Origin of the sequence: Ensifer sp. 22521 (assembly GCF_052044795.1) — a bacterium.
In the GTDB taxonomy this organism is placed as follows: Bacteria; Pseudomonadota; Alphaproteobacteria; order Rhizobiales; family Rhizobiaceae; genus Ensifer.
The window spans coordinates 56,684-283,710 of the sequence record NZ_JBQENM010000005.1 but is presented as its reverse complement, the minus strand read 5'-3'; the positions used below and the strand labels follow the sequence as shown (position 1 = coordinate 283,710).

Annotated in this window: 204 protein-coding genes, 1 tRNA gene, 1 other RNA gene and 1 pseudogene (2 of these 207 running past the window's edge); 106 read left to right on the top strand and 101 right to left on the bottom strand. The window is 62.9% G+C overall.

Features of this window, described 5'->3' with window-relative positions:
• The 8 genes from ftsH to tolQ all read right to left on the bottom strand — a co-directional run.
• Nucleotides 1-1,107, bottom strand: the 5' portion of a protein-coding gene (gene ftsH, locus ACTJKE_RS09255; protein ID WP_057254700.1) for an ATP-dependent zinc metalloprotease FtsH. It extends 834 nt beyond the left edge of the window; 1,107 of the gene's 1,941 nt are visible here — the first part of the coding sequence; it begins with the start codon at nt 1,105-1,107; the stop codon falls past the left edge of the window.
• Nucleotides 1,108-1,208: 101 nt separating this feature from the next.
• The gene (gene tilS / locus ACTJKE_RS09250) at nt 1,209-2,549 is read right to left on the bottom strand and encodes a tRNA lysidine(34) synthetase TilS (RefSeq protein WP_058325882.1); all 1,341 of its coding nucleotides are present in this window, start codon (nt 2,547-2,549) and stop codon (nt 1,209-1,211) included.
• A complete protein-coding gene (gene ybgF, locus ACTJKE_RS09245; RefSeq protein WP_058325883.1) occupies nt 2,539-3,576 on the bottom strand; it encodes a tol-pal system protein YbgF in 1,038 nt (345 codons plus the stop codon). The genes tilS and ybgF overlap by 11 nt, the downstream gene beginning before the upstream one ends.
• 275 nt (nt 3,577-3,851) lie before the next feature.
• Nucleotides 3,852-4,385, bottom strand: a complete 534-nt coding sequence (pal, locus tag ACTJKE_RS09240) for a peptidoglycan-associated lipoprotein Pal (RefSeq protein ID WP_057254697.1) — start codon at nt 4,383-4,385, stop codon at nt 3,852-3,854.
• A gap of 245 nt (nt 4,386-4,630) precedes the next feature.
• Complete coding sequence (tolB, locus tag ACTJKE_RS09235; RefSeq protein ID WP_113513243.1) at nt 4,631-5,941, bottom strand: Tol-Pal system beta propeller repeat protein TolB; 1,311 nt, start codon at nt 5,939-5,941, stop codon at nt 4,631-4,633.
• Nucleotides 5,942-6,020: 79 nt separating this feature from the next.
• Nucleotides 6,021-7,100 (bottom strand): hypothetical protein, encoded by a 1,080-nt coding sequence (locus ACTJKE_RS09230; RefSeq protein ID WP_058325885.1) that lies wholly within the window; start codon nt 7,098-7,100, stop codon nt 6,021-6,023.
• Between the two features lie 9 nt (nt 7,101-7,109).
• Entirely contained in the window at nt 7,110-7,562 is a 453-nt protein-coding gene (gene tolR, locus ACTJKE_RS09225) for a protein TolR (protein WP_025424730.1), read from the bottom strand.
• A 27-nt stretch (nt 7,563-7,589) separates the two neighbouring features.
• A complete protein-coding gene (tolQ, locus tag ACTJKE_RS09220) occupies nt 7,590-8,312 on the bottom strand; it encodes a protein TolQ (RefSeq protein WP_057254694.1) in 723 nt (240 codons plus the stop codon).
• Between the two features lie 295 nt (nt 8,313-8,607).
• Between tolQ and ACTJKE_RS09215 the strand changes: the two genes are divergently transcribed.
• On the top strand, nt 8,608-8,916 hold the full coding sequence (locus ACTJKE_RS09215; protein WP_058321042.1) for a hypothetical protein: 309 nt from the start codon (nt 8,608-8,610) through the stop codon (nt 8,914-8,916).
• On the top strand, nt 8,916-10,661 hold the full coding sequence (gene ligD, locus ACTJKE_RS09210) for a non-homologous end-joining DNA ligase (RefSeq protein WP_058325887.1): 1,746 nt from the start codon (nt 8,916-8,918) through the stop codon (nt 10,659-10,661). The genes ACTJKE_RS09215 and ligD overlap by 1 nt, the downstream gene beginning before the upstream one ends.
• Here the strand turns inward: ligD and ybgC are convergent.
• Nucleotides 10,658-11,143, bottom strand: coding sequence for a tol-pal system-associated acyl-CoA thioesterase (gene ybgC / locus ACTJKE_RS09205; RefSeq protein ID WP_058321040.1), 486 nt, complete (start codon nt 11,141-11,143; stop codon nt 10,658-10,660). The genes ligD and ybgC overlap by 4 nt on opposite strands.
• A gap of 126 nt (nt 11,144-11,269) precedes the next feature.
• On the opposite strand from ybgC, the gene ACTJKE_RS09200 reads away from it, so the two are divergent.
• From ACTJKE_RS09200 to ACTJKE_RS09190, 3 genes are read left to right on the top strand one after another with little or no spacing between them, the layout of a single operon-like run.
• Nucleotides 11,270-12,490, top strand: coding sequence for an NAD-dependent epimerase/dehydratase family protein (locus tag ACTJKE_RS09200; protein ID WP_058321039.1), 1,221 nt, complete (start codon nt 11,270-11,272; stop codon nt 12,488-12,490).
• On the top strand, nt 12,487-13,347 hold the full coding sequence (locus tag ACTJKE_RS09195) for a glycosyltransferase (protein ID WP_057254689.1): 861 nt from the start codon (nt 12,487-12,489) through the stop codon (nt 13,345-13,347). Before ACTJKE_RS09200 ends, ACTJKE_RS09195 begins: the two co-directional genes overlap by 4 nt.
• Entirely contained in the window at nt 13,344-14,246 is a 903-nt protein-coding gene (locus ACTJKE_RS09190; RefSeq protein ID WP_057254688.1) for an NAD-dependent epimerase/dehydratase family protein, read from the top strand. Before ACTJKE_RS09195 ends, ACTJKE_RS09190 begins: the two co-directional genes overlap by 4 nt.
• Nucleotides 14,247-14,267: 21 nt before the next feature.
• On the opposite strand, the gene ACTJKE_RS09185 is transcribed toward ACTJKE_RS09190, so the two are convergent.
• The 4 genes from ACTJKE_RS09185 to ruvC all read right to left on the bottom strand — a co-directional run bounded on the left by ACTJKE_RS09185 (nt 14,268) and on the right by ruvC (nt 17,556).
• Nucleotides 14,268-15,170 (bottom strand): metallophosphoesterase, encoded by a 903-nt coding sequence (locus ACTJKE_RS09185; RefSeq protein ID WP_057254687.1) that lies wholly within the window; start codon nt 15,168-15,170, stop codon nt 14,268-14,270.
• Entirely contained in the window at nt 15,171-16,211 is a 1,041-nt protein-coding gene (ruvB, locus tag ACTJKE_RS09180) for a Holliday junction branch migration DNA helicase RuvB (RefSeq protein ID WP_057254686.1), read from the bottom strand.
• A 95-nt stretch (nt 16,212-16,306) separates the two neighbouring features.
• A complete protein-coding gene (gene ruvA / locus ACTJKE_RS09175; protein WP_058325889.1) occupies nt 16,307-16,924 on the bottom strand; it encodes a Holliday junction branch migration protein RuvA in 618 nt (205 codons plus the stop codon).
• Between the two features lie 119 nt (nt 16,925-17,043).
• Entirely contained in the window at nt 17,044-17,556 is a 513-nt protein-coding gene (ruvC, locus tag ACTJKE_RS09170; RefSeq protein WP_057254837.1) for a crossover junction endodeoxyribonuclease RuvC, read from the bottom strand.
• Between the two features lie 171 nt (nt 17,557-17,727).
• Here ruvC and ACTJKE_RS09165 point away from each other — a divergent pair, with 171 nt between their 5' ends.
• A complete protein-coding gene (locus ACTJKE_RS09165) occupies nt 17,728-18,729 on the top strand; it encodes an LLM class flavin-dependent oxidoreductase (RefSeq protein WP_057254684.1) in 1,002 nt (333 codons plus the stop codon).
• An 8-nt stretch (nt 18,730-18,737) separates the two neighbouring features.
• Here the strand turns inward: ACTJKE_RS09165 and ACTJKE_RS09160 are convergent, their stop codons facing one another.
• The 8 genes from ACTJKE_RS09160 to ACTJKE_RS09125 all read right to left on the bottom strand — a co-directional run bounded on the left by ACTJKE_RS09160 (nt 18,738) and on the right by ACTJKE_RS09125 (nt 28,310).
• On the bottom strand, nt 18,738-19,367 hold the full coding sequence (locus ACTJKE_RS09160; protein ID WP_058325890.1) for an HAD hydrolase-like protein: 630 nt from the start codon (nt 19,365-19,367) through the stop codon (nt 18,738-18,740).
• Between the two features lie 71 nt (nt 19,368-19,438).
• On the bottom strand, nt 19,439-20,185 hold the full coding sequence (locus ACTJKE_RS09155) for a YebC/PmpR family DNA-binding transcriptional regulator (RefSeq protein ID WP_057254682.1): 747 nt from the start codon (nt 20,183-20,185) through the stop codon (nt 19,439-19,441).
• Between the two features lie 85 nt (nt 20,186-20,270).
• Complete coding sequence (locus ACTJKE_RS09150) at nt 20,271-20,753, bottom strand: hypothetical protein (protein WP_244495717.1); 483 nt, start codon at nt 20,751-20,753, stop codon at nt 20,271-20,273.
• 17 nt (nt 20,754-20,770) lie between these two features.
• The gene (locus ACTJKE_RS09145; protein ID WP_082616147.1) at nt 20,771-21,604 is read right to left on the bottom strand and encodes an MBL fold metallo-hydrolase; all 834 of its coding nucleotides are present in this window, start codon (nt 21,602-21,604) and stop codon (nt 20,771-20,773) included.
• Between the two features lie 279 nt (nt 21,605-21,883).
• A complete protein-coding gene (locus ACTJKE_RS09140; RefSeq protein WP_057254680.1) occupies nt 21,884-25,063 on the bottom strand; it encodes an efflux RND transporter permease subunit in 3,180 nt (1,059 codons plus the stop codon).
• On the bottom strand, nt 25,060-26,214 hold the full coding sequence (locus tag ACTJKE_RS09135; RefSeq protein ID WP_058325891.1) for an efflux RND transporter periplasmic adaptor subunit: 1,155 nt from the start codon (nt 26,212-26,214) through the stop codon (nt 25,060-25,062). Before ACTJKE_RS09135 ends, ACTJKE_RS09140 begins: the two co-directional genes overlap by 4 nt.
• Before the next feature lie 485 nt (nt 26,215-26,699).
• Entirely contained in the window at nt 26,700-27,524 is an 825-nt protein-coding gene (locus ACTJKE_RS09130; RefSeq protein ID WP_058325892.1) for a TIGR00282 family metallophosphoesterase, read from the bottom strand.
• Between the two features lie 213 nt (nt 27,525-27,737).
• On the bottom strand, nt 27,738-28,310 hold the full coding sequence (locus tag ACTJKE_RS09125; RefSeq protein WP_057254677.1) for a 5-formyltetrahydrofolate cyclo-ligase: 573 nt from the start codon (nt 28,308-28,310) through the stop codon (nt 27,738-27,740).
• A gap of 360 nt (nt 28,311-28,670) precedes the next feature.
• On the opposite strand from ACTJKE_RS09125, the gene ACTJKE_RS09120 reads away from it, so the two are divergent.
• Nucleotides 28,671-28,880, top strand: a complete 210-nt coding sequence (locus tag ACTJKE_RS09120) for a hypothetical protein (protein ID WP_057254835.1) — start codon at nt 28,671-28,673, stop codon at nt 28,878-28,880.
• Between the two features lie 125 nt (nt 28,881-29,005).
• Here ACTJKE_RS09120 and ACTJKE_RS09115 read toward each other — a convergent pair whose 3' ends face one another.
• Entirely contained in the window at nt 29,006-29,224 is a 219-nt protein-coding gene (locus ACTJKE_RS09115) for a hypothetical protein (RefSeq protein ID WP_057254676.1), read from the bottom strand.
• A 112-nt stretch (nt 29,225-29,336) separates the two neighbouring features.
• On the opposite strand from ACTJKE_RS09115, the gene ACTJKE_RS09110 reads away from it, so the two are divergent.
• Nucleotides 29,337-30,206, top strand: coding sequence for a LysR family transcriptional regulator (locus tag ACTJKE_RS09110; RefSeq protein WP_058325933.1), 870 nt, complete (start codon nt 29,337-29,339; stop codon nt 30,204-30,206).
• 25 nt (nt 30,207-30,231) lie between these two features.
• On the opposite strand, the gene ssrS is transcribed toward ACTJKE_RS09110, so the two are convergent.
• The 3 genes from ssrS to ACTJKE_RS09095 form a co-directional block, all read right to left on the bottom strand.
• Nucleotides 30,232-30,389: non-coding RNA, 6S RNA (gene ssrS, locus ACTJKE_RS09105), on the bottom strand.
• Nucleotides 30,390-30,443: 54 nt separating this feature from the next.
• Complete coding sequence (locus ACTJKE_RS09100) at nt 30,444-30,821, bottom strand: cell division protein ZapA (RefSeq protein WP_057254675.1); 378 nt, start codon at nt 30,819-30,821, stop codon at nt 30,444-30,446.
• Between the two features lie 11 nt (nt 30,822-30,832).
• On the bottom strand, nt 30,833-31,102 hold the full coding sequence (locus ACTJKE_RS09095; RefSeq protein ID WP_057254674.1) for a DUF4164 domain-containing protein: 270 nt from the start codon (nt 31,100-31,102) through the stop codon (nt 30,833-30,835).
• 339 nt (nt 31,103-31,441) lie between these two features.
• On the opposite strand from ACTJKE_RS09095, the gene tkt reads away from it, so the two are divergent.
• The 6 genes from tkt to ACTJKE_RS09065 all read left to right on the top strand — a co-directional run bounded on the left by tkt (nt 31,442) and on the right by ACTJKE_RS09065 (nt 38,727).
• Nucleotides 31,442-33,424 (top strand): transketolase, encoded by a 1,983-nt coding sequence (gene tkt / locus ACTJKE_RS09090; RefSeq protein ID WP_058321030.1) that lies wholly within the window; start codon nt 31,442-31,444, stop codon nt 33,422-33,424.
• Between the two features lie 59 nt (nt 33,425-33,483).
• Nucleotides 33,484-34,494, top strand: a complete 1,011-nt coding sequence (gene gap, locus ACTJKE_RS09085; protein ID WP_058321029.1) for a type I glyceraldehyde-3-phosphate dehydrogenase — start codon at nt 33,484-33,486, stop codon at nt 34,492-34,494.
• Nucleotides 34,495-34,499: 5 nt separating this feature from the next.
• Nucleotides 34,500-35,090: a putative glycolipid-binding domain-containing protein gene (locus ACTJKE_RS09080; protein ID WP_058325893.1), complete on the top strand. Its 591-nt coding sequence runs from the start codon at nt 34,500-34,502 to the stop codon at nt 35,088-35,090.
• On the top strand, nt 35,090-36,286 hold the full coding sequence (locus ACTJKE_RS09075; protein WP_058325894.1) for a phosphoglycerate kinase: 1,197 nt from the start codon (nt 35,090-35,092) through the stop codon (nt 36,284-36,286). The genes ACTJKE_RS09080 and ACTJKE_RS09075 overlap by 1 nt, the downstream gene beginning before the upstream one ends.
• A 244-nt stretch (nt 36,287-36,530) precedes the next feature.
• Nucleotides 36,531-37,556 (top strand): class I fructose-bisphosphate aldolase, encoded by a 1,026-nt coding sequence (locus ACTJKE_RS09070; RefSeq protein ID WP_057254669.1) that lies wholly within the window; start codon nt 36,531-36,533, stop codon nt 37,554-37,556.
• Between the two features lie 235 nt (nt 37,557-37,791).
• Nucleotides 37,792-38,727 (top strand): PhzF family phenazine biosynthesis protein, encoded by a 936-nt coding sequence (locus tag ACTJKE_RS09065; RefSeq protein WP_057254668.1) that lies wholly within the window; start codon nt 37,792-37,794, stop codon nt 38,725-38,727.
• Between the two features lie 121 nt (nt 38,728-38,848).
• On the opposite strand, the gene ACTJKE_RS09060 is transcribed toward ACTJKE_RS09065, so the two are convergent.
• Entirely contained in the window at nt 38,849-39,403 is a 555-nt protein-coding gene (locus ACTJKE_RS09060; RefSeq protein WP_058325895.1) for a TetR/AcrR family transcriptional regulator, read from the bottom strand.
• Nucleotides 39,404-39,506: 103 nt separating this feature from the next.
• Between ACTJKE_RS09060 and ACTJKE_RS09055 the strand changes: the two genes are divergently transcribed.
• The gene (locus ACTJKE_RS09055) at nt 39,507-41,021 is read left to right on the top strand and encodes an MFS transporter (RefSeq protein ID WP_058325896.1); all 1,515 of its coding nucleotides are present in this window, start codon (nt 39,507-39,509) and stop codon (nt 41,019-41,021) included.
• Between the two features lie 26 nt (nt 41,022-41,047).
• Here the strand turns inward: ACTJKE_RS09055 and ACTJKE_RS09050 are convergent, their stop codons facing one another.
• Nucleotides 41,048-42,985, bottom strand: coding sequence for an adenylate/guanylate cyclase domain-containing protein (locus tag ACTJKE_RS09050; protein WP_113513251.1), 1,938 nt, complete (start codon nt 42,983-42,985; stop codon nt 41,048-41,050).
• A gap of 111 nt (nt 42,986-43,096) precedes the next feature.
• Nucleotides 43,097-43,252 (bottom strand): hypothetical protein, encoded by a 156-nt coding sequence (locus ACTJKE_RS09045; RefSeq protein WP_093233901.1) that lies wholly within the window; start codon nt 43,250-43,252, stop codon nt 43,097-43,099.
• A 305-nt stretch (nt 43,253-43,557) separates the two neighbouring features.
• Here ACTJKE_RS09045 and ACTJKE_RS09040 point away from each other — a divergent pair, with 305 nt between their 5' ends.
• The 3 genes from ACTJKE_RS09040 to rcdA all read left to right on the top strand — a co-directional run bounded on the left by ACTJKE_RS09040 (nt 43,558) and on the right by rcdA (nt 45,908).
• Nucleotides 43,558-44,859 carry an MFS transporter gene (locus ACTJKE_RS09040; protein ID WP_093233947.1) on the top strand — a complete coding sequence of 434 codons (1,302 nt, stop codon included), beginning with the start codon at nt 43,558-43,560 and terminating at the stop codon, nt 44,857-44,859.
• Nucleotides 44,846-45,034 carry a DUF1192 domain-containing protein gene (locus ACTJKE_RS09035; protein WP_057254664.1) on the top strand — a complete coding sequence of 63 codons (189 nt, stop codon included), beginning with the start codon at nt 44,846-44,848 and terminating at the stop codon, nt 45,032-45,034. Before ACTJKE_RS09040 ends, ACTJKE_RS09035 begins: the two co-directional genes overlap by 14 nt.
• A gap of 355 nt (nt 45,035-45,389) precedes the next feature.
• Nucleotides 45,390-45,908: a protease adaptor protein RcdA gene (gene rcdA / locus ACTJKE_RS09030; protein WP_043610604.1), complete on the top strand. Its 519-nt coding sequence runs from the start codon at nt 45,390-45,392 to the stop codon at nt 45,906-45,908.
• Between the two features lie 76 nt (nt 45,909-45,984).
• Here the strand turns inward: rcdA and ACTJKE_RS09025 are convergent, their stop codons facing one another.
• On the bottom strand, nt 45,985-47,139 hold the full coding sequence (locus ACTJKE_RS09025; RefSeq protein ID WP_113513254.1) for an MFS transporter: 1,155 nt from the start codon (nt 47,137-47,139) through the stop codon (nt 45,985-45,987).
• A gap of 67 nt (nt 47,140-47,206) precedes the next feature.
• Nucleotides 47,207-47,386: a DUF1127 domain-containing protein gene (locus ACTJKE_RS09020; RefSeq protein ID WP_057254832.1), complete on the bottom strand. Its 180-nt coding sequence runs from the start codon at nt 47,384-47,386 to the stop codon at nt 47,207-47,209.
• A gap of 175 nt (nt 47,387-47,561) precedes the next feature.
• On the opposite strand from ACTJKE_RS09020, the gene ACTJKE_RS09015 reads away from it, so the two are divergent.
• Complete coding sequence (locus ACTJKE_RS09015) at nt 47,562-49,070, top strand: winged helix-turn-helix domain-containing tetratricopeptide repeat protein (protein ID WP_058325899.1); 1,509 nt, start codon at nt 47,562-47,564, stop codon at nt 49,068-49,070.
• 81 nt (nt 49,071-49,151) lie between these two features.
• Here the strand turns inward: ACTJKE_RS09015 and rpmE are convergent, their stop codons facing one another.
• Nucleotides 49,152-49,373: a 50S ribosomal protein L31 gene (gene rpmE, locus ACTJKE_RS09010; protein WP_034806140.1), complete on the bottom strand. Its 222-nt coding sequence runs from the start codon at nt 49,371-49,373 to the stop codon at nt 49,152-49,154.
• A gap of 207 nt (nt 49,374-49,580) precedes the next feature.
• Here rpmE and ACTJKE_RS09005 point away from each other — a divergent pair, with 207 nt between their 5' ends.
• A complete protein-coding gene (locus ACTJKE_RS09005; protein ID WP_057254661.1) occupies nt 49,581-51,383 on the top strand; it encodes an ABC transporter transmembrane domain-containing protein in 1,803 nt (600 codons plus the stop codon).
• 132 nt (nt 51,384-51,515) lie between these two features.
• Nucleotides 51,516-52,508, top strand: coding sequence for a tripartite tricarboxylate transporter substrate binding protein (locus tag ACTJKE_RS09000; protein WP_113513256.1), 993 nt, complete (start codon nt 51,516-51,518; stop codon nt 52,506-52,508).
• 130 nt (nt 52,509-52,638) lie between these two features.
• Here the strand turns inward: ACTJKE_RS09000 and ACTJKE_RS08995 are convergent, their stop codons facing one another.
• The 6 genes from ACTJKE_RS08995 to ACTJKE_RS08970 all read right to left on the bottom strand — a co-directional run bounded on the left by ACTJKE_RS08995 (nt 52,639) and on the right by ACTJKE_RS08970 (nt 59,720).
• Entirely contained in the window at nt 52,639-54,285 is a 1,647-nt protein-coding gene (locus ACTJKE_RS08995; protein ID WP_093233896.1) for an FAD-binding dehydrogenase, read from the bottom strand.
• Between the two features lie 122 nt (nt 54,286-54,407).
• Nucleotides 54,408-55,439, bottom strand: a complete 1,032-nt coding sequence (locus ACTJKE_RS08990) for a peptidoglycan -binding protein (RefSeq protein WP_058321021.1) — start codon at nt 55,437-55,439, stop codon at nt 54,408-54,410.
• A 3-nt stretch (nt 55,440-55,442) separates the two neighbouring features.
• Nucleotides 55,443-56,543 carry a hypothetical protein gene (locus ACTJKE_RS08985; protein ID WP_057254657.1) on the bottom strand — a complete coding sequence of 367 codons (1,101 nt, stop codon included), beginning with the start codon at nt 56,541-56,543 and terminating at the stop codon, nt 55,443-55,445.
• Between the two features lie 253 nt (nt 56,544-56,796).
• The gene (locus tag ACTJKE_RS08980) at nt 56,797-57,597 is read right to left on the bottom strand and encodes an inositol monophosphatase family protein (protein WP_057254656.1); all 801 of its coding nucleotides are present in this window, start codon (nt 57,595-57,597) and stop codon (nt 56,797-56,799) included.
• Between the two features lie 317 nt (nt 57,598-57,914).
• Nucleotides 57,915-58,994, bottom strand: coding sequence for a tetratricopeptide repeat protein (locus ACTJKE_RS08975; protein ID WP_245296007.1), 1,080 nt, complete (start codon nt 58,992-58,994; stop codon nt 57,915-57,917).
• 78 nt (nt 58,995-59,072) lie between these two features.
• The gene (locus ACTJKE_RS08970; RefSeq protein ID WP_057254654.1) at nt 59,073-59,720 is read right to left on the bottom strand and encodes a thiamine phosphate synthase; all 648 of its coding nucleotides are present in this window, start codon (nt 59,718-59,720) and stop codon (nt 59,073-59,075) included.
• Nucleotides 59,721-59,827: 107 nt separating this feature from the next.
• Between ACTJKE_RS08970 and ACTJKE_RS08965 the strand changes: the two genes are divergently transcribed.
• The gene (locus ACTJKE_RS08965) at nt 59,828-60,607 is read left to right on the top strand and encodes a sulfite exporter TauE/SafE family protein (RefSeq protein WP_057254653.1); all 780 of its coding nucleotides are present in this window, start codon (nt 59,828-59,830) and stop codon (nt 60,605-60,607) included.
• Nucleotides 60,608-60,708: 101 nt separating this feature from the next.
• Entirely contained in the window at nt 60,709-60,969 is a 261-nt protein-coding gene (locus tag ACTJKE_RS08960) for an ArsR/SmtB family transcription factor (protein ID WP_057254652.1), read from the top strand.
• Between the two features lie 162 nt (nt 60,970-61,131).
• On the opposite strand, the gene ACTJKE_RS08955 is transcribed toward ACTJKE_RS08960, so the two are convergent.
• The gene (locus ACTJKE_RS08955) at nt 61,132-61,305 is read right to left on the bottom strand and encodes a YdcH family protein (RefSeq protein WP_082616141.1); all 174 of its coding nucleotides are present in this window, start codon (nt 61,303-61,305) and stop codon (nt 61,132-61,134) included.
• 214 nt (nt 61,306-61,519) lie between these two features.
• On the opposite strand from ACTJKE_RS08955, the gene ACTJKE_RS08950 reads away from it, so the two are divergent.
• The 7 genes from ACTJKE_RS08950 to ACTJKE_RS08920 all read left to right on the top strand — a co-directional run bounded on the left by ACTJKE_RS08950 (nt 61,520) and on the right by ACTJKE_RS08920 (nt 65,870).
• Nucleotides 61,520-61,723, top strand: a complete 204-nt coding sequence (locus ACTJKE_RS08950) for a YdcH family protein (RefSeq protein WP_057254651.1) — start codon at nt 61,520-61,522, stop codon at nt 61,721-61,723.
• A 54-nt stretch (nt 61,724-61,777) separates the two neighbouring features.
• A complete protein-coding gene (gene purE / locus ACTJKE_RS08945) occupies nt 61,778-62,242 on the top strand; it encodes a 5-(carboxyamino)imidazole ribonucleotide mutase (protein ID WP_057254831.1) in 465 nt (154 codons plus the stop codon).
• Nucleotides 62,239-63,294: a 5-(carboxyamino)imidazole ribonucleotide synthase gene (locus ACTJKE_RS08940; protein WP_440691757.1), complete on the top strand. Its 1,056-nt coding sequence runs from the start codon at nt 62,239-62,241 to the stop codon at nt 63,292-63,294. The genes purE and ACTJKE_RS08940 overlap by 4 nt, the downstream gene beginning before the upstream one ends.
• Nucleotides 63,295-63,466: 172 nt before the next feature.
• Nucleotides 63,467-63,592: a type B 50S ribosomal protein L36 gene (gene ykgO / locus ACTJKE_RS08935; protein ID WP_034806120.1), complete on the top strand. Its 126-nt coding sequence runs from the start codon at nt 63,467-63,469 to the stop codon at nt 63,590-63,592.
• Nucleotides 63,593-63,666: 74 nt separating this feature from the next.
• Entirely contained in the window at nt 63,667-64,281 is a 615-nt protein-coding gene (locus ACTJKE_RS08930; protein WP_057254649.1) for a hypothetical protein, read from the top strand.
• Between the two features lie 31 nt (nt 64,282-64,312).
• Nucleotides 64,313-64,819 carry a hypothetical protein gene (locus tag ACTJKE_RS08925; RefSeq protein ID WP_058325905.1) on the top strand — a complete coding sequence of 169 codons (507 nt, stop codon included), beginning with the start codon at nt 64,313-64,315 and terminating at the stop codon, nt 64,817-64,819.
• A gap of 34 nt (nt 64,820-64,853) precedes the next feature.
• Nucleotides 64,854-65,870, top strand: coding sequence for an alpha/beta fold hydrolase (locus tag ACTJKE_RS08920; RefSeq protein WP_082616139.1), 1,017 nt, complete (start codon nt 64,854-64,856; stop codon nt 65,868-65,870).
• A gap of 27 nt (nt 65,871-65,897) precedes the next feature.
• On the opposite strand, the gene pyk is transcribed toward ACTJKE_RS08920, so the two are convergent.
• Nucleotides 65,898-67,337, bottom strand: coding sequence for a pyruvate kinase (pyk, locus tag ACTJKE_RS08915; protein ID WP_057254648.1), 1,440 nt, complete (start codon nt 67,335-67,337; stop codon nt 65,898-65,900).
• Entirely contained in the window at nt 67,337-67,813 is a 477-nt protein-coding gene (locus tag ACTJKE_RS08910; protein WP_057254647.1) for a DUF1036 domain-containing protein, read from the bottom strand. Before ACTJKE_RS08910 ends, pyk begins: the two co-directional genes overlap by 1 nt.
• Before the next feature lie 193 nt (nt 67,814-68,006).
• On the opposite strand from ACTJKE_RS08910, the gene ACTJKE_RS08905 reads away from it, so the two are divergent.
• From ACTJKE_RS08905 to ACTJKE_RS08895, 3 genes are all read left to right on the top strand, one after another.
• Nucleotides 68,007-68,795 (top strand): N-formylglutamate amidohydrolase, encoded by a 789-nt coding sequence (locus ACTJKE_RS08905; protein ID WP_058325906.1) that lies wholly within the window; start codon nt 68,007-68,009, stop codon nt 68,793-68,795.
• Nucleotides 68,796-68,840: 45 nt separating this feature from the next.
• Nucleotides 68,841-69,146: a DUF1244 domain-containing protein gene (locus ACTJKE_RS08900; RefSeq protein ID WP_058325907.1), complete on the top strand. Its 306-nt coding sequence runs from the start codon at nt 68,841-68,843 to the stop codon at nt 69,144-69,146.
• 126 nt (nt 69,147-69,272) lie between these two features.
• On the top strand, nt 69,273-69,536 hold the full coding sequence (locus tag ACTJKE_RS08895) for a DUF2312 domain-containing protein (RefSeq protein ID WP_057254644.1): 264 nt from the start codon (nt 69,273-69,275) through the stop codon (nt 69,534-69,536).
• Nucleotides 69,537-69,696: 160 nt separating this feature from the next.
• Here the strand turns inward: ACTJKE_RS08895 and ACTJKE_RS08890 are convergent, their stop codons facing one another.
• Both ACTJKE_RS08890 and ACTJKE_RS08885 read right to left on the bottom strand, forming a co-directional pair.
• Nucleotides 69,697-71,559 (bottom strand): DUF882 domain-containing protein, encoded by a 1,863-nt coding sequence (locus ACTJKE_RS08890; RefSeq protein WP_113513258.1) that lies wholly within the window; start codon nt 71,557-71,559, stop codon nt 69,697-69,699.
• A 180-nt stretch (nt 71,560-71,739) separates the two neighbouring features.
• Nucleotides 71,740-73,284: a sigma-54-dependent transcriptional regulator gene (locus ACTJKE_RS08885; RefSeq protein ID WP_057254642.1), complete on the bottom strand. Its 1,545-nt coding sequence runs from the start codon at nt 73,282-73,284 to the stop codon at nt 71,740-71,742.
• A gap of 189 nt (nt 73,285-73,473) precedes the next feature.
• Here ACTJKE_RS08885 and ACTJKE_RS08880 point away from each other — a divergent pair, with 189 nt between their 5' ends.
• From ACTJKE_RS08880 to ACTJKE_RS08870, 3 genes are read left to right on the top strand one after another with little or no spacing between them, the layout of a single operon-like run.
• A complete protein-coding gene (locus ACTJKE_RS08880) occupies nt 73,474-75,333 on the top strand; it encodes a M3 family oligoendopeptidase (RefSeq protein ID WP_113513260.1) in 1,860 nt (619 codons plus the stop codon).
• Between the two features lie 45 nt (nt 75,334-75,378).
• The gene (locus ACTJKE_RS08875) at nt 75,379-76,578 is read left to right on the top strand and encodes an aminodeoxychorismate synthase component I (protein WP_058325909.1); all 1,200 of its coding nucleotides are present in this window, start codon (nt 75,379-75,381) and stop codon (nt 76,576-76,578) included.
• A complete protein-coding gene (locus ACTJKE_RS08870; RefSeq protein WP_058325910.1) occupies nt 76,575-77,207 on the top strand; it encodes an aminotransferase class IV family protein in 633 nt (210 codons plus the stop codon). Before ACTJKE_RS08875 ends, ACTJKE_RS08870 begins: the two co-directional genes overlap by 4 nt.
• Here ACTJKE_RS08870 and ACTJKE_RS08865 read toward each other — a convergent pair.
• Nucleotides 77,172-78,122: a GGDEF domain-containing protein gene (locus tag ACTJKE_RS08865; RefSeq protein WP_057254638.1), complete on the bottom strand. Its 951-nt coding sequence runs from the start codon at nt 78,120-78,122 to the stop codon at nt 77,172-77,174. The two genes, ACTJKE_RS08870 and ACTJKE_RS08865, sit on opposite strands and share 36 nt — an antisense overlap.
• A 152-nt stretch (nt 78,123-78,274) precedes the next feature.
• On the opposite strand from ACTJKE_RS08865, the pseudogene ACTJKE_RS08860 reads away from it, so the two are divergent.
• The 8 genes and pseudogenes from ACTJKE_RS08860 to ACTJKE_RS08825 form a co-directional block, all read left to right on the top strand.
• Nucleotides 78,275-78,370 (top strand): annotated as a pseudogene (locus ACTJKE_RS08860) (heme-dependent oxidative N-demethylase family protein); the annotation flags it as partial.
• 272 nt (nt 78,371-78,642) lie between these two features.
• On the top strand, nt 78,643-80,094 hold the full coding sequence (locus ACTJKE_RS08855) for a homospermidine synthase (protein ID WP_057254637.1): 1,452 nt from the start codon (nt 78,643-78,645) through the stop codon (nt 80,092-80,094).
• A gap of 173 nt (nt 80,095-80,267) precedes the next feature.
• Nucleotides 80,268-80,636 (top strand): outer membrane lipoprotein Omp10, encoded by a 369-nt coding sequence (gene omp10 / locus ACTJKE_RS08850; RefSeq protein WP_058321013.1) that lies wholly within the window; start codon nt 80,268-80,270, stop codon nt 80,634-80,636.
• A 228-nt stretch (nt 80,637-80,864) separates the two neighbouring features.
• Entirely contained in the window at nt 80,865-82,751 is a 1,887-nt protein-coding gene (locus ACTJKE_RS08845; protein ID WP_058321012.1) for a 5'-nucleotidase C-terminal domain-containing protein, read from the top strand.
• A 116-nt stretch (nt 82,752-82,867) separates the two neighbouring features.
• Entirely contained in the window at nt 82,868-83,905 is a 1,038-nt protein-coding gene (hemH, locus tag ACTJKE_RS08840) for a ferrochelatase (protein ID WP_058325911.1), read from the top strand.
• Between the two features lie 200 nt (nt 83,906-84,105).
• Nucleotides 84,106-85,104 carry an SPFH domain-containing protein gene (locus ACTJKE_RS08835; protein ID WP_058325912.1) on the top strand — a complete coding sequence of 333 codons (999 nt, stop codon included), beginning with the start codon at nt 84,106-84,108 and terminating at the stop codon, nt 85,102-85,104.
• A 3-nt stretch (nt 85,105-85,107) separates the two neighbouring features.
• Nucleotides 85,108-85,566, top strand: a complete 459-nt coding sequence (locus ACTJKE_RS08830) for an NfeD family protein (RefSeq protein WP_058325913.1) — start codon at nt 85,108-85,110, stop codon at nt 85,564-85,566.
• A 110-nt stretch (nt 85,567-85,676) separates the two neighbouring features.
• Nucleotides 85,677-87,122, top strand: a complete 1,446-nt coding sequence (locus ACTJKE_RS08825; protein WP_058325914.1) for an outer membrane beta-barrel protein — start codon at nt 85,677-85,679, stop codon at nt 87,120-87,122.
• A gap of 115 nt (nt 87,123-87,237) precedes the next feature.
• On the opposite strand, the gene galU is transcribed toward ACTJKE_RS08825, so the two are convergent.
• Entirely contained in the window at nt 87,238-88,125 is an 888-nt protein-coding gene (gene galU, locus ACTJKE_RS08820) for a UTP--glucose-1-phosphate uridylyltransferase GalU (RefSeq protein ID WP_440691755.1), read from the bottom strand.
• A 399-nt stretch (nt 88,126-88,524) separates the two neighbouring features.
• Here galU and ACTJKE_RS08815 point away from each other — a divergent pair, with 399 nt between their 5' ends.
• Together ACTJKE_RS08815 and ACTJKE_RS08810 are read left to right on the top strand one after the other, a co-directional pair.
• Nucleotides 88,525-89,745, top strand: a complete 1,221-nt coding sequence (locus ACTJKE_RS08815) for a lytic murein transglycosylase (RefSeq protein WP_057254829.1) — start codon at nt 88,525-88,527, stop codon at nt 89,743-89,745.
• A 134-nt stretch (nt 89,746-89,879) separates the two neighbouring features.
• On the top strand, nt 89,880-91,133 hold the full coding sequence (locus tag ACTJKE_RS08810) for an SGNH/GDSL hydrolase family protein (protein WP_057254828.1): 1,254 nt from the start codon (nt 89,880-89,882) through the stop codon (nt 91,131-91,133).
• Nucleotides 91,134-91,429: 296 nt separating this feature from the next.
• Here the strand turns inward: ACTJKE_RS08810 and ACTJKE_RS08805 are convergent, their stop codons facing one another.
• Nucleotides 91,430-92,887 carry a glutamate synthase subunit beta gene (locus tag ACTJKE_RS08805; RefSeq protein ID WP_057254630.1) on the bottom strand — a complete coding sequence of 486 codons (1,458 nt, stop codon included), beginning with the start codon at nt 92,885-92,887 and terminating at the stop codon, nt 91,430-91,432.
• 108 nt (nt 92,888-92,995) lie between these two features.
• The gene (gltB, locus tag ACTJKE_RS08800) at nt 92,996-97,720 is read right to left on the bottom strand and encodes a glutamate synthase large subunit (RefSeq protein WP_440691752.1); all 4,725 of its coding nucleotides are present in this window, start codon (nt 97,718-97,720) and stop codon (nt 92,996-92,998) included.
• 553 nt (nt 97,721-98,273) lie between these two features.
• On the opposite strand from gltB, the gene ACTJKE_RS08795 reads away from it, so the two are divergent.
• On the top strand, nt 98,274-99,320 hold the full coding sequence (locus tag ACTJKE_RS08795; RefSeq protein ID WP_058325917.1) for a threonine aldolase family protein: 1,047 nt from the start codon (nt 98,274-98,276) through the stop codon (nt 99,318-99,320).
• Between the two features lie 74 nt (nt 99,321-99,394).
• Here the strand turns inward: ACTJKE_RS08795 and ACTJKE_RS08790 are convergent, their stop codons facing one another.
• Nucleotides 99,395-100,252, bottom strand: a complete 858-nt coding sequence (locus ACTJKE_RS08790; RefSeq protein WP_058325918.1) for a LysR substrate-binding domain-containing protein — start codon at nt 100,250-100,252, stop codon at nt 99,395-99,397.
• Nucleotides 100,253-100,347: 95 nt separating this feature from the next.
• Between ACTJKE_RS08790 and ACTJKE_RS08785 the strand changes: the two genes are divergently transcribed.
• Nucleotides 100,348-101,337: a bile acid:sodium symporter family protein gene (locus ACTJKE_RS08785; RefSeq protein WP_058325227.1), complete on the top strand. Its 990-nt coding sequence runs from the start codon at nt 100,348-100,350 to the stop codon at nt 101,335-101,337.
• Between the two features lie 217 nt (nt 101,338-101,554).
• On the opposite strand, the gene ACTJKE_RS08780 is transcribed toward ACTJKE_RS08785, so the two are convergent.
• Nucleotides 101,555-102,016 carry an Hsp20 family protein gene (locus ACTJKE_RS08780; protein ID WP_057254625.1) on the bottom strand — a complete coding sequence of 154 codons (462 nt, stop codon included), beginning with the start codon at nt 102,014-102,016 and terminating at the stop codon, nt 101,555-101,557.
• A gap of 386 nt (nt 102,017-102,402) precedes the next feature.
• Between ACTJKE_RS08780 and ACTJKE_RS08775 the strand changes: the two genes are divergently transcribed.
• Nucleotides 102,403-103,368 (top strand): alpha/beta fold hydrolase, encoded by a 966-nt coding sequence (locus ACTJKE_RS08775; RefSeq protein ID WP_057254624.1) that lies wholly within the window; start codon nt 102,403-102,405, stop codon nt 103,366-103,368.
• 72 nt (nt 103,369-103,440) lie between these two features.
• On the opposite strand, the gene hisN is transcribed toward ACTJKE_RS08775, so the two are convergent.
• Both hisN and ACTJKE_RS08765 read right to left on the bottom strand, forming a co-directional pair.
• Entirely contained in the window at nt 103,441-104,214 is a 774-nt protein-coding gene (hisN, locus tag ACTJKE_RS08770; RefSeq protein ID WP_440691750.1) for a histidinol-phosphatase, read from the bottom strand.
• A gap of 338 nt (nt 104,215-104,552) precedes the next feature.
• Entirely contained in the window at nt 104,553-105,434 is an 882-nt protein-coding gene (locus ACTJKE_RS08765; RefSeq protein ID WP_112996745.1) for an N-formylglutamate amidohydrolase, read from the bottom strand.
• Nucleotides 105,435-105,633: 199 nt separating this feature from the next.
• On the opposite strand from ACTJKE_RS08765, the gene cpdR1 reads away from it, so the two are divergent.
• The 3 genes from cpdR1 to ACTJKE_RS08750 all read left to right on the top strand — a co-directional run bounded on the left by cpdR1 (nt 105,634) and on the right by ACTJKE_RS08750 (nt 107,618).
• Complete coding sequence (gene cpdR1, locus ACTJKE_RS08760; RefSeq protein ID WP_034786813.1) at nt 105,634-105,999, top strand: response regulator CpdR1; 366 nt, start codon at nt 105,634-105,636, stop codon at nt 105,997-105,999.
• A 270-nt stretch (nt 106,000-106,269) separates the two neighbouring features.
• Nucleotides 106,270-106,344: transfer RNA gene (locus ACTJKE_RS08755), tRNA-Val, on the top strand.
• Nucleotides 106,345-106,925: 581 nt separating this feature from the next.
• The gene (locus ACTJKE_RS08750) at nt 106,926-107,618 is read left to right on the top strand and encodes an alpha/beta hydrolase (protein ID WP_440691748.1); all 693 of its coding nucleotides are present in this window, start codon (nt 106,926-106,928) and stop codon (nt 107,616-107,618) included.
• 137 nt (nt 107,619-107,755) lie between these two features.
• On the opposite strand, the gene ACTJKE_RS08745 is transcribed toward ACTJKE_RS08750, so the two are convergent.
• The 6 genes from ACTJKE_RS08745 to ACTJKE_RS08720 all read right to left on the bottom strand — a co-directional run bounded on the left by ACTJKE_RS08745 (nt 107,756) and on the right by ACTJKE_RS08720 (nt 114,051).
• The gene (locus ACTJKE_RS08745; protein ID WP_058325920.1) at nt 107,756-108,436 is read right to left on the bottom strand and encodes a peroxiredoxin-like family protein; all 681 of its coding nucleotides are present in this window, start codon (nt 108,434-108,436) and stop codon (nt 107,756-107,758) included.
• A 128-nt stretch (nt 108,437-108,564) separates the two neighbouring features.
• Entirely contained in the window at nt 108,565-111,825 is a 3,261-nt protein-coding gene (locus tag ACTJKE_RS08740; protein WP_440691807.1) for an adenylate/guanylate cyclase domain-containing protein, read from the bottom strand.
• A 218-nt stretch (nt 111,826-112,043) separates the two neighbouring features.
• Complete coding sequence (locus tag ACTJKE_RS08735; protein WP_440691746.1) at nt 112,044-112,277, bottom strand: hypothetical protein; 234 nt, start codon at nt 112,275-112,277, stop codon at nt 112,044-112,046.
• Nucleotides 112,278-112,334: 57 nt separating this feature from the next.
• On the bottom strand, nt 112,335-112,520 hold the full coding sequence (locus ACTJKE_RS08730) for a hypothetical protein (protein ID WP_057254618.1): 186 nt from the start codon (nt 112,518-112,520) through the stop codon (nt 112,335-112,337).
• Between the two features lie 86 nt (nt 112,521-112,606).
• Entirely contained in the window at nt 112,607-113,545 is a 939-nt protein-coding gene (dapA, locus tag ACTJKE_RS08725; protein ID WP_440691744.1) for a 4-hydroxy-tetrahydrodipicolinate synthase, read from the bottom strand.
• 11 nt (nt 113,546-113,556) lie between these two features.
• Entirely contained in the window at nt 113,557-114,051 is a 495-nt protein-coding gene (locus tag ACTJKE_RS08720; protein ID WP_440691742.1) for a hypothetical protein, read from the bottom strand.
• A gap of 301 nt (nt 114,052-114,352) precedes the next feature.
• Between ACTJKE_RS08720 and ilvD the strand changes: the two genes are divergently transcribed.
• Both ilvD and ACTJKE_RS08710 read left to right on the top strand, forming a co-directional pair.
• Nucleotides 114,353-116,191, top strand: coding sequence for a dihydroxy-acid dehydratase (ilvD, locus tag ACTJKE_RS08715; RefSeq protein ID WP_058325924.1), 1,839 nt, complete (start codon nt 114,353-114,355; stop codon nt 116,189-116,191).
• A 158-nt stretch (nt 116,192-116,349) separates the two neighbouring features.
• The gene (locus ACTJKE_RS08710; protein WP_057254614.1) at nt 116,350-116,778 is read left to right on the top strand and encodes a lipocalin-like domain-containing protein; all 429 of its coding nucleotides are present in this window, start codon (nt 116,350-116,352) and stop codon (nt 116,776-116,778) included.
• A 20-nt stretch (nt 116,779-116,798) separates the two neighbouring features.
• Here the strand turns inward: ACTJKE_RS08710 and ACTJKE_RS08705 are convergent, their stop codons facing one another.
• Together ACTJKE_RS08705 and ACTJKE_RS08700 are read right to left on the bottom strand one after the other, a co-directional pair.
• A complete protein-coding gene (locus tag ACTJKE_RS08705) occupies nt 116,799-117,203 on the bottom strand; it encodes a GFA family protein (RefSeq protein WP_057254613.1) in 405 nt (134 codons plus the stop codon).
• Nucleotides 117,204-117,348: 145 nt separating this feature from the next.
• Nucleotides 117,349-117,573, bottom strand: a complete 225-nt coding sequence (locus ACTJKE_RS08700; RefSeq protein ID WP_440691739.1) for a hypothetical protein — start codon at nt 117,571-117,573, stop codon at nt 117,349-117,351.
• A gap of 98 nt (nt 117,574-117,671) precedes the next feature.
• On the opposite strand from ACTJKE_RS08700, the gene ACTJKE_RS08695 reads away from it, so the two are divergent.
• A complete protein-coding gene (locus ACTJKE_RS08695) occupies nt 117,672-118,145 on the top strand; it encodes a MarR family winged helix-turn-helix transcriptional regulator (RefSeq protein WP_093233522.1) in 474 nt (157 codons plus the stop codon).
• A gap of 113 nt (nt 118,146-118,258) precedes the next feature.
• Here ACTJKE_RS08695 and ACTJKE_RS08690 read toward each other — a convergent pair whose 3' ends face one another.
• Complete coding sequence (locus ACTJKE_RS08690; protein ID WP_057254610.1) at nt 118,259-118,705, bottom strand: MarR family winged helix-turn-helix transcriptional regulator; 447 nt, start codon at nt 118,703-118,705, stop codon at nt 118,259-118,261.
• A 61-nt stretch (nt 118,706-118,766) separates the two neighbouring features.
• On the opposite strand from ACTJKE_RS08690, the gene ACTJKE_RS08685 reads away from it, so the two are divergent.
• The 4 genes from ACTJKE_RS08685 (at nt 118,767) to ACTJKE_RS08670 (ending at nt 123,093) form a co-directional block, all read left to right on the top strand.
• A complete protein-coding gene (locus ACTJKE_RS08685; RefSeq protein ID WP_440691737.1) occupies nt 118,767-119,495 on the top strand; it encodes a DUF899 domain-containing protein in 729 nt (242 codons plus the stop codon).
• A 103-nt stretch (nt 119,496-119,598) separates the two neighbouring features.
• On the top strand, nt 119,599-120,075 hold the full coding sequence (locus tag ACTJKE_RS08680; protein ID WP_058325929.1) for a DUF1579 domain-containing protein: 477 nt from the start codon (nt 119,599-119,601) through the stop codon (nt 120,073-120,075).
• 127 nt (nt 120,076-120,202) lie between these two features.
• The gene (locus tag ACTJKE_RS08675) at nt 120,203-120,970 is read left to right on the top strand and encodes a VOC family protein (RefSeq protein WP_110880153.1); all 768 of its coding nucleotides are present in this window, start codon (nt 120,203-120,205) and stop codon (nt 120,968-120,970) included.
• A 305-nt stretch (nt 120,971-121,275) separates the two neighbouring features.
• A complete protein-coding gene (locus ACTJKE_RS08670) occupies nt 121,276-123,093 on the top strand; it encodes a GGDEF domain-containing protein (RefSeq protein ID WP_440691734.1) in 1,818 nt (605 codons plus the stop codon).
• Here ACTJKE_RS08670 and ACTJKE_RS08665 read toward each other — a convergent pair.
• Nucleotides 123,065-123,976, bottom strand: a complete 912-nt coding sequence (locus ACTJKE_RS08665; RefSeq protein WP_058326672.1) for a LysR family transcriptional regulator — start codon at nt 123,974-123,976, stop codon at nt 123,065-123,067. The genes ACTJKE_RS08670 and ACTJKE_RS08665 overlap by 29 nt on opposite strands.
• A gap of 132 nt (nt 123,977-124,108) precedes the next feature.
• On the opposite strand from ACTJKE_RS08665, the gene ACTJKE_RS08660 reads away from it, so the two are divergent.
• The 12 genes from ACTJKE_RS08660 (at nt 124,109) to ACTJKE_RS08605 (ending at nt 145,452) form a co-directional block, all read left to right on the top strand.
• Nucleotides 124,109-125,143 (top strand): aldo/keto reductase, encoded by a 1,035-nt coding sequence (locus ACTJKE_RS08660; RefSeq protein WP_057254604.1) that lies wholly within the window; start codon nt 124,109-124,111, stop codon nt 125,141-125,143.
• 262 nt (nt 125,144-125,405) lie between these two features.
• A complete protein-coding gene (locus tag ACTJKE_RS08655) occupies nt 125,406-128,732 on the top strand; it encodes a DUF2126 domain-containing protein (RefSeq protein ID WP_440691732.1) in 3,327 nt (1,108 codons plus the stop codon).
• Nucleotides 128,733-131,141, top strand: coding sequence for a circularly permuted type 2 ATP-grasp protein (locus tag ACTJKE_RS08650; RefSeq protein ID WP_440691730.1), 2,409 nt, complete (start codon nt 128,733-128,735; stop codon nt 131,139-131,141).
• Nucleotides 131,142-131,158: 17 nt separating this feature from the next.
• A complete protein-coding gene (locus ACTJKE_RS08645) occupies nt 131,159-132,037 on the top strand; it encodes a transglutaminase family protein (RefSeq protein ID WP_058325245.1) in 879 nt (292 codons plus the stop codon).
• Between the two features lie 178 nt (nt 132,038-132,215).
• On the top strand, nt 132,216-133,457 hold the full coding sequence (locus tag ACTJKE_RS08640; RefSeq protein ID WP_057254600.1) for a vWA domain-containing protein: 1,242 nt from the start codon (nt 132,216-132,218) through the stop codon (nt 133,455-133,457).
• Between the two features lie 219 nt (nt 133,458-133,676).
• Entirely contained in the window at nt 133,677-136,142 is a 2,466-nt protein-coding gene (locus ACTJKE_RS08635) for a glycogen/starch/alpha-glucan phosphorylase (protein WP_113513263.1), read from the top strand.
• Nucleotides 136,139-138,349, top strand: a complete 2,211-nt coding sequence (gene glgB, locus ACTJKE_RS08630) for a 1,4-alpha-glucan branching protein GlgB (RefSeq protein WP_058325246.1) — start codon at nt 136,139-136,141, stop codon at nt 138,347-138,349. Before ACTJKE_RS08635 ends, glgB begins: the two co-directional genes overlap by 4 nt.
• Before the next feature lie 120 nt (nt 138,350-138,469).
• Nucleotides 138,470-139,732 (top strand): glucose-1-phosphate adenylyltransferase, encoded by a 1,263-nt coding sequence (glgC, locus tag ACTJKE_RS08625; RefSeq protein ID WP_057254598.1) that lies wholly within the window; start codon nt 138,470-138,472, stop codon nt 139,730-139,732.
• Between the two features lie 7 nt (nt 139,733-139,739).
• Nucleotides 139,740-141,182, top strand: coding sequence for a glycogen synthase GlgA (gene glgA, locus ACTJKE_RS08620; protein WP_112996755.1), 1,443 nt, complete (start codon nt 139,740-139,742; stop codon nt 141,180-141,182).
• A 6-nt stretch (nt 141,183-141,188) separates the two neighbouring features.
• On the top strand, nt 141,189-142,817 hold the full coding sequence (locus tag ACTJKE_RS08615; RefSeq protein ID WP_057254596.1) for an alpha-D-glucose phosphate-specific phosphoglucomutase: 1,629 nt from the start codon (nt 141,189-141,191) through the stop codon (nt 142,815-142,817).
• A 107-nt stretch (nt 142,818-142,924) separates the two neighbouring features.
• Nucleotides 142,925-144,889, top strand: coding sequence for a glycogen debranching protein GlgX (gene glgX, locus ACTJKE_RS08610; protein ID WP_057254825.1), 1,965 nt, complete (start codon nt 142,925-142,927; stop codon nt 144,887-144,889).
• A 74-nt stretch (nt 144,890-144,963) separates the two neighbouring features.
• On the top strand, nt 144,964-145,452 hold the full coding sequence (locus tag ACTJKE_RS08605) for a MaoC family dehydratase (RefSeq protein WP_057254595.1): 489 nt from the start codon (nt 144,964-144,966) through the stop codon (nt 145,450-145,452).
• Nucleotides 145,453-145,555: 103 nt separating this feature from the next.
• Here the strand turns inward: ACTJKE_RS08605 and soxG are convergent, their stop codons facing one another.
• From soxG to ACTJKE_RS08585, 4 genes are read right to left on the bottom strand one after another with little or no spacing between them, the layout of a single operon-like run.
• Nucleotides 145,556-146,107, bottom strand: a complete 552-nt coding sequence (soxG, locus tag ACTJKE_RS08600; RefSeq protein ID WP_057254594.1) for a sarcosine oxidase subunit gamma family protein — start codon at nt 146,105-146,107, stop codon at nt 145,556-145,558.
• The gene (locus ACTJKE_RS08595) at nt 146,100-149,093 is read right to left on the bottom strand and encodes a sarcosine oxidase subunit alpha (protein WP_440691726.1); all 2,994 of its coding nucleotides are present in this window, start codon (nt 149,091-149,093) and stop codon (nt 146,100-146,102) included. The genes soxG and ACTJKE_RS08595 overlap by 8 nt, the downstream gene beginning before the upstream one ends.
• Nucleotides 149,090-149,410, bottom strand: coding sequence for a sarcosine oxidase subunit delta (locus ACTJKE_RS08590; RefSeq protein ID WP_057254592.1), 321 nt, complete (start codon nt 149,408-149,410; stop codon nt 149,090-149,092). Before ACTJKE_RS08590 ends, ACTJKE_RS08595 begins: the two co-directional genes overlap by 4 nt.
• A gap of 10 nt (nt 149,411-149,420) precedes the next feature.
• Nucleotides 149,421-150,674, bottom strand: a complete 1,254-nt coding sequence (locus ACTJKE_RS08585) for a sarcosine oxidase subunit beta family protein (RefSeq protein ID WP_057254591.1) — start codon at nt 150,672-150,674, stop codon at nt 149,421-149,423.
• Nucleotides 150,675-150,998: 324 nt separating this feature from the next.
• Here ACTJKE_RS08585 and rpsU point away from each other — a divergent pair, with 324 nt between their 5' ends.
• The 3 genes from rpsU to ACTJKE_RS08570 all read left to right on the top strand — a co-directional run bounded on the left by rpsU (nt 150,999) and on the right by ACTJKE_RS08570 (nt 153,186).
• Entirely contained in the window at nt 150,999-151,211 is a 213-nt protein-coding gene (rpsU, locus tag ACTJKE_RS08580; protein WP_034786884.1) for a 30S ribosomal protein S21, read from the top strand.
• A gap of 364 nt (nt 151,212-151,575) precedes the next feature.
• Nucleotides 151,576-152,463 (top strand): tetratricopeptide repeat protein, encoded by an 888-nt coding sequence (locus tag ACTJKE_RS08575; protein WP_057254590.1) that lies wholly within the window; start codon nt 151,576-151,578, stop codon nt 152,461-152,463.
• Nucleotides 152,464-152,709: 246 nt separating this feature from the next.
• On the top strand, nt 152,710-153,186 hold the full coding sequence (locus tag ACTJKE_RS08570) for a DUF992 domain-containing protein (protein ID WP_057254589.1): 477 nt from the start codon (nt 152,710-152,712) through the stop codon (nt 153,184-153,186).
• 119 nt (nt 153,187-153,305) lie between these two features.
• Here ACTJKE_RS08570 and ACTJKE_RS08565 read toward each other — a convergent pair whose 3' ends face one another.
• From ACTJKE_RS08565 to ACTJKE_RS08540, 6 genes are all read right to left on the bottom strand, one after another.
• The gene (locus ACTJKE_RS08565) at nt 153,306-154,706 is read right to left on the bottom strand and encodes an NAD(P)(+) transhydrogenase (Re/Si-specific) subunit beta (protein WP_058325252.1); all 1,401 of its coding nucleotides are present in this window, start codon (nt 154,704-154,706) and stop codon (nt 153,306-153,308) included.
• A gap of 10 nt (nt 154,707-154,716) precedes the next feature.
• A complete protein-coding gene (locus tag ACTJKE_RS08560) occupies nt 154,717-155,127 on the bottom strand; it encodes an NAD(P) transhydrogenase subunit alpha (RefSeq protein ID WP_057254587.1) in 411 nt (136 codons plus the stop codon).
• Complete coding sequence (locus tag ACTJKE_RS08555; protein WP_440691723.1) at nt 155,127-156,272, bottom strand: Re/Si-specific NAD(P)(+) transhydrogenase subunit alpha; 1,146 nt, start codon at nt 156,270-156,272, stop codon at nt 155,127-155,129. Before ACTJKE_RS08555 ends, ACTJKE_RS08560 begins: the two co-directional genes overlap by 1 nt.
• A gap of 451 nt (nt 156,273-156,723) precedes the next feature.
• Complete coding sequence (locus ACTJKE_RS08550) at nt 156,724-156,948, bottom strand: aa3-type cytochrome c oxidase subunit IV (RefSeq protein ID WP_057254585.1); 225 nt, start codon at nt 156,946-156,948, stop codon at nt 156,724-156,726.
• A 236-nt stretch (nt 156,949-157,184) separates the two neighbouring features.
• Nucleotides 157,185-157,958 carry an N-acyl amino acid synthase FeeM domain-containing protein gene (locus ACTJKE_RS08545; protein ID WP_057254584.1) on the bottom strand — a complete coding sequence of 258 codons (774 nt, stop codon included), beginning with the start codon at nt 157,956-157,958 and terminating at the stop codon, nt 157,185-157,187.
• Between the two features lie 229 nt (nt 157,959-158,187).
• Nucleotides 158,188-160,497, bottom strand: coding sequence for a putative bifunctional diguanylate cyclase/phosphodiesterase (locus tag ACTJKE_RS08540; RefSeq protein ID WP_057254583.1), 2,310 nt, complete (start codon nt 160,495-160,497; stop codon nt 158,188-158,190).
• 429 nt (nt 160,498-160,926) lie between these two features.
• Between ACTJKE_RS08540 and ACTJKE_RS08535 the strand changes: the two genes are divergently transcribed.
• Entirely contained in the window at nt 160,927-161,685 is a 759-nt protein-coding gene (locus tag ACTJKE_RS08535) for a gamma-glutamyl-gamma-aminobutyrate hydrolase family protein (RefSeq protein WP_110880168.1), read from the top strand.
• A 44-nt stretch (nt 161,686-161,729) separates the two neighbouring features.
• On the opposite strand, the gene ACTJKE_RS08530 is transcribed toward ACTJKE_RS08535, so the two are convergent.
• The 3 genes from ACTJKE_RS08530 to ACTJKE_RS08520 form a co-directional block, all read right to left on the bottom strand.
• Complete coding sequence (locus tag ACTJKE_RS08530) at nt 161,730-162,698, bottom strand: 2-hydroxyacid dehydrogenase (RefSeq protein ID WP_440691720.1); 969 nt, start codon at nt 162,696-162,698, stop codon at nt 161,730-161,732.
• Nucleotides 162,699-162,724: 26 nt separating this feature from the next.
• Nucleotides 162,725-163,747 carry a LacI family DNA-binding transcriptional regulator gene (locus ACTJKE_RS08525; protein WP_057254582.1) on the bottom strand — a complete coding sequence of 341 codons (1,023 nt, stop codon included), beginning with the start codon at nt 163,745-163,747 and terminating at the stop codon, nt 162,725-162,727.
• A 177-nt stretch (nt 163,748-163,924) separates the two neighbouring features.
• Nucleotides 163,925-164,422, bottom strand: a complete 498-nt coding sequence (locus ACTJKE_RS08520) for a MarR family winged helix-turn-helix transcriptional regulator (RefSeq protein WP_440691718.1) — start codon at nt 164,420-164,422, stop codon at nt 163,925-163,927.
• 114 nt (nt 164,423-164,536) lie between these two features.
• On the opposite strand from ACTJKE_RS08520, the gene ACTJKE_RS08515 reads away from it, so the two are divergent.
• The 3 genes from ACTJKE_RS08515 to ACTJKE_RS08505 all read left to right on the top strand — a co-directional run bounded on the left by ACTJKE_RS08515 (nt 164,537) and on the right by ACTJKE_RS08505 (nt 167,751).
• Nucleotides 164,537-165,328 (top strand): creatininase family protein, encoded by a 792-nt coding sequence (locus ACTJKE_RS08515; protein WP_440691716.1) that lies wholly within the window; start codon nt 164,537-164,539, stop codon nt 165,326-165,328.
• A gap of 78 nt (nt 165,329-165,406) precedes the next feature.
• Nucleotides 165,407-166,810: a hypothetical protein gene (locus ACTJKE_RS08510; protein WP_440691714.1), complete on the top strand. Its 1,404-nt coding sequence runs from the start codon at nt 165,407-165,409 to the stop codon at nt 166,808-166,810.
• A 62-nt stretch (nt 166,811-166,872) separates the two neighbouring features.
• On the top strand, nt 166,873-167,751 hold the full coding sequence (locus ACTJKE_RS08505; RefSeq protein ID WP_440691712.1) for a glycosyltransferase family 2 protein: 879 nt from the start codon (nt 166,873-166,875) through the stop codon (nt 167,749-167,751).
• A gap of 24 nt (nt 167,752-167,775) precedes the next feature.
• Here the strand turns inward: ACTJKE_RS08505 and ACTJKE_RS08500 are convergent, their stop codons facing one another.
• Nucleotides 167,776-168,867 carry a glycosyltransferase family 4 protein gene (locus ACTJKE_RS08500; protein WP_440691710.1) on the bottom strand — a complete coding sequence of 364 codons (1,092 nt, stop codon included), beginning with the start codon at nt 168,865-168,867 and terminating at the stop codon, nt 167,776-167,778.
• 189 nt (nt 168,868-169,056) lie between these two features.
• On the opposite strand from ACTJKE_RS08500, the gene ACTJKE_RS08495 reads away from it, so the two are divergent.
• The 3 genes from ACTJKE_RS08495 to cysE are packed head-to-tail and all read left to right on the top strand — an operon-like array spanning nt 169,057 to nt 171,984.
• Entirely contained in the window at nt 169,057-170,157 is a 1,101-nt protein-coding gene (locus tag ACTJKE_RS08495) for a CobW family GTP-binding protein (RefSeq protein WP_440691708.1), read from the top strand.
• Complete coding sequence (locus ACTJKE_RS08490; protein WP_058326855.1) at nt 170,157-171,146, top strand: WD40 repeat domain-containing protein; 990 nt, start codon at nt 170,157-170,159, stop codon at nt 171,144-171,146. Before ACTJKE_RS08495 ends, ACTJKE_RS08490 begins: the two co-directional genes overlap by 1 nt.
• A gap of 10 nt (nt 171,147-171,156) precedes the next feature.
• The gene (gene cysE, locus ACTJKE_RS08485; RefSeq protein WP_440691706.1) at nt 171,157-171,984 is read left to right on the top strand and encodes a serine O-acetyltransferase; all 828 of its coding nucleotides are present in this window, start codon (nt 171,157-171,159) and stop codon (nt 171,982-171,984) included.
• Between the two features lie 33 nt (nt 171,985-172,017).
• Here cysE and ACTJKE_RS08480 read toward each other — a convergent pair whose 3' ends face one another.
• The 3 genes from ACTJKE_RS08480 to ACTJKE_RS08470 form a co-directional block, all read right to left on the bottom strand.
• Nucleotides 172,018-173,205, bottom strand: coding sequence for a ZIP family metal transporter (locus ACTJKE_RS08480; RefSeq protein ID WP_440691704.1), 1,188 nt, complete (start codon nt 173,203-173,205; stop codon nt 172,018-172,020).
• The gene (locus tag ACTJKE_RS08475) at nt 173,202-174,329 is read right to left on the bottom strand and encodes a multicopper oxidase domain-containing protein (RefSeq protein ID WP_440691702.1); all 1,128 of its coding nucleotides are present in this window, start codon (nt 174,327-174,329) and stop codon (nt 173,202-173,204) included. Before ACTJKE_RS08475 ends, ACTJKE_RS08480 begins: the two co-directional genes overlap by 4 nt.
• A 308-nt stretch (nt 174,330-174,637) precedes the next feature.
• Nucleotides 174,638-175,084, bottom strand: a complete 447-nt coding sequence (locus ACTJKE_RS08470; RefSeq protein ID WP_057254571.1) for a glyoxalase superfamily protein — start codon at nt 175,082-175,084, stop codon at nt 174,638-174,640.
• 281 nt (nt 175,085-175,365) lie between these two features.
• Here ACTJKE_RS08470 and ACTJKE_RS08465 point away from each other — a divergent pair, with 281 nt between their 5' ends.
• The 3 genes from ACTJKE_RS08465 to ACTJKE_RS08455 all read left to right on the top strand — a co-directional run bounded on the left by ACTJKE_RS08465 (nt 175,366) and on the right by ACTJKE_RS08455 (nt 177,169).
• Nucleotides 175,366-176,001 (top strand): LysE family translocator, encoded by a 636-nt coding sequence (locus ACTJKE_RS08465; protein ID WP_440691700.1) that lies wholly within the window; start codon nt 175,366-175,368, stop codon nt 175,999-176,001.
• A gap of 1 nt (nt 176,002) precedes the next feature.
• A complete protein-coding gene (locus ACTJKE_RS08460; protein ID WP_440691698.1) occupies nt 176,003-176,626 on the top strand; it encodes a hypothetical protein in 624 nt (207 codons plus the stop codon).
• A 144-nt stretch (nt 176,627-176,770) separates the two neighbouring features.
• Nucleotides 176,771-177,169: a VOC family protein gene (locus ACTJKE_RS08455; protein ID WP_440691696.1), complete on the top strand. Its 399-nt coding sequence runs from the start codon at nt 176,771-176,773 to the stop codon at nt 177,167-177,169.
• A 22-nt stretch (nt 177,170-177,191) separates the two neighbouring features.
• Here the strand turns inward: ACTJKE_RS08455 and ACTJKE_RS08450 are convergent, their stop codons facing one another.
• The 3 genes from ACTJKE_RS08450 to odc2 form a co-directional block, all read right to left on the bottom strand.
• Entirely contained in the window at nt 177,192-177,818 is a 627-nt protein-coding gene (locus ACTJKE_RS08450; protein ID WP_440691694.1) for a LysE family translocator, read from the bottom strand.
• Nucleotides 177,819-178,015: 197 nt separating this feature from the next.
• Entirely contained in the window at nt 178,016-178,606 is a 591-nt protein-coding gene (locus ACTJKE_RS08445; protein WP_058325267.1) for a GNAT family N-acetyltransferase, read from the bottom strand.
• A gap of 88 nt (nt 178,607-178,694) precedes the next feature.
• A complete protein-coding gene (gene odc2 / locus ACTJKE_RS08440) occupies nt 178,695-179,834 on the bottom strand; it encodes an ornithine/lysine decarboxylase (protein WP_234793116.1) in 1,140 nt (379 codons plus the stop codon).
• A 694-nt stretch (nt 179,835-180,528) separates the two neighbouring features.
• Between odc2 and ACTJKE_RS08435 the strand changes: the two genes are divergently transcribed.
• The 4 genes from ACTJKE_RS08435 (at nt 180,529) to ACTJKE_RS08420 (ending at nt 183,597) form a co-directional block, all read left to right on the top strand.
• Nucleotides 180,529-181,422, top strand: coding sequence for a LysR family transcriptional regulator (locus ACTJKE_RS08435; protein WP_057254565.1), 894 nt, complete (start codon nt 180,529-180,531; stop codon nt 181,420-181,422).
• A 126-nt stretch (nt 181,423-181,548) separates the two neighbouring features.
• A complete protein-coding gene (locus ACTJKE_RS08430) occupies nt 181,549-182,193 on the top strand; it encodes a DUF1007 family protein (protein ID WP_440691691.1) in 645 nt (214 codons plus the stop codon).
• Nucleotides 182,187-183,233 (top strand): nickel/cobalt transporter, encoded by a 1,047-nt coding sequence (locus ACTJKE_RS08425; protein ID WP_093233558.1) that lies wholly within the window; start codon nt 182,187-182,189, stop codon nt 183,231-183,233. The genes ACTJKE_RS08430 and ACTJKE_RS08425 overlap by 7 nt, the downstream gene beginning before the upstream one ends.
• A 25-nt stretch (nt 183,234-183,258) precedes the next feature.
• Complete coding sequence (locus tag ACTJKE_RS08420; protein WP_093233559.1) at nt 183,259-183,597, top strand: hypothetical protein; 339 nt, start codon at nt 183,259-183,261, stop codon at nt 183,595-183,597.
• A gap of 35 nt (nt 183,598-183,632) precedes the next feature.
• Here the strand turns inward: ACTJKE_RS08420 and ACTJKE_RS08415 are convergent, their stop codons facing one another.
• From ACTJKE_RS08415 to ACTJKE_RS08400, 4 genes are all read right to left on the bottom strand, one after another.
• Nucleotides 183,633-183,839 (bottom strand): hypothetical protein, encoded by a 207-nt coding sequence (locus ACTJKE_RS08415; RefSeq protein WP_093233560.1) that lies wholly within the window; start codon nt 183,837-183,839, stop codon nt 183,633-183,635.
• Nucleotides 183,840-183,880: 41 nt separating this feature from the next.
• A complete protein-coding gene (locus ACTJKE_RS08410; protein ID WP_440691688.1) occupies nt 183,881-184,576 on the bottom strand; it encodes a GNAT family N-acetyltransferase in 696 nt (231 codons plus the stop codon).
• Between the two features lie 100 nt (nt 184,577-184,676).
• Complete coding sequence (locus ACTJKE_RS08405; RefSeq protein WP_093233561.1) at nt 184,677-185,390, bottom strand: tellurite resistance TerB family protein; 714 nt, start codon at nt 185,388-185,390, stop codon at nt 184,677-184,679.
• A gap of 208 nt (nt 185,391-185,598) precedes the next feature.
• A complete protein-coding gene (locus ACTJKE_RS08400) occupies nt 185,599-186,237 on the bottom strand; it encodes a 2-dehydro-3-deoxy-phosphogluconate aldolase (protein WP_057254560.1) in 639 nt (212 codons plus the stop codon).
• A 202-nt stretch (nt 186,238-186,439) separates the two neighbouring features.
• Between ACTJKE_RS08400 and ACTJKE_RS08395 the strand changes: the two genes are divergently transcribed.
• Nucleotides 186,440-186,913: a CYTH domain-containing protein gene (locus ACTJKE_RS08395; protein WP_057254559.1), complete on the top strand. Its 474-nt coding sequence runs from the start codon at nt 186,440-186,442 to the stop codon at nt 186,911-186,913.
• On the top strand, nt 186,910-187,818 hold the full coding sequence (locus ACTJKE_RS08390) for a CHAD domain-containing protein (protein WP_057254558.1): 909 nt from the start codon (nt 186,910-186,912) through the stop codon (nt 187,816-187,818). Before ACTJKE_RS08395 ends, ACTJKE_RS08390 begins: the two co-directional genes overlap by 4 nt.
• A gap of 19 nt (nt 187,819-187,837) precedes the next feature.
• Here the strand turns inward: ACTJKE_RS08390 and ACTJKE_RS08385 are convergent, their stop codons facing one another.
• Nucleotides 187,838-188,266, bottom strand: coding sequence for a DUF3592 domain-containing protein (locus tag ACTJKE_RS08385; RefSeq protein WP_112996773.1), 429 nt, complete (start codon nt 188,264-188,266; stop codon nt 187,838-187,840).
• A 388-nt stretch (nt 188,267-188,654) separates the two neighbouring features.
• On the opposite strand from ACTJKE_RS08385, the gene trhO reads away from it, so the two are divergent.
• Nucleotides 188,655-189,611 carry an oxygen-dependent tRNA uridine(34) hydroxylase TrhO gene (trhO, locus tag ACTJKE_RS08380; RefSeq protein ID WP_440691684.1) on the top strand — a complete coding sequence of 319 codons (957 nt, stop codon included), beginning with the start codon at nt 188,655-188,657 and terminating at the stop codon, nt 189,609-189,611.
• Between the two features lie 252 nt (nt 189,612-189,863).
• Here the strand turns inward: trhO and ACTJKE_RS08375 are convergent, their stop codons facing one another.
• From ACTJKE_RS08375 to ACTJKE_RS08360, 4 genes are all read right to left on the bottom strand, one after another.
• On the bottom strand, nt 189,864-190,271 hold the full coding sequence (locus ACTJKE_RS08375) for a GFA family protein (RefSeq protein WP_063891571.1): 408 nt from the start codon (nt 190,269-190,271) through the stop codon (nt 189,864-189,866).
• A 105-nt stretch (nt 190,272-190,376) separates the two neighbouring features.
• Complete coding sequence (locus tag ACTJKE_RS08370; protein ID WP_058325277.1) at nt 190,377-191,153, bottom strand: MetQ/NlpA family ABC transporter substrate-binding protein; 777 nt, start codon at nt 191,151-191,153, stop codon at nt 190,377-190,379.
• A 37-nt stretch (nt 191,154-191,190) separates the two neighbouring features.
• Complete coding sequence (locus ACTJKE_RS08365; protein WP_440691682.1) at nt 191,191-191,856, bottom strand: methionine ABC transporter permease; 666 nt, start codon at nt 191,854-191,856, stop codon at nt 191,191-191,193.
• A complete protein-coding gene (locus ACTJKE_RS08360; protein WP_093233563.1) occupies nt 191,846-192,928 on the bottom strand; it encodes a methionine ABC transporter ATP-binding protein in 1,083 nt (360 codons plus the stop codon). Before ACTJKE_RS08360 ends, ACTJKE_RS08365 begins: the two co-directional genes overlap by 11 nt.
• Before the next feature lie 413 nt (nt 192,929-193,341).
• On the opposite strand from ACTJKE_RS08360, the gene ACTJKE_RS08355 reads away from it, so the two are divergent.
• Complete coding sequence (locus tag ACTJKE_RS08355) at nt 193,342-194,211, top strand: NAD-dependent epimerase/dehydratase family protein (protein WP_057254553.1); 870 nt, start codon at nt 193,342-193,344, stop codon at nt 194,209-194,211.
• 90 nt (nt 194,212-194,301) lie between these two features.
• Here ACTJKE_RS08355 and ACTJKE_RS08350 read toward each other — a convergent pair whose 3' ends face one another.
• From ACTJKE_RS08350 to xylA, 4 genes are all read right to left on the bottom strand, one after another.
• Complete coding sequence (locus ACTJKE_RS08350; RefSeq protein WP_440691679.1) at nt 194,302-195,669, bottom strand: GH1 family beta-glucosidase; 1,368 nt, start codon at nt 195,667-195,669, stop codon at nt 194,302-194,304.
• 148 nt (nt 195,670-195,817) lie between these two features.
• Nucleotides 195,818-196,999 (bottom strand): Gfo/Idh/MocA family protein, encoded by a 1,182-nt coding sequence (locus ACTJKE_RS08345; protein ID WP_440691677.1) that lies wholly within the window; start codon nt 196,997-196,999, stop codon nt 195,818-195,820.
• 267 nt (nt 197,000-197,266) lie between these two features.
• On the bottom strand, nt 197,267-198,319 hold the full coding sequence (locus ACTJKE_RS08340; RefSeq protein WP_440691675.1) for a sugar phosphate isomerase/epimerase family protein: 1,053 nt from the start codon (nt 198,317-198,319) through the stop codon (nt 197,267-197,269).
• 291 nt (nt 198,320-198,610) lie between these two features.
• Entirely contained in the window at nt 198,611-199,921 is a 1,311-nt protein-coding gene (xylA, locus tag ACTJKE_RS08335; RefSeq protein ID WP_440691673.1) for a xylose isomerase, read from the bottom strand.
• A 29-nt stretch (nt 199,922-199,950) separates the two neighbouring features.
• Between xylA and ACTJKE_RS08330 the strand changes: the two genes are divergently transcribed.
• Nucleotides 199,951-200,439, top strand: a complete 489-nt coding sequence (locus ACTJKE_RS08330; RefSeq protein WP_375293082.1) for a nuclear transport factor 2 family protein — start codon at nt 199,951-199,953, stop codon at nt 200,437-200,439.
• Between the two features lie 38 nt (nt 200,440-200,477).
• On the opposite strand, the gene xylB is transcribed toward ACTJKE_RS08330, so the two are convergent.
• The 5 genes from xylB to ACTJKE_RS08305 all read right to left on the bottom strand — a co-directional run bounded on the left by xylB (nt 200,478) and on the right by ACTJKE_RS08305 (nt 207,333).
• On the bottom strand, nt 200,478-201,932 hold the full coding sequence (xylB, locus tag ACTJKE_RS08325) for a xylulokinase (RefSeq protein ID WP_440691671.1): 1,455 nt from the start codon (nt 201,930-201,932) through the stop codon (nt 200,478-200,480).
• A 62-nt stretch (nt 201,933-201,994) separates the two neighbouring features.
• Nucleotides 201,995-203,032, bottom strand: a complete 1,038-nt coding sequence (locus tag ACTJKE_RS08320; RefSeq protein WP_093233570.1) for a LacI family DNA-binding transcriptional regulator — start codon at nt 203,030-203,032, stop codon at nt 201,995-201,997.
• Between the two features lie 165 nt (nt 203,033-203,197).
• Nucleotides 203,198-204,271 carry a metallophosphoesterase gene (locus ACTJKE_RS08315; protein ID WP_440691669.1) on the bottom strand — a complete coding sequence of 358 codons (1,074 nt, stop codon included), beginning with the start codon at nt 204,269-204,271 and terminating at the stop codon, nt 203,198-203,200.
• Nucleotides 204,272-204,480: 209 nt separating this feature from the next.
• Entirely contained in the window at nt 204,481-206,070 is a 1,590-nt protein-coding gene (locus tag ACTJKE_RS08310; protein WP_440691667.1) for a DHA2 family efflux MFS transporter permease subunit, read from the bottom strand.
• A 54-nt stretch (nt 206,071-206,124) separates the two neighbouring features.
• A complete protein-coding gene (locus ACTJKE_RS08305; protein ID WP_440691665.1) occupies nt 206,125-207,333 on the bottom strand; it encodes an HlyD family secretion protein in 1,209 nt (402 codons plus the stop codon).
• A 187-nt stretch (nt 207,334-207,520) separates the two neighbouring features.
• Here ACTJKE_RS08305 and ACTJKE_RS08300 point away from each other — a divergent pair, with 187 nt between their 5' ends.
• The 3 genes from ACTJKE_RS08300 (at nt 207,521) to ACTJKE_RS08290 (ending at nt 210,001) form a co-directional block, all read left to right on the top strand.
• Complete coding sequence (locus tag ACTJKE_RS08300) at nt 207,521-208,189, top strand: TetR/AcrR family transcriptional regulator (RefSeq protein WP_373419944.1); 669 nt, start codon at nt 207,521-207,523, stop codon at nt 208,187-208,189.
• A gap of 111 nt (nt 208,190-208,300) precedes the next feature.
• Nucleotides 208,301-209,146: a GyrI-like domain-containing protein gene (locus tag ACTJKE_RS08295; protein WP_440691663.1), complete on the top strand. Its 846-nt coding sequence runs from the start codon at nt 208,301-208,303 to the stop codon at nt 209,144-209,146.
• Nucleotides 209,147-209,251: 105 nt separating this feature from the next.
• Nucleotides 209,252-210,001, top strand: coding sequence for a TerC family protein (locus ACTJKE_RS08290; RefSeq protein WP_110880638.1), 750 nt, complete (start codon nt 209,252-209,254; stop codon nt 209,999-210,001).
• 237 nt (nt 210,002-210,238) lie between these two features.
• Here ACTJKE_RS08290 and ACTJKE_RS08285 read toward each other — a convergent pair whose 3' ends face one another.
• Together ACTJKE_RS08285 and ACTJKE_RS08280 are read right to left on the bottom strand one after the other, a co-directional pair.
• Entirely contained in the window at nt 210,239-210,619 is a 381-nt protein-coding gene (locus ACTJKE_RS08285) for a VOC family protein (RefSeq protein ID WP_440691661.1), read from the bottom strand.
• Between the two features lie 224 nt (nt 210,620-210,843).
• Nucleotides 210,844-211,191, bottom strand: a complete 348-nt coding sequence (locus ACTJKE_RS08280) for an ArsR/SmtB family transcription factor (RefSeq protein WP_058325288.1) — start codon at nt 211,189-211,191, stop codon at nt 210,844-210,846.
• A gap of 259 nt (nt 211,192-211,450) precedes the next feature.
• Between ACTJKE_RS08280 and gltX the strand changes: the two genes are divergently transcribed.
• Both gltX and lysS read left to right on the top strand, forming a co-directional pair.
• Nucleotides 211,451-212,908, top strand: a complete 1,458-nt coding sequence (gene gltX / locus ACTJKE_RS08275; protein ID WP_065375436.1) for a glutamate--tRNA ligase — start codon at nt 211,451-211,453, stop codon at nt 212,906-212,908.
• A 10-nt stretch (nt 212,909-212,918) separates the two neighbouring features.
• Nucleotides 212,919-214,415, top strand: coding sequence for a lysine--tRNA ligase (lysS, locus tag ACTJKE_RS08270; RefSeq protein WP_057254539.1), 1,497 nt, complete (start codon nt 212,919-212,921; stop codon nt 214,413-214,415).
• Between the two features lie 97 nt (nt 214,416-214,512).
• Here the strand turns inward: lysS and ACTJKE_RS08265 are convergent, their stop codons facing one another.
• Nucleotides 214,513-215,172, bottom strand: a complete 660-nt coding sequence (locus ACTJKE_RS08265) for a hypothetical protein (protein WP_440691659.1) — start codon at nt 215,170-215,172, stop codon at nt 214,513-214,515.
• 261 nt (nt 215,173-215,433) lie between these two features.
• On the opposite strand from ACTJKE_RS08265, the gene ACTJKE_RS08260 reads away from it, so the two are divergent.
• The 8 genes from ACTJKE_RS08260 to ACTJKE_RS08225 form a co-directional block, all read left to right on the top strand.
• Nucleotides 215,434-216,387 carry a nucleoside hydrolase gene (locus ACTJKE_RS08260; RefSeq protein WP_057254538.1) on the top strand — a complete coding sequence of 318 codons (954 nt, stop codon included), beginning with the start codon at nt 215,434-215,436 and terminating at the stop codon, nt 216,385-216,387.
• An 88-nt stretch (nt 216,388-216,475) separates the two neighbouring features.
• The gene (locus ACTJKE_RS08255; protein WP_093233613.1) at nt 216,476-217,486 is read left to right on the top strand and encodes a ligase-associated DNA damage response exonuclease; all 1,011 of its coding nucleotides are present in this window, start codon (nt 216,476-216,478) and stop codon (nt 217,484-217,486) included.
• Between the two features lie 3 nt (nt 217,487-217,489).
• The gene (locus tag ACTJKE_RS08250; RefSeq protein ID WP_440691657.1) at nt 217,490-219,109 is read left to right on the top strand and encodes a cisplatin damage response ATP-dependent DNA ligase; all 1,620 of its coding nucleotides are present in this window, start codon (nt 217,490-217,492) and stop codon (nt 219,107-219,109) included.
• Nucleotides 219,110-219,192: 83 nt separating this feature from the next.
• A complete protein-coding gene (locus ACTJKE_RS08245; protein ID WP_057254536.1) occupies nt 219,193-219,378 on the top strand; it encodes a DUF3008 family protein in 186 nt (61 codons plus the stop codon).
• A 135-nt stretch (nt 219,379-219,513) separates the two neighbouring features.
• Nucleotides 219,514-222,153, top strand: coding sequence for a bifunctional diguanylate cyclase/phosphodiesterase (locus ACTJKE_RS08240; protein ID WP_440691805.1), 2,640 nt, complete (start codon nt 219,514-219,516; stop codon nt 222,151-222,153).
• A gap of 329 nt (nt 222,154-222,482) precedes the next feature.
• The gene (locus ACTJKE_RS08235) at nt 222,483-225,389 is read left to right on the top strand and encodes a monovalent cation/H+ antiporter subunit A (protein ID WP_058325292.1); all 2,907 of its coding nucleotides are present in this window, start codon (nt 222,483-222,485) and stop codon (nt 225,387-225,389) included.
• A complete protein-coding gene (locus ACTJKE_RS08230; RefSeq protein ID WP_057254533.1) occupies nt 225,389-225,736 on the top strand; it encodes a Na+/H+ antiporter subunit C in 348 nt (115 codons plus the stop codon). The genes ACTJKE_RS08235 and ACTJKE_RS08230 overlap by 1 nt, the downstream gene beginning before the upstream one ends.
• Nucleotides 225,729-227,027, top strand: partial view of a monovalent cation/H+ antiporter subunit D gene (locus ACTJKE_RS08225; protein ID WP_057254532.1) — the 5' portion only. Its footprint extends 318 nt past the window's final position; 1,299 of the gene's 1,617 nt are visible here — the first part of the coding sequence; its start codon is at nt 225,729-225,731; its stop codon lies beyond the right edge, outside the window. The genes ACTJKE_RS08230 and ACTJKE_RS08225 overlap by 8 nt, the downstream gene beginning before the upstream one ends.

Sequence of the window (227,027 nt, the reverse complement as noted above, 5' to 3'; positions counted from 1 at the left end):
GTTCATGAGGTCAGCACCGGAGAAGCCGGGCGTACCGCGTGCAAGCACCTTGAGGTCGACGTTCGGCGCCAGCGGCACGTTGCGCACATGCACCTTGAGGATGCGTTCGCGGCCGTTGATATCCGGGTTCGGCACGACGACCTGGCGGTCGAAACGGCCCGGACGCAGCAGTGCCGGATCGAGAACATCAGGACGGTTGGTCGCCGCGATCAGGATGATGCCTTCGTTTGCCTCGAAGCCGTCCATTTCGACCAGCAACTGGTTGAGCGTCTGTTCGCGCTCGTCATTGCCGCCGCCGAGACCGGCGCCACGATGGCGACCGACAGCGTCGATTTCGTCGATGAAGATGATGCAGGGCGCATTCTTCTTTGCCTGCTCGAACATGTCGCGCACACGGCTGGCGCCGACACCGACGAACATTTCGACGAAGTCGGAACCGGAGATCGTGAAGAACGGCACGTTGGCTTCGCCTGCGACGGAGCGGGCAAGCAGCGTCTTACCGGTACCGGGAGGGCCGACGAGCAGCACGCCGCGCGGAATGCGTCCGCCGAGGCGCTGGAACTTCTGCGGATCGCGCAGGAATTCGACGATTTCTTCCAGATCCTGCTTGGCTTCGTCTACGCCGGCAACGTCGTCAAAGGTGACGCGGCCATGCGCTTCGGTCAGAAGCTTGGCCTTGGACTTGCCAAAGCCCATGGCGCCGCGCGACCCGCCCTGCATCTGGCGCATGAAGAACAGCCAGACGCCGAGGATCAGAAGCATCGGAAGAAGCGTGCCGATGTAGCTCAGGAAGCCGGACGAGCCGTCGGTTTCCGGGCGAACCGTGACCGTCACGTCCTTGGCTTCAAGGCGCTCGGTGAGCGCCGTATCGACGGATGGCGCATAGGTCTGGAACGTTGCGCCGCTTTCAGAATAGCTGCCGATCACTTTCGAGCCGGTGATCACGACTTCCTTGACGCGGCTCGCATCCACGTCCTTGAGGAATTGCGAGAACGGAATCTCGCGCGAGCCGGTGCGCTCCGTCGGCTGCTGGAACATGCTGAACAACGCGATCAGCAGAAGCGCTATGATTGCCCAAAGGGCAAGATTACGAAAATTAGGGTTCATCGAACTCCCCGGAACCTGTCACGGCCCGCGCATTTCGCCGGGCCGCTGTCTTGCTCCCTAACATAGGGTTCTGGCGACGCATTGCCAAGGCAAACCGGCTTCTACCGTTCCATTTCTGTCAATAGATCGTGAACCGGTGGCGGAAGATAACGCTCTCGTCCGAACAATCCCGCGATCCTGTCCGCCATGATCCTGTCGAAACTCGGCAAAAAGGTGTCGTAGAGGCCGATCCTCGGTTCGATTGTGGCAGATGCGACATTTTTGACGTCGTCGGACACGATGCGGGGCGCCGACAACGACACACGACCGGCAACGCCCGGTGGCAGGCCTGCGGCAATAAGTCTCTGTTGTTGTGGTCCGTGACCACCTTCCACGGTCAGCGCAAGAGGACCGTCGCCAGCATTGCGGATCAGAAAGCGGTCATCCCAGACGCCGGTTTGCCCAGCCTGCACCGTCAGATCCTCGATACCGCGCGCCTCGCGATAGAGATAGAGCCCGGTCGAGCGCCGGTCGAAGACGACGCGTCCCGCGGTCAGCCGGCCCGGTGTCCCTTGCTCCAGGAAATCTACCAGCCGTTCCACGGTCACGGCCGCAGGCAGATGTGCACGGCCGCCGAGGACGGTCGCCAGCGCAAGCAGCGCCCGTTGCCAATCGATGTCGCGGCATTGGCCGGCCATCGACGAAGGGATTTCCGCGACCAACCCCGCATGCACCCGCACGTCCCGTTCGAGCAGGGCGGCGGCAGCTGCCGACGATCGCGCCCGGGACCGGGCGTCCCAGGCGCCGGCACCGGTCTCCAGCGAAGATGCCAACGCGGCCCGCGCACGTACCCGCTCGAAGCGCGTGTTCAGGTTGCTCGGATCATCGAACCAGCCGACTTTGCGGTCGGTGAGAAAGGCGCGAATGGCTGTGCGGTCGACCGCGAGGAACGGTCGCAGCACCCAGATGCGCCGGTCATAGAGCGTGGCCTCCGCCATGCCCGCGGCACCGGGTCCCTCCCCGCGCTGTGCGCGCATCAGGATCGTCTCTCGCTGGTCGTCGAGCGTGTGACCGGTGACGATTGAGGACGCTTCGAAGCGCTGCGCAGCGTCGGCCAGCAATGCATAGCGCGCCTCGCGCGCCGCTGCCTGAATGCCGGTCTTGGGCTTTGGCCCGTCCCATCGGGTGATGATATGCGGTACGCCCAGGCTCTCGCAGAACGCCGCAACACCGCGCGCCTCTTCGGCCGATTCCGGCCTCAGCGCATGATCGACCGTGCAGGCGGCCAGGGAAAACTGTGTGGGCTTGGTTGCCTCGATCGCCTCGTTGAGAGCGAGAAGCAGTCCTTTCGAGTCGCTGCCGCCGGAGACGGCCACGAGAATACGTGCTGGTCTATCGAAGGAGGCAAGAAATCGTTTTGCCGTTTCGACAACGGCCAGTGGCGGGTGGGCCTCAGCAGCCAAAACGGCTCTGCTCGCTCGTCACCTTTGCCTTTACCGCCGGCGAAGCCTTCGGGTAGCGCTTGTTGACCTCGCGCAGCGTGGCGCAGGCCGTTTCCTTGTTGTCGAGCGCACCGAGCGACATGCCGAGCTTCAGCAGCATCTCCGGCGCCTTCGGCGACTTGCCGTGGGCCTGGTGCGCGTTCAGGAAGGTCTTGGCCGCGTCACTGTATTTGCCCTGCGAATATTGCGCCTCGCCCAGCCAGAAGCTGGCATCGGCCGCCTTGTCGCCCTGCGGGAACGCGGCCAGATAGTCGCCGAATTCCTGTTCCGCCATGCTGTAGTCACCGGAGAGAACGTGGCCGTAGGCCGACTGGTAGAGATCGCCGGGATTGTCGAGCGAGGCGGTCTGCTGATTGCCCGGGTTAGCGTTCAGGCCACCATCGTCGGCGGGCAGGCCCGCACCGGCTTCGACACCCGGAGGCGTTGCGTTCGCGCCAGGCTGAGCATCGGTCGTCGCCGAAACCGGATTGCCGCTCTGGTCGAAGACGATCTGGCCAAGCGTGGTCGGCGCAGCCGCGCCATTGGAACCCTGGCTACCAGCCGGAGGAAGACCGGCGGCAGCCATGTCGCTGCCGCCGCCTGCCGGTGCCATCGTCTGGCTATCCGTCACCCCGGGGGTGACGGACGCCTGATCGCTGGTCTTCGGCGTCTGCAATGCGCCGCTCTTCTTCGGGGAGGCCTTGCCGCTTTCCAGGTCCTGGAAGCGGAACTCGTTGTCCTCCTGGAACTTCCGGATCTGCTCTTGCATCTGCAGCAGCTGGAAGCTCATTTCCTCGATACGCCCGTTGAGCGAGCGGATCTGTTCCTCAAGCTGGCCAAGCCGTGCGGTCTCGGCCGACTGCACCTTCACCACGGGCAGGTTCTGCGCGCCGGCTTGAGTTTCAGTCGTTCGGGCCAGCAGCCCTGAAAGCGGCATGGCGTTCGCCGTCTGGCCCAGGCCCGCAAGGGCCGCAAGACCGATCAGCCCCGCCACGACAAATTTCTTCATTTCATTTGTCCTGTTCGAATACCGGTTGTCCCACCCTTGACCAGGGGCCCGCAATACATCTCGCCGAGTCAACTGGGTGATTGCCGCACAGTTTTCCAATTGCCCTGAAAAAGCAACGGAGTTCGGCCAAAGTGTGGTAAAAAAGCAAAGGGCGGCTGAGAGCCGCCCTTTTAATTTAGAAGTCTGTGATCTTAGGAACACGGTGTGTTCCCTGGAACACGGGCATTCCCCCGAACACGTCATGCTACCCGACCGAGCCAGGCTCGGCCGTGAGATTACATGCCAGCGCCACCGAGGACGGTAACCGCGCGGCGGTTCTGCGACCAGCACGAGATGTCGTCGCAGACGGCAACCGGCTTTTCCTTGCCGTAGGAGATCGTCTTCATGCGGTTTGCCGGAACACCCTGGCTGACGAGGTAGTCGCGCGTGGAGGCCGCACGGCGGGCGCCGAGCGCAAGGTTGTATTCGCGCGTGCCGCGTTCGTCGGCATGGCCTTCGATCGTGATTGCGTAGTTCGGGTACTTGGCGAGCCACTGAGCCTGGCGGGCGAGCGTCTGCTGCGCGTCGGCACGGATCGAGGTGGAGTCGGTGTCGAAGAAGATGCGGTCGCCGACATTGACGGTGAAGTCCTGCTGCGAACCCGGCGTTGCGGCGCCCGCGCCGCCGAGGCCGAGCTCGTTGGCATTGTTCGGCATGTTCTTCTTCGATGCACAGCCAGCGATAGCAAGCGTCATGACCAGGGCGATCATGACCGGGTTGCGAGCGATGGTCTGCATGCGGCCTACGGCCGGGGTGTCAATTCGGCTCATGCGCCGGTCTCCTTGGGAAGTGTCTGAATTCACGGTTGCCAGACTGTAACCGGAAGCGGTTAATCGCTTTTCAACAGTTATGGTTAACAAATCGATAATTTTAGCTCGGCGCCTGCTAGACCAGCACTTTGCGGCGAGAAAGCGGCATCGCTGCCACATTTTCCCGCAGCAAAACGGGTCAGACCGGAGCGGGATGAGGAAAAGTGTGTGCGGTTTTCCGCCCGCATCCCGCTCCTCACCGTGATCTACTCAAGCAGCGGCGACCAGGCCGGGTCGGATGCGAAGCCCTGCGTCTGGATCGGCTGCTCGTTGTAGCCGGAAATATCGATCGAATAGAGCTGCGGTCCGCCGGCACCGGCGCCCTGACGGAAGAACATCAGCACGCGGCCGTTCGGCGCCCAGGTCGGCCCCTCGTTGTGGAAGCCGGTGGTCAGGATGCGTTCGCCCGAACCGTCGGGCTTCATCACGCCGATCGAGAACTTGCCGCCCGACTGCTTGGTGAAGGCGATGAGGTCCCCGCGCGGCGACCAGACCGGCGTCGAATAGCGACCGTCTCCGAAGGAGATACGGCGCTGGCCCGAGCCGTCGGCACCCATCACGTAGATCTGCTGGCCGCCGCCACGATCGCTCTCAAAAGCGATCTGGCTGCCGTCAGGCGAATAGGACGGTGCCGTGTCGATCGCGGCCGTGTTGGTTAGGCGTGTCGTCGTGCGCGAGCGCAGGTCCATCGTATAGATGTTGGCGTTGCTGTCCTGCTGAAGGCTCATGATCACGCGCTGGCCATCAGGCGAGAAGCGCGGCGAAAACGTCATGCCGGGGAAGTTGCCGACGACTTCACGCTGTCCGGTCTCGAGCTGCAGCAGGTAGACGCGCGGCTGCTGGTTTTCGAACGACATGTAGGTGACTTCCTGGCGGTTCGGCGAGAAGCGCGGCGTCAGAACGATGTCGTTGGAATTGGTGAGAGCGCGGGCATTGAAACCGTCCTGGTCCATGATCGCCAGCTGACGCTTGCGCGCCGTCTTCGGGCCGCTTTCGGCGACATAGACGATGCGCGTGTCGAAATAGCCCTTTTCACCGGTGACGCTCTCATAGATGGCGTCGGCGATGATGTGGGCGACGCGGCGCCAGTTTTCCGGCTGGGTGAAGAACTGCTGGCCGGTCATCTGCTTGCTACCGAACGTATCCCACAGGCGGAACTCGGCCTTCAGCCTGCCGTCACCTTCCTGCGTCACGCGGCCGGTGACAAGCGCCTGCGCATTGATGACCTTCCAGTCCTCGAAGCGCGGCGTGGCGTCAGGATTGCTGATCTTCTCGATGAAGGCGCCCTTGTTGATCGGTGCGAATAGGCCGGACCGCTTGAGGTCGGCTGCGACAACGTCGGAGATCTTCTGGCCGAGTTCACCCTGAAGGAAGTCGGTAACCGCGATCGGCAGGGGCTCGACCTTGCCCTTGTTGATGTCGATGACAACTTCCGCGTTTGCGGGCGCTGCCGCCACGACGGCGACCAACATGCCCGCAGCCACCATCAGGGCACGGAAAAGAGAGACCTTGATCATAGAGACAAGCCTTTCAGCTTAGTATGAAGGGTTTGCAGGGTTGGTTTGCTATCCGGCATGGGTTCCAATCCCGGCAGCGTTAAAGCGCGAATTCCGAGGGGTCGAAATTCAGCACGAGGGTATTCCATCCTTTTTCGCCTTCATATTTTTCGGGCGGCAGGTTTTGTAGCGGAGCTGAGCGACGGAGCGCGCGCATGGTGCTGCTTTCAACAGCGCGGCGCGTACCCTCAGGCCCGCCAGTTGCAGTGACCTCAGGCTCGCCGACGATGTTGCCGGCCGGATCCAGCTGTACGCGGATCGTGACGCGAACCTCCGCGACACCAGTCAAGCCGGCGGTCAGCGCCCAATTGCTCTGGATCTGGCCCTTCACGCCGTCGATCTCGTTGGCGCTGAGGCCCACGCCGACGGTCTTCTTGCCGCCGAGCGCCGCCTCTTGCGTCGAGCGCTTTTTGCCACCGGCGGACGGATCCTGCCGGTTGAGAAGGGCTGCAATCTCGTCGGCGTTGAACTTGCTTTCCTCGGTGGAGGCCTGCTTCTTCTGTTCCTTCGGCGTCTGCTCGTCCTTGCGCTCGGGCGTCTTTGCGCTCTGGGCCGGCTTCTCGACCTTCGGCTTTGCAGCCGGCGTCGGCACCTTCTCAGGCAAGGCTTCTGCTTCCGGGTTCTCGGCCGGCTTTTCTTCGGCGGGCGCCGGATCCGGCTTCGTTTCCGGCTTCACTTCCTGTTTCGGTTCAGGCAGCGCCGCCACTTCGGTCGCCGGTTCGGAGGCGGGCTTGCTCTCCTCGACCTTCTTGATTTCCTGCTCGACCGGATCGGGCGTCGGCTCGGGCTTTTCGTTCTTTTCCGGAGAGGCCGTGGCTTCGCTCTTCGACGGCTTGGCGTTCGGCGTCGGCGGCGTCTTCAGGTCCGTGTCGTTGTCGCCGACGTTTTCGGCGGGCTGGTTCGTTTCCGGACGCTTGGTCGGCACCGGCGAAGACGTCTCCTTCTTCGGTGCCTTCTTGTCGCCCTGCTGGACCTGCGTCATTTCCGAATAGGGAACGATGTCGACAGGCAGAGCCTCGACGTCGGCGACCTGGAAGTCAGCCGGGCTGCCAAGCGACACCAGCGCCCAGGTCAAGACCATGGCGTGGAGGACAGCAGATGTAGCGAGACTGCCCTTCATCGTGGACGATCACTTTTCCTGTTCTTGCAGCGTCACGAGGCCGAGGTTCTTGAACCCGGCCGCCGAGATGCGTGCCATGACCTTCATCACCGTGCCGTAGTCGGCATTGGTGTCGCCACGAACATAGATGCGTTCGTTGTAACCGGTGGTGGCAATCGCCTCGAGCTTCGGCACGACCTCTTCGATCGCGATCGGCGTTTCCTGCAGGAAGATCTCGCCGGCCGGATTGACCGAAACGGTGATCGGCTGCGTATCGGAGTTGAGCGCCTTGGCCTGCGTTTCCGGCAGGTCGATCGGCACGCCGACCGTCATCATCGGTGCTGCCACCATGAAGATGATGAGCAGCACCAGCATCACGTCCACGAAGGGCGTGACGTTGATTTCGCTCATGATCGCTTTCTTGCCGCCGCGGCGACGACGACCGCCGCCCGAACCTTTGGCTCCGCCAACCGACATACCCATCAGCGTGGTCTCCGTGCTCTCTGGCGATTATTGCGCGGCCTGACGCGGGCTCTGCAGCTTCTCGTCGATCTGCCGCGACAGGATGGCGGAGAACTCGTCGGCAAAAGCTTCCATGCGCGCCGAGAGCTTGCCGGCGTCGGCCGAAAACTTGTTGTAGGCGATAACCGCCGGGATAGCGGCGAGAAGGCCGATTGCGGTGGCGAGCAGCGCTTCGGCGATACCGGGCGCCACGACCGCAAGGTTGGTCGACTTCGAACCGGCGATCGCCTGGAACGAGGTCATGATACCGACGACCGTACCGAAGAGGCCGATGAAGGGTGCGGCCGAACCGATCGTCGCGAGCGAGCCGAGGCGGGCTTCGAGCGATTCCGATTCCCGTGAAAGCGTCACGTCCATGGCGCGGTCGATACGCATCTGCAGGCCGATCGGCGAGCGGGCGCCGCGTTCGAAGCTCTTCTTCCATTCGCGCATGGCGGAAACGAAGATCGCCCCCATGCCGGCGGTCTGCCGGTCGGCAAGCGTGCGGTAGAGCTCTTCCAGCGACTGTCCGGACCAGAACACCTGCTCGAAGCTATCGAGCTGACGGCGCACACGGCCGTAGTTCAGCGTCTTGTCGACGACGATCGCCCAGGTCCAGACCGAGGCGGCAATCAGCCCCAGCATGACCAGCTTCACGACAAAGCCCGCCTGCATGAACAGCGACCAGAGGGTCACATCGTGCGTCGCAGCGGCCAATCCAACCTGTTCCATCGTCTTCAGTCCCCGAATCCAAACACCCGGCAAGAGCTGCTCATGCTCGTGACCGGGTAGCCCAAACGTCCTGTTTGCAAGAATGCCCGGCACCGCCGTAGATCGCACCATCGCGACCTTTATTAGCCTTAGGTTGCCTTCTTGCCGTCAATTTTGGTCAAAGGATGACGTGCACTGCACAAATCCTGATGCAGTGATTAAGACACCATTATGGTTAAGCAACCGTTACCGAACTGTGTCTTTGCAGTATCACCTGGCCGCCGGAACTTACGTTCGCCGGGCACGTTTCTTCGCCATGGCTCAGCAGACGACACGACAGCGCGACAAACGGCCCTCCTCACCGCATTTTGATCCACGGGACCGGCTGATCCTGGCGCTTTACGCCCAACTCAAGGCCGAGCGCGAAACCCGCGCGGCGTTGGAGGACGCGCTTGCCCACGGCGTTCTGTCGTCCGATGTCCTTCAGGCAATCATCTCCGATCCAGTTCCGGTTGTCACAAGCGAGGATATCGCCCACATCGAACGGGCCCTCGCCCACGAGACCCGACCGGCTGAATCCCCTGATGGGACGCCAACCCTCCGACGATTGAGTGGAGGCGGGTAATGGCTGCACGCCGTGATCCGCTCGCCGAATACAACAAGCGCCGCGATTTCAAGGAGACCCGCGAGCCCAAAGGCAGCCGCAGCCGCAGCCGGTCGAACCGCAAGCGCTTCCTGGTGCAGGAACATGACGCGACGCGCCTGCATTACGATTTCCGCCTGGAATGGGACGGCGTGCTGAAAAGCTGGGCCGTCACCCGCGGGCCCAGCCTCAACCCGCAGGACAAACGTCTCGCCGTTCGAACTGAAGACCATCCGCTTGCCTACGGCGACTTCGAAGGAACGATCCCCGAGAAGCAATACGGCGGCGGCACCGTCATGTTGTGGGACACCGGCTGGTGGGAGCCGGAAAACGATCCGGATGAAGGATTGCGCGAAGGCAAGCTGACGTTTCATCTGCACGGTGAGCGCCTGCAAGGTAGTTGGGCGCTGGTCCGCATGCGGCCACGTCCGGGCGAGAAGCGCGAAAACTGGCTGCTCATCAAGGAGGGTGACGACATCGCCACCGAAGATGGCGAAATTCTCTTGGAGGATCATCAGACGAGCGTCACCACCGGCCGGACCATGGACGAGATCGCCGCGGGAGAAGGCGAACGGAAGAAACATGTCTGGGCTTCCAACAGGAGCACATCAGAGAACCTCAGGGCCGGCGCAGTCGATCCGCCGTCGACGAAACAGAGCAAATCGCCCACACTCTCGACCAGGACGATTTCCGAGGGGCAACGGAAGCGCAAGGAGGCAAGTGCCGTGACACCCGAAACGCCGAAACCGGCAACGAAGTCCCGGGGCAAATCCCAGGTGAAAGCCGCGAAGGCGTCGAGCACGAAAGATAGCTCGAGCGCAGCAGAGGAAACGGTCCTCGGCGTGCGGATCACCCATCCGGAGCGGATCCTGTTCGAAGGTCAGAGCATCAGCAAACTCGATCTCGCCCGCTACTATGCCGTCGTCGCGGATCGGATGTTGCCATACGCCGTCGAGCATCTGCTGTCGCTTGTCCGCGCCCCGCAAGGCGTCAAGGGACCACGTTTTTACCAGAAGCATGCGAGTGAAGGCTTCCCGGACGAGATCAAGGAAGTTCCCGTCACGGAGAGCTCCGGCGAGACCGAGAACTACATGTATGTGCGCGACGCCAAAGGAGTGGTCGCTGCCGTGCAGATGGGCACGCTGGAGTTCCACATCTGGGGCTCGCGCTTCGACAAGCTTGAGACCCCCGATCGGCTGATCTTCGACCTCGACCCCGATGAAGGCCTCGACTTCGCGGTGGTCAAGACGGCGGCCGTGGCGCTGCACGACGCGCTCGACGAGATCGGGCTGAAATCGATACCGATGGTCACGGGCGGCAAGGGCGTCCATGTCATCGTGCCATTGGTAGCGCGGGCCACCTGGCCAGAAGCCAAGGGCTTCGCCAAGACCTTTGCCCAGGGTTTTGCCGAGCGCGAACCGGACAATTTCGTCGCCACCATGTCGAAGGAGAAGCGCAAGGGCCGCATCTTCATCGACTGGCTGAGGAACGAGCGCGGCGCGACCGCGATCGCCCCCTATTCCACGAGAGCACGATCCGGCGGACCGGTGGCAACACCCATCAGCTGGGACGAGCTTTCCGCGCTTGAAGCCGCCAACGGCTTCCGGATCCCCGACATTCTCGAACGGATTGAAAGCGGCATAGATCCCTGGCGGGACCTGGCGAAGGTCAGGCAATCCCTGACCAGGAAGATCCTGGACAAGCTCGGAGTCGAGGACGTCGACTAAACCGTGTTTGTCGAGGACGTGCCGGGCTGGCCGGCGCTCTCCTTGGCGTGATGGAACTTGTAGGCTAGCGCCTCCGGCAGCCGCCGCGGCCGGCCCTGGCCGTTGATGACGGCGATGATCACCTTGGAGGCGATCAGCAGTTGCTCGCCGCGACGGATTTCCTGCAGCAGCACCATCTTGGCGCCGCCGGCCTTCTCCGTGACCGTGGTGATCGTCAGGATATCGTCCATACGCGCAGGCAGCTTGAAGTCGATTTCCATGCGGTGGACGACGAAGACCAGACCTTCGCTGTCACCTTCGATCGCGAGCGTCGCCTGTTCGACGCCGAGCAGGCGCAGGAAATCGGTGCGGGCGCGCTCCATGAAGTGCAGGTAGCGGGCGTGATAGACGACGCCGGAAAAATCGGTGTCTTCGTAATAGACGCGCTGGATCAGCCGATGGCCGTTTTCGGTCAGTTCGCCTGCAAGCGAAATCAGGGACATGCTTTTCTCCGCAAGTACATCCCGTTTCCTGTGCAGGAACAAAAAGCCATTTGCAAGCATTGCAGCGTTGTCACAATCCTATCCTATCACGTGACGGACTTCCTTCCCTCGATCAGGAGAACGTGCATGAAGATTGCGATTCTCGGTGGCGACGGTTTCGTCGGCTGGCCTACGGCTCTTCACCTGTCCGATACGGGCCACGACGTCCATATCCTCGACAATCTCTCCCGCCGCTGGATCGATACGGAACTCGGCGTACAATCGCTGACGCCGATGGATTCGATCCAGGAACGTACCCGCATCTGGCATGCAGAAACCGGCCGGCGCATCCATTTCAATCTCATCGATCTTGCCCGCGATTACGAACTCCTCAAGAATTGGCTCGCCGAGCATCGCCCTGATGCGATCGTGCATTTCGCCGAGCAGCGTGCCGCGCCCTATTCGATGAAGAGCGACCGCCACAAGAACTACACGGTCAACAACAACGTCAACGCCACGCACAATCTCCTGAACGCGCTGGTCGAACTCGGGCTCGACGCCCATCTCGTGCATCTCGGCACCATGGGCGTCTATGGCTATTCGACCATTGGTGCTGCGATCCCCGAAGGCTATCTGCCTGTCGGTATCGAAACGATGGGCGGCGAGACCGTCAGCCAGGAAATTCTCTATCCGTCCAATCCCGGCTCGATCTACCACATGACCAAGTGCCTGGATCAGTTGCTCTTCCAGTTCTACGCCAAGAACGACGGCCTCAGGATTACCGACCTGCACCAGGGCATCGTCTGGGGCACCCATACCGAGCAGACGCGCCGCCACGCCCAGCTCATCAACCGCTTCGACTATGACGGCGACTATGGCACCGTCTTGAACCGTTTCCTCATTCAGGCGGCGATCGGATATCCGCTGACGGTACATGGCACCGGCGGCCAGACGCGCGCCTTCATCCACATCCAGGATTCTGTCCGCTGCATCGAGCTGGCGCTGAAGAACCCGCCCGCCCGCGGCAGCCGCGTCGAGATATTCAACCAGATGACCGAGACCCACCGGGTGCGCGACCTCGCCGAGATGATCGCAGCGATTTCAGGATCGCAGATCGCCTGGCTGCCGAACCCGCGCAAGGAAGCGGCCGAGAACGAACTCGTCGTGCACAATGAGAAGTTCTTAGGCCTCGGCCTCAACCCGACGCGGCTGCAGGACGGGCTGCTGTCGGAAATCGTCGATGTCGCGAAGAAATTCGCCTATCGTGTCGATAGAACGCGCGTGCCTGCCGTCTCCGCCTGGACCAAGGACATCGCGCCGCTGATCAACCACGACCCAGAGGGCAAGCGGCTGAAATCCGTTTCATGACATCAAACGACCCTTCGGAGGGGCTGCGCCCCTCCTCGCCACCCTTGGCCGATCATGCCTTCGTGACGCTCGTCACTAATGCCGACTATGCGCTCGGTGCCCGCGCGCTCGCACGCTCCATCCGGCTCACGAGCACCAAGGCGGATATCGTCGTGCTCCATACGGGCGGCGTAGCGCTCGAAGCACTGGCGCCGCTGGCCGAGTTCGGCTGTCGCCTGATCGAGACCGATCTCTTGCCGCTTTCCGATGCCTTCAACGAGCGTCATCAGCGCCGGAACGTGCATGAGAAGGCACCCTTCACCAAGGGCCGCAAACCGGCCTTCCACTCGCCGCTCGACAACTTCTGCAAGCTCAGGCTCTGGCAATTAACCGAATACTGCCGCTGCGTCTTCATTGATGCCGACGCGGTTGTGCTCCGCAACATCGACCGGCTGTTTGCCTATCCGGAATTCTCCGCGGCCCCGAATGTCTATGAAAGCCTCGCCGACTTTCACCGGCTGAATTCCGGCGTCTTCGTCGCCGAACCGTCGTTGGCGACATTCGACAGGATGCTCGACCGGCTCGACGCACCCGATGCCTTCTGGCCACGCACCGACCAGACCTTCCTACAAAGCTTCTTCCCGGATTGGCACGGCCTGCCGGTGACGATGAACATGCTGCAATATGTCTGGTTCAACATGCCCGCGCTCTGGGACTGGCGCTCGATCGGCGTGCTGCACTACCAGTATGAAAAGCCCTGGGAAAAAGACCATCCGCGTGCCGGGGCCCTGCGGCCACTGATCGACCTCTGGTTCGCCTACCTGACCGGGGACGACATTCCGGAGATCGCCTCCCTCCCCAATCCGGCGCACCGATGAGCAGGGTGCTGGTCTCCGGCGGCACCGGCTTCGTCGGCCGCTTCATCGTCGAGCATTTGATCGCCCATCGCTACGAGGTGATCGTTAGCGGCCGCCATCCCCCCGATAACAGCTTTTTCTCGCGCAACCTCCCCTTCGTTCCGCTCGTCCTCGATCTGGATCGCGATCAGTCCGCCGCGTTCGATGGCATTGACGGCTTTGTTCATGCCGCCTTCGACCATGTCGAGGGCAAATATCGCGGCGGTGAAGGCGATGATCCGGAGGGCTTTCGCCGTGCGAACATCGATGGCTCGATCCGCCTGTTCGAGACCGCTCGCGCTGCCGGCGTCAAACGCTGCGTCTTCCTGTCGAGCCGCGCCGTCTACGGCAGCAGGCGCCCAGGCCCCATCGACGAGACATTCGCACCCGATCCGGACACGCTCTATGGCGCGGTGAAGGTCGCCGTGGAAGATCACCTACGCCTGCTTGCGACCGAGGATTTCAGCGTGGCAAGCCTGCGCGTCACCGGCGTTTACGGCGCGGCCGCTCCTGGCAGGCAGCACAAATGGGCCGAGCTGTTTGCGAACTATCTTGATGGAAAACCGATCCAGCCTCGGATCGGCACCGAAGTTCACGGCGACGACGTCGGCGCCGCAGTACGGCTCATGCTGGAAGCGGATAGCGACACCGTGCGCGGTGAGGTCTTCAACGTTTCGGACCTGCTGCTCGATGTCAGGCAAATCCTGTCGGTGGTGCAGACGCTGACCGGGTCTCGGCACCCATTGCCGGAGGCCGCTTCAGCGGATGGCTATCTCGTCATGTCGACCGAAAAGTTGCGCCGGCTTGGCTGGCAACCCGGCGGATCCGAGCTGTTGGCGACGACGATCAGGGAGTTGGTCACAGACAGCAAGTCGGCGTAAAACCCCCGACGCCTGACCGGGCTAACCGAGGTCGATGACGACGATCTCCGGCGGCACGCCGAAACGGACCGGTGCAAGCGAGCAGCCGAGACCGCCGGAGACGATCAGGTTGCGGTCGTCCTCGACCATGTGCCCATAGGCATAGCGATCGCCGAAACGCGAAGGCACCACGGGCGCGAAGCCGAGAAGCCGCACCTGCCCGCCATGGGTATGACCCGACAGTGTCAATGCGACCCGTGGGGGAACGCTCGGGAAGATGTCCGGCTCATGTGCCAGCAGAACGACCGGATCACCGTCATTCACCTGTGCGAGCGTGCCGTCGAGATCGTCGAGACCCGCCATGCGCTGGCGCTGCCACTTCTTGCCCGGCACCAATGCAAGCTGGTCTTCGAGACCGGCGATCCAGAAGCCCTGCCCGTCCTTTTCCAGCCGGATTGCCCGGTTGCTGTAAACGTTGATGCCGACATCCTGCAGCGCCTTGTGCCCGAAGGTCGGACCGCCGCCATTTTTCTGCGCGGTCTTGTCCTCCCACCAGTCGTGATTGCCCATGACGGCATGCACGCCGAGCGGCGCCGAGAGGGTCGCAAGCGCCTTCGCCCATTCGCTGGAATGCACGTAGCGGGTCACGAAGTTCATGCCGGCCGCATAATCGCCGAGCAGCACCGTCACGTCGCCGCCCAGCGCGTTGGCCTGACGGCAGATCGAAGCGATGCGACCTGCCGGCATCCAGGGCTCGCAGGCATGGATATCGGCGAGCGCGACGACGCGCAGCTTCAACCCGGGCGTCCAGCCGGGCGGCGTCAGGGTGTAGCGGGTCACGTTCAGCCGGGCCAACGGCTCGACGGCGAAGGCGTAACCGCCGAGCGCCGCCATGCTGGCGATACCGCCGCCGATCACTTTCAATAATCCGCGGCGGGTAATCATCTATTCGTCCTCGAGTGTCAGCCGGAACTGCGTCGCCTCGACCTCTTTCGGCGGGTTGAGGCCGATATGTTTCCAGGCATTTGCGGTCAAGATACGACCGCGCGGCGTACGCTGTATGAAGCCCTGCTGGATCAGGTAGGGCTCGATGATGTCTTCGATCGCATCACGCGGTTCCGAGAGACCGGCGGCGATGGTTTCGATGCCGACAGGCCCGCCGGCGAAATTCTGTGCGATCATGAAGAGATAGCGGCGGTCGAGCTGGTCGAGCCCCATATTGTCGACCAGCAGCCGCGTCAGCGCCTCGTCGGCGATCTTCCTGGTCACGGCTTCGGCGCGCGCCACTTCGGCGAAATCGCGCACCCGCCGCAACAGCCGGCCGGCAATACGCGGCGTACCGCGGGCGCGGCGGGCGATCTCGCGCGCGCCATCGTCTGTCATGCCGAGGCCCATCAGCCGGGAACCTCGGCGCACGATCGATTCCAGTTCCTCGACCGTGTAGAAGTTGAGACGCACGGGAATGCCGAAACGGTCACGCAGCGGCGTGGTCAAGAGGCCGAGGCGGGTCGTCGCCGCGACCAGCGTGAACTTCGACAGATCGATCTTTACCGAGCGCGCCGCCGGGCCTTCCCCGATGATCAGGTCGAGCTGGAAATCTTCCATCGCCGGATAGAGAATTTCCTCGACCGCCGGATTGAGCCGATGGATCTCGTCGATGAAGAGCACGTCGCGCTCTTCGAGATTGGTAAGCAAGGCCGCAAGGTCGCCAGCCTTGGCGATAACCGGACCGGAGGTCGAGCGGAAGTTGACACCAAGTTCCTTGGCCATGATCTGCGCAAGTGTCGTCTTGCCGAGGCCGGGCGGGCCAACGAACAGCACGTGGTCCAGCGCCTCGCCACGGTTCTTGGCCGCTTCGATGAAAATCTTCAGGTTGGCGCGCGCCTCGGCCTGGCCGGTGAATTCGTCCAGCGACTGCGGGCGCATCGTCGCATCGAGATCTTCACCGCGCTTTTCCGGCGTTATCAGACGTGCCGCGTCAGTCATGCATTCGTTCCAATTGGTCGGTCGTCATGGCGCAGGTACCCACCTGCGCCCGGCCCTCTTCCGTTCTGCCTTGAGCGCCCCGCCAAGGCAAGCGATCATCGCGCCAGTTCCTTGAGGCCGAGGCGAATGAGCTTGGCACTGTCGCCCCCCTCACCGCCATTCTTCAGCGCGGCGGCCACCGCATTGGCCGCCTGGTCGCGTGAATAGCCGAGATTGGTCAACGCAGAAACGGCATCCGATACCGGCGCGGACGCAACGCCTTCGCCGAGTTCCTGCTTGAGGCCGATCGATGCCGCCATCTCGCCGGCAAAGGACGGCGCCTTGTTCTTGAGCTCGGTGACGATACGAACCGCAACCTTGGGCCCGACGCCCGGCGCACGCGAGACCGAGGTCTTGTCCTGCAACGCAATTGCATTTGCCAGTTCGCCCGGCGTCAAGGTCGAAAGTACCGCGAGTGCCACTTTCGAGCCGACGCCCTGCACGCTTTGCAGGAGGCGGAACCATTCCCGCTCCAGCGCAGTCAGAAAGCCGAAGAGCTTCAACTGGTCCTCGCGCACATAGGTCTCGATGAAGAGCATCGCCGCCTCGCCGGCCGATCCGAGCTTGGACAGCGTGCGCGCCGAACAAAAGGCGACATAGCCGACGCCATGCACGTCGAGCACGACATGATCCTCGCCGATCTCGTCGATGGTACCCTTCAATTTGCCGATCATATGGCGTCTCTCGCGGTGGGCTGGGATGGTCGCTCAGACCATCGGAAAATTTCTTGTCTACAGTGCCGCGCGTCTACAAGACTCGCTAAGGTCGCTTTAACACTTTAGATCTGCTGCAACTACGCCATCAATGCGGCGAGCCGGCTTGTCACCGATTGGCGGTTGTGAGCATGACAAATGGCGATGGCCAATGCGTCCGCCGCATCGTTGCCCTTGAATTCGACCTTCGGCATCAGAACCTTGATCATCATGTGGATCTGCTGCTTCTCGCCGTGGCCGACGCCGATCACAGCCTTCTTGACCGCGTTCGGTGCATATTCGGCGACCCTGAGGCCCGCGCGCGCCGGCACAAGCATCGCAATGCCACGCGCCTGGCCGAGTTTCAGCGTCGCGGTTGCATCCTTGTTGACGAAGGTCTGTTCGACCGCCGCCTCGTGCGGCTGGTAGCTGTGCACCACCTCGGCAAGCCCGTCGTGCAGCTGGCAGAGTCGCGAGGCGAGATCCATCTCGCCATCGGAGGTCACCGTGCCGGAGGCCACGAAGCGCAGCGAGTTGCCGAGCGTCTCGATGATGCCCCAGCCGGTACGGCGGAGGCCCGGATCGATGCCGATGATGCGAATCGTGTTCTGCATGAAATTCACCCTATGATGCTCGCCCGGACGCTGCCAGCAAAAAGTGAACAAAACAAAAACATACGCACAGGTGAGACGGGCTTCAGGATTTCTTCGCCACTGCCCTTGGATTGAGGAAAATTGAGCTTACATAGCCTTTCATCAATTTCCCTCAATAAAGGGCTCCATGCCATGGCGACTTTCTCCGTCCTCGATCTTTCCCCGATCACGCAAGGAGGCAGCATCGCCCAATCACTCGAAAACTCGCGCCGTCTGGCCCAGGCTGCCGAGGAAAACGGCTACCAGCGCTTCTGGCTCGCTGAGCATCACGGCATGAAAGGCATTGCCAGTGCGGCGACCTCGCTGGTGATCTCGCATGTGGCCGCAGCCACGAAGACGATCCGCGTCGGCTCCGGCGGCATCATGCTGCCTAACCATTCGCCGCTGGTGATCGCAGAACAGTTCGGCACGCTGGCCGCACTCTATCCCGGCCGCATCGACCTCGGCCTCGGCCGCGCACCCGGCACCGACATGCGCACCGCCCAGGCGCTGCGGCGCAACATGGAAGCAAGCGGCAACAACTTCCCGAACGACGTCGTGGAACTGCAGGCCCTGCTCGGCCCTGTCGCAGAGGATCAGAAGATCATCGCCGTTCCGGGCGCCGATACCAACGTGCCGATCTGGCTGTTGGGCTCAAGCCATTTCAGCGCTCACCTCGCCGGCATGCTCGGCCTTCCCTTCGCCTTCGCATCGCATTTCGCGCCAGACATGCTGCTTTCGGCGCTGGAGATCTATCGCGAGCGCTTCACGCCGTCCGAGACGCTCGACAAGCCGCATGTCATGGTCGGTGTCATGGGCGTCGCCGCCGATACGGACGAAGAGGCCAACTATCTCTTCACCTCGATGCAGCAATCCTTCGTGGCGCTGCGGCGCAATGCGCGCGGACAGTTCCCGCCGCCGGTTCAATCGATGGATGGGCTCTGGAGCTATGACGAAAAGATCTTCGTCGACCATTCGATGATGTATGCCGTCGTCGGCGGGCCCGAGACGATCCGCCGGAAAATCGGAACCTTCCTCGATCAGACGAAGGCCGATGAACTGATCATTTCCATGCCGATCTTCGACATGGAGGCGCGCCTGCATTCGCTTCGCCTCTTCGCCGACGCGCAGAAGGAACTCGTCAAGGCCGCATGAAGCCGCAATCAGATCGCTCCGAAGGCCGGGGCGATTTCGTCCATGCGTGAAAAGAACCGGTCCGGTCCGAGCCCCTGCAGAAAGTCCGGATCGGCATAGCCCCAAGAAACGGCGCCAGCCGCCACGCCAACCTTGCGCGCAGCCTCGATGTCGCGCGCCTCGTCGCCGATCGCCAGCACGCGCGCCGGATCAAGACCGGAGTGACGGATCGCCCGCTTGAAGTGCTGCGCCTTGCCGAAAAGCGCCGCGCCACACTCATAGAGATCGACGGTCGCCGCCACGTCGCCGAGCGCGGCGCGAATGCCCTCCTCCGCGTTCGAACTGACAATCGCAATGCCGATGCCTGCCGCCTTCAATCGCAAAAGCAGATCGGCCGCACCTGGAAACAGCCGCACGGACGCGGCCTCGGACGCCATGGCCCGGCGCATGAAGCCGGCAATCTGCGGCAGCTTCCACATTGGCACGCCGAGATGCGCGATGATCTCGCGATTGCCCATCGTCCTCAGTGACTGGAATTCCTCGACGGAAAGCTCGCGGAAGCCGTAGCGCCGTGCAGCACTGTTGCACGCGGCCATGAAGCTCGCCGCCGTGTCGGCAAGCGTGCCATCGAAATCGAAGATCGCGAAGTCATAGGTCATCGGGCCATCCAAAGAAAAACCCGTGCCCTTTCGGACACGGGTGCATATTCCGGTAACGATAGGCCGTCCGATCAGGCCGACAGCTTCGCCAGGATCTCGTCCGACACTTCGAAGTTCGAATAGACGTTCTGGACGTCGTCGTCGTCTTCGAGCGTGTCGATGAGCTTCATCAGCGACTGCGCCTTTTCTTCATCGACCGGCACGGTGTTCTGCGCCTTCCAGATCGCATTGACAGTCTCGGCTTCGCCGAGCGTGTCTTCGAGCGCCTTGGAAACGTCGCCGATCGCTTCGAAACCGCAGATGATGGTGTGGCCGTCCTCGTCGGTGGTCACGTCGTCGGCACCGGCCTCGATCGCCGCTTCCATCACCTTGTCGGCGTCACCGGCGGAGAGCTTGTAGGTGATTTCGCCGACACGATCGAAGGAGAACGAAACCGAACCGGTTTCGCCAAGCGCGCCGCCGGCCTTGGTGAAGGTCGAGCGCACGTTGGAGGCGGTACGGTTGCGGTTGTCGGTCAGCGCCTCGACGATAACGGCAACGCCGCCCGGGCCGTAGCCCTCGTAGCGGACTTCTTCGTAGTTTTCCGCGTCGCCGCCGGAGGCCTTCTTGATCGCCCGTTCGATGTTGTCCTTCGGCATCGACTGTGCCTTGGCGTTCTGGATCGCCAGACGCAGACGCGCGTTCATGGCCGGATCGGCCATGCCGGACTTGGCGGCAACCGTGATTTCGCGCGCGAGCTTGGAAAACATTTTCGAGCGCACCGCATCCTGACGGCCCTTGCGGTGCATGATGTTCTTGAACTGTGAATGGCCAGCCATGGCACCCTCTGCATGCATGAATTTGAATGGAATGGGGCGCCTTATAGTTTTATTGCTGCTTTCCGTCCAGCCGGGGCGCGGCTTTTCAGTCGGCAGAGACCTGCGCACGGCTGAGCAGAAAGCTGTGTCCGTCGTCGCGGCGACAGGAAAGGCCGGTGCGTTCGGAAGCACACGCGAACGGCCCCCGTGACCAGCTTTGCCCATAGTCGAGCACCTGAGCTGCCGAGCAGCAGCTCGGATCGCCAACGGCGTGATTGAGTGTGGCGGCCCCTGCACGGCCGAGCGTGGCGCGCACATAGCGCGGCGCGACGATATCGCAGGCAAGCTCAGGCCCACCGTCCTGAGGCTGGTACACCGCGGTGCCGCCGGCCGGCGTGTAGACGCAGCCGATATTGCCCGACGGCATCATGAACATCTCCTGTTCGCCCACGGGCTGTGCTGCCGTCTCGGGTAGACTTTGCTGCTGTTGTCCTTCGGGAGAGGGCATGCGCGGTGGCGGTGCGCCGCCCGCCGCGGCAAGGGTCGAAAGGGAGAGAAAAATCGAAACGCCGACCACAAGCAACTTCATTGGGCGATCCTGAGTGTTCAGACGCCCTTGAGAATATAAATCAATGGTTTGCTTGGCAAGGAACGCAACGATACTTTGATGCTGGCGCTGTCAGCGAAGCGTTTGTCGTAGTCGTCGCCAAACATGTCCAGAAAGGCGTCGATCGGCGGGCCACGGCGGTGCATCGGCAGGATCAGCGAGGCGCGCAGCCGGCTGACCACCCGGCTCATGCTCTCGGCACCCATGGTCAGGCCGCCATCGACAGGCACCATGAGCACATCGAGCCGGCCGATCTGGCGGTAGTGGCTGTCGTCGAGCTCGTGATGAAGATGGCCGAGGTGACCAATGCAAAGATCCGCTACCTCGAAGATGAAGATCGAGTTGCCATCGTGCTCCATTGCGCCACCCGCACGGATATCCGTCGTGACGTTACGGATATAGGTGTCGCCCACCACGAGGTCGTGACGGGCGGGTACGCCGTTCTCGCCCCAGCCATGCAGCACATTCTTGATCGCCGGGTCAGGCGCCAGCGTATAGTGGCTCGAATGCGCCTTGTTCATCGTCGCGACCGTCGGAGGCGACGAGGGCGCGAACCAGCCATTGTAATCGGTCGCGATCGACACGCCGTCTGGCGTCTCGATCAGAAAGGTGGAATGGCCGAGATAGGTGATCGTTACCTCACCGACCACGGCCTTTCCCTTGGTGGCAGCAACGGGCGTGAAGCTGGCGAAGGTCGCCTGCGGTATGGCTTCTGCAATCGCCTGGCACTGACTGACATGGCGGGGTGGTTGCTGCGCATGCGCGACCGACGGCCAGAACGCGTGAATGAGCCAGATGGCGGCGAACGTGTAGACAAGGTACCGGAGCATCAGCCTTCACCTCTCTCACTTGCTTTTCTGACCTCGGGCCCGAAGGGCACGTGGCAGATAGCCGTTGCACAGCGAATGGAAGCCTTTGCCTTCGCTCGGCCTGATGATGGCGTCACGGGCAGGGAGAGAATTGTTCAAGGGCCTGTCTGCGTCCAGTTACAAACGGCTGCCCGTGCTCACATTTGCGTCACCGCCCTCGGCAGGAACAAGGAAACCTGACTCGTCCAACGACAACGCCCCGGCATTGCTGCCGGGGCGTTGCAACCTTGCGATTGCGTCCCGCTACTCTGCTGGATGGGGCGCCGGTTCGGTCATCGTCGCCGGCTTGCGCCGCCGGAAGGACCTGAGCGCGACGTAAAAAACCGGCGTCAGGAACAGGCCGAGGAAGGTCACGCCGAGCATTCCCGAGAACACCGCGGTGCCGAGCGACTGGCGCATTTCCGCGCCGGGACCGGTGGCGATCATCAGAGGCACCACGCCGAGGATGAAGGCAAAGGCCGTCATCAGGATGGGCCTGAGGCGGAGTTGGCTCGCCTCCACCGCCGCCTCGATCGGGGTCTTGCCCTCGTCCTCACCTTGGCGTGCGAACTCGACGATCAGGATCGCGTTCTTGGCCGCAAGGCCGATCAGAACGATCAACCCGATCTGCGTCAGCACGTTGTTGTCGAGACCGCGGATGGACACGCCGACCAGCGCCGAGAGCACGCCAAGCGGCACGATCAGGATAATCGCCAGCGGCAGCACCCAGCTTTCGTACTGGGCCGCCAGCGCCAGGAACACGAAGACCACCGACAGTGCGAAGATGAACACCGCGGTGTTGCCCGTCTGGCGTTCCTGGAAAGCGAGTTCCGTCCACTCAAAGGTCGTGCCCTGCGGCAGGATCTGGGCGGCGAGCGCCTCCATCTTGTCGAGGGCTGTGCCGGTCGAGACGCCCGGCGCAGGGTTGCCCTGCACCGGAACCGATACGTACATGTTGTAACGCTGCACGAGCGTCGGACCGGCGGTGTCGCGGATCTCGACGAGCGTGCCCATCGGCACCAGCGCACCGGTCGCGGAGCGAACCTTCAGCGCCAGAATATCGTCGCGCTCGATACGGTACTGCTGATCGGCCTGCGCCCGCACCTGGTAGACACGACCGAAGGCGTTGAAGTCGTTGACGTAGGAGGTGCCGAGGTTGATCGACAGCGCCTCGAAGATGTTGGGGATCGGCACGTTGAGCGTGCGCGCCTTGTCGCGGTCGATCGCCAGGAAGTATTGCGGGCTGGAGGCTGAGAAGGTGGTGAAGACCCCGGTCAGCCCTTCCGTCTGGTTGGCCGTACCCATCATCTGATAGGCAAGCCCCAGCGCGCGCCGCATGTCGGCGCCCTGCCGATCCATGATCTGCATCTTGAAGCCGCCGGAGTTGCCGATGCCGCGCACCGACGGTGGCGGTACGGCAATGATAAAGGCTTCCTGGATGCTCTGCAGGCTGCCATAGAGCTGGCCGATGATCTGGTTGGCACTCTGGCCGTGCTTCAACCGTTCTTCGAAACTCTCGAAGGGGGCGAAGACCACGCCCGAATTGGACGCGTTGGTGAACGTCGCACCGTTGAAGCCGGCAAAGGCGACGGCACTCTTCACTCCAGGGACGTCCTGGATGATCTTCGACGCCCGCTTGACCACCGCATCGGTGCGGTCGAGCGAGGCACCGTCTGGAAGCTGGATGACGACGATTGCGTAACCCTGGTCCATGGTCGGCACGAAGCCGCTCGGCACGATCTGTGCCATGTACCATGTGGCCCCGAGCAGGCCCACAAAGACGAGGAGCGCCGCGGCCACTGCCGTCTTCGTCGACACCAGTTTGCGCACGATCCAGGCATAGCCTTCGGCCATGCGGTCGAAACCGTTGTTGAAGCCGTTGGCCAGTGCCCGGCCGAAGCGCGTCAGCGGGTTGCGGCTCTCGTGATGGCCGTTTTCGTGCGGCTTCAAGAGGATCGCCGCCAGTGCCGGCGACAGCGTCAGCGAATTGAAGGCAGAGATCACTGTCGCCACCGAGATCGTCACGGCGAACTGCAGATAGAACTGGCCGGCGATGCCGGGGATGAAGGCCGTGGGCACGAAGACGGCGGTCAACACCAGCGAGATCGCGATAACAGCGGCACCCACTTCGTCCATGGTCACATGCGAGGCTTCGCGCGGGGTCATGCCGCGCGCGAGGTTTCGCTCGACGTTCTCGACGACCACGATCGCATCGTCGACGACGATACCGATCGCCAGCACCAGGCCGAACAGCGTCAGCATGTTCAGCGAGAAGCCGAAGGCGTAGAGGAAGGCGAAGGTGCCGACCAGCGACACGGGGATGGCGACGATCGGGATGATCGCCGTGCGCCAGGACTGCAGGAAGACGAGAACGACGATGGCGACGAGCAACGCCGCTTCGCCGATCGTCTTGTAGACCTCGTTGATCGATTCCGAAATGAACTCGGTCGGATTGTAGACGATCCGGTATTCGAGCCCTTCCGGGAAATCACGCGCGACGTCGGTCATCACCTTCTGGATCTGCTCGGCAGCGTCGAGCGCATTGGTGCCCGGCCGCGAGAAGATGCCGAGCGCCACCGCCGGGCTGCCGTCGAGATAGCTGTTGTTGACGTATTCGCGGGCACCGAGCTCGACGCGGGCGACATCCTGCAACTGCACGAGGCGACCGGTTTCCGTCGCCTTGACGATGACGTAGCGAAACTGCCGCGCATCGCTGAAGCGACCGTCGGTGGTGACGGTGTACTGGAAGGCGCTGTCGCCCGGCGCCGGCGGACCGCCGATCGAACCGCCGGAGACCTGCACGTTCTGCTCGCGCAACGCTTGCACCACGTCACCGGCCGTCATGCCATAGGCGGACAGTTTTTCCGGATCGAGCCAGACACGCAGCGCATATTCGCGCTCGCCGAACAGGATGACGTCGCCGACGCCGTCGAGCCGCACCAACAGATCGCGGATGCGCGTGCGGGCATAGTTCGAGACGTAGAGCTGGTCATAACGTTCGGTCGGCGAGAGCAGATGCACGACCATCATCAGGTCGGGCGAGCTCTTGGCCGTGGTGATGCCGATGCGTCGGACCTCTTCCGGCAGGCGCGGTTCGGCGATCGACACGCGGTTCTGCACCAGCACCTGTGCCTGGTCGAGATCGGTGCCGAGCTTGAAGGTAATCGTCAGCGCCATCGAGCCGTCAGCGGTTGAATAGGAGGACATGTAGAGCATGTTCTCGACGCCGTTGATTTCCTGTTCGAGCGGCGTCGCCACGGTGTTGGCGACCGTATTGGCGTCGGCGCCGGGATAGGCCGCCCGCACGACAATGGTCGGCGGCGCGATTTCCGGGTACTGCGCCACCGGAAGCTGGAAATAGGCAATGCTGCCGACGATCAAAAGGACGATCGAAAGCACCGACGCGAAGATCGGTCGATCGACGAAGAAGTGAGCGAACCTCATTGCGTCGTCCCCGCCGCTTGCGCCTCAGGGGGAAGCTGAATCATCTCGGGCTTTACCTTGCTGCCGGGGCGCGCCCGCATCAGGCCGTTGACGACAATGGTCTCGTCGCCCGTCATGCCGCTGCGGATGACCCGATAGCCATGCAGTTTCGGTCCGAGCCGCACGGGCTTGGTCACCACCGATCCATCGGCTGTCACCTCATAGACGATCCGCTCGTTCTGGTCGGCGCCGATCGCCTCATCCGGAATGAGCACGGCCTTGTAGGTGTTCGAGCCTTCGATCTGCACACGGCCGAAGAGACCAGGCTGCAGCACCAGCTTCGGGTTGTCGAGACGGGCGCGCACGCGCATGGTGCCGCTCTGCGGGTCCACACGGTTTTCGGCGAAGTCGAGCTTGCCCTTGAACGGTTCCTCCTGCGAGTCGGCGATTGTGACGAGTACCTCGAGCGCACCGCCGCCTTCCTGCAACGCACTGCCGCGTTCGCGCGCGACCCGCGCATAGGACAAGAGCCGCCGTTCGTCGACGTCGAAGTAGAAGTCGATCGGATCGAGCGAGACGATCGTCGTCAGGACGGTCTGGTCCGCCTGCACCAGGTTGCCCGTCGACAGCAAGCGCCGGTCGACGCGGCCGCTGAGCGGCGCGGTTATGGTCGTGTAGTCGAGGTCGAGCTTGGCGCGCTCGACCGCCGCTTCCGAACCGCGCACCAGCGCCTGCGCCGAAAGCAGCGCACGACGATGATCGTCAAGCGTCGAAACCGACAGCGTGCCGGTGCCCGTCAGCGATTGCGTGCGCTTGAACTGGGACTCGGCGAATTCCAGCGTTGAGCGCGCCGATTCCAGGGTCGACTCGGCCTGGGAGAGGGCCGTGCGGTAGGGACGCTGGTCGATGACGAAAAGCTTGTCGCCCTTCTTCACCAGGGCGCCGTCAGTGAAATTGACCTCGTCGAGATAGCCGCCGATGCGGGCGCGAACCTGCACCTCGTCGACCGGCTCGAAGCGGCCGATGAACTCGTCGCTGTCGATCACGTCACGCACGACCGGCTTGGCGACGGTCACGACAGGCAATTGCGCGTCCTGTGCTTGGGCACCGACAGAGGAAAGAAGGGAAAGAGAAGCGCCGACGATCATCGGCAAATGCCACTTAGACAACATGCACGCCCTCCGAATGCACTTTGGATGGCGGTGAGCAGCCGGACCGACCAACCACCGCAATCGCTTTGAATACTTCAGAACAGGACATGAGCGGAAAATCGCCGCATCACTCTCCCGCTCCGCACAAATACTCGGATCGGCAGCGACCCAAGAGGCAAAGTCACACAAGCAATTAAATGATACAGCGGTCCCCGCTCTGGGCCGGCGAACGCTGTTGGATCGAGATCGCCGGGCAGAGAGCGCCTGCTCCCGATTGTCCGGTGTCGGCAGCACAAGCCCGCAATTCAGGACTGCGGACGGTATTCATCACTGGAAAACACTCGAATACATCACGCCCCGGCCCGGCGTGATTTCGCGATAACCTGCCATCATTTGATGGGGTTGTCACCTTGAAAAAAATCAATTCCCGGAAGGCGATACGTGGCAGCGCGCGCTTCAACCGGAAGCGCGTTCGACAAGCAGGCGGTGCTGCTGGCTTCGTTTTTTTAGGACCAGAAATCCGGGATCGTCTCGGCCAGCCGCGGGCCGAGGCGCAGCGGCGCGATCTTTTCGGCAAGCCCGGTGCGGTCGGAGATCTCGACGCCAAGCCCGCAGATGGTCGCGGGACCGGAGGCCGCCTCGAAACGCCCCTTCGGCATCTTCGAAATGAACCGGTTGAGCGGCTCTTCCTTGTCCATGCCGAGCGAGGAATCGTAGTCGCCGCACATGCCGGCGTCGCTCATATAGGCCGTACCGCCATTGAGGATCTGGTGGTCGGCGGTCGGCACGTGCGTATGGGTGCCGACGACGAGGCTGGCCCTTCCGTCGACGAAATGGCCGAAGCACTGCTTCTCGCTGGTGGCTTCCGCATGGAAATCGAAGACAATTGCATCCGCCTGCTCGCCGAGCGGGCAGGCGTCGAGGATGGCTTCCGCCGTCTTGAAGGGATCGTCGAGCTCCGGATGCATGAAGACGCGGCCCATGACGTTGGCGACCAGCACGCGGGCGCCGTTGCGGGCGAAAAATAGGTTGGAGCCGCGGCCAGGTGTGCCGGCCGGATAGTTGGCAGGGCGCAGGAACTGATCGTGCCGTTCGCAAAAGACGACCGCTTCCTTCTGGTCCCAGACGTGATTGCCGGTCGTCACCACGTCGGCGCCGGCGTTGATCGTCTCGAGAAAGATGTCTTCGGTGATGCCGAAACCGCCGGCCGCATTCTCGCCGTTGACGACGACGAAATCGAGCTTGAGGTCACCAACCAGTCCTGGAAGCCGCTCCCAGACCGCCGTACGGCCCGTCTTGCCCACCATATCTCCCAGAAACAGAAGCCTCATGCTCGCTCAAATCCCACCAGGGCAGCCCGGCGGAAGCGCGTCAGCGGTTGTTGCGTCCGGAACTGCGTAAAACAAAGAGATAGAGCGTCTACACGATCCCGACCGCGCAGGAAACGCCTTAGATGAAATCAGCGAAAACCGCGCAACGACCTGCCGCCCCGACCTCTGCGGTCTCAAGGCTTTAGCCCACTCCACGGTCTTGGCGAAATGAACTCAGAAATGCCGAAACCCGCTCTCGGTGAGCACGGCGTCGAGCGCGACATCGTGCGGTTCGGCCGGCACGGATGTCACTTCCTGGCAGTCGAAGGCGATGCCGATCAGCTTTGGCAGGTGGCCCTTGTTGCGCAGCCGGTCGATGGCGCGGTCGTAATAGCCGGCGCCATAGCCGATCCGGTGGCCGGTCGAATCGAACGCGGAAAGCGGTACGAGCATGATATCCGGATCGAGTTCAGGTGCGTCCGGTCCCGGACCTGTCGTGCCGAATCCGGTGGCGATGACGTCAATGCCATCGAGCAATTCGCGGAAGATGATCGTCTGCTTGTCCATGATCACGGGAAGGCAGAGCCTGGCACCACGCTGCTTCAGCCGCGCCATCAGCGGCCGGATGTCGACCTCGGAGCGGATCGGCCAGAAGCCGGAGACGATGTGTCCGGGATCGAGCGCGATGACGTCGCCAGCGTGATCGGCCATGGTCAGGCTCGCTTCGATCCGCATCTCCGCCGACATTGCATCGCGCAATGCCAGCCTCTCCTTGCGCAGTGCTGCCTTCAAATCCCTCGGTGACATCGCGTCCTCTCCTGCCAACCCGCCGCCCGCCATCGTCGCCGGAGAAAATCACTTCCCGAAATGGCACAAGTTCCCCATCTCTCGCCGATTCCCGGGCCGGCCACCAGCCTGTTTACGCAATGGCATCTTTCGCCCACCCACCGGCATCGCCGCATTTGCAGCAGTTTGCGACAATCATGCCACCTCCTTCCCGGTTCGGCACAGCATTAGCTTTCCATTCATCATGGGCAAGGGTTCCGCTTTCGCGAAACATGAGCCGCGTGCAAATAAGGACACGATTTCAAATAATTAGCAGGAACTAATGCCCGTGTTCGATGTATGGACGCGCTCCTGCAGGCAGCAGTGGAAAAGCCGACGTCCATGAAGGACCAGATGAACGAACTCGACCCGTTGGAACTGCGTTGCCTGACGCTCGCCGCACGCGGCCGCACGCGCCAGGACATGGTGCGCGAGACCGACATTCCGCTCGATCGGATCGATCGGGCACTAACGGATGCCATGCGTAAGTTGCAGGCGGGCAATCTCGCCGAAGCGGTGTTTCGCGCCGCCAGGCTGGACCTCATCTCCTAGAGCATCCCGCTCTCAAGTGGAATCACTGGAGGCGGAAAGATGCTCTAGAATCAAAGTGCTAAAGCGTCTTTGTGCGTTCACCTGAACGCACGGCGCTCTAATCCCGTATCTGCCGGTAAGATCGCTCACAACAGCCAGTGCGACCGGTAGGCGATCGCCAGCTTTTCCCGCTGCATCATGTCGGCTGCCTCATGATAGATCCCCGCATCGCGCAGGAGCGCCGGCTTGCCTGATGGCACGTCCACCGGCACCTCGGGAAACAGGACGTCGCAAGACCATTGCATCGCTCGACGCCGGAGCGCGATGGAGGCTTCGGAAAACGCGAAGAGGGCAAGCACGCTCATGGAGAATGACCCTGCGCAAGATGATCGAACCAGCCAATCTTCGTCCTCGCGTTGACATCTGACAAACGAATTGCGAGCATGGCTGCTATCAGAATTTCTGATGGATACAACCATGTCCCTCCCCCTCGACAGCGAATTGCTCAGAACCTTTCTTGCGGTCGTCGACACCGGCAATGTCACACGCGCCGCCAATATTGTCGGGCGCACGCAATCCGCCGTCAGCATGCAGATCAAGAAGCTCGAGGACATGCTCGGCGACGCGCTGTTCGAGCGCCACTCGCGTGGCGTCGTGCTGACGCCGCAGGGATTGCGGCTGCTCGACAATGCCAGACGCATCGTCACGCTGCTCGACGACACGGCCACCGCGATGCGCCAGCCCGCTCTCGACGGCGCGGTCCGGATCGGCATACCCGAGGAATACATCAACTCTACCCTGCCGAAAGCGCTCGGAACCTTCGCCGCCATCCACCCCGGCGTCGAAGTGACCGTTCAGCAGGGCGCTTCGATGACCAACATCGCGGCACTGGAAGCCGGCGAGCTCGACCTCGCTGTCGTCTTTGAACCCGGCGGGCGAACGAAGAACGAAGTGCTGATGATGGACCCGACCGTCTGGGTGACCTCGGAGCAGCACCGCACCGACGAGCGGCGACCGCTGCCGATCGCCACCTATACCTATCTGGAAGGCGGCTGGTGCGACGACCTCGCCCAGCGCAATCTCAGGAAATGTCGCCTGGAAAGCCGCGTGGCCTATGTCAGCCGCACCAGCGGCGGCTTGATGGCTGCCGTGGTGTCGGGCCTTGCCATTGCGCCGCTCGCCCGCAGCAGCATTCCGGCCGGGTGCCGCGAACTGACGGCCGATGACGGCTATGAAGTGATCGACCACTCGAACGTCGTGTTGCGGGTATCGAAAGCGGGGAACGGCAAGGACCGGATCGTCGAGGCCATGGCCGACGCCATTCGCCGGGCCTTTGCCGGAGATTGAACGGCTGCCTGAAGGGGGCGAGAAGGTGCGATCCACACAACCGATGGATAGTTTACGATCCCGGGTACCTACAAAGTAGGTGGGCGCCATGTGTCCAGACCCACGAGCCCGGACAGGGACGGCTCCCTTGAGATCGAGTATGGCCCCGGGGATTGTGGTTCCTGTCGGGAAGCGCAGACCGCAGTCGATATATAAAGTGTCTCGGTGCTTCGCGCCAGAGGCTCGCCACCGAAACCTTTAGCTTGCCGGTGTCGTGGTGCGGCCGTTCAGCTTGGCGGCAATGCTGTGGATCTGGGCGGTGACTTCGCTGAGCGCAGAGGCCAGCGCCTCCTCGCTCTTCATCTGGTCGGAAAGTGCGGCATCGCGACCATCAGTCAGATTGCCGACCTCGGCCTCGAGGCTCTTCAGCCGGCGGTTGACCTCGCTGAGCTCGTCCATGACCATGATGCCGGCCATGACGGTGAGGCGCAGATCGCCGATCTCGCCAAACTGGCTCTTGAGATGTCCGACATACTGATCGAATTTCGTGGCAAGCTCGGTCAGGTGACCTTCCTGCCCTTCCTCGCAGGCCATCCGGTAGGCCTTGCCGTCGATCGATACTGTGACCTGCGCCATGTCGCTTTATCCTAGCGGTCGAGCACCGCCCGAATGGTTTCCATCGCCGTCACGAGGCGGCGGGAAACCTCGCGGTTAACCTCCTCGAGCCGGTTCGCCCGGAACTGCGACTGGTCGAGTTCCTGTGCCAGTCGCGACCGGTCGGTGTTGACACGCCGAACCTCGCCTTCGAACTCGCCGAAATCCCGTTCCCTGTCAAACCGACCGTCGATCGCATTCTCCAGGGATTGCACTGCGTTCCGCAGTTCATCGATCGCCGCTTTGACAGTCTTTGCCGGCATGTGTTCCGAATACCTCGCCCGTGAGGCCGAATCGCCCGAATCCCGTCCGCCGCTTCGGCTCGATCTTTTTTAAACCTATTACGTAAGTCTCAACAATGCCAAGCTCCGCAAACAACTACGGAAGCTGTGGATGGATTGCGTAGCCGGCTTTCTTCAACGGCAGTGCGAAAGCTCTGTTGCATTGCGAGACAAGGACCGGAACGACCTGCCGTCAAATGGCCGCGGAAGGCCCGTATTTATTGACTCGCACGGCGCACCTGCTATGTGTCAGCCGCTTCTTGCGCGGTCTTTGGAGGATAGAGACCGTTCCCTGACCACCGAACGCAAAACGGAACAGTCATGATCTCTCGCGAAAAACACGACCGGATGGCAAATGCGATCCGTTTCCTTTCCATGGATGCCGTCGAGAAGGCAAATTCCGGCCACCCAGGCCTGCCCATGGGTGCAGCCGACATAGCGACAGTCCTCTTCACGCGCTATCTGAGCTTTGACCCCAAGAACCCCTCCTGGCCGAACCGCGACCGCTTCGTGCTGTCGGCCGGCCATGGCTCGATGCTGCTCTATTCGCTGCTCTATTTGACCGGCTACGAAGACATTACCATCGACGAGATCAAGAATTTCCGCCAGCTTGGCGCCCGCACCGCCGGCCACCCGGAATACGGCCACGCCGCCGGCATCGAGACGACCACCGGTCCGCTCGGCCAGGGCCTTGCCAATTCCGTCGGCATGGCGATCGCCGAGCGCAAGCTGCGCGACGAATTCGGTTCCGACCTGATGGAGCACTATACCTATGTGCTCGCCGGTGACGGCTGCCTGATGGAAGGCATCAGCCAGGAAGCGATTTCGCTCGCCGGCCACCTGAAGCTCAACAAGCTGATCGTCTTCTGGGACGACAACAACATCTCGATCGACGGCCCGATCTCGATCGCCGACTCGACCGACCAGCACGCCCGCTTCCGCGCCTGCCACTGGAACACCATCGCCGTCGATGGCCACGATCCGGAAGCGATCGCCGCCGCGATCGATGAGGCCCAGAAGTCCGACAAGCCGACGATGATCGCCTGCAAGACGACGATCGGCTTCGGCGCACCGAACAAGGCCGGCACCCACAAGGTCCACGGCTCGCCGCTCGGCGCCGAGGAAATCGCCGCCACCCGCAAGGCGCTCGGCTGGGAAGCCGAAGCCTTCGTCGTTCCCTCCGACGTGCTCGACGCCTGGCGTCTGGCCGGCCTGCGCTCGACCAAGACGCGCAAGGAATGGGAAGAGCGCCTCGAAAAGAGCGATGCTGAGAAGAAGGCCCAGTTCGTTCGCCGCTTCTCCGGCGAGCTCGAAGGCCGTCTGTCCTCCGCCATCGACGACTACAAGAAGAAGCTTGCTGAAACCAAGCCTTCGCCGGCAACCCGCAAGGCTTCCGAAGACGCGCTCGAAGTCATCAACGGCGTTCTCGCCGAAACCATTGGCGGCTCGGCCGACCTGACCGGCTCGAACAACACCAAGACGAGCCAGACCAAGTCGATCACGCCTGACGATTTCTCCGGCCGCTACATCCACTGGGGTGTGCGCGAGCACGGCATGGCCGCTGCCATGAACGGCATGGCGCTGCATGGCGGCGTCATCCCCTATTCCGGCGGCTTCCTGATCTTCTCGGACTATTGCCGCCCGTCGATCCGGCTCGCCGCGCTGATGGGCATCCGCGTCATCCACGTGCTGACGCACGATTCCATCGGCCTCGGCGAAGACGGCCCGACCCACCAGCCGGTCGAGCACATGGCAGCACTTCGCGCCATTCCGAACCTCCTGATGTTCCGCCCGGCCGACGCCACGGAAACGGCCGAATGCTGGCAGCTGGCGCTCGAAAGCCACAACCGCCCGTCCGGCATTGCGCTCACCCGCCAGAACCTGATGGCCGTTCGCACCGAGTATGAGGAAGAAAACCTCTGCGCTCGCGGCGCCTATGACCTGATCTCGGCCGCCGACGCCAAGGTGACGATCTTCGCCACCGGCTCGGAAATCGAAATCGCCGTCAAGGCCTGCCAGGCACTGACCGCCAAGGGCATCTCGACGCGCGTCGTCTCCGTTCCCTGCTTCGAGCTCTTTGCCGAACAGAGCGAAGACTACCAGCAGGCGATCATCGGCAACTCGCCGGTCAAGATCGCCGTCGAAGCCGGCATCCGCCAGGGCTGGGACCACTTCATCGGCAGCGACGGCGCCTTCATCGGCATGTCGTCCTTCGGTGCCTCCGGTCCCTACAAGGACCTTTACAAGCACTTCGGCATCACGCCCGAGGCGGTGGTCGCCGCTGCGGAAGCCAAGCTTTCCTGATCAAGTTGCGGGGNCCCGATTTTTTCGTACTACGTCATCCAGACAGGGAGAGACCCGATATGACAGTAAAAGTCGCAATCAACGGTTTTGGCCGCATCGGCCGCAACGTGCTCCGCGCGATCGTCGAATCCGGCCGCACCGACATCGAAGTCGTTGCCATCAACGATCTCGGCCCCGTTGAAACCAACGCCCACCTGCTGCGCTATGACTCCATCCACGGTCGTTTCCCGGCCGAGGTGAAGGTCGAAGGCGATACGATCACCGTCGGCGGCCGCAAGCCGATCAAGGTCACGGCGATCAAGGATCCGGCAACGCTTCCGCACAAGGAACTCGGCGTCGACATCGCGATGGAGTGCACCGGCATCTTCACCGCCCGCGACAAGGCTGCAGCGCACCTGACCGCCGGCGCCAAGCGCGTCATCGTTTCGGCTCCGGCCGACGGCGCTGACCTGACGGTCGTCTACGGCGTCAACCATGACCAACTGACCAAGGACCACCTGGTCATCTCCAACGCATCCTGCACCACGAACTGCCTGGTTCCGGTCGTCAAGGTCCTGAACGATGCCATCGGCATCAACCACGGCTTCATGACCACGATCCACTCCTACACGAACGACCAGCCGTCGCTCGACCAGATGCACAAGGACCTCTACCGCGCCCGCGCTGCCGCTCTGTCGATGATCCCGACCTCGACCGGTGCTGCCAAGGCCGTTGGCCTGGTTCTGCCGGAACTGAAGGGCAAGCTCGACGGCACGTCGATCCGCGTTCCGACCCCGAACGTCTCGGTCGTCGACTTCAAGTTCGTCGCCAAGCGCAACACCTCGGTCGAGGAAATCACCAACGCCATCAAGGCTGCGTCGAACGGCGCGCTCAAGGGCGTTCTCGGCTACACGGAAGAGCCGCTCGTTTCGCGCGACTTCAACCATGACAGCCACTCCTCGATCTTCGCGATCGACCAGACCAAGGTCGTCGAAGGCAACTTCGTGCGTATCCTCACCTGGTACGACAACGAGTGGGGCTTCTCGAACCGCATGGCCGACACGGCGGTCGCCTTCGCCAAGCTCATCTAAGTCAGATGTTTCGCGCCCTTTCTCCAAAGACGGTCCGCTGGCGTCCGCTGGAAGGGGAAGGGCTCGAACACCTGACGCTGACGCAAACCGAAACAACCGACGGCGCGGTCATCCGCGCCGTCGGCGTTCTCATCGGCAACCGCGGCGGCACGCCCTATGGCGTGCGCTACCGGATCGATTGCGACGACACTTGGCACGTTCGCAAGCTCATGGTCGACACGACGGACGGCCGGAGCCTGCATCTGCGCTCGGACGTCCCAGGCCAATGGATGACGGCGCGAGGCGCTCCCCTCTCCGAGTTCGATGGTTGCATCGATATCGACCTCGCCGGTACACCCTTCACCAACACGCTGCCGATCCGCCGGCTCGACCTCGGTCGCCAGTCCGGCACTGTAAAGCTCAAGATGCTCTACGTGCCGTTCGACACGTTCGAGCCCGTCGTGGACGGCCAGCACTACACCTGCCTCGATGATTTCAGGCTCTACCGCTACGAGGCCGAGGATCGCAGCTTTGCCGCGGACCTGCCCGTGGACGAGGACGGCCTCGTCATCGACTATCCCACCCTTTTCCAAAGACTATCACCGGAGACTATCTGATGACTTTCAAGACCCTCGACGATCTGACCGCCATCGCCGGCAAGCGCGTGCTGGTGCGCGTCGATCTCAACGTGCCGGTCAAGGACGGCGTGGTGACGGACGCGACCCGCATCGAGCGTGTGGCGCCGACCATCCGCGAACTGTCCGAGAAGGGCGCCAAGGTCATCCTGCTCGCCCATTTCGGCCGCCCGAAGGGTGAACCGGTCGCCGACATGTCGCTGAAGACGATCGCGCCGGCCGTCGAAGATGTGCTCGATCAGCGTGTCCACTTCGGCGCCGACTGCATCGGCGACAAGGCGAAGAACGCCATTGCCGATATGAGCGACGGCGACGTGCTGCTGCTTGAAAATACCCGCTTCCACAAGGGCGAGGAAAAGAACGAGCCGGCCTTCGTCGAAGCGCTTGCCGCCAACGGCGACATCTACGTCAACGATGCCTTCTCCGCCGCCCACCGCGCCCATGCCTCGACCGAGGGCCTTGCCCATCACCTGCCCGCCTATGCCGGCCGCACCATGCAGGCCGAACTCGAAGCACTCGAACAGGGCCTCGGCCAGCCGAAACGGCCGGTCGTCGCGATCGTCGGCGGCGCCAAGGTCTCGACCAAGATCGACCTCCTCCAGAACCTCGTGACCAAGGTCGACGCGCTCGTCATCGGCGGCGGCATGGCCAACACCTTCATCGCCGCCAAGGGCATCAATGTCGGCAAGTCGCTCTGCGAGCATGACCTCGCCGACACCGCCAAGGCGATCATTGCTGCCGCCGACAAGGCCGGCTGCGCCATCGTTCTGCCGGACGACGGCGTCATCGCCCGCGAGTTCAAGGCCGGCGCCGACAACGAAGTGGTCGATATCAACGCCATTCCCGCCGATGCCATGGTTCTCGACGTCGGTCCGAAGTCGATCGCCGCCGTCAACGACTGGATTTCCAAGGCCGAAACGCTCGTCTGGAACGGTCCGCTCGGCGCCTTCGAGATCGCCCCCTTTGACAGGGCGACGGTTGCCGTTGCCAAGCACGCGGCCGCCCGCACCCGCCAGGGATCGCTGGTCTCGGTTGCCGGCGGTGGTGATACCGTCGCAGCACTGAACCATGCCGAAGTCGCCGACGATTTCAGCTATGTCTCGACCGCCGGCGGCGCATTCCTCGAGTGGATGGAAGGTAAGCCGCTCCCGGGCGTCGACATCCTCAAGCAGAAGTAACGCATCCAATCGGCGCGCGGACACAACCGCCGCGCGCCGGTCAACCAAGAAAAAATCTTGATTGTTCAATCGATTAAAAAATTTTAAATCGTTTTAGTCGCTTTTCTCGCCATTTTCCTGGACAATTTCGCCTGTTACGCCCTCGTTTGGAGCGTGGCGGCTGCCCTGTGCGCCGTCGGTCCGAAACTGTTTGTTTCAGTACCTGCCTGGTCCCTGGTGATCAGCGCTGTCTAGGGAGAAAAACATGAGCGAAAGACTGGAAGACATCGCAATTGCCATGGTCGCCAACGGCCGGGGGCTGCTCGCCGCCGACGAGTCTACGGCCACGATCAAGAAGCGTTTCGATACGATCGGCCTCGAATCCACCGAGACCTCCAGGCGCGATTACCGCGAAATGCTGCTGCGCGCCGACAAGGCGATGCGCAAGTACATCTCCGGTGTCATCCTCTATGAGGAAACCCTGTTTCAGCATGCCGTCGACGGCACGCCGCTGGTCGAAATCATCCGTGCCGCCGGCGCGATCCCCGGCATCAAGGTCGACGCCGGCGCCAAGCCGATGACCAATTTCCCGGCAGAGACGATCACCGAAGGCCTCGATGGCCTCGCGCAGCGGCTGGCGAAATATTACGAAGCCGGCGCGCGCTTTGCCAAATGGCGTGGCGTGATCGCCGTCTCCGATACCCTGCCGAGCCCGGGCGCCGTTCGTGCCAACGCTCATGCGCTCGCCCGTTATGCCGCCCTTTGCCAGGAAGCCGGCATCGTGCCGATCGTCGAGCCGGAGGTGCTGATGGATGGAGCGCCAGGCGACCATTCGATCGACCGCGCGGAGGAAGTGACGGAGTGGGCGCTGCGCACCACCTTCGAGGAACTGGCCGCCATGCGCGTCAGACTCGAAGGCATGATCCTGAAACCGAGCATGGTCATCGACGGCAAGAAGGCCCGCAAGGCTTCCGTCGCCGAGGTGGCCGAGCGCACGATAAGGGTGCTGAAACGCACGGTGCCTTCGGCCGTGCCTGGCATCGCTTTCCTTTCCGGCGGTCAGTCGACCGAAGAGGCGACGGCCCATCTTTCGGCGATGAACGCCACCCACGACCTGCCGTGGAAACTCACCTTTTCCTATGGCCGAGCCCTGCAGCAGGAGGCACTCAACGCCTGGCACGGCAAGGCCGACAACATCGGCGATGGCCAGCGTGCCTTCTCGCATCGCGCTGAGATGTGCAGCCTTGCGGCCAAGGGCACCTGGAAGAAGGATCTCGAGAAGGCCGCATAAGGCATGGTCGAGAGATGAGATCCGAGGGGCCGCAAGTCGGCCCCTCTTTGCTTCGGCTACATCCGCAGCAGGAATGCGTCGTCAACATCGCGGAGCGCCTGGACAGCAGGGCCAGCCAAGAGCTGGCTGCCCGTGCCGGATGGAACTTGTCACCGGAACAAGTTGGCGCCTTTGACGCGTGCGAACGCTGGCTTAAGTCTTGGCTTCACAGCCAACCGTAGAGAAAGCCGGTGCCATGACCTCCGCCGCCTCGCCACAATCCATCGCCTACGTCACTGTCGACGTCTTTACCGCTGAGCGTTTCGCCGGCAACCAACTCGCGGTCATCCCGGATGCCCGGGGCCTGAGCGACCAGCAGATGCAGGCGATCGCGACCGAGTTCGGCTACTCCGAAGTCACCTTCGTGCTGCCGCCGCGCGACCCCGCCAACACGGCGGAGGTCCGGATCTTCACGCCGACGATGGAAATTCCCTTTGCCGGTCACCCGAATGTCGGCACCGCCTTCGTGCTCGGCCGACAGAAGGAAATCTTCGGCCGTGTGCCCGGCGGCATCCTGCGCTTCGAGGAAAAGGCGGGGCTCGTCGAGGCAACATTGTCGCGGGAGAAGGGCGAGGTCATCGGTGCCCGCATCGTCGTTCCGCGCGGTCTGACGGCCGGCCCGGAAATCGACGCCGGGACGATCGCTGCCTGCGCATCGCTCACATCGGAAGCCATCAGCACGCGCATCCATACGCCTATCCGGCTTTCCGTCGGCCTGCCCTTCGCGGTCGCGGAAATCAGTGATATCGCGTCACTTTCGACGGCGCGGCCGAATGTTACGGCCTTCCATGCAGCGAATGCGCGCTACAAGCCCGAGGAAGACAGCTTCAGTCTGTTCCTTTATGCACGATCGCCGCAAACGCCGTGGCAGATCCGGGCGCGCATGTTCGCGCCACTCGACAATGTCAACGAAGACCCCGCCACCGGCAGCGCCTCGGCCGCCCTTTCGGCCTATCTCGTCTCGCTGCTGCCGAACCAGGATATCGATGTCGAAATCGCGATCGAGCAGGGCGTGGAGATGGGCCGGCGGAGCCTCATCGGGGCGCATGTCCGCAAGCAGGGCGGCATCGTTCGCCAAGTCAGCCTTTCCGGCAATTGCATCAGTGCGATGCGCGGTCTGATCGACCTGTAGCGCTTTCCCGCGGCGACCGTTAGAGCATTTCACTGTTTCAATGAAACAGTGAAATGCTCTAACTGTTTGAAATTGCGCAATTCCGGACGGAAAACCGTTTCACACTTTTCCTCGAATTGCTCTAGGCGGCCTCGCCGGGCTCCGGCAACAGCTTCAGAATATCGGCGAACATATCCTGCCATTCGGCGTCGTCCATCTCGGCGAAACCGAAACCGCGCAACAGGAAGACGCCCTCGGTGGCGAGGAAGGCAAGCCGCGCCCGGCGCCCAGCCTCCGTCGACAGGTCGATGCCATCGAGACGCGCGCGGTACCAGGCGCGGTTCTTCGCCATATGCTCTTCCCGCTGCAAAAGGGCTGCCATCATGCCGGATGTGCGGGCATTGTCGGCCGTGTTCATTCGCGCAGTCACCGACGCGTGGGCGCGCATCGCCTTTACCGGATCGGGATCGTCGCCGCCCTCGGCCGCAACCGCGGTGTCGAACTCGTTGAACCAACGCTCCATCATCGCGTCGATCAGACCGTCCTTGTTGCCAAAGCAATATTGCACGCCGCCCTTGGTGATGCCGGACGCCTTGGCGACGGCATCGATCGTCAGGCCGGCGGCGCCGACGGAATTCACGATCGCCTCCGCCGCATCCAGAACCTTGTCACGATCGATTGTTCGACGTCGTCCCATCTTGACTTCCTATTTCAAATCCATACGTACGTATTTAAATAATGACCCCGACGTTAACAAGACTTAGCCCCCAATTCCCTGTGGGTGGCCATTGAGGTGTACTATGCATCCGCAAAATCGCTGGCTCATTCTGGCCATCGTATCGAGCGCACTCCTTTTGATCGTCGTCGATATGACGGTGCTCTATACTGCCCTTCCCCGTCTGACCCATGACCTCGGCGCCAGCGCCTCCGAGAAGCTCTGGATCGTCAACGCCTACGCCCTCGTCGTCGCCGGCCTTCTGCCCGGCCTCGGCACGCTCGGCGATCGGCTCGGGCACAAGAAGCCCTTCATCGTCGGTCTCGCGGTCTTCGGCGTCGCTTCGCTGATTGCCGCCTACGCCCCCACCCCTGCGATCCTGATCGGCGGGCGTGTACTGCTTGCAGTCGGCGCCGCACTGATGATGCCGGCAACGCTGTCGATCATCCGCCTTACCTTCACCGACGAGCGCGAGCGGGCGCTGGCGATCGGCGTCTGGGCCGCGATCGCCTCCGGTGGTGCCGCCATCGGACCGGTGCTTGGCGGCTTCCTGCTCGAGTATTTCTGGTGGGGCTCGGTCTTCCTCATCAACGTGCCGATCGTCGCCATTGCCCTCATCCTCGCCCTCGTCGTGCTGCCGAACAATCCGGGCAATCCGAAACATCCGTGGGATGCACTCGGATCGTTCCAGATCATGGTCGGCCTCGTCGGTCTCGCCTATGCCGTCAAGGAAACGAGCAAGCGCGAACCGTCGCTGGAAGCTGGCCTCGCCGCTGCCGTGATCGGCGCCATTGCGCTCATTCTTTTCGTGCGCCGCCAGCGCCGGAGCCCGCATCCGCTGATCGATTTCAGCCTCTTCCGCAATGCGGCGTTTTCCTCCGGCGTCGCTGCCGCGCTGGTCGCATCCGCCTCCATCGTCGGCATCGAGCTGGTCCTGAGCCAGCAGTTGCAGCTCGTGGATGGTCTTTCGCCGCTTCAGGCCGGCCTCTTCATACTGCCAATCCCACTCGCGGCCTTCGTCGCCGGTCCGCTGACCGGCACCCTGCTGCCGCGTCTCGGCGCGGAAGTGGTGCTGCGCTCCGGCCTCATTCTCGCGGCCCTCGGTCTCGGCGGATACCTGCTGGCCCATGAGGCCGGCGCGCTGACCCAGATCGTCACCCTCGTCGTCCTCGGCCTCGGCATCGGCGCCTCGATGACCGCCGCCTCCAGCGCCATCATGTTCAACGCCCCGCCGGAGCGGGCAGGCATGGCGGCATCGATCGAGGAGGTCTCGTTCGAGCTCGGCGGCGCGATCGGCATTGCCGTTCTCGGCACCGTCATGTCGGTCGTCTACACCGCCTTCCTCGTGCTGCCGGAGGGTGCAGCCATTTCGCCGATGGCCCGCGACAGCCTCGACGAAGCCTTGCTTCTTGCCGAGAAACTGCCGGCGGATGTGGCTGGCGAACTGGTAACCCGCGCTAGGCTCGCGTTCGAGCAGGCCTTTACCGCAGTCGTGATCGTGGCGACGGCCATGCTCTTTGTCACCGGCGCGGCCATCTGGTGGTTGACGGGTGGCCGCAATACTGCGCCGGCGCAATCCCGTCAGGCAAGTCACCACTGAAAGCAACCGCCGGCACCCTCCGGCGGTTAGCGCAACCCCGCCTCGCATTTCGCGATCGCCTCGACCATCGCCTGGAAGCGGACATGGTGGCGAACCGCGTTAAGGTCGGAATCCTGCTTGAACCAGAGCAGCTGGTAGCACGAACTCTGTGGCAGCAAGGTTTCGAGCAGGTCGAGCGCCGCGTCGGTATCGCCGAGGATGGAATAGACGCAGGCTGTATTGTATCGCGCGACCACGTCGTCGGGATCGATTGCCAGCGCGCGCGCCGCCCATTCCCGGGCGCGCTGGGCTTCGCCCATATGAGCGAGGGCCAACGCGCCGCGATGCGCGGGGCCGGAGTTTTCCGGATTGAGCTCCAGCGCCCGCTCCGCCCGAGATATCCCGATCCTTGCCCATTGCGCACGTTCGACGTCACGGCCGAGCGATTTATAGGCGCTCATGAGATGAATCGGCGAAAGATAGTCGTCCGGCCGAATGTCAGCAGCGCGCTTGAAGAACTGGATCGCCGTTTCGAAGGCACCCTGCATAAACAGGAAACGGGCGTAATGGAAATTCGCCTCATAGAGGCCGGCATCGAGCGTCAACGCCCGCTCGAATTCGGCGACCGCCTCATCGTCCTGGCCGTCCTGGTGCAGCACCAGGCCGCGTGAGGCATGAGCCTCCGCAAGGTTCGGATCGATCTCCAGCGCTTTCGCGGTTGTGGAAAGAATGCTTTGCAGCGGGAACTCGTCCTCGTGCCAGTCGCGCAGCGCCGACTCGCAATCGGCGATGCCGGCATAGGCGCGGGCAAAGTTTGGGTCGAGTTCCACCGCCTTCAGGAACATGCGCCGGGCCAAGAGCAGATAGGACCGGGTCCAGGCATGCGAAAACTGCCGGCCGCGCAGGTAGTAGGTATAAGCTTCGACGCTCGTGGTCGGGTCGTTCTCGATCGCTTGTCTCTCCGCCGGCAAAAGCTTGATCTTGAGCTGATCGACGATAGCGTGGGTGATCTCGTCCTGAATGGCGAAGATATCGGTCAGGTCGCGGTCGTAGCGGTCGGCCCAGAGATGTGTACCGGTCAAGGCATCAATGAGCTGGCCGGTGATGCGCACCCGCGAACCCGCCTTGCGCACGCTGCCCTCGAGGATGTAGCGGACGCCCAGTTCCTGGGCCACCTGCTTCACCTTCACCGACCGCCCCTTGTAGGTGAATACCGTGTTGCGGGCGACGACATGCAGCTTCGAGATCTTCGAGAGATCGGTGATGATGTCTTCAGTGATGCCGTCGGAGAAGTATTCCTGCTCGGGATCATGGCTCATGTTGGTGAACGGAAGCACGCCGACCGAGAGCCCGTAGCCGTCATCAAGCACGATGGGGCCGACCCCGCTTGGCGCCGCCGCAACTTTCGTCGGCGCACCGAGCGCCACCGAATAGACATGCACGCACGCGGCAATGTTCTTCAGCGTGTGCTCACCCTTGTCGATGAAGCCGATATCAAGGCGGGTGCCGACGTGATCGCGCACCGTGGCGGAAACGGCAACGCCGGATGGCTCCGCCAGCCCTTCGAGACGGGCGGCGACATTGACGCCGTCGCCGAAGATATCTCCGTCCTCGACGATGATATCGCCGAGATGCACGCCGATGCGCAGCTCGATGCGCTTTAGCTGCGGCACGCTTTCATTGCGGATCAGCATGCCGCGCTGAATATCGACGGCGCAGGCGACCGCATTCACCACGCTCGCAAATTCGACGAGAATGCCGTCGCCGGTCAGTTTGACGATGCGGCCCTTGTGGCGGTGGATTTTGGGATCGACGAGTTCATTCTTGTGTCGCTTCATCGCGGCGAGTGTGCCGGTCTCGTCAGCGCCGATCAGGCGGCTGTATCCCACGACATCGGCGGCGAGAATGGCAGCGAGACGGCGTTCCAAGAAACCCTCGAATTCACTTCCGGAGTGAAAGAGGTAATCTAGCGCGTTATTCCCCATCTGTCCTGCGCCCTTTTGTAGTTGTAGCGAATATACGTACAACCCAATAGCATCGCGCAATCGGCTCCGGAGTTTCCAAAGAAACGGGTACTTAGAGGCAAGATGGCCCGGTTAAGGCCGGATCAGCACGGTCACCATCATCATGACGATGGCGAAGACCGCGATCTTCCAGAAGTCGCGGCGGCGGCGCAGACCAGGGATGCCGAGCGGCCACAGAAGCTGGATCACCATTGCCAGGAGCAGGATTAGGGCGAGCGCCTTCTGCATATTGCCCTCGTCTTCCGGGAGGCTGCCTCAACCGGCAAAGCGTTCGCAACGCCGGCACTCTTCGTCGCACGGAGCACCGCTTCCCCCAAAGGCTAGCGATACGCTGCGCTTGGCAAAAAGGGCTAGTGTTTTCGCGGACGATTTGCAATGACCGGCAACCGCTTGTTTCCTTCAATCGTCTCCGGTCGAAGGAAACAGGCGGCAAATCAAGGCACTGTAATCAAAGCGCTGTAGAGAGAAACCGGCTGGCAATTCACCAGGCACCGCCCTAACTTGCTGACGGCAGAACGAATTTCGGATGGATGATGAGAAAGAACCTGCTCCCGGTCGCTGCCCTCCTGCTCGGCACCTTGTTTCTCTTTCTGGGCAATGGTCTTCAGGGACTGCTTCTTCCCGTTCGCGGTACTGCTGAGGGATACCCGACCACCATCCTCGGTCTGATCGGTACGTCCTGGGCGGCCGGCTTCGTCCTCGGGTGCTTCTTCGCCCCGAATGTCGTCAAGCGCATCGGCCATGTGCGCGCCTTCAGCGTCTTTGCTTCTCTCATCGCCATCGTCGCGCTGTTGACCGGCATCATGATCGATCCGACCTGGTGGCTGATCCTGCGCGCGCTCACCGGCTTTGCCACCGCCGGCACGTCGATGATCATCGAAAGCTGGCTGAACGAGCGCGCCACCAATGAGAGCCGCGGCGTCATCTTCTCGCTCTATATCGCCATCACGCTTTTCGGCGTCGTCGGCGGCCAGATGATGATCCCCTTTGGCGACACCTCGACCAGCATCTTCTTCATGATCTGCGGCATCCTCTATTGTGTCGCCATGCTGCCGACCTTGATGTCCAAGGCCGCCTCGCCGCAACCGCTGAAGAAGGTCAGCCTCGACCTGCGCGGCCTCTACCGGAACTCGCCGGTTTCGTTCCTCGGCATCCTGCTCGTCGGCATCGCCAATGGCGCCTTCGGCACGCTTGGCGCCGTCTTCGGGCGACAGGCCGGCCTTTCCGACAGTACCGTCGCGGCCATGATGAGCGTGGCGATCTTCGCGGGCGCGGTGATGCAGCTTCCGGCAGGCCGCCTCTCCGACCGCATCGACCGTCGCTATGTCCTGGCCGCCCTTGCCGGTGTCGGCGCCGTCGCCGGCCTGCTCATCTTCCTGATCGAGCCGAGCCAGGTCTGGATCGTGCTGACGCTGATCGCAATCTATGGCGCCGCCGCCAACGCGCTCTATCCGATCGCCGTTTCCCACGCCAACGACTTCGCAACCGCCGAAGACTTCGTGAAGGTCTCCGGTGGCCTGCTGCTGCTCTATGGCATCGGCACGATCATCGGCCCGACGATCGGCGGTCCGGTCATGACGGCAACCGGTCCGTACGGTTTGTTCATGATTACCGCCTGCGCCCACATTTTGATCACAGCCTATGCCATCATCCGCAGCCGGATGCGCGCGCCCGTGCCGGTCGCCGACCGCGACGCCTTCTCGCCGGTCAATGCCGGTGCGCCGACGACACCGGAAAGCCTGCAGCTTTCGCCGCGCGCTGCCCCGTTCGAGGAAGCGCATAGCGAACCGGACAACAACCAGAAATGGGAGGATCAGACGGATGAGCCTGTTTGACGACGACCGACCACAAAAGAAGCTGGTGCACGAAATCGGCAGCGATCTTTCACTGCTTTCAGTCGATGAACTCACCCAGCGTATCGCCCTGTTGACGGAGGAAATCGCCCGGCTCGAAGCCGAGCGGACGCGCAAATCCGCGAGCCGCTCAGCCGCCGAAGGCCTATTTCGCTGAGACCTTGCGGGAGCGGCCGCAGCGCAGCAAAACGAGGCGCGTTTAACGGCAAATTAAGCATTATCTGCGATTGTCGGGGTATCCGGAGCTTTCCGGTTTCAGACAATTTCTCCGACTGGCGAATGGGTCTGATTTTTCTCCCTGTTTTACCTTGAGAGCCGCTTTTCGCGGCTCTTTTTTTGTTTTGGCATAGCTTTCGCTAAAGAACTGTGGAGATTAACCCTTTCTTAAGAATACCCTTGCGCGAAATGCGCTATCGGATCATTCTTCGAGCATAGAGACGGGCAAGGATTTATTTCCTATAACTGTCCACTACCTGACTGTCGTGATGCGTTTGAACCAGGGAAAACAGGTCATGTCCGAGAGAGGATTGAATACGGTCAGTTTCGCAGGACACGCAGCGTCCTCGGCACAATTCAAGACGCTCTATTCGGAAGGCATGGGTCTGGTCGAGGAAACGGCGACATACCTCGATGGTCCCGGCCGCGCCGCCTCGAAGGTTCTGCCGCGCATGGCGTCGGTGCTCTATGCAGCCGAGTCCATGCGGCTTACCACCCGCCTGATGCAGATGGCCTCGTGGCTGCTCCTGCAGCGCGCCGTCAACAACGGTGAGATGAGCCGTGACCAGGTGATGTCGGAAAAGAGCAAGGTGCGCCTCGACAGCTTCAACGTCGACAAGTCCGCTCCCGGCTGGGCCGAACTGCCGGAATCCTTCCGCGACCTCATCGAGCGCTCGCTGCGCCTGCAGAACCGCGTCGCCCTGCTCGACCGCGAAATCTACCGCCCGCACGAAGCCGCCGCCATCGTTCCGGACAACCAGAACGGCGTCAAGGCGCAGATCAAGCTGCTGCAGACGGCCTTCGGCACCAACTGATAGCTCTTCGCTTCAGCGTGCGGAAAACAGAACCCGGCCATCGCCGGGTTTTTTGTTTCTCGCGTCGCTGGTGTCACTATCGCGCGCGCCGCATCTTCGCCAGCAGAAGCAGCACCAGCACGCAACTAAGGAAACCAAGAGCCAGCGGCAGTCCCCGATGGCCAAGCCACTGCATGGCTAGTCCTGTCGCGGGCGACCCCACGATGCCGCCGAGACCCCACGCAACCGCGAACGCCGCATTGCCGGCGATCAGGGCCTGGCCGGTGAAACGCTCGCCGAGCTGGATCAGCGACATCGTGTAGATGCCGAACGAGACCCCGCCCCAGAGGAAGACGAGCGGCCAGACGAGCCAGGAGTTGAAGGCCCATGGCAGCAGCAGGCACCCGACCAGCGAGACCAGCACACAGAACAACATCGTCCGCATCGAGCCCATCTGCTCGGCCATGCGCCCGAGAAATACCTGAAGCAGCGCATTGCCGGCGATGAAACAGGTAATGAGAGAGGCGATCCGCTCCTCGGCACTTCCGAGCGTGGCGCCATAGGTGGCAAACATCGAAAGCAGGATCTGCTCGAAAGCGGCAGCGGTGAAAACCGCAAACAGAAGAAGAGGCGCCAGCGCCAGGAAAGCGCCGACGGAAGTTGCCTCGCCATCCTGCGGCATGTCAGGCAGGCGCGGCACGACTGCGAGCAAGATCATGCCGCAGAGAAGGAAGGCCACGATGCCGATGAGGAAGGGCGACCAGCCCTCCGTGCCGACGAGGCCGAGCGACAGCGGACCGATGGCGAAGCCGCCCGAAACAATCGAAGAATAGAGCCCCATGATGCGGCCCCGGCGCGACGGCGGGGTGATCGTGATCAGCCAGGTTTCGCTGATCACGGAAAGCGGATTGGCAAAGAAGCCGAGCAGGAAACGCAGCGGCATCCAGGCCCAGAGCTCCTGGGTCCAGGCGATCGCGATCAGCGTTAGCGCGGCAAACAACGAGCAAAGAATAGCAAGCCACGCCGCGCCGAAGCGCCGAACCAGCGCCGGAATGAGGGGAGCGGAAACGATGAAACCCAGCGGCGTCATCGCCGCCGACAGGCCGATCAGTCCCGGTGTCGTTCCCTGCCGCTCCAGAATGAAGCTGAGCAGCGGATAGGTCAGCCCCTGGGCGACCGCAAACACCGTGACCGTTGCGATGGTGCCGGCTATCGCCGCCCACAGGATTGGCTGTTCGCGCGGTAAGGTCATGTCGCGTAATTGACGACGCTGCGTCGCACGCAGAGACTCTTGGTCCGATATCATTTCGACACGCGCCTCATGCCTGCCAGAGATGTTTGGCGATTTCGATCTCGACCTGTCGCCGTGCGAGGCCGATATCGTCGATCAAATGCGGGTCGCTCCTCGAGACCCGTTTGAGGTCCCGGCGAAAACGGGCCCTCCTGTCCCAGGTCGCGATAACGCCTCTGAGCGTTGCGAGGCCGGCGCGCAAAGGCATCGGGTTTTCTTCGCGCACGCGTGCCTGATGCCGGAATAAAGGAATGGGAATGTGGTTCATGGCAGCCTCCATATCGGCCCGAAAGACCGACGAATTCTGCAGGACACGAACTGGGGCGTAATTAAGCGCGTCCAAAAAGTTCTCAAAAACCTCCAAACGAACTATAGATGCGCCCATGCAGGAAACGCGCTTCGCCTTTGGTCCCTTCGTACTTGATCCGGGTGCGGGAACGCTCCTCCGGGACGATGATCCTGTCGCGATCGGCTACCGTGGACTGAGGCTGCTTGCGGCGCTCGTCGGGCGGCCCGGCGAAATCCTGGGCAAAGCCGAACTGATGGATGCGGCCTGGCCGGAAACGGCTGTCGAGGAAGGCAATCTGACCGTCCAGATCGCGCAGCTCAGAAAGCTGCTTGGCCCCGCCGCCGATGGTGGCGAGTGGATCTCGACGATCCCGCGCGTCGGCTATCGCTTCACGGGAAGTTCGAGGACGCTCGGTGCGGCAAAGCGGCGCCTCCCCCTGCCGGACAAGCCGTCGGTCGCCGTTCTGCCCTTCGTCAACGTCAGCAACGATCCCGAGCAGGAGCCCTTCACGGATGGGCTGACCGAGGACCTGATCACCGACCTTTCGAGGATCCCCGGCCTGTTCGTCATCGCGCGGAACTCGTCCTTCGTCTACAAGGGCAAGGCGGTGGATGTGCGCGCGATCGCGGAAGACCTTGGCGTGCGTTACCTGCTGGAAGGCAGCGCCAGGCGCGCAGCGGGACGCGTGCGTATCAATGCCCAACTGGTCGACGCACTGAGCGCCGACCATCTCTGGGCGGAGCGCTTCGATCGCAGCCTGGAAGACATCTTCGCCGTTCAGGACGAGGTTACGGCCAAGATCGTGGAAGCGTTGCTCGGACAATTGCGCCCGCCGCCGCTGCCACGCAACCGGCCCGGCAACATCGAGGCCTACGATCTCTGCGTGCGCGCCCGCAGGTTGATGGATGATACGCCGCAGGCCGCCCAGGAAGCGCACCTGATGCTGACGCGTGCGGTTTCGCTCGACCCCGATTATGCCGAAGCCTACCGCTGGCTGGCGATGAACCAATGGATGGGACGGGTGCACTCCGGCGGACCGACGGAGGCCGCCCGCAGCCTTGCCCTGGAGCTCGCGCGCAAAGCCGTCACGATCGACCCAAACGATGCCGGCAGCCGCTGGATCCTGGCCTACCTGCTCGCATATGAGCGCAGCTTTACCGAGGCGGAGGCGGAATTCGCCAAGGCGATCGAACTCGACCCGAACGAGGCCGACACCTGGGCGGCGTTGTCCGACATCGACGTTCTCGCCGCGCGGGTCGAAGAGAGCCTCGCGCATATCCGCAAGGCGTTCCGGCTGAACCCGTTTCCGGCAAGCTGGTACTATCTGACGCTCGGCCAGGCGCAATATGCGGCTGGTGACTACGAGGCCGCTGTCGAGACGCTGCGCAGGGACGAGACCTATCGCACGAGCTCACGCCGGTTCCTGGCGGCAAGTCTCGCCCAGCTCGGCCGCCTCGACGAGGCGCGCACGGAAGCAGAGCTTTTTCTCGTCGCCAACCCGGGCTTCACGATCCGCCACTGGGCGGCAACCGAGCCGTTCCGAGACGACGCCGTGCTCGCGCATTTCGTCGATGGCTTTCGCAAGGCCGGTCTTCCCGAGTGATACTCAGGCGCGGCTACCCCGCATGGCCAACAAAAAGCCCGGCACGATGGCCGGGCTTTAAGAATGCCGAGAGGCGTTCGATTAGAGGCCGAGGCCTTCGAAGCGCTTCTTGAACTTGGAGACGCGACCGCCGCGGTCCATGAGCTGCTGGTTGCCGCCCGTCCAGGCCGGGTGCGACTTGGGGTCGATTTCCAGGTTCATGGTGGCGCCTTCAGAACCCCAGGTCGAGCGGGTTTCGTATTCGGTGCCGTCGGTCATGACTACTTTGATGACGTGGTAATCGGGATGGATGTCTGCCTTCATAACGATCTTCCTAGAGTTCCAGGGTCCAATTGTCGCAAGGCATTGCGACTTCGAGACCGAACACGTAAATGAAACCGCGGACCGGCTGAAGGGCCACGGCTTCCCAATTCGATGCCGTGCCTATACATCAAGGTCTGCGGGATAACAAGTGCCGCGCGGAAGACTCATGGGCAAAGCCTTTCCTCCGTGGTTGGCGAAAGGGGTCAAGTGTCCGAACGAGAAATCCAGGCGCCAGCGCGTAAATCCATCCGCCCGCTGGCCACGCTCCTACCTTATCTCGCCCGCTACCGCCATCTGGTCGTCGGCGCAAGTATCTCGCTGATCCTCGCCGCGGTCACGACGCTGGCGCTGCCGCTCGCCGTCAGGCGCATGGTCGACAACGGCTTCTCCAGTCCCGATTCCGGTTTCATCAACACCTACTTCTCGATGTTGATGATGCTCGCCATCGTGCTCGCTCTGGCAAGTGCGGCGCGCTACTACTTCGTCATCACACTCGGCGAGCGCATCGTCGCCGACCTCAGGCGCAACGTCTTCGATCGCGTCACCCGGCTTTCCGCCTCCTTCTTCGACGTCAACCAGTCCGGCGAGATCGTCTCGCGGCTGACGGCCGATACGACCCAGGTCAAGTCGGCGGTCGGCGCCACCGCCTCGGTGGCGCTGCGCAACCTGATCCTGTGTCTCGGCGCCATCGGCATGATGGTCTATACCAGCCCTAAGCTCTCGAGCCTGGTGCTGATCGCGATCCCGATCATCGTCTTCCCGCTTGTCGGCTTCGGCCGCTCCGTCCGCCGCCGATCGCGCGAGGCTCAGGACACACTCGCCAAGGCGTCCGCCTATGCCGGCGAGGCAATCGCCGCATCCCGCACCGTGCAGGCCTTCAATGGCGAGGCACTCGCCAACAACCATTTCGGATCCGCTGTAGAAGATGCCTATGGCGCTGCGCGCGCCGCGATCAAGGCGCGCTCGGTGCTCACTGCCTTCGCCATCACCATGGTTTTCGGCAGCGTCGTTGCGGTGTTGTGGTTCGGCGCGCATGATGTGCTGTCGGGCAATCTTTCCGCCGGCACCCTCAGCCAGTTCCTGCTCTACTCGGTCTTTGCCGCAGGCAGCCTCGGCTCGCTCTCCGAAGTCTGGGGCGAGCTCTCTCAGGCCGCCGGTGCCGCCGAACGGCTCAACGAACTGCTGACGGAGATCCCAGAGATCCAGGCGCCGGCAAACCCCGTCGCCATGCCCGCACCGGCCGCCGGCGCCATTGCCTTTGACGACGTTTATTTCGCCTATCCGGCGCGACCCGACTACAAGAGCCTGAACGGCCTCAGCTTTGCGATCAACCCCGGCGAGACTGTCGCCATCGTCGGCCCTTCCGGCGCCGGCAAGAGCACGGTCTTCTCCCTGCTCCTCCGCTTCTACGATCCCGCCAAGGGTGCTGTAACCGTCGACGGGCTCGATGTCCGCACGGTCGATCCGAAGGAACTGCGCGACCGGCTGGCGATCGTGCCGCAGGATGTCACCATCTTCGCCTCCTCGGTTCATGACAACATCGCCTTCGGCGTGCCTGGCGCGACCCGTGAGGCGGTGCGCGCTGCGGCCGTCGCCGCCCAGGCAGACGAGTTCATCAACCGCCTCGACAACGGCTACGACACGCTCGTCGGCGAACGCGGCATCACGCTATCCGGCGGCCAGCGGCAACGCATCGCCATTGCCCGCGCGATCCTCAGGAACGCACCGATCCTGCTCCTCGACGAGGCCACCTCGGCGCTCGATGCCGAAAGCGAGACGCTGGTGCAGAAAGCCCTCGATGGCCTGTTGCGCGAGCGCACGACGATCATCATCGCCCACCGGCTCGCAACGGTTCTGAAGGCGGACCGCATCCTGGTTATGGATCATGGCCGGATCGTCGAGGAGGGAACGCACGTCTCCCTCATCCGCCAGGGTGGCCTCTACGCCAAGCTTGCGCGGCTGCAGTTCGACCACGGCGCCGAGGCCCTGTTCGTCGCCACGAAAAACTGAGGCGTTGCGACGACGACCCTCCCGATTTCACACGTGGCAGTTGCCGGCTGAGAAGCGAGCCCTATTGTTATGGGGCCGGCCTGCCAAAGGCCGTTCTCTGCGGTTCGCAGACATGATCGGGAGGAAATTCGCATGGCATTTTCGCAACTGACCCGGCGCGCAACGCTGATGCTGGGCCTGATGGCGCTATCGGCGCTGCCCTTTAGCACCCCGGCCCTCGCCCAGGGCTTCCCGGACCGACCGATAACACTGGTCGTTCCCTTCGCCGCCGGCGGGTCGACCGACGTGGTCGCCCGCATCATCGCGCAGAAAATGTCTGAAGACCTCGGCGAGCAGGTGATCGTCCAGAACGTCGCCGGCGCCGGCGGCAATCTCGGCGCGGCCAATGTCGCGCGCGCCGATGCGGACGGCTACACGATCCTGATGGGAACCGTCGCCACCCACGCGCTCAACCCGCTGATCCTCAAGACCAAGCCCTATGATCCGCAGAAGGACTTCGCTCCGATCTCGCTGCTGGTCATCGTGCCCAACGTGCTGGTCGTCAATCCGGAGCTTCCAGCCAAGAACGTCGAGGAACTGCTGGCGCTCTTGAAAGCCAAGCCCGACGAATACAGCTATGCCTCCTCCGGCAACGGCACGCCGCTGCATCTCTCCGGCGAGCTTTTCAAGAAAATGGCCGGCGTCAGCATGCAGCATATCCCCTACAAGGGCGCCGGTCCGGCGCTGAACGACGTCATCGGCAACCAGGTGCCGATCATGTTCGACAACCTGCCCTCGTCCTCCGGGCACATCAAGGCAGGCACGCTGAGGGCACTTGCCGTCACCACGGCGGAACGCGCGCCCTCCTTCCCCGATGTTCCGACGGTCGCTGAATCCGGCATCCCAGGCTATGAGACCTATACCTGGAACGCGCTCTTCGCCCCGGCGAACACGCCGCAGCCTGTGGTCGCCCGCCTCAACGAGGCAGCAAACAAGGCCCTGAAGGATCCCGCCGTCATCGAACGCATGAAGGAATTCAGCGCCAAGATCGTCGGCTCGACGCCGGAAGAGCTCAGTGCGCATGTGACGGCAGAACTGGCGAAGTGGACGCCGGTCGTCCGCGACGCCAACGTGCAGATGGATTGATCGTCAGCCGACTTGTCCAGACATTCGAAGCATTTGCCAAGTTTAGCTGCACGCTCGGCCGTCCCCTCTCCCCGCGTGCGGGGAGAGGGCTAGGGTGAGGGGCAGCCCAAAAGCGAGCGGCGGGAAGCGATCACACCCCAGCAGCACCCCGCCCCGCCACCCGGCCGGAAAAGATGCAACCGCCGAGGAAGGTGCCTTCGAGCGCATTGTAGCCATGCATGCCGCCGCCGCCGAAACCGGCGACTTCGCCGGCGGCATAGAGGCCCGGCACCGGCTCACCCGATTGTTCGAGCACCTGGCCCGAGAGGTTGGTCTGCAGGCCGCCCAGCGTCTTGCGGGTCAGGATATGCAGGCGAACGGCAATCAGCGGCCCGGCTTTCGGATCGAGCAGCCGGTGCGGCTTGGCAGTACGCAGCAGCCGATCGCCGCGATAGGCGCGGGCGCCGCGGATCGCGGTGACCTGCGCATCCTTGGAGAACGGGTTGGTGATCTCGCGATCGCGCGCCTCGATCTGTCGGCGTAGATGGTCGAGCGACAGCCGGTTCTCGCCCGTCAGTGCATTCATCGCCGGCACAAGGTCCTCGAGCCGGTCCCGGACGATGAAATCCTCACCCTTGTCCATGAAGGCCTGGACCGGTGCTGGCGGATTCTTGCCGAGCCGCTTCAGGAGCAGAGAGATGCTCTTGCCGGTCAGATCCGGGTTCTGTTCCGAACCGGAAAGCGCAAACTCCTTCTTGATGATCGCCCGCGTCAGGATGAACCAGCTGTAGTCGTGACCACTGTCGCGGATCGCCTGCAATGTGCCGAGCGTATCGAAGCCCGGCATCGCTGGCGCGGAAAAACGGTTGCCGTCGGCGTCGCACCAGAAGGATGATGGGCCGGGCAGGATGCGGATGCCATGATCCGGCCAGATCGGGTCGAAGTTCCTGAGCCCCTCGGTGTAGTGCCACATGCGGTCTGAGTTGATGACCGAGCCGCGCGCCCGGCTGCTGATCTCCAGCATGCGTCCGTCGACGTGATGCGGCACGCCCGAGACCATGGTTGCCGGCGGTTGGCCAAGGCGCTTGCGCGGCCAATTGCGGCGAACGAGATCATGGTTGCCGCCGATACCGCCCGAGGTGACGACGATCGCACCCGCCGATATCTCGAAATCGCCGGAGACGTCGCGTGAACTGCGCTCGCCCCGCCCGACCGGATCCTCCTTCAGCAAGGCACCGCGGGCGCCCGTCACCGTTCCATCCGTGATGATGAGCTCATCGACCCGATGGCGGAATCGGAAGCGCACCAGACCGCGGCTTTCCGCCTCCCGCGTCAGCCGCACGAACGGATCGAGTACCGCTGGCCCCGTGCCCCAGGTGACATGGAAGCGCGGCACCGAATTGCCGTGGCCATGGGCAAGGCCGCCGCCGCGCTCGGCCCAGCCGACGACCGGAAACCAGCGCATGCCGAGGGAATGCAGCCAGCGGCGCTTTTCGCCTGCGGCAAAGTCGAGATAGGCTTCCGCCCAAAGCCGCGGCCAGTGGTCCTCCGGACGGTCGAACTGCGAAGACCCCAGCCAGTCCTGCCAGGCAAGCTCACGCGTGTCACGAATGCCCATGCGCCGCTGCTCGGGGCTATCGACGAAGAACAGACCGCCCAGCGACCAGAAAGCCTGACCGCCAAGGTTTTGTTCGCCTTCCTGATCGAGAACGATGACCTTGCGGCCAAGGGCGGCCGCTTCCGAGGCGGCAACCAGGCCGGCAAGGCCCGCACCGATGACCAATACATCGCAATCCACGAAATGCCCTCCCCTGCACCCCATACAGCGCCGCCATACGAATGGCTGCAGCAACTGTTACGCGTACGTCAAGGTCAATTCAAGGGTCGGGCGTTGGCCGCGGTATGTTTCGCGGCCGCGGCCTATTTTTCGGTCAGCTTGAGTTCGATGCGGCGGTTCTGGGCCCGGGCCTCCGGGGTCTCGCCCGGCGCAATCGGCTGATACTCACCGAAGCCGGCCGCGACCAGGCGATCGGCAGGCACCCCCTTCGAGATCAGAAATTTGACCACCGAGGTGGCACGCGCCGAGGAAAGTTCCCAGTTGTCCGCATAGCGGCCTGTTCCGGAAAGCTGGACATTATCGGTATGGCCGTCGACGCGCAGCACCCAGTTGATCTCCGCCGGAATCTCCTTGGCGAGATCAAGCAGCGCCGAGGCGAGCTTGCCCATCTCCGCCTGCCCCTCGGGATTGAGTTCGCTGCCGCCGGATGGGAACAGCACTTCCGACTGGAACACGAAGCGGTCGCCGACGATGCGGATGTTTTCGCGGTCGGAGAGGATTTCCCTCAAGCGTCCGAAGAAATCGGAGCGGTAGCGGTTGAGCTCCTGCACGCGCTGGGCAAGCGCCACGTTCAGGCGGCGGCCGAGGTCGGCGATCTTCGTCTGCGACGCCTGGTCCTTCGCCTCCGATGCCTGAAGCGCGACCTCGATGGCGGCGATCTGGTTGCGCAGCGCGGCGATCTGCTGGTTCAGGAGCTCGATCTGGCTCATTGCCCGGGCGCTGATCTCACGCTCGTTCTCAAGCTCCGAGCCGAGGCGCCCGATCTTCTGGTTGGCGACATCGGTACTGCCGGCGCCCTGATCGAGCAGCGCCTGCAGCCGCGAGCGCTCGCCTTCCGACTGGGACAGGGAAGCCTGGAGATTGGCGAGCGAATCCTCGAGATCCTGCTTGCCGCTCTTCTCGAGCGCCAGGAGCTGCGTGAGCTCGTTGATCTGGCTGTTCAGCCGGGTCAGCACTTCGTCCTTGCCGCTGATTTCGCGGCTCAGCAGAAACTGCCCGAGAACGAAGACGGTGAGCAGGAACATGATCGAAAGCAGGAGCGTCGACAGCGCGTCGACGAAGCCCGGCCAATAATCGATCGTGCGCTGCGTGCGGCCTTTGCGGGCGAGCGCCATGGATTACTCTCCTCCGGTCTCGTCCAACTGTCCGAGCTTGGCCGGCAATGACGACCTCTCGCTTGTCACGGCGATCCGCTCGCCTCCGATGCGCGACGACAATTTGTCGAGCGTCCTGCGCATCGCCTTGGCCTCTTCCTGCTGGGCTTCGATCCAGTCCCGGAGCATCTGCTGCTCGCCGCGCATATTTTTCACCAGGCCCTGGATACCCTCGGCAAGGCTTGCCATGGCGGCGGTCGTGCGCTGGCTCGAACCGCCCTCCTGGTTGAGGCGGACCAGCTGATCCGTAAGCTTTTTCAACTCCTCGACCGGCGCACCCGACGGCGCATCGAGCGCAGAAGTCAGCTCGGAGCCGACATCGGTCACGGAAGAAAGCCAGTTTTCAAGCTCGGTATAGAAACGGTTCTGGGCGCGGCCGGCCTGCAGATCGAGGAAGCCGAGGATCAGCGAACCGGAAAGACCGAACAGCGATGTCGAGAACGCCGTACCCATGCCGGTCAGCGGCGCCGACAGGCCGCTCTTCAAGGCCGCCAGAATGTCTTCGGTGGTTCCCGAACCGGCATCCAGCGATTGGATGACCGTGTTGATCGAGCCGATGGTGCCCAAAAGACCCCAGAAGGTGCCGAGCAGACCGAGAAACACGAGAAGGCCGGTCAGATAGCGCGAGATGTCGCGGGATTCATCGAGGCGGGTCGCAATCGAATCCAGAATGGAGCGCAGCGCCGTCGTCGAGATCGCCGTCTGACGGGCACCGATCAGTGCCCGCATCGGCGCCAGCAGCACCGGATCGCGGCCCACCTTGTCGGCACTGCCGGCGGCGCGAAAGGAGTTGAACCAGCGCACTTCGGGACGCAAGCCCAGCACATGGGTGAATACGAGCAGGATGCCGATCAGCAGCACCCCAAGGATCAAGCCGTTGAGGCCGGGGTTGGCCAGAAAGGCGTTGTGTGCCTGCCGAAAGAGGATTGCGCCCACGAAACCGACGATGATCAGGAAGACCACCATGGTCCAGAAATAGTGCATGGGGCTCGAAAGCTTGTGCGGATTATAGCCTTCTTCCATGCCTTCCCGACCGTTCCATCCGGACAGATGCAGTTTCGTCATGGGTGTAAGTATCTCCCGGTTTTTACTTGTCGGAACGGCGCGGCGCCGGCCCGGAGACTACTGCATAATTCCCGAAACCGAAATCGATTCAAGGACGAAATTCAGCCGTTCCCAAAGTGGGGCGACGGCCGCGACGCGCGTAGATAGGCACAGGCATGTGGCACTGTCGTGTTGCCCCATTCCGGATCAAGCGGAAAAACAAAGCCTCCGGCGGGTGAGCGCCGGAGACCGAGCATAGGAATAGGGTCGCTGATTACTTCGTCGGCACCGGGCGGTGCACGACGTCGTTCAGCGCCTTGACGATATATTCGTTGCCGCAGACGACCGAACCGTCGTCGACCGGCTTGGCGCCGCCGTTGATATCGTGCGCCCAGCCGCCGGCTTCCCGGATGAGAAGCACGCCAGCCGCGATGTCCCAGGCGGCGAGGTCGCGTTCCCAGTAACCGTCGTAGCGGCCGGCGGCCACATAGGCGAGGTCAAGCGAGGCGGCACCCATGCGGCGGATACCGGCCACTTCGCCCATCACGTGGCGCAGTTCGATCAGGTACTTGCCGTGGTTGCCGCGGCCGAGATGCGGCGTGCCGGTGGCGATCACGGCATCGGAAAGATGCTTGCGCGAGGCGACACGCAGGCGACGGTCGTTGAGGAAGGCGCCACCGCCACGCTCGGCGGTGTAGAGTTCATCGGTCGCCGGGTTGAAGATGACGGCGCCGACGATCTCGCCCTGGCGCTCGAGTGCGATCGAAACGGCGAAGTGCGGGATACCGTGTAGGAAATTGGTGGTGCCATCGAGCGGGTCGACAATCCAGCGATGCGCGCCGTCGGTGCCGACGATCTCTTCACCTTCCTCGCCAAGGAAGCCGTAGGTCGGACGGGCCTTGAGGAGTTCCTCGCGGATGAGCTTTTCGGCCTTGCGGTCGGCCTGCGAAACATAGTCGCCCGGTCCCTTGAGCGAGACCTGCAGGTTCTGGACTTCGCCGAAATCGCGGGCCAACGACTTGCCGGCCTTGAAGGCGGCCTGAACCATGACATTGAGAAGTGCTGAACGGGCCATCTGGCGATCCCTTGATAACGAAGGCCGATCGAAAACAATCGATCGGACGTTGAACCTGCTTGACGGAACGCGGCCGCATTGCCGGCCCTACTTGCAAATTCCCTTGATCGGAACCGATCCAAGGACGCAGGGCAAGCCGCAGATTGAGCTCCGTCGTCAAAAAACCGAGTGAATTCTCACTCCGCTCGCCGTCGCCGCCAACTGTCGCGGCACCACGAGCAAAACCGCGGCCTCAGAACCACAAATGGCCCGCAAGTTCAAGCGAAATAGCATTTCCGCCGAACGACCGCCAAAGATTCGACCGCGAGCGGCGCCGTTCAGCTCCGGCGATATTTGTTGGCGGCACTGAGTGCCTGCTTCTGCTGCTCTTCGTTGAGACCGAGATAGAAGTCTTCGAGCGCGTCGTCTTTCAGACCGGCGCGACGCGAAAGCACATACCATTTCGCCGCCTCGACCGGATTGGGCCGGGTGCCGATGGCGTTGACGTAGAGATGCGAAAGCCGGTTCTGTGCAACCACGTTGCCGCCCTCGGCCGCCCGCCGCATCCAGCCGAAACCCTCTTCGAGATTACGCTCGCCGGCAATGCCCTCGATCATCCAGATCGCGATGTCGAGTTGAGCGGTGTCGTACCCCGCCCGCGCCGCGCGGATCAGCCATTCGCGCGCCCGCGTCCGCTTGCTTTCCTCGATGCCATCGACATTGACCAGGATCTGCGACAGCGCATATTGCGCATCCGCGATGCCCTGTTCGGCCGACTTTTCGTAATAGGGCATCGCCAGTTTCAAACCCTTGGGTCCGGGATTGTCGGCGACGAGCGTCTGGCCGTAGTTGAATTGCGCCGAGCCATTGCCGAGATCGGCCGCCTTCTTCATCAGCTCTTCGGATTTCTTCCGGTCGCGCTTGACGTAACGGCCCTCCATCAGGATCAGCGCGTATTTGAACATCGCGGCCGGATCGCCTTTTTCCGCGGCCTGACCGTACCAGAAGGCAGCCTGCTGGGGATTGCGCACGACGCCCAGTCCCTGCTGCAGGATCTCGGCGATCAGGGTCTGCGCCGCCGGGTCGCCAAGCTGCGCGCGCGGCAGCGCCAGATCCATCGCGGTCAGGTAGTAGCCGCGCTGGAACGCGCCATAGGCATCGTCGACCTTGCCGGTAAAGGGCTTTTCCGCTGGCAGTGCCGGCAATTCGGCACCCATGCGATCGAAAACAGTGACGCCGGACGATGGGACAGAGCCGTCGGCCGGCTTCTTATTGGGGCCGACAGCGGACTTGTCGTCTTTCTGGTCGGTCGGCGTCGCGCCCTCCGGCATCGCCGCCCCGTTGAAGGGCGTGATGCGGCCGCGCTTTTCGACGCCGGCGTCCTCGCCACTCTTCTGCTCCTGCGCATGCGCAGGCATAGCCAGGGCGACGGCCATGGCAACAAGGGAAAAACCTCGACTCAATCTGGAAGGCAGACGGCTCAACATCGAAACGTCTTAATCTTCAAACCGTGGCGCTTTTTCGTCAAGAAGTGCGTTGACCGCAGCAACGACGGAAGGCGCCTGGCCGGGTTCGCCGAAGACGGCAAGACGAAGCGCCACGAACTCAGCACCGGTCTCCGCCACCGCAAGTGCCGATTGCGGGTCCGTGCCGCCCATGACGATGCAGGGAATCTCGATCATCGACGCCCACCATTCGGCCAGCGCCAGGTTCTTCGGATGCGCCTCCGGCTTGATGTCGCCATCCGTCTTGCCGAAGAACACGTAGTCCGGGCGCACTTCGCCGATTTCCAGCGCGTGGTGACGGTCGGCCGCATTGCCCCCGCCGACGATCAGCTTCGGCGTGTGCTTCTCGACCGCCTCACCCAGCACTTCCGCATTGCCGGCAACGTGCAGGCCGTCGGCCTTGGCACGTCCGGCCACGCGGGAGTCACCCTCGATGAGCGCGGCGGCGCCGGCCTCCTGGATCACCGGCACCAGACGCTCGGCGTGCTTCTGGAACTCGGAGTCATCAAGTGCGTATTGCGGCACGATCACCGAGGCGACGTCGCCGCCCTTCAGGGCATCGGCGAGCACGTTTGCGCGTTCCGCCGCATCGGGCATGTCGGGCGCGATCAGCACCAGGCGGCAACGTTCTGTTGTCATATCAAGACATCCATTTCCGGCTGCATCCGCCAGGATGGCGAAACCAGCGCTCGATTTCATTTGGGAAAACCGATAGACGGAGACTGCAAAAGGATCAACCGCCCCCCATGCTTCCTGATCTCGACTTCTATCTTATCGCCATTCCGGCAGTTCTGCTCGTTGGCCTCAGCAAGGGTGGCATGGGGGAAGCGCTTTCGCTGATGGGCGTTCCGATCCTGTCGATGGCGGTGTCACCCGTCCAGGCGGCCGCTCTCCTTCTCCCGATCCTGATCGCGATGGATCTCGTCTCGCTTTGGATGTGGCGCAAGCACGGCGATCGCACCACCCTCTTCATGCTGTTGCCCGGCGCCATCGCCGGCATCTTCATCGGCTGGGCGACCTCGGCCTACGTCTCGCGGGACCTCCTTCGCCTGATCATCGGCCTGATCACCGTGCTCTTCGTGCTGCGATACGTCTACAATGTCTGGCGCACGCGCCTTGGCATCACCATCGCGCCGAAGAAGCAGCGGGCCGGTCCCGCAGCACTCTGGGGTTCCTTTGCCGGTTATGGCAGCTTCGTCGCCCATGCCGGGGGCCCGCCTTTCCAGATCTACGCGCTGCCGCTGCAGCTCGACCCGCGCGAATACACCGGCACCATCGTGCGCTTCTTCGCGATCCTGAATGCGGTGAAGCTCATCCCCTATTTCGCGCTCGGGCAACTGGATCTGAGCAACCTGAAAATCTCGGCGACGCTATTTCCGCTCGCCATTGTCGCAACCATGTGCGGCGCCTGGATCGTTCGCCGCATGAAGCCGCAGATCTTCTACCCCTTCATGTATACCATGGCCTTCATCGCGGGCTCGAAACTGCTTTGGGACGGTATCAACAGCCTGGTCGCAGGCGGGTGAGCCGCGGACCCAAGTATTACGGAAATATTGCAAAGCAAAATTAGCATTTCGCATCGCACAAATTTCTTGCTGCTTCGCAAAATTTCGCCTAACGTCCGCGCATGACGATCGCGGACCCTTTCGATGCCATTGCGGACCCGAACCGGCGCCACCTGCTGGAGGAACTGCGGCGCGCGCCGAGAACCGTGAACGAACTGGCGGAGGGCCTGCCGATCAGCCGCCCGGCCGTATCGCAGCACCTGAAGGCCTTGCTGGATTGCAATCTGGTCTCGGTTTCGGCGAGCGGCACCCGGCGGATCTATGCGATCAACCGGCCGGGTTTCGACCGTCTCAATCTGTGGCTCGATCAGTTCTGGTCCTGAGCCCGGCGGCGCGAACGCTGCGCCCGAAAGAAACAGACCGGGCGTCAAGCCCGGTCCAAAATTCCGTATATTCCACTGTGGGGGGATTGGTTCTAAACCTTGTTGCGCCTACTCAGAGGGGAGATGGCGCCTCCCGATAGTCCTGGGAAATACCGTTGATAATCAGTGAGTCGAGGAACGAAGCCTTTCGATTTCGTCCTTGATGCGCAGCTTCCTCCGCTTGATGTCGTTGATCAGTTCGTCTTCCACCGACGGCTGATTCAATGCCGCATGGAGCTCCTGCTCCAGGACGCCATGTTTTTTCTCAAGCGTTGCAAGATGAGCCTCAACAGTCATTTGGCAGTCCCTTCCTTTTGCTTGCATCCGGCATGCGAATGCCGGATGTTCCATGGTTTGTAACCTTACTACTGTGCCATGCCATTTTTCATTTGTCGAAGGCGAAATGATGACGTCGGATAACTTCCCGTTACCGCCCAAGATGTGATAGAGCGACGCATGGAATTCCGGTTCGAGGAGGACTTCGCAACCGGGCTGATGGGGATCGCTTTGCATGCCGGACCAGGACCAGGCCGAACTCAGACTGACCGCCGCGCGGCTGAGGCAGGAACATGAAGACTACGACGCTGCCATCAACGCTATGATCGAGACCGGCTGCGACGCGCTGAGAATCCAGCGCATGAAGAAGAAGAAGCTGGCGATCAAGGACAAGATCAGCAAGATCGAAGACCAGATCATCCCCGACATCATCGCCTGAACGCGGAACAGGACAGACGTGATCGACACCACGACCCCACCCGTCGCCATCATCATGGGAAGCCAGTCGGACTGGGAGACGATGAAGAACGCCGCCGACACGCTCGACGCGCTCGACATTGCCTATGAGGCTCGCATCGTTTCCGCCCATCGCACGCCCGATCGGCTGGTCAATTTCGCCAAGGGCGCTCGCGACGAGGGCTTCAAGGTGATCATCGCCGGCGCCGGCGGCGCTGCCCATCTGCCGGGCATGTGCGCCTCAATGACGCCGCTGCCGGTCTTCGGCGTGCCGGTGCAGTCGAAGGCGCTTTCCGGCCAGGACAGCCTGCTCTCGATCGTGCAGATGCCCGCCGGCATCCCCGTCGGGACGCTGGCGATCGGCCGCGCCGGCGCCGTCAATGCCGCGTTGCTTGCTGCAGCCGTGCTCGCGCTCAGCGACGACGATCTCGCCGACAGGCTCGACGACTGGCGCGAACAGCAGACGATTTCGGTCGCCGAATACCCGGTGGACCAGGCATGACCACCATCGGCATTATCGGCGGCGGCCAGCTCGGCCGCATGCTGGCGATGGCAGCTGCCCGATTGAACTTCCGCACCGTGATCCTCGAGCCGCAGGTCGACTGTCCGGCGGCACAGGTGGCGAATGAGCAGATCATTGCTGCCTATGACGACGAAGCCGCGCTCAGCCAGCTCGCGACCGTGAGCGACATCATCACCTACGAATTCGAGAATGTGCCGGTCGCGGCCGCCGAACGGCTCGCCGCGAAACGACCTGTCTTCCCGCCGCCGAAGGCGCTGGAAGTCGCGCAGGACCGCCTCGTCGAAAAACGCTTCATCAATGACTGCGGCATTGCGACGGCGCGTTTTCACGCCGTCGACAGCCAGGCCGATCTCGAAGCAGCACTCGCCGATTTCGGCGGATCGGGCGTGCTCAAGACCCGTCGCCTTGGCTATGACGGCAAGGGACAGCGCGTGTTCCGCTCCGCAGCCGACAGTCCTGCCGGCGCCTTCGCGGAGCTGGGCGGCGTGCCCCTGATCCTGGAGAGCTTCGTACCCTTCGAACGGGAGATCTCGATCATCGCCGCCCGCTCCACCGATGGCACGGTCGCCTGCTTCGATCCGGCCGAGAACGTGCATCGCAACGGCATCCTCCACACCTCGACGGTACCGGCAGCACTCGGCGACGGCACGGCGGACGCGGCCCGCAAGGCCGCCAAGGCGATCCTCGATGCACTTGGTTATGTCGGCGTCATCGGCGTCGAATTCTTCGTACTTGCCGACGGCAGCCTGATCGCCAACGAGATGGCGCCGCGCGTGCACAACTCCGGCCATTGGACGGAGGCGGCCTGCGTCGTCTCGCAGTTCGAGCAGCATATTCGTGCCGTCTCGGGATTGCCGCTCGGCAATCCCCGCCGCCATTCCGACTGCGTCATGCAGAACCTGATCGGCGACGACCTCAACGATGTCCCGGCATGGCTTGCCAAGGACGATGTTCTGGTGCACCTCTATGGCAAGTTCGAAGCGCGCGCCGGCCGCAAAATGGGCCACGTCACACGGCTCGTCCGCGGCTGAAGACCGCAGAAATGCGGGGCAAGACGCCAAAATGGAGCGTCTTGTGGTTGACACCTTAGGGGGGACACGGTATGTGCCATCCCACCTTAAAGGAGCGCGCTGAACGGCGCGCTTTTGATTGTTAGAAGATACCGGGCGAATTTTCGTTCCCCGAAACCTGCGGATCAGGAAAATGAAGATCAAGAATTCGCTCAAGTCGCTGAAGACCCGTCACCGCGAAAACCGTCTGGTTCGTCGCAAGGGCCGCATCTACATCATCAACAAGTCGAACCCGCGCTTCAAGGCTCGTCAGGGCTGATCTAAGCCGGGTGGCAGACATCGCTTCGGCGATGTCCCAAAATTGATTATGAAGTTGATCCATGGCGGGCTAACATGCTCGCCATGCGAGTTTTTGTACCCCTGATTCTGGCGTGTTCCGCCCTGCTCGCCACCTCCATCGGAGCTGGCAGTTTCTCCTTCGCGGCGGAAGCATCGACCCAAACGGAATCGGCCAGCCTCACCACACCCAAGCAACGACTGGACGGCCTGTTCGCGGACCTCAAGAAGGAACGCGATGCCGACAAGGCGCGTGAACTCGCCAACCAGATCCGTGTGGAATGGCAGGATTCCGGCAGCGCCACCGTCAATCTCCTGATGCAGTGGGCCGACAAGGCCATCACCGACAACAAGCAGGCGGCGGCGCTCGACATCCTCGATCAGGTGATCACGCTTGCGCCCAACTATGTCGAAGGCTGGAACCGTCGCGCGACCCTGCATTACACGATGGGCAACTATCGGAAATCGATGTCGGACATCAACCGCGTGCTGACGATCGAGCCTCGTCATTTCGGCGCGCTTGCCGGCATGGCAGCGATCCTCGGCGCCTCCGGCAAGGACGAGCTCGCCATGCGGGCATGGGAGCAGTTCCTGGACATCTATCCCGCCGATCGCAAGGCGCAGGAGCAGCTGGGCGAGCTCGCCGAGAAGCTCGCCGGCAGCAAGACCTGACTGAACGCGACACACTCGACCCTAGCCTTCAATGCCCCTCTGCACCAATGAAAGCACTCTTCTCGAAGTAGCGACAGCCGCTCGGCGTTTCATTGAGCCGATCTGGCTGGAATGGCACCGGGCTTGGGGTGGCGATCTCCCCGCGATCGCTTCACAATGGACCTGCGGCCGCTCGAGCCTGTTCCTGGCACGTGTCTTGATTGCCCAAGGCCTCGATGCCCATTGGGCCTCTGGAGCGCCGCGGAGTGCGCCTTCCGGGCCTGACATCGGCCCCTACGGCTTCTTCTGCGGGGAACGCTGGCAAAGCCATGCCTGGGTCGAATGCGGCGATTACATCGTCGACATCACCGCCGATCAGTTCGGCGCCCCTCCGGTGCTCGTTGTCGACAGCACGGACACCCGCTACAACAAGGGCGACCGGGATACCGCGCTGCCTGAGTTCGTGCTTGCCCGCCAGCGCGCCGTTGACGCCATCTGGCCACGATGGCAGTCGATGGGCTCCCCTGCCCCTGAAGGCTCGCCAACGCAGACGCCTTGACGGGCCTACGGACGCCGGAAGACAGATTGAGACAATGGTACCAGCCACATTCCTGCTCATTGGACTAGCGCTCGTCGGCATTGCCTACAGCCTCTGGCACGCGCGAGCCTTCACCCGGCGGTTTCCGAATGCCGGCGAACTGATCGACATCGGCGGTTATCGCATGAACAGCGTGCACCTGCCGGCAGGCGAGCAGGCCGATCTCCTGCCCGTCATCTTCATCCATGGCGCCAGTGGCAATCTGCTCGATCAGTTGCATGCCTTCGCCCCAGCCCTTGATGGCCGCGCCGAGATGCTGTTCGTCGATCGTCCGGGTCACGGCTACTCCGAGCGGGGCGGAGCGGAAAACGACCTTCCGGACGGCCAGGCGACGGCGATCGCAAAGCTGATGGAAAAGCGCGGCATCCGTCGCGCGGTCATCGTCGGCCATTCCTTCGGCGGCGCCATCGCTGCGAGCTTCGCCCTGCATCACCCGGAAAAGACGGCCGGCCTCATCCTGCTGGCGCCCGCGACGCACCCCTGGCCAGGCGGCATCGAATGGTACTATCGCCTCACGGCGCTCCCCCTCGTCGGCTGGCTCTTCGCCCATACGCTGGTGACGCCCCTGGGGCAGCGCCGCATCGAAGGCGGCACACACTCGATTTTTTCACCCAATCCGCGGCCCGACGACTACATCGACAAGACCGGCCCGCATCTGGTGCTGCGTCCGGCGACCTTCCGCAACAATGCGCGCGACATAGCCAATCTCCATGCCTATCTGACCGCGACGGCACCCCGCTACCGCGAGATCACGGCACAGACCGTGATCATCACCGGCGATAGCGACGGCATCGTGCTGGCCGACATCCATTCCCGCGGGCTGGCGCGCGATATCCCCGGCGCGGAACTGCTGTGGATCGGCAATCTCGGCCACAAGCCCGACTATGTGGTCACGGACGTGGTCGTGGCTGCGCTCGAAAAGATGGCGGGCCAGCCGACGGATCTCGAGCAAATAAAAAGGCGGGCCGAAGCCCGCCTGATCATGTCGTCCGAAGCCATCGGCCAAGTCTGACCCGCTTCGCACTTTGCCAAGGCTGCATCAGATGCCGCTCATGCCGTCCGAACCGATATAGGCGATGCGCAGCATGTTGGTGGCGCCAGGCGTACCCAAGGGCACGCCGGCAGAGATGATGACGCGTTCGCCGGGCTTGCCGAAGCCTTCGGCCGCAACGATGCGGCAGGCACGGTTGACCATATCGTCGAGGTCCGTCGCGTCCTCGGTGACGACGCAATGCAGGCCCCAGACGACCGAGAGACGGCGTGCCGTCTGGACGATCGGCGAGAGAGCGATGATCGGAACCTGTGGCCGTTCGCGGGCGGCGCGAAGACCGGTGGTGCCGGACGAGGTGTAGCAGACGATCGCGGCAAGACGGAGCGTCTCGGCGATCTGGTGGGCAGCGAGCGAAATCGCGTCGGCACCGGTTGCCTCCGGCGGCGTGCGCTGCGCGTAGATGATGCTGGAATAGTGCGGGTCGCGCTCGACGTTGCTGGCGATCGACGCCATGGTCGACACGGCCTCCACCGGATACTCGCCCGAGGCCGATTCTGCCGACAGCATGACGGCATCGGCGCCTTCGAAGACGGCCGTCGCAACGTCGGAAACTTCGGCGCGCGTCGGAACGGGTGCGGAGATCATCGATTCCAGCATCTGCGTGGCAACAACCACCGGCTTGCCAGCGCGGCGACACGCGCGCGTCAGCTGCTTCTGCAGGCCCGGCACCGATTCCAGCGGCATTTCGACGCCGAGGTCGCCGCGCGCGACCATCAGCGCGTCCGAAAGCTCGATGATCTCATCAATGCGGTCGAGTGCCTGCGGCTTCTCGATCTTCGACATCAGGCCGACGCGGCCGCGGGCGATCTTGCGGACTTCGGCCAGGTCTTCCGGCCGCTGCACGAAGGAGAGCGCCACCCAGTCGATCTCGCCGGTGGCGAGAACGGCGTCGAGGTCAGCGCGGTCCTTGTCGGTCAGAACACCGACCGCGAGCAGCGTGTCCGGCAAGCTGACGCCCTTGCGGTCCGAAATCTTCGTTCCCGCGACGACCGTGGCCACGATGCTCTTGCCGTCGGTCTTCTCAGCGCGCAGATGCAGCTTGCCGTCGTCGATCAACAGGCGATGGCCGGGCTTGACCGCTTCGAGGATTTCCGGGTGCGGCAGGTAGACGCGCGTGTTGTCGCCGGGCACGTCCTTGTTGTCGAGCGTGAAGGTCTGGCCGACCTTGAGATCCACCTTGCCTTCTGCGAACTTGCCGACGCGCAGCTTCGGGCCCTGAAGATCGGCGAGAATGCCGATCGGCCGACCACAGTGGCTTTCCACCGTGCGGATGCGCTGAACCAGCGTGCGCATCACGTCGTGGCTCGCATGGCTCATGTTGATACGGAACAGATCAGCCCCGGCCTCGTGCAGCTTCTGGATCATCTGCTCATCGGAAGACGCCGGTCCGAGCGTGGCGAGGATTTTGACTTTTCTGTTCCGCTTCATCAATTCTGGCTTTCCTGCGTGCCGGGCGTTTCGGAGAGCTGAACCATCCAGCTCCCTTGCCGCCCCGTGTCGTATTCCTTGAATCCCATGCGCTGGAAGCCGCGGGCGAAGCAGTCCTGAACGCCCGCGATCTTGAACTCGTTCTCGGCGACGCACATGTTGACGTCACCGGTCCAGCGGCCGCCGCGGGCCGCATCTTCCGCGTAGAGATAATAGTATCGTGACTCAAGCTCGCCCTCGATCAGGGTCGCGCAGGTGGTGGCCGGAACCTGCCACCAGCCCTCCGTTACCCAGCCTTCCTTGGCCCGGTAACCGATCGCCACTCCGACGAGATTTTGCGTGCCGTTGCAGACGCGAAAATCGGCGCGCGCTTCATCGGCAAAGAGAAATGAGCTTGAGGTTGCCAGGAAAAACAGGAGGATACCTCCCAGTGTCGTCAGCCCCGGCTTCGCTTTGGAAAAAGGATTTCTGGACACGGTTTCCGATGGAACTCCGTTTTGATTTGCGTGGCACTTTCTTGCGACGGCCAGCCCCGAAAGTCAACGTAACTCTAATCGATTACAATCGGCAAATTGCGTTCAAATTGCGCTAAACAGTTGCGCGTTTCTTGCGATTGACGCGCGTGCGTGCGATCAGCGAGGACGAGGCTAGACAAGAGACTGGACCGGCATGCAACACTATTCTCCCTATGAGATTATCGAAGCCAAGCCTGCAACCGGGCTCGTTTTGCTTGCCGACCACGCGATGAACCGGTTACCGGCCGAGTACGGCAGTCTCGGCCTGCCCGCCTCGGCGTTCGAGCGACATATCGCCTATGACATCGGCGTCGAGGCACTGGTGCGGAAACTCTCGCGAATGCTCGATGCGCCGGCCGTGCTCGGTTGCTTCTCCCGCCTGCTGATCGATCCCAATCGCGGCGAGGACGACCCGACGCTGGTCATGAAGATCTCCGACGGCGCGATCGTGCCCGGCAACCACCCAATCAGCGCAGAGGAATGGGAGAACCGGCTGAACCGGTTCCACCGCCCCTATCATCGCGCCGTTTCCGAGACGATCGGCCGAAGCGCCGAGGCGCATGGCGCGGCACCGCTGGTCATTTCGATCCACTCCTACACACCGGCCTGGAAGGGTGTGGCCCGCCCCTGGCACGCTGCCGTCCTCTGGGACAACGATCCGCGCGCCGTCCTGCCGCTGATCGCGAAACTAGAGGCGTCGGGCGATATCGTCGTCGGCAACAACGAACCCTATGACGGTGCGCTGCGCGGGGATACCATGTTCCGGCACTGCATGATGCCGGGCATTCCCCACGCCCTGATCGAGGTGCGCCAGGACCTGATCGCCGACGAGACGGGCGTTGCTGGCTGGGCCGAGCGGCTGGCGCCAATCCTTGCGGGTCTCAACGCCATGACCGAATTGCATCGCTACGAGCGCCACGCCTCCCGTACCGGCGCCTATTAGAGCTTGGGTCCGGAAGCACGCCGTAACTGAAGAGGATCAACGTCCATGACCGAACTGACCCCGGAGCAGCAGACCGCATTCGAGGCAGCCGCCTTTCGCCGTCTCGTCACCCATCTGCGCGAGCGCGCCGATGTCCAGAACATCGACCTGATGAACCTCGCCGGCTTCTGCCGCAATTGTCTTTCCAATTGGTACCGCGAAGCCGCCGAAGAGGCGGGCGTTGTGCTCGCCAAGGAGGAATCGCGCGAGATCATCTACGGCATGCCCTATGAGGAATGGCGCGAGCGCCACCAGAGGGAAGCGACCGCCGAGCAGAAGGCAGCCTTCGAGATCAACAGGCCGAAGGAATAAGGGCGTTTCGCCGGCGCTTGCCACGGAATTGACCGCGTTGTTGCGCATTGACCCTTGACCTTGGCGGCCGTTTTCGGCACGTCACGGCACCCACGAAATTCAATTCCCCGTATCAAGGAGAAGACCATGTCGGATGCTCACGGCGTCGCACGCGATCAGCTTCGCGCTTTCATCGAGCGGATCGAACGCCTGGAAGAAGAAAAGAAGACCATCGCGGACGACATCAAGGACGTCTACGGCGAAGCCAAGTCCATGGGCTTCGACACCAAGATCCTGCGCAAGGTCATCTCGATCCGCAAGCAGGACCACGACGAGCGCATGGAACAGGAAGCGATCCTCGACACCTACCTCCAGGCGCTCGGCATGGTGCCGGCAGCCGCCGAAGAATAAGCAGGCTTGCAGGGCCGCCGACAGGCGGCCTCGTCCGGACAGCGATGGGGAGCAGGCTGCCCCCGACCCGACCAGAGACGACAGCACTCGAAAGCACGATACAGAATCAAAAAGCCCGCCGGTTCGGCGGGCCTTTTCGTGTCTGCTGTTCGGCCGAAGCTCAGTTCGTGCTGAACTTCTTCACTTCCATGAAGTTGACCGCATTGCCGCTGAAGCGGGCCGTGTCCACCGTGCCAGCGCCGTTCGAGAAGCCGGCGGCATAGACCGTGGTCGGTGCGGTGCGGAGCGACTTGCTGACGAAGCGCGGCGCCTTGACCGGCTTGGAGAGCGTCGCCACACGACCCGTCGTCAGCGCCCATTCGGAAATGATCTTCTGGGTCAGCTTCGGCTCGGTGCGGACCGACGAGCGGGTCGCTGCGTCGGCGTCGTTCTTCTTCGGTCGACCGCCCTTTGCCGGCGCTTCGGCCTGCGTGTCGAAGGCGTTGTCGAAGACGGCCGCACGGGCGTTCGTGTTCGACTGCGGCGCATAGGCCGCCATTTCGATCGGCTGTTGCGATACCGGCTCGCGCTGGGCCGGCGTCGGAGCAGCAAGCGCCACACGGGTCGCAGCCTCGGCGGCAACGTCACGCGGCGGCTCTGTGGACGCAACCACCGGGCGCTCCGCGAAGGATGGAACCACGACCTGCGCATCGGCAACGGCGGCAAGGGCCGCGTCACCCGCAGGTCGCATCGCCGGAACCGGAACGAAACCAAGCGCCTGCACATCCGCGGAAGGATCGGCCGAAGCGACAAGCGTATTCATGTCGCGACGGTCAAGCATCTGCGGCACCGGCACCTTCATCGAGCCGAGATCGGCGAATTCGCTCGGCATTTCCGTGGTCTGCGGCAGGGCAGCAGCAAGCGCATCCTGGGCCGCGTTCTTCTGCGGCGCCACCAGCGCAACGGCTACGCCGCCATCGGCCGGCGCATCCTTGAAGGCAGGACGAACGGCCGGAACCGGTGCATTGATGTTCTGTTCGGCTGTTGCAGTGGCAGCAGCTGTCGGTTCGGCAGCAACCGAGCCGGCGACACCTGGCAGCGCTTCTTGGGCAGCAGGAGCGGAAGCCGTCTGTACCTTGGCCGGCGCAGCGCCGCCTTCATCGTCAGCGCCAGGACCGGCTGCGATCGCCGAGGGTTCTTCATCCTCGTCGCCGCCACCACCGCCAAAGAGCATGGCGAACAGGTTGCCGCGACGCTTGCCGCTTGCGCTATCGCCAGGACCGGTTGCGCCGCCACCGGCGACTTCGATCGCCGAGGCACCGACGCGACGTTTGTAGTCGGCGACCGCCTGGTCATAACCCGGAAGCGGCTTGCCGTCGGACGGCAGATGCATGGTCTTGCCATCAGGGAAGAGGCGTGCGAGTTCGGCGCGGCTCATGCGCGGCCAGGCGCGAACGCCGCCAACATCCATGTGAACGAAAGGCGAGCCGGAGGTCGGGTAATAGCCGACGCCACCCACCTGGAACTTCACGCCGATTTCGCGCAGCGTCTTCAGCTTCACGTCGGGAAGGTAGAAGTCCATCGCCTTGCCGAGCATGTGCTGGCTCTTCTTGGCGACGCCCTTCGAGCGCGAACGCAGCATGCCGTTGGTTGCCGGCGAACGATAGGCCGAGACGACGTGGATATAATCGCGCGAACCGCTCTTCTGGTAGACTTCCCAGACGAGGTCGAGCAGGCGCGGGTCCATCTTGGTCGGTTCGTTGCGACGCCAGTCGCGAAGGAATCGGTTGATCTCCTGCAGGCCCTTGGTGTCGTAACGGCCATTGCGCTTGAAGGTGATCTGCGCCTTTTCCTGGGTATGAATGAAATAGAGTTTCAGTGTCCGGGTCTGGCCCGCGGCCTCTACGGGAGGCGCGAAACCTGGCGTCACGAGGGAAGCCGCAATAGCAACGGATGTAAGAACCTGCGGCACCTTACGGGTAAAGGCCGCGCAGACTCTCGCTAAGGAGCCGAGCGGCTTCTTAAAACCGAACAAATTTGGCATTCAATCCCCGTCCGACGGACAACCGTGCTTCGCTGTCTCAGATGACTGTCAAATAAGGTGACAGCATGGCAAATATGCCACAGTCGTCACCGCCCCTTATAATATAGTGAACACTTCACTAACAAGGTCTAAACGGCGGTGACTGAATAGCAGGGCTAATGAATTGTGAATGCGTCGATTTTATGCCGCCTCCCTCAATGGGTTCTCGGGATCGATGCCATAATCCTTCAGCTTGCGGTAGAGAGTAGACCGGCCGATGCCGAGCTTGCGAGCCACCTGGCTCATCTGTCCGCGGTAGAATTTCAGCGCAAAACGAATCAGTTCCTCTTCCACTTCGGCGAGCTTACGGACGTCACCACCCTCGTCGACGCTGGCGATCGCGTTGTCCATCCGCGGGTCGTGCCCGGCATCGCCTTCCATCGATTTCGCCGCACTCGCGAAGTCCGGATAGACATTCGGCACCTGTTCCGCCGGCCCGCTTTCCCGTTCCGGACCGGCTTCGCCCCAGGAGAAGCCGGAGCGGTCGGAAACGACGTAGCCCGGGATCTGGGTGGCGATCTGCGGAAAATCCTTCACCGTCAGCTCGTTGCCTTCGGCAAGCACAACAGCCCGGAAGATCGCGTTTTCGAGCTGCCGGATGTTGCCTGGCCAGTCATAGGCAGTCAGCAGCGCCAAGGCGCCGCTCGAAATGGCGAGCGGTGTGTGCAGGCGCTGCTCGGCGGCAAAACGCTCGACGAAGGAACGCACCAGAACCGGGATGTCTTCCTTGCGCCGACGCAGCGCCGGGATGGTGATCGGGAAGACGTTGAGGCGGTAATAGAGGTCCTCGCGGAACCGGCCCTCGCGCACTTCGTTGATCAGGTCCTTGTTGGTGGCCGAGATCAGCCGCACATTGACCCGGTGCGGATGGCGCGCGCCGATCGTCTCGATCTCGCCCTGCTGCACGGCACGCAACAGCTTCACCTGGACTTCGAGCGGCAGGTCGCCGATCTCGTCGAGGAACAGGGTGCCGCCGTCGGCATCGACGAACTTGCCGGTGTGTTTTTCCGTCGCGCCGGTAAAGGCGCCCTTTTCGTGGCCGAAGAGAATGCTCTCGACCAGGTTATGCGGGATCGCGCCACAATTGACGGTGACGAAGGGCTTGCCGACCCGGTCGCTCGCCGACTGGATGGCGCGGGCCACCATTTCCTTGCCGACGCCGGACTCGCCTTCGAGCACGATCGGAATGTTGGACTGGGCGGCACGGCGCGCCAGGTCGATCACCCGGATCATCGCCGGGCTTGCCGAAACGATGTCCTCGAAGCCGACGGCGCCGCCGCGCGGACGGCGCGAGGTTTTGACCTTGCCGTCGCGGCTCGCCATCTTCAGCGCATTGCTGATCGCGACCGACAGCCGCTCCGGAGAGACGGGCTTCACCAGGAAGTCGAAGGCACCCGCCTGCATCGCGTGAACCACGGTTTCGATGCCGCCCTGGCCGGTCTGTACGATGACAGGCATATCGACGCCGCGCTCGGCCAGCGCTTCAAGGAAGCCGTGCCCGTTCATTTCCGGCATCAACAGGTCGAGCAGAATGACATTGATCATGCCGCCCTTGCGCTCCAGGAGCTCCAGACCGCTGCGGCCATTGTCGGCGAGATGCGCTACATGGCCGAGACGCTCGATCATGTTCGTCAACAACCGGCGCTGCACCGGATCGTCATCAATGACCAGAATATGTGATGTCACGGAAGCCTCCTGCTTTGGACACGCAGTACTATTTGGCCAACCTCATGTGCCAAATGACGTCAGGCATCTGTGCCATAAAGGGCTGAACATCATGTTTTGAGAAATGCTTGCATTTTATCCATTGCCGGCGATAGCAATGGAACCCATATCGCTTGCCTTCTTCCTGTCACGAACGAGAGAAATCCGACGATGACCTTCCGCCCCTTCGCTCCCGAGCAATCCGCTGTCCGCGCCGCCGCCGGGCAATCCCATGGCGCTACCGCGGATCTCGGCGACCTGCCCTCCTGGCGGCTCGAAGATCTCTATCCGTCGGCCGCATCGGATGCCTTTCGCAACGACCTGAAAAAGGCCGAGACCGAAGCGACCGCCTTCGAAACCAAGTGGAAGGGCAAGCTGGCCGAGGCCGCGACGAAGCGTGGTGACGACGGCATCGGCGCCGCCGTCCGGGAGTTCGAAGCGCTCGAAGATGTCATGGGCCGCATCGCTTCCTTTGCCGGCCTCACCTATTTCTCGGACACGTCCAAGCCCGAGAACGGCAAGCTTTATGGCGACGTACAGTCGAAGCTCACCGACATGTCGGCGCATCTGCTGTTCTTCTCGCTGGAGCTCAATCGGATCGATGACGCGGTCCTCGACAAGGCGCTGGAAAACGATACGCTTGCCGCGCACTACAGGCCCTGGCTGACCGACCTGCGCATGGACAAGCCCTATCAGCTCGACGACAAGCTGGAGCAGCTTTTCCTGGAAAAATCGATGACGGGTGCTGCCGCCTTCAACCGGCTGTTCGACGAGACGATGACGAGCCTCACCTTCAGCGTCGATGGCGAAGCGCTGCCGCTGGAAGTCGCCCTGAACCTGTTGCAGGATCCGGCGACAGAGGTCCGCAAGAAGGCGGCGATGGCGCTTGCCGAAACCTTCAAGGCCAATATCCGCACCTTCACGCTGATCACCAACACGTTGGCCAAGGACAAGGAAATCTCCGACCGCTGGCGCGGTTTTCAGGACATCGCCGACAGCCGCCATCTGGCGAACCGCGTCGAGCGCGAAGTTGTCGATGCGCTGGCCGAAGCCGTCAAATCCGCCTATCCGCGCCTGTCGCATCGCTACTACACGATGAAGGCAAAATGGCTCGGCATGCAGGAGATGGATTTCTGGGATCGCAATGCGCCGTTGCCGGAAACGCCGAACGCGCTGATTTCCTGGAACGAAGCCAAGGACACGGTGCTCTCTGCCTACAAGGCCTTCGATCCGGAAATGGCTGCGATCGCCCGCCGCTTCTTCGACGAGAGCTGGATCGACGCGCCGGTGCGGCCGGGCAAGGCACCGGGCGCCTTCGCCCATCCGACGGTACCATCCGCGCACCCCTACGTGCTCGTCAATTACATGGGCAAGCCGCGCGACGTCATGACGCTCGCACACGAACTCGGCCACGGCGTGCACCAGGTGCTGGCCGGGGGACAGGGCGCGCTGATGGCGTCTACTCCGCTGACCCTGGCCGAAACCGCGTCCGTGTTCGGCGAGATGCTGACCTTCCGCGCGCTGCTCGACCGGACGAAGGACAAGCGCGAGCGCAAGGCCATGCTTTCCCAGAAGGTCGAGGACATGATCAACACGGTCGTGCGCCAGATCGCCTTCTACGAGTTCGAGCGCAAGGTCCACACTGCCCGCAAGGAAGGCGAACTGACGGCTGACGACATCGGCAAGCTGTGGCTGTCGGTGCAGAACGAGAGCCTCGGGCCGGCGATCCGAATCTCCGAAGGCTACGAGACCTATTGGGCCTATATCCCCCACTTCGTCCACTCGCCTTTCTACGTCTACGCCTATGCCTTCGGCGACTGCCTGGTGAACTCGCTCTACGCCGTCTACCAGAACGCCGAAAAAGGCTTCCAGGAGAAGTACTTCGAACTGTTGAAGGCCGGCGGCACCAAGCACCATTCCGAGTTGCTCGCGCCCTTTGGCCTCGATGCCACCGATCCGTCGTTCTGGGCACAGGGACTGTCGATGATCGAAGGGCTCATCGACGAACTCGAGGCGCTTGATAAGGCCTGATCCGGGCACAGGTCCGGATCACGGCGCGATCGACAAGACGACTTTATGAGCGACACCGCACCCTATGTGCTGTTCCGGGACGACAGCGAAAACCGCACCACGGTTTTCGCTGAGCCTTCGCGCATCGTCACCGCGCGCACGAAAGCCGAATTCACCCGCGGCCTTGCCGAGCTCGAGCGCGCCCACAAGGCGGGCAAGTGGCTCGCCGGCTTCATGTCCTACGAGGCCGGCCACCTCTTCGAGCAGAAACTCGCAAGGTTTGCCGAGGAGGGCCGCGAAACGCCGTTGATGTCCTTCGGCATCTTCGACGCGCCCTCGGAAGACCATCCCCTCGCCGAGCCGCAGCGCCGGACCGAGAACGAACCCTTCCTCGCTGAGCCACGCGCGGGCTGGGACTTCGGCACCTACCGCGAGCGCTTCGATCGTCTGCACCAGCATCTGCGCCAGGGTGATTGCTACCAGGCCAACCTGACGATGCCGATCCGTGCCCGCTGGTCTGGCGATCCGCGCGCCGCCTTCTGGTCGCTGATCGACCGCCAGCCGGTGAAATACGGGGCGCTGGTTGCGCTTGACGGGCCGGTCCTCCTGTCGCGTTCGCCGGAACTCTTCTTCCGCGTCGATGCGGACGGCTGGATCGAGACGCACCCGATGAAGGGTACGGCCAAGCGCGGCGCCTCTGCGGCCGAAGACGCCGAGATCATCGCGACCATGCGCGCCGACGAAAAGACCCAGGCTGAAAACCGGATGATCGTCGATCTCCTGCGCAACGACATCTCGCGTATCACCGAAGTCGGCACGCTGAGCGTCCCCAAGCTCTTCGAAATCGAGACCTACCCGACCGTGCACCAGATGGTGAGCCATGTTCGGGCAAAGCTCCTGCCCGAGATCGGTATCGAGGACATCTTCGCCGCCCTGTTCCCCTGCGGCTCGATCACCGGCGCGCCGAAGATGCGGGCCATGGAAATCCTGCACGACCTCGAAGACGGACCGCGCGACGCCTATTGCGGCGCCATCGGCTTCATCGCCCCGAGCGGGATCATGCGCTTCAGCGTCGCCATCCGCACGATTTCGCTTTTCCCCAACGGCGAGGCTATCTTCAATGTCGGCGGCGGCATCGTCTTCGACAGCAACGCCCAATCCGAATATGACGAATGCCTGCTGAAGGCCCGCTTCGCCATTGGCGACGACAAGATCGCGCTCGGCGACGACAAGATCGCGCTGGGCGATGACGAGATCGCACGATGACGGACTTCTCGCTGATCGAAACGCTGCGCTACGAGCCCGAAAACGGCTTCGTCCGATCGCGCCTGCATTTGGCGCGGCTGAAGCGATCGGCGCGACGTCTCGGCATTCCAGGAGCGGAAGGCGCAGAAGCGGCCCTGTTGGCAGCGGTGGAGAGCGGCGACGACAAGCTCGTACTCCGCGTGCGGCTCGAGCTTTTCCCCGACGGACGCATCGAGGTAAAGGCCGCACCGTTCGTACCGTTGTCGGACGATACGATCTGGCGGGTGCGGATCGCCGCCACCCGGCTCAACTCGCGTGATCCGCTGCTGCGCTACAAGACCAGCCGCCGGGCGGCCTATGAAACGGCCCGTGGCGAGTTCGCAGCAAGCGAGGCTGACGAGGTTCTTCTGCTCAACGAGAAGGGCGAGGTCTGCGAAGGCACGATCACCTCGGTTTTCCTCGACGACGGTAGCGGTGTCCTGAAGACACCGCCGATCGCCTGCGGCCTGCTCGCCGGTGTGCTTCGTACCGAACTCATCTGCCAACGACGCGCGCGGGTAGCGCGCCTTTCGCCGGCGGATCTCACAAGCGGAACGGTCTATGTCGGCAATTCGCTACGCGGTATGATCCGGGTGAGACTCCTGGTCTGAACCGGGAAGCGTGTAGCGTCTGACACGATCCCGCCCATCGCGCTTGGCGAGGTAGAGCGCCTGGTCGGCGCGCGCATAGAGATCGCTGACGGAATCGCCATCACGATATTCCGCAAGCCCGACCGAACAGGTGTAGAAGAACTCCGGAATATTCTCGAGCGGCCGGGAGCTTCTGACCCTTTCGAGCAGACGGTCGAGAATGCGATTGCCTTCGCTGATGGTGGTATCAGGCAGGATGAGCATGAATTCCTCACCGCCGATCCGGCCGAAGCAATCCGAGCGGCGCACGAATTCCTGCATTTGACGCGCGAAATCGAGCAGAACCTCGTCGCCGCGCTGGTGCCCGTGGCGGTCGTTGATCGCCTTGAAATAGTCGATGTCGATGATCGCGACGCAACCCCACATATGCGGATTTTCGGCACAGTTGGCGATGAATTCAGTCAACCGCCCCATTGTGTAGCGACGGTTGGGCACACTGGTCAGCTCGTCGACCTGGGCCGCCCGAAGCGCGAAATCGCGGTCCTGCCGGAGCTCGCGCTCCCCCGCATGGATGGTGGTGACATCGACGGCAATGCAAAGCATATAGCCGTCGGAATCCACCGTCTCCGTCATCCACAGCCAGCGGCCGTCATGCAAGTCGGTTTCCATGGCACGAAAAGGCACTTTGCCGCGCCGGTGAGCCGTCGAGGCGATCCAGGCGTTGACGTCGTCGGTTTTCAGGACGGTCCCCTGGCCGGCTGCGTAGTTCCGGCGCATGATCTCCGCCCAGGTAGGGCTCTCGTCTGGACCGACGTGATAGGCCGCGCGAAATGCCGTGTTGGCAAATCGCAATCGATCGTGCTGATCGTAGAGCGCGATCAGTACGGGTGTTTTGCTCTGTAAGGCCGCAAGAGCCTTGAGATGACTACCGGTCACGGTCTGTCAGGCCTCCGGGTCGGACAATATCAATCATGGCGCGAAGCGGATGCTTCAGACGAAGCTATAGCACGAAGTGCTTGTGACAAGCGTTTACGCGTGTGAAACGATGGGGATATGGTTAAATCACCGTCTTGGACCGGCCGAAGTGCATGAAGCATACGCGCTACGACGGTTCCTCCAAGCCCTTCACCATCGGCCTTGCCCAACTCGATCCCGATCGCTGGATCGAGCCTGACGAACAGCTACAGCACTAGCTCTCAGAAAAGAAGTGCCTTCTTGCGGAAGCGTGAGGCAGTCGCGGCCCTGCTTTCGATCGCCGGTTAAGCACTATCTCAGATAGCGGTTGACCCGCCGGCTCTTTATTGTGACAGCGATCTATGCTCTACAGCGCCCGCGTGCCGCATTCGGCACCGAAGCCGCTGCGGCACACCCGTCAAGCTGGAACAGCGGCACCAGCCGCTTCCTCATGCTTAGTCACCCACCGTCACAGGAAAGTTTCCTCAGGAGTAAGACAAAAATGGCAGATACCACCTATCCGGTTTACGGCGAGATCACCGGTCCGATCGTCATGATCGGTTTCGGTTCGATCGGTCGCGGCACCCTGCCGCTGATCGAGCGCCACTTCAAATACGACAAGAACCGGTTGATCGTGGTCGAACCCCGTGAGGACGCCGCCGACAACGAGATTTTCGAACGGCATGGCGTACGTCACGTTCGCGCTCATGTGACGAAGGACAACTACAAGGAACTGCTGAAGCCGCTGCTCACCGAAGGCGAAGGCCAGGGCTTCTGCGTCAACCTGTCGGTCGATACCGGCTCGCTCGACCTGATCAAGATGTGCCGCAAGCTCGACGTTCTCTACATCGACACGGTCGTTGAGCCGTGGCTCGGTTTCTATTTCGACGCCGAAATGGACAATTCCGAGCGCACCAACTATGCGCTGCGCGAAACCGTTCGCAAGGAAAAGGAAAAGAACCCGGGCGGCACCACGGCCGTTTCCACCTGCGGCGCCAACCCCGGCATGGTCTCCTGGTTCGTCAAGCAGGGCCTCTTGAACCTCGCCAACGACCTCGGCGTGAAGTTTGAAGAGCCGCATCAGGACGACCGCGAAGGCTGGGCGAAGCTGATGAAAAAGGTCGGCGTCAAGGGCGTGCACATTGCCGAGCGCGACACCCAGCTGACCAAGAAGCCGAAGCCGCTCGACGTGTTCTGGAACACCTGGTCGGTCGAGGGTTTCATCTCCGAAGGTCTGCAGCCGGCCGAACTCGGCTGGGGCACCCATGAAAACTGGATGCCGAAGAACGCCAAGAAGCACAAGAAGGGCTGCAAGGCTGCAATCTACCTGGAGCAGCCGGGCGCCAACACCCGCGTACGCACCTGGTGCCCGACGCCTGGCCCGCAATACGGCTTCCTCGTCACCCACAACGAGGCGATCTCGATCTCGGACTTCTTCACCGTTCGCGATAAGGACGGCGAAGTGACGTACCGTCCGACCTGCCACTACGCCTACCATCCGGCCAACGACGCGGTCCTGTCGCTGCACGAGATGTTCGGCAACGGCGGCAACGCCCAGCCGGTCCATCACGTTCTCGACGAGAAGGAACTCGTTGAGGGCCTCGACGAACTGGGCGTCCTGCTCTACGGCCACGACAAGAATGCCTATTGGTTCGGCTCGCGCCTGTCTCTGGAAGAGACCCGCCGCATCGCTCCCTACCAGAACGCCACCGGCATGCAGGTAACCTCTGCGGTTCTCGCCGGCATGGTCTGGGCGATCGAAAACCCGAAGGCCGGCATCGTCGAAGCCGACGAGATGGACTACAAGCGCTGCCTGGAAGTACAGCTTCCCTATCTCGGTCCGGTTGAAGGCCACTACACCGACTGGACCCCGCTCGACGGTCGTCCGGGCCTGTTCCCGGAAGACATCGACACCAAGGATCCCTGGCAGTTCAAGAACATCCTCGTTCGCTAAGCTTTTGACGTAAAACGTCATCCGGCCCGGGGCACGACCGTGTCCCGGGCCTTTTCATCTGTGCAGGAAAAGGCGCCGGCCGCCCCCTGCCGCTCTTGCTTTCAACTCATGATCGCGGCATGGTCATGCCGGAATGAAACAGTCCGCTCGGCCCAATGCGGGGGAAATCGCCTATGAAGCCATTCGCAGTTCTGACCCTTATCGCAACCGCCGCGGCCTTGGCATCCTGCCAGTCGTCGCCCCGGATCATCGATGAGGGCGGGCCGTCGCGCCAGGCGACCGGCGTCGAAGGCTCCTGGGTAGACCCGAACGGCATCGTCTCGACTTTTGCGGGCGGCACCTTCTCGACCCGCACGACCGACACCAACCAGCTGCTTGCTTCGGGCAACTACATCAAGACGAGCCCGACGCTCGTCGAGATCAACATGACCTCGCTCGTGCGCAATACCCAGTCCAAGGTCGCTTGCGCCCTGGTCACCCAGAACCAGCTCAATTGCACCACCGATGCCGGCGCGCAGTTCTCGCTGGCGCGGCGCGGCTAAAACAGCGCATACGCAAGTATCGAAGCCCCCGATCGGGGGCTTTTTTTGTTGCAGGATCGCAGCTTAACCTCGTTATAAATTGACAAAGCGAGCTTGGTTTTAGCGCTTGAAGTCACCTTCAAGTGATGAAAACATCCGGCCCGGCAAAGCCACTCCGACCGTGGGGAACGGTTCCGTCTTCACGGCTCCGGAAACGGTCGGCTGACAACCGGCAAACAGGAGAACATCATGATCAGACACATGCGGACCGGCCTGATGACCGCGTCCATTCTTGCCCTCTCCTCGGGCGCAGCCTTCGCCGATTATGAGCTGAACATCCTGCACATCAACGACCTTCATTCCCGCATCGAGTCGATCAACAAGTTCGACTCGACCTGCTCGGCGGAAGAGGAAGGCAAGAACGAATGCTTCGGCGGCGTCGCTCGCTTGAAAGCCCTGATCGACACGAAACGCCAGGAACTCTCCGGCAAGAACGTGCTGCTGCTCAATGCCGGCGACAACTTCCAGGGCTCGCTGTTCTTCACCACCTATAAGGGCCTGGCCGAAGCCGAGTTCCTCAACCTGATGAAGTTCGATGCGATGACCGTGGGCAACCACGAATTCGACGAGAGCGAAGACGGCCTGGCCGGCTTCCTCGACAAGATTACCTTCCCTGTCGTCACCGCCAACGTCCTGCCGAGCCACAAGTCGAAGATCGGCGACCGCATCAAGCCGTCGATCGTGCTCGACGTCGGCGGCCAGAAGGTCGGCATCGTCGGCGCCGTCGCCAACGACACGCCGGAACTCTCCTCGCCTGGCCCGGACATCCTGATCGGCGACGACGTTGCCACCACCACGGCCGCTGTCGAAGAACTGAAGAAGCAGGGCGTCGACAAGATTATTGCGCTGACCCATGTCGGCTATCCGCGCGATCTCGCGGCAATTGCCAAGATCCCCGATGTCGATATCGTCGTCGGCGGCCACTCGCACAGCCTCTTGTCCAACACCGACCCGAAGGCCGAAGGCCCCTACCCGACGATGGTCGACAATCCCGGCGGCTACAAGGTTCCGGTCGTCCAGGCCGCATCCTACACCAAGTATCTCGGCGATCTCGTCGTCACCTTCGACGACAAGGGCGTCGTCAAAGCCGCCAAGGGCGATCCGATCCTGGTCGACTCGTCCGTCAAGCCGGATGAGGCCGTGCTGGCGCGCGTCGCCGAACTCGGCAAGCCGATCGAGGAATTGCGCTCGAAGATCATCGCCAAGACCGAAGCGCCGATCGACGGCTCGCGTGAGAATTGCCGCACCAAGGAATGCGAAATGGGCAGCCTGCTCACCGACGCCATGCTCGACCGCGTCAAGGGCCAGGGTGTCACCATCGCCATCACCAATGGCGGTGGCCTGCGCGCCTCGATCGACGCCGGCGACGTTTCGATGGGCGAAGCCATCACCGTTCTGCCGTTCCAGAACACGGTCGCCACCTTCCAGATCAAGGGCGACGGCATCCGTGAAGCGCTGGAAAACGGCCTCAGCAAGCTCGAGGAAGGCGGCGGTCGCTTCCCGCAGGTGGCGGGCATGAAGTTCTCCTTCGACAAGTCGAAGCCGGTCGGCAGCCGTGTCGTCTCGGTCGAGGTAAAGGAAGGCGAAGGCTACGTCGCCCTCGATCCGGCCAAGACCTATTCGCTCGTCACCAACAACTACATGCGCAATGGCGGCGACGGCTACGACGTCTTCAAGGAGAAGGGTGAAAACGCCTACGACTACGGTCCGGGCCTCGAAACCGTGCTCGCCGACTATCTCGCCGCCCACCAGCCGTTCAAGCCCTATACCGATGGCCGCATCACCGAGGTCGCTTCGGCTGCAGGTGCTGCACCGGCAGAACCGGCGACGGAAACGAAGCCGGCGACGGGCACCGACACCACGGCAACCCAGCCGGCGGCAACCTCCGGCGATGCATCAGCGCCCGCGGCAAGCGGCCCGCAGAAGCACGTGATCGCCAAGGGCGATACGCTCTGGGACCTCGCCAAGTCGTTCTACGGCGAAGGCTCGCTGTGGAAGAAGATCTCCGAAGCCAACGGCAAGCCGGCGCCGCGCGCGCTGCATGTCGGCACGGAACTGGAAATTCCGGCAAAGTAAGACAATTTTCCTCTACTTTCAGAGCCGGCGCGGGCTTCCCCGCGCCGGCTTTTCTTTTTAGAAGGATTTGAAACCGAAAGCAGTGTCCCGATTGAACGGGGCCGACGAGGACCGAGATGACCGAACAGCTTGCCGTGATCGCCCCTGCCGACCACCCTTCCGTCAAATCCGGAAAGGTCGGCATTCTGCTGGTCAATCTCGGCACGCCCGACGGCACCGACTATACCTCGATGCGCCGCTACCTGAAGGAGTTCCTGACGGACCGCCGGGTGATCGAATGGTCGCGGCTGTTCTGGTACCCGATCCTGTTCGGCATCGTGCTCAACACCCGTCCCGGCAAGGTGGGCAAGGCCTATGAGACGATCTGGAACAAGGAGCTGAACGAAAGCTACCTCAGGACCTACACCCGCAACCAGGCGCAACTGATCGCCAAAACGTTCGCCGATCGCCCTGAGGTGATCGTCGACTGGGGCATGCGCTACGGCCAGCCATCGATTGCCTCGCGCATGGAGGCGCTGCAGAAGGCCGGTTGCGAACGCATCCTCGTCTTCCCGCTCTATCCGCAGTATGCGGCCGCTACCACCGCCACCGTCAACGACAAGGCCTTCGAGGCGCTCTTGAAGATGCGCTGGCAGCCGGCGCTGCGCACGGTTCCGCCCTACCACGACGATCCGGTCTATATCGACGCGCTCGCGACCTCGATCGAGCGCCATCTGGCGACGCTCGACTGGGAACCGGAAGTGGTTCTGACTTCCTTCCACGGGATCCCGAAGAGCTATTTCGACAAGGGCGACCCCTATTATTGCCAATGCCAGAAGACCGCGCGACTACTGCGCGAAAAGCTCGGCTGGTCCAAGGACAAGCTGCAGGTCACCTTCCAGTCGCGCTTCGGCCCCGAGGAATGGCTGCAGCCCTACACTGACAAGACGGTCGAGAAACTCGCACAGGAAGGCGTCAAGCGCATCGCCGTCATCAACCCCGGTTTCGTCTCCGACTGTCTGGAAACACTGGAGGAGATCGCCGAGCAGGCGGCCGAGAGCTTCCACCACAATGGCGGCGACAAGTTCACCCACATTCCCTGTCTCAACGACAGCGCCGAAGGCATGGCGGTCCTCGAACACGTCGTGCGTCGCGAACTCGCCGGCTGGCTCTAGCTCCCATTCCTTGCCGCGCCGCTTGAAAACGGTGCCCCGATCACCACTTCTGGATGAATGGAACACGCACGCGCTCACCGGCGAGTGCGCGTCCCTAACATTTTGAATCTATGCGCAATCCGCGGAAACCGATTCCGGACCGACAACTATTGCGCTAAAGTGCTGTCTCGGGTCGGGATTGCAAATTTAGGGGGCATCTCTTGGGCGGGTTGGATATCGTCGTCGTCGGTTTCGTGGTTCTCATCATCCTGGTCCTCTTCATGGGGATCAAGACGGTGCCGCAGGGCTACCGCTACACCATCGAGCGCTTCGGTCGTTACACGAAGACGCTGGAGCCAGGTCTGAACCTGATCGTGCCCTTCATCGACCGGATCGGCGCCAAGATGAACGTGATGGAGCAGGTGCTCGACGTTCCGACTCAGGAGGTCATCACCAAGGACAATGCCAGCGTCTCGGCCGACGCCGTCGCCTTCTACCAGGTGCTGAACGCAGCGCAGGCCGCCTATCAGGTCGCCAACCTGGAAAACGCCATCCTCAACCTGACGATGACCAATATCCGCTCGGTCATGGGCTCGATGGATCTCGACGAACTGCTTTCCAATCGCGATACGATCAACGACCGATTGCTGCATGTCGTCGACGAGGCCGCCAACCCCTGGGGCATCAAGATCACCCGCATCGAGATCAAGGATATCGCACCGCCGAAGGACCTTGTCGACGCCATGGCAAGACAGATGAAGGCCGAACGCGAAAAGCGCGCCCAGGTATTGGAAGCGGAAGGCTCGAGAAACGCGCAGATCCTGCGCGCCGAGGGCGCCAAGCAGTCGGCGATCCTCCAGGCCGAGGGCCAGCGCGAAGCGGCCTTCCGCGATGCGGAAGCCCGCGAACGTCTGGCCGAGGCCGAAGCCAAGGCGACGCAGATGGTCTCTGCCGCGATTGCCGCCGGCGACATCCAGGCGATCAACTACTTCGTCGCGCAGAAGTACACCGAGGCGCTCGCCTCGATCGGCACCGCCAACAACCAGAAGATCGTGCTGATGCCGATGGAAGCCTCCGCACTGATCGGCTCGCTCGGCGGTATCGGCGCCATCGCCAAGGAGGTTTTTGGCGATGGACAGACGGCACCGGCGACACGCCCGCGCCCATCGACTCCTCGGACCACGCCCGCCTTCCCGGCAGATCCCTCGCAAGGGAAGTAGGCGATGATCGAACGCGCCATTCAAGAACTCGGGCCCTGGAGCTGGTGGGTTCTCGGCTTCGTGCTGCTGGCAGCCGAACTCGTGGCACCCGGCGTGTTCCTGATCTGGATCGGCATCGCCGCGCTCATTATCGGAATTCTCTCCCTTATGCTCTGGGAGACCGGCTTCTGGATGTGGCAGGTGCAGTTCGTCCTCTTCGCCGTCCTCTCGGTGGTCGCTGTGCTGCTCGGCCGCCGCTTCGTTCTGTCCTCAGCCGAAACCACCGACGAACCCTTGCTGAACCAGAGAGCGGAAAGTCTCGTCGGTCGTACCGCGGTACTGGAGAAACCGATCGCCGAGGGACGCGGCCGTATCCGGCTCGACGATACGTTCTGGATCATCGAGGGACCGGACCTGCCGGCTGGCACCCGAGTCCGCGTCGTTTCCAGCCATGGCCGAAACCTGACCGTCGAAAGCGCCTGATCGGCAAGCGGCTGATGCCACGACGTTTTTCCCATTTGGAAACGATTGCTTAACCACGTCGCTTTACGATTGCGAAAGGATTGCAATCAGGCTTCGTGGACAAACGGCATATGGTGCCAGGCTCATCTCGCTCGACCAAAGGAGACGCGCGGCGTTCGACCTCGCTGGCGTTGCTATTGGCCGGCACTGCCCTGTTCGCACCATCGTCATTGCGCGCGCAAACGGCCACGGCCCCGACGACCTCCTATGGCGTCGCCACCACCCCGGCAACAGTCCCGGCCACCACGCCCGCAATCGCCGATCCGCAAACCACCGGCGCCGTCAGCGGCGACGATCTTCCGCCGGCGCAGAACGAGGATTTCCTCCGCCTCAACCAGCGGGAGCCGACGATCGATGGCCTGAGGCTTCGAACCGATACGGAGGGGTATCGTACCACGCCGGGCGTTCGCATCGGGACCTTCACACTGCGCCCCAGCGTCAGCGAGACCATCAACCATGAATGGCGCAACGACGGTGACACCAAGACGAACCGCGGCTATCTCGAAACCGGCATCCGCGGCACCCTGACCTCCGACTGGTCGCGTCACCAGTTGACCGTCACCGGCGAAGGCATCCTGCAAAACAACATCTCAGGCGAAGGGGAGGAAGAGCCGCGCGCCGATGTAGACGCGGAACTGCGCCTCGATCTCTGGGACGAAACGATTGCACGACTCCGGGCCGGATACAGTTTCTACCGAGAAGACGCCGACGACCCGAACGCGATTTCGAACGCCAAGACCCAGTCCGCGGTCAACACCTACCGCCTCGGTGCCGCCATCGAGCGCGATTTCGGTCTGATCCGCGGTTCGGTCGGAATCGATTTCGACCGCCAAACCTATGGCGATGTCGAACTCGAAAACGGCACGACACTGTCCGAGAAGGACCGCAACCGCAACACCGGAAACTTGATTGCCCGCGTCGGCTACGAACTGTCGCCGGCGCTGATCCCGTTCCTCGAAGCCTCCGTCGGCAAGTCGCTTTACGACTTGCGCGAGGACACGTCCGGCTTCGAGCGTTCCTACCAGACCTATGCCGGACGCGGCGGTATCGAGGTCGATCTCGGCGAGAAACTCTATGGTGAGCTCGGCCTCGGCTACGAGACCTATCGCTTCGATGATGATAGGCTCGAAGACGTCAGCGGCCTGTCCGTCGACGGCCGCCTCAACTGGTCGCCGCAGCGCGGCACCGATGTGCTCTTCGCGGTTTTGACGGATCTCGATCCGTCGACGACGGCGGGCGTTTCCGGATCGATCGACTATACCTTGACCAACATCATCACCCACCAGATGCGCTCCGATCTGGTCGCACGATTGTCCAACACTCTGATCATCCGCAAATATCCGTCGGACTCCCGCTCCTCCGACGAGACGACCTGGCGCACGGGCGCAGGCCTCACCTGGGATATGAACCGTTACCTCGCATTGACCGGCGACGTCAGCTACGAGCGCACCACGCCCGACGTCGGCGATCCGACCGACATCACCCGTGTCGGCGTCGGCCTCGTCCTGCGGCGTTGAGCCAAAGGTCAGCCGCTGGCAAAGCTAGAGCGGTAACAACACTCATTGCCAGCAGCCAATGAAAAAGGCCGCATTCCTCGGGGAACGCGGCCTTCTCGTTTCGGTGGAACCGAAATTACCTCAGGCTGCTCAGCAGCGTCTTCAGCGGCCCCTCGACGCTCGGGCGGATGTCGCCGCGTTCCAGAGCAAAGGCAACGTTTGCCAGGATGAAGCCGTCCTTGGCGCCACAGTCATAGGTGTCGCCACGGAAGTGATAGGCGGCGAACTGCTGGCTGTCGGAGAGCTTGAGCATGCCATCGGTCAGCTGGATTTCGTTGCCGGCGCCGCGCTCCTGCTTTTCGAGGATCGGGAAGATCTCCGGCTGCAGGATGTAGCGGCCGTTGATGAAGAAGTTGGACGGGGCTGTGCCCGGTGCCGGCTTCTCGACCATCTTGGTGATCTTGAAACCATCGCCCACCTTGTCGCCGACGCCGACGATGCCGTATTTGTGGGCCTGGTCGGGTGCGCATTCCTCGACGGCGATGACGTTGCCGCCGCTCTGCTCATAGAGCTCGACCATGCCCTTGAGGCAGCCCTTTTCGCCCTTCATGATCATGTCGGGCAAGAGCAGCGCAAACGGCTCGTTGCCGACGAGGTCACGGGCGCACCAGACCGCGTGGCCGAGGCCGAGCGGGGCCTGCTGGCGGGTAAAGCTGGTCGTGCCGGCCTTCGGCAGAATGCTGTCGAGCAGGGCGATCTCGGCCTTCTTGTTGCGCTCGCGCAGCGTCTGATCGAGCTCGACCTGAATGTCGAAATAATCCTCGATCACCGCCTTGCTGCGGCCGGTGACGAAGATCAGATGCTCGATGCCGGCTTCCAGCGCCTCATCGACCACATATTGAATGACCGGCTTGTCCACCACCGTCAGCATTTCCTTCGGCACGGCCTTGGTAGCCGGCAGGAAACGTGTGCCCAGCCCTGCGACTGGGAACACGGCTTTGCGGACTTTACGCTTGTCGGTCATCGATACCTCCTTGATAGGAACTCACTCATAAGTCTTGCCGGATGGTCCCGGACGGCAATCCGTCTGAAACCATACAGCGCTCCGTAATGGAGCCGCAATCTCTATGCCGTCAGCTGAACACAGCCTGAACCGACGGAACAAATGCATATGCGAACTCCACGACCATGGCTTGACATTTTCTACAGCGGAAGACGCCACCACAATTTCATGGTAAAGGGTTTGTTGACCACGTTTCTGTAGATTCGTTGCAATCCGGCAATGCAACAATCGCGGCCGGATCCGAAACAGGAGCCGCCGACGACTGCCCCCACCGTCGAGGCTGGCCCCAGACTGCCACCTTGCGGAGTGATTCGGGCCATGACGGCCGAAGCCCCCGCAGAGAAACGGAACCGACAGCTGATGATCAGAAACCGCAGGACGTTTTTCCGTCATATCGCAGCCGCCCTCGTCCTATCCGCCGCAACACTCGGCACCTCGCCCGCGCGCGCCGATGCCGGATTCCAGAACTGGATCAACGAATTCTACACGACGGCCGCCAAGGCCGGCATCAGCAAGTCGACCTATCGCCAGGCCTTCGCCGGCGTGAAGTCGCCTGACCAGACGGTGATCGAGAAGGCGAACTACCAGCCGGAGTTCAAGCACAAGATCTGGGAATACATCGATTCCCGCGTGAACCCGTACACCAAGCGCGTCGGCCAGGAGATGGCGACGAAGCACGCCCGCACGCTGAACGCGCTGGAAAAGCACTTCGGCGTCGACAAGACCATCCTGCTGGCGATCTGGTCGATGGAATCCAACTACGGCGCCGTGCTCGAGAAGGATGACCGCCTGCACTATGTGCCGCGCGCGCTCGCCACCCTTGCCTATGCCGATCCGAAGCGCTCGAACTACGCCAAGAAGCAGCTGATCGCCGCGCTGAAGATCCTCCAGAGCGGCGACATCACGCCGCGCGAGCTGACCGGGTCCTGGGCGGGCGCCATGGGCCACACCCAGTTCATCCCGACGAGCTACCTGCTCTATGCGGTTGACGCCGACGGCAACGGTCACCGCGACATCTGGAACTCGGTGCCCGATGCGCTGGCGACCGCCGCCAACCTTTTGAAGAAGAACGGCTGGCAGCCGGGCGAAACCTGGGGCTACGAAGTCGCGCCGCCGGCAAATGCCGCGAAATATTCCGGCCAGACGAAGACGCTCGCCGAATGGGCGTCGCTCGGCTTCGGCCGACCCAACGGCAAGGGCTTCCGCAACGGCAGCATACGCGCCGAACTCAAGCTGCCGAGCGGTGGCGAGGGTCCCGGCTTCCTGATGACCAAGAACTTCTTCGTCATCAAGCGCTACAACGCCTCCGACAGCTACGCTCTCGGCGTCGGCCTTCTTGCCGACCAGATCGCCGGCTATCAGGGCATGCAGCAGCGCTGGCCGCGTCCGGACGGATCGCTCGACATCAGCGAAAAGTTCGAACTGCAGAACCGCCTGAAGGAGCTCGGCTACTACAGCGGCGAAGTCGACGGCAATTTCGGTTCCGGCTCGAAGGCCGCGATCCAGGCGTTCCAGTCGAAGAACGGCCTGGCGCCGGACGGAGAGCCGACCCAGATGCTGCTGCGCGCCCTTCGCAACTAGCGGCTCGAAACGGTTTCACGATCGCCACATCCGTGAGATAAATGACGAGTAGCGCGCTGCATCCCGTGCGGCGCGCTGAAACGTGAGGGCGGTTGAAAACCGGCGAAGACGCGATCAACGGGGCAGAAGAGCAGATGACGAGCAAGCGCCGCAACCAACCGCGCCGAACGCCCTTCGGGATTGCGACGATCTGCATCGCCGCAATGGCGATGGTCGCCGTCAGCCTCTTTGCAAGCTTTGCCGAGGCGCAGGAGCGCGCCCAGCGGCGCACCCTGTTCCAGATGCTCTTCGGCGGCTTGTCGCGCGAGCGGCCGGTTCTTGAAGACCGCTCCTATTTCCCTGAGCAGCCGCGCCCGAAACGCCAACGCCAGCAGCAACAGCAGCGCCAGAAGGGCCAGGGGCAACAGAAGCAGAAGCCGAAGATCGCCGATGCACCGGCAGTCGCGCCGGTGGTGGTGGAGAAAGCGCCCGACGCCAAGAAGGTTCTGGTCGTCGGCGACTTCATGGCCGGCAGCCTCGGCGACGGCCTGAAGACCGCCTTCGAGATGACGCCCGGCATCGCCGTCGAGACACGGGCGAATGGCTCGTCCGGCCTGGTGCGCGAAGATTACTTCAACTGGCCGGGTACGCTTCCCGGCTACGTCGGCGAATTAAAGCCATCCGTGATCATCATCAGCCTCGGTGCCAACGATCGGCAGCAGATGCAGATGGGCGACGTCAAGGAGAAGTTCCGCAGCGATATCTGGAACGAGGAGTATCGCAAGCGCGTCAATGCGCTGGCGGCCCTTGCCCGCAAGGAGAAGCTGCCGGTTCTCTGGGTCGGCATGCCGCCGTTCCAGTCCGCCGCAATGACCGCCGACATGGTGACCTTCAACGGCATCTATCGCGAGGAAATCGAGAAGGTCGGCGGCCAGTTTGTCGACATCTGGGATGGCTTCGTCGACGAGGGCGGCAAATTCGTCCTGACCGGCTCCGACATCAACGGCCAGCAGGTTCGTCTGCGCGGCGCCGATGGCATCAACCTCACCAAGGCCGGCAAGCGCAAGCTGGCTTTCTACGTCGAGAAGGACATTCGGCGGTTGCTCGGCGATGCCGCCGCGACGGACAAGAACGTGCCCGGGGCAGGCGAACTCAAGGACCTGGTGGTGACGGCGCCGCTTGGCAACGAGGATATCGTCAAGACCCAGCCGATCGGCTTGACCGATCCGGCCCTGGATGGCGCCGGCTCCCTGCTTGGCAACGCCGCACCGGACAAGGGCAACGGCAAGAGCCCGCGCGACCTTTTGGTTGACAAGGGGGATGTCGCCGCCGCACCGACCGGCCGCGTCGATGACTTCCGCCTGTCGAAGCCAAGCACTGTCATCAGCAATCCGGTGATCCGCAACTAAAGCCTGTCGCGCAAAAGTGCGCAGCGGTTTTGCGGTATGCGATATATCAAAAACTTAAAGCGCAAGGAGCGAATCTGAAAGATCGCGACGCGCTTAAGAGCAATTCCAGGAAAAGTGTGAAGCGGTTTTCCGTCCGGAATTGCGCTATTTCAAAGACTTAGATCAATTCACCGTTTCGACGAAAAAATGAAATCATCTAGAACCAGCCGCGCCCAAGGCTGTCGAGCCTCCGGCAACAGCCCACAAAAAAGCCCCGCATCGCTGCGGGGCTTTTTTCATGCTTGGGAGTAAACCGTTTATCGCGGCAGGGTGGTTGAGCCCATCAGCGCCTCGTCGATCGCACGCGCCGCCTGGCGGCCTTCGCGGATCGCCCAGACGACCAGAGACTGGCCGCGACGCACGTCGCCGGCGGTCCAGAGCTTCTCGACCGAGGTCTTGTAGTCGCGCTCGTTGGCAACCACGTTGGTCGAGCCGCGGCGATCGGTGTTGAGCGTCAGCTTGTCGCCGAGATCCTTCAGCACGCTGCTGGTAAACGGACCGCGGAAGCCGATGGCGATGAAGGCAAGATCCGCCTTGATGATGAACTCCGTGCCGGCGACCGGCTTGCGGCGATCGTCCACCTGGCAGCACTTCACGCCGGTGAGAGTGCCATCCTCGTCGCCGATGAATTCGAGCGTTGCCACCTGGAACTCGCGGATCGCGCCTTCGGCCTGGCTGGACGAGGTGCGCATCTTCGTTGCCCAGAACGGCCAGACGGCAAGCTTGTCTTCCTTTTCCGGTGGCTGCGGGCGGATGTCGAGCTGGGTCACCTTGACCGCGCCCTGACGGAAGGCGGTGCCGACGCAGTCCGACGCGGTATCGCCACCGCCGACGACGACGATGTGCTTGCCGCCGGCGAGGATCGGCTGCGACGGCCAGCCGACGCTGTCGATGTTCTCGCGGCCGACGCGGCGGTTCTGCTGCACGAGATAGGGCATCGCATCATGCACACCGGCGAATTCAACACCGGGGATGCCCGCGTCACGCGGCGTCTCCGAACCGCCGCAATAAAGCACAGCATCGTGGTCGTCGAGCAGGCGCTGCATCGGCACGTCAACGCCGACATTGATGCCGCAGTGGAAGGTGACGCCTTCGCCCTTCATCTGTTCGACGCGGCGGTCGATGAAGTTCTTCTCCATCTTGAAGTCCGGAATGCCGTAGCGCAGCAGGCCGCCGGCCTTGGTCTCGCGCTCGTAGACGTGAACTTCGTGGCCGGCGCGGGCAAGCTGCTGGCCTGCCGCCATGCCGGCTGGGCCTGAGCCGATGACCGCGACCTTCTTGCCGGTCTTGGTGACGGCCGGCTGCGGCACGATGTAGCCCATCTCATAGGCCTTGTCGGCGATCGCCTGTTCGATCGTCTTGATCGCCACCGGCGTGTCTTCGAGGTTCAGCGTGCAGGCTTCCTCGCACGGCGCCGGGCAGACGCGACCGGTGAATTCCGGGAAGTTGTTGGTCGAATGCAGGTTGCGGATCGCCTCATCCCAGTTGCCGTTGTAGACGAGGTCGTTCCAGTCCGGGATCTGGTTGTGCACCGGGCAGCCGGTCGGCCCATGGCAATAGGGGATGCCACAGTCCATGCAGCGAGCAGCCTGCTTCTGCACTTCCGGTTCTGACATCGGAATGGTGAATTCACGGAAATGGCGAATGCGGTCGGATGCCGGCTGGTACTTTGCCACTTGCCGGTCGATCTCGAGAAATCCAGTTACCTTACCCATCGTACTATCCTGAAAGCTTTGCGTCTGAACAGGCGCTTTTGACAAGCGCGCGTGAGGGACCCCCGAACCAGTCTGTGATGAACCGGGAGCCTTGGTCACCGGGGCCTCCTATTCAGCCGCCTCTGCCATTTTCATGCGTTCCATATCCTCGAGCGCACGGCGGTATTCGACCGGCATGACCTTGCGGAATTTCGGCCGGTAATCCGTCCAGTGATCGAGAATCTCCTTCGCCCGGGGCGAACCCGTGTGGTGAAGGTGGTTGGATATCAGCTGATAGAGCCGCTCTTCATCGTGACGCGTCATGTCGCCGGAGACGTCGACCATGCCCTTGTGCATGATGTCGCCGCCGTGGTGATGCAGCTTCTCGAGCATGTCGTCCTCTTCCGGAACCGGCTGCAACTCGACCATCGCCATGTTGCAACGACGGGCGAAATCACCCTCCTCGTCCAGCACATAGGCAACGCCGCCGGACATGCCGGCCGCGAAGTTGCGGCCCGTCGTGCCGAGAACGACGACGACGCCGCCGGTCATGTATTCGCAGCCATGGTCACCCACGCCCTCGACGACCGCGACCGCACCGGAGTTGCGCACGGCGAAGCGCTCGCCGGCAACGCCGTTGAAGTAGCACTCGCCCGAGATCGCGCCATAAAGCACGGTGTTGCCGACGATGATCGATTCCTGCGGAACGATCGTCGCGTTTTCCGGCGGCCGGACGATGATGCGTCCGCCCGAAAGACCCTTGCCGACATAGTCGTTGCCGTCGCCCACCAGGTCGAAGGTGATACCGCGTGCCAGGAACGCGGCGAAGGACTGGCCGGCCGTGCCCCTCAGGGTCACGTGGATGGTGTCGTCCTTCAGGCCCTTGTGGCCCCAGCGCTTGGCAAGCGCACCGGCGAGCATCGCACCGGCCGAGCGGTCGACGTTCTTGATCGCAGCTTCGATCTTGACCGGCGCCTTGGTTTCGAGCGCGACCTTGGCTTCCTCGATCAGCTTGCGGTCGAGAATGTCGTCGATCGGGTGCTTCTGGCGTGTGGTCCAGTAGGTCTCTTCCTTGGCGGCTTCCACCTTGTGGAAGATCTTCGAGAAGTCGAGGCCGTTCGCCTTCCAGTGGGCAAGCGCACCGTCCTTTTCGAGCAGCTCGGAGGCACCGATGATCTCGTCAAGCTTGCGCACACCAAGCGAAGCCAGGATCTCGCGCACTTCCTCGGCGACGAAGAAGAAGTAGTTGATGACGTGCTCGGCCGTGCCCTTGAAGCGCTTGCGCAGAACCGGGTCCTGGGTGGCGACACCGACGGGACAGGTGTTGAGATGGCACTTGCGCATCATGATGCAGCCGGCAGCGATCAGCGGCGCGGTGGCAAAGCCGAACTCATCGGCACCGAGCAGCGCCCCGATGATGACGTCGCGGCCGGTCTTGAGACCGCCGTCGACCTGAAGGGCGACGCGCGAACGCAGGCCGTTCAAGACCAGCGTCTGCTGGGTTTCGGCAAGACCGATTTCCCACGGGCTGCCGGCGTGCTTCAGCGATGTCAGCGGCGAGGCGCCGGTGCCGCCGTCGAAGCCGGCGACGGTGATGTGGTCGGCGCGCGCCTTGGCGACGCCGGCGGCAACCGTGCCGACGCCGACTTCCGAGACGAGCTTGACCGAGACGTCCGCTTCCGGATTGACGTTCTTCAGATCGTAGATCAGCTGCGCCAGATCTTCGATCGAATAGATGTCATGGTGCGGCGGTGGCGAGATCAGGCCGACGCCAGGCGTCGAGTGCCGGGTCTTGGCAACCGTCGCATCGACCTTGTGGCCGGGCAGCTGGCCGCCTTCGCCGGGCTTGGCGCCCTGCGCCACCTTGATCTGCAGCATGTCGGCATTGACCAGGTACTCCGTGGTCACGCCGAAGCGGCCGGACGCGATCTGCTTGATCGCCGAGCGCTCGGGGTTCATCGAACCGTCCGGCAGCGGCAGGTAACGGTCGCTCTCCTCACCGCCCTCGCCGGTATTCGACTTGCCGCCGATCCGGTTCATGGCGATTGCGAGCGTCGTATGCGCCTCGCGGCTGATCGAGCCGAAGGACATAGCACCGGTCGAGAAGCGCTTGACGATGTCGGTAGCCGGCTCGACCTCGTCGACCGAGATCGGCTTGCGGCCGAGAGCCTCGGCGCTCTTCACCGTAAACAGGCCGCGAATGGTGTTCATGCGTAGCGCCGAGTTGTTCACCATCTCGGAGAATTCGCGATAGCGGTCCTGCGCGTTGCCGCGCACGGCATGCTGCAGAGATGCGATCGCGTCCGGGGTCCAGGCGTGGCTTTCACCGCGCATACGGAAGGCATATTCGCCGCCGATGTCGAGCGTGTTGGCGAGAACCGGGTCGGCACCGAACGCCGCCTTGTGGCGGGCGACGGTCTCGGCGGCGATCTCTTCGAGGCCGATGCCTTCGATCGTCGTCGCCGTGCCGAAGAAGAACTGGTTGACCAGCTTCGACGACAGACCGACGGCGTCGAAGATCTGCGCGCCGCAATAGGACTGGTAGGTCGAAATGCCCATCTTGGACATGACCTTGAGGATGCCCTTGCCGACGGCCTTGATGTAGCGATAGACGACCTCGCTCGCATCGACCTCCTTGGGGAACTCGCCGCGCTTGTGCATGTCGATCAGCGTGTCGAAGGCGAGATAGGGGTTGATCGCCTCGGCGCCGTAGCCGGCGAGCAGGCAGAAGTGGTGCACTTCGCGCGGTTCGCCGGATTCGAGCACGATGCCGACTGAGGTGCGCAGGCCCTTGCGGATCAGGTGGTGGTGCACGGCGGCGGTCGCAAGCAGCGCCGGGATCGCCACGCGGTCCGGACCGACCTGGCGGTCCGACAGCACGATGATGTTGTAGCCGCCTTTCACCGCCGCTTCCGCGCGTTCGCAGAGACGGTCGAGCATATCGGGCATGCCTTCGGCACCGCGCGAAATGTCATAGGTGAAATCGAGCGTCTTGGTGTCGAAGCGATCTTCCGTGTGACCGATCGAGCGGATCTTTTCGAGATCGCCATTGGTCAGGATCGGCTGGCGCACCTCGAGCCGCTTGGCATGGGCCATGCCCTCGTGATCGAGGATGTTCGGGCGCGGTCCGATGAAGGAGACGAGGCTCATCACCAGCTCTTCGCGGATCGGGTCGATCGGCGGGTTGGTAACCTGCGCGAAGTTCTGCTTGAAATAGGTATAGAGCAGCTTGCGCTTGTCCGACATCGCCGAGATCGGCGTATCGGTGCCCATCGAGCCGATCGCCTCCTGGCCGGTCGTCGCCATCGGCGACATCAGGATCTTGGTGTCTTCGAGCGTGTAGCCGAAGGCCTGCTGGCGGTCGATGAGCGAGACGTCGCGACGCAGCGCGCGCGGCTCCACCGGCTTCAGTTCTTCGAGGATGAGCTGGGTGTCTTCAAGCCACTTGCTATAGGGGTGCTTCTGGGCGAGCGAGGACTTCACCTCCTCGTCGGAGATGATGCGGCCCTGCTCCATATCGATCAGCAGCATCTTGCCCGGCTGCAGGCGCCACTTCTTGACGATCTTGTCCTCGTCGACCGGCAGCACGCCGGATTCCGAAGCAAGGATGACGCGATCATCAGAGGTGACGATGTAGCGGGCCGGACGCAGGCCGTTGCGGTCGAGCGTCGCGCCGATCTGGCGGCCATCGGTGAAGGCGACTGCCGCCGGTCCGTCCCACGGCTCCATCAGCGCCGCATGGTATTCGTAGAAAGCCTTGCGCTCGGGCGACATCAGCTGGTTGCCGGCCCAGGCTTCCGGGATCAGCATCATGACAGCATGCGACAGCGAATAGCCGCCCTGCACCAGGAACTCGAGTGCGTTGTCGAAGCAGGCGGTGTCCGACTGGCCCTCATAGGAGATCGGCCAGAGCTTTGAGATATCCTCGCCGAAGAGCGGCGAAGATACCGACGCCTGACGCGCGGCCATCCAGTTGACGTTGCCGCGCAGCGTGTTGATTTCGCCGTTATGCGCGACCATGCGGTAGGGATGCGCGAGCTTCCACGACGGGAAGGTGTTGGTCGAGAAGCGCTGGTGCACGAGCGCCACCGCGCTCTCAAACCGCGGATCGGACAGGTCCTTGTAATAGGCGCCGACCTGGTACGCCAGGAACATGCCCTTGTAGACGATCGTCGAGGACGACAGCGATACCGGGTAGAAATTGCTCTCCTCGCCCTTGTATTCGTCATAGATGCGGTTGGAGATCACCTTGCGCAGCGTGAAGAGACGACGCTCGAACTCGGGGTTCGTGGCGGCGTCGCGGCCGGCACCGATGAAGATCTGGACATGGCGCGGCTCGGTCGCGGCAATCTCGGGCGCCTTCGACAGCGACGCGTTGTCGACCGGCACGTCGCGGTAGCCGATGAGCACCTGGCCCTCTTCGGCGACGACGTCCTTGATCACCTGCTTGAAGTGTTCGACGAGCGCATCGTCCGGCGGCATGAAGATATGGCCGACGGCGTACTCGCCCGCCTTCGGCAGGGTGATGCCCTGCTTGGCCATCTCCTCGCGGAAGAAGCGGTCGGGAATCTGCACGAGAATGCCCGCGCCGTCGCCCATCAGCGGGTCGGCACCGACGGCACCGCGGTGCGTCAGGTTTTCGAGCATGAACAGGCCGTCGCGCACGATCTGGTGCGACTTCTGACCCTTCATATGCGCGACGAAACCGACGCCGCAGGCGTCATGTTCGTTGCGCGGATCGTAGAGACCCTGTTTTCGCGGCAGGCCAGTCGGGAATGCGGGCGTTTTTTCAGCCGTCGCAACGCTGTGTGCGAGGTTGAGCCCAGATTGCTGTGATGGCGAATGATCCGTCATCGTTTTCCCTCCTGTTAAACCCGGCACCGCCGGGCATGGCACCGCCCGCGCATGGCTCTTCGTTGCGCGCAAAGGCACGCCAAAAAGCCGGGGCACTATCGTCTCATGATCCTGATCAGGTCGCAAATAAGCACGGCATCATCAGGCACTGATGTCTGCGACCATCCTGACGGCAGGCGATAACAACCGGATGAAATCCGGCAAATCCCCCCGCTTCGCACGCCGGGTGCCATTTTTTTAGGCACTCGCGGCGATTGTTCCGGTCCCTAGACCGAAATAGGACAGCAAACCTGTCCTATTTCATGTGCTCTATGCCAGAAACTCCCCCCCTCCGCAAGAGGCATATCAGCAAATAATAGAGAAGATTTTGCCGAACATTGCCGGAAGTTTCCGGCTTTTATAATTTAATTACGGCTTTCCGGCGTTTTCTTCCTTTTGGTTTCAAACTGGTCTCCAGTTGGCCTTTCGGCCGCCGACCGTGATTGATCCGGCCGAGAACTCGGCTAAGGTCGGCCAAATCCGTCGAAAAGACTGTAATACAGGGTGGAATGTGATGATTTTTTCGTCTGACAACTGGGCTGGCGCCCATCCCGCGATTGCCGAAAGCCTGATGGCGCATGCCGGCGGATATGCGTCCGCCTATGGCACCAGCGAGCTTGACCGGAAGGTGGAGAAGAAGTTCGCGGAAATCTTCGAAAGGGATGTCGCAGTCTTCTTCGTCGGCACCGGAACGGCTGCCAATTCGCTGGCACTTGCGACAGCCAATCGCGCAGGCGGCATCGCCTTCTGCCATCGCGAAGCGCATGTCATCGCCGATGAATGCGGCGCGCCGGAATTCTTCTCGCACGGCGCCAGGCTGAAGCCTGTCGATGGACCGCGGGGCAAGATGGAGGCCGCGCGCCTCGAAGCCGAGATCCGGCGCTTTCCGCTCGACAATGTCCACGGTGGCCAGCCGACAGCGGTCTCGCTGACCCAGGCAACGGAAAGCGGCACGGTCTATTCGCTCTCGGAGATCGAGGCGATCGCGGCCGTTGCCAAGGCGCACAAGTTGCCGCTGCATATGGATGGTGCCCGCTTCGCCAATGCGCTCGTCGGCCTTGGCGCAACGCCCGCTGAAATGACCTGGAAGCGCGGTGTCGATCTCGTCTCCTTCGGCGGCACCAAGAACGGCTGCTGGTGCGCCGAAGCGCTGGTGCTCTTCGATCTCTCGAAGGCGCACGAAATGCATTTCCTGCGCAAGCGCTCGGCCCAACTCTTCTCCAAGTCGCGTTTCGTCTCCGCACAGTTCGACGCCTACTTCGCCGGCGATCTCTGGCTGAACCTCGCGCGCCATGCCAACGCGATGGCTGCACGCCTCGCCGAGGGCATCGCCGCCTCGAAGACGAGCCGCCTCGCCTGGCAGGCGGACGCCAACGAGGTTTTCCCCATCATCAGGAAAGACGTGGCCACGAAGCTCAGGCAGGATGGCGCCGTCTTCTACGACTGGCCCGTGCCCCACGACCTCGATGGAAGTCTTGCGCCGGATCAGGGTCTCTACCGCCTCGTGACCAGCTTTGCGACGAAGGCCGACGACGTCGACCGGTTCGTCGCCGCGTGCTGAAGCAGTTCCAGGAAAACGGCCAGCTTTTCCATCCGGACGACCATCTCGCGACCTGAGCGGGGTGATCCCCCGCATCAAGCCTGTCCCTGCAGTGTCCTCACATTGGAGAGGATCTCGGCCGATAGTGCTGCACTCAGCTTGCGGTCCACGCCCTTGCTCGGCACCAGCACGAACTCGACGTCTTCGAGCGGCGGCAGGGCGCCGGCGGGGATCTCCTTCAACCCCTGCGGCACCATGCTGCGCGGCTGCACGAGCACCCCCATTCCGGCGCGCGCGGCCGCCGTCAGCCCGCTGAGGCTGCCGCAGGTGCAGACGATGCGCCACGGCAGGCGATGCCGGTCGAGCACTTCGAGCGCGACGCTGCGGGTGATGCTCGGCGGCGGAAAGGCGATCAGCGGCAGCACCTTGTCACGCCTGATCCTTTCGGGGTCGCGGGCGAGCCAGACGAGCGGCTCGCGATAGACGAGCTCGCCTCTCACGTCGCCGAGCCTGCGCTTGGCGAGCACGAGATCGATCTCGCCGTTGTCCTGCATCTGGTAAAGCACGCCGCTGAGCGCCACGGTCAGTTCGAGATCGACCGACGGATGAGCACGGACGAAATCTTCGAGTACCGCCGGCAGCCGGCTCATGACGAAATCCTCGGAAACACCAAGCCGCAGGCGACCACGCAGACTGCTTTCGGCAAAAAGCGCACGCACCTCGCCGTCGATCGTCAGCATCGAACGCGCATGGGCAAGCAGTGCCAGCCCATCCGCCGTCAGCGAAACACGGTGGGTATCGCGGGCAACCAGGGTTCGCCCGAGCGATGCCTCAAGCCTTTGAATATGCTGGCTGACGGTCGATTGCCCAAGCGACAGTTTCTCCGCCGCGAGTGTGAAACTGCCCATCTGTTCGAGCGCGACGAAGCTGCGCAACTGCACGAGATCCAACATGGCTCATCCCAAATCGCGATAACTGTTATTCCTTGCATCCTGCTTCATAATGAGTGATCCCGGCAAGACGTTTCATCACCAGCAAGTGACCGGATATGCGCCGCTACCTTCCCGATACCTTCACCATCCTGCTTCTGGCGACGGTGCTCTTGGCATCCGTCCTGCCGATCCATGGTGAGGCGACCGCCTGGTTCGGATTGGCGACCAAGGTGGCGGTCGGCATGGTCTTCTTCCTGCACGGCGCCCGCCTCTCGCGCGACGTGGTGATCGCCGGCATCCTGCACTGGCGGCTGCACCTGACGATCCTCGCCTCCACCTTCGTGCTCTTCCCGCTGATCGGTCTTGCAATCGGCTTCGTCCCGACCTCGATCCTTCCGCAGTCGCTCTACACCGGCATCCTGTTCCTCTGCGTGCTGCCCTCGACGGTGCAGTCTTCGATCGCCTTCACCTCGATGGCCGGCGGCAATGTGCCGGCGGCGATCTGCTCGGCCTCCGCCTCCAACATATTCGGCATGTTCCTGACGCCGCTTTTGGTCGGGCTGCTGTTTACCGCCGGCGGCCACGGCGGCGTGACGCTCGATGCACTGGAGCAGATCCTGCTGCAACTGCTCGCCCCTTTCGTCATCGGCCAGCTGCTGCAGCCCTTGATCGGCAACTGGATCCGGGCGCGCAAGGGACTCTTGGCGCCCGTCGATCGCGGCTCGATCCTGATGGTCGTCTATCTCGCCTTCAGCCAGGCGGTGACATCGGGCCTTTGGCAGACCTATTCGCTGGCAGATCTCGGCGTCCTGGTCGTCATCGAGATTGTCATGCTGGCGCTCGTGCTCGCCGTCACCATGTTCGGCAGCCGACTGCTCGGCTTCGACAAGGCGGATGAGATCGCCATCACCTTCTGCGGCTCGAAGAAGAGCCTTGCGAGCGGCGTTCCGATGGCGAGCGCCATCTTCGCCGGGCAGAACATCGGCGCGATCGTGCTGCCGGTGATGCTGTTCCACCAGATCCAGCTGATGGCCTGCGCCGTCATCGCACAGCGCTACGCCGCCAAGAAGCAGGCCTCCGCCGTGCCCGCGCCGGCCAGATCCTAAAGCCTGTCGCGCAAAAGTGCGCAGCGGTTTTGCGACAACGACATGCGAAACATCAAAAACTTAAAGCGCAAGGAGCGAATCTGAAAGATCGCGACACGCTTTAGAAAGTCAGGAAAATCTGACGCGGGCTGCGTTCGGAACTGCGTGATTTCAATGAGCCAATAAAAAAGCGGCGCCCCTGAGGGGCGCCGCCTGTCTTGGGAGATTGTCTTCGCGGTTAGAGGGTCTGGGCCTCGATCTGCTTCGGCTGCGAGGCAACGGACGAAATCTCGATCCGGCGGGGCTTGGCTGCTTCCGGAATCTCGCGGGTGAGGTCGATGTGCAGCAAGCCGTTCTTCAGCGAAGCGGACTTGATCTCCACGTGATCGGCGAGCTGGAAGCGGCGCTCGAAGGCACGCTTGGCAATGCCGCGATGGAGAAACTGGCTTTCGTCGCCCTTTTCCTCGGCTTTTTCGCCCTTGACCGTCAGCGTGTGCTCACGGGCCTCGATCGAAAGCTCGCTCTCGTCAAAGCCGGCAACGGCCATGGTGATGCGGTAGGCGTTTTCGCCGGTGCGTTCGATGTTGTAGGGCGGATAGGTCTGAGCTTCACCCGGCTGGCCGAGGCTGTCGAGCATCGTGAACAGGCGATCAAAGCCAACGGTGGAACGGTAAAGGGGAGAGAAATCAAAGTGACGCATTGTGTCCTCCTTGGAGCAACGGTTTGCGATGTCTGGTCGGCCACCCCATTCTGGCAGCGGCAAGACCGGTGAACGGACCCGTCTTCGGCGCCCGTGACCCTGATTTGGGGAGGCAAATTCGCGACTTCAAGACGCGAGCGCTTACGATTTTCCCGTGAACCCGACATGAACGGCCGCTTCGGCTTCCGTTCAGCCCCGGTGGGCTAGAAGAAAACTCTGGGCGGCAACTCCCAGGCTGAAGTGATACGTCCCTTCCTCTTCAGCAGCCGGAAACGGTGATCGTCCGGATTTCACCCACCGTTTCCGGCTTTTTTCTTTGACGACTGAGACCCTGCCGCCTATCCCTTGATGATACCGATCAACCCGCTCTTGGCCGTCACCACGTCATGACCTCGATCCTCCACTCGACACCGGACAATCCGACCCCGGAAAACTACGTGGCTGGGTTCTTCGATGGCGTCGGCGGTCGCAAGATTCGCTACGCGATCTTCAGGACGAAACAGCCTGTTGCGCGCGGCACGGTCGTCCTGCTGCAGGGCCGCAACGAATCGATCGAGAAATATTTCGAGACGATCGCTGATCTCACGGCTGCAGGTCTTTGGGTCGCGACCTTCGACTGGCGCGGCCAGGCGGGCTCCGAGCGGCTGCTGCCACACCCGGGCCGCGGCTACGTCGACCACTTCTCCGACTATGAACGCGACCTCAGCACCTTCCTCGAACAGATCGTGCTGCCCGATACGCGCCTGCCCTTCTCGATCGTCGCCCATTCCATGGGTGCGCTCGTTGCCCTGTCGCTGGCACCGATGCTAGCAAGCCGGATCGACCGGCTGGTGGTGCTGGCACCCTTCGTCGGCCTTGGCGGACAGGCGCTCGGCGAGCCCAGCATTGCGGCGATTGCGACCCTCATGCGCTGCATCGGCCTCGGCACCCTGCCGGCCCATCCCGACAAGGGCAACCGCCCGTTCGAAAGCAACGTGCTGACGGCGGACCGGCGCCGCTACCTGCGCAACATCGCACTGACCGACACGCATCCGGAACTGAGGCTTGGCCCGCCCACCGCGCGCTGGCTGAGCGAGGCCTTCCGCGCCATGCGCCGCGTCATCCGTCGCGAGCATCTGACGCGCATCACCCTGCCGACGATCATCCTGGCGCCGACGGCTGACCGTCTGGTGCCGCATCTCGCCGTCGAGTGGTTGGCGCGCAACTTCCGCGCCGCCCAGATGATCCCGATCGATGGCGCCCGCCACGAACTGCTGCATGAAGCGGATCGCTATCGCGCCCAGGCGATGGCCGCGATCCTTGCCTTTGTCATCCCCGAAGAGGGTGACGAACGCGAAAACAGCGCCGCCTGATACAGGCGGGCACACTCGCCAATCGTTTGATTTTGCATCTCGCTTCGGTATCAGCGCCGGAGCGTGGCGGCCTCAGCCTTTGAGGATTTCCAGCGCCTGAGCATGCAGTTCGGCGCTGCCGGCAGCGATGACTTCACCACCCATTTCCGCCGGTCCACCCTGCCAATTGGTGATGATGCCGCCAGCCTGCTCGATCAGCGGAATGAGGCCGCCGACATCGTAAGGCTTCAGTCCACATTCGACCACCAGGTCGATGTGGCCGGCGGCCAGCAGCGCGAAGGCGTAGCAATCGCAGCCGTATCGGAAGAGCCGGACCTTGCTCTGCAGCGCCTCGTAGCGGGTCTTGAACGCGCCCGTGTAGAGGTGCGGCGATGTGGTGAACAGCACCGCATCCGAAAGCGAATTGCAGGCACGTGTCGAAAGCACCTTTTCGCCACCGGGACCCCGGTAGGTCGCCTTCTCACCATCGGCGAAATAGCGCTCGCCGGTGAACGGCTGATCCATCAGGCCCATGACCGCCTCGCCATTGCGATAGAGGCCGATCAGCGTACCCCAGACCGGCAGGCCGGAAATGAAGGCGCGCGTGCCGTCGATCGGGTCGATGACCCAGACATATTCGCGGTCGAGCCCGACATTGCCATGCTCTTCGCCAAGGATGCCATGCTCCGGAAAATGCTTCTCGATCAGCGAACGGATCGCCGCTTCCGCCGACTGGTCCGCCTCCGTTACCGGATCAAAGCCGCCTTCGATCTTGTTGACCACGCTGGTGCCGATCCGGAATCGTGGCAGGGTCTCTGCCTTGGCAGCTTCGGCAAGGCGATCGAAGAAGGCGCGGTCGGGCAGCATGGCTCTCTCTCAGGGAAGCATGGAGGAAGGAAGGTTCGTCCTGCATAGACGAATTTTACCGAAAGGCAAACGAACTGATGCGATGGCAGGGGCGACCAAATCACCTGTGTTTTCAGATTTCTAGCTTTCAATCGGTTCAGATACCGCTTTCGCCTAAAAAACGTTTGATGCACTGCAAAAGTTCTCACTGCTTCAACTTGACATTTGTGCAGTGCAATATTAAGGTTTGGGTACAGTCACCTGTGACTGTAAATACCCTCCTTGGGTGTTTCCTCCCTAGACTTGACCGCGCCGTTGGCGCGGTTTTTTTTGAAGCTCCACGACAGAAAATCCTAAAGTCACTCCGCTGCGAGCGGGAGGTAGGCGCCGTAGTCTTCGACATGGCGGGCAAGCGACGCGACGAAGGTCGTGAGATCTGCGACCAGCGCGCCGAAGCCGGGCTTGCGCACCAGCGTCGTCTCATCGACATAGAGCGCCCGGTTGATCTCGATCTGCAGCGCATGCAGCCCGCGTGTCGGGCGACCGTAATGCTCGGTGATGAAACCGCCGGCATAGGGCTTGTTGCGCACGACGCTATAGCCGAGCTGCTGCAACAGATCGACGGCGGCGCGCGACAGTTCACCCGCGGCACTGGTGCCGTAGCGGTCGCCGATGATGAAGTCGGGACGCTGGGCGCTGCCGGGTAGATGCACGTTCCCGGGCATCGAGTGGCAATCGATCAGCACCGACAGGCCGAACTGCACATGCGTGCGCGCGATCAGCTTGCGCAGGGTGGCATGGTAGGGCTTGTAGATCGTCTCGATCCGCGTCAGCGCGTCTTCCACTGGGAAACGTCCACGATAGATCTCCATGTTCTCGGCGACCAGCCGCGGTATAGTGCCGAGGCCGCCTGCGACACGCATCGAGCTGATGTTGGCATGCGGCGGCAACGGGCCGTCGAACATGCGCGGGTCAAGCTCATAGGGCTCACGGTTGACGTCGAGGAAGGCGCGCGGGAAATGCGCCAGCAGCATCGGCGCTCCGAGAAAAGTCGCGTTCTGGAACAGCTCATCGACATAGTGGTCTTCGGACCGGCGAATCGAAACAGCGTCGAGCCGCGACTGATCGAGAAAGCGCTGGGGATAGGACCGGCCGCTATGCGGTGAATTGAACACAAAGGGAATGCGCTGGATCGGAGGTTCCAGGACCTCAAACAGTTCCCTCTCCGCAATTTCCCCCATCTGAACCCTTTTTTACCATATGCGGTTCTTACAATTGTCATCATGTTGCCAGTTGGTCCGCTCTGTGTCCATAGTGACCAATCACAGCTACCGGGGAATTGACGTCCCGCGTTCACGAGATATTTACCGCGTTGGGGTTTGGATAAAACGCCGCAATCTACGCGCAATAAACTGAAAAAAGAGAAGCACGGCCGAATTCATGACTGCGAAAATCCTTCTTGCCGAAGACGACAACGATATGCGCCGGTTCCTGGTCAAGGCGCTCGAAAAGGCCGGCTACAAGGTCATGTCCTACGACAACGGCGCCAGCGCCTATGACCGGCTTCGCGAGGAGCCCTTCTCGCTTCTCCTCACCGACATCGTCATGCCCGAGATGGACGGCATCGAGCTGGCGCGTCGCGCGACCGAACTCGATCCGGACCTCAAGGTCATGTTCATCACCGGCTTTGCCGCCGTTGCACTCAATCCCGACTCCAAGGCGCCGAAGGATGCCAAGGTGCTTTCGAAGCCCTTCCACCTCCGCGACCTCGTCGACGAGGTCAACAAGATGCTGGCCGCGGCTTAAGCGACGAGTTTTCCACAGTCGCTGCCGCTTCGGCACACTGTGGCGACAAGCCAAGACGATTTCCGATCGACCGCCGCGATCCACAAGGATCTCCGGCGGTCTTTTCGTTTCAAGGCCTTAGCAGGAATCCCGCAAATCCGGGCCCTCGCCAGGCCGCCGCGACCGACCCCCGGATGGGAAAAAACATGCCTTCGAAATTTCTGTCAAAAAACCTTCGAAAACCCTATTGACGCGACAACGGGTTTTGTGGTCTATGCGCCGACATCGGATGGGCGTGTAGCTCAGCGGGAGAGCACTACGTTGACATCGTAGGGGTCACAAGTTCGATCCTTGTCACGCCCACCATTCGAATTCAAAAGGCCTTTCGAGAAATCGAGAGGCCTTTTTCGTTTCCCCCATTTCTTCCTAGCTGCGGCAGACGAACGGCACGCTCGCAGCGGCCTTTATCGAAACGCTGTGCGCCACGTTGCCCACAGCTGGCGCTGGGACTTTGGTCCGACAGGGGCCGGCAAAGGTCCGGGGCGCATTGTCGAATCGGCTTCACGATGACTTGATGCCGAAGCGCCCGGAAGCACAGCCCGCCTCCTGGGCGCAACCGGTCCCAGAGCGATGCCCCGTAGCCCCAATACCGCTGCTCTGGGACCCCGTCTTCTCCTCATCCTGTCGCCATCGCCTGCTATCGCGACCACCCGGCCTCCGGGGACGCGCAGGGTTGGTCTTCCGTCACGAAAGTTTATGGTTTGCATCATGGAAGACACGCCTTCTCGCCCTAATTTCCGTCTTCGATCTCAACGCTTTGCCAAGCGCCAAGCGCAGGGCAAAGCAAGCCACCAAACAGACGAAGGGCGACATTCCTCGCACACCTCACCAGGGGCGAGTGTGATGCCGAACCGAGCACCTCTCCATTCAAGCGAAAGGAACGGACAATGCCTGCCGTCAAGAACATCCTGCTCGTACACGGCGCCTGGGGCGATGCTTCCCATTGGCGTCACGTGATCCCGCCACTCCACGCCAAGGGCTACAGGATCGCCGCAGTGCAGAACCCACTGACCTCGCTTGCCGACGACATCGAGCGCACGCGCAAACTGGCGGAATCGCTTGATGGCCCGACCCTGCTTGTCGGCCACTCCTATGGCGGCGCGGTGATCAGCGGCGCCGGCCATGTACCCAATGTCGTTGGCCTCGTCTATGTCGCGGCCTTCGCGCCGGATGAGGGCGACAGCCTCGGCAGCATTTTTGCGCGGCGCGACCCACCCTCCGGTGCTGCCAGTATCCGCCCCGACAAGGATGGCTTCCTCTGGTTGGCGCAAGACACCTTCCGCCAGAGCTTCGGCCAGGATTTGAACGAGACCGACGCGCTGGTCATGGCGGTGACGCAGAAGCCGATTGCCGGGCGTTGCTTTGAAGACGAGGCCGGCCCCCCGGCCTGGAAGGAAAAGCCGAGCTGGTACCAGGTATCGCGCCACGACAACATGATCCCGCCGGAAACCGAACAGTGGATGGCTGAACGCATCAAGGCAAAGAAGATCATCACCCTCGACGCCAGCCACGCCTCGCTTGCATCGCATCCAAAGGAGATCGTCGCGCTGATCGACGAGGCGATCGCTTCACTCGGCTAAAGTATGTCGCGCAAAAGTGCGCAGCGGTTTTGCGATAACATCGCGACGAAAAACCCCGTCGATCACCGGACCGACGGGGCCTTGTTCCAGGATCACCGCCAACCGCCGTCGACGGCCAACCATCCAAAGTCGACGCCTTAATGCACCATGGCGGAGGCGGCGGACATCAATTCGTCGCGACGCGGGGCTCCGAACATGTTCTGGCCGCCGTCCGGTACTTCCGTGAAACTCCAGCGCACAACGCCATCACGATCGAGCAGGAACTCGCCGACGAGTTGCCCGGCCCCGGTCGCCATCATCCGTTCGTCGGCCTCGGTGATCTGGTAGCCTTCCGCCTTGTCGAGATAGGCCATGGCTGCGATCGGGTCCATCGGTTCCGGCAATTCGCCCGGCATATTCACCTTCATCGCCATGATCGTCTTCTGGGCGATCTTGTACGGCCAGGCGTCCTCGTCCTCGGTGAATTCGAGGTTGGGCAGCCCGAACGCCCGATGCGAGACCCGTTCGGGATCGGCGGCGGCCAGCAAATTCGGCACAGGATGATAACGGAAATAGAGGCGCGCTCGATCGATCGGCGTATTGACCACCGTCAGGCTCTCGATGCCCCGCTCCCGCAAGGCGCCGTCGAGTTGCGCCATGGCGGCGATCTGCCGTCTGCAGAACGGACAATGCAGGCCGCGGAACAGGCCGACCAGGACCGGTTTGCGGCCGCGAAAATCATCAAGGGCGATCTGACCTTCCTGCGTGATTGCGTCGAGCACCACATTCGGCGCCCGATCCCCCGGCTGCAACGGCCGTCCACTCAGCGGCTCAACCATGTTTCATCTCCTCATCCCGGCCGGAACGCTCCTGGTACGCCTTGTGGCAAGGCAGGCGCTTTTTCTCCGGCAAACTGTGCGCAGCAATCAAAACGTGGACGCCGCGCCCCAGGCGACGATCGGAAATATCAGTCGAGAAACGGCAAAATCATCAACGCCTCGGGATCGAGACCATGTTGCGCACATATGTCTCTCGCCAAGGCGAAGTACCTTTCCGCTGCATCGAGATCGCCGGCGTCCAGGCAAAGCGTCGCCAAGCCATCATAACACGGAAACAGGAGCTGCGCCTCTTGCGTTTCTCCGCAAAGGTCGAGCGCCTCCTGATAAAGGCCGCGGGCGACATCTGCCCGGCCATGACACTGATGGATCTGGCCGAGCACCAGCAGCGACACCGGCAAGTGGTCGCGCTGGTCGAGTTCCCGGTCAATCGCAATCGCGCGCTCGGCTGCCGGCACGCCGTCCGGCGCACAGCGATCGGTGAAGGTGCAATAGGCGACGGCAAGGTTGGCGAGCAGGCGCGCCTGAAAACCGAGGTCGCCGATACGCCTTGCCATGTCGAAACCGCAGCGGCAAACCTCAATCGCACGTCTCGGATCGGTGACCGCGTAGAACACCGCCAGATTGGTATAGCCGCGGCAGGCGGCATTCAACAGGTTCGCGCCTTCCGCCGCCGCGACGCTTCGCTCGACGATACCGATCGCTTCGGCGCTGCGGCCAAGGCGGGCAAGCGTCACGGCCTTGGTGTTCAGCGCTTCGGCCGTGACCCGCATCGCCTCCCGCTCAGTCTCTGGGGTCTCCGGCGTATATGCCGCAATGCGATCCAGGGCGTCGTCCGCCGCCTTGAGGGCGCCGGCATAGTCTCCCATGCGGAAGGCGAGGTGGCCGCATTCCTGTGAAAGATGCGCACCTTCAATCGGCGCGCTCACGCCTTCGAGCAGCTCGGCGGCTGCAGCGAAGGAAGCCAACGCCTCGTCACGCCGCCCGGTTTCCCAGAGATGATGGCCGAATTTGCGCCGGATTCGTGCCGCGGCAATCCGGTCGTCCATGGCGCTGTAAATCTCCAATAGTGCGCCGTAGTGCTGAACCGCCGCCTCACGCTGGCCGGTCGGGCCCAGGAGATCGGCGACGCGTTCGCGTGCGGCAAGCCATTCGGGCCCCTGTTCGCCGCTGGCCGCCAGTGCCGCCATCGCCTGTTCATAAAGCCGGATGGCATCATCATTGGCATAGAGCGCCCGCGCCCGGTCTCCAGCCGCGACCAGGTAACGTGCGCCCTTGGCCTTCTGTTCGGAGAGGCCGAAATGGTGGCCGAGCAGCGCCATTTCCTCGGGCCGGTCGGTATCCTCGCCGAACCGGCGCTCCAGCACCTTGCCGATCAATGCATGCCCGTCCGTGCGCCGACTGAGCAGCAGATTGTTGTAGACCACCTCCTGCAGCAACGTCTGGGTAAACCGATAGGTCTGCGTGCCCAGGAACCCGCCGCCGTCCCTGGCTTCTTCGATGATCTCCGCATCGCAGAGCAGATCAAGAACCGTATCCACCGGCGTCCGCCCCGAAACCGCTTGCAGCAGATCCGCATCGAAGCGCGGCCCGATCATCGCAGCGTGGTGCAGCATTCGGCGGGCGTCCGGCGGCAGCCGATCGACGCGGCCGAGCAGTATCGCCTCGATGGTCACCGGAATGTCGGCGGCCGCTTCGCGCTCCACCACCCGCCAGGTCGAGCCGACCCGCTGCACGGCGGATACATCGATCAGGCCGCGCACGATTTCCTCGATGAACAGGGGATTGCCCCCGGCCCGTGCCAAGATGCGCTCGGCGAGCGCCTGAGGCAGCCCATCCCTACCGAAGAATGCCGCAAGCAGCCGACGCCTGTCGGCTTCCGAAAGCGGTGCGAGGCGCAACGCCGTCAAGTTTGTATGGCCGGGCTTCAGCTGATCGGCATCGGCGTCGGGCCGCTGGGTGGTCAGCAGCATCAACGGGCTGCCTTCCGTCCGCTCGAGGACGAAGGATATGGCCTCGAGCGAGGCAGCGTCGGCCCAGTGCAAATCCTCGATCACGAGCAGTAAGGGCGTTCGTGACAGGCGTCGTTCAAAAATCGCCCTCACCCCTGCGAAAAGCTGCCGGCGCATCTGTTCCGGCTCCACATGGCGCAACAGCTCATCCTGGGAACCCAAGCCCAGGATCCGCAGAAACAGCGGTACGAGCTGTTCGAGCTTGTCTTGCGCAAATCCGATCTCGGCCAGTCCCGCGGCGAGTAGCTCTGTCGTCCGCTGCAGGCTGTCGCTCATCGAAATCCCGTAGGCACCGCGCAGCACCGCCGCGAGAACGCCATAGGACGGTTCTCCGAGTGACGAACTGCCGGCACGACGAACGACGACGTTCGAGAAGCGCGGATCCGCGGCCACCCGTTCGAGGAATTCTTTGACCAGCCGCGACTTCCCGAGCCCTGCCTCACCCGTCAGGCGCACCAGCTGCGCCGTCCCGCCGCAGGCAAGCTCGAGGCAATCAATGAGGCGCTTCATCTCCGCCTCACGTCCGATCAGCGGCGCACCGAGCCCCAGCGCTTCGAGACCACGTGCCGTGCGTGGTGCCTCCAGAGACTGCGTCAGCCTGTAGACCTCGACGCTTTCCGCTTTGCCGCGCAACGTCGTCGCGCCAAGCGCCTCGTAGGCAAAGGCGTGGCAGGTCAACCGATAGGTCACCGGCCCGACGAGGATCTCCCCAGGCCCTGCCAGCGTTTGCAGCCGCTGCGCCGTGTTGACTGCGTCGCCGGTCACCGAATAGGCCTTGCCGTCGCCAGCGCCCAAACGCCCGGCCACGACCGTTCCGGTGTTGAGCCCGATATGGAGGTTCAGTGGCTCGCCGATCCGCCGCTGCCAGCGTTCGCCGACCCGCCTTGCCCGACCGACCATGTCGAGCGCGGCACGAAGCGCTCTCTCGGAGTCGTCCTCGTGCGCCACCGGCGCGCCGAAAAGGGCCAGCAACGCGTCGCCGATGAATTTGTCGACGAAGCCACCGAAAGCCTCGACCGCCTCGGTCAGTTCTTCGAAGAGTTCGTTCTGGAAAGCCCTGAGGACTTCCGGATCCACCTGCTCGCTGAGACCAGTAAAGCCGCAGAGGTCGGCAAAGAGAATGGTGGCTGTGCGGCGGTCGGCGCCCGCCTCCTCTCCGCCAGAAGGTCGCGCCCGAGGCGTCTGTGCCGTCGCAGGTGGCGAAACCGTCGGCTTTATTGGTGCCGGGCTTCCAAGCCGGGTGCCGCAGGTGGGACAAAAGGAGAAGTGTGGCGGGCAGAGTGCGCCGCAACCGGGACACGGGCTATGCTGCTTGGCACCGCAATTCGGGCAAAACGCAAACCCGCCTTGGATCTCGCAACCGCACTCGTGGCAGTTCATCGACGACGAACCTTCGAACGAACCAGGCTGGCACGGCGAATGCGGAGCCAGCCGGGACATGATGGCTTCGAAAGAATGGACCCGCGTCACCTGCTTTGCAAGCAACAGCAACAATCTCGATGGGAGACCGCGAATGCGGCCTCCTCCAGGGCCTCCCGACGGTTTCCCGATCGAACAGTCCGGCAATGGTTCGTCGGCAATGTCGGCCTCAAGCGCTGTCAGGAGTGGGCACGGCGCGGCTTCGGTGGACGGGAAAACGTATCGAGATCGATGGCTGCACCTTCCGGCGCGCGGCACACCTCCTCCGGATGCCGATCGCTGGCCTCGACGGCGAAGTGGATCGCCGCCGTCTCGTTGGTGAAGAGGCCGCCAACGACGCCCTTGCGGTCGGAAACGACCCACCAGCCGTGCCTATCGCGGCCAACGACGAAACGTGCGCGCGCGAAAACCACGCCGAATCTGCTGCGTACTGCCCATGATGGAATGATCCTCGTTGATCGGAAAAAGGCTTAACCGGCAATCCACGGAATGGCGGCCTGGATGCCATAGGCAAGGCCGAGAACGATACCGAGGCGGACGCCGATGCCGAGAAAGGCGTCGCGAACCGCGCTGTCGTTATCGTGGCGGTTCTCGATGTTGCCCTGGGCGCGTCGGCGCTGTTCGGCTTGAGCGGCAAGATGCGGCAAGCGTGACATGATCTGTCTCCTTTTTGGCATAAGGTCCCGCGCGCCGAGCTCAACGAATGAGGGGATGCTGGCAGGACGGGAATTGTTGAGGGAACTCAGCTCGCGAGCGCGATGCGGACGGCGCGGCCGATATGGGTGGAGGACGGAAGTTCGGTGAGCGGCTCGAGTGCCGCACGAATCTCGGCTGCCGTTTCCGCCGCAACCGGCGTCAATGGCAAGCGCAGTTCGGGGCTGAGGGCGCGCGCCAGGTGCAGCGCATATTTGATCGGTCCCGGATTGGCCTCGCGCTCCAGCGCCACCAGCAACGGCCTTATCCGTTCATGGATGGCAAGCGCCGCCCCTGCGTTGCCGGTCGTGATTGCCTGATGCATCGCCACCACCAGCCGCGGAACGACATTGGACGCCACCGATATGGTGCCGTGTCCGCCGCAAAGATTGAACGCCAGCGCCGTCTGGTCATGGCCGGAAAACGGACGAAGGCGGTTCTTGAGCGCAGCCGACATCGAAAGAAGCCGGCCGATGTCGCCGGTCGCATCCTTGATGCCGACGATGCCGGGAAGCTCCGCCAGCCGCTCAAGCGTTCGCGGTGTCAGATCGACGCCGGTGCGGGCGGGCACGTTGTAGAGGATGACAGGCAAATCGACAGCCCTGGTGACCGCCTCGAAGTGCCGATAGAGCCCCTCCTGCGACGGCTTGCTGTAATAGGGCGCGACAATGAGCACCGCATCGGCACCGAGCGCCTTGGCTTCCGCCGTCAGCTCGATCGTCGTCTCGGTACTGTTGGTGCCGGTTCCGGCGATAACGGGGATCTTCCGCTCGGCGACCTCGACGCAGCGCTCGATCACCATTGTCCGCTCGGTACGCGACAGCGTCGGCGCCTCGCCGGTGGTACCGCAAGCGACGATGCCGGAGATGCCGTGGCGTATCTGCCATTCGACCAGCGACATCAGACCGACGACATCGACCTTGCCGTCGCGAAACGGTGTGACGAGCGCCGTGATCGCCCCGTCGAGGCGCAGCGAGTGCATGTTCATGGAAATATCCTTCAGGTGGGAAACTGGCCGCGGTCGGTAGCCGCGATGGCAAGCTGATAGCCGCGGCAGGAGCACAGGAAGGCGCCGAGGATCGCGGCGGCCAGATCGGCATGCCGCGCCTTGAACGTGAGCCGGCCCGCACCTGGCGGCTGATAGCGCAGCGCACAGGTCCAAAGCTCGAGTTCGTGGCTGAGAGTTCTGAGACAGAGCTTTGCCTCAGTCGTCGACGTCAGGTGGATGACCGCATCGACCAGGGCATCGGCCGCCATCAGATCGCGGAACCGAGGCGACGGCCACTCGTCCACGGCGAGACCGGGCAGTTCCCGGATCACGCGGACAGCCTCCCAGACATGGTGCTCACGCAGGCGGCGAACCGCGCTCAGCCGCAGCAGCAGCACATCCAGGGGATCTGCATTCGCCTCGACAGTAACGGGCCGCTGGCGCAAACCCGTATCGGGCAGAAGGCTCCGGACATGATGACGCAAGCTGAAATCGTGAAGAGACATGGAACTCATCCGTATTCGATGAGGGAAACCTAGCTCCATCAGGCGTCCGGATTCGATTCCGACTTCGGGCACCCGGCATAAGATTTCCGTAAAGCCTCCCGATTGATGCTGTCCAAGGCATTCATGCGCGGCTAGATTGACACTCGAAGGGACAGAAAACCCCGCGAAATGCAGGCGCGCGGCGTCGAAATAATCTGACGCAAAAGATGACGTGCACGCAATTTTGCGCTAGGTAGCCCCTTCTGTGGCGATAAGGATCGCCATATTTCGCGCAATGCCCTGTCCGTGAAGGAACATGCCCATGCCTGCCTATCGCTCACGTACCACCACCCATGGCCGTAACATGGCCGGTGCCCGCGGCCTCTGGCGCGCGACGGGCATGAAGGACAGCGATTTTGGCAAGCCGATTATTGCAGTGGTGAACTCATTCACCCAGTTCGTGCCGGGCCACGTGCACCTCAAGGATCTCGGCCAGCTCGTCGCCCGCGAGATCGAGGCGGCCGGCGGCGTCGCCAAGGAATTCAACACCATCGCCGTCGACGACGGCATCGCCATGGGCCATGACGGCATGCTCTATTCGCTGCCGTCGCGCGAGATCATCGCCGACTCGGTCGAGTACATGGTCAATGCCCACTGCGCCGACGCCATGGTCTGCATCTCGAACTGCGACAAGATCACGCCCGGCATGCTGATGGCGGCGCTCCGCCTCAATATCCCCGCCGTCTTCGTCTCCGGCGGCCCGATGGAAGCCGGCAAGGTCGTGCTGCACGGCAAGACGCATGCGCTCGATCTGGTCGACGCCATGGTCGCAGCCGCCGACGACAATGTTTCCGACGAGGACGTCAAGGTCATCGAGCGCTCCGCCTGCCCGACCTGCGGTTCCTGCTCCGGCATGTTCACCGCCAATTCGATGAACTGTCTGACCGAGGCCCTCGGCCTGTCGCTGCCCGGCAACGGCTCGACGCTCGCGACCCACGCCGACCGCAAGCGCCTCTTCGTCGAGGCCGGCCATCTGGTCGTCGATATTGCCCGCCGCTACTACGAGCAGGAGGACGAAAGCGTCCTGCCGCGCAACGTCGCCTCCAAGCAGGCTTTCGAAAACGCCATGGCGCTCGACATCGCCATGGGCGGTTCGACCAACACCGTGCTGCACATTCTCGCCGCCGCCCATGAGGGTGAAGTCGATTTCACCATGGCCGACATCGACCGGCTGTCGCGCAAGGTTCCGTGCCTGTCAAAGGTGGCGCCTGCGAAAAGCGACGTGCACATGGAAGACGTGCACCGCGCCGGCGGTATCATGTCGATCCTCGGCGAACTCGAGAAAGGCGGCCTCATCAACCGCGATTGCCCGACCGTCCACAGCGCCACGATCGGCGACGCCATCGACCGATGGGACATCACTCGCACATCGAGCGAAACGGTGCGCAACTTCTTCCGCGCGGCGCCGGGCGGCATCCCGACGCAAGTTGCCTTCAGCCAGGAGGCGCGCTGGGACGAGCTCGACACCGACCGCGAAAAGGGCGTCATCCGCTCGGTCGAACACCCCTTCTCCAAGGACGGCGGCCTCGCTGTGCTTAAGGGCAACATCGCCATCGACGGCTGCATCGTGAAGACCGCCGGCGTCGACGAGAGCATCCTGAAGTTCTCCGGCCCGGCCCGCGTGTTCGAAAGCCAGGATGCATCGGTCAAGGCGATCCTCGGCAACGAGATCAAGGCCGGCGACGTGGTCGTCATCCGCTATGAAGGCCCGAAGGGCGGCCCGGGCATGCAGGAAATGCTCTATCCGACGAGCTACCTGAAGTCGAAGGGACTCGGCAAAGCTTGCGCGCTGATCACCGACGGCCGCTTCTCCGGCGGCACCTCCGGCCTCTCGATCGGCCACGTTTCTCCAGAAGCGGCCAATGGCGGCACGATCGGTCTCGTGCGCGAAGGCGACATGATCGACATCGACATCCCGAACCGCACGATCAGCCTGCGCGTCGACGAGGCGGAGCTTGCGAGCCGCCGCGCCGAACAGGACGCCAAGGGCTGGAAGCCGGCCGAACAGCGCAAGCGCAAGGTGACGACGGCGCTCAAGGCCTATGCCGCATTCGCCACCTCGGCCGACCGCGGAGCAGTGCGCGACCTCGGCGACCGCTGAGACGAAAAAAACAGAGACAGTCCGAAGGCTCCCGATGTTCGGGGGCCTTTTTTCTTTGGCCGGATGTCAGGCTCTGGCCCGTTCCGCACCGCTGCCTTCTTTGCCCGGCCGCGTGCATCTGTTATTTTAGGCTACCCTAAGATTAAAACAGGTGGGTCATGGCGAACGCATCCGAATTGCTCGGCACCTGGAAGATGCTCTCCTGGAAACGCAAGGTTGTCGCCACCGGCGAAACCAGCGATGCCATGGGCGCCGATCCTATCGGCTACCTCTCCTACTATCCCGATGGCCGCGTCAGCGCCGTCGTGGTGAGGCGTGATCGCCCCGCATTGAAAGGCGCCGTACCGACGAGCGACGAAAAGGCGGCGCTGTTCGACTCGATGCTCGCCTATGCCGGATCCTACAGGCTTGAGGATGGCCGGGTCATCCACCAGCTGGATGCGAGCTGGAACCCGGCCTGGGGCATGTCCGATCTGATCCGCCCGTTCTACGTGGAAGGCGACAGGCTGGTGATCTACGGCGCACCAGCCATCGACCCCCGGACTGGCGAAGAGGTCACATACAATCTCGAGTTTCGTCGAATGTGACCAGCCGCCATTGCCAGACGTCAGAGATGGCGCGTTTCGGCCGGCGCATGGAACCAGTTGTTGTTGCGTCCGTCCATATATTGCACCGGCGCGTCGGCGAGCACCGCCGGATCGAGATCGTCGAGGCAGGCGACGTTGACCGAATAATAGGCACCGCCGATCTCCTCGATGTAGCCGTGGCCGAAGGCCGCGACGCCACAGATCTTGCAGAAACGGTGATGCACGCTGTTGCTGCTAAACTGGTAGTCGGCGATGTTGGCTTCGTCACACTGCAAGCGGAAACCGTCGGGCTTTACGATTGCCCCCCAATAGCGCCGCTTCCAGCAGATCGAGCAATTGCACTTGCCGGTGCCGGCATCGAGGTCGACATCGGCCTCATAGCGGATATTTCCGCAATGGCAGCTTCCCTTATAGGTCAGTTTCATAACCGTCACTCCTGCTTTCCGGGCCCAGGCAGACCCCACTTTGCCGCCCACCAATTTGACAACACGCTGTCAGATGAAGCTTATACAATGCATTTGCCACATTGACAATATGCTGTCAACTGAAAGCAATTGCTCGGTGCGCCCGTCAGAGATGGCGAACCTCGACAGGTCTTTCATCCCATCGGTCGTTTCGGCCATCCAGATAATCCACCGACACCTCGGCGAGGATGGACGGATCGACATCATCCAAGCTGGTGCCATTGATACAGAAGGAGAAATTGCACTTGGTCGTCCCGGCATCGAGATCGAAAGTCGCCTCGTATCGCACCTTGCCGCAGTGGCAGCTGCCTTTGTAAGTCCTCTTCGCCATGCTCTCCTCTCCCTTGCTGAAAGGACTTGCTGAAACCAATTCATCATGACAATATGATGTCATACAAAGGTTTCCACACAACGGGTGGCACTGTCAACATGAAAGACCCTGAACGCACGCACGCCGGCGACGCCTTTGCGGAATTTGCGATAGCCGCGTTGCGGCTTGCCGGTCCGCTGACGCAGGCCGGCGACGCACTCGCCAAGCCTTCCGGACAGACGAGCGCCCGCTGGCAGGTACTGGCAGCAGCAAACCACGCCCCCATGTCGGTCGCCGATGCCGCGCGCGCCCTCGGCCTCGCGCGCCAGGGCGTGCAGCGCATCGCCGACCTGTTGGAAGCGGAAGGCCTGATCGCCTACAGAGACAATCCGACCCACCAAAGGGCAAAACTCATGGTCCTGACGGCGGCCGGCGAAACGGCGCTGCACGAAATCAAAGAGCGGCAGGCGGCTTGGGCCGACAGGCTCGGTGCCGAATTGGGTGAAAGACGCCTGCGACAGGCCTCGGCCTTGATGGCGGAGATCATCGAAGTCCTCAAGGAACGATCCTCACCGGAAGATCCCGCCCCCTAGAGCATCCCGCTCTCAAGTGGAATCACTGGAGGCGGAAAGATGCTCTAGATTCAAAGTGCTAGAGCGTCCTTTGTGCGTTCACTTGAACGCACGGCGCTCTAAGCAACCGCCGTTCAAGCCAGTGTCAGGAGATCCGCGCGCAGGCGGTCCGGTCCACCTTCGCCAAGCACCGGATCGAGCGCCTCATGCAATGCCTTCCAGATGGGTATGGCACGCGCCAGCAGCGCTGCGCCCTCCTGCGTCAGCCGCAGCCGCCGCGACCTTCGGTCCTCCGGATCGGGAAAGCTCTCGATCAGGCCGCGCCGTTCCAAGGGCTTCAGCGCCGCAGTCAGCGTCGTCCGGTCCATGGCGAGCAGCGACGCAACCGATCCCATGTTCGGAGGCGCAGGACGATTGAGCGACATCAGCAGGGAGAACTGCCCATTGGTGATATCGAGGGACCGCAGCGCCTCATCGAACCGGCGGGCTATGGCACGCGCGGCACGCTGCACATGCAGGCAGAGGCAGGTATCCTTCACATGCAGGGTGGTCTCGAACGGAATTAAAGGCATCTTTGACATGGCTGATTAATGTTGATATCAACGTAATTAGTCAAGTGCAACGTTGGAAGGAGGAACGGGCATGAGACAGGACCACGCAGTCGTATCGCCTCAGGAGTGGTTGGAAGCGCGCAAAACTCTGCTCGCGCTGGAAAAGGAACACACCCACGCACGCGACAAGGTCAATGCCGCCCGGCTGGCTCTGCCCTGGGTGAAGATGGAAAAGACCTACGTTTTCGACACGGTGACCGGACGCAAGTCGCTGTCCGAACTGTTCGACGGTCGCAGTCAGCTCATTGTCTACCATTTCATGTTCGGCCCCACCTGGGAGGCCGGCTGCCCCGGCTGCTCCTTCCTGGTCGACCACTTCGCCGGCATGCTGCCACACCTCAACCACCACGACGTGACGCTGATCGCCGCATCGAATGCGCCGCTGGCGAAGATCGAAGCCTACAGGAAGCGCATGGATTGGCACTTCCCCTGGGTCTCTGCGGAGGGCAACGGCTTCAACCATGATTACCACGTCGCCTTTTCTCCTGACGAACTGGCAAGCGGCAAGGTCGCCTACAATTTCACCGAGATCGAAAGCGCCAACGCGCATGAGGAACTGCCAGGACTGAGCGCCTTCCAGAAAGGCGAGGACGGCGCGATCTATCACACCTATTCGTCCTATGCCCGCGGTCTTGAGGAACTGGTCGGCACGCTGATGCTGCTCGACCGCGCGCCGAAGGGCCGCAACGAAGACCACACCATGAGCTTCGTCCGCCGCCACGACGAGTACGAAAAGGTGCGCGGGCGCAAGGCAGGCTGATCCTCCTCGTCCTTCGCGGGCGGAACCTTTCGCCTGCGAAATCGTTTCCAGAACGCTCGCGTGCCGGGCCGATGACCTGCGCCCGGACCAAGAAGGAAATCCCGTGAAAGCAGAACCGGAAGAAGCGCATCGCTGGCTCGAACAAATGCTGGGCGACTGGCAGGTTCGCACGGCCGGATCCGATGGCGAGCCCGACGGGAGCGGCCCCTGGACCGAACACGTTCGCTCGCTTCATGGCCTTTGGATCGTCTGCGAAGGTCAGGGAACGATGCCGGGCGGCAGCTTCGGCGAAACGCTCATGACGCTCGGCTACAATCCCGAGACGAAACGCTACATCGGTACCTGGGTCGGCTCCATGCTGACCCATATGTGGGTCTATGACGGCGAACTGGATGCGGAAGGCAGATCCCTGTCTCTCTACTGCGATGGACCGGATTTCGAAAACCCCGGCAGAACCGCGCGGTACCGGGACGTCATAACGCTCCTCGATCACTCCCGGCGCTTGCTGACGGCGCAAGTGCAGGCGCCGGACGGAAGCTGGAAAGACATGATGACGGCGGAATACCTGCGCCGGGATTGACCGCGGGACGAGCGACCGTGCCCGGTTCCCGGCCGCGTCCCGCTTCAACCCGCTCCGACGTCGGCCCATTCGAACATGCAACCAAGCGGCACGAAATGCGCCGCGCCAAGCAAACTGGAGGAAGGCAATGGCAGATCACGGCAAATTTGTTTGGTATGAACTGATGACGACGGACATGGCCGCGGCGGAGACCTTCTATAAGGACGTCGTCGGCTGGAATGCCCGCGATTCCGGCATGCCCGGCATGAGCTACACGCTGTTCAATATCGGCGAGCTGCCGGTTGCCGGATTGATGACGATGCCGGAAGGTGCGCTCGAAATGAAGGTACCCCCGGCCTGGCTCGGTTATGTCGGCGTCGACGATGTCGATGCGACCGCCGCCAAGATCGCCGCCAAGGGCGGCAAGGTTCATCGGGCGCCGGATGATATCCCGGGCATTGGGCGCTTTGCCGTCGTCACCGACCCGCACGGCGCCGTGTTCGCGATCTTCAAGGGAACGGGCGATCCGCCGCCGGTCACCGATCCGATGTCGCCCGGCCTGGTCGGCTGGCACGAACTCGCGTCCGGCGACCTCGACACCGCCTTCCCCTTCTACGCCGAGCTCTTCGGCTGGACGAAGGACCAGGGCATGGACATGGGCGAGATGGGCACCTACCAGATCTTTGCCCATGGCGGCGCTCCGATCGGCGGGATGATGACCAAGCCGAAGGAAGTGCCCGCGCCCTACTGGCTCTACTACATCAACGTGCCTGCGCTCGACGCATCGATCGAGCGTATCAAGGCCGGTGGCGGCAAGGTCGTGCTCGAGCCGATGGAGGTGCCCGGCGGCGCCTGGATCGTCCAGGCGCTCGACCCGCAAGGTGCCCTTTTCGCGCTGGTCGCGCCGAAGCGCTGAACGGTCGCGTCAACCGACAAGCACGCGCATGAGACAGGGCCCGCCTCCCATCAGGAGGCGGGCCTCTTTTCTATCCGATGGGCGCTGTGCGGTGACGGAATGCAAGCCGCTGCCCTGCACCACGCGCATCCCTCGGCTGCGGCGCGACCCCTAGTATTTCAGGGTATTTCAAGGTTATTTAACACCTTATACGATAACAGGGGCAACGAGCACACTGATTTCGGATGGGTTTCTTGTCACACGACAAGAATTGTCGCGACAGCCCAAGCGATGAGCGGCGACATGAGTGGAGCAACTTCGCGTAAATGAAGAACAAAGGCGGCAGCTATACGCCCCCGGAAACGGGCGTTGCAGAAGCGCGCACGGCGAAGGCGCTGCGCCGCAAGCTCCAATGGCTGCTCGCCATCGTCGTTGCCTGCACCGGCGTGCTCGCCACCGAGATCATCGCCGCCTCCTATAGCGATTTCGTCATCGCTCGCCGCAACCTGACCGAAGTCATGGCCTTCTGCCGCGTGCTCGACGCTGCAAACTACCTCTCGGCCGAGCGCGGCCCGTCCAATGGCGTGCTCGGCATCGGCGTGGCACCCGGTTCGCCGGTCCAGGCCCGGCTTGCCGAGTTTCGTACCCGCAGCGACGCGGCGCTCGCCAAGCTCACCGAGGACATCGACGGTGCCAGCGGCACCGAACCTGCCGGCGCCCTCTCCCCCATTCTCGTCGAAGTTCGCCGCCGCCTGATGCTGGCGCGCGCCGAGATCGACCGCATTGCCGCGCTTCCGCCCGAACAGCGGGACCTGACGGAGATCCAGGCTACGATCGAGGCAATGTTCGGCGTCATCGACGCGCTTCGCCCGGCGATCGACTGGAACATCCAACGCCTGACCAACACCGACCCGAACCTTGCCGGCATCGCACTTGCGGCACAGATGCTCGCCAATCTGCGCGAGGACGGCGGTCGCCTCGGCTCGCAGGTCATGGCCCCGGTTGCTGTCGGCCAGCCGCTCGAAGCAAAGAACATCGCCGATAGCGAGCGCACACGCGGCAGGCTGCAGGAAATCTGGTCGATCGTCGGCAAGCCCGGCGCCCTTCCCGGCCTGAAACCGGCCAATATCGCAGATCTCGCCAGGATCGACCGCGAGTTCTTCGGCGAAGGATTTGCGATCATCGACAGCATCGTCGCCATCGGCAGACAATCGGGCGCCTATCCAATGACCGCCGAGCAATTGACCGACCGCTTCGTCCCGAAGATGAAGCCGCTCGAGGATCTTCGCCGTGCCTTCATGGATGCGACCGTCGCGCGGCTTGCGGCAAACAAGACGAGGGCCTCGGTCAAGCTAGCGGTCGCCAGCCTTGCGACCTTCGCCCTGTTCCTAGTCTTGCTGGTTTTGATGCGCCGCGCCCGCTCGCTGGTCTTCGAACCGCTGCTCATCGCACGCCACAGCATCATCGAGCTCGCCAACGACCGTCCGATCGCCCGCCTTCAGGGCAAGGGCGGTGAAGGCGAGATGGGGCGCCTGTTCGACGCGATCGACGTGCTGCGCAAACGCCTCGACGAACGCGCGCTGTTGATGCAGCACCTTGAACATCAGGCTGAAACCGATGAGCTGACCGGCCTGCTCAACCGCCGGGCGCTGGAGCTCATCGGCGGCGCGGAAGACACGGCCGACAGCAGCCAGGACGCCTGCCTGATCCTGATGGACATCGACCATTTCAAGCAGATCAACGATACCCACGGCCATCTGGTCGGCGACATCGTGATCAAGGAAATCGCCCGCGTCATCCGCAACTCCGTGCGCAACTCCGATCTCGTCGCCCGTTTCGGCGGCGAGGAGTTCGCGGTCATCACGCCCGGCGACAACATCGAGTCGGCCCTTGCGCTGGCGGAGCGGATCCGGGCCAACCTTGCGCGCGAGCCGATCGTCGTTGCGGATGGACAGCAACTGAAGGTCACCGCCAGCTTCGGCGTGGCGGAGGGCCGAACCGCAAACGGCGGCTGGAAGCACCTGATCGAGTGCGCCGACACGGAGCTCTATCGCGCCAAATCCGAAGGCCGCAACCGCGTCTGCGGCCACCCGGCAGAGGCGACCCTTTCCCACTTCACAAAGACGAAATCCGCGCGCGCGTAGCCAGAAAATCGAGCACGACCCGCACACGCGACGGCAAGGCTCCGCCTTGGCCGAGAAACACGGCATGAAAAGTCTCGATATCACCGGGATTGAGATGCTCGACCAACGGCAGCAGTCGGCCGGCCTGGATATCTTCCCTGACCGTGAAGGTCGGAAGCCGGGCAAGGCCCACACCCGCAAGCGCAAGCTGGCGCAAGCCCTCGCCATCGCTGACCCGCACCCGTTCCGTCGGCGGCAGAACGATCTGCTTTTCATTCGACAGCAACGGCCAGCCATCGAACGCCCGTGTGTAGCTATGGCTCAGCCGGTTGTGCACCTCGATATCCTCGATGGTCTGAGGCACGCCAAAACGATCGAGATAGGATGGGGCACCGACGATCGTCATCGATGTGGTGCCGAGCTTGCGTGCGATCAGGCTCGATGTCTTGAGCGGTCCGGCGCGCACGGCGATATCGACCCGCTCCGCCATCAGGTCGACCACGGCATCCGTCTGCAGGATATCGAGGGAGACCGACGGAAACGCCGCCAGGAATTCGGGCAGCACCGGCATCAACGCATGCGTCGCATAGGACGCGCTGACATTGAGGCGCACCCGGCCCTCCGGCGTTTCGCCGGCGCCCGCCGAGCGCTCCGCTTCATCAATGTCGGCGAGGATGCGTACGACCCGCTCATAGAAGACGCAGCCTTCCGCCGTCAGTTGCAGCCGCCGCGTCGACCGGTTGACGAGCCGGACACCAAGCCTTTCCTCCAGTCGCTGGACGAGTTTGCTGACAGCCGAGGGCGTCATGCAGCAGACTTTTGCCGCAGCCGAGAAGCCGCCAAGCTCCACCACCTTGGCAAAAACCGCCATCTCCCCAGAACGATTGATCGTCAAGCGCGACATGTGACTTCAACTCACAAATGATGTTCCTTCATGAGGTCTACATCGCAAATGACCCCAACACCACCTTCTCCTTGAAGCGAGCATCGACGGCCGGTGTCTCGCGCGAACAAAGCCAACGAGGAGATTGAAGACATGGAATACAGACGGCTTGGATCATCGGGACTGAAGGTGCCGGCCTTGAGCTTCGGCGCTGGGACCTTCGGCGGCAAGGGGCCGCTTTTCAGCGCCTGGGGCAACAGCGACGCAGCCGAAGCGCGACGACTGATCGACATTTCGCTGGAAGCCGGCGTCAACCTCTTCGACACGGCTGACGTCTACTCGGACGGCGCCTCCGAGAGCGTGCTCGGCGCCGCGATCAAGGGACGACGCGATGCCGTGCTGATTTCGACCAAGATCGCGCTGCCGATGGGCGACGGGCCGAATGATGCCGGCACGTCGCGAGCGCGCCTGATCAAAGGCGTCGACGACGCCCTCAAGCGGCTCGGCACCGATTACATCGACCTCCTGCAACTGCACGCCTTCGACGCCGGCACGCCGGTCGATGAGGTGCTATCGACTCTCGATAACCTCGTTACCGCCGGCAAGCTACGCTACATCGGCGCCTCCAACTTCGCCGGCTGGCAGTTGATGAAATCTCTGGCCGTCTCGGAGAAGCACGGCCTCGTGCGCCATGTCGCCCACCAGGTCTACTATTCGCTCGTCGGCCGCGACTACGAATGGGAACTGATGCCGCTCGGCGCCGACCAGGGCGTCGGCGCGCTGGTCTGGAGCCCGCTCGGCTGGGGCCGCCTCACCGGCAAGATCCGCCGCGGCCAGCCCTGGCCGGAAGGAAGCCGCTTGCACGATACGGCCGCTTACGGCCCGCCCGTCGACGACGACAAGCTCTACGATGTCATCGACGTGCTCGACCAGTTGACCGAGGAGACCGGCAAGACGGTTCCGCAGATCGCCATCAACTGGCTCCTGCGGCGCCCGACCGTTTCGAGCGTCATCATCGGCGCCCGCAACGAGGAGCAACTCCGCCAGAACCTTGGTGCCGTCGGCTGGTCGCTGTCGCCGGAACAGATCGCCCGGCTCGATGAAGCGAGCAAGACGACGCCGGCCTATCCCTACTTCCCCTATTACCGCCAGGAAGGGTTTGCCCGCATCAACCCCCCGCTCGTCTAACCGCAATGGAGCCAGTCTTTCGCACGCCTGAACGGGCGTGCGAAAGCGCTGCAGCGCCTTGATTTTCCTCAGCCACTTTCGCGCTTGCTTTCTTACTTTGCATTGCACAAACTTCCCGGAGATGGGGGCGCAAGACCTACCACTACAGCGCCGCGCGCCTCAGGCGCGCTAAGGTCGCTGTAGCACTTTGAATGGCTGCATGTTTTTGTCCTTAAATCGAAGGCGATTTAAGGAAACATGCCGCAGGGGGATCAAATTCGGCATGTCGATCAAGGCCAGTATCTATCACCTGACCCACTACACCTATGACCGTCCCGTAAGGCTGTCGCCGCAGATCATCCGGCTGAAGCCTGCGGCTCATTCCAAGACGAAGGTCATCAGCCACTCGCTGAAGGTTTCGCCCGCCAATCATTTCGTCAACCTGCAGCAGGATCCCTACGGCAACTACCTTGCCCGCTTCGTCTTTCCCGATCCGGTCAGCGAGTTGAAGATCGAGGTCGATCTCGTCGCCGACATGACCGTCTACAATCCTTTCGACTTTTTCGTCGAAGAAGAGGCGGAACACTGGCCCTTCCCCTATCCTGCAGATCTCAGCGATGATCTTGAGATCTATATGACGCCAGAACCGGTCGGGCCGGCGCTTGGCGCTTTCCTCGCGACAGTCGACCGCGCGCGGCAACGCACGATCGATATGGTGGTCGGGCTCAATGCGCGCCTGCAGCAGGAGATCGGCTACGTCATCCGCATGGAGCCCGGGGTCCAGACGCCGGAGGACACCTTGACGTCGGCCCGCGGTTCCTGTCGCGATTCGAGCTGGCTGCTGGTCCAGATCCTGCGCAATCTCGGCTTCGCCGCCCGTTTCGTCTCTGGCTATCTCATCCAGCTCACGCCGGATCTCAAGGCGCTCGACGGCCCCTCGGGCACCGACCACGACTTTACCGACCTGCATGCCTGGGCCGAGGTCTACCTGCCCGGCGCCGGCTGGGTCGGGCTCGACCCCACCTCGGGCCTCTTGACCGGCGAAAGCCACATTCCGCTTGCCGCAACGCCCCATTATCGCAACGCCGCGCCGATCTCCGGCGGCTTCTTCGGCGATCCCGACACCCGAACCGATTTCGCCTTCGACATGAAGGTGACACGTGTCGCGGAACATCCGCGCATCACCAAGCCGTTCTCCGACGAAAGCTGGGAAGCCTTGAACGCGCTCGGTGAACAGGTCGATCGCGTGCTCCAGGAAAACGACATACGGCTGACGATGGGCGGCGAGCCGACCTTCGTTTCGATCGACGACTTCGAGTCCGAGGAGTGGAACACTGACGCGGTCGGCCCGACCAAGCGCGAGAAGGCGGACGCGTTGATCCGCCGCCTGCGCGAACGCTTCGCGCCCGGCGGTTTCCTGCATTACGGCCAGGGCAAGTGGTATCCCGGCGAAAGCCTGCCGCGCTGGACCTTCTCGCTCTACTGGCGCAAGGACGGCGTGCCGATCTGGCGCCGCCCCGACCTCATCGCCGAGGAGGCAGGCCACCACGACGTCACCGCGAAGGACGCCGAACGTCTGTTGCATCTGATGGCAGGCGAATTGAGCGTGCCGACCGAGATGGTCCAACCGGCCTTCGAAGATCCCGCCGACTGGCTGCTGAAGGAGGCAAACCTCCCCGAGAATGTCGATCCCTCCAATTCCAAGCTGAAGGACCCCGAAGAGCGCAGCCGCATGGCCCGCGTCTTCGAACGCGGCCTGACGGCACCGACCGGCTACGTGCTGCCTGTGCAGGCCTGGAATGCGCGTGCCACTGGCGTGCGGTGGATGAGCGAGAAATGGCAGACGCGCCGCGGCCGCATCTTCCTCGTTCCCGGCGACAGCCCCGTCGGTTATCGCCTGCCGCTCGGCGCCTTGCCCTATGTCGCGCCCTCCGCCTATCCCTATATCCATCCGGTCGACCCGACCGTTCCCCGGAACGATCTGCCTGATTTCGCCGAAAGCAGCGCCCGCCCGCAGCATTCCCGCTTTCAAGCCGCGGAAGTACCGGAAACCCCGCAGGCTCAGCCACGCGACGAAATAGCCGGGCTGGTGCGCACCGCCATCAGCGTCGAGCCGCGCGACGGCAGGCTCTGCGTCTTCATGCCGCCGATGGCCAGCGTCGAGGAATATCTCGACCTGATCGCATCCGCGGAACGCGCTGCAGCCGCGATCGGACTGCCCGTGCACATCGAGGGCTATGCGCCGCCTCAGGACGAGCGCATCAACGTCATCCGCGTTGCGCCGGACCCGGGCGTGATCGAGGTCAACATCCATCCGGCTGCCAGCTGGCAGAATTGCGTCGATATCACCACGGCGGTCTACGAAGAGGCGCGCCAGAGCCGGCTTGGCGCCGACAAGTTCATGATCGACGGGCGCCACACCGGTACCGGCGGCGGCAACCATGTGGTCGTCGGTGGCGCCAATCCCAATGACAGCCCGTTCCTGCGTCGTCCGGATCTCCTGAAGAGCGTCGTCCTGCACTGGCAGCGGCATCCCTCGCTTTCCTATCTGTTCTCCGGCCTCTTCATCGGCCCGACATCACAGGCGCCGCGCATCGACGAGGCCCGGCACGACCAGCTCTACGAGCTTGAAATCGCGCTCGCCCAGGTGCCGATGCCAGGCTCGGCGACCCCGCCACCCCTGCCCTGGCTGATCGACCGGCTGTTCCGCAATCTGCTCGTCGATGTCACCGGCAACACCCACCGTGCCGAGATCTGCATCGACAAGCTGTTCTCGCCGGATGGTCCGACCGGGCGTCTCGGCCTCGTCGAGTTCCGCGGCTTCGAGATGCCGCCGAACGCCCGCATGTCGCTTGCCCAGCAATTGCTGGTGCGCGCGCTGATCGCCCGCTTCTGGAAGCACCCTGTTGATGGCCGCTTCGTGCGCTGGGGGACGACGCTGCATGATCGCTTCATGCTGCCGCATCATGCCTGGCAGGATTTTCTCGAAGTGCTCGCCGATCTTCGCGCCCACGGCTTCGACTTGAAGCCCGAATGGTTCGAGGCCCAGCTCGAGTTCCGTTTCCCCTTCTGCGGCGAGGTCGAATACCAGGACGCCAGGCTCGAAATCCGTCAGGCGCTCGAACCCTGGCACGTGATGGGCGAACAGGGCGCGATCGGCGGCACAGTGCGCTATGTCGATAGCTCGGTCGAGCGCCTCCAGGTCAAGCTCGATACCGCCAACCCCGAGCGTTACGCGGTCGCCTGCAACGGCCGGCCCGTGCCGCTGACGCGCACCGGCTCCAACGGCTCGGCTGTTGCCGGCGTCCGCTACAAGGCCTGGCAGCCGGCCTCGGGCCTGCACCCGGTCCTGCCGGTCAACACTCCCCTTACATTCGATATCTATGATACATGGTCGAATCGGGCGATTGGCGGATGCATCTACCACGTCGCCCATCCGGGTGGGCGCAGCTACGACACGTTTCCGGTCAACGGCAACGAGGCGGAGGCGCGGCGCCTGTCGCGGTTCGAGCCCTGGGGTCATACGCCAGGAGGATATCCGCTACGCCCGGAAAGCCCGTCGATGGAATTCCCGATGACGCTTGATCTCAGGCGTCCGCCAGGAGCGTAAATGGCGAAGAAGCAATCAGCCGCCGAGAGCCATCGCGGCACCGAGGACGATCCGGTCTTCGGTTACCGCGCCCTTCCTGATATCGCCGACGAGATGCTCGACCGGGAGGGCAATGTCCGCCCCGTCTGGCAGCGGCTACTCGCGACCCTGGGGCGGCTCGACGAAACGGAACTTGCCAACCGCTTCGCCCGCGCCGACCGCTACCTGCGCGACGCTGGCGTCTTCTACCGTGTCTACGGTGCCAAGGAGGCTTCTGACCGGAACTGGCCGCTGTCGCATATCCCCGTCCTGATAGACGAGAAGGAATGGGCAACGGTTTCACAAGGGCTCGTGCAGCGTGCCGAACTGCTGGAGAAGGTGGTCGCCGATGTCTACGGCGAGAACCGGCTGGTGCGCGAGGGCCTCCTGCCACCTGCACTGGTCGCTTCAAACCCGGAGTTCCTGCGGCCGCTCGTCGGTGTGAAGCCGGCCGATGGTCATTTCCTGCATTTCGTATCCTTTGAGATCGGCCGCGGCCCCGACGGCAATTGGTGGGTGCTTTCGGACCGCACGGAAGCGCCCTCCGGCGCCGGCTTCGCATTGGAGAACCGGGTCGCGACCACGCGCGCCTTCTCCAATCTCTACGCGGAATCCCATGTCCACCGACTGGCGGGCTTCTTCGGTGAATTCCGAGACGCGCTTCAGAGCCGCAAGCTGCATCCGGATGACCGCATCGCCGTGCTTTCGCCCGGCATCGCCAACGAGACCTATTTCGAACACGCCTATATCGCCCGCTACCTGGGCTTCATGCTGCTTGAAGGTGAAGACCTGACGGTCCTGGGCGGCCGGGTGATGGTGCGAACCGTCGCAGGCCTCAAGCCGGTGGGCGTGCTCTGGCGCCGCCTTGATGCCGCCTTTGCAGATCCCCTCGAGCTCAACCAGTCCTCGCATATCGGCACACCCGGCATCGTCGAGGCGCTTCGCGCCGGCTCCGTCTCGATCGTCAACGCGCTCGGCACCGGCATCGTCGAGACACGCGCCTTCCTCGCCTTCCTGCCGGCGATCTGCCACCATTTGCTCGGCGAGGAGCAGAAGCTGCCCTCGATCGCCACTTGGTGGTGCGGACAGCCGGCCGAGCGCGAACAGGTCGCTGCCAACCTCGATCGCATGGTCATCGGCCCGGCCTATGCGACGCGCCCCTTTTTCGATGACAACGGCCAGTCGGTGCTCGGCGCCACGCTCGACGAGAATGCCCGCGCCTCGATCGCCGATTGGCTCGGCGCCGAGGGCGGCAATCTCGTCGGCCAGGAGGTCGTCACGCTCTCGACCACCCCCGCCTGGGTTCGCGGCCGGCTGACGCCACGGCCCATGAGCCTGCGCGTCTTTGCAGCACGCACCCGTGACGGCTGGCAGATCATGCCCGGCGGTTTCGCCCGCATCGGCTCCGGCGACGATGTCGCGGCAATCGCCATGCAGGCAGGCGGCACTGCCGCCGACGTCTGGATCGTCAGCGACCGGCCGGTGGAACGCACGACGCTGCTTCCGGCCGAAGAAAGCTTCACCCGCAACATGCCGGGGAGCCTGCCGAGCCGGGCAGCCGACAATCTCTTCTGGCTCGGCCGCTACATCGAGCGTTCGGAAGGGGCGCTGCGCATCCTGCGCGCCTGGCACGGCCGCTTCGCCGAAACCGCCGATCCGGACCTGCCGCTCCTGAGGGATGTCAGCGACTATCTCGGCGCGCTGGACATCGACACGCGCCAGCCAGTGCCCGACAGCCTGCTTGCCAACATCTCCAGCGCCCTTTTCAGCGCCGGCAACATCCGCGACCGGTTCTCCCCGGACGGATGGTTGGCGCTCAACGACCTGTCGCAGACGGCGCGCAAGTTTCACGCGACGGTGCAGGCCGGCGACGATGCGACCCGCGCGATGACGGTGCTGCTCCGCAAGCTCGCCGGCTTTGCCGGTCTCGTGCATGAAAACATGTACCGTTTCACCGGGTGGCGCTTTCTGTCGATCGGCCGATACCTGGAGCGCGGCCTTCACATGACGCGGCTGCTCGGCCATATGTCGGGCCCGGATGCACCCGACGGCGCCTATGACATGCTGCTCGAGATCGGCGACAGCGTCATGACCCACCGCCGGCGCTACAATGTCAGCACCGCCGCCTTGACCGTGACCGACCTTTTGGCGCTCGACCCGCTCAACCCGCGCTCGGTGCTCTACCAGTTGAACGAGATCAAGACCGAGGTGGAACTGCTGCCGAACGCCTTCGTCAACGGGCAGATGTCACCCTTCTACCGCGAGGCGATGCGCCTGCATTCGGGCCTCGCGGTGATGACGCCGGAAGCGATGAACCTCGGTGTCTACAATCGCCTGGAGCGGGATCTCGAAAGCCTGTCCGATCTGCTCGCGCGAACCTATCTCGGCTAGCGGGCGAAGGGACGGACATGCTCTACGATATCAGCCTGAAGATCACCTATGACTATGAAGTACCGGTTTCCGGCGGGCGCCATCTCGTGCGCGTGATGCCGGCGACGCTCCCCGGTCGCCAACGGCTCATCGTCGGTTCGCTGAGCTGCCAGCCAATGCCGGCCGAGCGCGCCGAAAGCGTCGACTTCTTCGCCAACCCGTTCACCTCGATCCTGTTTCGGTCCTCTCACGACGACCTGACGATCCGCATGCAAGCGCGGGTACAAGTAGAGCCGCAGCCCTTGACCGCGGACTTTTCGCCTGACCTCGCCGGCCTGCCGGCCGAGCTCTCCGCTTGCTGGTCCGTCGACGCCGAAGCACCGCACCACTTCACGGGACCAAGCCCGCTCCTGCCGGAAGCACCTGACATTGCCGCCTATGCGCGGGCAATCGTCACGGACACCATGACGGTCCGACAGATCGCCGCAGCACTTTGCGAGCGCATCCACCACGATTTCACCTATGACGGCGAGGCCACGACGGTGAACACGACACCGGGCGAGGCGTTCAAACTGAAGCGCGGCGTCTGCCAGGATTTCGCCCATGTAATGATCGTGGCGCTGCGAAGCCTCGGCATCCCCGCCGGCTATGTCAGCGGCTTCCTGCGGACCATCCCGCCGCCCGGCAAGGAACGCCTCGAGGGTGCCGACGCCATGCACGCCTGGGTGCGGATCTGGTGCGGTACCACAGGCGGCTGGCTCGAACTCGACCCGACCAACAATATTCCGGCAGGAACCGACCATATCGTCGTCGGTCACGGGCGCGACTATGGCGACGTTGCGCCCGTCATCGGGGTCCTGAAGAGCTATGGCAGCCAGACGACGAAACAGGCCGTCGACGTCATTCCCGTGCCCTGACCCGAATTGACACACCACAATTCTCGTTTTCATACACGGCATGTGCCGCGGAACCCGCTGTAAGCACTGGTTTTCCTGTATTCCGTTAAAATTGCAGCGATCGTCGGAACGAATTCGTAAGCCATCGACGCTATTGATGCCCGCAAGCTTGCAACGTGTTCCTTTGGGGTGTGCAAAGATGGGAAGACGATACACTGTAGGCCGGTCCTTCGTAGCGATGCTCAAGGACCGGGGTGGCAATTTCGGCATTATGGCCGCACTCGCAGCGCCATTGATATTGGCAGCCGGCGGCGTCGCCATAGATATGGCCGGCATGATGACGGCCAAGAACCAAATGCAGGATGCAGCGGATGCCGCAGCGCTTGCGGCGGCCTCTTCTCTGGTTGCGAAGGATCCACCGACGATTGCGAAAGCAAAGGAAATAGCTGCGGCCTTCCTCAAGAACCAGTCGGGCGGCACCGCCGTCGACGTTCCTGGCGGGCAGGATCCAGGCGGCACGGGATCGCTGGCCAAAACCGCTTCGGCGGAAGCGTCGACGGCCGGCCAGCCGGTCATCGAGATCATTGAAAACAGCAATGGCCCTACCGGTAAGGCCTACAACGTCACGGTCCTGAACAAGCAGACGTTCCAGTTCAACGCGATGACACGCCTGCTCGGGAAGACATCAATCAACATCGAAACCCGTGCCACCGCCGAAAGCGCGACAGAGAGCAAGAATGCGCTCTCGATGTATCTGGTGCTCGACCGCTCCGGCTCCATGGCCTGGAAGACCAATACCAAGGACACGACCAAGACGTCGTGCCCGAACTATACGGAATCGAACTGGAGCAAGTATCCGAACCTGAAGGCAAGCAACCCCTGCTATGTGACGAAGATCGACGCGCTGAAAAGCGCTGTCGGCGATTTGGTCAAGCAGCTGAACACCGCCGACCCGAACACTCTGTATGTCCGCACGGCGGCCGTCTCCTACAATTCCGCGCAGGACACGGCAGGGAACCTCGCATGGGGTACAACCGGCACCTCGACTTATGTGAACGCCCTTGTCGCAACAGGTGGCACGGCATCGGGCAACGCGTTCAAGACAGCCTACAACCGCGTTGCCGCGACGACCGAGGATGACGCCCACAAGGCTAAGAACGGCCAGGTTCCCACAAAGTACATCGTCTTCATGACCGACGGCGACAACAACAACACGAGCGACGACACGACAACCCTGACGTGGTGCGACACCGCACGAAAGAACAAAGTTCAGGTCTATACCGTCGCATTCATGGCGCCGGATCGCGGCAAGGCGTTGCTCAAGGCCTGCGCTACGACCGAAGCGAATTACTTCCAGGCGGAAGAAGCCGCCGATCTGATCGCAGCCTTCAAGGCGATCGGCGAAAAAGCCTCGGCCATGGCTACGCGCCTGACGAAATAAAACACCAAACCTGTGCCCTTCTTGCCGCCCGGTCCTGCCGGGCGGCATTTGCTTTCGGTATCGCCGGCCTGCTCCACCAACGACTTCCCACCGTTTGAGACAGTTCTAATCCATTTAAAAACATCTGTTGCAAGCGCTTCGGATCGATGCATAAATTGCCTTTATCCCCGGTCGGGTCCGGCCTGCGACCTCCCAACGCAAAAGGGTAAAGACAGTTTCATGATGAACAGGCTCTCCACCAACGACGTGCCGCAGCCCGCCCTGAGGTCGTCCGAACCCGGCCAGCTCGCCGTCGAAATCCTCGAACGCCTGAAGTATCGCATCGGCAAGGATCCGAAGGTTGCCAAGCCGCACGACTGGCTGACGGCCGCGATCCTGGTCGCCCGCGACCGCATCACCGACAAGTGGATGGATTCCACCCGCAAGACCTATGCGACCGGTGCCAAGCGCGTTTACTACCTCTCGCTCGAATTTCTCATCGGCCGGCTGATGCGCGACGCCATGACCAATATCGGCCTGATGGACGAGATGCGTGATGCGCTCGCTTCGCTCGGTGTCGATATCGATGTCGTTGCCGAACTCGAGCCGGATGCGGCGCTCGGCAATGGCGGTCTCGGCCGTCTCGCCGCCTGTTTCATGGAGTCGATGGCGACCGTCGACGTGCCCGCCTATGGCTACGGCATCCGCTACATGCACGGCCTCTTCCGCCAGCAGATGGCCGATGGCTGGCAGGTGGAGTTACCGGAAACCTGGCTTGCCCACGGCAATCCCTGGGAGTTCGAGCGGCGCGAAAGCTCCTACGAAATCGGCTTCGGCGGCGTCGTCGAAACCGCCAATGTCGATGAGGAAATCCAGCGTTTCGTCTGGAAGCCGGCCGAACGCGTCATCGCCACGGCCTTCGATACGCCCGCCGTCGGCTGGCGGGCAAAACGCGTCAACACGCTGCGGCTCTGGACGGCACAGCCGATCGACCCGATCCTGCTTGCCGCCTTCAACGCCGGCGACCACATCGGCGCGCTGCGGGAGAGCAACAAGGCGGAAAGCCTGACCCGCGTTCTCTACCCCGCCGACGCGACGCCTGCCGGCCAGGAACTGCGGCTGCGCCAGGAATATTTCTTCTCCTCCGCCTCGCTGCAGGACATCCTGCGCCGGCATCTGCAGCAATATCCGGACTTCACCTCGCTGCCGGACGCCGTCGCCATTCAGTTGAACGACACCCACCCGGCCATCTCCGTTGCCGAACTGGTGCGCCTCCTGACGGATCTGCACGGCCTCGATTTCGAGCAGGCCTGGGACATCACCCGCCGCACGATCTCCTACACCAACCACACGCTTCTGCCGGAGGCGCTCGAAAGCTGGCCGGTGCCGCTCATCGAGCGGCTGCTGCCGCGCCACATGCAGATCGTCTACGCGATCAACGCCAAGATCCTGATCGAGGCTCGCCGGCAGAAGGGCGCAACGGACGACGAGATCCGCAACATCTCGCTGATCGACGAGAGCGGCGAACGTCGCGTGCGCATGGGCAACCTTGCCTTCGTCGGTTCGCATTCGATCAATGGCGTTTCGGCACTGCATACGGAGCTGATGAAGGAAACGGTCTTTGCCAACCTGCACAGGCTCTATCCCGATCGCATCAACAACAAGACCAACGGCATCACCCCGCGCCGCTGGCTGATGCAGTGCAATCCCGGTCTTTTCGGCCTGATCCGCGACGCGATCGGCGACGAGTTCATGGACAATACCGAGGCGCTGCAGGCACTCGATGCCTTTGCGGACAAGGCGGATTTCCAGGAGCATTTCGCCGCCGTCAAGCGCGCCAACAAGGTCCGCCTCGCCCAGCTCGTTCAGAGCCGGCTCGGCATCAGGCTCGATCCGTCGGCGATGTTCGACATCCAGATCAAGCGCATCCACGAATACAAGCGCCAGCTTCTGAATATCATCGAGGCGGTGGCGCTCTACGACCAGATCCGCTCGCATCCGGAGCTCGATTGGGTCCCGCGCGTCAAGCTCTTCGCCGGCAAGGCGGCGCCCAGCTATCACAATGCCAAGCTGATCATCAAACTCGCCAACGACGTCGCTCGCGTCGTCAACAACGACCCGGCGGTGCGCGGCCTCCTGAAGATCGTCTTCGTGCCGAACTACAACGTCTCGCTCGCCGAGATCATGGTTCCGGCCGCCGACCTCTCCGAGCAGATCTCGACCGCCGGCATGGAAGCGTCCGGCACTGGCAACATGAAGTTCGCGCTGAACGGCGCGCTGACGATCGGCACGCTTGACGGCGCCAATGTCGAGATGCGCGACTGGATCGGCGAGGAAAACATCAAGATCTTCGGCATGACCGCCGAAGAGGTGACGAAGGCCCGAGCCGAGGGCCACAATCCGCGCGCCATCATCGAAGGATCGCGCGAGCTGTCGCAGGCACTGCAGGCGATCGCCTCCGGCGTCTTCTCGCCGGACGACCGCAACCGCTTCTCCGGTCTTATCGACGGCATCTACAATCACGACTGGTTCATGGTTGCGGCCGATTTCGAGGCCTATGCCAAGGCGCAGCGCGAGATCGACCAGCTCTGGACGACACCGTCCGACTGGTATGCGCAAGCGATCCGCAACACCGCACGGATGGGCTGGTTCTCATCCGATCGCACCATCCGGCAATATGCCGGGGAAATCTGGAGAGCTGGATGACGCCTTCGGCCGGCAAGGACCCGGAACCCGCAGCTTCAGGTCTGCTGTCAGCGCCGGATATCGCGGCCATTCTTTCGGGCACGCACGAAGACCCCTTCGCAGTCCTCGGCGTGCACCCCGCCGGCAAGGCCGTCCTTGCCCGCTGCTTCATCCCCGATGCCGAGACCGTGACGGTGGAAACGCTCGCCGGCAAGGAACTCGGCACGCTCGAGCGACGTGACGACGCCGGCTTCTTCGAAGGGTCCGTGTCGCTGAAGAAACCCCAGCCGGTGCGCTACCGCGCCCGCAATGAGGGCGGCGAATGGATCGTCGTCGATCCCTATAGCTTCGGTCCGGTGCTCGGCCCGATGGACGACTACTACATCCGCGAAGGTTCGCACCTCCGGCTCTTCGACAAGATGGGCGCGCACCCGATCCACCACGACGGTGCCGACGGCTACCACTTCGCCGTCTGGGCACCCAATGCCAAGCGCGTTTCCGTCGTCGGCCAGTTCAACGACTGGGACGGCCGGCGACACGTCATGCGGCTGCGCACCGACACCGGCATCTGGGAAATCTTCATTCCCGGCGTCGAGGGCGGCCTTGCCTATAAATACGAGATCCTCGATCGCAACGGCACGCGGCTGCCGCTGAAAGCCGATCCCTTTGCCCGGCGCTCCGAGCTTCGCCCCAATACCGCTTCCGTGACGACGCCGGAGATTGCGCAAACCTGGGACGACGAGGCACATCGCAAGCATTGGGCAACGGTCGATGCCCGTCGCCAGCCGATCTCGATCTACGAGGTCCATGCCGGATCCTGGCAGCGCCGCGACAATGGCGAAATGCTCTCCTGGGACGAACTGGCGGACCGGCTGATTCCCTATTGCGTCGACATGGGCTTCACCCATATCGAGTTCCTGCCGATCTCCGAATTTCCCTTCGATCCGTCCTGGGGCTACCAGACGACCGGGCTCTATGCGCCCACCGCCCGCTTCGGCGAGCCGGAAGGTTTTGCCCGTTTCGTCAACGGCTGCCACAAGGTGGGCATCGGCGTCATCCTCGATTGGGTGCCGGCACATTTCCCGACCGACGAGCACGGGCTGCGCTGGTTCGACGGCACGGCACTTTACGAGCACGAGGACCCGCGCCAGGGCTTTCACCCGGACTGGAACACAGCAATCTACAATTTCGGCCGCCAGGAAGTCCTGTCGTTCCTCGTCAACAACGCGCTCTATTGGGCGGAGAAGTTCCACGTCGACGGCTTGCGCGTCGATGCGGTCGCCTCGATGCTCTACCTCGACTACTCGCGCAAGCACGGCGAGTGGGTGCCGAACGAGTATGGCGGCAACGAGAACCTCGAGGCGGTTCGCTTCCTGCAGACGCTGAACACGGAAATCTACGGATCCCATAAGGGCATCCTGACGATCGCCGAGGAATCGACCTCCTGGCCGAATGTATCGCATCCGGTCCATGCCGGGGGTCTCGGCTTCGGCTTCAAGTGGAACATGGGCTTCATGCACGACACGCTGCAATATCTGTCGCGCGAGCCGGTGCACCGCAAGTTCCACCACAATGACCTGACCTTCGGCCTGCTCTACGCCTTCAGCGAAAACTTCGTTTTGCCGCTGTCCCATGACGAAGTCGTGCACGGCAAGGGATCGCTGATCGCCAAGATGGCCGGCGACGACTGGCAGAAGTTTGCCAATCTCAGGGCCTATTACGCCTTCATGTGGGGTTATCCCGGCAAGAAGCTCCTGTTCATGGGACAGGAATTCGCGCAATGGCGCGAATGGTCCGAGGAGCGCGCGCTCGACTGGAACCTGCTCGAATATCACCTGCACGAGGGCATGCGGCGCCTCGTGCGTGACCTCAACGGCACCTACCGCGCCAAGCCCGCCCTTCATGCCCGCGACTGCGAAGGCGACGGCTTTGAGTGGCTGCTTGCCGACGACCGCGACAATTCGGTCTTTGCCTGGCTGCGCAAGGCGCCCGGTGAAAAACTCGTCGCCGTCATCACCAATTTCACGCCCGTGTACCGGGAGAGCTACGCCATCCCGCTGCCGGTTGAAGGTCGCTGGAAGGAGATCCTCAACTCTGACGCGGAAATCTACGGAGGAAGCGGCAAGGGCAACGGCGGCGCCGTCTATGCCGGGAAGAGCACCACGGGAGCGATCATGGCCAACATCACGCTGCCGCCGCTGGCGACACTGATGCTGGAGCAGGAGTAAACTTCATCCGGTCCGCCCGCCGAAATCGGCAGGCGGAACGAGACTGTAAAATTCGAGGGCCGCAAGGCGTCGCCAAAAGCCGCCGTGACGACCCCGGAAGTCAATGATTGGGGAGGACAAATGGTGGAAAAGCGTTCGCAACCTCTGGCACGTGATGCCATGGCCTATGTTCTCGCTGGCGGTCGCGGCAGTCGTCTGAAAGAACTGACGGACCGACGGGCGAAGCCGGCGGTCTATTTCGGCGGCAAGGCCCGCATCATCGACTTCGCGCTATCGAATGCGCTGAACTCCGGTATCCGCCGCATCGGCGTCGCCACCCAGTACAAGGCGCATTCCCTGATCCGACACCTGCAGCGCGGCTGGAACTTCTTCCGCCCCGAGCGAAACGAAAGCTTCGACATCCTGCCCGCCAGCCAACGCGTTTCCGAAACGCAGTGGTACGAGGGCACCGCCGATGCCGTCTATCAGAACATTGACATCATCGAGGACCACGGCGTCGAGTACATGGTGATCCTTGCCGGCGACCATATTTACAAGATGGACTACGAATTGATGCTGCAGCAGCACGTCGATTCCGGCGCCGACGTCACCATCGGCTGCCTCGAAGTGCCACGCATGGAAGCGACCGGCTTCGGCGTCATGCATGTCGACGACAAGGACCGCATCATCGCCTTCGTCGAGAAGCCGGCCGATCCGCCGGGAATCCCCGGCAATCCGGACATGGCGCTTGCCTCGATGGGCATCTATGTTTTCCACACGAAGTTCCTGATGGATCTTCTGCGCCGCGACGCCGCCGATCCGAAATCGAGCCGCGACTTCGGCAAGGACATCATTCCCTACATCGTCGACAACGGCAAAGCCGTCGCCCACCGCTTTGCTCAGTCCTGCGTGCGGTCCGATTTCGAGCGCGAGGCCTATTGGCGCGACGTCGGCACGATCGATGCCTACTGGCAGGCCAATATCGACCTGACCCATGTGACGCCCGAGCTCGACATCTACGACAGCACCTGGCCGATCTGGACTTTTGCCGAGATCAAGCCGCCGGCGAAATTCGTGCATGACGACGAGAACCGGCGCGGCTCGGCGACGTCGTCGCTTATATCAGGCGACTGCATCATCTCCGGTGCTGCGCTCAACCGCAGCCTGTTATTCACAGGCGTCAGAGTTAATTCATATTCCCGTCTGGAGAATGCCGTAGTTCTTCCCGATGTGAAGATCGGTCGCCATGCGCTCTTGAGCAACGTGGTCATCGACAGCCGTGTCGTGATCCCGGAGGGGCTCGTTGTCGGTGACGATCCGGAGCTCGATGCCAAGCGTTTCCGGCGTTCGGAGAACGGCGTCTGCCTGATCACGCAAACGATGATCGACAAGCTGGGAATGTAGGCACTCCATGAACGTCCTGTCCGTTGCGTCCGAAGTCTATCCGCTGATCAAGACCGGGGGGCTCGCCGATGTCGTCGGCGCGCTCCCGGCAGCGCTTGTGCCGCACGGCGTCAAGACCCGCACCCTGGTGCCCGGCTATCCTGCCGTGCTGCAGAAGCTGAAGAAGAAAAAGAAGGTCGGCAGTTTCGCCAACCTGTTCGGCAATCCGGCGACAATTCTCGCCGCCGAGGTCGACGGGCTCGACCTGCTGGTCCTTGATCAGGCCGCACTCTACGCGCGCGACGGCGGGCCTTACGTCGATGCGACCGGCCGCGACTATGTCGATAATTTCCGCCGCTTCGCAGCACTCTCGCTTGCGGCGGCCGAGATCGCCGGCGGCGATGTCGTTTCCGGCTGGAAGCCCGATATCGTCCACGCTCATGACTGGCAGACGGCGTTGACGCCGGTTTACATGCATTTCGGCTCCGCTGCCGCGACCCCGACGGTCATGACGATCCACAACATCGCCTTCCAGGGCCAGTTCGGCGCCTCGGTCTTCCCCGAGCTTGCGCTGCCGCCGGAAGCCTTCTCGATGCAGTTCGTCGAATACTACGGCGATGTCGGCTTCCTGAAGGGCGGTCTGCAGACCGCAAACGCGGTCACCACGGTCAGCCCGTCCTATGCACAGGAGATCCTGACGCCGGAATTCGGCATGGGCCTCGAAGGCCTGTTGAAGAGCCGCGTCGCCGATCTCTCGGGCATCGTCAACGGCATCGACGCCGATATCTGGGATCCGCAGACCGACCCGCACATCGCCCAGCATTTCAGCGCGACGACCTTGAAGCAGCGCGCCGGCAACCGCCGAGCGCTCGAAGAACGCTTCGGCCTCGAAAAGGGCAACGGTCCGATCTTCTGCGTCGTCAGCCGGCTCACCTGGCAGAAAGGCATGGACCTCGTCGCGGAAGTCGCGGACGAAATCGTCGCCATGGGTGGAAAGCTCATCGTGCTCGGTTCCGGCGATGCGGCGCTCGAAGGCGCGCTGCTGGCCGCCGCCTCCCGCCATCGTGGCCATATCGGCATGGTCACCGGCTACAACGAGCCGCTGTCGCATCTGATGCAGGCGGGGTCCGACGCGATCCTCATCCCGTCGCGATTTGAGCCCTGCGGGCTGACCCAACTCTATGGCCTGCGCTACGGTTGCGTGCCGGTTGTCGCCCGGACCGGCGGGCTTGCCGATACCATCATCGACGCGAACGAAGCCGGGCTTGCGGCCAAGGTCGCCACAGGCTTCCAGTTCACGCCAGTGAACGCCGACGGGCTGCGTCTTGCGATCCGGCGCGTACTGCGTGCATACAGCGAACCCAAGGTCTGGGCGAAAATTCAGACCCAGGGCATGAAATCGGACGTTTCCTGGGCCACAAGTGCCGATCGTTACGTCTCTCTATATTCCGGTCTTCTCGGGAAAGGTTAAGTCAGCATGATAAGAACGGTTACCACAACCCCCTATGGCGACCAGAAGCCTGGCACGTCGGGGCTGCGCAAGAAGGTCCCGGTCTTCCAGCAGAAGAACTATGCCGAGAACTTCATCCAGTCGATCTTCGATTCGCTCGAGGGCTTTCAGGGCGAAACACTGGTGATCGGCGGCGACGGCCGCTACTACAACCGCGAAGTCATCCAGATCGCCATCAAGATGGCGGCGGCGAACGGCTTCGGCCGCGTACTCGTCGGCCGTGGCGGCATTCTGTCGACGCCGGCCGCCTCCAACGTCATCCGCAAATACAAGGCCTTTGGCGGTATTGTGCTCTCGGCCAGCCACAATCCCGGCGGCCCAACGGAAGATTTCGGCATCAAATACAATATCGGCAATGGCGGCCCGGCACCGGAAAAGGTCACCGACGCGATCTATGCCCGCAGCAAGGTGATCGACAGCTACAAGACGTCTGACGTCGCCGACATCAACCTCGATGCCGAAGGTACGCAAGAGATCGACGGCATGACGGTGACCGTCATCGATCCGGTGGCCGACTACGCCGAGCTGATGGAAAGCCTGTTCGACTTCGCAGCCATCCGCAAGCTGATCTCGGGCGGCTTCCGCGTCGTCTTCGACGCCATGAGCGCCGTCACCGGGCCTTACGCCAAGGAGATCATCGAGAAACGCTTGGGCGCACCCAAGGGCTCGGTGATGAACTTCATTCCGCTGCCGGACTTCGGCGGCCACCACCCGGACCCGAACCTGGTGCACGCCCGCGCGCTCTACGAGACGATGATGGCGCCCGACGCGCCGGATTTCGGCGCCGCCTCCGACGGTGACGGCGACCGCAACCTCGTCATCGGCCGCGGCATCTTTATCACGCCCTCCGACAGCCTCGCGATGCTTGCCGCCAACGCGCATCTGGCGCCCGGCTACGCCAAGGGCCTTGCCGGCATTGCCCGTTCGATGCCGACCAGCGGCGCGGCCGACCGCGTCGCCGAGAAGCTCGGCATCGGCATCTACGAGACGCCGACCGGCTGGAAGTTCTTCGGCAACCTGCTCGACGAGGGCATGGCGACGATCTGCGGCGAGGAAAGCGCCGGCACCGGCTCAAACCATGTGCGCGAAAAGGACGGCCTCTGGGCCGTCTTGCTCTGGCTCAACATTCTCGCCGTGCGCAAGGAAAGTGCCCTCGACATCGCTCAGAAGCACTGGGCGACCTACGGCCGCAACTACTACTCGCGCCACGACTACGAGGAAGTGGATAGCGACGCCGCCAACGGCCTGATCGCCAACCTGCGCGACCAGCTTGCCACGCTTCCCGGCATGTCCTTCGGCGCGCTCAAGGTGGCGACATCAGACGACTTCGCCTACAACGACCCAGTCGATCATTCCATCAGCAAGAACCAGGGCATCCGCATCCTGTTCGAGGGCGGCTCGCGCGTCGTCTTCCGCCTGTCAGGCACCGGCACCTCGGGCGCGACTTTGCGCGTCTACATCGAGCGCTTCGAGCCCGATGCGGCGCGCCACGACATCGAAACGCAGACAGCGCTTGCCGATCTCATCGCCGTTGCCGACGAGATCGCCGGCATCAAGACCCGCACCGGCCGCACCGAGCCGAGCGTCATCACCTGAGATACTGGGCCGCTTTATGCGGCCCTTTTTCTGTCGACCGAACACCCCCTTTGCCCGGAAGGGCAGAGGGGGTGTTCGGGCACATCTGGAACAAGAGGGCCGCCTTCATGCCGACCACCGGAAATCCACCCCTCGGCGCCACCGTCACGCCTGAGGGCACCGCGTTTTCGGTCTGGTCGCGCAACTCCGCCCGCATCGATCTCTGCCTCTTCGACAAGACCGGCTCCAAGCAATTGCGGCAGCTACCGATGGTCCGCAACGGCGACCTGCACAGCCTGACGGTCGCCGACGCCCCGAAGGGCACGCGCTACGGCTTTCGCGCCGATGGCGTCTATTCCCCCGACCACGGGCTCTGGTTCGACCCCTCTAAGCTCCTGGTCGATCCCTATGCCGTCGAACTCGACCGACCATTCCAGCATGATCCGCGCCTGATGATTTTTGGCGAAGACACCGCTGATCTGGTGCCAAAAGCCATTGTCACCGAGGCGAAGATCGTCAAGCCGAAGGCGCCACTCTTCCGTGCTGGCGGCCTTATCTACGAGATCGCCGTCAAGCCCTTCACGATCCTCCATCCGGATATCCCGGAAGCCAAGCGTGGCACCGTGGCGGCCCTAGCCGAGCCCGTGATCATCGAGCATCTCAAGCGCCTCGGCGTCTCGGCCGTCGAGCTGATGCCGATCGTCGCCTGGATCGACGAACGCCACCTGCCGTCCCTCGGCCTGAAGAACGGCTGGGGCTACAATCCGATCGCGCCGATGGCGCTCGACCCGCGGCTGGTGCCGGGCGGCATCAAGGAACTGCGCAAGACGGTCGAGGCGCTGCGCAAGGCCGGCATCGGCGTCATCCTCGATCTCGTCTTCAACCATTCCGGCGAAAGCGACCGCTTCGGCACCACGTTGTCGATGCGCGGCCTCGACAACCTGACCTATTATCGTCATGTCACCGATCGCCCAGGCGAACTCATCAACGACACCGGCTGCGGCAATACCATTGCCTGCGACCACCCGGTGGTCGAAGCGCTGATCCTCGACAGCCTGCGCCATTTCGTGCATGCCGCCGGTGTCGACGGCTTCCGCTTCGACCTCGCCTCGATCCTCGGCCGCGACATGGGTGGTTTCCATCGCGAGGCGCGGCTCTTCCAGGCGATCTCGGCCGATCCGCTGCTTGCCGACCGCGTGCTGATCGCCGAACCCTGGGACATCGGCCCGGGCGGCTACCAACTCGGCAACTTCCCCTCCCCCTTCCTTGAATGGAACGACCGCGCGCGCGACGACATCCGCATCTACTGGCGCGGCGACCGCCACGCGATCGGCGCTCTGGCGACGGCGCTCGCCGGCTCGTCGGGCAGTTTTGCCCGCTGGGGCGAGTGCGGGACACGGACCGTCAACTTCATCGCCGCCCATGACGGCTTCACGCTCGCCGACATCGTCTCCTACGCCGGCAAACACAACGAGGCGAACGGCGAAGAGAACCGCGACGGCCACAACGAGAACCACTCCTGGAACAACGGCGCGGAAGGCGCCACCGGAGATCCGGAAATCCTGACGGCCCGACGTCATGACGTGATGGCGCTCATCGGCACGCTGTTTTCCTCCCGCGGGACGATCATGCTGACGGCCGGCGACGAAGGCGGGCGCAGCCAGAACGGCAACAACAACGCCTATTGTCAGGACAACGCCATCACCTGGCTCGACTGGACCGCGATGGACGACGATATCGTCGCCCACACAGCGGCCTTGTCGGCGATGCGCCGACGCTTCGACGTATTTGACCAAACGGCGTTCCTGACCGGAAACGGCGATGTCGATTGGCGGCGGCTGGACGGACAGCCCATGGCCGTCGGCGACTGGGAGCATCCGGCGACGGACAATCTGATGATGGTGCTCGCCACCCGTGACCGCACGCAGAAGCGGGCGACGCGCCTTGCCGTCGTCATCAACCGCAGCCACGCGCCCCACCCCGTCAGGCTCCCCGACAGCATCGACGGAAAGTGGCAGAACGTGCTGGCAAGACCTGCCATTCCAGACCATGTCGCGCCGCGGTCCGTCACCTTCCTTGTCGAAGTTTTCTAAAGCTTTTCCACCGCTTGCAGGTTGCACCGGGCGGGCCTATAGATCGTTCGGGGGGCTTGTTTCGGGGCGTTTACATGCTGCAGGACATATCACTTTCTGAGATCAAGGTACTGGTCGGCAAGGAGGTCGGCGTTTCCGACTGGATCACGGTCACTCAGGAAACGATCGACAAGTTCGCCGAAGCGACCAGCGACTACCAGTATATCCACGTCGATCCGGTCCGCGCCGCCGCCGAAACACCCTTTGGCGGCACGATTGCACACGGCTTCCTGTCGCTCTCGCTGCTTTCGGCCATGAACTACAATTGCCTGCCGAAGATCCGCGAACAGACCATGGGCATCAATTACGGCTTCGAAAAAGTGCGCTTCATCGCTCCGGTGAAGAGCGGCGCCAAGGTGCGCGGCCACTTCGTGATGGCCGATGCGCGCTTCCGCGGCGCCAGCATGCTGATGATCACCTACGACGTCAGCGTCGAAATCGAGGGCGAGCGCAAGCCGGCGTTGACGGCCACCTGGCAGACGATCATCCAGTTCGATCCGAAGGACCGGCCAGCGGATGCGTGAGGCGGCATGGCCCACGCGTCCTGCCAGCACAATGAGAGCGGACAATTTTCAGACGGTCTGAGAAAGCCGGGAAGCGCTTGCAGGCACTTCCCGGCTCTTCTATTCAATGCCCCGCGTCGGCAGCACCTTCGGACAGCAGACCGAAGACGAAGGGCGAGAACGACCGCCAGCACTCGACCCGGAACTGGTCCTCACCGGTGCGGAGGAGAATGATCTCCGCCTTGCCGAAGATGGTGCGCGAGCAGGCGCCGACAGGGAAGATCGGCAGCGACAGATCCTGCGGGCAGCCGCTGTTAACAGCCACGTCCGCGCCCGCACCGCTGACGATGACGGCAACGTTGCGATGCGAAATGTCGACCGCCGAATGTAGTGTCCCGCTCGAAGCAGCCGCCGCCATCAGGTCGGCTTCGCCTTCATCGAACACCAGCCACTCGTCCGGCCCGATCCACAGGGCATGACGCTGGCCTGATGAGGCCGAGGTCTTCGGCCGCGTCGGCAGGGTGACGCCGAGCGCTGCCGAGAGCGCCGGCAGTGCATCGGCACCGGCGCGCAACGAGATGCGTGTCGCCGCCGGTGCCGGCGTCAGGATCGCTTCGGCCGAGCCGCCGCGCGAGGTGAGCGCCGCCTTGCGGCTTGCAATTGCCTGATCAACCATGGAGGCGACCCCCTTCCTTGTCAAAGAACACCATGTCGCTCACCTCGACGGCGATCGTGCGATCGGCCATCGGCACGTAGAGTGTCTGGCCGAGGCGCTCGCGCCCGCCGGCAACCATCGCCAGCGCGATCGAACGACCGCAGTTTTCCGACCAGTAGGACGACGTCACATGGCCAAGCATGGTCATCGGCTTCGGCTGGTTCGGATCGGCCACGATCTGCGCGCCCTCCTCCAGCACCACCTTCGGATCCTTGGTGAGCAGGCCGACGAGCTGTTTGCGGCCATCCTTGACGAGATCCGGGCGCTTGAGGCCGCGGATACCGACGAAGTCGGGCTTCTTCTTCGACACCGCCCAGGAGAGGCCGGCATCGTCGGGCGTCAGCGTACCGTCGGTATCCTGGCCGACGATGATGTAACCCTTCTCGGCGCGCAGCACGTGCATGGTTTCCGTGCCGTAGGCGCAGGCGCCCATTGGCTCGGCCCGCGCCCAGATCGCTTCCCAGACCGCCTGGCCATAGTCAGCCGGAACGTTGACTTCGAAGCCGAGCTCGCCAGTGAACGACATGCGGAAGAGCCGGGTCGGGACGCCGCAGATCTTGCCTTCGGCAACGCTCATATGCGGGAAGGCCTCGTTGGAAAGGTCGATGCCTTCAACCAGCGGCGCGATGATCTCGCGTGCCTTCGGCCCCTGGACGGCGATGACGGCCCACTGTTCCGTCGTCGAGGTCAGCCACACCTTCAGATGCGGGAACTCGGTCTGCAGATAGTCTTCCATGTGGTTCATGACGCGCGGCGCACCGCCGGTCGTCGTCGTCACGTGGAAGCGGTCCTCTGCCAGGCGGCCGACCACGCCGTCGTCATAGACGAAGCCGTCGTCGCGCAGCATGATCCCGTAGCGGCAGCGGCCCGGCTTCAGGTTGTCCCAGGCATTGGTGTACATGAGATTGAGGAACTGCGCGGCATCCGGGCCGACGACCTCGATCTTGCCGAGCGTCGAGGCGTCGAAGACACCGGCGACGTCACGCACGGTCTTGCATTCGCGCCCGACCGCCTCGTGCATGTCTTCGCCGGCGCGCGGATAGAACCAGGCGCGCTTCCAGTTGCCAACGTCCTCGAACTCGGCGCCATGCGCCTCCTCCCAGGCATGCATGGGCGTCTTGCGCGCCGGATCGAAGAGGGCGCCGCGCGAATGGTTGACGATCGCGCCGAAGGTTATCGGCGTATAGGGCTGGCGGAAGGTGGTGAGGCCCACCTGAGGGATGTCCTTGCCAAGCGCTTCGGCGGCGATCGCCAGACCGTGCATGTTGGACAGCTTGCCCTGGTCGGACGCCATGCCGTTGGTGGTGAAGCGCTTGATATGCTCGATCGAGTGCATGCCTTCGCGCACCGCCAGACGGATGTCCTTGGCGCAGACGTCGTGCTGGAAGTCGATGAAGGCCTTGACCGTCGTGTCCGGCCCGGCGCCTTCTGCAGCGCCGATCATGCCGCCGGTCCAGCCGAAGCGATTTTCACCCGAAAGCGCCACCTGCGCTCCGCCTTCGGCACCGGCCGCACGCGCGGTCAGTTCGCCGGCGGCAAGCGCCTCGTCGATCGTTGCCTGAAGATCGTCGGTGCCGTTGCAGGCGCCGATCGACAGGCAATCCTGCAGATAGGTGCCGGGCAGGAAGCGCTGCGTTGCCGCATCGAACTTCACCTTGCCGCGCGACTGCGAGAAGAGGTGCACCGACGGCGTCCAGCCGGCCGAGACCAGCAGCGCGTCGACGGTGATCTTGCGGGCCGCACCGCCACCGTTGCGGGCGACGCTGATCGAGTTCACGCGCAGCTTGCCGCCGGCCTTGATCACCGAATGCCCCGTCAGCACTTCGATGCCGAGACGGCGCGCCTCGGCGAGCACCGCTTCGCCGGGGTTCTCGCGGCAATCGACGATCGCCGCCACGGTAACGCCGGCGCGCTTCAGGTCGAAGGCGGCTTCATAGGCGGAGTCATGGGCGGTGTAGACGCCAACCTTCGAGCCGACGGCGACGCCGAAATGGTTGAGATAGGTGCGGCCGGCCGAAGCGAGCATGATGCCCGGCCGGTCATTGTTGGCAAACACCATGTGCCGTTCGATCTGGCCGTTGGCAAGGATCACCTTCTTGGCACGCACCTGCCACAGCCGCTCGCGCGGCAGCGACTTGTCGAGCGCCGCCAGGTGATCGGTCACCCGTTCGACCAGGCCGACGAAGTTGTGGTTGTAGTAGCCGAACCCGGTGGTGCGGGTCAAAAGCGTGACGTTGTCCATGGCGGCAAGCGCCTTGGCAGTCTCCTGCGCCCAGTCCCAGCCGTCCTTGCCGTCGATCGTCGTGCCGCTTTCATAGCGCAGCGCACCGCCCACTTCCGGCTGTTCGTCGCAGATGATTACCTTGGCGCCCGCCTTGGCGGCGGCAAGTGCTGCCGAAAGTCCGGCAACCCCGGCACCGATGACGAGCACGTCGCAATGGGCGTAGCGGCTCGCATAGTGATCCGGATCGGCTTCCGTCGGGGCGACGCCGAGACCGGCCGCGCGGCGGATGAAGGGTTCATAGATCGCGTGCCAGGCGGCCTTCGGCCACATGAAGGTCTTGTAGTAGAAGCCGGCGGCGAAGAACGGCGACAGGAGATCGTTGAGACCGCCGACGTCGAAGGCGAGCGACGGCCAGCGGTTCTGCGATTCCACCTTCATGCCGTCGAAGACTTCCTGCACCGTGGCGCGCACGTTCGGCTGCCGTCGGGCGGCATCACGCGAGACATCGAGCAGCGCGTTCGGCTCTTCCGCACCGGCCGACAGAATGCCGCGCGGGCGGTGATACTTGAACGAACGGCCGACAAGGTGAATGCCGTTGGCAAGCAACGCCGAGGCGACCGTATCGCCCTCGAGCGCCGTCAGCGTGCGGCCGTCGAAGGTGAAGCGTGCGGTGCGCGCCGGTGTCAGGCGGCCCACGCCTGGAATGCGATTGGCCCCCATCATTTCGCAGCTCCCTTATCCTGCTCGCTCTGAAGAATGGCGGCGATGTCAGGCTTCGGCTCGCCAGCCTTGTAAGTGGTGTAGAAGCGGTCGCTGACCGTGTCGCGCGCGGCGTTGAAGAAACGGCCGCAGCCATGGATATGGCGCCAGCGTTCGAAGATCAGACCCTTCGGGTTCTGACGCAGGAAGAAATATTCCTCGAATTCCTCGTCGGTGATGTCGGCGATGTTGGTCGGACGGGCGATATGGGCGTCGCCGGCGCCGCGGAATTCGAGCTCGGAGCGCTCTTCTTCGCAATAGGGGCAGTAGATCAGAAGCATCTCGAAATCCTCAGTGCGCAACGGCAGCGGCAGCCGCCTCGTCGATGAGCCGGCCGGTGCGGAAGCGATCCAGCGTCAGCCCGGCGGAGAGACGATGCGGCTCGCCCTTGGCGATCAGATGGGCGAAGAGATTGGCCGAGCCCGGCGTCGCCTTGAAGCCGCCCGTCCCCCAGCCGGCATTCAGGAACAGGCCCGGAACCGGCGTGACCCCCTGGATCGGCGAGCGGTCCTGGGTGACGTCGACGATGCCGCCCCACTGCCGCATCATCTTGACGCGGCGGAACATCGGAAAGAGCTCGCAGATCGCATCCAGCGTGTGGGTGATGATCTGCAGGCCGCCGGTCTGCGAATAGGAATTGTACTGGTCGGTGCCGGCGCCGATGACGAACTCGCCCTTGTCGGACTGCGAGATGTAGGCATGCACCGAGTTCGACATGACGACGCAGGGGAAGATCGGCTTCAGCGGCTCGGAGACCAATGCCTGCAGCGGCTGGCTCTGCAGCGGCACACGCACGTCGGCCATCTGCATCAGCACCGAGGAATGGCCGGCGGCGGAGACGCCGACCTTCTTGGCGCCGATGTAACCGCGGTTGGTGTCGACGCCGACGACCCGGCCGGTCTCGTCACGGCGGATGCCGGTCACTTCGCAGTTCTGGATGATGTGCACGCCGCGGTCAGAGGCGGCGCGTGCGTACCCCCACGCAACGGCGTCGTGGCGGGCCGTGCCGCCGCGGCGCTGAAGGGCCGCACCGTTGATCGGGTAACGCGCCGTCTTGGCGATATCGAGCGGCGGACAATAGGCCTTGGCCTGTTCCGGCGTCAGCCATTCATTGTCGATGCCGTAGAGGCGGTTGGCATTGATATGGCGCTTGAACGACTGCTGGTCGTGGATGTTGTGCGACAGCATCATGACGCCGCGCGGCGAATACATGACGTTGTAGTTCAGATCCTGCGACAGGTTTTCCCAGAGCTTCAGCGAATGCTCGTAGATGTCCATGCTCTCTTCATAGAGATAGTTGGACCGGATGATCGTGGTGTTGCGACCTGTATTGCCGCCGCCGATCCAACCCTTTTCGAGCACCGCGACATTGGTGATGCCGTGCTCCTTGGCGAGGTAATAGGCCGCACCGAGGCCATGGCCACCGCCGCCGATGATGATCGCATCATACTCTTTGCGCGGCTCTGGCGACGCCCATTGCGGAGCCCACCCCTTGTGGCCGCGCAACGCCTCGCGCGCCACGGCGAAAACTGAATATTTGCGCATCGGCCTCACTCCATGAACCCCGTTCTCATTGGCGTTAGAGATCGCAAATCCGACGCCCGCGCAACGTTTCTTTTGCGACGCAATTGCGTGGACTTGCGCGCAGTTGCGACATGGTCGCCGATCGGCTACTTCCGGGGCGGGAACAGGTGCCGCCCCGCATCCCAGGATTTTTCAGCGCTTCCTCATGTCGTCGCTGGACTTTCGCCTGACGATCTGGTATCCGCTCCTCTAATCGTAAAGCTTCCAGCTTAGCGAATGTCATTCTTTTGCCTCCGGCACCTGACGGAGTCACAAACAACTCGAACCAAAGGAACGGGATTTCACGTGCAGGTACTTGTCCGCGATAACAATGTCGATCAGGCGCTCCGCGCTCTCAAGAAGAAGATGCAGCGCGAAGGCATTTTCCGCGAAATGAAGATGCGCGATTACTATGAAAAGCCGTCCCAGAAGCGCGCCCGCGAAAAGGCTGAAGCCGTTCGCCGCGTCCGCAAGCTGGCACGCAAGCGTGCACAGCGCGAAGGCCTCCTGGCCCGCTGATTTGTCGTTTTTTCGACGCTTTCCGATGTAAGTCGTGGCGGGGGCGAAATATCGCCACCGCCTTTTTTTGGTATGGACATCTTTTCCGCCGACAGGCTAGCGTGATCGACGCTGCCGGTGACGGATGGCCGGCCGGAGCGTTTAACCGGGCGGCTTGCCGAGGCACGATGAAGCCCGGCTGCGGAGCCCGCGGGGAGTTTCAGCGGCTCTACTGCATAGTTCCTTAAATCGGGTTCGATTTAAGGGCAGAATTATGCAGAAACTCAACGTGTTACAGCGACCTTGGCGCGTCATGAAGACACGCGGCGCTGTAGGAACGGAAGCCGATAGCTTTCGAGACCTTGTCGATTTGAGGGATCAACCTTTGACACTTGCTGCCATGACTGCGGACGTCTCCGGTTTTACTGTCCATGAGGCGTCTCGCCGCCACCAGCGCAAGCCGAGGCTTGCCGCCATGCTGCTCCTTGGTTCGGCCCTTCTTCTCGCAGGCTGCACGACCGACGGCCCGGACTCGATGACCAACAAGGTCGAGCGCGAACAGGGCTCGCAGGAAAATATCGCCTCGCTCTCGAGCGTCATCGCCTCCAACCCGAGCGATCCCGAAGGCTACAATGTCCGCGGCTCATCCTATGGCCGCGCCGGCGAATACCGCCGGGCCATTGCCGATTTCGACCAGGCGATCCAGCTGAACCCACGCTTCTACCAGGCCTATGCCAACCGGGCGCTGGTTCACCGCAACATGGGCAACACCCAGGCCGCACTTGCCGACTACAACATGGCGCTGCAGCTCAACGCCAACTACGACGTCGCCTATATCGGCCGCGGCAACCTCTATCGCCAGGCCGGCCAGCTCGATTCCGCCTTCAACGATTTCAACAAGGCGATCCAGCTCGACACGACCGATCCCCGCGCCTATCACAATCGCGGCCTGATCTACCAGGCACGCAACCAGCACGGTCAGGCGATCGAAGACTTCTCGACCGCGATCTCGCTGTCGCCGAGCTCGCCGGAGCCCTACAACGGCCGCGGCATTTCCTATGTCGCCCAGGGCGACGACGACAACGCCTTCTCGGATTTCAACACCGCGATCAATCTCAACGGCAAGGTCGCCGAATCCTGGGCCAACCAGGCGCTGATCTACGAGCGCAAGGGCGACAAGGCCAAGGCATCGAAGTCCTATTCGCACGCATTGCAGCTCGACCCGAAATACGAGCCGGCGCGCGCCGGCCTTGCCCGCGTCAAGGCATCGTAAGTCCTTCCCCGAGCATGTTCCTCGAAACGCCCGCGACAGTTCGCGGGCGTTTTCGTTTGTGCCGCTTGCCACCCTGCCCTCTCCGCCAAGGCGGAACCTTCCCGGCCATCGTTCGTTTGCCAAAGGCGTCACTGCCTGTTTCCTCGGATCGGCTCCGATTCAAGGGAAGACATGCAGCTATTCGAAGTACTACCGCGACCAAGCGCCCCAAGGGACGCGCGGCGCAGTAAGAACGGAGACCAAGCCATGATCAAACGAACCCTCGTCACTGCGCTGGCACTGGCCGCGCTTGCCACCGGTCCGGCCGCCGCGCAGAACTATGTCGCACTCGGCCGTCTCGTCTGCGGTTCGGAAGGCGGCACCGGCATGATCGTGACCTCGACGAAGAACCTGATGTGCACGTTCACGCCCACCAATGGCGGACCGAAGGCCGTTTATGCCGGCACGATTCGCAAGATCGGCATCGACATCGGCAAGACGGGCAAGAGCACGATGGTCTGGGACGTCTTTGCCAAGACCGGAACGCCGGTTAGCGCGTTCGCGCTTGCCGGCGAATACTACGGCGTCGGCGCCGATGCGAGCCTCGCGGTCGGCGGCGGCGCCAAGGTGATCGGCGGCGGCACGAACAAGGCCTTCATGCTGCAGCCGGTCAACGTTCAGGTCCAGGAGGGGCTGAACGTCGCGGTCGGCATCGACCAACTGACGCTGGCACCGGCCGGTTAGATCGGCCTCGAAGACGCATGACGCCTTGTTGCGGAATGCGTCGCATGCCCCACAATGCCTTCCAACGCAAAACGCCCGCCGAAAGGCGGGCGTTTCATTGTCGATCGATGCGAACAGCGTTAAGCGTGCAGCGCCTTGACGATATCTTCCGTCACCTTCTTGGCGTCGCCGAGCAGCATCATCGTGCCGTCCTTGTAGAACAGCGTGTTGTCGATGCCGGCATAGCCGGAGCCGAGCGAACGCTTGACGAAAAGGCAGGTCTTGGCCTTGTCGACGTCGAGGATCGGCATGCCGTAGATCGGCGAGGACTTGTCGTCACGCGCGGCCGGATTGGTGACGTCATTGGCGCCGATGACATAGGCGACATCGGCCTGAGCGAACTCGGAGTTGATGTCCTCGAGCTCGAACACTTCGTCATAGGGCACGTTCGCTTCCGCGAGCAGCACGTTCATGTGGCCGGGCATGCGGCCCGCGACCGGATGGATCGCGTACTTGACCTCAACGCCCGCGGCCTTCAGCTGGTCGCCCATTTCGCGCAGCGCATGCTGTGCCTGGGCAACGGCCATGCCGTAGCCCGGCACGATAATCACCTTGGAGGCGTTCGCCATCAGGAAGGCCGCATCGTCGGCAGAGCCCTGCTTGACCGTGCGCTGAATGCCATCGTCGCTGACGGCCGCCGCGGTCTCGCCGCCGAAGCCGCCGAGGATGACCGAGATGAACGAGCGGTTCATGCCCTTGCACATGATGTAGGAGAGGATCGCACCGGAGGAGCCGACGAGCGCCCCGGTGATGATCAGCGCCAGGTTGCCGAGCGTGAAGCCGATGCCGGCTGCGGCCCAACCCGAATAGGAGTTGAGCATCGACACGACCACCGGCATGTCGGCGCCGCCGATCGGGATGATGATCAGCACGCCGAGTATGAGCGACAGCGCGACGATCAGCCAGAACACCGTGGTGCTCTGCGTCAGCACGAGCATGACCACCAGCACGACCAGCGCGATTGCCAGACCCGCATTGATGGCGTGGCGTCCCGCAAGCATAATCGGCTTGCCGGACATGCGCCCGTCGAGCTTCAGGAAGGCGATGACCGAACCGGTAAAGGTGATCGCGCCGATGGCAACACCGAGCGACATTTCGACCAGTGCCTGGGCGTGGATGTCGCCGAGGGTGCCGATGCCGAAGCTTTCCGGCGCGTACATGGCGGCAGCCGCCACCATGACGGCGGCAAGACCGACCAGCGAGTGGAAGGCGGCAACGAGCTGCGGCATCGAGGTCATGGCGATGCGACGGGCAATGACAGCACCGGCGCCGCCGCCGATGGCAAGGCCAAGCACGATCAGCATCAGGCCACCAAAGCTGGGCTTTGCCAAAAGCAACGTCGTGACGATGGCAATGCCCATGCCGACCATGCCGTAGGTATTGCCCTTGCGGCTGGTGGTCGGATGCGAAAGGCCGCGTAGCGCCATGACGAACAGGACGCCGGAGACGAGATAGAGGAAGGCTGCGAAGTTAGCGTTCATCGGGCCGGCCTCACTTGTCTTTTTTCTTGTACATGGCGAGCATGCGCTGGGTGACGAGGAAGCCGCCGAAGATGTTGACGGCGGCAAGCACCAGCGCCACGAAGCCGAAGCCGGTGGCAAGCCCAGAGGCCGAGATGCCGACGGCAAGCAGAGCACCGACGACGATGACCGAGGAAATCGCGTTGGTGACCGCCATCAGCGGCGTGTGCAGCGCCGGGGTCACCGACCAGACCACGTAATAGCCGACGAAGATCGCCAGCACGAAGATCGCCAGCCGGAAGACGAAAGGATCGATCGCGCCGCCGGTCGCGCCATGGGCGACAGCACCAGCCGCGTCCGGCACGTATTCGGCAGCGGTGCGGACCGCTTCCACCGCCCGGTCGAGATCGGCGAGCGCCTTGTCGAGAAGTTCATTCGCCATCACTTGTCCCCCTTACTGGCGCCGAAGTTCGGATGCACGACCTCACCACCATGGGTGAGCGCCGTCGCCTTGACGAGTTCGTCCTCCATGTTGAGCGCGAGTGCCTTGGTTTCCTTGGACACCATCGTTTCCAGGAAGGTGACGAGGTTCTTGGCGTAGAGACCGGACGCGGAGGCCGCGATGCGGCCCGGCACGTTGAGATGGCCGATGACCTTGACGCCCTCGACCTCGGCGACCTTGCCGGGCTCAGCACCCTCGACGTTGCCGCCGCGTTCGACCGCAAGATCGACCGCGATCGAACCGGGCTTCATGCTTTTCAGCATGTCACGGGTGACGAGCCGCGGCGCCGGACGGCCGGGGATGAGTGCAGTGGTGATGACGATGTCCTGCTTGGCGATATGCTCGGCAACGAGTGCGGCCTGCTTGGCCTGATACTCCTTAGACATCTCCTTGGCGTAGCCGCCGGCCGTTTCGGCCGCCTTGAATTCCTCGTCCTCGACGGCGATGAACTTGGCGCCGAGCGACGCGACCTGTTCCTTGGCCGCCGGACGCACGTCCGTTGCCGAGACCACGGCGCCGAGACGGCGGGCCGTCGCGATTGCCTGCAGGCCGGCAACGCCCGCGCCCATGACGAAGACCTTGGCGGCAGGAACCGTCCCGGCCGCGGTCATCATCATCGGCAACGCCCGATCATATTCGCAGGCAGCGTCGATCACGGCCTGGTAACCGGCGAGGTTCGCCTGGCTCGACAGCACGTCCATCGACTGCGCGCGGGTGATACGCGGCATCAGTTCCATCGCGAAGGCGGTAAGCCCGCCATTCGCCATCTCGGCGATCGCCGCCTCGTTGCCATAGGGATCCATGATGGCGAGCACGATAGCGCCCGACTTGTAGCCGCCGATTTCGGCGGTCGTCGGCCGGCGCACTTTCAGCACGACATCGGCCGTCTTGGCGTCGGCGATCGTCCCGATCCGGGCCCCGACCTTTTCGAACTCAGCGTCCGGAATGCGCGACAAAAACCCGGCGCCCGCCTCGATGACGACGTCGAAGCCGAGGCTTTTCAGTTTCTTCACGGTGTCCGGTGATGCGGCAACGCGACCCTCGTTCGGGTCCGTTTCCTTGGCGACAAAGACAATCTCGCTCACAAATCCCCCTCCTTGGCCGCAATCGAGCCAAGGCCGGAATGCGGGCATTCTCTCCGACTGCAAAGCGTGCGGCCAATCGAGCCTGCACGCCCCCATATGCCAGGCACTGGGGTGCCAGGCACATATATTCTGGAAACAGACACCTCAGGTGTTCGAACCGCAGGCGGTCCGGCGCCGATCGACGCCGAACCGTGCTCGGCATCGCGGGTCTGCATTCCACTCCCCCCTCACGCAGTGAGGAAACACGTCCCATTGCAGTGAATGCCCGGGCGTGGAGATCTCTAGGCTCTACAGCACTGCACACCCTATTGGCTGCACAAAGGTCGCTGTAGCATTTTGAAGTGCTGCGCAGCGTCGACGCCTCCAGTCGACGGCATGCACCTTCGTCCGGGCTCGCGCCCGGTTGCCGAGGAAACGTCAAGCCCCTCGGCAATCGGTCCGATGACGCTGATTAGCGCAGGAAGAAGAAACCTGCGACGTTGAGCAGAATGAAGAGCACGAGCGAGGAGAAGAAGCCCATCGTCGTGAAGAATGCGGCAGCCATGGCAATCAACAGGGCCACGCAAAACAGCGTGCCGTACTTCGATGCGCTCAGGAACATGAGATAGGTCTTCTCGTGCTCCGGATAATCCATCGAAGCGCCCACATCGACCGGTCCAGAATGATGCTCAGCCATCGTTCAAATTCTCCCTGAATGCCACGGCGCGACCCTTGATCGCCGCCGCTCCTAATCGAAGCATGGCTCCCGCGAAAAGTCGCGAAAACCCTTATAGCTGCCCTTACACAATGCTTAGGCCGGGTGCAACGAAAACCCGTCCTTTAGCAGTACCTGATGGGGCGATATGTCGCGGCCGGCAGCAAGGGTGGCGCGCACGGGCGCGCCTCACCATCTGATGTCGACATCGAAGACTGCTAGCGGAAGACGGAGGTTCGATAAGAACGTCCATAACCGGTTTGCGCCATGCGCGCGGTCGGCAGGATCGTCAGCGGGGCGAACGGCACCTCGCTGCGATCGGCAAACATCATGCGGCGTTCGAAAGGCTCCGAATCGAAAATCGGGTAGCGGTCGAGGATCGAGGGCCGCTGCCCCCTCACCTGCGCCACGAGCAGGGCGCCATCGGCATTGTAGACCCCCAGGTTATCGCGCTTGGCGACCACGGTCTCGGAGGCGAAAATGCGCTTGTAGAAGGCGGTGTGGCGCGGCCGGCAGGCCGTCAGGCAACGGTCGGCGGAAAAGTATTCGCAGGCCATGGCGACCGGGCGGAGCGTGAGGTAGGGAAGCGCCCGCATATCGTCACCGATGACATCAGGGTCGACGGCCAATCGGCCCGGATCGACGAGCACCATGCCGGCATCGAGGAACGCGTCGATCTCGGAGCCGAAGATCAGGCCCGATGTACTGGCGCGGTGCTCCGGCGTTACGTGATGTACGCGCACGGTGCTGACGAGGCTCTCATCGAGATAGATGCCGAAGACATAGGCGTGGCTGTCGAAGTCGAGATCGTCGATCAGCGTGGAGCCCGTCAATTCCATCAGATTGACGGACTTGTAGGACTTGTAACGCAGCCGCGCGATGTCCTCCATGTCCTCGCCGGTTTCGACCCGCCGATATTCGACACGATCGAGCAATTGCATCAGCTTTTCAGAAAAACGCCCAGGCTCCGCCTGGTGAATCGTCTCACCCATATTCCAGACCTCATGGTTAACAAATCGTTAACCTATTGACGGAAAATGGGGCGGCAACCGCAAAACGGAACAGTTCACTGTTAACTTTTTGTTAACCCTAAAAATTCGTAAATTAATTCGGTTGATTTGGAGCAAAACGCACCAAATCGGGATGAATTTACCCCAACTAATCAAGGGCTTGCTGCCGAATGCGCAGCATCAAAACGGAACGGAATTTGGGGTCGCAGCGTCAGGCGATGCGCTTGCTGCTGGGTTTAGTGCCTCGTTTTGGCACACCGTTCTTGCAAAGCGTTGCAATAGCAGAAGCTGGCATGGGGGCGGCGAAGACGAAGCCCTGTATCAAATCGGCACAATTATGCTCGGTGATGAGCTGCAACTGATCCGTCGTCTCGACGCCTTCGACGACGATGCGCAGGCCGAGGGCACGGGCAAGATTTGCCGTCCCGCGCAGGAGCTTGAAGCGGCGCGAATCCTCACGGATGTTGCGCACGAAGGACCGATCGATCTTGATGATGTCTACCGGCAGGGCATCGAGATAACTGAGGCTGGAGTATCCGGTGCCGAAATCGTCGATGGCAATGGTGATGCCGAGACCCCGCAGCTCGCGCAGGATCGCCTGCACCTTGAGCGGCTCGTCCATCAGGCAGCTTTCGGTGACCTCCAGATGCAGCCGCGAAGCATCGAGGCCGGTTGCCTGAAGCGCATCCGTGACCATCGTGACGATTTCGCTGCTGCGTAGATCGAGCACCGAGAGGTTGACGGAGACGGACACATCGCTCGGCCAGTCCATGCAATCCCGGCATGCATGGTCGAGCACGAAACGCGTGATCTCCGTGACCAGCCCCAGTTCCTCGGCGAGCTGAATGAACACGTTCGGCGGCACCGGCCCGCGCTCCGGATGCGTCCAGCGGGCCAGCGCTTCGCAGCATTCGACCCGGCCGCCGCTCGGCGCGAACATCGGCTGGTAGGAAAGCGTCAGGCTGCGCGCATTGATCGCCTCGCGCAAATCCGCCTTGAGCTTCTGGCGGTCGACATAGCGGGCGTCCATCTCGACTTCGAACGCAGTGCAGCCGCCGCGGTTGCGCAGCTTGGTTTCCGAAAGCGCGAGATCCGCCTTGATCTGCAGGTCTTCGAGTTTTAGATCCACGTTCGACGCGATGACGAAGCCCGCGCTCATGGTCATGTTGAAGGTGAAGCCGCTGGCAACATAGGTGCCGCGCAGTTCCGTGTGCAGCCCCCGCATCCGCTCTTCCAGATCGGCCACGTCAGCCCTGTTCGGAAAGAACACGACAAACTCGTCGCCCATCAGCCGCGCCGCGATCGCATCATCACCGGCGAGCGCCTTCAACCGGCCGGCGATCGCCTGCAGCAGCTTGTCGCCGACGATGTGGCCGCGCATGTCGTTGACATGCTTGAACTCGGTGACGTCGAGGACCATCAGGCCGACGAGCCGGTCCTCCTTCTCGTCGCCGCTTGCGGCGGCCACAACCAGCTCTCCGAAGTAGTCGCGGCTCGGCAGCTCGGTCAGCTTGTCGAAGCGCACCATGTGCAGAATCTGCTTGTCCGCCTGTACGCGTGCCGTCACGTCCTCGAAGATCAGCACGATATCGCCATTGTCGCGGCGGCTGGCGGAAAACTCGAGGTGCAGTTCCTCGCTGACCGGGATCAATACCTGCGGGCGCTTGCCCTTGAGCAGAAGATCGAGCTGACGCGAGATCGCCTTGGTCTTTTCGGCATCGAGCCGCATGCGCCGCGCGCCGCGCCGGATCACGTCATCGAGCAGCCAATCCTTGAGTTCGGTCCTGTCGCCAAGCGCCAGCAACTCGCTGGCACGCTCATTGGCCACCACCACGCGGCCGTCGCCATCCAGCATGAACAAGCCATGCGTCATATTGTTGAGCGCCGCGTCGAACTGGCCGGCAATCGTCGCGATCTCGCGCGCCGCCAAAACATTCTCATAGAGAAAGGCGCGCACATTGTTGGCCATCATCCAGGTGGAAAGGATGAACGGCAGGATGAGGAAGGCAAGCGCCAGCATGAACACGTCCTGCAGCGTCATCAGGCCGATCACGATCGGCAGGCATGCGGACGAGGACAGGAGAAGCACGGCCCGCTCCGAGCCGTAGTTGCGCCCAACGAGCGAGATCATCGAGGCCAGCGTCACCGATATGGTCGCAAGCTCTGAAAAGGAATCCTGACTGACGGCAATGGCATAACCGCAAGCGATGCCGCAGGTGAGCGTGACGCTGACACCGCCGACGATATAGCGGTTCTCCCATTTGCGGACCATCGCCCGGTCGGCATTGGAGAAATCCTGCCGGTCGAACCGCGCCATATCGACATTGCGCAGCGCCCAGAGCACGAAGATCACGCCGGAGCAGGCGAGATAAAGCGGATCACTGGTCTTGAGATAGACGAGCAGAAACGTCACGACATGCGACAACATGCCGATCAGCAACGTCTTGCGATGTTCGTAGAGCGAGCTCACGGATGACAGATACACGTCAGTCGGAAGAGCGCTCTGTCCAAGTCGCATCATGAACCAAGCTCCGGTTTACCGGATTGTTAGGGGTGATGACTTAACGAATGATTTCGTCTAACGCCCCGAAAAAAGTACCGAATCCCAGAATAACCACAGGGCCGTGCCGGCAAGACCCAAGAGTTCAACTCAATAGTGCGAACCGCGCTGAACAGTACTCGGTTTCTGCAACCAAACATAGGTATCCACGACACAAAAGGCCCGACTGCAACTTCGACAATTCAGCGATGCTGGCGGACGATCCAGAATTTGCGTGCGCGATGGTTACTCGATCTTAAAGAATTACCTGCGATTTCCTGCCGTTTTTAGTTCGTGTTCGCTACCGATCCGCCTTGGATCAGCGCGGTGATCACGCTCACTACGTTCTCAGTTGACTTTCATCAGCATCTGAAGGCAAGGCTTTTCTTAAGCGTATTACGGAGCCTGATGATGTCGAAACCTGTCGTTGCCATCCCCTGCGATTTCCGCGAATTCGACGGCAATGTCTGGCATGTCGTTGCCCATCAATATGTGCGCGCCGCCGTCGAAGGCGCCGGCGTTATGCCCTTCCTCATCCCGGCGCTCGAAACCGGCAACGACATTGACGAAATCCTCGACCGCGTCGACGGCGTGCTTGCAAGCGGCGCCCGCTCCAATGTTCATCCCTCGCTCTATGGCCGCGAGGCCAAGGACAGTGACGGACCTTTCGATCCCGGCCGCGATGCGACCAGCCTGCCCCTGATCCGGCGCGCGATCGAGCGCGGTGTGCCGTTGTTTGCCATCTGCCGTGGCATCCAGGAACTGAACGTCGCACTCGGCGGCACGCTGGCGAGCGAAATCCAGGATCAGCCGGGGATCTGGGATCACCGCAAGCCTGACGTGAAGGAACTCGACGTTGCCTATGGCATCCGCCAGGACGTCATCGTCAAGGAAGGGAGCTGCCTCGCGCCCGTGCTTGGCGCCGGCCGCATCCGCGTCAACTCGTTGCACCGACAGGCGATCGGCGCCGCTGCTCCGCGCCTGGCTGTCGAAGCGGTGGCTGACGACGGCACGATCGAAGCGGTTTCGGTGATCGGCGCCAAGGCCTTTGCCGTCGGCGTACAATGGCATCCGGAATACTGGGTGCGCACCGACACCCCCTCGGCCAGCCTGTTCAGGGCCTTCGGCGACGCGGTGCGGACTTATGCCGCCGGCCGCATGGCCGCCTGACATCACGGCTTCCGCATCGCCGCCTGAGGCAACGACGCCGGGTGTCAAATCACGCGTCGGCTGAACGGCGTTTCCGGCACCGGTGTCAGGGCACTTCCGGTCGCAAGCCAGGCTGCGATATTGTCGACGACGAGATCGGCCATGGCGTTGCGTGTGACCACCGAGGCCGAGGCCACATGCGGCAGGAGCGACACGTTCGGCAGCGCCATCAGCGCGTCCGGCACCTGCGGCTCGTTCTCGAAAACGTCGAGGCCCGCACCGGCAATCACCCCGCTCTGAAGCGCCGCGATCAGCGCCGGTTCGTCGACGGTCGAGCCGCGGCCGACATTGATCAGCACGCCGTTTCCGCCGAGTGCCACGAGAACCTCCGCATTCACCGTATGGCGCGTCGCCTCGGTGCCGGGCACGATGACAATGAGCGTATCGACCGCCGCCGCGAGGCCGACGAGCGTCGGATGGTAGGCATAGGGCAGGCCTTCGCGCGGGCTACGCGTGTGATAGGCGATCGACACCCCGAAGGCTTCCAGCCGCCTGGCGATCGAAAGCCCGATGCGACCGAGGCCGTAAAGACCGACGCTTCGGCCGCGCAGGGACAGCGGCGACAGAGGAAACGCGCCCTCGCGGCTCCAGCGTCCCTGGCGCAGCCATCGTTCTGCCTGAGGCAATTGCCGGAGTGTATTCAGCAGAAGACCAACCGCCGTGTCGGCCACCTCTTCGGTCAGAACATCCGGTGTGTTGCTGACGGCAATGCCCTTGGCGGCGGCATGTGCGACCTCGACGCCGTCATAGCCGACGCCGAAATTGGCGATGATCTCGAGCTGCGGCAGGACATCCATGAGGGCACCGGGCAGCCGGCCGGCTACGGCAACCGCTTTCACGTCCTGCATATCCGGCGTCACCAATGCCGGATCGGCGCTCTCGATCCTGACGACTTCGAATTGCCCGACCAGTCGATCGATGACCCGTTGATTGATCTTTCCGGGCACGAGAACGGGCGTGCGGTTCACAGACATGGGCAGCTCCTGTCGGGAGGGAGATCTCAGGCGATGACGCGCAACGGGCCCGTTGATTGGCGGATGCGCATTTCCGGCTTGATCAGATGGATACCGTCGGGTTCGTGGCTGCCGGAAAGCTTGTCGAGCAGCGCGCGGGCCGCACTGCGGCCGACGTCGGCCTGGCCATTCCAGACGGTGGTCAGCGCCGGCGTGGCGATCGACGCCTCTTCAAGGTCGTCGTAGCCGGTGACAGAGATATCGACGCCGGGCACCAGGCCGGCGCGGGCGATGCCGTTCATCATGCCGATCGCCACCAGGTCGTTCCAGCAGACGACTGCCGTCGGCTTCTGCGGCAGGGAGAGCAGATGCACCGCCGCCTCGAAGCCGCCCTGTTTCGTGCGGGGACCGGGGATGCGCAGCTCCGGATCGACCTCGATATTGGCCTTGCGCAACGCGTTGACATAGCCCTGATAGCGGTCGCGCCCGGTCGACGTCTGATCGGTGCCGCCGACCATGGCGATGCAGCGATGGCCAAGGCCGATCAGGTGGTTGGTGGCAAGCGAGATGCCGTAGGCGTCGTCGCCGCGGAAGATCGGCACGTCCACGCCCTCGATCGAACGGGCGATCAGGATCGCCGGCATGCCGTTGTCCTCGGCAAGCTGGATGTCCTCCAACGGCGTACCGATCGCAGGCGACATGATCACGCCATCACCGCCGAGCTGCAGCAGCGTCTCGATGAAATCGCGCTGCTTGTCGACCGAATCGTAGTGGTTGGAGAGAATGAAGGTCTGCTTGTCGCGGTCGAGCTCCGCTTCGATGGCTTTGAGGATTTCCCCGTAGAACGGGTTCATGATGTCGTGCACGACGACGCCGATGATGCCGGAGCGGGATGTTCTGAGACTGGCGGCGCGGCGGTTGTAGATATAGCCGAGCGCGCGGGCCTGCTCCTTGATCTTATCGCGGGTGACGGTCGCCACCAAAGGACTGTCGCGTAGAGCCAGGGATACCGTTGCCGTCGAAAGACCGAGTGTTTCCGCGATCGTCGAAAGCTTGACCTTTTGCGCCACGATGCCCCCTGTAGCCTTGTTCCGCCCTCGGCCGCAGCCCCACAATCCAATCCGAGTGAGGTTCTTGCAGCATGCCTCACGGCACTTTTCGTACATCCCAACGGACGTACGCGTGCCATAAATTTAAATCCCTTTTAAACTGTTTAAATCGCCACGGCAATATGCGGCGAACAAGGCTCAGTCGGCGGCCCGTGCGGCCTGGAGATTACTGTCGACGGCGCGCAGCAGTTTCATCAAAGTGCGCACCTGCTTGTCGGTCAGGCCGCGTGTCGCGAGCTTTTCCGAATGCTGCCCCGCCTCGGCGATGATCTGCAGCCGGTTGCGGCCGGGCTCAGTAAGATAGACCTTGGTGAGCCGCGCATCGTCCTCGTCCGGACGGCGCTCGAGGAAGCCCTGCGCCTCCATCCGCCCGATCGTGCGGGTCATGGTCGGCGCCTTGACCCCAAGCCTGGCGGCAAGCCCACCAGCGGTCATGCCGTCGGCTTCGGCCAGCGCCAGCATTACGCCGTCCTGTCCGGCGTAAAGACCACTTTCAAGCAGATTGCGGGAGAGTACGGTGCGCATGGAACGCGCAGCCTGGACAAGGATAGCGGCAAGATCGTGTGGCTCAGTCAGGAACTCGTCCTTCTTCTTGCCGTTCTTGCCTTTCTTTTCGGCCTTGTTCTTCTTGCCCATTGGACCTCCTGCCGAATCCCCGAGTCGAACACTTATAACAATACAGCTTGCGATTACGAACTGTATGACTCAAATAACAATTTTACGACAATTGACGTGGAGGATCGAAGAGAAATGTCGATGCCTGAGCCGCGATGGCAGGACAATCGGACCGACCTTCCGGCCGACGCCCGCCGTGACTGGATCGCCGTTCTGCCGCTCGGCGCCCATGAACAGCACGGTCCCCATCTGCCCTTCGAAACCGACACGCTGATTGCCGAGGGTATCGTCTCCCGCACGATCGCGGCCCTGCCCGCCGACCTGCCGGTGACGTTTCTGCCGGTCGAGCCGGTCGGTTATTCGATCGAGCACATGGATGTCGCCGGCAGCCGAACCCTTGCCTATGGCGAGGCGGTCGAGCGCTGGCTCGGCATTGCCGGTGATCTTCACAACCAAGGTATCCGCAAGTTCGTGATGCTGAACGCCCATGGCGGCAACTCGCCGTTGATGACGATCGTCGCGACCGAAGCGCGCGTGCGCTTCAAAATGCTGGCCGTCGCGACGAGCTGGACCCGCTTCGGCCAACCGGACGGATGGATTAAGCCGGAGGATAAGGCGTTGGACATTCACGGCGGCGACATCGAGACATCGGTGATGCTGGCGCTCCATCCGGACAGGGTCGACATCGCCAAGGCCGCAAACTTTGCGTCCCGCCAAGGCGAATTTTCTGAACGCTTCAAGCATCTGCGCGCTTACGGTCCCCACGCCTTCGGCTGGAAGATGCGCGACCTGAATGGCGAAGGTGTCGCCGGCAATGCCTCGGTTGCCACGGCGGCACGGGGTGAGATTTTGATCACCCATGCCGTCCGAGGGTTTATCGAACTCCTTGACGACGTCAGGGATTTCGACCCCGACGAACTGGCTTGAGGCCGCGCCGGCAAACACTTTCTTTGTGCTTTTGCGCTATCAGATGCCCAAATGCGCGCGGCGTAGGGCAGAGAAACCATGGCGAAGATCATTGCGCTCGGCGCCTATTTCTACCAGGCGGTCATTGCCTTCGGCCTGCTGATCGTCGTCGCCCACTGGTTGGCGCCGGCCGACTATGCCAGCTACTCACTGTTCATCTCCATCTGCCAGTTCGCGGCGATCGCCGCCTTCGAATGGGTGCGTTTCGCCTGCATGCGTTTCTACCCTGGGGCGGATGCGGACAGTGAAGCGGCGGAGCGGCGGGCGATCCTGACCGAAGCCCTCGCCTGCGCCATGCTGTGCCTGATCGCGGCGGGCGTGTCCTTGATCTTCGGCGTGCCGCCGGTCGTGGCGCTTGTCGGCGGCCTGGTCTCGATCGCACAAGGCGGCAGCGATCTGCATCTGACCATGCTGCGTTTTCGCCAGGATTTCCGCGCCTTCTCGGTGCTGCAGGGCTCCCGCGCCACCATTCTCGCCGCGGGTACGCTCCTCGGCGCACTCATCTCGCCAAGCTTCCTGTCGACCGTCGCGGGCCTGCTCTCCGGTTACGTTGCCTATGGCCTGCTTGCATTCCTTCTTTCCCGCCGCGCCGACACGCGCCCTGTCGCCGCGCTCGACAATGCCCGTATCCGCAAGCATCTCATCTATGGCAGCGTCTCGGCCGGGGCGGCGACTGCCGCCATGTTCGCGCCGCTCGCCCTGAAAGCGATCTTCACCTCCGCGCTCGGCGCGACGGGTGCTGCCGGCGCCCTGCTTGCGCTCGACCTGCTGCAACGCCCGTTCGTGCTCATCGTTTCGGCCCTTCAGGCGATCCAATATCCGGAGATCGTCGCCGCGCATGACCGGACCGACGATCGCGCCGCTCTTCCCCGCCAACTCGGCCAATACTACGCGCTGCTGACGAGCTTTGCGCTGATGATGGCGGCCGGCATCTTCGCTGCACTTCTCCCGGCCACCTGGCTCGTCATCAGCCCGGACCTGCAGCAAGGTTTCCTCGCAACCGCGCCTGCCATCATCGTCCTCTCGCTCGTTCGCACGCTGACGCAGATCATGCTGCCGACGCCGCTGCACCTGAGGCAACGCCTTGCGTTGATCCTGCTGCTCGCCGTAGCCGACTGCGTGCTTCTAAGCCTTGGAGCATTGGCAGTCCTGGCCTTGGCTGGGGCGAACGATGCGGCGTTGGCCTGGGGCAGCGCCATCGGCGCAATCCTCGCCGCCCTGGTCGGCCTTCGCCTGATATCCTCGCTCGCCTTCGATTTCTCCTGGCCACCCGTGCTCTTCGCCGCCGCCGGACTTGGCGCGGCCGTGCTGGCCTTCTCCCTCTCCGGTGAAACCAGCTACGTTACGATCGGTGCCGGTATTGTCGTCGGCGGTCTGCTCTGCCTGCTCTCGCTCAACCAGTTGCGGCTGATGATGCGGTCGCCGAGACCTGGCGCGGCCTAGGCGCTAAGAAAAACTGCACGAATTTCCGGTAAGATCGCGCCGAAAAGAGCGGAGAGCGCCCCATGAACATCGTCGTCGGCATAGCGACCGCGGGCCGCCGCGAGGTCCTTTCCGAAACCCTGCTGCATCTGACGCGGCAGACGCGACTACCGGACGCCGTCGTCATCTGCCCAAGCACGCCGGAGGACGTCGACGAAGCCAGAATCGGCTCGCTTCCCTTGAAGGCCCGTATCGTCGCGGGCAACAAGGGTTCCAGCGCACAGCGCAACGCCATCCTCGACCAGGCGACAACGGCCGATCTGATCGTCTTTTTCGACGACGATTTCCTGCCGCGCAGCGATTTTCTTACCGAGGCTGAAAGGCTGTTCGATCGCGAGGCTGATCTCGTCGTGGCAACCGGCGTGGTTCTGGCCGACGGCATTCATGGCACGGGCATATCGATTGCCGATGCCAAGGCGATCCTCGAGACGGATCCCGGCGCTCACCCGCACGATATCACACAGCCGGCCTTCAACGCCTATGGCTGCAACATGGCCTTCCGCGTATCGGCGATTGCCGCCGAACGCACCCGTTTCGACGAGCGGCTGCCGCTCTATGGCTGGCAGGAGGATGTCGATTTCTGCCGGCGTCTGGCCGCGCACGGGCGCATCGTGAAATCGCCGGCGCTGCGCGGCGTCCACCTCGGCAACAAGCGCGGCCGCACCTCGGGCCTGCGCTTCGGTTACTCGCAGGTCGCAAATCCGCTCTATCTGCGCAACAAGGGCACGGTCGGACTGAAATGGGCACTTCGCCTCATGGGCGGCAACTTCGCCGCCAACATCCTCGGCAGCCTCAAACCGCAAGGCCTCGTCGATCGACGCGGTCGGCTCAAGGGCAATCTGATTGCATTTGGTGATTTTGTCCGGGGTCGACTGGATCCGATGCGGGTTCTCGACCTTTGACGCTCCAAGGTCGCGCGGAATGGATCAGGTGTGCTGCGCCGCCAGCATGTTGAGCAGCACGACCGCACTCCCGTCCCAGGAAAAGCGCTTCGCATTGTCAAAGCCGGAACGCCGCAAATCTCGGCGAAGGGCCTCGTCGGCGGAGATCGTCCGCATCGCGTCGACCAAAGCCTCCGTCTTCAAGGGATCGAAGTAGCAAACGGCATCGCCGCAGGCCTCGCGGACCGGCGGGATGTCGGCGGCGAGCACCGGGCACCCCTGCGTCATTGCTTCCAGCGGCGGGATGCCGAAGCCTTCATAGAGGCTGGGAAAGACGAAGGCGACAGCGCGGCGCTGCAGCCCGGCGATCTCCTCGTCGGTCAGGCGACCCGGAAAGACCAGGTTGCCCTTCGATGTGGGCGCGATATCGCGGAACACGGTCGGATCGGTGCCACCCACGACCACGAGCTTGTGGTCGCCGGCACCGAGTGCCTCGAAAGCGCGCACAGCAAACTCGACATTCTTGTTGGGCTTCAGCGTGCCGACCAGCAGGAAGAAGGGCGTATCGGCAAGCCCGAGCCGCTGGATGACGCCCTCGTCCGGCAGAAGTCGCGCGAAGTGATCCGTCGCGTTGTAGATGACGTCGATGCCGGTCGCCGACACGCGGAAGACATCGGCAAGCTCCTGGCGCGAAAAGTTCGAGACGGTGCCGAGCTTTGCTCGCCTTGCAAGGATGAAACCGAGCGCCCCATGAAACAGCCGGTAGCCGCGCCCGAACGAGGCCGGATGGCGAAACAGGGTGACGTCGTGGATCACCACCACCTGGTCGCCGTGCAGCACCGGGCCGCTGCCGCCGAAGCCGATCAGCATATCGCGGCGCGCGCGCCAGTAGAGCGCACCCTGCTCCCAGACATGGCCCGGTCCGGAGCCGAACGGCTCGACCGAAATCGCCTTGAGCCCGAGATCGTCGACAGCCTTGCCCGGAGTAAGCAGCCGCCAGCGCGCGTCCTTCAGCGCATGCGGCACCTGCCCGGAAGCGATGCGCGCATCCAGCGCTCGGGTCATCTCACGGGCAAAGCGCTGCACGCCGGTAAGCGGCTGGGTCAGGAACCGGCCGTTGATGGAAATCGTCTTCACCTGCACACCCCTAGGATCTGCCGCGCACTCTCTCCGATTTTGATGAAAGGAGGGTTATCGCAGACCGCTGAGGCGATCCGCCCGCGCCCGCCAAAATCGCCCGCGCCATTTGCGCATCGCCGCCGCATCTCCTATATGAAACCCGACTTGGATGCCTGCCCGCCGCATCCGGAAATCCTAGAGGTTCCCATGACCGAAACATCCCCGCAGAAGCCGATCCCCGTCACTGTGCTCACCGGCTATCTCGGCGCCGGCAAGACGACGCTTTTGAACCGCATCCTCAGCGAGAACCATGGTCGCAAATACGCGGTCATCGTCAACGAGTTCGGCGAGATCGGCATCGACAACGACCTGATCGTGGAATCCGACGAGGAAATCTACGAGATGAACAACGGCTGCGTCTGCTGCACCGTGCGCGGCGACCTGATCCGCGTGGTCGAGGGCCTGATGCGCCGCCCCGGCCGCTTCGACGCGATCATCGTCGAGACGACCGGCCTTGCCGATCCGGTGCCGGTCGCCCAGACCTTCTTCATGGACGATGACGTGCGCGCCAAGACCGAGCTCGACGCGGTCGTTGCGCTGGTCGATGCCAAGCACCTGCCGCTGCGGCTAAAGGACAGCCGCGAGGCCGAAGACCAGATCGCCTTTGCCGACGTCGTGCTTCTCAACAAGACCGACTTGGTCACGCCTGAGGAACTGGAGCGCATCGAAGCGACCGTGCGCGTCATCAATCCGTCGGCCCGCATCTACCGCACCCAGCGCTCCGACATCGATCTTGCCAAGGTCCTCGATCAGGGCGCCTTCAACCTGGAAAGGGCGCTGGAAAACGATCCGCACTTCCTCGACCAGGACGATCATGACCATGATCACGCCTGCGGCCCGGACTGCGATCACGACCATCACCATCATGATCACCACCACCATGATCATGACCACGATCACGACCACCATCACCACCACGATCACGCGCCTTCGCCGATCCATGACGTGACGGTGCAGTCGATCTCGCTGCGCGGCGGCGAAATGAACCCGGATCGCTTCTTCCCCTGGATCCAGAAGATCACCCAGACGGACGGCCCGAACATCCTGCGCCTGAAGGGCATCATCGCCTTTGCCGGCGACGCCGAGCGCTATGTCGTCCAGGGCGTGCACATGATCATCGAGGGCGATCATCAGCGGGCGTGGAAGGATGGCGAAAAGCGGGAGAGCCGTCTCGTCTTCATCGGCCGTGATCTCGATCGTGAAAAGCTCGAGCGCACCTTCAAAGCCTGCGAGGCGCAGCCGAACTGATGCCGACTGTCGCTCCCCTCGATCTCGAAGGTCACGTCGTCGGCGTGGCCTTTCTCAAAGGCGTCCCCTTCTTCGCCGAAGCCACCGGTGCGATCCATCGCCTCAACCTCGGCCACAAGACGACGGAGGTCCACGAGGGCCTGCTGTCGCTCGTGGTGGACGACGCCAACGACACGCTGCTGACCGGCGGCGAGGACGGCAAGGTCATGCGTACGGCCGCCGACGGCACCACCTCGCTGGTCGCCGAAGCGCCACGCAAGTGGATCGCGCAAGTTGCGGCAGGCCCGCAAGGCGCCGTCGCCTATGCCTATGGCAAGACTACGCATGTGCGTCTTGCGGAGGGGACGACGAAGGAATTTACCGAGGAACGCACCGTCGAGGGCCTTGCCTTCGCGCCGAAGGGTTTGCGCATCGCCGCTGCCCGCTACAACGGCGTGTCGTTGCACTGGGTCGGCACATCGGGCCAGCCGATCGACCTCGAATGGAAGGGCGCCCACACCGGCGTCACCTTCTCGCCCGATGGCCGCTTCCTCGTCACCACGATGCAGGAAAACGCGCTGCACGGCTGGAAACTCGACGCCAAGCCCGGCGCGGAAGCCCGCCACATGCGCATGACCGGCTATCCGGCCAAGGTGAAGTCGGTCTCCTGGTCGGCCAAGGGCAAATGGCTCGCCTCCTCAGGCGCCCCGGCCGCGATTGTCTGGCCCTTCCAGGGCAAGGACGGCCCGATGGGCAAGGCGCCGCTGGAACTCGGCACCCGCGCCGACATCATGGTGACCTCGGTCTGCTGCCATCCAGCCGAAGACATCGTCGCGATCGGCTATCAGGACGGCATGATCCTCGGCGCGCGCTTTGCCGACAGCAAGGAAGTGCTGCTGCGCCGACCCGGCAAGGGCGCCATCACCGCCATGGCCTGGAACAAGGACGGCCGGCAGCTCGTCTTCGGCTCCGCCGAGGGCGACTGCGGTGTCGTCGATATCGCGGGATAACAGGCAAACAATGACCGCAGGCGCAGAAGCTCCACTCTATGCTGATTCGGCCGTCGTGCCTCTGGCGGACGGCGAAGTCTGGAACCGCATCCGTGCGGAAGCCCGGGCGCTCGCCATGCGCGAGCCGGTCATGGAGCAAACCCTGCGGCCGATCACCGAGGTGCGGTCGGATGCGGCTGTGCTCGCAGGTGTTCTCGCCTCCCGCCTTTCCGTTGCCCGCGTCGACGAACGATCGCTGGCGCAGCTGCTTTCGCACGTCTTCGAAGCCGATGCAGAAGCTCTGCGCGCTGCCGAAGCGGACTTGCAGGCGGTGATGGAACGTGATCCCGCCTGCCCGGGACTGCTGCATGTCCTCCTCAATCTCAAGGGCTTCCAGGCGCTGCAGACCTATCGCGCCGCCCATCGGCTCTGGACCGATGGCCGCGAGGACATCGCCAACTGGCTCTCGAGCCTCGCCTCGCTTGTCTTCGGCCCCGATATCCACCCGGCCGCCCGCATCGGCAAGGCGGTGATGCTCGACCATGGATCCGGCATCGTCATCGGCGAGACCTCCGTGATCGAAGACCAGGTTTCGATCCTTCAGAACGTCACGCTCGGCGGCACCGGCAAGGAAACCGGCGATCGGCATCCAAAAATCCGCCAAGGCGTGATGATCGGCGCCGGCGCCAAGATCCTCGGCAATATCGAGGTCGGAGCCTACAGCAAGGTCGCGGCCGGCAGCGTCGTACTGAAGTCCGTGCCGCCGCGCACCACGGTCGCGGGCGTGCCGGCAACGGTGGTGCGCATTCACCGTGTCGACGAGGTGCCGGCGGCAGAGATGGACCAGACGATCGTCTGATCCATCTGCGCCCGCGTCAGACCCGCTCCCGCTTCAGATCTTCACCAGCGCGGCGGTGACATACATGAAGGCGGCGCCGGTCGCGAGACCGGCCAGAACCGGCGGCGTCCGGAACACGTCGCGCCCGCGCTCGCTTTGTCGCATCAGATAGGCGCCGACTTCGACGATCACCTGCAGGATCGCCCCTGCACCAACCGCTAGCGCCAACGCCGACCACTGCGCCGAGGTCGCAAGGCTTCCGAGCCACATGCCGATCACCGCCGGACTGCCGGCAAGCAGCGTCAGCCCGACGAACGTCCAGATGGATGGCCTCTTTTTCAGGATCGGAGCGGCAATGCCGATGCCCTCGGTGACGTTGTGGAGCGCAAAGCCCAGCACCAGGAAGGTACCGAGCCCAGCCGACCCCGCCGCAAAAGCGGCACCAATCGCCAGCCCCTCGCCGAGATTGTGCAGGCCGATCCCGAGCGCGATGTAAGTGGAAAGCGCAAGCCCGGCCGGCGCACCGCTTCGCCGCCCGATCGCCATCAGCAGAAGGAAACTGCTTAAGGCCGCCAGCACCACCATGACCGGCCCTTGGAAGATCGCGGCCGCCTCGCCGGCAAGTTCGAGCGCTTCTGCACTCGCATCGACAAACAGGAAGCCGAGCAAGCCGATCGTCAAAGACAGCAGGAAGGCCATGCCGTCGCGACCGACGCCACGCAACACCGGGTAGAACATCAGGCCGACGGCCACCGGCACGATGCCGACAATAAGGCCGACCAGCGCCTGCAGTCGCAACTGGCCCGTCGTTGCCTGCGGCGTCGGCACGGCGACGGCAATGTCATGCGCAAAAGTGGCCCCGGTGTTGGTCACCACCTTCACGGCATGCGCCTCGCCCAGCATCCATGGGAATGGCAGGTTCAGCCACGCCGCCCTGCCCCGCTCGATCGCTCCCGGCGGATCCTGGGTGAATTGCCAATAGGCGTCGTCCACCTGAACCTGCGCCACTGTCATCGGTTCGGATCCACCGGCGCGAACAAGGAGACGAAGGCCGCTATCGTCGAGCACGGTCCTTTCGAAAGTCAGGTTTTCGATAGGCGGCGCACCATTGCGAAATCCTGACAACGGATCCGCCGATAGAATCCAGGCAACAGCAATGGCAAAGGCGATGAGAGGCAGCGCCAGCCACACCAGGTTGGTCTTTGCCGCGCGGATCGCAGCTCTCGGCAGGGTCTCGTTCATGCCAGCGCCTCCACCACATCGAACATGCCGACCCAGCCGAGCTCGGTAAACTCGGTCTGATGCGGGTGGAACATGTAAAGACCGGGCTCATGCTCGGCGAAGGTGAATTCGAGGATGCCGCGCTGTGCCTGGCACTGGGTTATGAGATCGACGGTTTTTAATGTTGGCGTCAACGTCGTGCCCTGATCGTAATAATCGAAGAAATTGGCGTGCAGGTGAAACGAGTTGATCGGGTCGAACTCGATGACATTGACCAGATAGATGCGTACCGGCTTGTCTTTCACGATCCGGATCGGCCGCTTCATGAAGGCGTGAGCGACAGTGTTGACCGCATAGAATTCGTTTTCGGCATCGAAATTGGTGTCGAAGGCGTTCATCACCATCACCAGTTCCTGCCAGCCGGCATTCTCCGGCGTGCCGAGCAGTCGGGAGCGGGCGACGTCCACATGTTCCGGCCGGCGCTCGGGATCGGGGTCGATGATGAAGGCGCCATACATGCCCTTGTGGATATGTCGGCGCAGCGGCATCGCATGGCAATGATAGAGGTGGCAGCCAAACGGCTTGGCGTCGAACTCGTAAATGAACTCATCGCCGGGATCGACCATGCCGGCACCCGGCACGCCATCCATGCGCGCGGCATGAATGCCATGAAAGTGGATCGAGTGGGGATGAGATGCGTAGTTGCGAAAGACGATCCGCAGACGCTCGCCCTCCTTTGCCCGAAGTGCTGGCCCCGGCACGCGGCCATTATAGGTCCAGGCCGGAAAGGTGATGCCGGGCGCGATTTCGATGTCGCGATCCTGCGCGGTCATCTCGAAGGTTCTGAGCGTTCGTCCATCCGGCAGCATCGAGACCGTACCGGTCTCCCAATCGGTCAGCATGTCGGTCGGGTCGAAACCGTTGACGGTGCTGTCGACATCGCCGATCGTCATCATCGCCCCATGCCCCATGGCGGGCATCGTATCCTGGGCGGCCGCCCCCGCCGGCGCAGCATGACCGGCATGGCTCGCCTGCTGTTGGCCCAAGGTGGCGCTGGTGCAGATCGCGGTCCCGCCCGCCGCCGCCAGCCCGCCCATCAGAAGGCTCCGCCTTCGGAGCAGGTCTGGTCTCGTCGGCTTGTCCATTTTTGGCCCCTCTCTCGATTGGATAAGCCACGCGCCGCGCTGCGATGGCATAGGTCAGCAATGCGCCACATGCTTTTGCAAATCATTTGCAGCTACATCAATAATGCAAATGCAACTCATTCGCAACTAACCTCGAATCGAGCGCTCTTGCGCAGGGACCCAAGGGACCGATCGCTTAACGCCGCAACTCCCATCTGCCCTGGAACGAAAACGTCCCCGGAAGCAGCGCTTCGGGGACGTTGATCGGAAGCCGTTGCACGGACCGGAAGCGGGCTCATCCGCATCGCAAAGCCCGACCGGCGCCAGTTTCACCATTCGAGTTCGAGTTGAGGAAGCCCGTTCGAGGTTTTTTCGATCGTCCGACCCGTCTCATCCACCGTCGCAGTGACCCGTTGACGGAAGGCCGAGAAGCTTTCGAAGGTGACGACGTCGATCGGTTCGTCGAATTTCATCGTCAGGCGATAGCGCCCCGGCTGCGCCGTCAGCGCCTGCACCGACAGGATCTCGCCTTCGAAAGCCTGGCCGAGATAGCGCCCCTTCACCCGCGAGCCCAGCATCCAGGGATTGAAGGGCGGCCGGTTGCCGACGGAGGCATGCAGCGTGTTCCAGTCGCGAAAGCCGTATTGCGCGGCGATCAATTCAAGCGAGCGGGAATGGCCGATGGTTTCGCCTTCGGCAGCAAGGCGGGTACGCAGGCGCCTGGCCTGATCTTTCAGGGCATCGAGTGAGGGAAGCGTGGTTGTTCCGCGCGTCATGAGAGGGTCTCCTGCAGCGGCATGCATTCCTTGGAGATGGGAGCCCGCATTGCCACCGGTTCGCATGCCGTTTCGGCTGACCGTGTCTCGAAGAAGGACTTCACCAAAGCATGACGCTCGCGGACGGCAGGGACCTTCACCCTGCCGTTTCCATAGGGGATGCCGTCTCGACTGTCAAACTTGGCCCGGAAGAGCGGCGATCGTGCAGGCGCAAAAGACGATTGCGCACGCGCAAAAGCTGTGGGACGACTACGGCGCGGGAGACGACGAGGGAGGACATCATGACCGACATGACGATACTCGCATTCGCGCTGGTTGCCTTCATCGGCATCGCGACACCGGGCCCGACGGTTCTGCTCGCGCTCACCAACGGCTCGCGTTATGGCGTGAAGCGCGCAATCGCCGGCATGCTCGGCGCCGTGCTCTCCGATTTCGTGCTGATCGGCGCCGTCGCACTCGGTCTCGGCGCCCTGCTCGCCGCCTCCGAATTCTGGTTTACCGTCGTCAAATGGCTGGGCGCCGCCTACCTCGCCTTTCTCGGCATCATGCTGTTGCGGTCGAAAGGGACGATCCAGGTCGCAACCGAGGCAAGCGGCTCCGGTCATCCCGTTTCCACGGTCGCCATCTTCCTCAAGAGCTTCCTCGTGGCCGTCACCAACCCCAAGGGCTACCTGTTCTTCACCGCCTTCCTGCCGCAATTCATCGACGCCGCTGCACCGCAAGCACCGCAATATGCCATCCTAGCGCTCGTCTTCGCCTCGGTCGATCTTGCCGTGATGTTCGGTTATGCGCTGCTCGGTGCACAGGCCGCGGCCTTCCTCAAGCACTCCGGCGCCGTCTGGCTCGATCGGCTCTGTGGCGGCGCGCTACTGGCGCTCGCCGGCTCGCTCGCCCTCTATCGCCGCGCCACCATCTGAAATGCTGTTTCGTCAGCACGTGCTCGCAGTCATCGCCAGTGGCGACGTGACCTTGGCCTTCCGACGCTGGACGAAGCCGACGGTCAGGGCCGGTGGTACGCTGCGCACCGCAGTCGGCGTTCTCGCCATCGATGCCGTCGACGAGGTCGAGGAAGGCGCAATCACCGACGGCGACGCCCGTAAAGCCGGCTTTGCCGACCTCGGCGCTCTCTTGAAAGAGCTTGCCGCTCGCCGCGAGGGCTGTTGCTACCGCATCGCCTTCCACCGAGCCGGCGACGATACACGCATCACGCTCCGGGAAATGTCCGACTTCGGCAGCGAAGAACGGGCAGAGATCGGCCGCAAGCTCGATGACTTCGACGGCAGCGCGGGCATGGCCTGGACGATACCGGTGCTCACGCTGATCGCTGCCCGCGACGGAACGACCGCCACGGAATTGAGCGCCGCCATCGGCATGGAAAAACTGACACTCAAGACGCGTATCCGCAAACTGAAGGAACTCGGCCTCACCGAAAGCCTTGCCGTCGGCAATCGCCTGTCCGAACGCGGCCGCGCGTTTCTCAAGGGGGCAGTAACGCACAAAAAGGCGGACGGCGCCGAGGACACCATCCGCTTCTCGTCTTGAGGCACATGCGATCCACGGCAACACAGCGCGAACACCATCGTTGCGCGTATCGGTGGCCCCTTCTAATCCCGATTGCCACTGTTGCGTGCCTGGAGCAGGTGTGAGACGACTTGCCACCGAGACGGGCAAGGCGAGGAGACAGGCATGATCGGCTACACCATGGTCGGGACGTCGGACCTGAAACGTGCAGAGCGTTTCTATGATCCGCTGATGACGCTGATCGGCCAGGAACGCTGCTATTGCGACGAGCAGGTGTCCTCGTGGGGCCGAAAGGACGACGACAAGGCGCCGCGCTTCTTCGCCTGCTACCCCTTCGACACGCGTCCCGCCTCGGTCGGCAACGGCGCCATGACGGCCTTCCTGGTGGAAAGCGCCGGGCTGATCGACCGGTTGTTCGAAATCGCAATGGAGCGCGGTGGTAGCGAAGAGGGAAAACCGGGCTTCCGCCCGCAATACGGAGACGGCTTCTACGCGGCCTATGTGCGCGACCCGGACGGCAACAAGCTTGCCTTCGTCGGCTACGACGCGCGCACGGAGACCTAGTCGGTCCTTTGCCCGGGCACCCCTAGCGTCGCGTCGACCACCCGAACCAGATCGCCACGGCCGCGAGCATCAGTGCGAGCACGCGTCGCACCAGGCGTTCGCGGGACGGTGAGTTGAGGACCGGCTCCAAAGCCCCTGCCAGAAGCACGATCGCGGCATGCACCGCAGTCGCGACGCCCACATAGATCGCAGCAAGCGTCAGGTTCTGCGGCAACAGCGGCCGGGCGTCGTCAACGAAGGTCGGCAGGACGGTTACGAAGAACAGGGCCGCCTTCGGATTGAGCAGATTGGTGATCAAGCCACGTCGAAAATAGAAGGATACCGGCTTGCCGCTCGGACCGGCCTCCTCGCCGTTGCCGTTCCAGGCGTCGAAGGCAAGATAGAGCAGGAAGCCGACCCCTGCCCAGCGAAGTGCGCCGTAGAGCATGTCCGACTGACCGACGAACTCGGCAACCCCGAAGGAGGCGGCGAAGCCCACGAGTGCCAGGCCGAGCGCGACGCCGGCAACGGTCGCCATGCCGGGCCGAAGCCCCTCCGAGGCCGCAACCATGGCGAGGTAAGCCATGTTCGGCCCGGGCGTCAGTTCGATGATGAAGGATGTCAGCAGAAAGGGCAGCAGGGTCGCTGCCCCGAGAATGAACGGATCCATGCGGGAGATTTCCATGCACTTGCAACGAGGCCTTGTCCGCAAGGACAGGTCAGCGACGCCGCGTTGTCAAGGAAGATCACGAAATCATCGGGAGAGAGCGCCCGGCCCATGGGCGTCTGCCCCCTCACCGGTCGCATCGGACCAGCGAGGGAGCAGCGAAAAATCCGCCTCCGCAGGGTTGGAGGCGGAAAGGGGTATCAAGCCGCGCGGCGGACCGGCGGCATCGTCAGCTTACGGCCGCTGGCGACGATCAGGCCGGCAGCGCCCTCAAGCCAGTTGTCCCGAAGCTCGAGCGCCAGGAACCGGTTGCGCTCAAACGGGCCGGGCATGACGAGGTGCTGCGTGCGGCCCGCGAAGAAGCCGAAGCGCTCGTAATAGGCGGCGTCGCCCACGAGCAGGATCGCGCCATGGCCGCGGTTCTTGGCCTCTTCGATCGCCGCCCGCATCAGCATGCCGCCGATGCCCTTGCCCTCATGATCAGGATCGACCGCGAGCGGACCGAGCAGCAATGCCGGCAGGGCATGGCCTTCGCGGTTGACACCGGCTTCAACGTTCCAGAGACGCACCGTGCCGATCACATGACCGTCGATATCACGCGCGACGAAGGCAAGGCCCTCGGCCGGCAGCCGGCCACTGCGCAGCTTTTCCGACGACTTGCGGCGCCGCTCCGGCCCCATGGCACGGTCGAGCAGGTTCTCGCGCGCGACGACGTCGCCCGGATTTTCGGCATCGATTACAAATGTAGTGGGCGCAAAGAATGCGCGCAGGGCGTCAACAACAGCGGCCATCGGGGCCTCCCGTCATCAAAACCGCTTCAGGCGGACCGAACAAAAATTGTGAAATGGCGCTCCCGCCCGAAGACGGGAGCAATCCGGATCAGATTACGTAGGCCTTCAGCGGCTCGAAGCCGTTGAAGGCGACGGCCGAGTAGGTCGTCGTGTAGGCGCCGGTGCCTTCGATCAGAACCTCGTCGCCGATCGAAAGCGTGATCGGCAGCGGATACATGTTCTTCTCGTAGAGCACGTCAGCCGAATCGCAGGTCGGGCCGGCGAGTACGCAAGGCTCCATTTCGTCGGCATCGCGCGCCGTGCGGATCGGGTAGCGGATCGCCTCGTCCATGGTTTCGGCGAGACCGCCGAACTTGCCGATGTCGAGGAACACCCAGCGATGGGCGTCGTTGTCCGACTTCTTCGACACCAGAACGACTTCCGCCTTGATCACGCCGGCGTTGCCGACCATGCCGCGACCGGGCTCGATGATGGTCTCCGGGATGTTGTTGCCGAAGTGCTTCTTCAGGGCACCGAAGATCGCCTGGCCGTAGGCTTCCGCCGTCGGGACGTCCTTCAGGTACTTCGTCGGGAAGCCCCCACCCATGTTGACCATCTTCAGCTCGATGCCGCGCTTGGCAAGCTGCACGAAGACGCGCTTGGCATCCGAGAGAGCCGCATCCCAGGCGTCGAGCTTCGTCATCTGCGAACCGACATGGAACGAGACGCCGTAGGAGACGAGGCCATGCTGATGGGCATAGACGAGCACGTCGACGGCCATCTGCGGGACGCAGCCGAACTTGCGCGACAGCGGCCATTCGGCGCCTTCGCCATTGGTCAGAACGCGGCAGAACACACGGGCGCCGGGAGCGGCACGGGCGATCTTCTCGACTTCCTCATGGCTGTCGACCGCGAACAAATTGACCCCAAGCGCATGGGCGCGGGCAATGTCGCGCTCCTTCTTGATGGTGTTGCCATAGGAAATGCGGCTCGGGGTCGCACCGGCATCGAGCGCCATTTCGATTTCAGCGACGGACGCGCAATCGAAGGAGGAGCCGAGACCGGCGAGAAGGCGCAGGATTTCCGGCGCCGGATTGGCCTTGACGGCGTAATAGATCGAGCTGTCGGGCAGCGCGTGACGGAAGGCCTTGAAGTTGTCGCGCACGACGTCGAGGTCGACAACGAGGCAAGGACCTTCGGGTCGTCGGGTGTTGATGAAGTCGATGATGCGTGCCGTGGTCATGGCCATATTCCCCTGATCCAAAATGCTCCGCTTTCGCGGAGGACAAAGGGCATACGCGCACATGCGCTGGAACCAGCCGGTGGAGACCCCGGAACCATGCATGCGCTCGATGCGCGAACGGTGAATCAAAGCCCGCCTAGGCTTCAATTCGGCTTTGTCTGCCATGGATTGGAGGGGATAACCCAACCGCACTTCCGGCAATGAAGGTGTGCCTCTTCAGTAACCCCGGCTGTTGGAAAGCCGGCAGACACCAGAAAGGCCCGCACCGTCGTTGCTTCAAGATGTCCTCGCATTTCCCGGTTGGCCGGAATAGCGACTGGAGGGGTTAGTTCCAGGTACCTTACCGATACCCTCACCTAATCGAGGGTCGGCGGACACCCACAGGCACGTGCGACTTTGGGCAAGGGCGTAGGTAAGAAAAAAGCCTGTCGCAATCAAGAGTTTTTTCGCACTGGCAGTTGAATTTTTTTCCAAGCAGGCAAAACTGGCGGTGTTCACAAACATTGAACGATCTGCGCCGGATCGATCACTGCTGTAAATTATTGAAAAGGGTCATTATTTTCAGCATGCGCCGGTATCCGCCGAAACCGGTGCATCAGGCGCAAGCGACGGACAATCTGCCGTCGGCATCCTCGGCGCGAAAAGAGGCGTTCGCATCGAATCGGCGCAACGCGATTGAGAGCACGAAAGAAAGATTGCCATGGACACACTCACCCGCATCCGCGCCTTCATCGACGTCGTGGACGCCGAGGGGTTCTCGGCCGCCGCCAGGCGCGTCGGCAAGTCGAAGGCGCTACTTTCGAAATATGTGCGCGAACTCGAGGACGAGCTCGGCGCGCTGCTGCTCAACCGCACCACCCGGCAATTCTCGCTGACCGAAGCCGGCCATACCTACTACCGCACCGCCTCGGAAATCCTGAAGGAGATCGACAACCTTGCCGATCTCGTGCGCGCCAACAACTCCGACCTGAAGGGACGGCTACGCATCACGGCGCCGCGCACTTTCGTCGATGCCGAGATCGGCCAGTCGCTCATCGACTTCGGCAAGCAGCATCCTGAGCTCTCGCTGGAGATCGTCTCGGACGACCGCTTCGTCGATCTCGTCGAGGAAGGCTTCGACGCTGCCATCCGCATAACGCGACTGGAGGATTCCACGCTTATCGCCCGCAAGCTCGACGATTTCCAGGTGCTGATCTGCGCCGCGCCGGAGTTTCTTGAGAAATCCGGCCCGATCGAACACCCGACCGATCTTTCCAAGCTCCCCTGCATTCTCGACACCAATGGCCGCTCCTATTCCAACTGGCGCTTCGTCGAGCCCGACGGCTCGGCCTTCACCGTTCCGGTCAGCGGCCCGATCGAGGTCAACAGTCCGCTTGCCGCTCTGAGGGCCGCCGTCTCCGGCATGGGCGTCGCGGTCATTCCCGATTTCATTGCCCGGCCGAAGATCGCGGCGGGCGAACTCGTGACGATGTTTGACGATTTCCTGCCGCGCGACCGCGGCATCTATGCGATCTATCCGCATCGCCGCTATCTGCCGGCCAAGGTCAGGACGCTGGTCGATTTCCTGCATGCCTGGTTCCGCAAGCCACGCTGACCGCCTGTGCACCACCGAAGCAGCCGCCGGCGCATGTGATCGGCCAAGTCCCAATTCCGTCCCATTTCCGGTACATTCCCGGAAACGAATCGCGGGAGATCGCCCCGCCGAAAGGATTGCCGTTTCATGAGAACCAAACGCCTCATCATGGCCGGCCTTGCCACCCTGCTTGCGCCGTCGCTGGCCCTTGCCCATCCGCACATCTTCGCGGAAGCGCGGCTCGAGGTGGTCTCCGACGACAAGGCCGAAGTCAGCGAACTGCGAAACGTCTGGCGTTTCGACGAGCTGTTTTCGTCGAGCGTGGTGCTCGATTTCGACAAGAACTCGAATGCGATGCTCGATCCGGACGAACTGGCGGAAGTCGGCCAGACCGTGCTGGAGTCGCTGTCTGAGTACAATTACTACACGACGATCCTCGACAACGGCAAAACCATCAAGGTCAACAAGCCGGACAGCATCACCGTCGACTACAAGGACGGGCAGCTCATGATGATGTTTGCCGTCAAGCCGGCCGAGCCGATGCCGCTCAAGGGCAAGCTTTCCTTCGGCGTCTATGATCCGACCATGTATACGGCGATGGATTTCGCGACCGACAACGACCTGACCGTCGTCGGCGACAAGATCAACGCCTGCGAGCACAAGGTCGTCCGCCCCGATCCCGACGAGGTTCTCGCCGAGAACAAGGACACCCTGACCGATGCCTTCTGGAGCGATCCGACCGGCACAGACATGTCGAAGCTCTTTGCAACCAGGATAGAGATCACATGCTGAACACCCGCAGGATCGGACGTCTGGTCACGGCAGCGCTCATCGTCACGGCGCTCTCCGCAACGCTTGCGGCGGCCCAGTCGCCGCTCGGCATCGGAACGGCCGAGCCTGCATTCAAGACGACCGGTTTCCTCGGCGGTTTCTTCGCCTGGGTGAACATGGAGCAGCAAGGCTTCTATCGGCTGATGACCAACGCGTTGAAGGGCATGCGGGAAAACCCCTGGCAGCTCTGGTCGCTGGTCGGGCTCTCCTTCACCTATGGTGTTCTTCATGCCGCCGGCCCCGGCCACGGCAAGGCGGTGATCTCCTCCTACATGATCGCCAACGAGACCGAGCTGAAGCGCGGCGTAATGTTGTCGTTCCTTTCCTCGATCTTGCAGGGGATCGTCGCGATCCTTTTGATCGGCGCCGTCTATCTGCTGCTGCGCGGTTCGTCGATCAACATGACCACGGCGACGCGGTGGCTGGAAATCGCCAGCTACGCGCTCATTGCCGCTTTCGGCGGATGGCTGCTCCTGCGCAAGCTGCGGTCGATGCTACGTCCGGTCGCCGTGGCCTCAGTCGCCGGCGGCGGGCATATCCATCTCGCGCACGATCATGATCATCACGATCACCATCATCACGAACACGGCGGGCACCATGGGCACAGCCATGGCCCTGGCGAAGTCTGCGCGAGCTGCGGGCATGCGCACGCCCCCGATCCGTCGATGCTGAAGGGCGATCGTTTTGCGCTCCGGGAAGCCTGGTCGGCCGTTATCGCCGTCGGCCTGCGTCCCTGCTCCGGCGCGCTGATCGTGCTGTCGTTCGCGCTCCTGAACGGGCTCTATCTCGGCGGCGTGCTCTCGGTCTTCGCCATGTCGATCGGCACCGCGATCACCGTCTCGATCCTCGCGACCATGGCCGTCACGGCCAAGGGCGTTGCGCTGCGCTACGCGTCGAGCACCACGTCAGCAGCCCGCATCTCCAACGGCATCGAGATCGCCGGGGCGGCACTGGTTCTGATCCTGGGGCTCGTTTTGTTGGGCGCTGCGCTGCAGGGGTGAATCACCTACCCGACGGGTACCACAGATGAATTTCGATACGCTTGAGTTCGAGGAAATAGCCGCGAAACTCGGAAAGGACGGCTGGGCCATTAAGTACATATGGTCCGGGGAATCCGCCGCCTTCAGGTTCTGGCTTTCCGAGAAACATGGAATTGGAGCAAGCGACGTTAACGGTGGCTACTCGTTCTGGGTCGTCGATGACTACTGGACGCGGCCCTCCGGCGCGCGGAATGACTATGACGCATGGTATTCGTTCGGCTACTTGCTCGAAGATTGCCCGGAGTCAACGCCCGAACAAGCCGGTTTCACACGTGTGCCAACCAAAAAAAGCGCGTTTGAGCGAGCCGGGCGCGGGCAAGTCTGAGGCAATTCCCGCTCTCGCGACTTCTTGAGGCTAACTCACAGCCCGCGCTTGCGCTGGTAGCGGGCTCGGAGCCAGAACAGCAGGAAGAAGGCCAGCACGAAGATCACGCCGAAGGCGGCGGCAAGCCAGGGCGAGATGTCGCCAAGCTTCAGCATGATCGACGGCAGCACGAAGAAGCCGAGGCCGGCAACGACGAGAATGATCGCAGCGGCGATCGCCGGTGACTTTTCCTTGTTCTGCATGACTTCCCTGCTGTTGTCTGGTGCGACCGAACGTCGGGCGCCTACTTGGACGCCTTCCGCTCCAAGTCCGCACGTATATCTTCAAGCCGCCGCTTCTGGCGACCATCCTCGTCGAAGTTATCAGCTGCGAGCCAGGTTTCGAATGCGGCATTGAGCAGCGGCCATTCGCTGTCGATCATCGAGAACCAGGCCGTGTCGCGGTTTTCGCCCTTGGAGATCATGTGCTGGCGGAAGATGCCCTCGAACGTAAAGCCGAGGCGCGCCGCCGTGTTGCGGCTTGCCATGTTCTCGCTGTGGCATTTCCATTCGTAGCGGCGATAGCCGAGCTCCTCGAAGACGTGTTTCGCCATCAGGTAATGGACTTCGGTCGAGAGCGGTGAGCGGGCCATGGCGGCGCCATGGGCGACAGAGCCGACTTCAACGACGCCATTGGCGGGATCGGCACGCATGTAATTGGCCATGCCGACGACGATACCCGTCGCCTTGTCGCGAAACACTTCGGTGACCCAACCGGACTTCTCCTGCGCCGCCGTTAGCCAGGCATCAAAACCTTCAATGTCCTTGAAGTCCGGCTGCGTGAAATACCTGAGCAGCGGATTGATCGCCATGCCGCCGAGACCGTCCCAGAGGTCCTGAAGATGCCGGTCACGCTCATAGGGCTCGAGCTTGACGAAGCGCCCTTCGAGCGCGACGCCCTTCGGCGCCGGGCATCCTTTCCAGTTCTTGAGATCACGCATCGGCCGCTCCTCCGTTACCCCTTGCACTTCGCAATAGGCCAGAGTGGCGACCGATACAAATTCAAACTGGTTATGAACCCATGAGGATCAGGCGAGGATGCTAGGCCGTAGCCGGCACCTTGGCGGCCGATACGGTCGCCTCGATGTGGTCGACCAAAGCGTCCGGAAGGCCGAGGCGGCCGGCCAGCAGGTCGAGATAGCCACGCTCCGCACGCGTCTCCGGCTCGATCGTCAGGCGCGATGCGGTATAGACCTCGACGCGCTCTTCTTCCGTCTTGGCCGCACCGACGATCGCGTCGATATCGACAGGGTTGGCAAGCTCGTTGTCGAGGAAGGCGGCGGCATCGGCCGAAAGGCCGGAGACCGACAGTTTGTCCATGATGTGCTGACGCTCGGCCTCGTCGATGTGCCCGTCAGCGCGCGAGGCCGCGATCATCGCCCGCACCAGGGTCAGCGCGAAATCGTGGCTGACGGCCTCCGGCGCAGAAGGGAAGCCGGAATCGGCCGGCGGCGGCAGGAGTTCCGGTTCCCCCTTGGCAACGGTTGCGCCTCCCGGCGTGTTGCCGGCCTGATAGTTCTTGTAGGCCTGGTAACCGAGACCCGCGATGGCCGCGAGGCCGCCGAGCACGGCGGCATTGCCGGCCAGCTGGCGACCCGACTTGGTGCCGAGCAGGACCGCGGCGATGGCGCCCGTCGCCAGCGGATTGTCCTTGGCAAGCTGCGTTGCCTGGGTCGCGCGATCGCGCACCGTGCCGCCGGCACCGGGCACCTGCGATCCCAGAAACTGATCCAGCAATTTCTTCGCGTCGAACATCGGGTTTCGCTCCTTGTCGGTTCCGGGCGGTTAAGGTCAACCGAAACGGAGCGCCGCCCGCGCTCGCGCCGTCGAATGGATTGAGACATAGGAACGTTGCAGGGGAAATACAAATTCGCGCCAGGCGCGTGTGACGAAGAACACCGCGACCAACGAAAAAGGCCGGGCTTTCGCCCGGCCTGCAAATGTAGAACGCAGTGCTTCCCGCTCAGCCCTTGAGGGCGAAGGCTTCGGCCGCAAGCTTGGTGATTCCGGCCCAATCGCCCTTGGCGACCAGATCCTTCGGTGCAACCCAGGAGCCGCCAACGCAGACGACGTTCGGAAGCGTCAGATAGTCGCGCGCGTTGGAAAGCGAGATCCCGCCGGTCGGGCAGAACATCGTGCCGGCCAGCGGCGAAGACAGCGACTTGAGATAGGCGGCACCACCGGCCTGTTCCGCCGGGAAGAACTTCATGACGTCGTAGCCTTCTTCACGCAGGCCCATGACTTCGCTCGCCGTCGCGGCACCCGGCAGCAGTGGCACGTCGTGGTCGTTCGCGACATCGATCAGTTCCTGCGTCGTGCCGGGGCTGACGATGAACTTGGAGCCGGCTTCGACCGCCGCTTCGAATTGCGCGGCATTGAGGATCGTGCCGGCGCCGGCAACAGCACCTTCCACTTCGTTGGCAACCGCGCTGATCGCTTCGAGCGCTGCCGGCGTGCGCAGCGTGATCTCGATCGCCCTCAACCCGCCGGCAACCAGAGCGCGCGCCAGCGGCACGGCGGTCGCGACGTCGTCGATCACGAGGACCGGAACGACCGGCTGCAATTTGAGGATGGAAAGAAGCCTGTCGGTTTTCGCGCTCATGCCGATCGTCCTTTTTAAAACGATTGAATATGCCCTCCGCATACTCCGCCGGCCACCGGTTGTCGAGACCTAAGGGCGCAAGTGTGCGGCATTCTCATGTAAGCTGAAGATAAAATATTACCTACAACAAAGAGATGACTTGAGCCTTCGCACGAAAGCGATAGTTTGATGACGGCGAGCCTATCGAAATGGCGGATTATCCATGGCGAAGGAAATAGAACGCAAGTTTCTGGTCGCGTCCGACGGGTGGCGAGAGCATGCGGACAAGGGCATCGACCTCAGGCAAGCCTATGTCGTCACCATGGACGACCGCTCGCTGCGCGTGCGCATCCACGGCAACAAGTGGGCGCGCCTCACCATCAAGATCGGCAAGTCGGCGCTGGTCAGAAACGAATATGAATACGATGTACCTATGGACGACGCCCGTGAGATGCTGACGCAGGCGGTCGGCATCGTCATTGAGAAACGACGATATCGCATCCCGTACAAGGGCTTCATCTGGGAAGTGGATGTCTACGAAGGCGCGCTCAAGGGCCTGGTCGTCGCCGAAGTGGAGATGAAGCGCGAGACCGACTTGCCGGCGCTGCCCAATTGGATCGGCCGCGAAGTCACCGGCGACCGCCGTTATTCCAACCAGGCGCTTGCCACAGAGGGGCTGATGGAACCCCAATCATGACCTACGCCTTCCGGCCCGGACGGCCGTTCACCGACGATTTCCGCGCCATTGCCGCCGAGCAATTCACGCAGGCGGTCATGACCCTCGAAGACCGCCCTGATGGCCTCCACGAAGCCATCCATGAGGCCCGCAAGAACTTCAAGCGTCTGCGTTCGCTCTATCGGCTCGTCGCCGCCGACGCGCCGCAATTCCAGAAGCACGAAAACGCGCGCATACGCGACATGGCCCGCAATCTCTCAACCGTCCGCGATGCGGCAGCGCTGGTGGAAAACGCTCAATACCTGAGGGCATCGGCTGCCAGCGTCGAACAGGAGAAGGCTCTCACCCACATTTGCAAGCGGCTGGAGAAACGTCGCGACCGCATCGCTGCCTGCGAGACCGACATCGAGGACCGCGTTGCCGCAACCATCGTCACTTGTGAACACGCCCTGCAAGCACTGGCCCATGTCTCTTTTGACGATCGTCGCCGTAGAACCGCCGCCCGACTGACGAAAGGCTGGCAGCAGACGCTCAAGCGCGCCGCCCGCGCCAAGGAAGCCTGCGGCTCGAGCACCGATGCCGGCGCCTTCCACGAGTTGCGCAAGCGGGCGCAGGACTACCGCATGCATCTGGGACTTATGCGCGACACCTGGCCGTCTGCTATCCAGGCCAAGCGCAGCGAGGCCAAGATGCTGGTCGACACGCTCGGCCACCTCAACGATCTCTCCGTCATGATCCAGTTGATCAACGAAGATCCGGCGCTGGCCGGCAACAGCCAGGACCAGGCCCATCTCATCGCCGCCGTCATTGCCCGGCAGGAAACCTTGCGAGACGACGCGTTGACACTGGCAGCAACGGTCTTCCAGGAGCAGCCCGACGAAGAGAGCCGAACGATCCGTCTGCTCTGGCTCGACGCCGCGCGCTAGCTGGGGCTCCCCGCTGTATTCAGCCGTCGAGCACCACCGCCAGGAAGACAAAACCCGCGGCGACGATCAGAGACACCACGTACAGCAACATGCGCCTTAGGGGTCTGCCGGCGAGATGGGCACGCCCTGGGGTCTGAGGGTCATAGCGTACGTCGACGCTTGTCCCGACGGGCTCGCCTGAATGAGGAAGCTCGGAGTCGAATTCGTGTGTGCGTCCCGCCCCGTCTGTGAACCGAATGATGGCGGTGTCGTAGTCCTCCCCACTCGACACTTGGACGATCCGTCCCTTGGTCGATGTTCCACGACGCCGAAGCAGCGCGTCACGCCGCAGCTTCCATGCGATATCCAACGCAAGTCCCACGCCGACGACCGAGAAAAGCAGACGGACCAAGCGAAAGTCCTCGGCTAACCACACATAGAGCGTGCTAAGGACGGCGCTCAGGTCCATGCCAGCGGCATTCGGATAGGATCGGGGGATCTGCCTGCGTGTACCCTGGCGCAGGAGTCTTCATTGTTACGCACCTTAGGTTTGCATGGCTCAGGGCCCCAAGTGATCTGCGTCTCCTCCCAGCTGGCGGTCCCGCTCTCTCGCGCATTGATCTCGCAAACAGCAGCGGCGCTCGCGCAATTCCTAAATCGCGCCTCCACCCTTTTGAGTTGCATATTAGCATCCAATTGTTTCTTGAACATGATGCGGAACCAAGACGCGATGCGATCCCGCCTGCGGTTTCCCGCCGGTTCATTCAACTCGTTTCATCGTGACCTGCAGCGACAGAGTGCCCCCTCTCGCCCGCCACGATTGCGCTTGCGGCGCGAAAGCTGTATTTGCACCGGCCATGACCGACATTTCCACCACCCCGCGCCCTGAGACCCATGGTGAGACCCACGGCCAGTTTCTGGTCGCCGCGCTCTATCATTTCGCAAGCTTCCCGCGCTTCGCCGAATTCCGCGAACCGCTGCAGGCAGTCTGCGACGAGAACGGCGTCAAGGGCACATTGCTCATCGCCCATGAGGGCATCAACGGCACGATCGCCGGCACGGATACCGGCATCGCCACGGTGCTTGCCTTCCTGCGCGCGCAGCCGGAGCTTGGAGCATTGGAGCACAAGGAAAGCCGCGCGTCCTCGATGCCGTTTCTGCGCATGAAGGTGCGGCTGAAAAAGGAAATCGTCACGATGGGTGTCGAGAACATCGACCCCAACAAGATCGTCGGTACCTATGTCGACCCGAAGGATTGGAACGCGCTGATCTCCGATCCCGAGACGATCGTCATCGACACGCGAAACGACTACGAGACGGCGATCGGCATCTTCAAGGGCGCGGTCGATCCGCAGACCAAGACCTTCCGCGAGTTCCCGGACTGGGTGCGCAACCACACCGGCCTGCACAACAAGCCGAAGATCGCCATGTACTGCACCGGCGGCATCCGCTGCGAGAAGGCGACCGCCTTCATGAAGGAACAGGGCTTCGACGAGGTCTACCACCTCAAGGGCGGCATCCTGAAGTATCTCGAGGAAGTGCCCCAAGAAGAAAGCCTCTGGGAAGGCGCCTGCTTCGTCTTCGACGATCGCGTCTCCGTTACCCATGGTCTGGAAGAAGGCGAGCACACGCTCTGCCATGCCTGCCGCCAGCCGCTGACCAAGGCCGATCTCCTCTCGCCGCACCACGAGGACGGCGTTTCCTGCATTCATTGCTACGAGGTCCGCACAGACGAGGACCGCGAACGCTACCGCCAGCGCCAGAAGCAGATCGAGCTTGCGAAGAAGCGCGGCGAACGCCACCTCGGTAGCTGAACGGCGGTTTCGCCCCTCATCCGCGCGGTGAGGGAGGCCCCGCATCCGCCTGCCGGCACCTTCTCCCCGCAAGCGGGCGAAGGGAGATCTGGCGCCGTCTCATCACAGATCAGGCTCCGGCATTTGGGCCGCCGCTTTCAAGCAGGTCCCGACCGGCAGCGAAGGTTCCAGCACGACGGCCGCTGTCGGGCACGTCCCCTCGCCCCGCCTGCGGGGAGAGGGCTAGGGTGAGGGGCAAACCTGCTGCTGCAGCTACCCCGGCAGCGCCTCGCATTCATCCAGCGCCAACGCGCTGCGGTCCCATTCATGCCGGCTGCGGGTGAATATCGCATCGGTCGGCTGGAACACTGAGGGATCGTCGAGCGTACCGGCATAGATCGACCAGCGCCAATCGTCAGGCGGTCCGGAGCCGAAGACCTGGCTGCCGCAGGTTTCGCAGAAATAGCGGACCGACACATTGCCGTTTTCGGCGCGTGTTTCGTAGCCGCGGCAGGTGCCTGACATTACCACGTTCGCGCGATCGAAGATCATGTAGCAGCAATGGCCGGTTCCGGTGGTGCGCTGGCAATCGCGGCAATGGCAGAAGCCGGAATAGAGGGGTTGCCCCTTCGCCTCGTAGCGGATTGCGCCGCAGAGACAGCCGCCTTTCATCACACTCATGTCGTCTCCTCCTCGAAGCGTCGGGAGGATAACCGCGCGGAACGCACGGTCAAAGCAAAACCGCGCGCCGGAATGCGGCGCGCGGTTGCTGTTTCGATCAGAAGCTTACCAGCTCGGGATCAGCGCGCCCTTGAAGGTGTCGTTGATGAAGGCCTTCACCTTTTCGTCGTGGTAGGATTCGACCAGCGTCTTCACCCACGGCGCATCCTTGTCGGCCTTGCGCACGGCGATGACGTTGGCATAGGGCGACTTCTCGCCTTCGATCGCGATCGCGTCCTTCTTCGGGTGCAGGCCGGCTTCCATCGCGTAGTTGGTGTTGATGACGGCCGCATCGACGTCCTGCAGCGAGCGCGGCAGCTGGGCGGCATCAAGCTCGGCGAAGGTGATGTTCTTCGGGTTCTCGGTGATGTCGGCAGGCGTGACCTTCAGGCCGGCCTCTTCCTTGACCTTGATCAGGCCCTTGGAGGCGAGAACCAGCAGCGCGCGGCCGCCATTGGTCGGGTCGTTCGGGATGGCGATCGTCGCGCCGTCCTGGAGTTCGTCGAGGCTCTTCACCTTCTGCGAATAGACACCCATCGGCGTGGTAATCGTGGTGCCGACGCTGACGATCTCGAAGCCGCGATCGGCGATCTGGTTGTCGAGATAGGGCTGGTGCTGGAACGAGTTGGCGTTGAGATCGCCATCGGCCAGAGCCTGGTTCGGAACGACGTAGTCGGAGAATTCGAGGATCTCGATGTCGAGGCCCTTGGGTGCCGCGACTTCCTTCACCTTCTCCATGATCTGGGCATGCTCGCCCGGCGTGACGCCGACCTTGATGGTCTCGGCAAGCGCCGTGCCGGCGGTAAGAGCGGCAATCGCTGCCGCGATGATAAGCTTCTTCATGGATGTCTCCTTGTTCACGTTCAGTCTTGGGAGGAAATCAGGTCTTGCGGTTTTTCTTGTCGAAGCGCCGCGCCAGGCCGTCGCCGGCACTCTGGACGAGTTGCACCAGCACGATCAGCACGATGACAACGACGAGCATTACTTCGGGCATGAAGCGCTGGTAGCCGTAGCGGATGCCGAGGTCGCCGAGCCCGCCGCCGCCGACGGCCCCGACCATCGCCGAATAGCCGATGAGACTGACGGCGGTCATGGTGAGCGCCAACGTCAGAGCCGGACGCGCTTCGGCAAGCAGCACCTTGAAGACGATCTGCATCGGGGTGGCGCCCATGGCGCGCGCCGCCTCGATCAGCCCCTTGTCGATCTCGCGGATCGCCGCTTCCACCAGACGCGCGACGAAGGGGATCGTCGCGATCGTCAAAGGCACGATCGCCGCCTTGGTGCCGATCGAGGTGCCGGTCAAAAGCCGGGTAAAGGGAATGATCGCGACGACCAGGATGATGAAGGGCGTCGAGCGCGTGGCGTTGACGATCAGCCCGACGATGCGGTTGAGCGTCGGCGCCGGGAAGAGCTCGCCCTTGCCGCTGGTCGCGAGGAAGATGCCGATCGGCAGGCCGATCAGCGAGCCGATGAGGCCAGCGACGGCAACCATGTAGATGGTGTCGACGGTGGCACCACCGATGCGCAGGAGAATATCAGGCGACATAACCGAGCACCTCCGTTACCAGACCGTTTTCGGTGAAGAAGCGTTCGGCGCGACCGGATGTCTCGGCATCGGCGCCATAGGCAACGACCAGCGAGCCATAGGGCGCGCCGCCGATCTCGTCGATCGTGCCGGCGATGATGTTGACCTCGGCGCCAACCGATTTGATCAACTGAGAGATCAGCGGCCTTTCGGCCGCCGCACCAAAGAAGGTGAGCCGCACGACGGCACGGTCTCCAGGTGCGGGCTGGGCTTTGAGCGCCCGGGCCACCGCGTCCGGAAGCTTGGAGCCCGGCAAGCCCGAAAGCAGCGCGCGCGTCGTCTCGTGTTTCGGATGCGTGAAGACGTCGAAGGTGTGGCCGCGCTCGACGATGCGGCCGTGATCGATGACGGCAACATCCGAGGTCACCGCCTTCACCACTTCCATCTCATGGGTGATGAGCAGCACGGTCAGGCCAAGCTCGGCATTGATCCGCTTCAACAGGTCCAGGATCGACTGTGTCGTCTCCGGGTCGAGGGCCGAGGTCGCTTCGTCGGAGAGCAGCAGCTTCGGCTCGGTCGCAAGCGCGCGGGCGATGCCGATTCGCTGCTTCTGGCCACCGGAGAGTTCGGCCGGGTAGCGCCCGTGCTTGTCGGCAAGGCCGACGAGATCAAGCAGCGGCCGCACGCGCTGATCGATCGCGCGCTTGTCCATGCCTGATATCTCGAGCGGCAGCGCGACATTGCCGAAAACGGTGCGCGAGGAGAGCAGGTTGAAATGCTGGAAGATCATGCCGACGTTGCGGCGAAGCGTGCGCAGCGCCGCATCGTCGAGCCCGCCGACATCGACGCCGTCGACCAGCACCTTGCCGCCGCTCGGCTTCTCCAGGCCGTTAACGAGGCGGATCAGCGTCGATTTGCCGGCGCCGGAGCGACCGATGATGCCGGTGATCGAGCCACGGTCGACCGTCAGCGAGACATTGTCGAGCGCGGTGAAGGCGCCGCTTTGGCCGGAGGCGGGGAAATGCTTGGAAACGCCGTCGAAGACGACGGCTGCGTCAGCCGGTGACGTGGCTTTCAAGGCGGAAACGCTCATCGTTCGGAGATCCCCGAAAGAGGCGCAGTCGGAATGTGCGGATACATTAGGTGCTCTCGGATGTTCAAAACTCGTGATCCCGGCAAAGTCGGGATGGAAGGCGCGTCCGGTCAGGCCGACATTCGACAACGCATTCGGAACAGGGAGCACTTCTCTAGCATCAAGAAACCAGTCAGTTCAACTTTGGCGCCGCATGGCCCGCATGCGACATAATCTACGGCTCTTATGGAGAATTGTCCGGGCGTTTCACAGGCATGATTTTCCGCAATAGGAAGGAGATCGGCAAAACCATGCTCTTTTGCTGCACTGGGTGCCGCATCCCGCAGATCGCCATCTTGGAAATCCTTGTTTGAACGGACTGCACCCGACCGCATTTCATGCTAACGGGCAGGAACAGGGTTACGAGGTAAGAAATGCGCATCGTCTTGACCGGAAGCTCGGGCCGCATCGGCCGGGCGATCTATAACGCGCTCGCCGCAGACCATGATGTCATCGGCATCGACCGCACGCCTTTCGGCACGACCGCGATAGTTGGCGATCTCGTCGACGGCGAATTGCTGGAGCGGGCCATGGAGGGGGCGGATGCCGTGATCCATACGGCAGCACTGCATGCGCCGCATGTGGACATGCTCGCCGACCAGGAATTCGAACGCGTCAATGTGATGGGCACGCATCTGGTGATCGCTGCCGCCCAGGCGACGGGTGTCGGCCGTATCGTCTTTACCAGCACGACGGCTCTTTACGGCCACGCGGTCACCGCCGGAGGCTGCGCCTGGATCACCGAGGAGACACCGCCAAAGCCGCACACCATTTATCACCACACCAAGCTTGCGGCCGAAGCCCTACTTGAAAATGCCGCCGACCGTGCCCTGCATGTGCGGGTATTGCGCATGTCGCGCTGTTTCCCGGAGGCGGCCGACCGCGTCGCGAGCTATCGCTTGCACCGTGGCATCGATGTGCGCGACGTTGCGGCGGCGCATGCGGCGGCACTCGACAACGGCGGCCCTTTCTTCCAGCGTTACATCATCTCTGGCGAAACGCCGCTGCTTCCGACCGATTGCCGCCGTCTGGCAGAGGACGCCGCAAGCCTGTTGCGCGAACGCGCGCCAAAACTGTCGCAGGCTTTTGCGGATCGCGGCTGGCCGCTGCCCGCCACGATCGACCGGGTCTACGACCCGAGCGCCGCAATCGAGAAGCTCGATTGGAAGCCGCGCTACGGTTTCAAGGAAGTGCTGGCCCAGCTCGACCGGCAGAGCCTCGAGGTCCTGCCGGTCCGGTGGTGATCTTGGGGTAACGCAAATCCGGGAGAACCGTTTCGCGTTCTTCCCGGAGTTATGCTTGATGCGGGTCGGCTGAAACCACGCGCCCAATTGTCAGGCGTGGTTGCCCTTCGGGAACTCTTCGGCGAGCGCCTGGTACCAGTGACCGCTCTTCTTGATGGTGCGCACCTGGGTATCGTAGTCGACATGGACGATGCCGAAACGCATCTTGTAGCCTTCGGCCCATTCGAAATTGTCCGTCAGGCTCCAGGCGAAGTAGCCGCGCATCGGGTAACCCTCGGCAATCAGGTCGGCCGTGACAGACAGATGGTCGGCGATGTAGTCGAGTCGCGGCTGGTCGTCGACGATGCCGTTTTCGACACCCATGTTGTAGCAGGCGCCGTTCTCGGTGATGTAGCAGTCGGGCAGCTGGTAGGTCGCGTTGAGCGTCCTGACCAGGCTACCGAGCGCCGGTGCGTAGACCTCCCAGCCGATATCCGTCTTGGTCTCGCTCACCGCCTTGGCGTTGATCGTCGCCGGGTACTCCGCACTCTTCGCCGGGTCGGCGCTGACCCGCATCGGCGTGTAGTAGTTGAGCCCCCACCAGTCGAGCGGCCGGGAGATCGTCTCCATGTCGCCGTCTTCGATCGTGGGCATGCGGTGGCCGAGCGCGCTCATGAAGCTCTCGGGGTATTCGCCTCTAAAGATGGGGCCGAAGAAGACACCATTGTGGAAGTCGAAGGCCCGTTCGGCCGCTGCTGTGTCGGCCTTGCGGTCGCTGCCAGGGTACACGGAGTGCGCATTGATGACGATGCCGGCAGGCAGGTTCGGCCGCTCCGAGCGGATGGCATCGACGCCGAGCCCGTGCGCCAGATTGGTGAAGTGCAGGGCATGCAGCGCCGCATCCATGTTGCGCTCGCCCGGCGCATGGATGCCGTAGAGATGGCTGAGCCAGACCGAACACCAGGGTTCGTTGAAGGTCGCAACCGCGTCGAGGCGATCGCCGAGGCGGGCGATCACCGTCTTGGCGTAACGCTGGAAGGCGTAGGCCGTCGTGCGCGCCGTCCAGCCTCCCTCGCCCATCAGCGCCAGCGGCAGATCCCAATGGTAGAGCGTGGCGAATGCCCTAATGTTGCGGGCCTTCAACCCGTCGACGAGACGGTCGTAAAAGTCGAGGCCTTTTTCATTGATCGGGCCAGTCCCTTCGGGAATGATGCGCGGCCAGGCAATCGAGAAGCGGTAGGCTTCGACCCCGAGGCTCTTGATCAGATCCAGATCCTCTTCCAGCCGGTTGTAGTGGTCGCAGGCGACATCACCATTGTGCCGCCCGAAGACGCGGCCCGGCATATTGGAAAAGGCGTCCCAGATCGACGGCTTCCGCCCATCGGCCTTGGTGGCACCTTCGATCTGGAAGGAGGCGGTCGCCACCCCGAATACGAAATCACCCGGGAAGCGCTGCGCCAGGATCTTGGGATCGATCATCTCTCTGCCTCGTCTTGTTCCGGCCCCGCCGGAAACGGGACCATGTTGTTTTCTTTTGTATCGCGGCCGACCTAAAGCCGTGCTGGCAAATGTCAACTCGCGAAAAAGGGCGGGAATGCCCCGCCCTTTCGCCGGTTCTTGTGCTCCGCTACACCTTTACCCACGCACCATTTCGTTTGGATGACTGGACGCAGGCGTCGACGAAGACCATGCCCTTCATGCCATCGCCGATGGTCGGATAGGTGACGGCCGGATCGACCTTTTCGCCCTTGCGCTTGGCGAAAATGGCGCGGGCCGCTTCCGTGTAGATATTGGCGAAGCCTTCGAGGTAACCTTCCGGATGACCGGACGGGATCCGGCTGACGCGGTTTGCCGCAGCACCCGCCCCGGCACCTGCCCGGGTGAGCAGTCGCTTCGGCTCGCCGAACGGCGTGTGCCAGAGATAGTTCGGGTCCTTCTGTGTCCATTCGAGCCCGCCCTTGGTGCCGTAGACGCGCACCATCAGGCCGTTTTCGTGGCCGGGCGCGACCTGGCTGCACCAGAGCAGCCCCTTGGCGCGCTCACCGTCCTTTGCCTTGAAGCGCATCATCACATGCGCATTGTCGTCGAGCTGACGACCAGGAACGAAGCTGTCGAGATCGGCCGAAAGCTCCTCCAGTTCGAGGCCGGAGACGAAGGCGCCGAGATTATAGGCGTGCGTGCCGATATCGCCGGTCGAGCCGCCGGCGCCCGAGCGCGCCGGATCGGTGCGCCAGGCCGCCTGCTTCTGGCCGGACTGCTCGATGTTTTCCGTCAGCCAGTCCTGCGGATATTCCATCTGCACCAGCCGCACCGCACCGATCTCGCCATTGGCCACCATCTCGCGCGCCTGCCGCACCATCGGATAGCCGGTGTAGTTGTGCGTCAGCACGAACAAGGCATCGCTGTCCTCGGCCGCCTTCTTCAGCTTCTTGGCGTCGGCAAGCGTCGAGGTCAGCGGCTTGTCGCAGATCACGTGGATGCCGCGCTTCAGAAACTCCTTGGCAGCGGCGTAGTGAACGTGGTTCGGCGTGACGATGGCCACCGCCTCGATGCCGTCCTTCAGCTTCGCCTCGCGGATCGCCATCTGCTTGAAGTCGGAATAGACGCGCGACGGGTCGAGCCCGAGCTCGCGGCCCGAGCTTTCCGCCTTTTCCGGCGTCGACGACAAGGCGCCCGCCACCAGTTCAAAGTGATCGTCGAGCCGTGCCGCGATACGATGCACCGCGCCGATAAAGGCGCCGGAGCCGCCGCCCACCATGCCGAGCCGGATGCGGCGCTCGCGCTTCTCGCTCGTTCCTTCGATTGCCATTTGGATTCTCCCCTGTTTCCGTTCGTGTGTTTTGCTTGTTACGCGTGATCGTTCGCGAGAATTGCCCCTCATTCGCGCGGTGAGGGCAGCCCCTCATCCGCCTGCCGGCACCTTCTCCCCGCAGGCGGGGAGAAGGGACTGGATGCGCCCGCTCGCCAGGCCCCAAGCAACTCTCTCTGAGAGCGCTGCAGGTGCAACCGCAGCCACAGTCCGCGTCCCCTCTCCCCGCAAGCGGGGAGAGGGTTAGGGTGAGAGGCAAACGCTACCTCAGATCCCCAGCATGCGCCGGTTGGCGGCCTCGTCCGTGCCGCCGCCGGCGAAATCGTCGAAGGCCTTTTCGGTGACGCGGATGATGTGGTGCTTGACGAAGTCGGCACCCTCGCGCGCGCCATCCTCGGGATGTTTCAGCGCGCATTCCCATTCGACCACGGCCCAGCCCGCAAAATCATTGGCCGCCATCTTCGAAAACACCGCGCCGAAATCCACCTGACCGTCGCCGAGCGAGCGGAACCGCCCGGCCCGGTTGACCCAGCCCTGATAGCCGCCGTAGACGCCCTGGCGTCCGGTCGGATTGAACTCCGCATCCTTGACGTGGAACATGCGGATGCGGTCCTTGTAGATGTCGATGTTGTCGAGATAGTCGAGGCACTGCAGCACGTAGTGCGACGGGTCATAGAGCATGCAGGCGCGGGCGTGGTTGCCGGTGCGCTCCAGAAACATCTCGTAGGTGATGCCGTCGTGCAGGTCCTCGCCCGGATGGATCTCGTAGCAGACGTCGACGCCACAGTCCTCGGCATGGTCGAGGATCGGTTTCCAGCGTTTCGCCAGTTCGTCAAAGGCGGTCTCGACGAGGCCGGCCGGGCGCTGCGGCCAGGGATAGACGAAGGGCCAGGCAAGCGCGCCGGAGAAACTCGCCATCGCGTTCAGCCCGAGGTTCTTCGAGGCGGTCAGCGCCAGCTTCACCTGCTCGACCGCCCATTGCTGACGCGCCTTGGGATTGCCGCGCACTTCCGGTGCGGCAAAGCCATCGAAGGCTTCGTCATAGGCCGGGTGCACGGCGACGAGCTGGCCCTGCAGATGGGTCGAAAGCTCGGTCACCTCGACGCCGTTGTCGCGCGCCTTTCCGGCAAACTCGTCGCAATAGGCCTTGGACGTCGCTGCCTTTTTCAGATCGATCAGCCGCGCGTCCCAGCTCGGGACCTGCACGCCCTTGTAGCCGCAGTCGGCCGCCCATTTGGTGATCGCGTCCCAGGAATTGAACGGTGCCGCATCGCCGGCAAACTGCGCAAGAAAGAGCCCTGGCCCCTTGATCGTCTTCATCCCGATTTTCCTCCCGATGAAACGGCCATTGATGATGTCGGCCTGTCCGGTCAGTCGGCGACAAGGAGGTACAATGGCACCTTGTTTTCGCCGCAACTGGCGGACCTGAAACGTTGCAGGCGCCAAAGCTAGCAGATTTTCAACCGGGGGCAACTGGCAAAGGCACAGATTCCCGAGAGATTTGTAATCGATTTCATATTGCGGCCCACCTGGTCGCCGACACCCCGTAGTCGTCGCAAACCGGCGGCCCGGAGAGACCGGGCCGCCGCGCGCGCAAACTCGCGAGAGTGCTTAGACGTAGCGGTTGACGACGTTTTCGAGCAGTTCCTGCTTGCCGGACTTCGGCTGCGGGTTAAGGTCGGACTTCAGCACCCAGGCTTCGATCTCCTCCAGCGAGAAGCCGCCGTCGAGCATCTTCTTGGCTTCCTGCACCTGCCAGCCGGCGTAACGCTGATCGAGCGGAGCGGAAAGCGCCTTGTCCTCGATCATCTTCGCCGCTGCCTTCAGGCCACGGGCGCAGCAGTCCATGCCGCCGATGTGACCGATCAGCAGGTCTTCCGGGTCGATCGACTGGCGGCGCAGCTTCGCATCGAAATTGGTGCCGCCGGTCTTGAAGCCGCCGCCTGCGAGAACCTGGTAGTAGGCGAGCGCCATCTCCGGCACGTTGTTCGGGAACTGGTCGGTGTCCCAGCCGGACTGGTAGTCGTTGCGGTTCATGTCGATCGAGCCGAAGATGCCGAGCGCATTGGCAAGCGCCAGCTCGTGCTCAAAGGAGTGGCCGGCAAGGATCGCATGGCCCTGCTCGATGTTGACCTTGACCTCGTTTTCGAGACCGTAGTTCTTCAGGAAGCCATAGACGGTCGCGACGTCGTAGTCATACTGGTGCTTGGTCGGCTCCTGCGGCTTCGGCTCGATCAGGATCGCGCCCTTGAAGCCGATCTTGTGCTTGTACTCGACGACGAGATTGACGAAGCGGCCGAGCTGGTCGAGCTCGCGCTTCAGATCGGTGTTGAGCAGCGTCTCGTAGCCTTCGCGCCCGCCCCACAGCACATAATTCTGGCCGCCGAGGCGCTTGGTCGCGTCAAGGCAGGTCTTTACGGTCGCGGCGGCAAAGGCAAAGACATCCGGATCCGGGTTGGTCGCCGCACCCGACATGTAGCGCCGGTTGGAAAAGAGGTTTGCCGTACCCCACAGCAGGTTGACGCCGGTCTCGGCTTGCTTCTTTTCGAAGTGGTCGACGATCTCGTTGAGGTTCTTGGTGTTCTCCGCAAAGCTCTTGCCTTCCGGGCGCACGTCGGCGTCATGGAAGCAGTAGAAGGGAACGCCGAGCAGGTCGAAGAATTCGAAGGCGACGTCGGCCTTCAGCTTCGCCGCGTCCATGGTGTCCTTGAACCAGGGGCGCTCGAAGGTCTGGCCGCCGAAGGGATCGCCGCCCGGCCAGACGAAGGTGTGCCAGTAGGCGACGGCAAAGCGCAGGTGATCTTCCATGCGCTTGCCGAGAACAACCTCGTCCTTGTTGTAATGACGGAAGGCAAGCGGGTTGGCGCTATCAGGGCCTTCATACTTGATCTTGGCGATATCGCCGAAAAATCCTGTGCTCATGGGTTTGGCTCCTCTCAAGGATGATGCGAATGGGATGGATTTCGGCCGGCGTCGCCCGTTCGATAGGCGCGGCCATTACGTGGAAGGTAATTGGTTTCATTCCCTCGTCCGGCGATAGCTGGGGCATCGAAACGCCAAACGAAAGGAACACTTCGATGCACGACTTCAACGCCATCGCCGAAGCCTACATTGCCGCCTGGAACACAACCGACGCCGCCGCCCGCTCTGCGCTGATCGAGAAGGCGTTCACCGCCGACGTCGCCTACCGCGACCCGATCATGCAAGGCGACGGCCACGCCGGCATCGATGCGCTGATCGCCGGCGTCCACGGCCAGTTCCCCGGCTTCCGCTTCACGCTGAAGGGGGCTGCGGACGGTTATGCCGACACGATCCGCTTTTCCTGGGCGCTCGGCCCGGAGGGCGTTGCCTCGGTTATCGAAGGCACGGATGTCTGCCAGATCGAGAACGGCCGCCTGAAGACGATCACCGGCTTTCTCGACAAGGTCCCCGCCCGCTGAGCGGCCGGCACCCGAACCGGATCTGCGGTGCAGCGTCGTCACGACGCCGCACCCCTGATCGCCGGATAGAGCTCGCGGTAGCGCTGGTAGCTCGCCTCATAGACTGAGACCAGCGACGCTTCCGGCGCGATGGTTTCGGCAGTGAGCGGCGCATAGCAGGTGGCGACGGGATCCGCGCCCGTAGCGGCAATCAGGCCCAGGCGGGCTGCCCCGAAGGCGGCACCGAAATCGCCGTCGGCAGGCAGATCGACCGGCAGGTCGAGTGCCGTGGCGATCGACTTCAGCCAGTAGCGTGAGCGCGAGCCGCCGCCGATCGCGGTTACCCGCGACAGCGTCGTGCCGGCGGCGCGAAGGGCCTCCAGGCTATCGCGAATGGCGAAGGACACGCCTTCCATCACCGCCTGGGCCAGCACCACGCGGCTGCTTTCATGCCCTAGCCCGACGAAGGCGCCGCGGATCGCCGCATCGTTGTGCGGCGTGCGCTCGCCGGAGAGATAGGGAAGGAAGGTGACGCCGGTCGGCGCCTTCAGGTCATCACCAAGCTCGGCGCTCAAATCGACAGCACTGCGCCCGGCGATGCCCGAGTACCAGTTGAGCGCATCGGTCGCCGACAGGATGACGCCCATCTGGTGCCAGGTGTTCGGCAGCGCATGGCAGAAGGCGTGTACGGCGCTTTCCGGATTGGGCAGGTAACTCGCATTGGCGGCAAAGAGCACGCCCGAGGTGCCGAGCGAGACGAAGGCATGTCCTTCGCCGACGGTGCCCATGCCGCAGGCGGACGCCGCATTGTCACCGGCGCCGCCGGCAACCACGACGTCACCGGAAATCCCCCAGCGCGCTGCAAGCTCCGAACGCAGCCTGCCAGCCGCCTCGGTCCCTTCGACCAGGCTCGGCATCTGCTTCTCGTCCATGCCGGTGGCGGCAAGCAGGCTCTTCGACCAGCGCCGCTTGCCGGTGTCGAGCCAGGAGGTGCCGGCGGAATCGGACATTTCCGACATGTGCTCGCCGGTCAGCCATAGGCGCAAATAGTCCTTCGGCAACAGTACCCAGCGCACCCTGGCAAAGATCTCCGGCTCGTTGGCGCGCACCCAGGCGAGCTTCGGCGCCGTAAAGCCAGGAAAGACGATGTTGCCGGTGATCGCCCGGAACTGCGGGTCGGCGTCGAGCGCTGCCGCCTCGCGGAAGCTGCGGGTGTCGTTCCAGAGGATGCAGGGCCGAAGCACCCGGTCGTCGGCATCGATGAGCGTCGCACCGTGCATCTGGCCAGAAAGGCCGATGCCGCGCACGGCTGCAAGTTCCCTGGGGTGCGCTGCCTTCAGGCCGGCAATCGCCTCCTCGGTTGCGCGCACCCACTCGGCCGGGTCCTGCTCCGACCAGCCGGGATGCGGCCGCGAGACGTCGAGCGCGCCGGAGGCCGAACCGATGATGCGCTGGTCGCCATCGATGAGCATTGCCTTGACGCCCGAGGTGCCGAGATCCAGTCCGAGATACATGCTTGCCTCCATTGAGCAATTCCAGACCGGTTTGCCGTCCGGAACCGCGCAGTTCCAAATCGTTACGCCGGCTCGACCGGCAGGTTATCCCTAAGGAAAATCTCGATGCGGATGCGCTCCTGCGCCCCGATCACCGCGAGTCCATCCGCACGGGCCTTCAGCACGCGGATGGCGCTGCGCACCTCATGCCCGGCATCCTGATTGAGGAGCGCGTCCAAGGTGCCGGAGGCGAGTGCCGCGCGGCTATGCGGTGTCAGCTCGTGCGCGATGGCGCAAATATCAGCCTGACGCCCGGCCTTTTCGAGTGCTGCGATCAGGCCGCGATTGCCGGCGCCGAGACTGTAGATGCCGGCGAGGTCCGCATGATCGGCGACAAGTCCCGACACAAGGTTCTCGACTTCGGTGGGATCGTCATGCCCCTCGACGACGGGCAGAAGCCGGCGGCCCGGGGCGCTTTCGGCCATCGCCGCGCTGAAACCTTCGAGGCGATCACGATGGTCGCGCACCAGCATCGAGCCGGCGACGATCGCGACCGGTCCTTCGCGACCGCTGAGGAAACGCCCCATCAAGGTGCCTGCGGTCCGGCCGGCGGCGATGTTGTCGACGCCGGCAAAGTGATCACGCGACGATCCCGGCAGATCGGAAACCAGCGTCACGACGGCAATACCGTCTTCACGCAGCCGATCGACAGCCGCAACGACCTCGGGCGCATCGATCGCAACCACGGCGACACCGGCAGGGGCGAGTGCCCGCGCCTTTTCCAGCGCCGCAGCCAGGGCCGCCTTATCGAAGGCCGGGACGGAGAGCACGGTGATCGCGGTGCGCTCGACCGCAGACCGCACTTTCGCCGCCTCCACCTCGACCGCAAGGCCGCGCATGAAGGTGTTGTCGCCCTCGGGCAGGATGAAGATCAGCGGGTAGATGCGGCTCTTGGCGAGATTGGCGGCGGCGACGTCACGCACATAGCCGAGCGTCGTTATGGCGCGCTCGACCTTGTCGCGGGTGACACCGCGCACGCCGGGACGATTGTTCAAAACCCGGTCGACGGTGGCGAGACTGACCCCGGCTTTAGCAGCGATATCGTGAACTGTCGGACGCATGTTTTCCTCCGGGTTCTGCCTTTAGAGGAATTTCTGATGTACGTAAATCAGAAATCTTCAAAACGGCGAAAACAGGCGTCCGCGCGCCGGCGGAAGGACGGCACGCTGTCACTTTAAACGATTGATTCCGAATGATTTAACGAGTGTTGTGAAACTTGCCGGATACTAGCCGAGCCGCTTGCTGAAAGCGGTAGTAAACGCGACCTCTCGGTGCACGGAACCGGCCTCGGCCAACACTACGTCCATGAAGCCGTTGGTGACGCGCACAACCGCAAAGCCGCCCATATAGGCAGCCTTCGGCTTGATGAGGTCGAGCCCGCCCTGCCGGTAGATCATTGCGGTTTCGTGCTGGTGTCCGTGGAACAGGCCGATGACGTTGTAGCCCTTGAGCGAGTCGAGCAGCGCCTGGCGCTGATCGACACTCCACCAATGCGGCGCGCCATCGCCTTCATCATCGAAGGTCTTGGCCTTCACATCCCAGACCTCGGTCGAAAACGCGTCCCAGCCATAGTGCTGGAACAGTATGACGGGCCGGCCATCGCCGGCATAGGCAGCCAGATCCTGTTTCAGCCAGGGCAGCGCATTCACCGCGCCCTTCGTCTCATCGCCGCCGAAGCGCTGCAGCTGCACAAGGTGCAACCCGCCCCAATCCCAGGAGTAGCAGTCCGAAAGCGGGTCGTAGTTGGTCACCGGCACCGGCGGCTTGTAGAAGACCGTCTGGCGATGATTGAGCTCGACATAATCGCGCAGCTCGCGGCGATACCAGTCGATATGCGGCGGCGGGCCGTCCTGGTCGAGGTCATGATTGCCGAGCCCGACGAATACGGGCATGTGGACGCGATCGCTCCCTGCCCCTTCCTGATAGCGGCTGGAGAACTGCTGCAGCTGCCGCCCTTCCCGCGGCTGGCGTACCTGGCCGCCGCCGTCGTCGGTGATGTCACCGCCAAGCACCAGGCCGAGTGGCTTGCCGATCTGCCGTCCGGCACTTGCGAGACCGCTCGGCTTGCCCGCGACCGTTTCCGGCCAGCGCATGGCATGCACGGCGTTGAGCGCCGCCACATGGCGCAGCAGGTTCGCGTCGGTCTTGCCTTCCGCCGCGCAGTTCGGCGCGAGCCCCTCGATCGAAACGAGGCAAGCATGAATGTCGTTGGAGAACAGGAACGTCGCATCGATGGCCGGTGCGGCAGCGCGACTGCGCGAGGCTGCAAGCCCCAGCCCGACGCCGGCAAGGCCCGTCATGAAAGACCGCCGTGAGATAGCCGTCGAAACCCGTTCCTTCATCCCGCCGCCCCTCGCCATCAGTCGACGGGAGTGTGCAGCAAGGCTCGGCTCGCGTAAACCGTGCGGACTTGCCTGAGGATGGAAACGAGGAAAGACGGGCGCTCGCCCGCCTACCTACCTCTCATGGGAAAGTATGATGGGCCGCCTCGACCCATCATCCTCTTGTCCTAGTGACCGCCGCCGCTGGGGCCGGCGCCCTGCGGCTTCTTGATCATCATCACACCGAGGATCAGCGACAGGAACAGCACCGTCAAAAGCACGAAGATATCGCCGAAGGACAGGATGACCGCCTGCTTCTGCGCCATGGCGGCAAGCTGCTTGACGGCGATCGTCGTGCCGTCGAGACCATGGGCGTTGAAGTTGGCGGCCATGTTGTTGAACCGCTCCATCGCCTCCGGATTGCCCCACTGCACATGCTCGGCGAGGCGCGCATAGTGGAAGTCCTGGCGCTGGGTCAGGATCGTGTTGATGACCGCGAGCCCGACTGCACCGCCGAGGTTTCGCGTGAGGTTGAACAGGCCGGACGCGCCGCGCATGCGCGCCGGCGGCATGGTGCCGAGCGCGATGTTGTTGATTGGCACCATGCAGAGCATCAGCCCGACGCCGCGCAGAATCTGCGGGATGAACAGCTCGTAGAAGTCCCAGTCGGCGGTCAGATGGCCCATGATCCAGGTGCCGGCGGCAAAGCTGGTAAAACCGATCGTCATCAGCACGCGCGGATCGAGCTTGCCCGAAAGGATGCCCGCGACCGGCGCCGTGAAGAACATCGCAAGGCCCGAGACGAACATCGTCTCGCCGATCATCAGCGAATCGTAGCCGCGGATGCGACCGAGATAGAGCGGGTAGAGATAGGTGAGGCCATAGAGGCCGATGCCCATCACGAAGGAGAACATCGAGCCGAAGGCGAAGTTTCGGTTGGCAAAGGCCCTGAGGTCGACGACCGGGAACTCCACCTTGAAGGCCCGATAGAAGAATATGATGGCGGCGATTGCCGAAGCGACTGCGCCCATGACGATGTGCTCGTCATTGAACCAGTCGTTGGTGTTGCCCTCTTCGAGCACATATTCGAGCGCGCCGAGGAAGATCGCCATCGAGGCTAGGCCCCACCAGTCGAACTTCTTGAACAGGCCGAGTTCCGGCTTGTCGAAATCGATGAAGGTCCAGGTGAGCGTCGCGACGATGATGCCGGGAATGACGTTGACGAGGAACAGCCAGTGCCAGGAGAAGGCGTGGCTGAGATAGCCGCCGACGGTCGGGCCGATCGTCGGCGCCAGCGTCGCGATCAGGCCGATGATCGGCGAGACGATGTTGCGCTTCGACGGTGGGAAGATGGTGAAGGCTGCCGCAAACACCGACGGGATCATGCCGCCGCCGATGAAGCCCTGGATGGCGCGATAGACGATCATCTGGTCGATGTTCGTCGCCGTTGCCGCAAGCGCGCTCGCCGCGGTGAAGCCTGCCGCCGAAACCGAGAACAGCACGCGCGTCGAGACGATGCGCGCTAGCGTTCCCGACAGCGGGATCATGATGACTTCGGCGATGAGATAGGAGGTCTGCACCCAGCCGATCTCGTCCGAGCCGGCCGACAGGCCCGCCTGGATTTCGGCGAGCGAGGCCGAGACGATCTGGATGTCGAGGATGGCCATGAACATGCCGACGACCATGGCGAAGAAGGCGATCAGCCTCTTCGGATCCATATGTTCCTCGACCTTCGGTGCGGCGGCCGCCACCGAACCTGCTGTTGCCGTTGCGGCCATCTCAGCCACTCCTTGCAAAGGCGCGCCTTGAGGCGCGCCGGCGTTTGGGCCTGATTACTTGGTGGCGGCGACCTTGGTCTGATCCGGCGCCGTGCGCATGTCGACGTCGACGACGACGCTCAGGCCCGCACGCAGGTGTCCTTCGGCCAGCACGTCGGCCGGGAGCGTGATGCGCACCGGCACGCGCTGGATCACCTTGGTGAAGTTGCCGGTGGCGTTTTCCGCCGGCAGCAACGAGAAGACCGAACCGGAGGCTGGCGAAATCGAGGCAACGGTGCCTTCGATCGCGTGATCCTCATAGGCATCGACATGGACTTTGACCTTGGAGCCCGGCACCAGATGGGCGATCTGGGTCTCCTTGAAATTGGCGTCGATGTAGAGCTGGTCGACAGGAACGAGGGCAGCGAGCCGCTGGCCGGCCGAAACGAGGTCGCCGACCTGCACCGCCACGTTGCCGACGATGCCGTCATAGGGCGCCTTCAGGACGGTGAAGCCGAGGTCGCGATTGGCCTTGTCGCGCGCAAGCTCGAGCGAGCGGATCTCGCTTTCGGCTTCGGTGCGCTGGGCTTCGAGAACCGTGATGCTCGCATTGGCAGCGGCGATGTTGGCATCGGCGCCGGCAAGGTTCGCCCGTGCCTGGTCGAGCGCCACATCGGCGTTGTCAAGCGAAGCGACGGTGCCAACGGCCTTGGACTGGAGGTCGCTTGCGCGCTTCTGCGCAAGCTCGGCGCCGCGCACCGTCGCTTCGAGAGCCTTCTTCTGCGCTTCGGTCTGGGCCAGGCTCGCCTTGGCACCGGCAATCTGCGCATCGAAACGGCTGAGTGCAAGTTTCTGGGTGGCAATCTTTGCCTCGGCCTGCTCGGCAGCGATACGATAATCGCCATCGTCGAGGGTAACGAGAGGATCGCCGGCCCTCACCTTCTGGTTGGCGACGGCATCGACCTTGGCGACGTATCCCGAAACCTTCGGCGAAATCGTCGCGATGTCGCCTTCGATATAGGCGTCATCGGTCGAGACCATGAAGCGGCCATTGGTCCACCAGTCGTAGCCGAACCAGGCGCCGGCGGCGAGAAGCGCCAGACCGAGCACCGGAACGATGGGCTTGCGCGCCTTCTTCGGCGGCTGCGCCGCTTCTGCGGGAGCCTGGACAGCGGCCTGCTCCGCCGCAGGCGCCTTTGCCTCAAGCGCGGTTTCCTGCTGCACTTCAAAATTCTCGTCGACTGGACGGACGCGAGCAGCGCTGGATGTGTTGGATGCGGACATTGGGCACCGGCCTGGTTAAAGATTGCTGAACGAACTGAACCGTTCGGTTCGATCGAGCTTGACATAGGCCCTTTCTGGTCGCATATCAAGAGGAAATCGAACCACGCGGTTCGATGACTGAAATTTAATGCAAGCAGGACGGAAACAAGCGACCACCATGAGCACGGTGAAGACCGGAACCCAGGACATGATCCAGCCGAATGTCGGCCAGGACGAAGATCTCTTTTCGATGGGCGGCCGCCACGCCGCCGGCGAGGACCCCGCCAAGCGCGAGCAGATCCTCGAAGGTGCCCGGCGCGCCTTTCTGAGCCAGGGTTTCGACGCTGCCAGCATGAACGACATCACCCGCGAGGCCGGCGTCTCCAAGGGTACGCTCTACGTCTATTTCGAGAACAAGGAAGACCTGTTCAAGGCTCTGATCATCAAGGGCAAGACCCGGGTGGTCCAGACCGCCAAGCACGCGCTCAACGATCACGACGACGTCGAGGAATCGCTCTACGATTTCGGCGTGACGCTGACGACCAGCATGACGGCCGAAGAAACGATCCGCTCCATGCGCATGGTGATCGGCGTGATCGATCGCATGCCGCATCTGGCCGAGCGCTTCTTCAGCGAGGCGCCGGAAAACGGTTATACCGTGCTCAAGGCCTATCTCGACCGGCAGGTTCCTGCCGGTACTCTGGATATCGACAACACCGAGATGGCCGCCCGCCAGTTCATCGAAATGGCGCAGGCCGGGCTCTTCAAGCACCGCCTGTTCGGCGGCATGTGCACCGCACCGCCGAAGGAACAGATCGAGGCGACGGTGACCGCCGCCGTCCGCGTCTTCATGTCCGCCTACGGACCGAAGAAATAGGACGGCTGGCGCCGAACTCATCCGACCCCTCCGGCGTTACAATCCAGCAATTGCGATCAAGCGCGCCTTCCGGCAAGACCCTATCACCAGGGCGCTGCCAAAGGAGTGATGATGAGTGCCATCGGACGCGCGGTCTGGTTCATCGAGAGCCATTTCGCAAGGGACATATCGCTGGATGAGATCGCCGGGGCCGCTGGCCTCTCGCGCTTCCATCTCTCGCGCGTTTTCGGGCTGGTCACGGGCCGTTCGATCAGCGCCTATATTCGCGGCCGGCGCCTCAGCGATGCCGCTTACGCCCTGGCCGATGGTTCCCTCAGCATTCTTTCGGTAGCCCTCGAAGCGGGCTACAACTCGCACGAGGCTTTCACCCGCGCCTTTCGCGACCAGTTCGGCGTGACGCCCGAGACGGTGCGCAAGCAAAGGCACGTTCGAAACATCGAACTGATGGAGCCTTTAAGAATGGACGATACCCGCCTTCTCAAGATCGACCCGCCGCGCTTCGAAGACAGCCCGCCCCTGCTTCTGGCGGGCCTAGCGGAAACCTGTGCCTACAGCCGCACCGAGGGCATCCCTTCGCTCTGGCAGCGGTTCAACCGCCACTTCGGCAACATAGCCGGCCAGAAGGGCGACATCGCCTACGGCGTCTGCACCCAAAGCAATGGCGAGGCCGGAACCTTCCGCTACATGGCAGCCGCAGAAGTCAGCGAAACCGACGACCTGCCGGAGGGCTTTTCGACGCTGAAGCTGCCGAAGCAGCGTTATGCCGTCTTCCTGCACCGCGGCCACATCTCAGCGATCGCCAAGACCGCGGACCATGTCTTCGGCACCTGGCTGCCCGAGTCCGGACTTCAGCACGGCGAAACGCCTGATCTCATCGAACGCTACGACGATCGTTTCGATCCGCATTCGGGCATGGGCGTCGTGGAATTGTGGATTCCGATAAATCGTAAACGGTAAAGCGCCGCCGCAAATAGCGGCGGCGCTTGTCACCTCCGCGATGTTTCTTAAATACTTTCGGCGATTCTTGCGCGACGACGCGCCACCCACAAAGGAAGATCGCCGATGCAGGATATCCTGTTGCTTGCCCAAGACCCCGCCGCCTGGGTCGCCCTCGTCACGCTTGTGGTCATGGAGGTGGTTCTCGGCATCGACAACCTGATCTTCATCTCGATCCTCACCAACAAGCTACCACTGGAGCATCGCGAAAGGGCCCGCCGCATCGGCATCGGCCTCGCCCTCGTCATGCGCCTTGCCCTGCTCGGCACCGTTGCCTGGATCGTCAAGCTGACGACGCCGGTGTTCGAGGCCTTCGGCCACGGCTTCTCCTGGAAGGACATGATCCTGATTGCCGGTGGCCTGTTCCTCGTCTGGAAGGCGACCAAGGAAATCCACCACAATGTCGATCCGGCCGATCATGGCGAGGACTTCATCGCGTCTTCGGCGATCAACAGCTTCGGCGCTGCGATCGCTCAGATCCTGTTGCTCGACCTTGTCTTCTCCGTCGACAGCATCATCACCGCCGTTGGCATGACGCCGCACCTGCCGATCATGGTCATCGCCGTGATTGCCGCCGTGACCGTGATGCTCGTCGCCGCCAATCCGCTCGCCAACTTCATTGAGAAGAACCCGACGATCGTCATGCTGGCGCTCGCCTTCCTCTTGATGATCGGCACGACGCTGATTGCCGAAGGCATGGGCCTGCATGTGCCGAAGGGTTACATCTACGCCGCCATGGCTTTCTCGGCCCTTGTCGAAATCCTCAACATGGTCGCGCGCAATGCGCGGCTCCGGAAGGCTGGCAAACTCAACTGACGAGTTGAGCCCACGACGGTCTCATCACGAAAAGGCCCGCATCGCCGATGCGGGCCTTCTTGTTTGCGGGAGTTCACGAAGACGCGGGGCCGACCCGACCGGCCGTCAACCGCGAGCCTTCAGCGAAAAGCAGGATTGCTCCTTCTCTCTCGCTGAGCCATGCCAGTGGCTGGCTCCGCGCCTTCTGATTGGACAACGCGTCTCCCGAGGAAACGTTCCGCTGACCTCCGGTCCGGTTCATACGTCTGCGCGATGACCGACTTCGACCAGAATGTTGCCGGGAATGACCACATAGAAGACGTAGGCGCCGTGCCGGTCCTCCGGTGCGATCACCTGGGCGCCGGATCCACGCATCCGCCCGTAGGCGTCTTCGACCTCGGCCCGCGCCGGCAGCAGGAAGCCGATGTGGTAGGTCTGGGCACCGAGGTTCACCTGGTCGCCGCCGCCAAGTGCCGTGATCGGCGGGCTGACGACGAGCACGAGGCCGAAACTATCCGTCAAGCGATAGAACGCGTCCTTGCCGCGCTTTTCGACCAGCGTCAGGCCGAAATGGTCGATGAGGAAGGAAGCCGTTTCGGCAACGACGGGGCTATAGAGGTCGATATGATTCAGTCGCATGTTCACAGTCTCCGTGTTCGAGAAACGCGGCGGACTGCGTCGATATGCATACCCCGCCGCGGACCGATGCGATTGCATCGGAACCACGTCGTGGGTTCGAACGGGACGTTCGAGCAGAGCTTCGTTAGAAAACCGAAGGGACCGGGCTTACCATATCCGGTCCTGCCTTTTTCGACGCATCCTGCTTACAGCAGAACGGAAGCGGACGGAAGATGGAATGGCGATCAGTTCTTTCCGGCGTCCGGATCGATGTGCTGGAGTTCCTGCAGATAGGCGTCGAGACGATCGAACTTCTGCTCCCAGAAGCGACGGTAGCTGTCGAGCCAGCTGTTGACGTCCTTCAGCGGCGCGGCCTCGAGCCGGCACGGGCGCCATTGCGCTTCGCGGCCCCGGCTGATCAGCCCGGCGCGCTCGAGAACCTTGAGATGCTTGGACACTGCCGGCAGGCTCATTGCGAAGGGCTCCGCCAGTTCGCCGACCGAGGCCTCTCCGAGGGCGAGACGGGCGAGGATCGCCCTTCGCGTTGGGTCGGCCAGAGCTGAGAGCGTCGTCGACAAACGATCTTCCGGCATTTTCTAAAAAACCTTTCAGTTAAATAACCTTTCGGTTCATTATCCCTCAGGGGAGGCAGTGTCAACAAAAACCGACGTGGTCCACTTTCCGTTGACATGATCGGTGTTCTATGGTCTCACGCGAGCCGACTGGAATAGCCTGCCGATACCGCTGTTGCGGCACCCTTGCGGGCCTTTCCTTCCCATAAAATGCGCGCCCCGGCGGTCGGATTTCTTTTCCGGCAAGGGGCGAAAAGCACGTCAGACGGGCAAAAAGACCATGGCAAATTCAGCAGTCCGGGTACGCATCGCACCCTCCCCCACCGGCGAGCCGCATGTCGGCACGGCTTATATCGCTCTGTTCAACTACCTCTTCGCGAAGAAACACGGCGGCGAGTTCATCCTGCGCATCGAAGACACCGATGCGACCCGCTCGACGCCGGAGTTCGAACAGAAGGTGCTGGACGCGCTGAAATGGTGCGGGCTCGAATGGTCTGAAGGTCCTGATGTCGGTGGTCCCTATGGCCCCTATCGCCAGAGCGACCGCAAGGACATGTACCGTCCCTATGTCGAGAAGATCGTCGAGAACGGTCACGGCTTCCGCTGCTTCTGCACGCCCGAGCGGCTCGAACAGATGCGCGAGAGCCAGCGCGCCGCCGGCAAGCCGTCGAAGTATGACGGCCTTTGCCTCAACCTTACAGCCGAAGAAGTGACGTCGCGCGTTGCCGCCGGCGAGCCGCATGTCGTGCGCATGAAGATCCCGACCGAGGGTTCGTGCAAGTTTAACGACGGCGTCTATGGCGACGTCGAAATCCCGTGGGATGCCGTCGACATGCAGGTGCTCTTGAAGGCCGACGGCATGCCGACCTACCACATGGCAAACGTCGTCGACGACCATCTGATGAAGATCACCCACGTCGCCCGCGGCGAGGAGTGGCTGGCTTCCGTGCCGAAGCACATCCTGATCTACCAGTACCTCGGCCTCGAACCGCCAAAATTCATGCACCTGTCGCTGATGCGCAATGCCGACAAGTCGAAGCTGTCGAAGCGCAAGAACCCGACGTCGATCTCCTACTACACCGCCCTCGGCTATCTGCCGGAAGCGCTGATGAACTTCCTCGGCCTGTTCTTCATCCAGATCGCCGAAGGCGAGGAGTTGCTCACGATCGACGAGCTCGCGGCAAAGTTCGATCCGGAAAACCTGTCCAAGGCCGGCGCGATCTTCGATATCCAGAAGCTCGACTGGCTGAACGCGCGCTGGATCCGCGAGAAGCTCTCGGAAGACGAGTTCGCTGCCCGTGTGCTTGCCTGGGCGATGGAAAACGACCGCCTGAAGCAGGGCCTGAAGCTCAGCCAGTCGCGCATCTCGAAGCTCGGCGAACTGCCGGATCTCGCAAGCTTCCTGTTCAAGTCCGATCTCGGCCTGCAGCCGGCTGCCTTCGCCGGCGTCAAGTCGACGCCCGAGGAACTGCTCGAGGTCCTCAACACCGTTCAGCCGGATCTCGAAAAGATCCTGGAGTGGAACAAGGAGTCGATCGAAGCGGAACTGCGTGCGGTCGCCGAGCGCATGGGCAAGAAGCTGAAGGTCATCGTGGCGCCGCTCTTTGTGGCGGTTTCCGGCTCTCAGCGCTCGTTGCCGCTGTTCGACAGCATGGAAATCCTGGGCCGCGCCGTGGTACGCCAGCGCCTGAAGGTTGCCGCCCAGGTGGTCGCCTCCATGGTCGGCAGCGGAAAGTAAGGAGAGCACGATGAACGACAAGACCGAGACCACTGGCCTCTCCTCCGACGCAACTGAAGTCCGCGCACAGAAGCTGAAGCTGCTGCGCGAACAGATCGGCGACGTCTATCCGGCGCATTTCCACCGGACGATGAGCAATGCCGAACTCACCGCGAAATACGAAGGCCTGGAACCGGACACCGAGACGCAGGACGTCGTCACCGTTGCCGGCCGCGTCTATTCCTCGCGCAACTCGGGCATGTTCATGGACATCCATGACGCCTCCGGCAAGATTCAGATCTTCAGCCACAAGGACGTGACGAGCGAAGAGGCCCGCGGCCTGCTGCCGATGATCGACATCGGCGACATCATCGGCGTCACCGGCGTCGTGCGCCGTACCAAGCGCGGCGAGCTGACGATCAACGCCCAGGCGATCACCATGCTGACGAAGTCGCTGCTGCCGATGCCCGAGAAGTGGCACGGCCTCTCCGACATCGAAATTCGCTACCGCAAGCGTCACCTCGACATCATGACCAACGAGGAATCGAAGCTGCGCTTTCAGAGCCGCAGCCGCATCGTTTCCGGCATCCGCCGCTTCATGGAAAACGACGGCTTCATGGAAGTCGAAACGCCGATGCTGCATTCGGTCTACGGCGGCGCTACCGCCGAGCCGTTCAAGACGCATCACAACACGCTGAAGCTCGACATGTTCCTGCGCATCGCGCCGGAACTGTACCTGAAGCGCACGCTGGTTTCGGGCCTCACCGACAAGGTCTTCGAGATCAACCGCAACTTCCGCAACGAAGGCGTCTCCACCCGGCACAATCCGGAATTCACCATGATGGAGTGCTACTGGGCCTATGCCGACTACGAGGACATCATGGACCTCGTCGAGCGGCTGTTCGCCGAGCTGGCGATGGCGATCCACGGTTCGACCGAATTTGCCTACGGCGACAAGGAAATCTCCTTCAAGGGTCCGTTCCGCCGCGTGCCGATGCCCGACGCCGTCAAGGAAGCGACAGGCATCGACTTCCTGGCGATGAAGACCGACGAGGAAGCCCGCGCGGCCGCCAAGGCTGCCGGCTTCGAAGTCGAGAAGGACTGGACCTGGGGCGAGTGCCTCGCCTTCATCTTTGAAGAAAAGGTTGAAGGAACGCTGATCCAGCCGGCCCACGTCACGCATTTCCCGAAGGACATCTCGCCCTTCGCCAAGGAAGTGCCGGGCGAACCGCGCCTGGTCGAGCGTTTCGAGACCTATTGCAACGCCTGGGAACTCGGCAACGCCTTCTCGGAACTCAACGACCCGGAAGAGCAGCGCGCCCGCATGGTCGAGCAGCTCGAACAGGCGCATGCTCGCGGCGAAAAGGCCAAGCAGCTCGACGACGAGTTCCTCGATGCCATCGACCAGGGCATGCCGCCGGCCGGTGGCCTCGGCATCGGCGTCGACCGCCTGATCATGCTTCTGACCAATGCGCCGTCGATCCGCGACGTCATCCTCTTCCCGGCACGCCGCCAGAAGGCTGATTGATCAAGGTCGCATTGCCATGAACACGAAGGCCCGCCGCACCCGCGTCGGGCCTTTTTATTTTCTGATGATGATCCGACGTCTCGGACGCAGCGTGGTCTCAGTGACCGGCCGGCGCCTCGGCCGTCTCCTCCGGCTTGGCCTCGTGTTCGGCACCGCCCGCGTCGGCGGTCTTGGCTTCGGCCGGATCCACGGACGGATCGATGCACGACGAGTGGTCGTCCATCGCTGCCATCATCGTGCGGATATCATCCATCGACAGATCGACCGTCTTGCCATGAAAGACGCCGGCAGAATTCGCCGTGCCGGCATTATAGGAAGCGCGGAACGTTTCGCTCATTCCAGGCACGCTCTGCGGGCCGGGAGCGAAAAGCACTTCCGCCCCGATTGCGGCTCCGCGAACCTGCGCCCGATCCTCCGGGCCGGCCGCGTCGAGCACGACGACCTGATAGAGATCGGCGCCTTCGGCCTTCGCCAGCGCGCCGACCACACGCAGGGCCGTGCGCATGCGCGTTTCGCCATCGGCGCGATCGGTCTTGACGTGCATGCGGATCCAGCGCTGGCCGTTGTGGCTGAGCTTGAGGGTCCGCAGCATCGTGCATTCGAGACCCGAGGTATTCGGCTTGGAAAGCCCCGCCATCAGTGCGTCCCGGCTGACATAGACGGCGGCCCCGCCGGATGCGGCCGAAACGCCGAAGGCGGCCGCGAGGATGACGAGCAGCCTCTTCGATGGCCGAAACTTGCCGAGGATAGCCTTCACGAGGGTGACTCCGCCGTCATATCCAGGAATTGCAGAAAAGCCCGAAAGGGCGCGCCTCAACATTAGGCGCGCCACCCTTTCGGAAAGTTTAAGCTGCTGCGAGGGAGCCCGCCATGTCTGCCGGTGCAGCGATGTTCCAACGGAAACCGGCCAGGAAGGCGCTCAGTCTCGGCCCAGGCGCCCGCGAGGGAGATTGACTTTCACAGCCATCTTGCCTCCATTGCGGGCCGTCAAACACAAGAACAAGAAAAGAAGAACGCAATGCACAAAGTCATCTTTGATACGGACCCGGGCATCGACGATGCGATGGCGCTGCTTTTCCTGCATCGTCATCCGGCTATCAACCTGATCGGCATCACCACTGTCTTCGGTAATGCCTCGGTCGAAACCACCACCCGCAATGCGCTGTTCCTGAAGCAGCAATGGGGCATCGATGCACCGGTTGCCAAGGGCCTCGACAAGACCTTCGACCCCGACCGTCCGCATGTCGGCTGGCCGACCTTCATCCACGGCGACGACGGCCTCGGCAACATCGATGTCCCGGAGACTGTCGACCTGCCGATCGACCCGCGCCCGGCGCACCGCTTCATCATCGATACGGTCCGCGCCCATCCGGGCGAAGTGACGCTGATCGCCGTCGGCCGCATGACCAACCTGGCGCTGGCGCTGCGCGAGGATCCGGATTTTGCCGCACTCGTGCGCGAAGTCGTCATCATGGGCGGCGCCTTCGACGTCAACGGCAACATCACACCCGCTGCCGAAGCCAATATCCACGGCGACCCGGAAGCCGCTGACGTGGTGATGACGGCCGCGTGGCCGGTCACCGTCGTCGGCCTCGACGTCACCACCCAGACCGTGATGACCAAGGCGATGATCGCCGACATAGCCGAGCGCGGCGGCGAGGCCGGCAAGCTGCTTGCTGACATCTCGAAGTTCTACGTCACCTTCTACGAGCAGCATGTTCCCGATGGCATGGTCGTGCATGACAGCTGCGCCTGCGCCTATGTCGTGGCGCCCGATCTCTTCACCGTCAGAAGCGGATCGATCCGTGTCGTCTGCGGCGGCATTGCCGACGGCCAGACGATCCAGAGCCCCGACAACAGGCTCTTCCCGCCGAGCCCGTGGGACAATCTGCCAAGCCAGAAGGCCTGCATCGACATCGATGCGGCCCGCACGCTGAAGCTGATCAGCGACACGCTTGTCTTGAACGACTGAACCTGATCGAGGCGCGACCGATGTTGCGCCTTGAAAAACTTGAACAAGATGGCTGGCGGACGCGCGTTCGCCGGCTATCTTTATGTCCATGAAACCGGACGCCCTGCTCTATCCCGCCCCCAAGGGTCTCTACTGCCAGATTGGCGATTTCTACATCGACCCGGTGCAGCCGGTCGAAAGGGCGCTCATTACCCATGGCCATTCCGACCATGCCCGCGCCGGCCACGGCCAGGTGCTCGCCACCCGCGAAACCCTCGACATCATGCGCATTCGTTACGGAGATGGATTCTGCGGCACGAGCCAGGCGGTCGAACTCGGGGAAAGGCTGACGCTGAACGGTGTCGAGGTGGGCTTCCATCCCGCCGGCCACGTGCTTGGCTCGGCACAGATCTCAGTGCATGCCAACGGTATCCGCATCGTCGTCTCCGGCGACTACAAACGGCGACGGGATCCGACCTGCACGGGTTTCGAACCGGTTGCCTGCGACGTGTTCATCACCGAGGCCACCTTCGGTCTGCCGGTCTTCCACCACCCGGACGACCGGGCCGAGACGCGCAAGCTGCTCACCTCGCTTACCCAGTTTCCCGAACGGACCCACGTGGTCGGCGCCTATGCGCTCGGCAAGGCGCAGCGTGTCATCGCGCTGCTGCGCGAAGAGGGCTACCACCAACCGATTTTCATTCACGGCGCCCTGCAGCGGCTGTGCGACTACTACCAGAGCCAGGGCATCGATCTCGGCGAACTCCGCCCGGCAACACTTGCCGCCGACGAAAAGCAGGATTTCAGAGGGACCATCGTGATCGGTCCGCCCGCCGCCTTCGCCGACCGCTGGTCGCGGCGCTTCGCCGATCCGATCGCCATCTTCGCCTCCGGCTGGATGCTGATCCGGCAAAGAGCGAAGCAGCGCGGCGTCGAACTGCCACTCGTCATCTCCGACCATTGCGATTGGGCCGAGCTCACGCAGACGATCACCGAGATTGCTCCCGGCGAAGTCTGGGTCACGCACGGCCGCGAAGAAGCACTGGTGCGCTGGTGCGAGCTGCAAGGCATCGCCGCCCGCCCGCTGCATCTCGTCGGCTACGACGACGAGGGAGAGTGACGGATGCACGCCTTTGCCGAGCTGCTCGATCGCCTCGTCCTGAGCCCACAGCGCAACGCCAAGATCCGCCTGCTTGCCGATTACTTCCGGACCGCGCCGGATCCGAGCCGCGGATATGCGCTTGCGGCAATCGCCGGCACGCTGTCGCTGAACACGGTCAAGCCGGCGATGATCCGGGACCTGCTGCTCGAACGCATGGACGCCGTGCTCTTCCAATATTCCTACGATTATGTCGGCGACCTCGCCGAAACGGTCTCGCTGGTCTGGGAACCGCCGGCTGGTACGGTTCAATCGGACATCCCGCTGGGTGCGGCCATCGAGCGCCTGCAGATGACCGGGCGCGCCGACGTGCGCAGCGTCGTGCGCGACATGCTCGACCACCTGGACACCTCGGCGCGCTTCGCCTTCCTCAAACTGGTGACCGGAGGTCTGCGCATCGGTGTATCGGCGAAGCTCGCCAAGCAGGCGCTTGCCGACATGGGCGGCAAGGATGTCGCCGAGATTGAAACGCTCTGGCACGGCCTGTCGCCGCCCTATCTGCCGCTCTTCCGCTGGCTCTTGGGCGAGGCGGATAAGCCCGAGCTTTCGACGCCGGCGGTCTTCCACTCGGTCATGCTCGCCAATCCCGTCGCTGAGGGCGATCTCGACGCGCTCGACCCCAGGGATTTCGCGGCCGAATGGAAGTGGGACGGGATCCGCGTACAGCTTGCCAATATCGGCGGCGTCAAACGTCTTTACTCCCGCAGCGGCGACGAAATTTCCGGCGCCTTTCCCGATGTGCTGGAGGCCGCGGACTTCACCGGCGTCATCGACGGCGAACTGCTCGTCGGCGGCACGGCGCGCACCAATCGCGCAACCCGAAGCTTCGCCGACCTGCAACAGCGCCTGAACCGCAAGACTGTCAGCCACAAGCTCATCGAGGCCTACCCGGCCTTCATCCGCGCCTATGACATTCTCTTTTCAGGCGAGGAGGACGTTCGCCCGCAAGGCTTCGTCACACGACGGGCAATGCTTGCCGATCTTGTGGAAAGTGCTGCGCCACAACACTTCGACCTCTCGCCGCTGGTGCCGTTCTCCTCCTGGGACGAGCTCGACCGGCTGCGCGCCGACCCGCCCGATCCAGTCATCGAAGGCATCATGTTGAAACGGCTCGATTCGCCCTATACGCCCGGCCGTGTCAAAGGTCCCTGGTTCAAGTGGAAGCGTGCGCCCTTCAATATCGATGCGGTGCTGATGTATGCACAGCGCGGCCACGGCAAGCGCTCGAGCTACTATTCCGATTACACCTTCGGCGTCTGGACTGTCATCGACGGGAAGGAAACGCTCGTACCGGTCGGCAAGGCCTATTTCGGCTTCACCGACGCCGAGCTGGAGCTTCTCGACCGGTTCGTCAGGGACAACACGACCGACCGTTTCGGGCCCGTCCGTGCCGTCAGGGCCGAACGCGATTTCGGTTTCGTCGTCGAGGTGGCCTTCGAAGGCATCAACCGCTCGACCCGGCACAAATCCGGCGTGGCCATGCGCTTCCCCCGCATTGCCCGCCTGAGACAGGACAAGCTGCCACGCGATGCCGATCGCCTGGAGACGCTGCAAGCCATGATCGAGGCCCGGGAAGGCGCGTAGCATCGCGCTATTCATCCGAAAATCTCGGAACACCGGCGACAGCTGAGCGTTGGGAGGGGCTATCAACCGAAAGGCGGTGTTCCATGCCAGCCAAATCGAAGGCTCAGCAGAAGGCAGCCGGTGCGGCCCTGGCCGCGAAACGCGGAGAGACCAAGAAGTCCAGCCTCAAGGGCGCGTCCCGCGAGATGGAAAAATCCATGACGGAAGGCGAGCTCAAGGAACTCGCCGAGACCAAGCGCAAGAAGCTACCCGAGCGCAAGGGCGGTTGAGTGCGAAACCTCGAATAAAAGAGCTGGCTAAAACAAGAATTATTAAGACCCTTTTGGGATTATCCGGGTCGATACACAGCCATTCGCGTGCCGCCGGGGTGATTTGTGCCTGCCAGACATGCTTTCAACCTCGGAATGAAGAGGCTCTCCAGGGTTTTAACGCCAAGCTACCTTCCGGCGGTCATCGCGGCTTTCGTGGTCCTGGTGGCCGGCATCCTGGCGGACAATCAGAACCAGGTGGTAGCCGAGGCGCGGTTGCGCGCACGGGTAGCCGAAGAGCTCAATCCCATCCGCTCCAAGCTCGAAGCCAACGTCAACGGCAATATCCAGCTCGTGCGCGGCTTGATCGGCACGCTCGTCACCGAGCCGGGCATGGATCAGAAGCGCTTCGCCGCCCTTTCGCGCAGCATCTTTACCGAACGCTCGCAACTGCGCAGCATCGCTGCCGCGCCGAACCTCGTCGTCTCGCTCGTCTACCCGCTCAAAGGAAATGAGAAGGCGCTGGGGCTCGATTACCGCAAGAACGAGTTGCAGCGCGCTGCCGTCATGCGTGTCAAGGACACCAGGCAGATGGTGCTTGCCGGCCCGGTGGATCTCGTCCAGGGCGGACGTGGGCTGATCGGCCGCTTCCCGGTAATGATCGACGCCGGCGGCGGCAGCAATCGCTTCTGGGGCATCGTCTCCGCCATCATCGACATCGACCGCCTCTATCGTGACAGCGGCCTCCTTTCCGAACAGCCCGGCATAGATATCGCAATAGCCGGGCGCGACGGCACCGGCGCGGACGGGCAGGTCTTCTTTGGCGACCCCGCGATCTTCAAGCATTCGCCGGTCGGGATGACCGTGCTGTTGCCCGGCGGCTCCTGGCGCATTGCAGCCGTTCCCAGGGGCGGCTGGCCGACGACGGCCGGCAATGCCTGGTTCATCCGCGGATTGATCGTTCTCGGCGGCCTGATGATCATCCTGCCGATGGTGCTGACCGGTCGCCTGATGAGCGAGCGGCAGATGAACATCCGCGCGCTGAGGCACAGCAAGGCGCAGCTGCAGGAACTCTCCCATCGCCTCAAGATCGCGCTGGACTCGTCGCAGATCGGCATTTGGGAGCTGGATATTGCGAGCGGCAAGCTGCTTTGGGACGACCGGATGCGCGAACTCTACGGTCGCGCCGGCTCTACCCGCGAGACCTATGAGGACTGGAGGAGCGCCCTTTATTCCGACGATCTCCAGCGCGCCGAGGCCGAGTTCGCAGAAGCGCTCGAGACGGGCGACGCCTACAACTCGGACTTCCGCATCTGCCTCCCAGACGGCAGTTTGCGTCACATTCGCGCGATCGGCTCCGCCTATATCGGCGCCGATGGCATGCGGAAGGTCGTCGGGGTTAACTGGGACGTCACCGCCGACTTCGAGACCCGCGAAACCCTGTTCGAAGCCAAGCGCATGGCCGAGGCACACAGCGTCGAGCTCGAGGCGGCGCGCCATCGCATGGAATTCAATGCGCTGCACGATCCGCTGACCGGCCTGCCGAACCGCCGGTTCCTCGATCAGGTCCTGGCCGAGCGCAACAGGCATTTCGCACCGGAGGCCCGGCTCAGCATATTCCACATGGACCTCGACCGGTTCAAGCAGATCAACGATACGCTCGGCCACGCCGCCGGCGACGAGATCCTGCGCCATGCCGCCGAGCTGCTCCGGGGCAATGCGGATGCCAGGGACTTCGTCGCTCGCATCGGCGGCGATGAGTTCGTCATCGTTCGCCAGGATGGCGGGATGGAACCGGACGCCGCACTCGCATCCCGCATCATCGAGGCGATGAGCGTGCCCGTCCGCTACAAGGACCAGGAGTGCCGCATCGGCGTCAGCATCGGCATTGCTGCTCAGGCCAAGGCAACGGATGATCTGTCGCACGTGCTGGTCAATGCCGATATTGCGCTCTACGAAGCCAAGCGCCGCGGCCGCAACCGGCACGAGACCTTTACCGGTGAGCTGAAGACGGCCGTTTTCAAGACCAAGCAGACGGCCGACGAGATCCTTCGCGGGCTGGAGCACAACGAGTTCATCGCCCATTTCCAGCCGCAGTTCTGCCCGCGATCCCTCGACATAACAGGTGTCGAGGCACTGGCGCGCTGGGATCACCCGTCCAAGGGACTGCTCGGCCCGCATACCTTCCTGAAGACGGCGGAAGACATCAACGTGGTCGCGTCGATCGACCAGGCAATCCTGGAACAGGCGCTATTCCAGATCTACCGCTGGGAGGCGGGCGGCATCCATATTCCCAAGGTCTCGGTCAATCTGTCCTATGCACGTCTTCACGACGAAAACCTGATCGATCGCCTCGAACAATTGCAAATTCCGGCGGGCCGCCTGTCCTTCGAACTCCTGGAATCGATCTCCTTTGACGAGAGCGACGTGACCGTGCTTTCCAACATCCGCCGAATCAAGGAACTCGGCATCGACATCGAGATCGACGATTTCGGCACCGGCTATGCCTCGATCCTGAGCCTTCTGAAGCTGACCCCGCGGCGGCTGAAGATCGACCGCCAGCTCGTCCTGCCGATCCTCGACTCGCCCGCCGAAAAGCGCCTCGTCGAATCGATCATCGATATCGGCACGTCGCTCGGCATCGAAGTAATCGCCGAAGGCGTCGAGACGCTGGAACACGCCCATATCCTGAAGGAACTCGGCTGCCACGGGCTGCAGGGTTATGCCTTCGCGCGGCCGATGAACGCCAACGACCTCGCGACCTTCGCCTTCGAGCGCCGCTGGCTTGCGGCCTGAGAAGCACGCCGGCCTGCTGCAAAAAACACGGTGCGTGCATTTTTCGCACCGGTAAGGCTTGGCAGCTTTGCCGCGAATCGCCATAAAAACAATTGCCTGCCTCCACGTCTTGGGATCGGCGGCATCACCTGCGGCAGTCGCTGATGCGACCGCCCTTTCGGGCCTCTAGGGCGTCCCGCTTCAAGGGCAACCCACTGAAGCGGAAAAGATGCTCTAGATTCAAACTCCTGGTGCGTCCCCTGTGCATTCTTTTGAAAGCACGGCGCTCTGGTGCCCGCTCTCCATGAAACCCGAACGAAGGGAACGGTACGATCGAATACGCGGGAAAATTGCTTTCTGTCTTCATTCTCGCCCCATTTGCGGGAAGCCTCCTTGCAATCTTCTTTCCGCCCGATCAACGCGGTGCGACAGCCTGGTTCGCAGGAACGATCGCGCTCCTGTGTTTCCTCGTCGCCGCCAGCCTCTATCCCTTCGTCACCTCGGGCGGCGTGCTGCGCTACGACATCGCTTGGCTCCCTGAACTCGGCCTCAATTTCACGCTCCGGATGGACGGCTTCGCCTGGCTCTTTACGGTGCTGGTGACGGCGATCGGCGTGCTCGTCGTGCTTTACGCCCGCTACTACATGGCCGCGGAAGACCCGGTGCCGCGCTTCCTGGCGCTGTTTCTTGCCTTCATGGGCTCGATGCTCGGCGTCGTGCTTTCAGGCAATCTCATCCTGCTTGCGGTCTTCTGGGAACTGACGAGCATCGTTTCGTTCCTCCTGATCGGCTACTGGCACCACAATGCCCATGCCCGCGACGGCGCCCGCATGGCGTTGACCGTGACCGGCACGGGCGGCCTCTGCATGCTCGTCGGCCTCCTGCTGATGGGCCGCATCGTCGGCAGCTACGACCTCGACGTCGTGCTGGCGTCGGGCGATCTGATCCGCAACTCGCCGCTCTATATGCCTGTCCTGATCCTGGTCCTGCTCGGCGCATTGACGAAAAGCGCGCAGTTCCCGTTCCACTTCTGGCTGCCGCACGCGATGTCGGCACCGACCCCGGTCTCCGCCTACCTGCACTCCGCAACCATGGTGAAGGCAGGCGTCTTCCTGCTCGTGCGTCTGTGGCCGGTGATGGCCGGTACCGAGGCCTGGTTCTGGATCGTCGGCCTTGCCGGGCTCTCCACCCTGCTGCTCGGCGCCTATTTCGCCATCTTCCAGCAGGACCTCAAAGGCCTGCTGGCCTATTCCACCATCAGCCATCTCGGCCTGATCACGGTGCTGTTGAGCCTCGGCAGCCCGCTTGCAGCGGTCGCCGCGGTCTTCCACATCGTCAACCACGCCACCTTCAAGGCGTCGCTGTTCATGGCGGCTGGCATCATCGACCACGAGACCGGAACGCGCGACATGCGCAAGCTCGGCGGGCTGATCCGCTACATGCCGGGAACGGCGGTGCTCGCCATGGTCGCGAGCGCTGCCATGGCTGGTGTTCCGCTTCTGAACGGTTTCATCTCGAAGGAAATGTTCTTCGCCGAGGCGATCGAGACACACCAGGCCAACATCCTCGACACGATGACGCCCTATATCGCGACGCTCGCCGGCATGTTCGCGGTCACCTATTCGCTGCGTTTCATCCATAGCGTCTTCTTCGGCAAGACGCCGGAGGATCTGCCAAAGGTGCCGCACGAGCCGCCGCGCTGGATGCGCGTGCCGATCGAATTCCTGGTGCTCGCCTGCCTGGTCGTCGGCATCATTCCGGCGATCACCATCGGTCCGTTCCTGCACACGGCGGTCGTATCGATCCTGGGCGCCAGCACGCCATACTACAGCCTCTCCGTCTGGCATGGCTGGAACCTGCCGCTAATCATGAGCTTCGTGGCGCTGGCGGGCGGCGTCGGCCTCTATTTCCTGATGCGCAATTATCTTGCGACCAGCATCGAGGGGCCGCCGATCTTCCGCCTGCTGCACGGCCAGCGCATCTTCGAGCGCGTGCTCGTGACGCTCTCCTGGAAATGGGCACGTTCGCTCGAACAACGGCTCGGCACCCGGCGGCTGCAGCCGCAGATGCGCTTCCTCGTCTTCATCGCCGTCGCCGCCGGTGCGCTGCCGCTGCTTCTAAGCAAATACGAGCTGCCGCCGCTTCTCGTTCGCAGCATCGATCCGGCCTTCGCGCTGCTCTGGGCGGTCGGCATCGCCTGCGCGATCGGCGCGGCGCTGCTGGCAAAATTCCACCGGCTCGCCGCACTCGTGCTGCTTGGCGGCGCCGGTCTCACCACCTGCCTGACCTTCGTCTGGCTTTCGGCGCCGGACCTTGCCGTGACTCAGCTGCTCGTCGAGATCGTCACGACGGTCCTCATCCTGCTCGGTCTTCGCTGGCTGCCGAAGCGTATCGAGGATACGCAGGAATCGGAGCTGCTGTCATTGCGGGTCCGCTTCCGCCGTCTGCGCGACTTCCTGCTGGCGATCGCCGCCGGCGGCGGCGTGGCGCTCATCGCCTATACGATGATGACCCGGCCCATGCCCGAGACGATCGCCAGCTACTTCCTCGAGCGCGCCTACAAGGAGGGCGGCGGCACCAACGTCGTCAACGTCATCCTCGTCGACTTCCGCGGCTTCGACACGCTCGGCGAAATCGCCGTTCTGGCAATCGTCGCGCTCACGGTCTTCGCTCTGCTCCTGCGCTTCCGCCCGCAGGCCGACAGCCTGGAGGCACCGGAACAGCAGCGCGTCCAGAACGCCTTCGACGACGACCACCCGGATCGCAGCAAGGGCGACAGCGTCGCCGAGTATCTGTTCGTGCCTTCTGTGATCATGCGCTGGATGTTCCCGGTCATCGGCATGCTCGCCGCCTATCTGTTCCTGCGCGGCCATGACCTGCCGGGCGGCGGCTTTGCGGCAGGCATCGCCATGTCGATCGGCTTTATCCTGCAATACATGTCCGGCGGCACCCGCTGGGTCGAGGAACGGCTGCGCATCCATCCGCTGCGCTGGATGAGCATCGGTCTGCTGGTTGCCGCGACCACCGGCATCGGCTCCTGGCTCTTCGGTTATCCGTTCCTCACCTCGCACGCGCAATACGTCACGCTGCCGATCGTCGGGAAGTTCCCGCTCGCCAGCGCGCTGTTCTTCGATCTCGGCGTCTTCTCGCTGGTGCTCGGCGCAACGGTGCTGATCCTCATCGCCCTTGCCCACCAGTCGATCCGTGCGCCGCGTGCCCATGCCCGCGCCACGCGGAGCGGAAAGGAGGCCCGCTAATGGAGATCATCCTCTCTGTCGCGATCGGCGTGCTGACCGCATCGGGCGTCTACCTGCTGCTGCGTCCGCGCACCTACCAGGTGATCATCGGCCTCTCGCTGCTTTCCTATGCGGTCAACCTCTTCATCTTCGGCATGGGGCGTCTTCGCGTGAACGCGCCGCCGGTGCTGGAACCCGGCGGCGTCGGCGACCTCAGCCGCTATACCGATCCGGTGCCGCAGGCGCTCGTCCTGACCGCGATCGTCATCGGCTTTGCGATGACCGCGCTCTTCCTCGTCGTGCTGCTCGCCTCGCGCGGCTTCACGGGCACCGACCACGTCGACGGCCGGGAGCAGCGCCATGACTAACTGGGTGCACCACCTGCTGATTCTGCCGATCCTGCTGCCGCTGATGGTCGGTGCCGCGATGATCCCGATCGACGAGCGCAACCGCATGCTGAAGGGCGTGATGGGCTTCGTCTCGACGCTCGCGCTTTTCATCCTCTCGATGGTGCTGATGCGCATCGCCTCGTTAGACGGCGCCCCCGCCGGCAGCGGCGTCTATCAACTCGGCAACTGGCCGGCGCCCTTCGGGATCGTGCTGGTGCTCGACCGCCTGTCGGCGCTGATGCTGTGCCTGACGAGCGGACTGGCGCTTGCCGCCCAGGCCTATTCGATCGCGCGCTGGCACACGGCCGGCCACCACTTCCATTCGCTGGTCCAGCTGCTGATCGCCGGTCTCAACGGCTCGTTCCTGACCGGCGACCTCTTCAACCTCTTCGTCTTCTTCGAGATGATGCTGGCGGCATCCTACGGCCTGCTGCTGCACGGCTCCGGGCCGCTCCGCGTCAAGGCGGGCCTGCATTACGTTGCTATCAACCTCGCTGCCTCATCGCTCTTCCTGATCGGCGTCAGCCTGATCTATGGCGCGACCGGCACGCTCAACATGGCCGATCTGTCGATGAAACTGGCGACGCTCTCGCCGGATGACCGCCAGATGGTTGAGGTCGGAGCGGGCGTGCTCGGCGTCGCCTTCCTGGTGAAGGCCGGCATGTGGCCCTTGAGCTTCTGGCTGCCGACAGCCTATTCGGCCGCGACACCGCCGGTGGCCGCCGTCTTCGCGATCCTGACCAAGGTCGGCATTTACGTCATCCTCAGGCTTTCGCTGCTGGTCTTCGGCGCCAGCGCCGGCGCTTCCGCAGGCTTCGGCCAACCGATCCTGCTTCTGGGTGGCCTGCTGACAATCGCCTTCGGCGCGATCGGCGTGCTGGCCTCCCAGGCAATGGGCCGTCTGGCCGCCTATTCGGTGCTCGTTTCTTCCGGCACCCTGCTCGCCGCAATCGGCCTCGGCCATCCGAGCATGATTGCCGGCGCGCTGTTCTATCTCGTCAGCTCGACACTGACGATCTCCGCCTTTTTCCTCTTGATCGAACTGGTCGAGCGTGGCCGTGACGCCGGCGCCGACGTTCTGGCGGTGACGATGGAAGCCTACGGCGATGCCGACGAGGACGAGGAGGAAGAAGTGGTCGGCGCCGCGATCCCCGGCACCATGGCGATCCTCGGCCTCTGCTTCTGCCTTTGCGCCCTGCTGCTCGCCGGCCTGCCGCCGCTCTCCGGCTTCGTCGCCAAATTCGCGATCCTCGGCGGTCTTTTCGGCCTG

Excerpts from the sequence above, each read along its gene's own strand:
- ybgF (WP_058325883.1), bottom strand. The coding sequence starts at position 3,576 with ATGAAGAAATTTGTCGTGGCGGGGCTGATCGGTCTTGCGGCCCTTGCG.
- pal (WP_057254697.1), bottom strand. The coding sequence starts at position 4,385 with ATGAGCCGAATTGACACCCCGGCCGTAGGCCGCATGCAGACCATCGCT.
- tolB (WP_113513243.1), bottom strand. The coding sequence starts at position 5,941 with ATGATCAAGGTCTCTCTTTTCCGTGCCCTGATGGTGGCTGCGGGCATG.
- ACTJKE_RS09230 (WP_058325885.1), bottom strand. The coding sequence starts at position 7,100 with ATGAAGGGCAGTCTCGCTACATCTGCTGTCCTCCACGCCATGGTCTTG.
- tolR (WP_025424730.1), bottom strand. The coding sequence starts at position 7,562 with ATGGGTATGTCGGTTGGCGGAGCCAAAGGTTCGGGCGGCGGTCGTCGT.
- tolQ (WP_057254694.1), bottom strand. The coding sequence starts at position 8,312 with ATGGAACAGGTTGGATTGGCCGCTGCGACGCACGATGTGACCCTCTGG.
- ACTJKE_RS09215 (WP_058321042.1), top strand. The coding sequence starts at position 8,608 with ATGGCTCAGCAGACGACACGACAGCGCGACAAACGGCCCTCCTCACCG.
- ligD (WP_058325887.1), top strand. The coding sequence starts at position 8,916 with ATGGCTGCACGCCGTGATCCGCTCGCCGAATACAACAAGCGCCGCGAT.
- ybgC (WP_058321040.1), bottom strand. The coding sequence starts at position 11,143 with ATGTCCCTGATTTCGCTTGCAGGCGAACTGACCGAAAACGGCCATCGG.
- ACTJKE_RS09200 (WP_058321039.1), top strand. The coding sequence starts at position 11,270 with ATGAAGATTGCGATTCTCGGTGGCGACGGTTTCGTCGGCTGGCCTACG.
- ACTJKE_RS09195 (WP_057254689.1), top strand. The coding sequence starts at position 12,487 with ATGACATCAAACGACCCTTCGGAGGGGCTGCGCCCCTCCTCGCCACCC.
- ACTJKE_RS09190 (WP_057254688.1), top strand. The coding sequence starts at position 13,344 with ATGAGCAGGGTGCTGGTCTCCGGCGGCACCGGCTTCGTCGGCCGCTTC.
- ACTJKE_RS09185 (WP_057254687.1), bottom strand. The coding sequence starts at position 15,170 with ATGATTACCCGCCGCGGATTATTGAAAGTGATCGGCGGCGGTATCGCC.
- ruvB (WP_057254686.1), bottom strand. The coding sequence starts at position 16,211 with ATGACTGACGCGGCACGTCTGATAACGCCGGAAAAGCGCGGTGAAGAT.
- ruvA (WP_058325889.1), bottom strand. The coding sequence starts at position 16,924 with ATGATCGGCAAATTGAAGGGTACCATCGACGAGATCGGCGAGGATCAT.
- ruvC (WP_057254837.1), bottom strand. The coding sequence starts at position 17,556 with ATGCAGAACACGATTCGCATCATCGGCATCGATCCGGGCCTCCGCCGT.
- ACTJKE_RS09165 (WP_057254684.1), top strand. The coding sequence starts at position 17,728 with ATGGCGACTTTCTCCGTCCTCGATCTTTCCCCGATCACGCAAGGAGGC.
- ACTJKE_RS09160 (WP_058325890.1), bottom strand. The coding sequence starts at position 19,367 with ATGACCTATGACTTCGCGATCTTCGATTTCGATGGCACGCTTGCCGAC.
- ACTJKE_RS09155 (WP_057254682.1), bottom strand. The coding sequence starts at position 20,185 with ATGGCTGGCCATTCACAGTTCAAGAACATCATGCACCGCAAGGGCCGT.
- ACTJKE_RS09150 (WP_244495717.1), bottom strand. The coding sequence starts at position 20,753 with ATGAAGTTGCTTGTGGTCGGCGTTTCGATTTTTCTCTCCCTTTCGACC.
- ACTJKE_RS09140 (WP_057254680.1), bottom strand. The coding sequence starts at position 25,063 with ATGAGGTTCGCTCACTTCTTCGTCGATCGACCGATCTTCGCGTCGGTG.
- ACTJKE_RS09135 (WP_058325891.1), bottom strand. The coding sequence starts at position 26,214 with ATGTTGTCTAAGTGGCATTTGCCGATGATCGTCGGCGCTTCTCTTTCC.
- ACTJKE_RS09130 (WP_058325892.1), bottom strand. The coding sequence starts at position 27,524 with ATGAGGCTTCTGTTTCTGGGAGATATGGTGGGCAAGACGGGCCGTACG.
- ACTJKE_RS09125 (WP_057254677.1), bottom strand. The coding sequence starts at position 28,310 with ATGTCACCGAGGGATTTGAAGGCAGCACTGCGCAAGGAGAGGCTGGCA.
- ACTJKE_RS09120 (WP_057254835.1), top strand. The coding sequence starts at position 28,671 with ATGAAGGACCAGATGAACGAACTCGACCCGTTGGAACTGCGTTGCCTG.
- ACTJKE_RS09115 (WP_057254676.1), bottom strand. The coding sequence starts at position 29,224 with ATGAGCGTGCTTGCCCTCTTCGCGTTTTCCGAAGCCTCCATCGCGCTC.
- ACTJKE_RS09110 (WP_058325933.1), top strand. The coding sequence starts at position 29,337 with ATGTCCCTCCCCCTCGACAGCGAATTGCTCAGAACCTTTCTTGCGGTC.
- ACTJKE_RS09100 (WP_057254675.1), bottom strand. The coding sequence starts at position 30,821 with ATGGCGCAGGTCACAGTATCGATCGACGGCAAGGCCTACCGGATGGCC.
- ACTJKE_RS09095 (WP_057254674.1), bottom strand. The coding sequence starts at position 31,102 with ATGCCGGCAAAGACTGTCAAAGCGGCGATCGATGAACTGCGGAACGCA.
- tkt (WP_058321030.1), top strand. The coding sequence starts at position 31,442 with ATGATCTCTCGCGAAAAACACGACCGGATGGCAAATGCGATCCGTTTC.
- gap (WP_058321029.1), top strand. The coding sequence starts at position 33,484 with ATGACAGTAAAAGTCGCAATCAACGGTTTTGGCCGCATCGGCCGCAAC.
- ACTJKE_RS09080 (WP_058325893.1), top strand. The coding sequence starts at position 34,500 with ATGTTTCGCGCCCTTTCTCCAAAGACGGTCCGCTGGCGTCCGCTGGAA.
- ACTJKE_RS09075 (WP_058325894.1), top strand. The coding sequence starts at position 35,090 with ATGACTTTCAAGACCCTCGACGATCTGACCGCCATCGCCGGCAAGCGC.
- ACTJKE_RS09070 (WP_057254669.1), top strand. The coding sequence starts at position 36,531 with ATGAGCGAAAGACTGGAAGACATCGCAATTGCCATGGTCGCCAACGGC.
- ACTJKE_RS09065 (WP_057254668.1), top strand. The coding sequence starts at position 37,792 with ATGACCTCCGCCGCCTCGCCACAATCCATCGCCTACGTCACTGTCGAC.
- ACTJKE_RS09060 (WP_058325895.1), bottom strand. The coding sequence starts at position 39,403 with ATGGGACGACGTCGAACAATCGATCGTGACAAGGTTCTGGATGCGGCG.
- ACTJKE_RS09055 (WP_058325896.1), top strand. The coding sequence starts at position 39,507 with ATGCATCCGCAAAATCGCTGGCTCATTCTGGCCATCGTATCGAGCGCA.
- ACTJKE_RS09050 (WP_113513251.1), bottom strand. The coding sequence starts at position 42,985 with ATGGGGAATAACGCGCTAGATTACCTCTTTCACTCCGGAAGTGAATTC.
- ACTJKE_RS09045 (WP_093233901.1), bottom strand. The coding sequence starts at position 43,252 with ATGCAGAAGGCGCTCGCCCTAATCCTGCTCCTGGCAATGGTGATCCAG.
- ACTJKE_RS09040 (WP_093233947.1), top strand. The coding sequence starts at position 43,558 with ATGAGAAAGAACCTGCTCCCGGTCGCTGCCCTCCTGCTCGGCACCTTG.
- ACTJKE_RS09035 (WP_057254664.1), top strand. The coding sequence starts at position 44,846 with ATGAGCCTGTTTGACGACGACCGACCACAAAAGAAGCTGGTGCACGAA.
- rcdA (WP_043610604.1), top strand. The coding sequence starts at position 45,390 with ATGTCCGAGAGAGGATTGAATACGGTCAGTTTCGCAGGACACGCAGCG.
- ACTJKE_RS09025 (WP_113513254.1), bottom strand. The coding sequence starts at position 47,139 with ATGACCTTACCGCGCGAACAGCCAATCCTGTGGGCGGCGATAGCCGGC.
- ACTJKE_RS09020 (WP_057254832.1), bottom strand. The coding sequence starts at position 47,386 with ATGCCTTTGCGCGCCGGCCTCGCAACGCTCAGAGGCGTTATCGCGACC.
- ACTJKE_RS09015 (WP_058325899.1), top strand. The coding sequence starts at position 47,562 with ATGCAGGAAACGCGCTTCGCCTTTGGTCCCTTCGTACTTGATCCGGGT.
- rpmE (WP_034806140.1), bottom strand. The coding sequence starts at position 49,373 with ATGAAGGCAGACATCCATCCCGATTACCACGTCATCAAAGTAGTCATG.
- ACTJKE_RS09000 (WP_113513256.1), top strand. The coding sequence starts at position 51,516 with ATGGCATTTTCGCAACTGACCCGGCGCGCAACGCTGATGCTGGGCCTG.
- ACTJKE_RS08990 (WP_058321021.1), bottom strand. The coding sequence starts at position 55,439 with ATGGCGCTCGCCCGCAAAGGCCGCACGCAGCGCACGATCGATTATTGG.
- ACTJKE_RS08985 (WP_057254657.1), bottom strand. The coding sequence starts at position 56,543 with ATGACGAAACTGCATCTGTCCGGATGGAACGGTCGGGAAGGCATGGAA.
- ACTJKE_RS08980 (WP_057254656.1), bottom strand. The coding sequence starts at position 57,597 with ATGGCCCGTTCAGCACTTCTCAATGTCATGGTTCAGGCCGCCTTCAAG.
- ACTJKE_RS08975 (WP_245296007.1), bottom strand. The coding sequence starts at position 58,994 with ATGCCTGCGCATGCGCAGGAGCAGAAGAGTGGCGAGGACGCCGGCGTC.
- ACTJKE_RS08970 (WP_057254654.1), bottom strand. The coding sequence starts at position 59,720 with ATGACAACAGAACGTTGCCGCCTGGTGCTGATCGCGCCCGACATGCCC.
- ACTJKE_RS08965 (WP_057254653.1), top strand. The coding sequence starts at position 59,828 with ATGCTTCCTGATCTCGACTTCTATCTTATCGCCATTCCGGCAGTTCTG.
- ACTJKE_RS08960 (WP_057254652.1), top strand. The coding sequence starts at position 60,709 with ATGACGATCGCGGACCCTTTCGATGCCATTGCGGACCCGAACCGGCGC.
- ACTJKE_RS08955 (WP_082616141.1), bottom strand. The coding sequence starts at position 61,305 with ATGACTGTTGAGGCTCATCTTGCAACGCTTGAGAAAAAACATGGCGTC.
- ACTJKE_RS08950 (WP_057254651.1), top strand. The coding sequence starts at position 61,520 with ATGCCGGACCAGGACCAGGCCGAACTCAGACTGACCGCCGCGCGGCTG.
- purE (WP_057254831.1), top strand. The coding sequence starts at position 61,778 with ATGGGAAGCCAGTCGGACTGGGAGACGATGAAGAACGCCGCCGACACG.
- ACTJKE_RS08940 (WP_440691757.1), top strand. The coding sequence starts at position 62,239 with ATGACCACCATCGGCATTATCGGCGGCGGCCAGCTCGGCCGCATGCTG.
- ykgO (WP_034806120.1), top strand. The coding sequence starts at position 63,467 with ATGAAGATCAAGAATTCGCTCAAGTCGCTGAAGACCCGTCACCGCGAA.
- ACTJKE_RS08930 (WP_057254649.1), top strand. The coding sequence starts at position 63,667 with ATGCTCGCCATGCGAGTTTTTGTACCCCTGATTCTGGCGTGTTCCGCC.
- ACTJKE_RS08925 (WP_058325905.1), top strand. The coding sequence starts at position 64,313 with ATGCCCCTCTGCACCAATGAAAGCACTCTTCTCGAAGTAGCGACAGCC.
- ACTJKE_RS08920 (WP_082616139.1), top strand. The coding sequence starts at position 64,854 with ATGGTACCAGCCACATTCCTGCTCATTGGACTAGCGCTCGTCGGCATT.
- pyk (WP_057254648.1), bottom strand. The coding sequence starts at position 67,337 with ATGAAGCGGAACAGAAAAGTCAAAATCCTCGCCACGCTCGGACCGGCG.
- ACTJKE_RS08905 (WP_058325906.1), top strand. The coding sequence starts at position 68,007 with ATGCAACACTATTCTCCCTATGAGATTATCGAAGCCAAGCCTGCAACC.
- ACTJKE_RS08900 (WP_058325907.1), top strand. The coding sequence starts at position 68,841 with ATGACCGAACTGACCCCGGAGCAGCAGACCGCATTCGAGGCAGCCGCC.
- ACTJKE_RS08895 (WP_057254644.1), top strand. The coding sequence starts at position 69,273 with ATGTCGGATGCTCACGGCGTCGCACGCGATCAGCTTCGCGCTTTCATC.
- ACTJKE_RS08890 (WP_113513258.1), bottom strand. The coding sequence starts at position 71,559 with ATGCCAAATTTGTTCGGTTTTAAGAAGCCGCTCGGCTCCTTAGCGAGA.
- ACTJKE_RS08880 (WP_113513260.1), top strand. The coding sequence starts at position 73,474 with ATGACCTTCCGCCCCTTCGCTCCCGAGCAATCCGCTGTCCGCGCCGCC.
- ACTJKE_RS08875 (WP_058325909.1), top strand. The coding sequence starts at position 75,379 with ATGAGCGACACCGCACCCTATGTGCTGTTCCGGGACGACAGCGAAAAC.
- ACTJKE_RS08870 (WP_058325910.1), top strand. The coding sequence starts at position 76,575 with ATGACGGACTTCTCGCTGATCGAAACGCTGCGCTACGAGCCCGAAAAC.
- ACTJKE_RS08855 (WP_057254637.1), top strand. The coding sequence starts at position 78,643 with ATGGCAGATACCACCTATCCGGTTTACGGCGAGATCACCGGTCCGATC.
- omp10 (WP_058321013.1), top strand. The coding sequence starts at position 80,268 with ATGAAGCCATTCGCAGTTCTGACCCTTATCGCAACCGCCGCGGCCTTG.
- ACTJKE_RS08845 (WP_058321012.1), top strand. The coding sequence starts at position 80,865 with ATGATCAGACACATGCGGACCGGCCTGATGACCGCGTCCATTCTTGCC.
- hemH (WP_058325911.1), top strand. The coding sequence starts at position 82,868 with ATGACCGAACAGCTTGCCGTGATCGCCCCTGCCGACCACCCTTCCGTC.
- ACTJKE_RS08830 (WP_058325913.1), top strand. The coding sequence starts at position 85,108 with ATGATCGAACGCGCCATTCAAGAACTCGGGCCCTGGAGCTGGTGGGTT.
- ACTJKE_RS08825 (WP_058325914.1), top strand. The coding sequence starts at position 85,677 with ATGGTGCCAGGCTCATCTCGCTCGACCAAAGGAGACGCGCGGCGTTCG.
- galU (WP_440691755.1), bottom strand. The coding sequence starts at position 88,125 with ATGACCGACAAGCGTAAAGTCCGCAAAGCCGTGTTCCCAGTCGCAGGG.
- ACTJKE_RS08815 (WP_057254829.1), top strand. The coding sequence starts at position 88,525 with ATGATCAGAAACCGCAGGACGTTTTTCCGTCATATCGCAGCCGCCCTC.
- ACTJKE_RS08810 (WP_057254828.1), top strand. The coding sequence starts at position 89,880 with ATGACGAGCAAGCGCCGCAACCAACCGCGCCGAACGCCCTTCGGGATT.
- ACTJKE_RS08805 (WP_057254630.1), bottom strand. The coding sequence starts at position 92,887 with ATGGGTAAGGTAACTGGATTTCTCGAGATCGACCGGCAAGTGGCAAAG.
- gltB (WP_440691752.1), bottom strand. The coding sequence starts at position 97,720 with ATGACGGATCATTCGCCATCACAGCAATCTGGGCTCAACCTCGCACAC.
- ACTJKE_RS08795 (WP_058325917.1), top strand. The coding sequence starts at position 98,274 with ATGATTTTTTCGTCTGACAACTGGGCTGGCGCCCATCCCGCGATTGCC.
- ACTJKE_RS08790 (WP_058325918.1), bottom strand. The coding sequence starts at position 100,252 with ATGTTGGATCTCGTGCAGTTGCGCAGCTTCGTCGCGCTCGAACAGATG.
- ACTJKE_RS08785 (WP_058325227.1), top strand. The coding sequence starts at position 100,348 with ATGCGCCGCTACCTTCCCGATACCTTCACCATCCTGCTTCTGGCGACG.
- ACTJKE_RS08780 (WP_057254625.1), bottom strand. The coding sequence starts at position 102,016 with ATGCGTCACTTTGATTTCTCTCCCCTTTACCGTTCCACCGTTGGCTTT.
- ACTJKE_RS08775 (WP_057254624.1), top strand. The coding sequence starts at position 102,403 with ATGACCTCGATCCTCCACTCGACACCGGACAATCCGACCCCGGAAAAC.
- hisN (WP_440691750.1), bottom strand. The coding sequence starts at position 104,214 with ATGCTGCCCGACCGCGCCTTCTTCGATCGCCTTGCCGAAGCTGCCAAG.
- ACTJKE_RS08765 (WP_112996745.1), bottom strand. The coding sequence starts at position 105,434 with ATGGGGGAAATTGCGGAGAGGGAACTGTTTGAGGTCCTGGAACCTCCG.
- cpdR1 (WP_034786813.1), top strand. The coding sequence starts at position 105,634 with ATGACTGCGAAAATCCTTCTTGCCGAAGACGACAACGATATGCGCCGG.
- ACTJKE_RS08750 (WP_440691748.1), top strand. The coding sequence starts at position 106,926 with ATGCCTGCCGTCAAGAACATCCTGCTCGTACACGGCGCCTGGGGCGAT.
- ACTJKE_RS08745 (WP_058325920.1), bottom strand. The coding sequence starts at position 108,436 with ATGGTTGAGCCGCTGAGTGGACGGCCGTTGCAGCCGGGGGATCGGGCG.
- ACTJKE_RS08740 (WP_440691807.1), bottom strand. The coding sequence starts at position 111,825 with ATGAACTGCCACGAGTGCGGTTGCGAGATCCAAGGCGGGTTTGCGTTT.
- ACTJKE_RS08730 (WP_057254618.1), bottom strand. The coding sequence starts at position 112,520 with ATGTCACGCTTGCCGCATCTTGCCGCTCAAGCCGAACAGCGCCGACGC.
- dapA (WP_440691744.1), bottom strand. The coding sequence starts at position 113,545 with ATGAACATGCACTCGCTGCGCCTCGACGGGGCGATCACGGCGCTCGTC.
- ACTJKE_RS08720 (WP_440691742.1), bottom strand. The coding sequence starts at position 114,051 with ATGTCTCTTCACGATTTCAGCTTGCGTCATCATGTCCGGAGCCTTCTG.
- ilvD (WP_058325924.1), top strand. The coding sequence starts at position 114,353 with ATGCCTGCCTATCGCTCACGTACCACCACCCATGGCCGTAACATGGCC.
- ACTJKE_RS08710 (WP_057254614.1), top strand. The coding sequence starts at position 116,350 with ATGGCGAACGCATCCGAATTGCTCGGCACCTGGAAGATGCTCTCCTGG.
- ACTJKE_RS08705 (WP_057254613.1), bottom strand. The coding sequence starts at position 117,203 with ATGAAACTGACCTATAAGGGAAGCTGCCATTGCGGAAATATCCGCTAT.
- ACTJKE_RS08700 (WP_440691739.1), bottom strand. The coding sequence starts at position 117,573 with ATGGCGAAGAGGACTTACAAAGGCAGCTGCCACTGCGGCAAGGTGCGA.
- ACTJKE_RS08695 (WP_093233522.1), top strand. The coding sequence starts at position 117,672 with ATGAAAGACCCTGAACGCACGCACGCCGGCGACGCCTTTGCGGAATTT.
- ACTJKE_RS08690 (WP_057254610.1), bottom strand. The coding sequence starts at position 118,705 with ATGTCAAAGATGCCTTTAATTCCGTTCGAGACCACCCTGCATGTGAAG.
- ACTJKE_RS08685 (WP_440691737.1), top strand. The coding sequence starts at position 118,767 with ATGAGACAGGACCACGCAGTCGTATCGCCTCAGGAGTGGTTGGAAGCG.
- ACTJKE_RS08675 (WP_110880153.1), top strand. The coding sequence starts at position 120,203 with ATGGCAGATCACGGCAAATTTGTTTGGTATGAACTGATGACGACGGAC.
- ACTJKE_RS08670 (WP_440691734.1), top strand. The coding sequence starts at position 121,276 with ATGAAGAACAAAGGCGGCAGCTATACGCCCCCGGAAACGGGCGTTGCA.
- ACTJKE_RS08665 (WP_058326672.1), bottom strand. The coding sequence starts at position 123,976 with ATGTCGCGCTTGACGATCAATCGTTCTGGGGAGATGGCGGTTTTTGCC.
- ACTJKE_RS08660 (WP_057254604.1), top strand. The coding sequence starts at position 124,109 with ATGGAATACAGACGGCTTGGATCATCGGGACTGAAGGTGCCGGCCTTG.
- ACTJKE_RS08655 (WP_440691732.1), top strand. The coding sequence starts at position 125,406 with ATGTCGATCAAGGCCAGTATCTATCACCTGACCCACTACACCTATGAC.
- ACTJKE_RS08650 (WP_440691730.1), top strand. The coding sequence starts at position 128,733 with ATGGCGAAGAAGCAATCAGCCGCCGAGAGCCATCGCGGCACCGAGGAC.
- ACTJKE_RS08645 (WP_058325245.1), top strand. The coding sequence starts at position 131,159 with ATGCTCTACGATATCAGCCTGAAGATCACCTATGACTATGAAGTACCG.
- ACTJKE_RS08640 (WP_057254600.1), top strand. The coding sequence starts at position 132,216 with ATGGGAAGACGATACACTGTAGGCCGGTCCTTCGTAGCGATGCTCAAG.
- ACTJKE_RS08635 (WP_113513263.1), top strand. The coding sequence starts at position 133,677 with ATGATGAACAGGCTCTCCACCAACGACGTGCCGCAGCCCGCCCTGAGG.
- glgB (WP_058325246.1), top strand. The coding sequence starts at position 136,139 with ATGACGCCTTCGGCCGGCAAGGACCCGGAACCCGCAGCTTCAGGTCTG.
- glgC (WP_057254598.1), top strand. The coding sequence starts at position 138,470 with ATGGTGGAAAAGCGTTCGCAACCTCTGGCACGTGATGCCATGGCCTAT.
- glgA (WP_112996755.1), top strand. The coding sequence starts at position 139,740 with ATGAACGTCCTGTCCGTTGCGTCCGAAGTCTATCCGCTGATCAAGACC.
- ACTJKE_RS08615 (WP_057254596.1), top strand. The coding sequence starts at position 141,189 with ATGATAAGAACGGTTACCACAACCCCCTATGGCGACCAGAAGCCTGGC.
- glgX (WP_057254825.1), top strand. The coding sequence starts at position 142,925 with ATGCCGACCACCGGAAATCCACCCCTCGGCGCCACCGTCACGCCTGAG.
- ACTJKE_RS08605 (WP_057254595.1), top strand. The coding sequence starts at position 144,964 with ATGCTGCAGGACATATCACTTTCTGAGATCAAGGTACTGGTCGGCAAG.
- soxG (WP_057254594.1), bottom strand. The coding sequence starts at position 146,107 with ATGGTTGATCAGGCAATTGCAAGCCGCAAGGCGGCGCTCACCTCGCGC.
- ACTJKE_RS08595 (WP_440691726.1), bottom strand. The coding sequence starts at position 149,093 with ATGATGGGGGCCAATCGCATTCCAGGCGTGGGCCGCCTGACACCGGCG.
- ACTJKE_RS08590 (WP_057254592.1), bottom strand. The coding sequence starts at position 149,410 with ATGCTTCTGATCTACTGCCCCTATTGCGAAGAAGAGCGCTCCGAGCTC.
- ACTJKE_RS08585 (WP_057254591.1), bottom strand. The coding sequence starts at position 150,674 with ATGCGCAAATATTCAGTTTTCGCCGTGGCGCGCGAGGCGTTGCGCGGC.
- ACTJKE_RS08570 (WP_057254589.1), top strand. The coding sequence starts at position 152,710 with ATGATCAAACGAACCCTCGTCACTGCGCTGGCACTGGCCGCGCTTGCC.
- ACTJKE_RS08565 (WP_058325252.1), bottom strand. The coding sequence starts at position 154,706 with ATGAACGCTAACTTCGCAGCCTTCCTCTATCTCGTCTCCGGCGTCCTG.
- ACTJKE_RS08560 (WP_057254587.1), bottom strand. The coding sequence starts at position 155,127 with ATGGCGAATGAACTTCTCGACAAGGCGCTCGCCGATCTCGACCGGGCG.
- ACTJKE_RS08550 (WP_057254585.1), bottom strand. The coding sequence starts at position 156,948 with ATGGCTGAGCATCATTCTGGACCGGTCGATGTGGGCGCTTCGATGGAT.
- ACTJKE_RS08545 (WP_057254584.1), bottom strand. The coding sequence starts at position 157,958 with ATGGGTGAGACGATTCACCAGGCGGAGCCTGGGCGTTTTTCTGAAAAG.
- ACTJKE_RS08540 (WP_057254583.1), bottom strand. The coding sequence starts at position 160,497 with ATGATGCGACTTGGACAGAGCGCTCTTCCGACTGACGTGTATCTGTCA.
- ACTJKE_RS08535 (WP_110880168.1), top strand. The coding sequence starts at position 160,927 with ATGTCGAAACCTGTCGTTGCCATCCCCTGCGATTTCCGCGAATTCGAC.
- ACTJKE_RS08530 (WP_440691720.1), bottom strand. The coding sequence starts at position 162,698 with ATGTCTGTGAACCGCACGCCCGTTCTCGTGCCCGGAAAGATCAATCAA.
- ACTJKE_RS08520 (WP_440691718.1), bottom strand. The coding sequence starts at position 164,422 with ATGGGCAAGAAGAACAAGGCCGAAAAGAAAGGCAAGAACGGCAAGAAG.
- ACTJKE_RS08515 (WP_440691716.1), top strand. The coding sequence starts at position 164,537 with ATGTCGATGCCTGAGCCGCGATGGCAGGACAATCGGACCGACCTTCCG.
- ACTJKE_RS08510 (WP_440691714.1), top strand. The coding sequence starts at position 165,407 with ATGGCGAAGATCATTGCGCTCGGCGCCTATTTCTACCAGGCGGTCATT.
- ACTJKE_RS08505 (WP_440691712.1), top strand. The coding sequence starts at position 166,873 with ATGAACATCGTCGTCGGCATAGCGACCGCGGGCCGCCGCGAGGTCCTT.
- ACTJKE_RS08495 (WP_440691708.1), top strand. The coding sequence starts at position 169,057 with ATGACCGAAACATCCCCGCAGAAGCCGATCCCCGTCACTGTGCTCACC.
- ACTJKE_RS08490 (WP_058326855.1), top strand. The coding sequence starts at position 170,157 with ATGCCGACTGTCGCTCCCCTCGATCTCGAAGGTCACGTCGTCGGCGTG.
- cysE (WP_440691706.1), top strand. The coding sequence starts at position 171,157 with ATGACCGCAGGCGCAGAAGCTCCACTCTATGCTGATTCGGCCGTCGTG.
- ACTJKE_RS08480 (WP_440691704.1), bottom strand. The coding sequence starts at position 173,205 with ATGAACGAGACCCTGCCGAGAGCTGCGATCCGCGCGGCAAAGACCAAC.
- ACTJKE_RS08475 (WP_440691702.1), bottom strand. The coding sequence starts at position 174,329 with ATGGACAAGCCGACGAGACCAGACCTGCTCCGAAGGCGGAGCCTTCTG.
- ACTJKE_RS08470 (WP_057254571.1), bottom strand. The coding sequence starts at position 175,084 with ATGACGCGCGGAACAACCACGCTTCCCTCACTCGATGCCCTGAAAGAT.
- ACTJKE_RS08465 (WP_440691700.1), top strand. The coding sequence starts at position 175,366 with ATGACCGACATGACGATACTCGCATTCGCGCTGGTTGCCTTCATCGGC.
- ACTJKE_RS08460 (WP_440691698.1), top strand. The coding sequence starts at position 176,003 with ATGCTGTTTCGTCAGCACGTGCTCGCAGTCATCGCCAGTGGCGACGTG.
- ACTJKE_RS08455 (WP_440691696.1), top strand. The coding sequence starts at position 176,771 with ATGATCGGCTACACCATGGTCGGGACGTCGGACCTGAAACGTGCAGAG.
- ACTJKE_RS08450 (WP_440691694.1), bottom strand. The coding sequence starts at position 177,818 with ATGGATCCGTTCATTCTCGGGGCAGCGACCCTGCTGCCCTTTCTGCTG.
- ACTJKE_RS08445 (WP_058325267.1), bottom strand. The coding sequence starts at position 178,606 with ATGGCCGCTGTTGTTGACGCCCTGCGCGCATTCTTTGCGCCCACTACA.
- odc2 (WP_234793116.1), bottom strand. The coding sequence starts at position 179,834 with ATGGCCATGACCACGGCACGCATCATCGACTTCATCAACACCCGACGA.
- ACTJKE_RS08435 (WP_057254565.1), top strand. The coding sequence starts at position 180,529 with ATGGACACACTCACCCGCATCCGCGCCTTCATCGACGTCGTGGACGCC.
- ACTJKE_RS08430 (WP_440691691.1), top strand. The coding sequence starts at position 181,549 with ATGAGAACCAAACGCCTCATCATGGCCGGCCTTGCCACCCTGCTTGCG.
- ACTJKE_RS08425 (WP_093233558.1), top strand. The coding sequence starts at position 182,187 with ATGCTGAACACCCGCAGGATCGGACGTCTGGTCACGGCAGCGCTCATC.
- ACTJKE_RS08420 (WP_093233559.1), top strand. The coding sequence starts at position 183,259 with ATGAATTTCGATACGCTTGAGTTCGAGGAAATAGCCGCGAAACTCGGA.
- ACTJKE_RS08415 (WP_093233560.1), bottom strand. The coding sequence starts at position 183,839 with ATGCAGAACAAGGAAAAGTCACCGGCGATCGCCGCTGCGATCATTCTC.
- ACTJKE_RS08410 (WP_440691688.1), bottom strand. The coding sequence starts at position 184,576 with ATGCGTGATCTCAAGAACTGGAAAGGATGCCCGGCGCCGAAGGGCGTC.
- ACTJKE_RS08405 (WP_093233561.1), bottom strand. The coding sequence starts at position 185,390 with ATGTTCGACGCGAAGAAATTGCTGGATCAGTTTCTGGGATCGCAGGTG.
- ACTJKE_RS08400 (WP_057254560.1), bottom strand. The coding sequence starts at position 186,237 with ATGAGCGCGAAAACCGACAGGCTTCTTTCCATCCTCAAATTGCAGCCG.
- ACTJKE_RS08395 (WP_057254559.1), top strand. The coding sequence starts at position 186,440 with ATGGCGAAGGAAATAGAACGCAAGTTTCTGGTCGCGTCCGACGGGTGG.
- ACTJKE_RS08390 (WP_057254558.1), top strand. The coding sequence starts at position 186,910 with ATGACCTACGCCTTCCGGCCCGGACGGCCGTTCACCGACGATTTCCGC.
- ACTJKE_RS08385 (WP_112996773.1), bottom strand. The coding sequence starts at position 188,266 with ATGGACCTGAGCGCCGTCCTTAGCACGCTCTATGTGTGGTTAGCCGAG.
- trhO (WP_440691684.1), top strand. The coding sequence starts at position 188,655 with ATGACCGACATTTCCACCACCCCGCGCCCTGAGACCCATGGTGAGACC.
- ACTJKE_RS08375 (WP_063891571.1), bottom strand. The coding sequence starts at position 190,271 with ATGAGTGTGATGAAAGGCGGCTGTCTCTGCGGCGCAATCCGCTACGAG.
- ACTJKE_RS08370 (WP_058325277.1), bottom strand. The coding sequence starts at position 191,153 with ATGAAGAAGCTTATCATCGCGGCAGCGATTGCCGCTCTTACCGCCGGC.
- ACTJKE_RS08365 (WP_440691682.1), bottom strand. The coding sequence starts at position 191,856 with ATGTCGCCTGATATTCTCCTGCGCATCGGTGGTGCCACCGTCGACACC.
- ACTJKE_RS08360 (WP_093233563.1), bottom strand. The coding sequence starts at position 192,928 with ATGAGCGTTTCCGCCTTGAAAGCCACGTCACCGGCTGACGCAGCCGTC.
- ACTJKE_RS08355 (WP_057254553.1), top strand. The coding sequence starts at position 193,342 with ATGCGCATCGTCTTGACCGGAAGCTCGGGCCGCATCGGCCGGGCGATC.
- ACTJKE_RS08350 (WP_440691679.1), bottom strand. The coding sequence starts at position 195,669 with ATGATCGATCCCAAGATCCTGGCGCAGCGCTTCCCGGGTGATTTCGTA.
- ACTJKE_RS08345 (WP_440691677.1), bottom strand. The coding sequence starts at position 196,999 with ATGGCAATCGAAGGAACGAGCGAGAAGCGCGAGCGCCGCATCCGGCTC.
- ACTJKE_RS08340 (WP_440691675.1), bottom strand. The coding sequence starts at position 198,319 with ATGAAGACGATCAAGGGGCCAGGGCTCTTTCTTGCGCAGTTTGCCGGC.
- xylA (WP_440691673.1), bottom strand. The coding sequence starts at position 199,921 with ATGAGCACAGGATTTTTCGGCGATATCGCCAAGATCAAGTATGAAGGC.
- ACTJKE_RS08330 (WP_375293082.1), top strand. The coding sequence starts at position 199,951 with ATGGGATGGATTTCGGCCGGCGTCGCCCGTTCGATAGGCGCGGCCATT.
- xylB (WP_440691671.1), bottom strand. The coding sequence starts at position 201,932 with ATGTATCTCGGACTGGATCTCGGCACCTCGGGCGTCAAGGCAATGCTC.
- ACTJKE_RS08320 (WP_093233570.1), bottom strand. The coding sequence starts at position 203,032 with ATGCGTCCGACAGTTCACGATATCGCTGCTAAAGCCGGGGTCAGTCTC.
- ACTJKE_RS08315 (WP_440691669.1), bottom strand. The coding sequence starts at position 204,271 with ATGACGGGCCTTGCCGGCGTCGGGCTGGGGCTTGCAGCCTCGCGCAGT.
- ACTJKE_RS08310 (WP_440691667.1), bottom strand. The coding sequence starts at position 206,070 with ATGGCCGCAACGGCAACAGCAGGTTCGGTGGCGGCCGCCGCACCGAAG.
- ACTJKE_RS08305 (WP_440691665.1), bottom strand. The coding sequence starts at position 207,333 with ATGTCCGCATCCAACACATCCAGCGCTGCTCGCGTCCGTCCAGTCGAC.
- ACTJKE_RS08300 (WP_373419944.1), top strand. The coding sequence starts at position 207,521 with ATGATCCAGCCGAATGTCGGCCAGGACGAAGATCTCTTTTCGATGGGC.
- ACTJKE_RS08295 (WP_440691663.1), top strand. The coding sequence starts at position 208,301 with ATGAGTGCCATCGGACGCGCGGTCTGGTTCATCGAGAGCCATTTCGCA.
- ACTJKE_RS08290 (WP_110880638.1), top strand. The coding sequence starts at position 209,252 with ATGCAGGATATCCTGTTGCTTGCCCAAGACCCCGCCGCCTGGGTCGCC.
- ACTJKE_RS08285 (WP_440691661.1), bottom strand. The coding sequence starts at position 210,619 with ATGCGACTGAATCATATCGACCTCTATAGCCCCGTCGTTGCCGAAACG.
- ACTJKE_RS08280 (WP_058325288.1), bottom strand. The coding sequence starts at position 211,191 with ATGCCGGAAGATCGTTTGTCGACGACGCTCTCAGCTCTGGCCGACCCA.
- gltX (WP_065375436.1), top strand. The coding sequence starts at position 211,451 with ATGGCAAATTCAGCAGTCCGGGTACGCATCGCACCCTCCCCCACCGGC.
- lysS (WP_057254539.1), top strand. The coding sequence starts at position 212,919 with ATGAACGACAAGACCGAGACCACTGGCCTCTCCTCCGACGCAACTGAA.
- ACTJKE_RS08260 (WP_057254538.1), top strand. The coding sequence starts at position 215,434 with ATGCACAAAGTCATCTTTGATACGGACCCGGGCATCGACGATGCGATG.
- ACTJKE_RS08255 (WP_093233613.1), top strand. The coding sequence starts at position 216,476 with ATGAAACCGGACGCCCTGCTCTATCCCGCCCCCAAGGGTCTCTACTGC.
- ACTJKE_RS08250 (WP_440691657.1), top strand. The coding sequence starts at position 217,490 with ATGCACGCCTTTGCCGAGCTGCTCGATCGCCTCGTCCTGAGCCCACAG.
- ACTJKE_RS08245 (WP_057254536.1), top strand. The coding sequence starts at position 219,193 with ATGCCAGCCAAATCGAAGGCTCAGCAGAAGGCAGCCGGTGCGGCCCTG.
- ACTJKE_RS08240 (WP_440691805.1), top strand. The coding sequence starts at position 219,514 with ATGAAGAGGCTCTCCAGGGTTTTAACGCCAAGCTACCTTCCGGCGGTC.
- ACTJKE_RS08230 (WP_057254533.1), top strand. The coding sequence starts at position 225,389 with ATGGAGATCATCCTCTCTGTCGCGATCGGCGTGCTGACCGCATCGGGC.